The sequence below is a fragment of the Lacticigenium naphthae DSM 19658 genome (genome assembly GCF_000425865.1).
Lineage (GTDB): Bacteria > Bacillota > Bacilli > Lactobacillales > Carnobacteriaceae_A > Lacticigenium > Lacticigenium naphthae.
Genome location: NZ_AUEG01000003.1, coordinates 1 through 173,212 on the forward strand (window position 1 = coordinate 1; position 173,212 = coordinate 173,212).

Consider the following 173,212-nt stretch of genomic DNA (forward strand, 5'->3'; position numbering starts at 1 on the left):
GGTGAAGAGGTACATCAGAACAACGTTCCAAACCCTGAATAAATACCTTGATTCAATAGAGAACTCCTGTAAATATACCTTGTCCAACGGACATTTAGAGGGCATTAACAATAAGATAAAAACAGTCAAACGAAGTGGCTATGGTTACCGTAATTTCAATCATTTAAGAGCACGTATTCTTATTAGCTTTAAATTAACTGAGAAAACAGATAAAGAAAGTAGACCTTTAACGTTTATAGAAGAAAAAGAAATAGAAAAGCAACGAACAATGAAAAGCGCATAAAAAAAGGTAGAAAACAGTTCTGTTTTCTACCTCGGGAAATACTGACCAACACCATTTGACATAGAACCATATTTTACGGAAAATTCGAATCAGCGGACGTAACAATAAGAAAAAAGCGCCTAATATATACAAAATCAGCCCAAATATTTCAGGAGCACCTAATAAATTTCCCAAACTTCCGACAAAATACATCAATCCAATCAAAATATCGTTTACCAAAGAAATAATCGAATAGTAATTTTCAAAATAGAATTTTATTCCCCTTGTTTTAATGATTACATCTTCATCATCACTCGGCCCTACTTCATGTGGCTTTTTTTCTACTTTTGGCATTTCAACTCCCCCTCATGCCTTTTTCAATTTAGCAATCTATTTTTGTGATTCTTTCACAAAAACAATGGCGTTCCACTTATTGAAAACAAAATGCCCCAAAAAATTAATGTAACCCTTTTTTGAATTTAATTTTCCAAAACCAGAATGATTTTGAGCTTGAACATCATCTTAAATAGCTTTGACTGAAAAAAAATTTACTAGAGAGAAGTAGTTATTAAGACAGAAATACAACTGAGAAAATAGATTAGACTATCCAGCAAATACATCTTATTTTCTTCTAATCCTTGAATGATTAGCCTGCTTGCTCTTGAGTAACCGATAAGAATTACTCCATCCGTCCCTACCAAAGTTAGCCTTAAAGAGATTATTCCTGCCCCATCAATAAAAAAAACAACCCTTCACGAAAAAGAAGTCCGCTTCACTATTCATCCATATTTTTGCACGTAAGCACTATGGGTAGAGTCTTTTTCTCTAGAATAGTCTCTCACTTTTTAAAATTCATGTTGATTACGGAATTCTCATTGATTTTCAAATAAATCAAACAGTATTTTCCCATCTGTTGAAGTAGGGAAGCTTAGACCTAATGCGTGTAGAAATGTAGGACCTTCATCAACTAAACGAGCTTGTTCAATTACCATTCCAGTATTAATTGTCGGTCCACTCATCATCAAAAATGTTTCATAATTATCTTTTGTTGGACTATATCCATGAGTGGCCTTATACAATGAATTTTTCTCTTTGACAGTTTCCATGAATGGTTTGTTGTTTTCAGGAAGAAAATAAAAACCTCGTTTGGCTTCAATTAAAAAAGTGCAATCTGGATCAGCCCCGAGAGCATTTGCTTGCTCCTGGTTATAAATGACTTCGATGCAATCTGGATACAGTTGTAAAAGCTCAAAAATCGATTGATCAGATACCTCACCATTACTATAAATGTAGCACGAGCCTTCTGCGGGCTGTGCTATAACTTTCCATTTCTTTACATGCCCATTTTTGTCTACTTCTATCCAGCCTTCTTGTCTGAACAACACATTTAATCGGATCGCCGTGTGTGTATCGATTTGATAATGATCACCAAATATAGCTAAAATTGTTTCATCAAAAATTCCTTGTTGTTTCATTGCACGTATAATTTGTCCAAGATGCTGATCCATTCGCTGAATAGCTGCCTTGGCTTGTTTAGAATCCACACCATGATGGTGGCGCATGTAATCTAAATCAACAAAATGTATAGCCATTAAATCGGGATTTTTAGTTTTTATCGTATCGATGATTCCCGCAGTTAAAAATTCATCTAATTCCGGTTGCATTATCCCATTTCTCAATTTTCCGAATTTTTTATCTAGTTGATATACAAAAAAAGGACTTCCTGAGTAAAGAGAGACCATAACTTGATTTTGCCAAGAACGATTAGGAAAAATTTCCGTTAGATTATAGTCGATGGATCGACTTTTTCCAGTGACTGGCCATAAAAAGCTGGCAACATTCCATCCATTCTCGTGTGCGATATCAAAAATTGTTGAACTTTGAATATCTTGAGCATACCAGAACCAATCTGGTGAGCTTTTACTCGGTTGTAATTTTGTATTGTGTGTGATTCCATGCTTATGTGGATAAAGTCCCGTCAAAATAGACGTATGACACATATAGGTTAGAGAAGGATAAACCGTTTCGACATTTTTAACTAGTGCACTTTTTTTCAATAAATAGTTAAAATTCGGTAATGTTTTTGCATAGTCTAGATCTTTCGACCCAAATGCATCTAGTGAGATCATATACAATTTTTGTTTTCCCATAATATCCTCCATTTTACTTTACCTTATTATCCCATAGAACCAAATAATAGATAAAGAAATATGATTTTTCATCTATTATTCTTTTGTAAAACAAAAAAAACAGACCTACTTGAGACAAAAACCAGTCATACTGGCTCAATCTCAAAGTAAGTCTGTTGTTTTGCAAACATCTAAAATAGATGTGACGGGATCGTTCACAGCGATCTTACGTCCTCACCAGCATCCTGCTGTGTACTAAAGTACTGTGACCTGCATAAAACTATCTTGTCCACTTGTCGTCCGAAGACGAAATGATAAAATACCATCTGAACAAGAGTCAACTCATCGCATACCAAGTAGTATACCATGAATTTGACAAATTACAATAGTTTTTAATTTAAGTTACAGTTGTTTAACCATTCTTGAGCAATAAAAGAGTGACCAGCTAAGGTAGGATGAACTCCATCCTCTCCAGTAAGAAATTTAAATCCGTAAGAAAGCCCGGTTTTATTCAATAAAGCATCTAACGGAATATAATCTGTTTGGTATTCTCTCGCCATTTTTCGAACAATTTGAATGCGTGGATCAAGATCTTTGCGCCAACTTGAACGATCTTTTGGGTAGGCTAACACAAATGGGTCGATGAGGATCACTCTAGCATCTGTTCGCTGCAAAACTTGCTTCAATAAAAAACGATAGTCCGATTCGAAATTTTCAAACTCTGCTTCTGTCCCAAAAATATCTGAATCAATGTTATGCCAGGTGTCATTGATTCCAATCAGAATAGAAACGATATCGGGTTTAAGATTCAAGCAATCTACTTCCCATCGATCGACCAAGTCTCTAATTTTGTTCCCCCCGACACCTCTATTAATAAAAGAAAAATGATAATCTGGATACTTTCTAAATAACTCACTGCCAACTAATAAAGGGTATCCTTTTCCTAAATCTAAATCATCAGAAATATTGCGCCCAGCTTCCGTTACGCTATCACCAATAAATAAAATCCGATCATTTCTCTTTAGTTTCATCGACTTTCTCTCCTTTTTGCTGGAAAAAATTGTACACTGCTCCTATCAAATTCGCATCATTTCTGTACTGACACAAAGCAACTTCTGGTTTAAAAGGAGCTATTTTTACTTTCTTTATAATTTTTTCTAGATAACCATCTAACTGATCTAATAAATCAGGTTTGTTCGATACTCCACCACCGAGCAAAATCAATTCAGGATCAAAACTATATTGTAGATTATAAATTCCTATCGCTAAAGAATTGTAAAAAGTATCTACTTCTTTCTGGGCAATTTCATCACCTGCTTCAGCCTGTTTAAAAACTTCCTCCCCTGTTAGAGTCGTCCCTTTTTGCTTGTTATATCTTTTAGCCATCCCTACAGCAGTGCCCAATTCACTAAAGGTTTTTGTTCCGTTGATCAGCGTGAAGCCAAACTCCCCACCAAAGAGATGCTTACCGTGTTGTACTTCTCCATTTACGATTACGGAACCGCCAATTCCAGTACCGATAACAATGAATAGAACATTTTGTAATCCTTTAGCTGCTCCTTTCCAGACTTCAGCCAAAGCAGCGCTGTTAGCATCATTTTCGATTGCAACAGGAGCCTCAAAAATTTCTTCTAATTCATCATAAATTGGAAATTGATGTAAAAAAGGTACGGCACTTACTCCTTCAATCACTTTTTCTTTTTGATTGACTGCACCTGGAGAACTTATGGCAACACCTTCAATGGGATAATCTATTGCAAGCTTGTCTTTTATTTCTAAAAATTCACGTTTCATGTTGTTCCATGTTTTAGGTGTTCTGAAGTTACCTTTTTTAACTAATCTATCTTTTTCCCAAATACCAAATTTTACCGAAGTTCCTCCAATATCAAATGCTAAAATCGCCATTTTTTTACTCCTTGTTTTCATAGTTTAAATAACTACATACTTTAAACAAAAGAGGGTTGAGGTATGATATCCCCCTCAATCCTCTTTTGACAAATAGTAATGTATCTATAATTCGAACTAGCTTTCATATATTTCTATAGGTAGAAAATCTGGATCTTGAAAAAAAGTAAATCGCTTAGATGTATAAGGATCTACACGAATTGGCTCCACATCTATATTCAGTGAGTTTAATTTAGCAATTGTAGCTTTCAAATCTTTGACTTTAAAACATAAATGCCTTAATCCAGTTGCCTCTGGGTCGGTAACCCTTTTAGGTGGATCGATAAAAGAGAATAATTCGATAGCCTGATTTCCCACCTTCAAGTCTAACTTAAACGATTTTTTTTCTTCTCTATACACTTCATGTATAATAGGAAAACCCAATTTGTTTACATAAAAATTTTTAGATTTTTGATAATTTGAAGCGATAATGGCAACATGATGAATTTCATCAAACAAAGCTGTTGTCATATCAACTAGCTAAAATCTTTTCGATTTTATTCAATTCAGTCTGACTAAATTGAATATTTTTTAATGCCTCGACATTATCTTCTAACTGACTGATTTTACTTACGCCAATCAATACACTAGTCATATTTCCATCACGTAATAGCCAAGCTATAGCCATTTGTGCAAGAGACTGATTTCGTTCTTTAGCAATTTCATTTAATTTTCTCGTTTTATCTAATTGTTTATTAACATCTTCTACAGTTAAAAATGCACTTGATTCTCTAGCTGCACGTGAATCTTCATCTACTCCACCTAAATAACGGTCTGTCAACATTCCTTGAGCTAAAGGACTATACGCTATAGCACCTTTCTGATATTTATTTAATACATCCGTCAATCCATCTTCTACCCAACGATTATACATACTATAGCTCGGTTGATGAATAACAAAAGGTGTCTTCATGTCATTAAATAGTTTGATGATTTCCTCTGTCTGTTCCGCATTATAGTTTGATACACCTACATACAGGGCTTTTCCCTGACGAACAAAGAGGTCTAATGCTTGAGCGGTCTCTTCCAAATTTGTATCTGGATCTGGTCTATGATGATAAAAAATATCAACATAATCTAACCCCATTCGATTTAAACTTTGATCAAGACTAGCGGTCAAAGATTTTTTTGAACCATAATCTCCGTAAGGGCCTTCCCACATATAAAATCCAGCTTTAGAAGAAATAATCATTTCATCACGGTAAGGCAAAAAATCTTTTTTTAGAATTTTCCCGAAGTTTTCTTCAGCACTTCCTGCAGGTGGACCATAATTATTGGCTAAATCAAAATGAGTTATCCCCAAATCGAATGCCCGTCTAACTACTTTTTGACTTTTTTCAAATAAGTCCACGTGGCCAAAATTATGCCACATTCCTAACGATAGTGCTGGTAATTTCAACCCGCTATTTCCCACTCGATTGTAAATCATTTTATCATAACGGTCAGTTGATGCTTGGTAAACCATTTGATTTCCTCCTTTAAGATAGTTCAAAGTTTAAGTTTTTTACTAATTTAATCCATAAGTTGTCCAATAGTGATCAATCCTCGATTTGATTTCTGAGGTTCGTGGATATTCAAAATTAGCAGAAATTCATCAACTTTGTATTTTTCTTCTAGCTCTTTTAATTGATTTAATACCTCTAGTGGTGTTCCTCTCACACTTTTTTCATCAACCAACGTTTCATCTATAGATGTATCACCATATTCACTAATGTCTAAAATTTCTTCAGGGTTTGGAAGTGAAGTAGCTGCATACCACTTAAGAAAACTTGCCCATTCATCTTCCGCTTTTTCATGCGAATCCTCTACAATAACAAAACAGGTGAACAATACTAAAGAATTTTTGTTTGGATGATAGTTTTTAAAAACCGTTCGGTAATGTTTAATTATTTCTAAAACCTCTTGTGGTTGCATATGGAATGTGTAAACAAATCCAACACCTTTTTCTCCAGCAATTTGAGCACTTTCCATAGTGGAACCCATGATAAATATTTCCGGCATAAATTTTGTTTGTTTTATTTTTTTGACTTCATTTTCAAATCCAGATTTAACCAAATTTTCTTCATTCAATTGCATCGACCAGAAAATCAAATCCTGTGGTGCTTGAGCGTACCCTAAATTAAATCGACCATCATAAACTTGACCTAAAATAGAATAGGATTCATTTATTTTCTCTGCATCATAGAAAGGATACAATACCGCTGGAGTCCCCAATTGAATATGCCTTGTATGTTTTACCAAGTGCGACAATATAAGTTCTGGTGTTCGCCCAACCAGTAACGTATTTCTTTTTTGATCAGAAAACCAATATCTATTAAATCCATATTTTTCTGCTAATTTGGCTGTTTCAATGCGATTATCTAACAGCTTTCTATTGGATAACCATTTTGTGTTTGGCAAATAATCTAATATACCAAATTTCAAAATTATCTCTCCCCCTTTGCAGTAGCGATTAGTAAAACGCCTACATTTATAATTATACACTACAAAAATTAGACTTTCATTATTATTTTCTTTTAAAATACAAAATGACGTATAAACTTCTTTTTGTTTTGTTAAGTATACTATTGATCATCTGTTTTTCCATGGATTTCTAAAAAAACTACCCATTTTACATTAAAAATAAAATAAACCATTTAGTGAGAACTTCAATGACCCTGAAATATTTACATCCAATTATAATCAAAAAAGCAGTTTGGACTCTTGGGTCCAAACTGCTTTTTCACTATTCATTATGCGGCCGAGAGGACTTGAACCTCCACGGGGATATTTCCCCACTAGCCCCTCAAGCTAGCGCGTCTACCATTCCGCCACGACCGCTGATCATCACAAAATTTATTGTATCAATTCCACTTTCACTTGTAAAGCTTTTTCTGACTCTCAAAACCAGATAAAGAGCCTATTCCAATCAGTCATCTCGCTAACTAATTGGAATAGGTCCATATTATTTAATCTGCAACTTCAATTCTCCACTACACTTTCCACAAACATATTTTTGAACATTCATTTTTCGCAGTCTCTCATAAGTCGATCCACAATCTTGACATTGATACCGGTACTTTCCCTCTCTCTTAACTAAAGACGGGACATGCCTCGAACCACCCGTTTGTATCAAAAGTTTTTTGAAGTCAACATCACGGTGTAGATAACCTTTTCCCTCCAAATGCAAGTGATAATGACAAAGTTCATGTTTAATCACTTTAATAAGCTCATTTAATCCATATATATCATAAACGAGGGGATTGAAATCTAGATCATGTGAATGTAAATGGTATCTTCCCCCGGTTGTTCGCAAACGCTTATTAAAAAAAGCTTCATGCAAAAATTCTTTTTTAAAATAATGAATAGAAGTGAATTCGACCAAATTTTGTAATTCTCGATCATCCATGATTTTCATTAGGATTTATTCGTGTCAATGCGATCCTACCTTTGTGTAAATCGACTGAATCCACCCAAACTGTTACAATATCTCCCACAGAAACTACCTTACTTGGATGCTTGATAAATGATTGGCTTAATTTGGAAATATGAACGAGTCCGTCTTGTTTTACACCTACATCAACGAAAGCCCCAAAATCTACTACGTTTCGAACCGTCCCTTCCAGTTGCATTCCCGTTTTCAGGTCTCCCATCGTTAATACATCTGTCCTCAGTAAGGGGGCCGGCATATCTTCCCGCATATCTCTCCCCGGTTTTATCAGTGCACTTACGCTATCTTTAATTGTTTCCGTCCCTATTTCTAGCTCTTTTTCTAATTCATTAAGATAAAGTGACAACAATTTTTCTCTAGCTTCCTCAGTGCCTAACTCATTTTTATTTACCTTAGCCATTTTTAATATCTTTTCAGTTTCCTTATATGTTTCTGGATGAATACCCGTATTATCAAGCGGATTTTTTCCGCCAGGGATTCTCAGAAAACCAATTGACTGCTCATATGCTTTGGGTCCCAACCGTGCTACTTTTTTTAATTCCGTTCTTTTTTCGAAAGAGCCGTTTTCTTCTCTATACAATACTATATTTTGTGCAGTAGTCTTGTTTAATCCAGATATATGTTGTAATAGGGCTGAACTAGCAGTATTTACATTGACCCCCACCTGGTTGACCACTGTTTCAATAACAAAATCAAGCTGATCAGTTAACTTCTTTTGAGAAACATCGTGTTGGTATTGTCCTACACCAATTGATTTCGGATCGATTTTCACTAATTCTGCCAAGGGATCTTGCAATCTCCGAGCAATACTGATAGCACTTCTTTCTTCAACCTGTAAATCTGGGAATTCCCGACGTGCTTCTGGGCTAGCAGAGTACACCGAAGCCCCGGCTTCATTTACAATCACGTAAGCTATTTTCTCATCCATATCTTTTAATGCATCTGCTACGAATGATTCGGATTCCCTACTAGCAGTACCATTCCCAATGGCCACAATATCCACTTGATGTTTACGCAATAGTTTCTGTAAGTCTTCTTTTGCGGATGCACGTTTGGAAGTAGGTGCAGGCGGATGCGGGTAAATCAAAGAAACATCTTGAAATTTACCGATTGCATCTATTACTGCTAATTTACATCCTGTGCGATAAGCCGGATCAAATCCAAGTATTGTTTTGTTTTTTAATGGGGACTGTAACAGAAGATTTCTTAAATTATCTCCAAATAATTGAATGGCATGATCTTCTGCTTTTTCAGTAAGCGTAGACCGTATTTCTCTTTCAATTGCTGGTCCAATAAAACGCTTATAACTGTCCCGTATGGCTTCTTTCACAAGCATGGTTGCTTCATCATTAGTTGAATTGGATACTTCATTTTGAAAGATAAAGGAATGAATTTTTTCTTCATCTACTTCAATCGACAAAGAGAGAATCCCCTCTTTTTCGCCCCGATTTAAGGCAAGTATTCGATGCGACACAATTGAGCGTATCGGTTCACTATAAGAATAATACATTTCATAAACTTTCTTTTCGTCATCTTCTTCCGATTTGACAGTTGCAGCAAATTGTCCAGTCTTCTCAGTGAATGTACGTATCCATTCACGATATTCAGGTTTATCGGAAACGAACTCAGCAACAATTTCATGGACACCTGCTAAAACTTCACCAGTTGTTAGTAACTCCTTTTCTACATCGATATATTTATTTGCTTCTAGTTCAATATTTCCTTTGGGAAAAGATAGAATCCAATTCGCTAAAGGTTCTAATCCTTTTTCTTTAGCAATTGTTGCCTTTGTTCTCCTCTTTTGCTTATATGGCCTGTAAAGATCTTCCACTCTCTGCATTTTGGTAGCATCTTTAATTTTTTTAGCCAATTGTTCTGTAAGCTTCCCTTGTTCTTCGATATTTGCTAGTACATCTTCTTTTCTTTTTTCCAATTGGGATAGATAATGATACCGCTCTTCGATTTCTCTGATTTGAACTTCGTCAAGAGAACCTGTAACTTCTTTACGGTAACGAGCTATAAAAGGAACTGTATTCCCTGTTAATAATAAATCTAAAACTGTCTCAATCTGTTTTTTTGAAAAAGACTCCATCTCTTCATTTAAAAGATTTAATGTTTTGTATTCAATTTGACTTTCCACACTATTCATCTCCATTACAATTTTGAAATATAACTCTATACATTTTAAAACTCACCTCTTTAGTTTAACAGAATCTAAAGAGATGAGCTAACATTGACCTATTCTTTTAGAGTGAAATCACTACGAGTGTATTTTCTATCTGCTTTTTTGCATCTTTCAATTCCCAATGCCGTTGCAATCCTAGACAGGCTGCTATATAAGTTACACCTTTATCGCGAAAAGTTTTTCTAAAATGGACGTGTCCCATGATACTATACTGAATGGAGCGAAACTCAGTATATAAACCTTCATATTCTTTGGCGCCTAGAAATGCATTGGCATAATCATACAACCGGTGTGGAAGAGGCATGACAAATTCTGAATGCGTGGCTACGTGAGTCATCAAAATTATTTTTTTGTCTTTTACCGAGTGCAGATCTTTCTTCAATTGAATGAGCATATCTGAACTGACTTTCCTATCGTTTTGCTCCCAGTCCACATGGTGACGATCATTCCATGAAGCAAATTTATATTGCTTTTTTTGAAAGTCCTTTTCTGAGAACTTTTCATCATCAGCAAATCCATAATCGTACCACCCAGGATTCCCAACAAGTGCCCATTCATCATTTAAAATCCGGGGATTGCCTATTAATGACTCTTGTTGCTGAGAATAGAATTGATGGATCATTCGTGTTGATTTGCTCGATTCTTTCATTACCCAATAATCATGATTCCCTGGAACAAAGTAAATAGGGATACCTGACAACTTCTGAACTTTTTCAAGGAAATCTTGAGTCATTTCATACTGGTTCGAGACATCTCCAGCTATCAATAAAAATTCTACCTGCTTCTCTAAAATGATTTGGCTGAGTAATCGATCGTAAGTTTCTCCTTTTTTGAGAGCTTTTTGATTTCGATCGATATGCAAATCAGATATGATACCTATAGCTGTCATGTCATAATCCCTTTCTAACATTACTATTTTGGAATAGAAAAATGTTCCTTCATTCCCTCCTTGTCAAACACTACCCCATGTAGTGTGCCTCCATATACCGCTCCACCGTCTAATCCGATTTTCCCGTCTCCAGAATCCCAAATAGAAGTATCCTTTCGATTCTTATGAAGCATCGAAGTAACCGTATGACCAAATACAATAATCTTATCTGTATTATTAGGTTGATCAAAAAAACCTTCTCTGATCCAAACAAAATCTTGTTCATCAGAATCTTGCCAGTTTGACTTCATCAGATTGACTCCTGCGTGAACAAAAAGATAGTTTCCCCATTCATAATATAGAGGAAGTTCTTTTAAGAATGGTAAGAGTTTAGGATAATACGCTTTGATACTTTTAGCCCATCCTTCTGGATTATCATCTGCTTTATCCATTTCTTTCCCAGCTAAAAAAGTTTGAATTGTTTTTATTCCACCATTCAACAAATAATTTGCATAGTGTCTCTCAGGATTTTCCAAATAGTTTATCAGCATATCCTCATGATTTCCTTTTAGACAAATTGCCCCTTCAGTTTGAACTAAATTTTGAACTAATTCAAAACATTCTTTGGGATTTTCTCCACGATCACCTAAATCACCTAAGAACAGTAACTGTTGCGTTTGAGAGTTCCAATGTTCTAACAATTTTTTTACTAGAGTGATTTCTCCATGAATATCACCGACAACAAAAAATTCATTTTTCATTTTCATCCCATCCTTTTACCCAATTATACGCGTAAAATTGCGATGGGTAAAATATATCCTGTTTTTGAAGATTTTGTGTTTTTTGTATGAAGATAGATAACGGACTAGCTACTTCTTTCTATAAAAGTTATAATTAAGAGATAGACACGTACTCTCTAGGAAGACATATTTACTCTTTTAGAAAAGTCTGAAACTTATTCTAGAAAGGATTATTTTTTCCATTAGATTTGAATAAGAGTGTACATACTAAGAAAGGAATGAACAATATGAAAAAATGGATAGGTATATTAGTAGCACTTGCCGTTGTGGGCTTTATTGGTTATAACATCTGGGCAGGAGGAACTACAGATGAAACTCCTACAGTTCGTACTGCACCAATTGAACGGGGGTCTATTTCAGAAATGGTTTCTGCGACAGGTACGATCGAACCCAGCGAAAAACAAGAAATAGTTGGACAAGGCCTTGTATCTGAATTACCTGTTGAAGTGGGAGACACTGTCGAAGAAGGAGATTTACTCGTTTCTTATATGGATGGAACCACTCACGAAGCCGCTTTTGCCGGTACGATCGTTGAATTAAATATCACTGAAGAAACAATCGATTCAAGTGCACAAAAAGGTACTCCCTCTCTAGTCTTAAGTAATTTAGAAGACCTAGAGGTCGCTCTTTCATTATCAAAATCTGACAGTGCGTTAGTCAAAGAAGGTCAAGAAGTTGCATTGACATATGGAAACAGTGAATATACTGGGACCGTAGACTTTGTTGCTCCAGTCGCTACACAAACACAATCACAGCTTGGTACTTCGAGTACATTAGCTACCCGCATTGTTTTTGATGAAACACCTGAAGAAATAGTTGCAGGGTTCGATATAGATGTTGATATACTAGTAAATTCTGCTGAAGACGTGCTTATTCTCCCAATTGAAGCACTGCTTTATGACGATGAAAATCGCCCTTATGCTTTTGTAGTAGAAAATGAAACTGCAAAAAAAGTTGAACTGTCTATTGGTATCCAATCACCTAGTGGCATTGAAATTGTTGATGGCTTAGAAGAAAATGATGAAGTGATCCTTTCACCTACTGAGTCCATTGAAGACGGCTCAGCTGTTATAACCGAATAAGAAAGGAGCATTCAAATGATTGAAATAAAAGATATTGTGAAAATTTATCGTACTGGATCGGAAACTTTAACTGCACTGGACCATGTGACATTGACGATTCAAGAAGGAGAATTCACTTCGATAATGGGGCCTAGTGGTTCGGGAAAATCCACTTTAATGAATATCCTAGGGTTACTTGACAGTTTCGATTCAGGTAAATACTTTTTAAATGGAAAAGATGTATCTGATTTGACTGATGATGAGCGTGCAGCAATTCGCAATAAAGAGATTGGTTTTGTTTTTCAGTCATTTAATCTTATGCCCCGCATGAACGTACTAGAAAATGTTCAACTCCCATTAGTTTATGCTAAAGTTCCTATGAAAGAACGTAAAAGAAGAGCAGAAGAAGCATTAAAACGCGTAGGGCTTGAAAATAGAATGTACCATAAAACAAATGAAATATCCGGTGGACAAAAACAGCGTGTCGCGATCGCTCGCGCAATTGTCAATAATCCATCTGTATTGATGGCCGATGAACCGACTGGGAATTTGGATTCAAAAACGACTTTGGATATCTTGCGCATTTTCCAACAGCTAAATGAAGAAGGAACTACTATTGTAATGGTGACTCATGAATCCGAAATGTCAGCATACACGAAACGAATCATCTCGTTTCGTGATGGTATTCTCCAAAGTGACGAGCTACAAGAACCGAAAGTTCTTCCGAAAGGAGGAGTATAAATGTTTTTTAAAGAAAATTTGAAAATGGCTTTTGATAGTATCTTTGCTAATAAGATGCGTTCATTTCTAACTATGTTAGGTATCATCATAGGCATCACGGCAGTTATTGCTATACTCTCTGTCGGGAATGGTGCTGCTAATCAATTGACTCAAACATTTAGTGATTTAGGCTCCACTTCCATTACGTTAAGTGCAGAAGATGAGACAGGATCCCAGGAAATGATTACAAACGAAGACATTCAACTTTTAAAGGAAACCATTCCTGAAATCGAATATATCTCTTCTGATAATCAGACTAGAAGTGAACTTTCTTCTGATTTTGAAACACGAACAGCCGTCGCCTGGTATGGAACACCTGATATCCAATTTACGAATCAATCAATGGATGCAACGGTTATTCATGGTCGTTATTTTAATCAAAATGAGTATGATGATATGAAAAATGTGACCGTGATTTCTGAAGATACTGCTCGCGCATTATTCAATGATCGGACCGATGTGGTCGGTGAAATGATTCGTCTAGATGTAAACCGAGAGCAGTTGAATTTACAGATCGTTGGTGTCGTAGCAGGAGCCTTTGAAGATTTGCAAGGAACTTTTGATCTGAGCCAGATGCCGGTCATGCTTGCCGTTCCGCATACGACAATGTCACAATTATCATCTATTCCTTCAAACATCAACAGTTTAACTATCCAGGTTGAGACAACTGACGATATTGAGCCTATCTCCAATCAAGCCGTTCGATTGCTAGAAATCAGGCACAATTCTGTGGGCGAAAATAATTATACTGCTTACAATATGTTACAGGCTCTCGATCAGGTGAACAATGTATTAAGCCTGTTTATTAACTTTATTGCAGCGGTAGCAGCTATAGCCTTGCTTGTTGGTGGTATCGGAGTTATGAATATCATGCTCGTTTCTGTTACTGAACGGACCAGAGAAATAGGCACTCGGAAAGCTCTCGGAGCTACTACACGAACCATCCTTGTCCAATTCTTAATGGAGTCTGTTATTCTTAGTTTAATAGGAGGCATTATTGGATTAATGTTTGGTATTCTTTTAGCTAATGGAATTGCTAGCGTCTTAGGTATAACTCCCGATATTACGCTAGGTGCTGTCGGACTTGTCATCCTGTTCTCTTCTGCAGTTGGTATTTTCTTTGGGATTTATCCTGCAAGAAAAGCAGCCAGACTTGATCCGATCGAATCTTTGCGTTATGAATAAATATATTCACTAAAAATCGAGCTCATAGTATCTAATTCATTTGATCCGCACTTTGATTAGAGTAATTTATGCATCCTGATCAAATAAAAAAGGCGCTGACTCTTAGAGAGTCGGCGCCTTTTGATTGGTTTAGATCAAAGCCAGAATTGCAAAGTTAATGATAAATAGTGAAGCGGTGACCCAGACTACTGGGTGAACTTTTTTCGCTTTGCCTTTTACTGATTTCACAATAATGTAACTGATAAATCCAGCAGCAATACCATACGAAATACTATAAGCTAAGCCCATAAAAACTGAAGCGAAAAATGCGGGAATAGCTTCTTCTAAATCATCCCAATTTATTTCTGTGAAAGAAGATAACATCATTATACCAACGAGTATCAACGCTGGAGCTGTTGCTGCAGTTGGTACAACAGATACTATTGGAGAAAAGAGAGCCGTTAACATGAACATGCCCGCTGTAACTACACTAGTTAACCCAGTACGACCACCCATTCCGATCCCTGCAGCACTTTCTACATATGTTGTTACATTTGAAGTTCCAAATATAGCTCCTGTTGTTGTAGCAATAGCATCCGCAAACAATGCTTTATCCATTTTCGTTTTGATTCCTGTACTGTTATCCAATGCAGCTTCATCTTCAGCTGAAAAGATACCTGTTTTTCTTCCTGTTCCGATAAATGTTCCAACTGTATCAAAAATGTCTGTTAAGCTGAATGCGAAAATAGTCATTAAGATCAATGGATACTGTGAAGGAGTACTGAGTAATGAACCAAATCCTTCAGATCCAAATGCAGCCCCAAATGTTGTGCCTAATTCTGAAATAGAAGATGACAAAGAATTAGCCGGATTAGAAAGAGCAGCCAAATTGGTAACGCCTAAAGGTATGCCCATCAAAGTCGTTGAAATGATCCCAATCAAAATAGCTCCTTTGACTTTTTTAATAACCAAGATGATTGTTAGAGCTAGCCCAAGCAAAGCCAATAAAGCGACCGGATTTGTAAAGTTGACTAATGCCGGAATAATTCCACCATCAGTTACGATACTGCTTATGCCTCCTTCGAAATTTGAAGTGCTTGGGTCAAATGGTGTATTGTTAATGGCAACAATATTATTTGTTTCAGTTGTAAATTCTAAGAATCCTGCATTTTTTATTCCAATATAAGCAATGAATATCCCTATTCCACCTCCAATAGCATGTTGTAAGCTAGTTGGAATTGAACGGATCAACATTTTACGTACTTTTGTAACCGTGATAATTATATTGATGATCCCACATAAAAAGACCATTGCTAGTGCTTCTTGCCAAGAAAATCCAAGAGCAAATACTACTGTATAGGTAAAGAAAGCATTTAATCCCATTCCTGGAGCTTGAGCATAGGGGACATTCGCGAATAATCCCATGATTAAAGTTCCTACAACCGTAGCAATTATTGTTGATAAGAATACTGCTTGAGAAGGCATCCCTGTTAATGATAAAATAGCTGGGTTAACAAATATTATATACGACATTGCGAAAAACGTAGTCAGACCTGCCATAACTTCAGTTGCTACTGATGTTCCATTTTCTTTCAATTGAAAGAACTTCTCCATAAAAAATTCCCTACTCTCTTCAAATTTTTAGTGAAGATCTTTTATAATGAGCGGTGGGAATTTTAAGTACAAAAAAAAGATGAACACTACCTGTTCATCCGTAAAAAAACTATATAAATTGCAACACAAAAAATGCTGGTACAATTCTAATAGTCGGACATTTTACGGTGCCCGGTAGAGACTTAAAGCCCATATCGCTTAATTATATTAGATGTATTCACTTGTAAACACACTATAACTTTTTCAATTTCAAGAATCAAGAGTATAAACATATTTTAATTAATTAAATACTTCTAATGTTCGTATTTAACATAATTTCAAAAAGGAGCTTTCCTATGATCATTATTCCTGGAGGTAAACCAAAAATTTGGGATACTGACAAATCGCATGGTCCAGCGCTCGCAAGTCAAGCCTATACCGGTACGTTTCACTCACTATGTAAGCAATATGCTCTCCAGCAAGATCAAACTGATTATCTGATTCTATCTCCTTACTACGGTTTTATCCATCCAGATAGTATTCTGCCACATACTTATAATGTGAGATTTACGCAAAATGGACCTACTGCTGAAACTATTTCTTTAACGCTGTTAAAAAAACAATGGAGTTCGTTGAATGCATCAGAAAATGAACCTATAGTCGTTTTAGGCGGAAATAAGTTTATTACTTTATTCAATTTGATTACTGACCACCCCTATTTATTTGAGTTTCCTTTAGTTGGACTCGGTGGAATTGGCTATATGCAAAAAGCTTTAAAGGAAGCATTGATGACCCATACAATATTACAAAAAAAATAATCCATCCGACCTTATGATTTGGTTGAATGGATTGCTCCTTTTTTATATAGTAGTGCGACTAAATCAAATACTTTTCTTTTTGTTTCGAATAAAAATCATAACTTCTACTCCTATAAAAAGTATGATCGATGCACTGACTGTAAAGACTATTACTGGATAGTCTCCGTTCCATCCTTCCTCACCTATGTGCTTTATCAATATACCTGTATATCCCCAAATAACAGCAGATAAATAAATAATATCCTTATTAATAAATGCTGTCGAAGCAGCAATCAAGAATCCAACAAGTAAGATAAGGACGGTCCAGATGACTTCTGATATCCCCCATCTTTGCCAGTCTATTTGAACTAAATAAGCTGTTACATTCGCAATGGTTGCCACAGTTATCCACCCAAAATATAAACTAAAGGGTAATTGAACTACTATCTTTTCTTTTATAGTTAATTTTTCTACCGGGATCAATCTTAGTATACTTATAAGTGAAACCAATAAAGAGCCCATTAATATCAATGAGAGCCACAGGATTTTGTAATGCCAGGTAAGAATCCAGAGTCCATTAACAATAGACGAGAAAATAAATAAGTAACGAATCAGTTTTACTGTATTCATCCTTATAGCACTATTTGTTCGAGTAAAGTCTTTCCATTGGTAGAGGACAAAAGCGAATAAAGTCAAATAGATAACTCCCCAAATTGAAAAAGTAATTCCAGCTGGTTCAAATAAATTTGGAAAAGATCCAGAAACTTCTCCTGTGCTCAAGCCATTAATTGGTAATGCGTTAGCTAATCCATTCATCGTTATCATAAATAAAAACGCAACGGTCACACTAATTTTTTGACTTAGATTATTTTTCCAATCACTCATTTTGACTACCCCTCTCTTATTTCTTAATTGTAGTATATCCGAAATTGAATTGTTTTGATATTTATACGCTATGAAGAGAGGAAATTAGAATTTTCACCAAAAATAGTCTATACTAGTGAAGGAAAAAGAACTGTTTAACAAGGAGGAGCTATATGAAACAAGATAAGTCTATTTACTGGACTCTATTCACATCTACATTTTACTTAAGTACATTTACTTTCGGCGGTGGTTATGTCATTGTCCCCTTAATGGAAAAAAGATTTGTAAATGAGTTAAAATGGATCGATGAAAATGAAATGTTAGATTTGATTGCTATTGGTCAATCTTCTCCTGGTCCGATCGCTGTAAATACTTCTATTTTAATTGGCTATAGAATGGCTGGAGTCTCTGGAGCTTTAGTAACAGTTCTAGGAACTATTTTGCCCCCCCTAGTGATCATGAGTGTGGTTTCTTATGTATATTTAGCAGTTCGAGATAATATTATAGTAAATAACATTTTATTGGGTATGCAGGCAGGTGTCGCTGCTATTATTGTAAACGTAGTTGTTAATATGGCTCTACGAATCATCAAACAAAAAAAAATTATACCTGTTATTGTAATGGTCATTGCCCTGATTGCTGGTATTGGATTTGGCGTCAATATACTTCTTTTGTTACTGTTCGCTGGGATAATCGGAGCTATTACCACTGTGATCGAATCCTATAAAAGTAAGAAGGGGGAACCTCAATGATTTTAGTCGATTTATTAATTAGTTTCTTCCAAGTTGGATTATTTAGTTTTGGAGGAGGTTATGCAGCACTTCCTCTGATACAAGAACAAATAATTTATAAAAGAGGTTGGATGACTGCTCAAGAATTTGTTGATGTTTTGACTCTTTCTGAAATGACTCCTGGTCCAATTGCGATTAATGCAGCTACTTTTGTGGGAAATCGAGTAGCGGGCATTCCTGGAGGAATTGTAGCTACAATCGGTGTTACTTTGCCTTCTGTTTTTATTGTGCTATTGCTTGCTACGCTCTATTTTAAATTCCAGAATCTATCCCTTGTTCAAGGTGTCATCCAAGGCTTGCGACCAGCAGTTGTTGCTTTAATTGGATCAGCAGGGTTATCTATTTTTTTGACCGCCTTGTTTGGCGAAGGGAAATTTCCAATTGAATTTAGTCAAATCAATTGGATTTCAGTATTACTTTTCTCCATCAGTATTGGATTACTTAGAAAAACAAGATTCGGTCCCATTCAAATCATGCTTTTTTCTGGCGTCGCAGGATTGCTCATCTACACGTTAATTTAAAAAGAGCTACACGGTTTTTTAGCTCTTTTTCCCATTTCATTAAAGTAGTGGCTGAGATCAATGATCTCAGCCACTACTTTTTTTCCATCTATTATTTAGCCTGTCTATCGTACTTCACTTCTGGACGTTGTTGATGCCCATAAATTCTTGGCATTAATTTTTGATCAATATAAGGTGCTAATGCATTCATTATCAATATAGCAAAACCTACTCCACCTGGAAAATTGAATGTGATTCTAAAGAATGCCGTCAACAACCCGGCTCCTATGGCAAAAGCGGTTTTTCCTTCAGGTGTTAATGAACCGGAGCTATAATCTGTAGCCATGTAAGTCGCCGCAAAGAATAGTGTTCCTGTCAAGCCATGAGTCAACATAAAGTCCAAGTCGAACCCTGAGTAAAAACCAGTCGCTACTATAGTCGTTACTATATACAATAGTGGGATTTTAGGATTGATCACACGTCTTAAAATCAAATAAATCATACCCATTAAAATAGCTAATTTACTCGTTTCCCCCACATTCCCACCTAAGTTGAAGCCCATAAACAATTCTCCAATAGAAGGAACCGTTGCAGCCACAGTTTTAACACCATTCCCAATAAATTCTAAAGGCGTTGCAGTAGAGATAGCATCCGTTCCTGGTAGTACCCAATCAGTGATCCAGGGTGAAAAAAATACTTTTAACATAACGCGGGCAGCTACAGCCGGATTGAAGTAGTTTTTACCAATCCCACCATTCATCTGTTTCACGATTACAATAGCAAAAATCGCTCCTATGACTACTGTCCACCAAGGTGCGGTCACTGGCAAGCTTAATCCTATTAAAGCACCTGTGACCATTGCACTTCTATCCTGAATGCGTATTTTTTGATAACTAAATTTTTGAAATAAGTACTCACTCAATACAGCTGTTGCCATACCCAATCCGACTAACAACAAGACTTTCCAGCCAAAGAAGTACGTTGCCGCAATAATTGGAGGAATGAGCGCAATGAGGACTTGTGTCATAACCCAAGACGAAGTCCTCTTTGTGCGAATGTGAGGAGATTGACTCTGAACAAGTTTTCCTTCTAGTTCCATTGTCTGTGTCATTTTTTAATCACCCTGCCTTATTTTGTTCAGCTTTTATTAAAGCTTTTGCACTTCGAATATTTTCTAGAAGGGAAATCTTGGATGGACAAATATAGGAACAATTTCCACATTCAATACAATCCATAGCTCCTAATTTCTTTGCCTTTTCAATATTTCCCCTTTCAAAGGCATCACTGATCAATATTGGTTGTAAACTTACTGGACAAACATTCACGCATTCAGAACACATAATACAGTCTGAACTATCCCCCACTTCAGCTTCTTCAGGGGTAAGTGCGGTAATTGAAGTTGTCCCTTTAATAATCGGTTCACTTCCATCCGCGAGAGTTTTGCCCATCATCGGTCCGCCGCTCAATAATTTTCCCGGAAGTGTATTAAATCCGCCACATTGCTCAATTAAAAATTCTACCGGCGTTCCAATTCGCACGAGTAAATTTTTCGGTTCAACTACTGGTGTTCCGGATACCGAAACCACACGCTGGTATAAAGGTTCCCCAAAAGTGGTCGCACGATAAATTGCCAGCGTTGTCGAGGTATTCAACACGACGCAATGGACTGCTACCGGCAATTCTCCTGGGGGAACTTCTCTTCCTGTAATATTTTGAATAAGATTTTTTTCTGAGCCTTCTGGGTACCTTGTACGTAGAGAATGAATGCTAATATCAGCATATTCACTACTTGCAATTTCTAAGGCATCAATGGCCTCTGGTTTATTATCTTCTATACCAATTACGATACTTTTCAAGTGAGGGAACAAGTGACGCAGAACTTGAATTCCTTGTATGATTTCATCACTGGATTCTATCATCACACGGTGATCAGAAGTAGAATAGGATTCGCATTCTGCTCCATTTATGATCAACGTATCGATTGTACTGCCCGGTGGAGAATCTAATTTCACGGATGTAGGAAATGCGGCTCCTCCCATACCTACAATTCCAGCTTTTCTCACAGCATCTAAAATAAATTCTTTCGTTAATTTTTGATCAAAATTTATAATAGGCGCATCCTTTTCATCTTTTTGATTATTTTGTACCACTATACAATCGGCTAATCCATTGACTGTTTGTCTTTTTTCAATGGCAACCACCTCTCCAGAAACTGAGGAATGAATAGCAGCTGAGATTTTCCCAGCAGCTTCAGCAAGAACCGTTCCGATTTTTACTTTGTCTCCTACTTCTACCACAGGATTCGCAGGAGCGCCAATATGCATAGTTGTTGGAAAAACTAATATACGTGGGACTTCAGCTTCAACGATAGGTAAGTTTGCTGTTCTTTCTTTATTCTCATCTGGATGACTTCCACCTTGTTTCCCTTTAAAAGAAAAGCGCATTTTATTCATCCTTTCTATCTGACTTGTTATGTAATTTTGAAGTACATTCGATTGCTTTTTTTCAACTGCTATATTATGGTAATTATAACCAAATATTATTAAAAACTACAGCCATACAATTCAAATAATTCATTATCTAGTTTTCTAGGAGAATTCTTATGATCAGTCTAACTTTTCAGGAAATGTTTTTGCGTCTATCTCTATCACTTGTTTTGGGTGGAGTGATCGGTTACGAAAGAGAGCTGAAAGGCCGTGATGCTGGTTTACGTACACACATATTAGTCACTATGGGAGCGGCCATAGTGACCTTGACCCAGTTAGAAGCTACGAAGCAGCTTCTTGTTTATTCACTTGAAAACCCAGAAACAATTGGGATAGTTTCCACGGATATCATGCGCATGACTTCTCAAATTGTCAGTGGTATCGGGTTCTTAGGAGCAGGAACCATTATCGTAAGTAACCGTTCTGTCATTGGATTGACGACAGCAGCATCTATTTGGACTGTTGCCGGTATTGGGATAGCCACTGGTATGGGATATTACTTCATAGCTATTACAGGCTGCTTGATTGTTCTGGTTGTTTTACGATTAATTAAACAAGTTTTTCGTATCGATCGTATTAAAAAAATTGAAATTTGTTTTATACAACAAAATCAGACACAAGAATTGCTCACAAACTACTTTGCAAATCAGAATATTCGTGTACTGCAAATTGAATACTTTTTGAATCTCAATTTGGAAGAACCACTTTCAAAGGATATATATACTTTGAATATTCCTGATAATTTAACAACTGGCAAAGTCATTTCGGATATTGCGGATATTGACAATATTAAACAAGTCGCTACCCTACAGTCAGATGTAGCGTAAACTTCAGATACAAAAAGACCACCCAAACACTGGATACATGTTTGGGCGGTCTTTTTGTATTCATTAAGCTACATTACACTTTTTAGAGAGCTATTTAATTTGATATCATCTAAATAACCAAACTATTGTTAAAAGTCAGTTTCTTTTTTTCTTTTTGAAATCAGTTTGAAAGATAAAAGAAATACAAGGGTTCCTGAAGTTATTGCCAAACCCAAAAGTAATCCTGGGGTTCTATACGCTAAGGTCAACTGATTCTCTCCCTGCTGTAAGGGTATCCCGACAAATCCTTTGTTTATTTTTATCGTATCAACTTTTTCCCCATTTATTTTAGCAGTCCACCCTCTAGAATAAGGAATAGTCGTGATCAATAGTTCTTCGTTCAGACTATAAATATCCCCTTCTACAGTATTTCTGGAAAAACGCAAATTATTAAGGGATCTATCGTTCTTATTTTTTACTGCTTTTTTAATTTCTTGCTGTGAGAAATCTGCGGCATAAAGCGATAAATTTTCTATAGAATAATTCCCTGTTTCATCAAATTGAACCCGAATAGAATTTAATTGATCTTCGTTTTCTACCGTCCCTAGATTAAATAACATATTGTCACGCTTAAAATATGAACTGAAACTATAAACGTCTGATTGATAGACACTTTCATTTCTTGATCCCATACTAACCTTTAGTCGATATCCTTTACTTTGTCGAATGAAAGGCGACCAATTAAATGGTTCGTAATTTAATCCATCGAATGAAAGATACACTTGTTTCCCAATTAACTCTTTTGCATCAAACTCGCTAACTAACTGAAATTGAGTTGCTTCATCCTGGATATCAAAATTCACTAACTTTTCTTTTGTTAAAAGATCTCCTTCACTTTCGTTTTGTAAACTAATTTGAAAAGGATAAATTTTTTCAGGCTTTACTCCACTATTGACAGGATCGTCTTCACTAACATTTCCTTTGAGTAGGTAATATTCTTTTTCAACAGGATTTAACTGATCGAATTTTTTTTCTGAAATCAATTCAGCTGATGCATATGCAAAAGGAAAATTGTAGTTTGTTTCTGCTACGACCCATTCTCTATTTTTACTTTCACTCACAATATTATACCCGTCTGGAATATACATGCTATTCTCTTTCTTTGCAAAGATGTACTCAACACCTAGGAAGTAATTAGCGATCGGTCGATCATCCAACCCGTTTCTCAACGGTTGGATAATTTGGAAATCTTTCAATTTCAGAGAATAAGCGAACTCTGAGATACTTTGGTTTGTTAAAGATAAATAAGAATTCAAGCCTTTTTGATTTAAATAAATCATCTGATTCTTGATGAAATTATCTTTTGAAGTAACACCTATTCGATAAAATTCGTCATTTTGAGGCAATTGTCTTTCTAGGCCATCAAAAGTTTCTTGATAACTTTTTTCAACTTCCCCATAAGATAAAACTGATTTTGTCATATCTTTACCATATGGCAAATAGTAACTCCAAGCTGTTACCACGATATTCATTAGTATCAAACTATACAGTAACGAACGGAATTTTACTGTTTTTGATAAAAACGCTCCCCCTACATGTTGTCGGAATAAAATATAAATCCCCCATGCAAGAATAATTGGCAGAATATAATATAAATATCTTTCTTGAAGAAAAGCAGCAAATATATGGACCAGACTAAAAAAGATAAGAAACATAAAAGAAATTTTCACTGAATCTTTTTTTATCTCTCTAACTGAATCCAAGGTTATAGCTATCCCAATAGTTAAATAGAAAGGTATAGCAAACGAAAAACGATTATATGGCCCAGAGAATCCATTCATTATCGAAGCAAACCAAGGAATGAGGGTCATGAACCCTAAAAAAAGAAGATTAGTTATCCAGATAAAGTGTATTCTTCTTTGCTTCCATAAAAAGGGAATCACTATTAAACTCACTACAGGCAATCCGCCTACTAACCAAAAATATGTCCCTGGTGTTAAGAAGTTTACCAGTAGCGCTCCGTAGTAGTTCAGAGGATAAAACCATAAATTGATATCTACCCCCCCAGGACTTCTTGATGAAGTTAAAAAACCTATCACTACCGGAATGAATAAGACACTTGCCAATGATATTCCGATAATATAGCTCTGTAGTGACTTACCAGTTAATGAAAGAAACTGTTTAACCGTTCTCTCTTCCTTAGGGAAACTCAAAAAACGAATGACTGCGTAGATAAATAATAGTAGACTCATTTTATAAAAAAAATAAAAATTGCTTACTGCACTTAAGAATATAATAAACACAAAATATTTTGCTTTATCTTCTGTTACCAATTTTTCAAAACCAAATATGATAAGTGGGAAAAAAATCATTGGCAATATAAAAAAAGGATGCTTTAGGACGTTATGCAGGACAAAATGACTGAATGCATAGATAAGTGAAGTTAATACCATTGTTAGTTTTGTGAAATTTTTCCATTTTGCAAAAACTAAGAAACTTATACCTACAAAATAGACGCGCAATAGGATAAGTACGTGATAAGCTAATTCAGTTTGTCCAGAAGGAAATAGTAATCCCAAATAAACAAAAGGATCCCCAATTACGTAATAACCATAGGACAGAATAGTGTCACTTCCTAGCCCGATTGTCCAGTCCCACATTGGAAAACCTTCACCAGAAAAGAAAGATCTCAACTTGTTTAAATAATCTGAAAAAATAAGGTAATGTTGGGAGTACCCGTCTCCAGTCCAAATAAATGATTGCTTGGCTAAAACAAAATAACCAAATATCAAAATGGCTAGTCCAATAAAAAGCACTGTATAGGAAACAAAGGGTATGGTTGAAATATTTATCAAATGAGATTTCATTCTTTTTTTCATTTATATAACACCCTTATTTCTTTTCTTTGAAAATAAAGAATTTACTAAAAAGATAATTAGATACCACTACAACAAATTGGGTCAATACTTTGGAAAGATTGGTTCCGAGGTTTAATCCATCAACTAACAAAAACATACTGCCCATATCAAATAGACCAGAAATGAGTCTAAAACCAAAGAAATAGAGGAATTCTGTTACTGTTTGTTTCAATGAAGTAGTCTGTGTTTTGAATACATATTTTTTGTTCGTTACATAAGCAAATACGATAGAAATGAAAATGGCAATCGCATTTGCAAATAAATAAGGAAATGAGAGAATCGTTTCAAAAAGGTAAAATGTTCCAATATTCACCACGGTAGTGAGGATACCAAATAATCCGTAGTGAATAATTTCTTGAAATTTTTTATATATGCTCATTAATTTATTCATGATGAACTTCCTTTTTGGTTTTTATATGTTTTTCACGGATGAAATAGGCTGGGCGTCCCTTCGTTTCAATAAATACTCTTCCAAGATATTCCCCCATGACTCCTAACGAAATAAGTTGAATTCCACCCAGAAAAAGAATAGCTGCTAATAGTGTTGGATATCCAGCTGAGTTGCTCCCAAAAAGTATAGTTTTGCCTATTTCATAAGCTAAAAACAAAAAAGATATAAGCGAAGTAAAAAACCCAATGTAAGACCACATCCTCAGCGGCACAGTACTATATGAAGTAATGCCATTTATAGCTAATTTGAATAATTCGGAAAAATCAAATTTTGTTTCTCCAGCAAATCGTGGCTCTTCTTTATAGCTGATTTCTTTTTTATGAAACCCGATCCAACCATACATCCCCTTCATGTAACGCTCATTTTCTCTTAATTCACGCAAAGCCATAACACATTTCCTATCTAATAACCGAAAATCTCCTGCACTGGGATAAACTTGTTCACTTGTTATCTTTTGTACGAATTTATAGTAGGTTTTTGAGAAGAAATTTTTAACCCCATCTTCATCTTCTTTCTTTTCTCTCACAGCATATACATCTTCATATCCCTGTTCCCAGTATTTAATCATTTCTTCAATAATCTCAGGTGGATGCTGTAAATCTGCATCAAGTATGATGACTGCTTCATCGCTAGCATAATCTAGACCTGCTAGCATAGCTGTTTCTTTTCCAAAGTTTCTTGAGAGATCTAGATAAGAGACTCTTGGATGATTTTCAGCTTTCTCTTGTAGCAATTCTAAGGTATTGTCTGTACTCCCATCATTAATAAACAAATAGGTAAACATGTAACCAGAAATATTATGCGTTACTTCGTCTAAGCGATCGACTAGTTTATCAAGCGACTCTGCTTCATTATAAGCAGGAATAATTATTGTAATTCCTTTCATATCTTTTGTCCTCCACTCTTGCTTCCTATTCGATCATTCCTCTTTTGTAAGAATGATTATACGGTTCGTATGATTTTTCATTCAGCACAATTGCTGCTTCATTAACCCAATTTGGATTTCTTAAAAGCGGTCGACCTAAAGCTAAAAAATCGGCTTGCTCATCTTCTATGATAAAACTCGCCAGTTGAGGATCACCCAATTTCCCTACTGTAGCAACGGGAATACCTATTTCTTTTTTGAAGAGAGTAGCCCATTTTGTTTGATATCCTGGATAAACTTTAGTCGGCTTAACATTGCATAACCCACCACTTGAGACATGCAATACGTCAATTCCTAATTCTTTTAACCATGCAACGATTTGTCTGAACTCTTCTTCAGTCGTACTATTTTCAACATAATCCGTTCCTGAGATCCTTACCCATACACTTTTAGAAAAAGACTGTTTCACTTCTTCCACAACTTCTTTTAATAAACAAAAACGATCAGCTAAAGAATTCTGTCCGTAGCCATCATCTCTTTTATTTGTGACAGGCGATAGAAATTGATTTAGTAAATATCCGTGAGCAGCATGAATTTCAACCATATCAAAATTAGCTTTTTCTGCTCTTTCTGCAGCTTTTTTAAATTTTTGAACTGTCTCTTTTATTTCATCGTAGTTTAATTTTTGCGGAGTTTGATACTCTTCACTAAAAGCTATGGCACTTGGTGCATAGCTGACTGGTTCATCTTGTGCTTTTCTTCCAGCATGAGCCAACTGTATTCCAATCTTACTTCCTAAGTCGTGTACATGCTCAACCAATTCTTTTAGATTAGGAATTTGATCATCATTCCAGATACCCACATCGTTTTTCGTGATACGACCTTCTTTGGTTACCGCACTGGCTTCCACAATGATTAGTCCCACACCCCCCAGAGCTCGAGCGCCATAATGAGTAAAATGAAACGGAGTGACGATCCCATCTTCTTTCTCAACTTCGTACATGCACATCGGCGCCATTACAATTCTATTTTTTAATGATAATTTTTCTGATTCATATGATTGGAACATCTTTAACAATTTTTTTTCCTCCTTAGTTGACAAACTATATTTTAACTAATCTCTTTAAAAAAAGAAATGAAAGCATCTTTTCTAATATCATTTCCTTTTCTGATGTTCAAGAAAAACAGCATACTATATTGGGCACTCTATCCTCATAAAGGAGGGCAGCATGATTGCCAATTTTTTATTCAAAATAATTTACTCTTACGGTTTTTCGAATGGGAACGACTTCATTTTTTTGCGTTGGATGGAATAACAAGTAGGAGCGTTTTATAAAAAGCAATCTGAGAATGAGCGCAAAGATTTTTTTATTCTTGACATTCTATGTCTATCATTCAAGAATCACTCTTAAGTTCTTTCACAAGAAAATGAATCTCCGTTTGCTCCTTCACAATAAAATCGATTTATTCAAAAACTCGAACGCTTTTTCTACTATATCCTGTTATTCTTTAATGCCGACTTTTTGAATCTTCTCCCCCTTATCCTACTCTTCCACCTAGAAAAACATTTCTTCTGATTGTGAACGGGTACTTCTCCTCATCTCGAAGACTTCTTGTATACTACCCCTCGTTCAAACTTGTAGAAGAATGACTGCGTTGTCTATTCTATTATCTAACAGAATGGACTTGTACATATTTAGCATTTTTAAAACCGTTTACATTAATATAATGCCTTAATCCTGCTCAATTATTTGAAAAAATCACAATTATACTATAAAATAATTTATAGTCTCAAAATCTATAAACTCATTTGTTAAAGATAGACTTCAAGTAATTATTATCATTTTACCATTTAACAACTACTTTACGAGTGAGTTTCTTCTCTTTTGAGAACTAAATTATTCTGAGGAGGAATACCCATGAAAAACAAGATAATGGATACTCTACAAGGTCTCGGTAGAACATTCATGCTGCCTATTGCCTTACTTCCGGCTGCAGGTCTTATGTTAGGTATCGGAGCATCTTTTACTGGAGATTCATTTATTAGTTTATATAACCTCGAAGGCATCCTCGGGGAAGGAACCATTCTCAACGGATTCTTAGCAATTTTGAGAGACTCCGGTGATGTTATTTTTGGAAACTTGCCTTTATTCTTTGCAATTGCTGTTGCATTGGGTATGGCGAAAGCTGCAAAAGAGGTTGCTGCTCTAGCATCTGCAGTTGGTTATTTGATGATGTATGCATCAATGACAAGTACGATTGCTAACTTTAGAGACATTGATCAATTAAATCAAACTGCTGGTTTAGTTGGATCTGTTCTTGGCTTTGATAACACCTTGAATATGGGCGTTTTTGGTGGGATCATCATCGGCTTGATTGTAGCAGCTTTACACAATCGTTTTTACAAAGTCGAATTCCCAGATGCTCTCTCATTCTTCGCGGGCACTCGCTTCGTTCCTATCATTTCTGCTTTCGTTGCCGTATTAGTCGGTATCGTAATGTCTTTCATTTGGCCTTTTGCCGGATCTGCAATTGCATGGTTAGGCGAAGCCGTTGCTGATTTAGGCTATTTCGGTACATTCTTGTATGGTTATATTTATCGTATTTTGATTCCATTAGGACTTCATCATGTTTTCTATCTCCCATTCTGGCAAACTGCTTTGGGTGGTACTGCTGAAGTTGGTGGCCAAGTGGTTGAAGGAGCACAAAATATTTTATTCGCTCAATTAGCCGCCGGACAACCAATCGATCCGGAAGCTGCTCGTTTCTTTGCTGGTATGTTCCCGTTCATGATTTTCGGTTTCCCAGCAGCTGCATTTGCAATGTACCAAGCTGCAAAACCAGAACGTAAAAAAGATGTGAAAGGCTTAATGTTCTCAGCTTCTCTAACTTCGATTTTTACAGGGATCACGGAGCCAATTGAGTTCTCATTCTTATTTGCCTCCCCATTTCTATATTTCGGGGTACATGGTGTTCTAGCCGCCTTCTCCTTCATGCTCATGCATATATTGGAAGTTGGTGTGGGCGTAACCTTCTCTGGTGGACTACTTGACTTTGTCTTGTATGGTATCTTACCTGGTCAGGAAATGACCAACTGGATTCCAGTAGTCGTTGTCGGGTTAATTTACGGAGTTGTTTATTATTTAGTATTCCGTTTCTTCATTCACAAATTTGATTTGAAAACTCCTGGTCGTGAAGAAGGAGACCAAGAGGCAAAAATGTATACAAAAGCTGACTACAAAGCTAAACAACATGGAAAATCAGGAGACGGATCTGAACCTATTCAAGATGAAATGTCTCAAGATATCGTAACTGGATTAGGCGGACCAGACAATCTAAATACTGTCGACAACTGTGCAACGCGTTTACGTGTTAATGTTAAAGATAGTACCAAAATTGATGAAAGTTTATTGAAATCAACTGGTGCTGCTGGTGTGACAAGCAGCGGTAACAATGTTCAAGTAATTTATGGGCCAAAAGTTTCAAACATTAAACAGAATCTTGATGAATACCTTTCATCCGTGGGTAAAACTCCTTCAAACGATGAATAAAATAATAAAACAAGACGCGTATTCCATAATTGGAATACGCGTCTTGTTTTATTATTTTATTCCCACTCGATTGTTGAAGGTGGCTTGGAAGTTATATCGTAAACCACACGATTAATATGGCCAACTTCATTCACCAAACGCGTAGAAATTTTTTCTAATACAGGGTATGGAATGCGTGCCCAATCGGATGTCATTCCATCAATTGAAGTCACCGCACGAATTCCAATTGTGTAATCATAGGTTCTTCCATCACCCATTACCCCCACACTTTTAAATCCTGGTAGGACAGTAAAATATTGCCAGATTTCTTTATCTAATCCAGCATTTGCTATTTCTTCTCTCAAAATTGCGTCACTTTCACGAACGATCTCTAATTTTTCTTCAGTAACTTCTCCTAAGACACGAATTGCTAGCCCTGGTCCTGGGAATGGTTGCCGCCAAACTAGTTCACTCGGCATACCTAATTCTTCTCCTAACAGTCGGACTTCATCTTTGAATAGCGTATTCATAGGTTCAATAAGCTGGAAATCCATTTCTTCAGGTAGTCCACCCACGTTGTGATGTGATTTAATTGTTTGAGCAGTAGCCGTTCCACTTTCAATTACGTCTGTGTACAATGTTCCTTGCGCTAAATATTCTACACCATCTAGTTTAATAGCTTCTTCTGCAAATATTTCAATAAACTCATGTCCGATTATTTTTCTCTTCTCTTCGGGGTCACTTACACCCTTTAGTTTAGACATAAATCTCTCTTTTGCATCCACTCTGATAATGTTCAAGCCGAATTTTCCGATCAGGCTCTCCATTACCTGATCCCCTTCGTCCTTGCGCAAGAGACCGTGATCAACAAAGATACAAACAAGCTGATCTTGAATCGATTTCTGTAAGAGGACCCCTGTCACACTGGAATCAACTCCACCTGACAGTCCTAACAATACTTTTTTGTCGCCGACTTTATTTTTTATCTCCTCTACCTGCGCATCAATAAAATTACTCATGTTCCAATCTCCTAAAAATCCGCAAATAGAATAAGCAAAGTTTTTAAGTAACTGATCTCCATGTATAGAATGACGAACTTCAGGATGAAATTGTACGCCATAAAGCTTTTTTTCTTTATTTTCCATAGCTGCAATTGGACAATGAGGATTGGTTGCCGTGATCTCGAATCCCTCAGGAAGTCCTGTTACGTAATCCCCATGACTCATCCAGACACTTTCAGTGCTTTCCATATCCTTAAATAATGCTTGATCAACCTCTTGAATGGCGATTTCTGATTTTCCGTACTCTCTTTTCCCAGCTAGCTCAACTACTCCGTTGAATTCTTTTGCAATCAGCTGCATCCCATAACAAATACCTAAAATCGGAATACCCAAGTTGAAAATTTCCGGATCAATAGCAAAGGCACCCGCATCATAAACACTCATTGGACCACCTGAAAAAATGATTCCCTTTACATTGATTTCTTTTAATTCATCAGCACTTATTGTATGTGCATAGAGTTTTGAGTAAATGCCAAATTCTCTCATTCTTCTGGTGATCAGTTGATTGTATTGACTTCCAAAATCTAATACAACCATTGTTTCTAAAGCTTCCAATCCTTTTTCTGCTTGCACGTAAGTCACTCCTAAGATTAATATTTTTTTAATAAAATTTGATCAATAAAATGGTTTTGCGTTTTATGAATGATCATATTTGCACGGAAACGAGTTGGAAGAATATATTCTTCCAGGTTTTTCAAGTTTATTTTTTTCCATACATTTCGTGCCATATCAAATGCCTCTTCCCGGCTTCCGATTGCATATTTGTAGTAATAGTTTTCTGGATCAGTAAAAGCAGTCTGTAAAAGTATCCCAAATCTTTGCAGATACCATTTTTCAATTCTCTGCGGCTCTGCATCCACATAAATAGAGAAATCAAAGAAGTCACTCACATAAATCTTTTCGCTTGACGGAAGTTGCAACACATTGATACCTTCCACTATTAAAATGTCTGGTTGATGAGTTTCCTCAAAAGAACCTGAAATAATATCATAGTGTTCATGCGAATAAACAGGGATTTGAACATCTTTACGTCCATTCTTCATATCACTAAGAAAATGAACTAAACGATCCATATCGTAGCTCTCTGGAAAACCTTTCCGATCCATGATCCCTCGACGTTTCAACTCTTTATTTGGATATAAAAACCCATCAGTCGTCACGAGTTCCACCCGCTTATTTTTATATGCTCGAGACATTAATATCTGCAACAAGCGTGCAATCGTACTTTTCCCAACGGCTACACTCCCTGCAACCCCTATTATATAGGGATCATTTTTCAAAGGTTGATCCAATAATTTTTTCTTTTCCTGCTGATGTTTTGCGTAATGATTTATATATGTATGCATAACTTGTAAAATAGGCATATATATTTCTTTGACATCTTTCATGGAAAGACGATCATTAAGGGACCGTAAAGCATCTAATTCCGCATCTGACAAACTGATTCCCCTATCTACAGGCATTCTTTTCCATTCGTCACGATCGATTATATAAAAAGTATCTGATTCTTTCATTTTTCACCATCCTTGTGGAGTTCATTTTTGATAAGTTTGGTTTTTAACATTGTAACAAATAATAGCATACTTTTATTCAGAAAAAAGAAACTATCTTTCAATTCTTTTTATTTTCATCAATTCTTTAGTGAATCTTAATTTTTATTTGTTATTTTGTAAGAAGAATGACATTCACAGAAGGGAACCGCTTATGGAGAAAAATAAACCTACAGCTTTGGGAAAAGCACACGGGAAAATCATTTTAATTGGCGAACATTCAGTAGTATACGAAAAACCCGCCATTGCTATTCCGTTTAAAGCTACAACCGTTTCAATAAAAATAGTCTATGTTCCCGGAGAAGTCTCTATCAAAAGTGATTATTTTACCGGTGTGTTGACTCATGTTCCTATTGAACTTGAAAATATTAAACAACTTATCATAAAAACATGTCAACTGATTCAATTACCTCTTGCTAATTTCCAGTTAGATGTAAGCAGCTCTATTCCCTTTGAAAGAGGGATGGGTTCAAGTGCAGCCATCGCAGTAGCTACAGTTCGTGCTTTATACGCTTACTGTGATATTCCATTAACAAAAGAAGTCTTACTTGAATTAGTTGATTTTTCAGAGACTATCGCGCACGGTAATCCTAGTGGGCTAGATGCTCGAATCACTAGTTTCGATGAACCTCTCTACTATCAAAAAAACCGACCTTTTGTTCCCTTTGATTTTGTTTTAGACGCCGTCTTGATCGTCGCAGACACGGGAATAAAAGGTCAAACAAAAGAAGCGGTCAAAGCAGTAGCTAAACTGTGTGTTGAAGATCCCAAAACCACCGCTGAAATAATGAACAAGCTTGAGAATTTGACGATTGGCACAAAAAAAGCTTTGCTTGAAAACAACCCTGCTCTTGTGGGATCGTATTTAACAGGAGCTCACAGACTATTAGCCGATTTGACCGTAAGTTCCCAAAAACTTGATCAATTGGTGACCGTTGCACTTGCTTCAGGATCTATAGGAGCAAAATTGACTGGTGGTGGCCGAGGTGGTTGTATGATTGCTTTAGCTCATGATTTCCAGCAAGCAGAGAAAATTTCTAGCAAACTTGTTAAAGCTGGTGCCACTCAAACATGGATTCATTCATTAGGAGCTGAATAATTTGATAACAATAAAAACTGTGCGCGCGCATACAAATATTGCCTTAATAAAGTATTGGGGGAAAAAAGATGAAGAATTGATTATTCCTATGAATAGTTCTCTTTCTTTAACTCTGGATGCTTTTTATACAGATACGAGTGTATCTTTTAGCTCTACATATGAAAAAGATACTTTTTACCTTAACGGAATAGAACAAGATGAAAAGGCTTTTGAGAAATTGAAACCCGTTATTCAGCAAATACGTGAGTGGAGCAATGTAACCTCCCCCCTCTTGATAGAAAGTTACAACCATGTTCCGACGGCAGCAGGTCTTGCTTCGTCTGCTTCAGGAATGGCAGCTCTAGCTGGGGCTGCAAGTCTCGCAGCTGGGCTTACGTTGACCCAAACAGAACTCTCTCGTTTGGCAAGACTCGGTTCTGGTTCTGCAACACGCAGTATTTTTGGTGGATTTGCTGAATGGCAAAAAGGCACGAGTGACAAAGATTCTTATGCTATTCCAATTGCCGAGGCAGATTGGGATATTGGGATGATTTTCCTCATTTTAAATAAGAACAAGAAAAAAATTTCAAGTAGAGAAGCCATGCAACGGGCAGTCAATACGTCTCCTTATTACTCTGGGTGGCTAGAATCAACTGCGGAGGATATTGAAGAAATGAAACTAGCGCTTGCTGAAAAAAACTTTACCCGCGTAGGTGAATTGACAGAAGCAAGTGCTCTAAAAATGCATGCTTTAAATTTTTCTGCCAGCCCTCCTTTCACTTACTGGGAACCAGAAACGTTACAAGCCATGAAAAAGGTTGAATCTTTAAGAGAAAAAGGGTTTTCCTGCTTTTACACAATGGATGCTGGACCCAATGTGAAAGTGTTATGTAGATTAAGTGAAGCCGAAGCTTTGATAAACGAACTCAAACAATCATTTAATGAATATACAATAGTTTTATCCAAACCTGGACGAGGAATCGAAGAAATTTCTTCTCCTAACAAGGAGGTAACCTAATTTGGACACAGTAACTGCATCCGCTCCAGGAAAACTATACATTGCTGGAGAATACGCAGTAGTCGAACCTGGCTACCCTGCTATTCTTGTAGCAGTCGACCAATTTATCACGGTACGTATCACCCCTGCCCAAGACGAAGGGAGTATTCGTTCCTTTCAATATGGAAATTACCCAGTCACATGGAAAAGAGAAAATGGTGAGATCGTTTTGGACAAACGGGAAAATCCATTTCACTATATATTTGCAGCACTTTCTGTAACTGAAGCATATATGAAGGAAACCACTCAGGATCTCTCTTTATATCATTTGACAGTGAAAAGTGAACTAGATAGTGCACAAGGACTAAAATACGGACTTGGCTCGAGTGCTGCCGTTACCGTCGCAACTATCCGCGCCTTACTTAAATACTATAATCAAAAAGAAAATAATCAATTAGTATTTAAACTAGCCGCCCTGGCTCATATTCAACTTGGAAGTAATGGATCATTTGGAGATATTGCTGCTAGTACTTATACAGGGTGGATAGCCTATACTAGCTTTGATAGACGCCGACTCAGCGAAAAACTCCAAACCCAATCTGTTTATTCTCTAGTTCAGGAATCCTGGCCCTTATTCTCAGTTGAAAGATTGATTCCACCTGACAATTTGAGATTGATCATCGGATGGACCGGATCGCCAGCTTCTACTACAAAGTTAGTTGATAAAGTAAAAGAACAAAAAACGACTAACCAAAACTTTTATCACCAATTTTTAAATGAGAGCAGACAGTGTGTACAAGAAATGATTAGAGGTTTCCACGAAAATAATCTTTCTATAATACAGGAACAAATCCACCTCAATCGTCACCTCCTGCAACAAATGAGTAATGATACGAATGTATTGATCGAAACGAATCGTTTGCACTCTCTTTGTGAAATTGCTGAAATATACGGCGGAGCAGCTAAATCCTCGGGAGCTGGTGGCGGAGATTGTGGAATTGCCATATTCCATCGTCACGATGCTTTAATGGAACTGTTAGCTGATTGGGAAAAAAATAATATTGCTATTTTACCTTTACAAGTTTATACAGCTGAAAAATCTGTTTGACTACTATTTTAGGAGTGATATCTCTGAAAACTACGAATAGAAAAAATGAACATGTCTCCTTGTCCGAAAAATTTTATAGTGAGAAAAGCCAATCTTCTTTTGAGGATTTTTCCTTTGTTCACCACTCTTTTCCTGCACATAATGAATCCGATGCATCCTTAAATACAGCTATTGAAACGTTGACTTTTGATTCGCCATTTTTTATCAATGCAATGACCGGTGGCAGTAAATGGACTGAAAAAGTCAATGGTAAGTTGGCTACTGTAGCAAGGGAAACTGGATTAGCGATGGCTACAGGTTCTATCAGTGCCGCTTTAAAAGATCCTGAAGTAGCAAACAGTTATAAAATTGCCCGTAAACAAAATCCTAATGGCTTACTATTTGCTAATTTAGGTGCCGGTCATTCAATTGAAAATGCAAAAAGAGCGATCGATTTAATTCAAGCCGATGCTCTGCAAATTCACATTAATGCTCCTCAAGAATTAGTTATGCCCGAAGGCGATAGAGATTTTAGTAATTGGTTAGAAAACATTGCCCAAATTAAACAACAGGCTGGTGTGCCCATTATTGCAAAAGAAGTTGGATTTGGAATGAGTAGAGAAACGATCCAATTGCTTATCCAAGCTGGGATCTCTATCGTAGATGTCAGTGGAACAGGTGGCACGAATTTTGCGCAAATAGAGAACTACCGACGCAAAGTTGATAAATTAGATGCTCTAGAGAGTTGGGGCCAGTCTACACCCATTTCATTGTTAGAAGCTCAATCATCCCTAGACAAGATCTCACTTATTTCATCTGGAGGAATACGCTCTGCAGGATCAGTCGTAAAATCTCTGGCTTTGGGAGCAAAATTAGTTGGCGTATCCAGTCACTTTCTCCATTTAATATTGCAGGAAGACGAAGATGCCGCCATTTCAGAAATTGAACGGTGGAAAAAGGAAATCAGAAAAACAATGACGCTTCTTAGCGCATCTCGTATCTCAGAGTTACAAGAAACTGATATGATAATTGGGGGGAAAACAAAGGAATGGTGTGAAGCTAGAAACATTGACTACCGCCAATTTGCTAATCGTTTTTCCCTAAAATAATACAAAACGACCCTATAAGGAGTCTCTATTATTACGAGACTCCTTATAGGGTCAAATTATTTTCTCAAAGCATTTTTCCTATTCATCGTCCATCCAGGGTGTTGTTAGGGAAACAGCTTGGTTAAACTCAGTATAGAATGATTTATCTTCTGAGCGTTTTGCTTTCCTTTTTTCATATCCACTACACACCATTTTTTCTTCTGCAGTCTGGGGAATAACTAAAGGAAGTTTTTCTCCCTCTCCATACCCGGCTACGCGAACAAATGTCAAAAAGCTTGTCGCTGCTAAATAGCGTTCACCGGTATCCAGATCTTCTCCCATTACTTTTGCAAAAACTTCCATAGATTGTGAACCCACTCCAGATACGAAGGTTTCTACACAAACAGAATGATTAGAATAAATGGGATGCAAGAAATCTAATTTATCCATTGACGCTGTAACAATTTCGCCTCTCCCATGCCGAGCAGCAGATATCGATGCTGTATCATCTATAAAACTCATCAGTTTTCCACCAAAAAGAGTTTTATGGTGATTCAAGTCATACGGAAAAACACGATGTGTTTGAATGACTTTAGATTCTTTACATAATTTTTTATTCCGTATCAATCTCTTCACTTCTTTCCTTATCACTTTTTCTTTTTTATCTCGTTAGGCTGTAGTAATAACTTCATGAATAAGCGTTAGCGGTTCAGCTGACTCAGCAATTGTGATGTTGTTTACTATTTTTTGTTCTACCTCTTGAACGTTTTTATGATTACTATGGATCATTGCCAACGTATCGCCTGATTTCACACTGTCCCCAACTTTTTTCATCAATACGATCCCCACTGCCAAATCGATTTCACTCTCTTTTGTTTCACGACCAGCTCCAAGCATCATAGAAGCAATTCCCAATTCATCCGCAACAATTTCAGCAACTTTCCCAGATTGAGTTGCTTTTACAGGGATTTGGTATTCAGCTTGTGCCATAATTTCTGGATGATCGACCACTTCCGGATCCCCACCTTGTGCAGCTAGAAATACTTTGAATTTTTCCAAGGCTTTTCCATTGCGAATATTCTCTTCAAGTAAGACACGTGCTTCTTCTAAGTCTTCTCCTATACCAGCTAGATGAGCCATTTGACTACCCAGAACTAGACAAAGTTCCGTTAAGTCTTCTGGACCATTGCCTTTGAGAGTATCAATGGCTTCTTTTACTTCAAGAGCGTTCCCGATTGCATAACCTAAGGGCTGGCTCATATCTGAAATAACAGCCATCGTTTGACGACCTACTTGGTTTCCGATTCTAACCATAGCGGTTGCTAGTTCTCTGGCATCTTCTATATTTTTCATAAATGCTCCTGCACCTATTTTAACATCTAAAACAATAGCATCAGCACCTGAAGCAATTTTTTTGCTCATAATTGAACTAGCGATCAATGGAATCGATTCAACTGTAGATGTCACATCGCGTAAAGCATATAATTTTTTGTCAGCAGGTGTTAGATTACCTGTCTGTCCTACAACAGCAGCCTTATTTTCATTAACTAATCGAATAAAGTCTTTTTGATCGATCTCAACATTGAAACCAGGGACAGCTTCTAATTTATCGATCGTTCCTCCTGTATGCCCAAGACCACGACCGCTCATTTTAGCAACGGGTACCCCCAAACTTGCTACTAGTGGTGCGAGAACCAGTGTTGTTGTATCTCCAACACCTCCAGTAGAATGTTTATCCACCTTGACTCCTTCGATTGCTGATAAATCGATTTGATCGCCTGATTCGACCATAGCCATCGTTAAAGCTGATCTTTCTCCATCTGTCATGTCATTGAAGTAAATAGCCATCAAAAATGCACTCACCTGATAATCTGGAATGGAGTCATTTGTATAGCCTTCAACGATCCATCTGATTTCTTTTTCAGTCAACGATTGATTGTGCTGTTTTTTTGCAATTAAATCTGTCATACGCATACCTTTTTTCCTCCTTTAAACAATTGTTTTCATTCTTATCTTATCATATTTTGTTATGAAAACCGTTTCCATTTAAATATATTCTCACAATTCTCTCATAGAATCCCTTTTCTCTGTTTAGACTATAAGATTTATAAAATCAATGGTAAAATGAAAGAAATACTAAAAGGAGGATTTTGTATGACAAGCAAAAAATTAGATGCATTCCTATCGAAAAACTTGAAAGAGTTACGTGAACAAGGTCTGTATAATGAAATCGATGTAATAGAAGGTCCCAATGGTCCGATCATTACGATTGAAGGCAAAGAACTGATTAATATGTCTTCAAACAATTATTTGGGCTTTGCAAATGATGAACGTCTAAAAGAAAAAGCAAATGAAGCTACCAACCGATACGGTGTGGGTGCTGGAGCTGTGCGCACTATTAATGGAACACAAACGATTCATGAGGAATTAGAAGAAAAGTTGGCCCAATTCAAACACACTGAAGCAGCGGTAGCTTTTCAATCTGGTTTCAACTGTAATATGGGAGCTATCTCGGCAGTCATGAATAAAAATGATGCCATATTATCAGATGAATTAAATCATGCTTCCATTATTGATGGTTGCCGTTTATCCGGTGCTAAGGTCATTAGAATAAACCATCAAGACATGGATGACTTACGTACAAAAGCAAAAGAAGCTACTGAAAGTGGTCAATATGAAAAAATCATGTACATCACAGACGGCGTCTTTTCAATGGATGGGGACGTTGCAAAGTTACCTGAAATTGTAGAAATTGCTGAAGAATTTGATTTGATCACCTATGTTGATGACGCACACGGTTCTGGCGTAATGGGCAAAGGTGCTGGAACAGTCAAACATTTTGATTTATCAGACAAAGTTGATTTCCAAATGGGAACATTATCCAAAGCTGTAGGTGTTGTCGGAGGATACGTTGCCGGCAAAAAAGAATTAATAGATTGGCTAAAGGTACGTGCGCGTCCATTCTTGTTTTCAACATCCCTCACTCCTGGAGCTGCAGCGGCCTGTAAAGAAGCACTTGAAATCATGATGAACAGCACGAAGGAAAATGAAACATTATGGGAAAATAGTGACTATCTGAAAAAAGGATTAAAAGAGTTAGGTTTTGATATTGGCCATTCTCAAACTCCTATCACTCCTTGTATCATAGGAGACGAGAATTTGACACAAAAATTCTCGAAAAGATTAAAAGAAGAGGGAGTCTACGCGAAGTCTATTGTTTTCCCGACTGTTCCTAGAGGTACAGGACGAGTAAGAAATATGCCTTCCGCTGCGCATACGATTGAAATGTTGGATACTGTATTAGAAGTATATAAAAAAGTAGGAAAAGAATTAGCTGTCATAAAATAAATGAACAATAGTTGGCAGAGAAAGAGACTCCATGAATTCTCTTCTTTGTATTTTTCATGACGCTAAGGAATAGTCGCTTCTTAAAATAAAATTCGGAGGATTTTTTGTGAAAAAAATATTGATTACTGGTGCTTTAGGACAAATTGGTTCAGAGCTTACCTTAGAGTTACGTAATAAGTATGGAAAAGAAAATGTTGTTGCTACTGATATAAGAAAACCAGAAGATTCAATAGTTGTGAACAATGGGATTTTCGAGATCCTAGATGTGACAGATGCTAACCGAATGAAAGAGCTTGTAGAAACATACAAAGTAGATACACTCATTCATCTGGCTGCCTTACTTTCTGCTGTTGCAGAGGAAAAACCTCAACTAGCATGGAACCTAAATATGGGCGGATTGTTGAACGCTTTGGAAATTGCCAGAGAATTTGATTTGAAGTTTTTCACGCCTAGTTCAATCGGTGCTTTTGGACCTGAGACACCAAAAGATCAGACTCCTCAACTGACGATTCAACGTCCAACGACAATGTACGGTGTTACAAAAGTAAGTGGAGAGTTATTAGGTGACTATTATCATCACAAATTTGGAGTAGACACCCGCAGCGTCCGTTTCCCAGGTCTCATTTCATACGAAACTCTTCCTGGTGGCGGCACGACTGATTATGCTGTAGATATTTATTATGAAGCATTACGTCATAAATCCTATACTTCTTTTATTGGTAAAGGAACTTATATGGATATGATGTATATGCCCGATGCCGTCGAGCTAATTATTCAACTGATGGAAGCACCCAGTGAGCAACTGACTCAGCGTAATGCTTATAATGTCAGCGCCATGAGTGTTTCTCCAGAAGACTTTGAAAAAGCGATTCAAAAACATATTCCTGAATTTATTTTAGAATATGATGTAGATCCAGTCAGACAAGGCATAGCAGATTCTTGGCCAAATGCCATCGATACGAGTGTCGCCCAAAGAGAATGGAATTTCTCTCCTTCTTATAATTTAGAAAAAATGACTGACGATATGTTGACTCAGTTAAATAAAAAAGGAATTTCAGAGAATATTAAAAGCGGGACAAATCAGCAGTGAACACTATAAAAAAAGCGCAGAAGAGATTTTCTTTTCTGCGTTTTTTTGTTCACCTATTCACTTCTTTAATCACTGGGCCCTCATTTGTCCCTACAATCACTTTTGTTACACAATCTAAAAACAAACCATGCTCGACCACACCAGTCAATGAATCTAACCAAGCAGCTAATCCTCTTGGATCCTCAATTGTTTCCAAATGCAAATCGATTATAAAATTGCCTGAATCGGTTAAATATTTTCCCTCATTTTCGTCTTTTCTAAAAGTAGGATTCATCCCCTTGGTTTCGAAGAGACGATACAATTGACCAGCCCCAAATTTGACTATTTCAACGGGTAATGGAAATGCACCCAATTTTGTGACAAGCTTACTATCATCCACGATCCAAATCACTTCTTTAGATAGGTTAGCTACCATTTTTTCAAATAAATGTGCTCCTCCGCCCCCTTTGATGCCTTGGAAATCAGCTGATATCTCATCTGCTCCATCGATCGTTAAATCGATAGACTCTACTTCATCGATGTCTTTTAAAGGTATGCCCAGTTCTTTTGCATGGTCAGAAGTGCGATATGAAGTTGTTACTCCAACAATAGATAGTCCTTCTTCTTTTACCCTTTTTCCGATCGCTTCGACCATATAATATGCAGTCGAGCCCGTTCCCAATCCGACTACCATACCGTCCTCAACAAATTCAGCTGCTTTGTATCCTACCATTTTTTTCAGTTCCACTTCTCATCTTCCTCTCTTCTCTCTTTTGTCCTCTCCAGTTTATCATATTCAGAACGAAAGATAGCCTATCAATTACAATTTAGAATTAAAAAAAGACACCTGTAAAAGATGTCTTCGATCACTTTATTGCATTTTGAATTCTAAGAATAAATCATTATATATCCCTAAATATTTCGGTCCTAAATCTTCATATACTTCCAAATTACCTATTTTCTCTTCTCCAGGATAGAATTGTTCATCCGCAATCGTTTCTTCTGGAAGAAGTTCCATTGCTGATTGATTGGGAGTAGAGTATCCAATATAGTCTGCATTTTGAGCCGCTATTTCTGGATCTAACATAAAGTTAATAAACGCATATGCTGCATCTATATTTTGAGCAGTCTGGGGAATTACAAAATTGTCAAACCATAAGTTCGATCCTTCTTCTGGAAGAATGTATTTGATCGCTTCATTTTCCCACATCATGTCGGCTGCTTCACCAGAGAATGTGACAGCGATAGCTGCTTCTTCTTGAATCATATACATTTTAATTTCATCGGCCACTACTGCTTTAACATTGTCTGCAAGGGCATTGAGATCTTTAGTAGCTACCGCTAATTCTGCATCTGAAGTAGAATTCAAAGAATAGCCATTTTTTTGTAGTGCCAAACCAATGACTTCTCTTGCTCCATCGATCAGCAGGATACTTTCTTCGTATTGAGGGTCCCACAAATCTGCCCAAGTATTCATTTCATCTCCATCAACTAAATTTTCATTGTAAACAATTCCTAACGTACCCCAGAAATAAGGAATGGAATACTGATTGTCCGGATCAAAAGGCTGATCTAAAAATTTAGGAACTAAGTGATCTAATCCTTCAATTTTCGAATGATCTATTTCTATCAATAGTTCTTCATCCCGCATCCTCTCGACCATGTACTCACTTGGAACAGCTAAATCATAAGCCGTTCCCCCCTGTTGAACTTTAGTATACATTGCTTCATTAGAATCAAAGGTTTCATAAACAACATGATACCCTGTTTCCTCTTCAAATTGAGTAAGCAGATCCGGGTCTATATAATCCCCCCAATTATATAGATTGAGTGTATTGTTGCCTGTAATTCCTTGAGAACGATCTAATTGAATGGAACCGATATATAATCCAACAACAGCGAGTAAGACGACAATGAGTAACCCAGTTAATTTTTTCATCGCGTTGACACCACCCGTGCTTGATTTTTAGTCAGCAATTTTTTTGATTGTTGATTTCGTTGAATAAAATAATAACCGATCACTAAGAATAAGGCAACCAAGAATAAGAGTGTACTCAATGCATTGATTTCTAAGCTGACTCCTTGCCTTGCTCTGGAGTAGATTTCAACAGATAATGTTGAAAATCCATTACCTGTGACAAAGAAGGTCACTGCAAAATCATCAAGAGAATATGTGAAAGCCATGAAAAATCCCGCTAAAATACCAGGAGTAATGCTAGGTAAGATGATTTTCGTTAGTACTTGCCACGAATTCGCGCCCAAATCTCTAGCAGCTGTAATCATCGCATCATTCATTTCTTGTAATTTTGGCAGTACCATTAAGACAACGATGGGGATACTAAAAGCGATATGAGAAAGAAGAACCGAAAGAAACCCCAGACGAAACCCGACAACTGTGAATAGAATCAGAAAACTTGCACCAATAATTACATCTGGAGAAACTAACAAGATATTATTCATGCTCAGCAAAGCTTGTTGGGCTTTATATTTTCTTACAAAGTAAATTCCAATTGCCCCTAATGTTCCAATCGTCGTCGCGAATAATGAAGACAAGAGCGCTATACGTAAGGTATCCAGTGCAATTCGAATAAGGCGTGTGTCTTCAAAAACAGCACCATAGTGTTCCCAAGTGAACCCTGTAAACTCATTCATCGTCCCACCCTCATTAAAAGAGTAGAAAATCAAATACAAGATTGGGGCATAGAGCAAGAAAAACACTAAAAGCAAGTACAAGTTGCTAAGTTTAAGTGACTTTTTTTTCATTCTTTATGCCTCCCTTTCTTTTTTTCTCTCGTGATACGCATTGTAATAAACATAGCTACGATTAGAACTACACCTATCGTAGAACCCATTCCCCAGTTTTGAGTCACTAAGAAATGCTGTTCAATAGCAGTTCCCAAGGTTATCACCCGATTCCCTCCGATTAATCGTGTCAACATAAAGAGAGAGAGAGAAGGAATAAAGACTGCCTGGACGCCACTTCTTACCCCACTCATTGATAAAGGGAATATAATTCTCCTAAATGTTTCCCATTGATTTGCACCGAGATCTTTACTCGCACTAATGTAGGAAGGAGAGATTTCGTCAATTGCATTAAAAATGGGTAAAATCATAAAAGGAATTTCTATATACGTAGCTACAAAAAGAAAACTAAGATTTGTAAAGAGTAATTGTTGTCTCCCTATTCCAACAAATGCTAGAAATTCATTTATACTTCCGTCCTGACTTAATAAACCGATAAACGCATATGCCTTTAAAAGTATATTGATCCAAGTCGGTAGTATTAACAGCAGCAACCATAATTGTTTATTTTTTGCCTGTGTTAAAAAATAGGCTGTTGGATAGCTAATTAAAAATGTGAATACAGTAATCAATAAAGCAAAAACAATCGAATTCAGTGTCATACTTAAATAGGTGCTCGAAGTAAAATAAGTAATAAAGTTTTCAAGAGTAAACTCCCCTTGAATATTAAAAAATGATTGATACACAATCAAGGCCATCGGGATAAAAACAAAAAATCCAAGCCATAGCGTATAGGGGATAAAAAAATATTTTCTTGCCTGTCTGTTCATTACCGATTCCCCTCTTCTGTATACGCCTCTATCCGTTCATCGAATTCTTTCTCCGTTTCGCCGATTCTCATAATGTGCATATCATAAGATTCAAATTGCAAGGCAACCTGCTTACCTACTTCTGCTTTATGCGTAGAGTGGACCATCCATTCATTGCCTTCTGCATCGTAAGCAATAATTTCATAGTGAACACCTCTAAACAATTGGGTATCTATTTTAACATTGATGCACCCTTTATTTTCGGGAACAAGAACCAAATCTTCTGGACGAATAGCTACATCCACCACTTCTTCAGGCTTCATTCCTCCATCAACACATTCAAAGACATTTCCACCAAATGCTACACGATAGTCTTCTACCATTTGTCCTTTCAATATATTGCTTTCTCCAATAAAGTCGGCTACATACCGATTAATTGGTTCGTCATAGATATCGACTGGGGTCCCACTTTGAACAATTTCTCCTGCTTTCATAACAAAAATTTCGTCACTCATTGCCAGTGCTTCTTCTTGGTCATGGGTGACATATATAAAAGTAATCCCCAAGCGTTGTTGTAATTCCCGAAGTTCATATTGCATATCTGTACGTAATTTTAAATCAAGTGCAGAAAGAGGCTCATCCAGAAGAAGAACATCCGGTTCATTAATCAAAGCTCGAGCAATGGCAACACGTTGTCTCTGGCCACCGGACATTTCAACTATTTCGCGTGTTTCATAATTTTCTAACTGTACCATTCTCAAAGCTTCTTTTACTTTTTCCTTCACTTTGTTTTTATCCATTTTCTTGATTTTTAATCCAAACGCTACATTTTCGAAAACATTCATATGTGGAAAAAGTGCATAATCTTGAAACACAGTATTGATTTTGCGTTTATTTGGGGGTAAATTTTCAGCACTTTTTTGATTTAATTTAACTTCACCTTGAGTAGTATCAGTAAAACCCGCAATAATATTTAAAATAGTGGACTTTCCACAGCCAGAAGGTCCGAGTAAAGTATAGAACAATCCTTTTTCAATAGAAAAATTAATATTTTTTAAGACAGTTTCTTCGCCATATTTTTTTGTCACTTCTTTAAACTCAATAATTGCTTGACTCATGTATGACACTCCTTTTTATAAATACGAATGGGTGACAACCAACAATATTTTGCTTTTTTTATCAACACTATTTCTTAATTGATGTTCTTGATTCGCTTGAAAATAAAAAGTATTCCCCGTTTCGACTTTCCATTTTTCAGTTCCTAAAACTACTTCTATCGCCCCTTGAAGAACATAGCCAAAACTTTCCGATCGAGAAGGTGGGTACTTTTTCATAGAGCCTTGTTCATTTAATTCAATTAAAACAGGTTCCATTTCTTTTTCTGCTGATTCAGGTATTAGCCATTGAATCTGATAACCGCGTTCGTTATCTTCGAAAAACAACGCATCCTTCGCTTCATAGACTATCCGTTGCTTTTTGTCTTCTTCAAAAAATTCTCCTGGTGTTGTGCCTAATACTTCGAGGACATCAAAAAAAACTTCCATCGAAGGAACACTGATATCTCTTTCCATTTGAGAGATAAAACCCTTAGTTACATCTGTACGTTCCGCTAATTCTTCCTGTGTTAAATTGTTTTTCAAACGCAAATTTTTTATACGTGCTCCGATTTTCATAAAATCTCCTTCAACACTCCATTTGTTTACATATACTAATTAATAAGTTTAGTATAACAATTTAATTATACGGTTTTTCACCATATTTGCAATAAAAAAACGAAACAAAATGAATGGTTCATTCATTTTGTTTCGTTTTTTGTTCACACTACCATTGGATGTTAAAATGAATAACAGCTTTAAAAACATTACCAACTCTCATCGTCTAGCTTAGTTCTTCCCCAATGATTTTTACTTCTGTTTCCAATTGCACTTGATTATTTTCCCAAATAACTTTTTTGATATGAGCGATCAAATTCACATAATCTGTAGCCGTTGCAGCATTGACATTCACAATAAACCCTGCATGTTTGGTAGAGACTTGCGCCCCTCCCCAAGTAAATCCTTGTAAACCTGCCTCTTGAATCAGTTTACCGGTGAAATAGCCTGTGGGTCTTTTGAACACACTCCCACAAGAAGGATATTCTAACGGCTGTTTAGCTGTTCTCAACTCCGTTAACTCATCCATTTTTTCTTTCATTTCGTTTTCGTTACCTTCCTCCAACTCAAAAGTAACTTCTAAAACTATATCGTTTGATTCTTGCAAAATACTATGTCGATAATCAAAATCGAGATCTTTGTTTTTCAACTGTTTTACTTCGCCTTCACGCGTTATTACTTCTATTGTTTTAATGACCGATTGAACTTCTCCACCATAAGCACCTGCGTTCATATAGACAGCTCCACCGACACTTCCGGGAATACCACAGGCAAATTCTAATCCCGTTAAATGGGAATCTAAAGCGCGTTTGGAAACCTCGATCAGTGCAGCTCCAGCTTGCGCAACGATTTTCCCTTCTTCTACTTTAATTTGATCCATTTCCGTCAAGATAATGACGACACCGCGAATTCCACCATCTCTTACTATTAGGTTACTCGCATTGCCCAATACAGTTAGCGGATAATCTTCTGCATGAATCCACCGGACGATTTCATTTATTTCTTCTTTGGAACGAGGAAATACTAAAGCATCTGCGGGCCCACCCGTTTCCGTGTAAGTATACAAAGACAATGGTTCGTCTATTTTGATCAATGAATCTGGAAATTGTTTTTTCATTTTTTCACTATTTATCATTACAATGCGTTCCCCTCAATGATTCCTTTTATATTATCTGATTTCTGCAGTGTTTTCTCCCTCAAATCATACCGAAACTCACACTGTTTGGCAAATTCCACACCCAATCGTAAGAATTTGTTCATAAAATAACGCTCAAATGCATCAACGTATCTCAACTACATGCGGTTGAGTGAACAAACTGATACTCCAACCTAAAAGTAACCCTACTGATGCGGGGACGATCCACCCCATGCCTACTTCAAAAAGAGGGATCCACTCATTAAACCATTCAATAACAATTTGGACCAATGGGATTTGTTGCAGAACCTCCGGGGAAGCTTTCAAAAAATCGACTATACTGATAGGTAAAGTAAATATGGTCGTCAACAAATAAACGATCTGTCTATTTTTAAATAGCGGAGAAACAATGGCAAGGACGATGAGCGTAATCGCTAATGGATACAAAAACATTAATACAGGAATAGATAGCGCTATAATATTATTTAGTCCGATATTGGCTACAAGAAAAGAAATCCCTCCAAATAGAACGACGTATGTTTTATACGAAAAAGACTGGGGGAACATTTCTCTAAAAATTTCTGCACAGGCAGTAATTAACCCTATAGCTGTTTTTAGACACGCCAATGTTACGGTCATGGCTAGCAGGAAACTTCCAAAGCCTCCAAAGTAATAATATGAAATCTGCGCCAATGCAACGCCCCCATTATCTGCGATTCCTAAAGCATTTACACTCATCGCTCCTATGAAAGCCAACACTGCATAAATGACGGCCATCAATAAAATACTAATAAATCCTGATTTTATAGTGTCCTTAGCTATTTCTGTAGGTTTAGTAATGCCTAAATCTTTTATGGCACGGACAACAATAATACCAAATGCTAAGGCAGCCAAAGCATCCATTGTATTGTAGCCTTCAAAAAATCCTCTCATAAACGCTTGACCACTATACTCTGATGATACAGCAACATTTTCAACACTACCCATTGGATTCAAAAAAGCGGCAATCACTAGGATACTAAGAAATACCAAAAATAAGGGGTTCAAAACTTTTCCAATATAAACCATTATCTTTGAGGGATTGAGCGAAAAGAATAAGGCAATCAAATAAAACAAGAAGGAAAAAATGCCTAATGCAAGAAGTTGATTAGAATCTGAAATACTCGAAGAAAGACCGACTTCATAAGATACGGTACTTAAACGAGGTAAAGCGAAAAAAGGACCAATGGTTAGATACAATAATACCGTCAACATATAACCGTATAAGGGATGAACCCGACTAGCCATTTCAAACAGTCCACTACTTTTGGATACGCCAATAGCAATGACACCTAAAAAAGGCAACCCGACACCGGTAACTAAGAATCCCCAAATAGCTGGCGTGACATTTTCACCGGCTAATTGACCCATGAAAACGGGGAAAATCAAATTCCCTGCTCCGAAGAAAAGACCAAATAACATTGATCCTACAGTTAGATATGACGTCAATGACAGTTTCTTTTCAAGCATAATAAATCAGTCCTTCTCATTGTTTTTATATATATTTCTCATCATTATTCATCATTTCATCACTATTTTCAAGGGCTTTTCACAGTTTCCCTCCGATAAAACGTTTTCCCTTTCAAGCTGTAACAAACTTTTGAAATTAAAGCCTTTTCATTTGAACCCTTTTCTTGCGCTCAATCACTGAATCCTTTATACTGAGTGTAATAAATTAAATAGTGCATCGAGGGAGTAACTGACAGCAATTGCTGTGACATAGCCACCATCCGTAGTTTTTCACTACTGGTTATGTCTGAAATAGTGAGACTTGTGCAGATTGTTTAAACACAGTCAGCATAAGTCTTTTTTTTACTAATTCGAGTGGTTCAGTTGATCGATAATTATTTGTTGAATTTTGATAGTAGAGAAATATAGAGAGGATGTTACACAGTGAAAGAATACCAAAAAGAGGTTTCGACAATTTTCCAGGAGTTGGATACTTCTAAAAAGGGATTAACTAATGAAGAAGTTAAAAGGCGACAAGAAAGTGATGGATTAAATGAACTAAAACAAAAAGAGAGCACTTCTACATTAAAACTTTTTTTAAATGTGTTTAAGGATCCGATGGTTATTGTTTTACTAATCGTTGCTGTTATTCAAATAATACTAGGAGAAGCAATTGAATCACTCATAATTTTCACTGTTTTGATTATCAATGCCATATTAAGCGTGGTTCAAACAAAGAAAGCGGAGTCTTCACTCAATTCTCTGCGCGATATGTCTGCTCCTAGTGCGACCGTTATTCGAAATGGAGAAACAATCTCAGTAGATGCAAAGCAGCTTGTTAAAGGGGATATTGTCGTATTGGAAGCCGGCGACTACATTCCAGCAGACGGCCGGCTGTTCGACACAGGATCATTGCAGGTTGAAGAAGGAATGCTCACTGGGGAATCTGTTGCTTCCCAAAAAGATGAAGCACTCCTTGACGGAGAAGTCCCTCTAGGAGACAGGAAAAATATGGTCTTCAGTGGAACACTGGTCACTTACGGTCGTGGGCATTTCATTGTAACCGGAATTGCTACTGAAACAGAAATGGGTAAAGTTGCCAAGTTGATCGATGACGCAGTTGCTAAACAAACTCCACTTCAAAAGAAATTGGATGTATTTAGTAAACAACTGGGTATCGGCATTTTGCTCTTATCCGTACTGATTTTTATAATCCAAGCGGTTCGAATCTTTACCGGAGACACGGTCAATCTTCAAACTGAATTGTTAAATGCCTTTATGTTTGCTGTGGCTGTAGCTGTGGCAGCTATTCCAGAAGCCCTGCAGTCGATTGTGACCATCGTCTTATCCGTTGGGACAAGCAAGATGGCTAAAAAGCATGCGATCATTCGTAAATTACCGGCTGTTGAAACATTAGGCTCCACCAGCGTTATTTGTACGGACAAAACAGGTACGCTTACCCAAAACAAAATGACCGTTGTTGATTATTATTTAGCCAATGGACAAACAGGAGATTTTAGTAATTCACCTTCTGATTGGTCAGTTGATGAAAGAAGATTGATTCAAATCGGTGTGTTGGCAAATGACTCTTCTATTACTGAAGATGGCGAAGAAAGTGGCGATCCTACCGAAGTGGCCATGATCGCTTACAGCAACAAAATGAATAAACCGTATACAGAAATTAGGAAAGAAAACCCTAGAAAAGCTGAATTGCCCTTCGACTCAGATAGGAAATTGATGTCCACTGTGCATAAAATCGAGGGCGAGACTTTATTATTAACTAAAGGTGGACCAGATATTATATTTGATCGTTGCTCGCAAATTCTAATCGATGGCGAAGTCAAAGAAATGACAGAGAAACATTTAGAACAATTAAAAGAACAAAATGAAACTTTTTCAGATCAAGCTCTGCGCGTGTTAGCTTTTGCATATAAACCATTGCCTGATTTCTCTAATGAAGATGAACTAGAGTTTGATGCAGAGAATGGACTCATCTTTGCAGGTTTAATGGCTATGATCGATCCTCCTCGCGAAGCTGTTTATGGTGCTATTGAGGAAGCAAAAGCAGCCGGGATCAAAACAGTTATGATAACAGGTGATCATAAAACGACTGCACGTGCGATTGCCAAGGACTTGAAGATATTCGAAGATGGCGACCTGTCATTTACAGGGCAAGAACTTGATGAATTAAGTGATACAGAATTATTTGAAAAATTGGAACATATTTCTGTTTATGCTCGCGTAACACCGGAAAATAAAATCAGAATAGTCAAAGCTTGGCAAGAAAAAGGTAAAGTTTCCGCTATGACTGGCGACGGAGTAAACGATGCCCCAGCTCTTAAACAAGCCGACATTGGTATTGCTATGGGAAGCGGAACAGATGTTGCCAAAGATGCTGCTGCAATGGTCTTAACAGATGATAACTTTGTATCGATCATCAGTGCTGTTGAAGTTGGTAGAAATGTCTACAATAATATAAAAAAGGCTATTGCCTATCTCTTCTCAGGTAATTTAGGTGCTGTCATTGCAATCATATTTGCTTTAGTAGTCAACTGGGTAAGCCCATTCACAGCACTTCAACTTCTCTTTATAAACTTAGTCAATGATTCTATTCCCGCTATCGCGCTCGGAATGGAACCAGGCGAACCAAATATTATGGAACAAAAGCCTCGTGACCCAAATGAAGGGATATTCTCAGGTGGGACTTTAGTCTCCGTAATATTTAGAGGAACAATAATTGGTATTGCCGTAATTATTTCTCAATATATCGGACTTTCCTATTCGGATGAAATGAGTATTGCAATGGCCTTTACAACTCTTATCTTGTCTCGTACTTTGCAGGTATTCCCCGCACGTTCGAATAGTCAGACTTCTATTGGAGCAGGGTTCTTCAAAAATAAATATGTAATAATGGCGTTTGTTACCTGTATGGGACTTTACGGTATTACTGTATTACCCGGAGTCCGTAGTATCTTTAGTATCCCAAGCGACTTTGGATGGGATCAATGGTTGATTGCTGCCGGATTAGCTTTAGGTGCAGTTGTACTGATTGAACTTAGAAAAGTTGTCTTCCCTCCAAAAACTAACAAATAGACTGCATCAAGTAATAATCAAATTTGAGGAGAGTGGGACAAAAAACGTTCAGACCCGAATAGAGCTCCGCATACTCTATCCGTAAGCCACTAAAGTGTCAACGGATACAACAACTGGAGCGAACACTCTTCGATAGTCATAGACTATCGAAGAGTGTTCGTGAAGTGGATGTCGGGTCTGTTTTTTGGAGCACGTTTTAGAAAGTAACGTTTGGAAAATAATTAGAGGCTGGGACTTTTGTCCCAGCCTCCTTTCCTACGTTTAGTCAAGTCAAAAGATTAGGATATTACTTTTTTTTTCAATCAATTCTTGTTATAATTGTAAACAGAATGTACGTTCGGAGGGATGACATGGATTTTGTAGCGATAGATTTTGAAACGGCAAATAGAGAACGACATAGTGCCTGTTCCCTAGCATTAACCATTGTGAAGAATAGTGAAATTGTAGGTGAATATTATTCATTAATAAAACCGCCCACTTTTTTTGACAGACAAAATATTCGGATACACGGAATACAAGAAGAAGACGTCCAGTTTTCACCTATTTTTCCTGAAGTATGGCAAGATATTCGTGAATATTTCACTCCCAATCAATTGATTGTAGCGCATAACCTACCTTTCGATAGAGGCGTTTTAAATAAAACTCTAGCCTATTATGATATAGAAACTCCTCACTTCCAAACACTTTGTTCTGTACAAGCAAGCAGAAAATTATTAAAAGAATTGCCTAATCATAAATTAAATACTGTCTCTTCCCATCTGAACATTCCGCTCAAGAGACACCACCATGCTTTAGATGATAGTTTAGCAAGCGCTGGGATCATTCTTCGTTTAGAAGAGCAATATGGAACTACACCATTCAGACCATTGATTAAATTTTACTAAGATTTAAATTAGATAATATACATAAACGAGTTGGTTTCACAACCTTCGTTTGTGTATTTTTTTTATTTTTATGTATAAAATACACAAATGACTTTTTCCTTTTTTTGTATTTCCAAGACAAATATATAGTAAAACAAGAGATTTTTTGGGTGCAAATGCTGGTTTGATTTTTAAATTAAAGATGTAACCGTTTGTATAGTTATTGTTTGCAGTGTATAAAAATTTGCTGTATCATTTTAAGAGAATACTAATCTTAAGGAGGAACAACTGATGAAAATCAAAAAAGAAAAGGTGTTCCCGTTTATAATTGCATTTATTTTTTCTCTTTTTATAAGCGGTGCATTCTCACAAACGGTTCAAGCCGAAAAAGGAGATGAAAATGATCCCTATTTGATTACTACAGATGTTACCTATGCTCCTTTCGAGTTTCAGAATGATGAAGGCGAATATATAGGTATCGATGTAGAAATTTTGGCTGCTATTGCTGAAGATCAAGGGTTTTATTACGAATTGCGTCCGATGAACTTTAGTGCTGGGTTGCAAGCTTTAGAATCAAATCAAGTAGACGGTATGATTGCCGCAATGAGTATCACACCAGAAAGAGAAGAATCATTTGATTTTTCAAATCCCTACTTCGAAGCTGGTCCGGTATTAGCCGTACGTGAAGATAATGAAGAAATTACTTCCTATGACGATTTAGATGGTAAAACACTGGCTGTAAAAGTAGGTACGACCGGAGCTCAATTAGCAAATAAATTAGCTGAAGATTATGATATATCTATCAACCAATTTGAAGATTCAGCAACAATGTACGAAGACGTTGCCGCTGGACATTCAGATGGAACCATCGATGATTATCCCGTAATGGCGTTTGCCATTCAAAACGGATTATCTTTGAAGTTCCCAACTGACCCTGAACCAGGAGATGTTTATGGTTTTGCTGTAAACAAAGGTAGAAATCCAGAATTACTTGAAATGTTTAATGCTGGTTTAGCAACTATTTATGAGAATGGAACACATGAACAAATTACAAGTCAATACCTAGGCGAAGATACAGAAGTAGCCGAAGAAACGGGATTTTTTGGACTGTTAGCGGATGTGTTCCCTGATTTAATGAACGGTTTATGGCGTACACTCGTACTCACTTTTGTTGCATTTGCTATTTCCCTAGTAGCAGGTACTGTTATCGGATTGTTTAGCGCTACTCCAAGTAGAGTTCTAAATATTATTTCAGATATTTATGTAACTGTGTTGCGTGGAATACCGCTAATTGTTTTAGCATTCTTTATGTATTTCTCTGTACCTCAACTGTTCAACATTCAAATCAACGCGTTTACAGCAGGAATAGTCACGTTGAGTTTGAATACGACTGCTTATATAGCCGAACAAGTACGTGGCGGGATAGCGGCTGTTCCTGTAGGGCAACTTGAAGCTGCCCGAAGTTTAGGACTCCCTTATGCTGTGTCGATGCGGAAAGTTGTTTTACCTCAGGCAATAAAAATCATGATCCCGTCGTTGATAAACCAATTTGTCATCACACTGAAAGATACGTCTATCTTATCAATAATTGGCATAGTTGAGCTAACTCAATCTGGAAGAATCATCATAGCGAGAACATACGAATCTGGGGCAATGTGGATCATTGTCGGAGCCATATATCTCACGATCATTACTCTCTTAACCAAAGTTTCTGCAACCGTTGAAAGGAGAATCTCAAATGACTAAGTTAAAAACTATCAATTTAAAAAAGAACTTTGGGGATTTAGAAGTTCTCAAAGATATCAGCACAGAAATTTATGAGGGTGAAGTGGTTGTGATCGTAGGACCTTCAGGCTCAGGAAAAAGTACATTTCTCCGCTGTATGAATCTTTTAGAAGAGGTGACTGCTGGAAAAGTTATCATAGATGACATTGACTTGACCGATCCTTCTCAAGATATCAATGCAGTTCGAGAAAATATTGGTATGGTTTTTCAACAATTCAATTTATTTCCTCATTTAACTTCGAAAGAAAATATAATGATGGCACCAAAGTATTTACAAGATGTACCGGATGATGAAATTGAAGCTCGGGCTGATCGCCTATTGGAAACAGTCGGCATGGAAGACAAGGCCGATGCTTATCCTCGTGCTTTGTCTGGTGGACAAAAACAGCGTGTGGCTATCGCTCGAGCGTTGGCAATGGAGCCGGATATCATGTTGTTCGATGAACCTACAAGTGCATTAGACCCTGAGATGGTCGGGGATGTTTTAGAAGTCATGCAGAAGTTAGCCAAAGAAGGAATGACTATGGTCGTCGTCACCCACGAGATGGGATTTGCAAAAGAGGTCGCTGATCGTGTAATCTTCATGGACGAAGGCTATATCGTGGAAGAAGGAACCCCCGAGCAAGTATTCAACAACCCTCAAAATAAACGAACAAAAGACTTCTTGGATAAAGTATTGATTTGATAACAAGTAGAAAAGGAATTGCGATCATTCGCAATTCCTTTTCTTATTTTACTATTAACGCCATCATTATAGTATCTACATAATCAGTTTTTACTTTAACTCTTTTTTTTAAGTGACCTTCTTGTTCAAATCCTGCTTTTTCATATAAATGTAGAGCCCTTTTATTCGGTTCTTGAACCTCAACCTCTAAACGTACTAGATCACTTTCATTACTAGACCAATGTATTGCTTCTTCTACTAACGCACTGCCTAAACCGAATCCCCAATATTCTTGATCCACAACAATACCCAGCTCACCTACATGCTTCATTTCTTCTCTGTCTTGCGCACGTATCGTGACGAGACCGATAATGTCATTCTGACTAAGGGAGATAAGCAATAAATCGTTTTTTGAATGTAAAAACTGCTCAATAAACCGAACTTCTTGTTCGACAGTTATCTCTTCATCTAATGATGGAAAGATCACAAAAGAAGATTGTTCGCTCATTTTTTGGATAAAGATCAACAATTCTTTAGCATCACTCTTATCAGCTTCTTTAATCCTTATTTCAATTTCTTCTTTAGTCATTGCTCTCTTCCTTAATAAACTGTTGATAAAATCCACTTAATCGGTCTTCAAGTTCTTCCGTATTTCCTTCAATAGACAGCACGCGCATATTTGTATCCATATTGAACTTTTCAAACCGAATAGAAATATATTTTTCTGGTAATTCTGATTCAATCAAAGATGCCCATTCAATAACACTGACACCGTCTCCATCAAAATATTCTTCTAAGCCGAGTTCTTCAGCTCCTTCTTCATCAATTCGATAAACATCCATATGGTATAAAGGCAACCGCCCTCCTAGGTATTCTCTAATAATAGTATACGTAGGACTCTTGATTATCCGCGTAATACCTAAACCAGAAGCCAATCCTTTTGTGAAAGTAGTTTTACCCATCCCTAAGTCACCTTCTAGCAAAATAACATCTCCTGCTTTTAGATACAAACTTAAATGATAGGCTATTTCTTTTGTTTCCTTTTCATTCTTTACCGTGATTTTTTTCATAAGAAACTCCATTTCTATGTTGATACACAGTTTTTCCATAAAAAAGGACTCGTTTTCCAAAAGTTTTGTTTAACTTTAGAAAAAGAGCCCTCTTCATGTAACCTTCAAACGTTATAAAAAAATTTGAATTATTCGTCTTCCATTATTGCTTGATTAGCGGTAATGACGGCTGTTTTATAGACGTCTTCTTCTACAGAACCACGTGACAAATCAGAAACAGGTTTGTTTAGACCCTGTAAAATTGGCCCTACCGCTTCAAAACCACCGAAACGTTGTGCAATTTTGTAACCGATATTTCCTGATTGTAATTCAGGGAAAACAAATACTGTAGCTTCTCCAGCAACTTTAGAGCCTGGAACTTTTTGTTCAGCAACTGTTTTAACAAAAGCAGCATCGAATTGTAACTCTCCATCAAAGTCAAATTGAGGTGCCAGTTCTTGCGCAATTTTTGTTGCCTCGGCAACTTTATCCACTTCTGGTGAACTCGCTGATCCTTTTGAAGAAAAGCTAAGCAATGCAACTTTCGGTTCTATACCAAACATTTTTGCTGTTTTTGCACTTTCAACAGCAATTTCAGCTAATTCTTGTGCGTTTGGATTCACATTGATTGCACAATCTGAGAAAAGATATTTCTCTTGTCCACGACCACGCAACATGATAAACGCACCACTTGTACGACTTACACCCGGACGGGTTTTAATGATCTGTAATGCTGGACGAACTGTATCTCCCGTTGAATGAACAGCTCCACTCACAAGACCGTCGGCTTTATCCATGTACACGAGCATTGTACCGAAATAATTTTCATCTAAAAGTAACTCACGTGCTTTTTCTTCGGTAGCTTTTCCTTTACGTCGTTCAACAAAAGAATTGACCATTTCATCAAATGCATCATATGTTTTTGGATCAATAATTTCAATTCCACTTAAATCAAATCCGTGTTCTTTTGCTGATTGTTTTACTTCTACGTCATTCCCTATTAAGATTGGCACCAATAATTTCTCAGCTTTCAAGCGTACAGCTGCTCCCAATATTCTTTGATCCAACGCTTCTGGAAAAACAATCTTTATATTCTTACCATCAATTTTTTCTTTTAAACTTTCAAATAATTCCACAGTATTCCCTCCATTTTTTTATTCTTTCCTTTATTATCATAGCAATTATTTGTGCAAATGAACAGAAGAAAGTCTATTTATAACGGTTTTATTATAGAACGATAAGTTTATATTAGTTTACCATTCAATTGGTTTGTTTCCCTTATCTACGAGAAAATCATTTGTACGAGAAAAGGGTCTAGAACCAAAAAATCCACGATAAGCAGATAATGGACTTGGATGAGGAGCTCTAATAACCAGTTGTTTCTTCTCGTCAATCAATTGGACTTTTTGCTGGGCAGCTTTTCCCCATAATATAAATACAACTCCCTTTTTTTCTTCATTGAGTAGTCTAATCACTTCATCAGTCAGGACTTCCCAGCCTTTATTCTTATGAGAATGAGCATTCCCTTTTCTTACAGTGAGAACTGTATTGAGTAGTAAAACACCTTGTTTTGCCCATGGTTCAAGATTACCATCACCTGGATGAGTTATTTGACAATCTTTTTCAAGTTCTTTGTAAATATTTTTCAGAGAAGGTGGTAAAGCAGTTTTACTCGGTACTGAAAAACTTAACCCCATTGCTTGACCTGGCTGATGATAGGGATCTTGACCTAAAATTACTACTTTTACGGATGAAAAGGAAGTAAGTTCGAAAGCTTTCCAGACATTATCTTTTCTCGGATAGATCGTTTCTTGTTGATACTCTTTTTCTATATACTTCCAAAAACTTCTTTCTCTTAACTTTTCAATTGTTGGCTGCAGTCGTTCTTGCCAATCTCTAGGTAAATTAGTAAACATAGCAGATCCTTTCTTATTCTCTCTAAAATCATTTTACCCTATCCTTTCTTTTTTTCCAAAACATGGTAGACTATTCATGATAGATAACGAAGGAGGATCAGTATGATTAAATTAATTGCTTCAGATATGGACGGAACTTTGCTCGATGAACAAAGAAAACTCTCTCCAATTACAATTGAAGCCGTAAAAATTGCACAGCAAAAAGGAATCCAATTCGTTGTTGCAACAGGACGCGCCTATTCACAAGCAAAATATGTTCTAGATCAAGCGGGGATCAGTTGTCCTCTTATTACATTGAATGGTGCTCAACTATTTAATGAAGAAGGAGAACTACAATTTAGTCACCCAATAGACAAACAATTGACTCACGATTTATTAACTAACTTTCAATCCAATCAACTTTCAAGTGAATTGATGACTTCAAAAGGAATTTTTATTGAAAACAAGGAAAGATGGATCACGAAAAGGACGCAGTCCATTTATGAAAATGATCCTTCTATCCATTCATTTGAAGAAGCTACTACTGTAGTTGAAAAAATGGCTATAGATATGGAGCTCACTTTTGTTTCGAATTTCCGTTCAATATTATCAGATGTGTCTATTGATATATTGAAAGTATACGGTGAAAGTGAAGAAGGACCTCAAATTTTAAATCCGATCAAAGACAAATTATTCTTATGGGATAAACCCTTGCATATTACTTCTTCGGAATTAAATAATATTGAGATCAACCACTCCTCTGCCCAAAAAGGTATCGCGCTTAAAAGATTTGCACACTCACTAAATATTGATGCGAGTCAGACCATGAGCATTGGTGATAATTTAAATGACTTATCTATGTTAAAATGGGCTCAGTATAGCTTTGCTTTAGAAAATGGTATGCCTGAAACGAAAGAAATTGCTCGGTTTTTAACTACTACCAATCATGACCATGGTGTGGCAAAGGCCATCCACAAAATTTTAAATAATGAATTACAAGAATTACCTGTTAAAATAGTTGTTCAATAAAACTAGGAGGAATGTAGATTATGACAGTACCAAAAATAACATTGACTATTGCCGGTAACGATGCTAGCGGTGGTGCTGGAATAGCCGCCGATTTAAAAACTTTTGCAGAGTTTGGAACATATGGAATTGCTGCGCTTACGACTATTGCGACAATGGATCCTGATAATAACTGGAGACACGGCGTCACGGCTATCGATGCGCAAGTAGTTGCAGATCAATTAAAAACCGCTACAGCAGGGCCTAAAATTTCTGCATTGAAAACCGGTATGCTACCAAATGTAGCGGTCATTAATGTAATTGCAGATTCCATTAAACAAAATAATTTAGAAAATATCGTCATTGATCCTGTTATGGTATGTAAAGGGGAAGATGAAGTTCTTAACCCTGAAAATGCCGATGCATTAAGGGATGTTTTAACCCCCTTAGCAACCGTGGTTACTCCAAATCTTTTTGAGGCGGGACAATTATCTGGGTTGGGAATTATCCACGACTTAGAGACAATGAAGAATGCTGCCAAAGCAATATTTGATTTAGGAGCTAAAAATGTCGTAATCAAAGGTGGAAAAGGTTTAATAGGAGCAAAAGCTATAGACTTATTCTACGATGGCACTGAATTTACTGTTCTTGAAACGGAAAAAATCGAACCCGCTTATAACCATGGTGCAGGATGTACTTTTGCAGCAGCGGTCACTGCAGGTTTAGCCAAAGGTTTAAGCCCTAAAGAAGCCGTTGTGAAGGCAAAAGACTTTGTCACAGAAGCAATCAGTAGTGGTTTCCAATATAATCAATTTGTTGGACCTGTATTCCATAGCGGATACCGCTTGAATAGACAAGACTCTATTTAAATTTACGAGGTTACACATTAGCTTTCTTATTCGTTGATAATTATAGACGAATAAGAAAGGAGCTCAACTATGGAATATAGTCCTCAATTTTTTTCAATGATAGTAGAATTGATCGGCAATGTAGGTTTTCCAATCATTGTCTCATTCTTTTTACTTCATCGTATGGAAGCAAAATTGGATGACATGGTTAAAGTTTTACAACAACTAGCCCAAGCCATTCAAAGTCACTAGTTTAGTTCTATAGTGAAAAAGTAGTTTCTTAACTTTGTTAAGGAGCTACTTTTTTTGTAAAAAGCTCTTATATCCAGTTTTAATAAATTTTGATATAATATAGACAAACAGATGGGCTATTTAAAGGAGGTGGGAAAATGATTCGTGTCTTTATGAAACAGGAGTTTGTTTCTATGCGCAATAGAATTATTGTTAAGGATTCTTGTGGTGACGATCTTTTTCTGATCGTAGGCAAATGGGGCCGAATTGGCGACTCCCTTTCTCTTTACAATATGCACGGAGAACTTTTATTCGAGGCAAAACAAACGATTTTATCTTTATTTCCCAAATTTGAATTATTTGAAAAAAATAAAAAGGTTGGTACATTGGTCAAACGTCCTTCTCTGAGAGCTCCTTATTTCACTGTTCATCCTATGCATTGGTTGATAACAGGAAATTTTGAAGAACAACAGTATACAATCAGAGACAAAGCCAAAGTCATTACTCGAGTAGAAAAAACTTACTCTTATGTTGGCGATTTTTATTCCTTAGAAATAATTGATGAAGAGTATGCACCCATTAGCTGTATACTTGCAGTAATCATCGATCATTATTCAATTAATCGGTTGACAAACTTTATGAGAAGTCCTGTTAAAGGCTACACACTCAATGTTTATCAATCGTTCTCAAATTTCATCTCTTCTAAACGCAATACAAAAAAACATACTTCAAACTAATGAAAAAAAAGTGGCTCCCAAAAAATCGGACTAAATAGTCTCATTATTTTGGGAGCCACTTTTTTAGCGCGGTGGATTCTCACTGTATTTTTTTTATCATATGATCATACTGATGATTTTCGATAGTACGTTCATCTAATTTACTAAATCCGTTTTTTAAATAAACCGATTTGGCATGGGTATTTTCTTCCTCACAGTTTAGCGATAAAATAGTATAGCCGTTGCGTTGCGTTTGTGTTTCTGCATCTTGCAACAGAGCAGAAGCTATTCCTTTTCCTCTGTGCTGTTTTTTGGTAATGATCGAGTCTATATACCATTCGTTCTTATATGCTTCTGAATCGGTATATATACTGAAATTATCTGCCACGTTTCTCTTCTTTGCTATATTTTTTAGTGGTTCATCAATTATATTTTCTTCGCTCCCCGAGTAGCTATAGTAAACACCTGCAATATTTCCATCGACAATATAGACTCTAGCTCGATCATAGCTAAACCGATAAAGCGGATCCTCCATTGCTTGCAAAATCAATTCTTTTAGTTCCTCTTCTTGTATTATTTGAAAAATCGATAACTCCATATCTCTTAAAATAACAAACACCAGTTCCACTAGTAGTTTATTTTCTTCTTTTTTTGCCCATCGGATCAATTTTCTCCTCTGTCCTCTCTCAAAACATTCTTTATTCTCTCTACTACAGTCTTTGGAATCCCTAAAGCATGGATTTCCTCATTATCTGCTTCTTTGATTCTTTTCAACGACTTAAAGTGTCTTAAAATTTTCGTTCGTGTTTTTGGACCTACTCCTTCAATAGAATCAAGTTGAGATGAGAAACTATTTTTGCTCCGCACTTTTCTATGAAAGGTGATTGCAAATCGATGGACTTCTTCTTGGATACGCTGGACCAAGTGAAAGGCCTGACTGCGTGGATCCAAATAGACTTGAGCATAGTTCTCCCCAAAAATCAAAGCGGCAGTTCTGTGCTTCGTATCTTTAACCATTCCAGCAACGGGAATAAAGAGATTCAACTCATTTTCTAACACATCTATGGCTGCGTTGACTTGTATTTTACCGCCATCCATCAGAATCAAATCAGGAAGTGGCCGTTGTTCTTTTAATAAGCGAGAATATCTTCTGCGGATAACTTCTCTTGTAGTTGCTGCTTCATTACTACCCACTACAGTTTTGATCTTATACTTACGATAATTTGTCTTATCGGGTTTTCCATCTTTGAAGGACACCATCGCAGACACCGGATTCGTTCCCTGTATATTAGAATGATCAAATGCTTCGATCCTCTCAATATAAGGTAATCCCATAGCTTCTGACAATTCACCTATAGCCCCTACTGTTTTTTTCTCATCCACCTCCATCAAACGAAACTTTTCATTTAATGTAATTTCACTATTTTTTTCTGCTAACTCCAATAAATCTTTCTTGTTTCCTCGCTTAGGTACGCGAACTTTCACATCGAGCGTTTCTGACAAAAGTTCAGTATCCAACTCTTCGGGTACCAGTATTTCTTTCGGTTTGATTATATTCTTGTTATCATAATATTGTAAAATATAGCTCATCAATTCTTCTTGTGGAGTACCATAACAAGGGAATATAGAGGCTTCTCTCTTAATTAAAGTTGCTTGACGTATGAAGAAGACTTGAATAGAAATCCAGCCTTTATTCATATAAAAATTGAAGATATCTCTGGGTGTGAAATCTCTGGACACAATGGTTTGTTTTTCTACTGTTTGTTCGATGTAAGAAATTTGGTTTCGAAGTTCTGCAGCTCTCTCATACTCCATGTTTTCTGAGGCTTCCTGCATCTTTTTCACTATTTCTTCTTTAATTTCTTTCACGTTTCCGTTCAGAAATCTTTTGATTTTCTTTATCTGCTGATCGTATTCTTCTCTGGTTACCTCATGATCACACGGCCCAATGCATTGCCCAATATGATAATATAAACATGCTCTTTTTTGTTTACCATTACATTTTCTTAACGGATATATTTTTTGAATAAGCTGTTGGGTTTCTGTCGCTGCATAGACATTTGGGTAAGGGCCAAAATAGAGCCCTCCATCTTGCGTGACTTCAGAAGTTATGATTAACTGAGGATCTTTTTCTTTAGTGATTTTTAAATAGGGATAATTTGTTCCCTGTTTTAATTTTATATTGTATTTGGGTTGATGCTTTTTTATCAATGTGATTTCAAGCAACAACGCTTCCTTGTCTGTTCCCGTTACAATTGTTTCAAAATCAATGATTTCTTGGACAAGCAAAGCTGTTTTCCCTTCGTGTTTCCCTCTAAAATAAGACCGTACGCGGTTTTTCAAATTCTTTGCTTTCCCTATATATATAATTTCGGCATTTCGATTTTTCATGATATAACATCCTGGCATTTCAGGAAGCAAATTAAGTTTTTGTTCAATATGTTCACTTGGCATCTATTTCACCTCTTATTGGCCAATTTCATTGTTTAAAAAGAACAGTGGAGATTTCCACTGTTCTTTCGCTCAAATACTTTTCACATTATCACTTTTTATTTGGGTTCTTGAAACAAATAAATATTATAAAATCGGTTATAATCAACTTCTCCGACAAGAACTTTTTTATATTCGAAATTTGTTCCTAAGATGATTTCTTTTTGTGTATATAACTCATGAATAGTTTTGCCAATTTCTTCGTAAAGATCATCCAATTCTTCTTCACTTAATTCGCCATGTTGCTCTTCCCAACGCTCAAGAAAATCTTTTTCATCACGATCTCTGTAAAAATCTATTCCTGGAATTGTGCTTTCATTTTCCATCATTTCATCGCCGACCTTTCCATTCTCGTTTCATTTAAAGTGTACCATATCTAAAATTTTTAACAATCTCTCTTGATCGATTTTCTATTCAAATAATAAAAAAAGAAGTTAGCCGAAGCAAACCTCTTTTATCATTTGTATTAATTCAAAATTTTAATTGTTATTGTACGACGACCCCAATTTAGTGCTTGTTGAACTGTGGAATAATGAATATCGATTTTATTTCCTTTGATCGCACCACCAGTGTCGCCAGCAATCGCCACTCCGTATCCAGGTATTTCAACTAAAGTACCTAGTGGAATTACCCGAGGATCTACAGCAATAACCATTGGGTTTACTCTTAAATCAATTCCTGTTGCAGTATGTGTGCTTAATCCAGGTTGCTTAGTAGAGTAACCTGTAGCGGACACGGTCAGTGTTCGACCAGATGAACTCACTGTTTGCTTTACCGGTTCTTCCTTTTTCTCGCTTACATTAGTCGTTTGAGTAGAGCTAGCTCCACTTTTCTCTGTTTGTTTTTTTGGTTGAGACTGACTTGCTGTTTTGGCACCAGTTTTCTGTATCACCGCTTGACTTGATGCTCTTTGTGCAGCAGCCTCTTTTTGTGCAGTAATTTCTTTTTGACGTTGAATTTCTTGGCTTTTTTTAGTAGCGAGGGTTGCTAATTGATTTTCGTTTTTCTGAATCATTTCTTGAATAGAAGCTATTTTAGTATCTAATTCTTCTTTTTTCACTTGCACTTCTTCATTTTTTTCTTGCAATTGTTTTTGTTCTTCTGCTAATGTTTCCTTCAATTCATTTAATTCGTTAAATGCCTCTTTAGCTTCTTCTATTTGTTCATTTCCTGCTTCCTGTAAAGAAACGAGAACATACATACGATTAAGTAGATCTGAGATGCTTTCCGAATCCAATAAACTGAATAAAACATTCTGATTTAGTTCATTGGTTTGAATGGATTGTAATCGACTTTTGGCTTGTTCTAACCTTTGACTGACTACTTCTTCTTGCACAATAATTTCATCAGTAGTTTTCTCAATGACGGTTTCTTTTTGTTTGATGTCTTCTGCTAGCTGATCTACCAGACTATTTATTTCATTAACTTCTTGCATCGTTGTAGAAATTTGCCCTTGTAAATCTGTTAAGTCTGCTTTGGTTTGTTGTTCTTGCTTCTCGATTTCTTGAATTGAGTTCGCTGAAACGTCTGTCGTTTTACCAACTACTAGAAATAAAGCAAAAAATAATATTGTTTTTGTGAATTTACTATTTTTCAAAATCATACCATCCCTTTCCTACTTAAAGGTTTATATATATACAGTATCCGTCCCTATATGTCTTTGTCATTATAACGGAATTCTTTCTTCCCTATATTTCTTTCTCGTTACATTTTATTACAAAGTCTTTTCTAGTATAATGATTTTGTCATATAAAACATTAGGAGGAATCTCATGACTCGCTCAATCTATTTTGCCAGCCCACTATTTTCAGAAATGGAAAAACAATACAATGCTTTAATAGCAAGCAAAATACGCTCTAAATATCCAGAAATAGAAATTTATCTCCCCCAAGAACAAGGTGATATCAATAATAAAGAGGCTTACGCAGACTCTGTAACAATCGCAAAATATGACACGGATGCTCTCCTAAACAGCCAGATACTGATTGCTGTTTTAGACGGCGCAACAATTGACGTAGGCGTGGCTTCAGAAATTGGTGTGGCTTATCAAGCCGGTATTCCGATTCTGGGACTGTACACAGATTCACGTCAGCAAGGAGCGACCAACAAGAAGAAGATCAGTGCCTTGCAAGATATAGCTGAGTCTCAATTTTCATATATCAATCTCTATACTATCGGCTTAATCAAAATGAACGGAGCCATTTTATCTTCTGAAGAGGATCTTTTATCCTCTATTAAACAATATGTTTGATAGCTGTTTGGGTACCTTGATCACTTATCCAATTAGCTGAGATCAATAAGTTTCTATCCAAAATACTGCTCCAATTTGCCTAGCGAGATCAGGTCTATCTATCGGGACACCTTTTAGCAAGTAATAATCAAAAAAATGCGGCTAGGACATTTGTCCTAGCCGCGTTTTTTAATAACCTTTATTAAAATCTACTTTATTTTTTATTACATTGCCCTTTTCAACGAATGTTGTCAAATTTTCTAAAAATATTGGGAAAAGTGCGGCTTCATAGTCTTCTAAATTTCCTGTTATATGAGGAAGGATCAGAACATCCTCCCTGTGCCATAATTCAGAGCTTTCCGGTAAAGGTTCTTCTTCAAAAACATCCAGGGCAGCAAACCCGATTTGCTTATCCAGTGCCTCGATCAACTCTTTTGTATTAACAGTGAGTCCTCTTCCAACGTTTACAAAAACACTATTCTCTTTCATGTTCTCAAACAGTTTTCTATTGAAAAAATAGTGTGTTTCTTTTGTCAGAGGCAGAATGTTTATAACATAATCCGCTTGATTTAAATATTTCCCTATTGTCTTTTGGGTATACTGCTCATCCATGAATGGGGCTTTTTCCCCACTTCGATTGATTCCAATAGTGTGCATGCCGAAATTTTTTGCTAATTTCCCTACTTCTTGTCCAATCTCACCACTCCCGACAATCAGGATGATTTTATCGTGTACCTCTTGAACAGTTAGTTGATCATTCCATTTAGATTGAAGCTGATTTGCATGAGCTTTCCCTATCCCGCGTGTATGAAAGAGTAGCATGCCTATTACAGATTCAGCAATCGGCTTCCTATGAATACCACTAGCATTCGTCAACAGAATACCATTTTCTTGAAAATAATTTTGTGGAAAATAGTCTACTCCTGCTGAAGAAGCTTGAACCCACTTCAAATTCGGAGCCTTTTCTTCTAAATGTGACCCAATCGTTTTATTCCATCCATAAAGAATTTCCACATTAGGATCAGGACTTTTTTCCGTACTCAATTGTACTATTTCATACCCTGGAGCAACTTGTTTAATGCTCTTCTCCTGTTCTCTTGTCAATTTGCGATAAGAGCCAATTTGTTTATTCGTCATAAATTTCCTCCTCTACTCTTTTCATTATCGCAAATGCCCAATTATTGTACAACTAGATACCCTTTTTGAATAGTTTCTTTCTTTTACTCTTTTTCTTTTTTCGGCTATACTATAAAAGCTAAACATTGAGTGAATGAAACAGGGATAGGACCTTTTCGGTCTTCTCATTAGTAACGAAAAGACAGTTGAGTTTTTTGCAATTAGAGTATCTTTCACATAATGAATACTATATTTTAGGAGGCTTTATATATGAAAATACACCAAATCGTTACTGGGATGATCCAAGAAAACTGCTATCTGATCTGCAAGGATTCCGAAGCATTGATCGTAGATCCCGGAGCGGAAGCAAATAAAATAAAAAATGAAATAGAAACGAATAAAGTGAGACCCTTAGCTATCCTATTAACACATGCGCACTATGATCACATTGGTGCGGTGGAAGAATTACGTACAGATTATGCTATTCCAGTTTACTTAGATGAGAAAGAGCAGGGGTGGATGAGTGATCCTCAACTCAATTTATCAACTTATGCCATTCACGAAGTCACTGCGAATCCTGCAGAATTCACTTACTCTTACTTTGAAAATTATTCTATTGGGAATTTTGATTTCTACGTTGTCCCTACCCCCGGCCATTCTCCCGGCGGGGTAAGCTTGATATTTGAAAAGGAAAATGTTCTGTTTTCGGGCGATGCTCTTTTTTATCGTAGCATCGGGCGCACTGACTTACCTGGAAGTAACTCACAACAGCTTGTAGAGAGTATCCGTTCTCAGCTATTTGCTTTGGAAAAAGACTCTATTATTTATCCTGGACACGGTCCCTCTACTACTCTCTTTAATGAAAAAGAAACAAATCCATATGTATAATTTTTGTAGGAGGATGTAGTCATGAAAAAAATATTGATATTACACACCGGCGGAACTATTGCCATGAGTACTGATCATTCATCTGGAAAAGTAAAACCGTATACTCATAATCCGCTGTTATCTCAGCAATCATTGTTCCCAGAAAATGTTGAAATAATCAGTGAGGACTTATTTTATTTGCCGTCTCCTCATATCACTACAAAAGAAATGTTACTAATAAAAAACAGAATTGAAGAAGCTGTCGTAAGTCACTTTGACGGTGTGGTTGTCACACATGGTACTGATACGTTAGAAGAGACTGCTTATTTCCTCGATTTAACCTTGAGACATTCCATTCCCATCGTATTAACGGGTGCCATGAGACCTACGGATGCAATCGGATCAGATGGGTTGTATAATTTACAAAATGCAATTTGGACCGCTCTTGATACGAATTCTGCTGAGAAAGGTGTAGTGGTTGTAATGAATGAAGAAATTCATTCTGCCCGCTATGTGACAAAAACTCATACGACAAACGTCGCCACCTTCCGAACCCCAACATTTGGTCCGATCGGCATTCTAGCAAAAAACCGTGTTTACTTCTTCAAAAAGTTGGTGGACGAAGAATATTATCCTGTCAATGAAATGAAAAAGAATGTCTATTTACTAAAAGCCTATGCGGGAATGGATGGAAGTTTAATAGAGAAATTAGCAGAATTACCTATTGATGGTTTAGTTATTGAAGCGCTCGGAGCCGGCAACCTGCCTCCTCAATCTGTTCCGGCAATCGAACAGCTACTCCAGATGAAGGTCCCTGTTGTTTTAGTTTCGAGGGCATTTAATGGCATCGCTCAAGACATCTATGACTATGAGGGTGGCGGAAAGCAACTGAAAGAAAAAGGTGTTACTTTTGCTCCGGGCCTTACTGGTCAAAAAGCGCGTATTAAACTGCAGATAGTTTTGGAACAACCTATTTCGAAAGAGAGACTTGAGTATTACTTTGAATAAAAAGTAGACAAAAAAATAACGGGCCGAGGGAAAATCTCTCAGGCTCGTTATTTTTATTCGGTCTACTTGCTAAAACTCAATCACTTTTTTTAGTTCAAATATAGAAAAATCAGTAATATTCTCTTTCCAGCTGTCTTTTTTCCAAGTCCACAGATTTGTTCTTTCTTTCTTAAAGTAACGAAGTGAAAAAACTTCTGCTCCATTGTTCAGATAAACTTCTAGAGAAGAATCTTCTATAAATAGTTGCATAGATTTCAAAGATTCAGTTAGTTGCACACTTCTTGTTTCTCTTTCTGCTGTTAACCAGTTGGTCCTTTCGATCGTAAACCGTTTGGAATCTGCATTGTATTTCAAACTTACTTCATTCCTCAACACCCAATCAAAACTAGCCGCAGCTGATTTCCAAGTACAAACCATTTCTTGTTCACTGGATGAGAATTCCACTTTATTCATCGTTTGAAGATCCGGAAGTGTAAGCTTTTGACTGTTTCTTAATTTTTGTAGCTCTGTAACGGGTTGTTGGAGAAGTTGTCCATTTTCCCATTTGATTTCTCGGGGCAGAGTTAAATGATGGATCCACCCTTCTTTTCTAGTTGGAACAGCATTTTCTACGTCGGGCTCCATTGCCCCCATCCAACCAAATAAAATCGTTCTGCCTTTATTGTCTTCAAATGATTGTGGAGCATAAAATTCAAATCCGCGATCAAGCTCTTTGAATGTTTCTCCAGTAGGAACAAATTTTCCGTTCTTAAAGTCTCCGACTAAATAACCAGTTTGAAAGACGTTTTTATAAAAATCTCCTTCTGTTTCTATCCCTTGCGGTGAAAAAAGAAAGATCTCTTTATTTTTCATCCGCAAGACATCAGGACATTCCCACATGTAACCAAAATCGGGATAAGCTTCTGTAAATTCACCAGAAAATTTCCAATCAAGTAGATCCGCTGAGCGATATAATATAGTTGTCCCTTTTAAACCAAGAGTCTGAGCGCCTAAGATCATCCAGTAGCAATCTTCTTCTTCATCTTTCCATACCTTAGGATCTCTGACATGGGCTGTATAATTCTTCGGATGTGTAAACAGAGGTCCTTTTTTTAAAAACTGCTCTCCATCTTCAGAAATTGCTAAACACTGATAACTTTCTCTTTCTCCTGCATCATTGCGTACGTTTCCTGTATAAAAAAGAAACATTTTCCCATCTTTTTCAATAGCACTTCCCGAGTAGCAGCCATTTTTGTCAAACCAGTCTGTAGGTTCCAATGCGGGCTTTAAATACGTCCACTCCACTAAGTCTGACGATATTGCATGACCCCAAGTTTTATTTGCATGAGTCGTTCCCTCTGGGTTCCATTGAAAAAAAACATGGTACTGATTATTGAAGAAAATAAGTCCGTTCGGATCATTTAGCAATCCTTCTGGAGCCCTTAAATGATAATGGACAGTGTACTTGTCTGGTGTTGGTTGAGTCATAGTGATCCTCCTTCTAAACTAGGCTTTATTTCCTTCAATGTCTTCCCTCATCTTGTCCGTATAACCAAAGAGGTAAGTTAAAACAAAGGCTACGCCTATAGCAATGATGTTAGTTAAGATATACCAAACAAATTGATCATTCAAATACAGTAGTGTTCCGGGAATAACCGTAACAGACATTCCTGTGGCTTCTAGGTTTAAAATATCTCCCATAAATCCACCTGCTGCACCCCCTACTAAACCAAAGAGGAAGGGTTTTACATATCGTAGGTTGACCCCGAAAATCGCTGGCTCGGTGATTCCTAAAAATGCTGAAAGTGTAGAGGGATAAGCTAAAGCTTTTAATTTTTTCGATTTTGTTTTCATGGCAACGGCTAATGTTGCACCACCTTGTGCAGCTATACTTGAAGTAATGATCCCATTGTAAGGATTTACTCCTGTATTAGCTAAAAGCTGGATTTCTAAGAAATTGAAGATGTGATGTACACCTGTGATAACAAGAACTTGGTTTAAACCACCAATAACGATTCCAGCTAAACCAAATGGTAAAGCGAGTAACCAAATCACTGCTTCTAATACTACTTCTTCCAGTGAATGGAAAACAGGACCGATAACAAAAAGTGACAAAATGCTCATAATTAGTAATGTCCCAAATGGAGAAAGCAGCAGATCCAATGATTCTGGAACTATCTTTCGGAGCCTTTTTTCAACTTTGGATCCAATATACCCCGCGATGAATGCTGGTAAGACTGTTCCTTGATAACCAACCACTGGAATAAAATCGAACATATAAATTGGCGATGCATCCCCACTCGCTACAGCATAAGCATTCGGTAATGCTGGGTTAACAAGCATCAACCCTAGCACTATCCCAATTACAGGGGAGCCTCCAAATACTCTAAAGGCTGACCAGGCAACTAAGGCTGGTAAGAATGCAAAGGCTGTGTCCGTCAATACTTGAGTATAGAGTAAGAAGTTTGCGCTGATATCTCCTGGCACTAGTCCGAATACTGCAAGGACTGGATCTTGTGTTAATAGTCCGCGCAGTCCCATAAATAGTCCTGTGGCGACAAGAACTGGGATGATCGGTACAAATACATCTCCAAAAGTCCGAATCGCTCTTTGGAATACGTTCCCCTGTTTTTTAGCTTCTTGCTTCATTTCACCTTTGGTAGTGCCTGACAAACCTTGGTCAATGACCTCAGCATATATTTTATTTACGGTACCGGTTCCAAAAATGATTTGATATTGTCCAGAATTGAAAAATACACCTTTTACCTTTTCTATGTTCTCAATTTCATCGTCTCTTACTTTCTCTTTATCTTTAACCATTATTCGTAAACGGGTTGCACAATGAGCAACTGAATCAACATTCTCTTTTCCACCAATTGCATCGATGACTTGCTTAGCAATTTCTTTGTTATCTGTCATGTTTATCCCTCCCAAATTTTTAGTTCCAAACAATTGGAACCGGTTCTTTTTTAGTATAAGTGAATACGGTTTCTTTGTAAACCCTTTATTTTGATTTTGTTGTCGTTTCTTTAATGATCAATCGATTGGATAAAGTCCGTTTTAGTGCTACCTCTTTTTTATTGATCATTTTCTCCATTGTTTGAATTGCAAGTTCTCCCAGATCAAAATACGGATAATGTACAGTAGTTAGGGCTGGAGAAATAAAGGACAAGGCTTCGTAACCACCAAACCCTGTTACCGAAAAATCAGTTGGGACAGACGATCCTGAATCATGAATCGCTTTGATAACAGCTAAAGCTATGTTATCTGTAGCGCACGCGATGAAAGTGGCATCCACTTCGCTTCCCTTTAAGATAGCAAGCGCTTTTTCATAAGCATCATTCATATGGAAAGAAGTTTCTACCCATTCAACCTTCGTGTTTTCTTTTTTAGACACTTCTGAATAAAAGCCATTACGCCGTTCTTGCCCCACCGCTTTGTCTTCACCAGAAACAGTGAAGTAAAGAAACTTTTTATGGCCCAGCTCTAATGCATGTTGGGCAATTTGTTGGCCTGCTCCATAGTCATCGTGAATAATAGAAGGAATATGTTTTGCCTCCTGTCCTAACACTAAAAATGGGATCCCTGCTTTTTTGATTGCTTCTGCGTGTTTTTCTGTAATTTGTTTGGCTAAGAAAATAATTCCATCCACTTTTTGTTTGGCCAACGTGTAGATATCTTCTATCTCTCTTTTTTCTTGTTGGTTTGCATTCGTTATAATCAGTTGGAACCCCTTTTTCTGGGCTTTCAAGTCAATTCCAGAGAGGACTGCATTTGTTGAAGGTGAATCTAATCGTGGAATAATTACACCAATCATATTTGTCCGTGAGGCTTTTAGGCTACGAGCAAACGAATTTGGACGGTAATCTGTTTCTTCAACAATTTTTTCAATTTTCTTTTTTGTCTTTGGGCTTACTGATCCTCCATTAAGATAACGGGAAACCGTACTTTTTGCTACACCCGCTTTTTTAGCTATGTCAGCTATGGTTACCATTCGCTTTATTCTCCTTTTGCTTTCCAATTGTAACTTGCCGTAAAATTTATTTGCTCTCCAGATTTGATGTGATGATTCGTTACATAAAATTGTTCATCTATTTTTTCCATTGAAGCTAAACTTTCTACTTTTTCATCATATAATACTTCTTTTTCAAATTTCATTGTGGCATAGGTCAGTTGATGTTGGTTCAAAAAATCAGCATCTAGTGCGTCTAAAGTCCATTCAAGATATTTAGAATTATTCACATGCTTATTTCGATCGATATCAAAATATCTCACATGATAGGATCTTTTTTGTGCTTTGTCTATATCTACTTTTTGTGGTCGAGGAGTGCGAACTAAGCTTTTAGAGAATTCTGCTCCATATGGTTCCATAATATTTTCAGGTAGACGAACTAGTTTTCTTTTGGACAAACTAATCAGCCCAAAAGTTACGCAGACTTCAATGATAGTGTTTCCCTGTTCATCTTTCACAAAGAAGTCTCTGTAACTAAATAGTTTGTTGTATTGTCTTGCGATGGTTTCGATTTTGATTGTCTCTTTGAATTGAGGTAGTCGTTTAATGTGCATTTCGTATTGGATAATGACCCAGCTTAAATCTCTTCCAGCTAAAACATCATCAGACAACCCTAATTCCTCTGAGTGTTCTCCGGATACATGCAACAATAAATTGACCAACATAGGGAGCGTTAAATTTTGTTGCTGGTCGCATTCGTAATAATGGATAAGATGTGTATTACTATGACTGATTCCTGACATAATGATCTCCTTTGAATAATTGAATTATTTCTATTCATTATACTACTTTTCACTCTTCTAAGAAAACATACCCAATTTCATTATTTTTTTTTAATCAAATCATGACAATCTTATCATAATCTAGTATGCTTGTATAAGGCACTTTTTTGAACTGATTTTAAAGTGTATCGTTTTAGGTTATGCGAATTATTAAGGGAGGAAATTTCAATGGATAAATCAAATGAAAAATCATCTGGATTTTTAGGCACGATTGAAAGAGTCGGAAATAAACTGCCCCATCCAGCGGTCATTTTCGTACTGCTTTCACTTTCCGTTATTATTATTTCAGATTTAGTTGCGCGCTCAGGCGCAAGCGTCCAATATTTTGATGCGGGAGCTAACGAAGACATTACCGTTACCGCGACGTCATTATTAAACGCCGAAGGTCTTCGTCATATCTTCAACACGGCTACAAGCAACTTTACAGGTTTTGCACCCTTAGGTACTGTCCTTGTTGCCATGTTGGGTGTCGGGGTTGCAGAGTGGTCCGGATTGATTGGATCTGCTCTAAAGAAGATGGTACATAAAGTCCCTACTTCTTTGCTGACTTATGTAATTGTTTTTGCGGGTATCATTTCTAATATTGCCTCAGATGCAGGTTATGTGGTCGTTGTTCCTCTGGGAGCCATCGTGTTTGCCGGAGCAGGACGTCATCCTATTGCCGGTTTAGCTGCAGCTTTTGCGGGAGTTTCCGCTGGATTCTCGGCAAATTTGATTTTCGGACCGACAGATGCCTTACTTTCCGGAATCACCAATGAAGCTTTGAATAGTGTCAATATTCCTTATACTGTAGATGTTACAGGGAATTGGTATTTCATTATTGCTTCGACCTTTATCTTGACTATCGTGGGTGCCATGATAACGAAAAAAATTGTTGAACCGCGTTTAGGTGAATATACTGGAAGTTATAAGCCGACAGATGAACCTTTGACTGATGACGAACAAAGAGGTTTGCGGAACGCTGGTATTGCTTTAGGAATCTTTCTAATTATATTACTTTTCTTGACCGTTCCTGAAAATGGAGCATTTCGTGAATTTGACGAAGCCACAGGCAACATGACATTGGGTAATTTCTTGAGTAACGGTTTAATTTTCTTGATTTTCCTACTCTTTGCCATTCCGGGGTATTTTTACGGTAGAACAACTGGGAAAATGTTGAATTCTCATCATTTTGTCGAGAGTATGACTGATTCTATGCGTTCAATGGGTGGTTACATCGTTTTGGCTTTCTTTGCTGCTCAATTTATCAATTACTTCTCTTACACAAACCTGGGAATGCTAATTGCTGTTGGTGGAGCAGATGTACTGGAAACAATTGGACTTACTGGTCTTCCACTGATTATGGCTTTCATTTTACTCACCAGTTTCATTAACTTATTTATGGGATCTGCTTCAGCTAAATGGGCAATCATGGGGCCTGTGTTTGTCCCTATGTTCTATACGTTAAGCTTATCGCCTGAAATGACACAGATGGCTTATCGTATTGCTGATTCTTCATCAAACGTTGTCTCTCCATTAATGAGTTACTTTGCGATGATCCTTGTCTTTATGAAACGTTACGATAAGAAAAGCGGTATAGGAACACTGATTTCAACTATGTTGCCCTATACGATCGCTTTCCTCATATCTTGGTCGATCTTGTTGATCATTTGGTTTACTCTTGGCCTTCCACTCGGACCGGGTGCTCCTGTTCGTATGTAAGAACTGGTTTAATCAATATAAGAGCAAAAAAAGTTTGTGAACCCCCTTGGAGTTCACAAACTTTTTTAGTTTATTATAAGTTGAGTATCAGGGATGGTGTCTTCAAAGACGATACTCTCGACATAGGGTAACAACCACTCAGAGGAATATTTTTCTATCCACCGATAAGCTTCTTTTTGTTTTATCTGTTGGATAGATTCTTGTCTTCCTTCTATGGGCAATGAATTTTTCCCGGAAAAGAAATCAGTATTGATTTCTGCTACAAAATCTCCAACAGCTAATACAGTTTCTTTTTTTATTTCATTTTTTTGATGCAAAATTTGTTTTCCTATTTTTCTACTGTCCTCCATAAAAATTTCTTTTTTGTAAGTTGAGAAATTCAGTAAAGATTCATTTGTATACCCTTTTGCTAATGACCAGTCTGCTACGGGAATAGTCGTTCGCTCGTAAGCAAATCGATCAGCACTAATTTCTATTTCTCCAATGCTGCTTGGGTAGATAGCTACAGCCCCCGTAGAAATTTCATAGAAAGGAGCAGCAGCTGTTTGTTGAATGTTTTGAGCATGTAGATGTGCGGTCAATGCAACTTTTACATCTAATTCTTTCCATATTTCTATAATTTCTTCGGCATTGTCTATTTGATGCTCCCCATTGATAAAAGAATTATGTCGCAATAAATTGTGGTGCATGACAGGAAGGATTTCCGCCCCATTCAACTGTGCCATTTCTTTTACTTCTTCTAACCATTCGACTGTTTCTTCTTTAACACTTCCACCAGGAGGTGCAGGTTTTCCGTTTGTTTGAGGGAGATAGCGATTTGAATCGACCATTACGATCCAGAGATCTTTCCTCACTGCTTGAACATAACTCAAAGAAGCGGGATCTTTAGAAAGCCAATTGTCGTATCCCTGCTGCTTAAAAATCTCGACAAACTCTTTTGGTCCTATCGAATCTGTTTTTCCTTGTTCGGCATCTATATACGAACGAGCCCATCCGTTAGAAATATCATGATTTCCCGGATTGACTAAAACTTGAGTTCCAAAACTTTCAATTTCTTCAAAATAGTGTTGTAATTCCAAGAAGCTTTCTTTCTCCCCATTAAAAGTCAAATCACCATTTACTATAAGGTATTCCGGAGAGTTTTTCTTTAGTTTCCAAATAAAAGCTTCCATGGTTTCTTGTTGATAATAGACTTCTTTTCCCGCAACAGTTTTGGCGATTTCATGAAAAGCTTCTCCTTCATTATTTAAGCTCTCAGCTAAATAATGTAAGTCATTTATTACCCAAATCGACAGATCATCCGTTCCTAGTTCAAGATTAGGGATGTTCTTTTTTTCAAATGTGATTTCCTGTTTAGAATATCCCGCTATGAAAAACACAAGGATTATCAGAATACATGAAAACAGAAAAACTAATTTTTTTGGAGTCACCTTTTTCATCGAACACTCTCCCTTCTCCATTGAGCCTTGCACTTGGCTCTCCATCATTCTCTTTCTATATGCTCATCAGCTTAGCTTAAGTTCAAAAATCAATCAAGTGGATCTCGCTACTTTATGGTATACTAAGGGAGAAAATTTTGTAAAAGGGGATTGGAAATGATAAGTAAAAAGATGAAATTTGGACTACTGATTTTCGCATTTATTATCGGAGGCGTTTTGGGATTTATTTATCCTACAGTGATGCAAGGAATAACTTCTCCCATTGGTATTGGAGTAGGATTGGGCTATTTCTTTTTAAGTCGTAGAGAACAAAAATCTAAAGGTAAAAAAGTAGTGACTGAAAGTAAAGGTTTTGTAATTATTCAAATGTTGCTTGCTTTCATCATCGGCGGAGCCATTATTTCTTTGTATCCTCTATTCGTTCAAACACAATAAGAGTCGGTGACTTTTGTTTCACGATTCGTTGAATACTATCTTAGGGACTATTTATAGAATAGTTATATTTTCCAACATAAAAAAGACTGGCCAATGAGCCAGTCTTTTTTTATTATTCCATTCCTAAAATAGCTATTCCTACCATTATAGCTGTAATAACTAGATATTGTTTCTTTGATAATTTTTCTTTTAAGAAAATTCTGGAAAGAATGACCGAGACCATGCTATATGAAGAAATAAGCGGTGCTACAACAATCGCATTGGAAGCCATCGCGTATACATAGAAGAATTGCCCAATTGTTTCAAAAATTGCTGCTGCTCCGTTTGCTCTTTCATCTATCACTGTAAAAGGTTCATTTTTTATCCATTTCAAGTAAGCCCATGCAATAAGCCCACATATAAGGAAAGTAAGCTCATAGGATACATTTGCTTGCATTTCGGACATTGTATTCGTTAATACATAACCGTCTAAAAAAGTTCCCATAGCGTCGATGATTGCATAGAGTATTGGTAACACCAGTGCAAGAGCACCTAAACGGTATTTTCTATCGATTGCTTTTTTATCCAAAAGACGTTCGCGGTCGGCTAACTGCTTTTCAAATACTCCTAACAGAATGATACCAACAGAAATAATGGTGACTGCAAAGAACTGTGTGGTCGTCATTGTTTGCCCTAGTATAACAAACGTCAGCAACGCCGATACAGCACCGGAAGAGTTTTGAACTGGAGAAGATATTGAGAGTTCAATATAGCGCAAGCCGGCATAGCCGATCGCCATTGATAGAATGTACATCGCTGAGACTGGGAAGTATCGGATCATGTTGATTGGATCGTAAATTTCTGAAGACGTGAATATCAAATAAAAAGCATGTAATCCCATTACCAATCCAACCATGATCACTGTTTTCAAATGACTTAACCGGTCACCTGCTTTATTTCCTTTCTTATAAAATAAATCTGCTGTTCCCCAAGCGAGAACGGTAATTATTGCGTATGTAAACCACATGAATCATTCCACCTTTTTTCAAATATAAAATCTCCCCAGTTCATGAGAGGTCTCATTACTGAGGAGATTAGAACATTTTCTACTTTATCCTTTTTTTAAAAAATTAGCAATAAAAATATAAATCAAAGTACCTTCGCAAGTGCCCCCATTGGATCCCACGGTTCTAATTCAATGATCGGTTCTGCTAAAGCCTTCAGCCACTTTTCTTCTATATATTTTGTATCTACCGCTACTTGATAAGTATATTCATCAAACCACTGATCGCTCATAGAAAAAATACCCTTTTTCCCTACTTTTTCACCCCAACTGTTTTCTACTTTCCAATTTATAGGTTGGTCGTTTTCATCTAAATCGACTCCGACTAATACCATCGCATGAGTTAACAAACTATCACCATAGTCTAATCGTTGAGCTTTGGTTAATCGGATAGGTTCATTTAGCGTAAGATCATAGGAATAGGTTTCTGTGTCCATAACGCCCGCTTTTCTTTCTGACATCTTGCCTACATCACACCCAAACCAGACAGGTTCTCCATTTTTGATTGAAGCGATTGCTGCATCTTTCAAAGCTTTGATTGGTGTATTAATATATCGGACTGGTTGAGCTTCTTTTACTGTACCTAAATATTTTACCGTATAAGCTCTACCAAACGGTTTATCCTTTGTCGGCGCATGTATCAAACTGATACGCTTTTCTAAATTCCAATCTACATACTCTGCAAAGAAATTTTGAGGGGTGATTTCAGAAATTGCTTGATAATTCCCCTTTGTATCATGGTATGCATACGTAAAGGTTGTTGGTACTTCCCCCAGTGTTTTCACTAGTGTAGCGTATATCCAAGACAACATTCTCTCTTTTTCCATTGCGATTTCTTCGTTAGAAGACCCATTTTCTTTTAACTCTCTTAATCTAGCTGCAAACTCTCTCAATTTCGAAGTCATTAACGTGTTCAATACTTTAGTGTTTGAAGAGTGGTATGTTTCTGGCATGACGGATTTAGGAACAGCACCGTATTTGTTCAATAGCCCTGCAAACATATCCCATTGCCCACCATCTTGAATCGGATCAGTCAGCAGATGTTGTACCAACCTTGAATCCAATGGTTCTGTAGCCGTTTCTAAAATAGAGTCCAAGAAATAATTGCTCTTTTCTAATTTATCCCAAAACAAAGTATAATTTTGAGAAAATTCAAAATCTTCTGCATCTAGTTTTTTCATTGTATCTATTCGGGCGGTATTTAATGCAGCAAACATCCAGCAACGTCCGCTTGCTTTTTGATTTGTCATTTCACCTTTTTTTGTTTCTTGTGAAAACGCAAATGTATGTTTACGCATAACAGAATTATTGAAAGAAGCTTCGTTGATCCCCACTTTCGCAATTGCATTTTTAACTGCTTGACTAGCAGGATCACTGGTCAGTTGATTGTTAAATTTTTCTAATAAGGCTGTATCGATCATTTCGCTATCTCTCCCTTTTCTCATCTATATTTAATCATACGCTAATCATTTTTAAGGTTCAACACCTTTTAGTGTAACATTTCTCTTTTACTGCGGTACTATGATAAACTAGGCATAACAATACGCAAAAAAGAGGAGTCAACTATGGAGAATTACAGAAAAACATATGCTCATATATCCTTAACGAATTTCATTTCCAATATCCACACGTTCAAAAACCGCCTATCCGATTCTACAAAATTGATGGCTGTAGTAAAAGCAGATGCATATGGTCATGGTGCGGTAAAAATGAGTCAAGTAGCCATTGAAAATGGTGCTGACTATCTAGCTGTTGCAATTTTAGAAGAAGCCTTAGAATTACGCAAAGCAGGTATCACAGCTCCCATTTTAGTTCTTGGTCCTACCACAATGGATGGTTTACAACCCGCTATTGACACGAATATTACATTAACTATTTTTAAGAAAGAAACGGCTCAGGCACTAGTGAAATTGGCTAAACACTCTTCTCAAAAACCACTAGTGCATTTAAAAATCGATACTGGCATGACGAGAATTGGCGTACGCAGCGGAAAAGAGGCTCTAGAAATAGTAGAGATATTACAAGCTGGGGGAATTTCTGCTGAGGGTATTTTCACTCATTTTGCGGATGCAGACAATGTAACAAACCTGGATTATACAGATAAACAGTATCACACCTTTGTGGCTATTCTTAACTATTTAAATCAACAAGGATTCTCTTTTCCGATACAGCATTGTGCAAATACAGCGACCGTTTATACACGTCAAGAATACCAGTTGGATATGGTTCGAATTGGGATAGGTTTATACGGTTATGCACCAGATAAAAAACTGCTTGCCGCCTTATCCTTAAAACCTGTATTAACATTGGTCACTCATCCTTCTTTTATTAAACACGTACCAAAAGGACAATCCATTGGCTATAGCTGCACCTATAAAACAACTGATGAAGCCACTATCGCTACCTTACCTATTGGTTATGCTGATGGACTGCCTAGACAGCTCACGAATGCAGGCAGTTTATTCCATCAGGGCATCCAACTCCCGATAGTTGGTAGAGTATGTATGGATCAAACCATGATCGATAGTACCCTCGCACCTCATTTGGCCGAAGATTCTGAGCTGGTATTGTTCGGTGATCGTCCTTCTACTCAAACTGCTATATTTACTATCGCAGAATTCACACAGACAAATCATTATGCAATTTTATGCGGTATAACTAATCGGGTCCCACGATATTATGAATAAGGAGTGCGTCTCTTATGTTTATTAGCGATTCATTGTCTATTACTCGAATTGCGGTGGTCAGCATTTTAGCTTTTATATTGGTTGTCATTGTCTTACGCATATCTGGAAAAAGAACCTTATCAAAAATGAACTCGTTTGACTTCATTGTCACGGTTGCTCTTGGCTCTGTCCTAGCAAGTATTTTGACAAGTACAGATTTACCTCTAATCGATGGTATCCTAGCTTTTTCACTACTTGTTTTTATGCAATATATAACCAGCTGGCTTTCTGTTCGATCCAATTTCATCAGTGATTTAGTCAAATCACAGCCTCGCTTATTATACTATCAAGGAAAATTCGACAATAAAGCGATGAAAAAAGAAAGAATCACACAGTCAGAAATATTACAGGCTGTTCGAAATCAAGGGAAAGCCTCTTTCTGCTGTCGTCTTGGAAACTGACGGTACATTTTCTATCCTAGAAACCACAGCACCTTCTTCAGCTGATGTATCGACCCTGAAAAATGTCATGGGAGAAAAATAAGAATTCAGAAATAAAGGGTGCAATTTTTAAAAAAACACGTATAATAGAATTATTGGACTAAAAAACTTAGATGAAATTATAGAATTGAGGAAATTGATTACATGATCACAGTAACAGATGTAAGTTTACGTTTTTCAGATAAAAAACTCTTTGAACAAGTTGATTTAAAATTCACACCCGGGAATTGTTACGGGGTAATCGGAGCAAATGGTGCCGGAAAATCTACGTTCTTAAAGATTTTGTCGGGAGACATTGAACCGACTACAGGAAATGTTTCTTTATCCCCAAATGAACGCTTGACTACTTTAAAACAAAATCACTATGACTACGAAGAATTCACCGTTATCGACACCGTTATCATGGGACATAAACGTCTTTATGATATTATTGAAGAAAAAAATAATCTTTACATGAAAGCTGATTTTTCAGATGCAGATGGTATGTTAGTTGCAGAATTAGAAGGAGAGTTTTCAGAACTAAATGGTTGGGAAGCTGAGCCACAAGCGACTTCTCTTCTACAAGGTTTGGGAATTTCCGAAAGCTTGATCCACAATAAAATGAGTGAATTAGATGCGGGACAACGTGTCAAGGTATTACTTGCTCAAGCTCTTTTTGGAAAACCTGATGTTCTGCTTTTAGATGAGCCAACAAACGGATTAGACACTCCCTCTATTCAATGGCTAGAAGAATTCTTGATCAACTTTGAAAACACCCTTATTGTTGTTTCCCATGACCGTCACTTCTTAAATAAAGTTTGTACACATATGGTTGATGTGGACTTCGAAAAAATCAAACTTTTTGTTGGAAATTACGATTTTTGGTTGGAATCTAGTCAATTAGCTTCTAAATTACAAGGTGATCAAAACATCAAAAAAGAAGAAAAAATCAAGGAATTACAAGATTTTATTGCGCGATTCAGTGCAAATGCTTCTAAATCCAAACAAGCTACTTCCCGTAAAAAAATGTTGGAGAAAATCACATTGGATGATATCCAACCTTCTTCTCGTCGTTATCCTTTTGTAGGATTTAAACCGGAAAGAGAAATTGGGAATGATTTGCTCCGTGTGGAAAATCTTTCTAAATCAATTGATGGGAAGAAAATTTTCGACAATGTTTCCTTCACATTAAATCGTGGTGATAAAACAGCTTTCATTGGCCGCAGTGATGTAGTTTTGACAACTCTGTTTAAAATTATTATGGGCGAAATGGAACCTGACAGTGGAACAGTCAAATGGGGCGTGACCACTTCTCAATCGTATATGCCTAAAGATCATTCCGCTGAATTTACTAATGGCTCTTTGACTATCATAGATTGGCTTCGCCAGTATACTTCTAAAGAGGAAAGCGATAATACTTTCTTAAGAAGTTTCTTGGGACGCATGCTTTTCTCAGGCGATGAAGTGATGAAGGAAGTGTCTGTTCTTTCAGGGGGAGAACGCGTACGTTGTATTCTTTCCAAGCTAATGCTAAGTAAAGCGAATGTACTTGTTTTAGATGACCCAACAAACCATTTAGATCTGGAATCCATTACTTCTTTAAATAATGGCTTGATCGATTATAAAGGAGCCTTACTTTTCAGCTCCCATGACCATCAATTCATCCAAACAGTAGCTAACCGGATCATCGAAGTTACTCCGAATGGCGTAGTTGACCGTCCAGAAACCACTTACGACGAATTCTTAGATACAAAAGAATTACAAGAACGTATTAAAAAACTTTATGCAATGTAGTAACTAAACAACTGAAAGAAGGATCGTTCTTCTTTTGACTAACACAAAAAATGAAACCTTATAAAACACCCACGAAATAGTATGATCATAAACATACTATTTCGTGGGTGTTTTTGTGTAGACAAAATCATGTATTCATAGGTCAAACGAGAGAAAGACTTCCTCAGTAGCCTATCGCGAAGAGGACGATGTGAGATAATAATACACTTGAGGAGACGTTTCGTCCAACTGCTCTGTAAGGAGATTCCACTAGTTCGGTGCATTTGGTTGGCCTCACAAGAAATCCTCGCTTGTGAAATCAACTATTTCTATGGTGAACGAATGCAAGAAAAATAGGCTACTATTCTCCAACAAAATTTAGTGGACCAGCAGCCTAAGAAAGTGAATTATCACTATCTCCAAGCAATCTGTCGATTTACTTTTTAGTTTTTTATTCAACAATTTCTCCTGTTTGCGCATTTACTTTTACATCATCGTCATCACTTATGTCCTCTGTATCTTCTAAATCAATTTCGTATACAGTCAGATCATTTTCAACATCCAGCTCCCATTTCTCAACATATCCAGACCCCACATAATCTAAAACTCTATTCATGGCTTCTTTTGGATTCAAGATGCTTGTTACATCTAAACTATCATCTGTATCATCATTGTTTTCTTCCTCTGTTTCTTCAAAAAGAATTTCTCCCGATTCGGCAGTTAGCCTCATTTCGTAGTCATTGGCTGAATCGAACCCCTCTATATCATAAACATATTCGCCATCTTCTTCATCAAACTGGATCGATTCGATCATGGGATCTGAAAAATTTTCGTTAAAGTGGTTTATGGCATCCGTTAAAGAAAAATCGAAATCCATCGTTTCCAGCCCCATGCTTGCTTGACTCTTATCCAAAGAATCACTCGTCGATTCATCAACTGTTGTATCATCCGTTTTTGATTCTGAAGTCTCCATTTTTCCCTCATCCACCGTTGTATCGATTGATCCATCTTCTTCTGGCCCCACTCCAGTTTCATTTCCGCAGGCTACTAAAGCCACCATAGATATGAAGGACACTACACTCAGTTTAATGGTCTTCTTCAAAAACACCTCTATCACCTCCTACTATTTAAGTTTTTTCCACTCAATTATTGCTTAAATTGTACCAAAACAGGTTTGTAAATAATATTTATTTGCTTACAAAAAGAAAAAATAAACAATTCACTCTTTCCGAATTAGCAAAAAAAAGCCAGGACATTGTCCTGACTTTTTCATAAAATTCTATGCCGCTCTTAATTTAAAATTGTGATTTCCATACTACGTCTGCCAAAAGCAATCGCATCATTTAAATCAGTGATATGCACATCGATGCGGTTACCTTTTATTGCACTACCCGTGTCTCCAGCAATATAAGTGCCGTATCCAGGTATGTGGACCTGTGAACCTAATGGAATAACACTAGGGTCAACAGCGATCACCCGTGGATTTTCGAGAAGATTGATTCCTGAATAAGTGATAGTACCTAAAGATGGTTGATTTGTTGAATAAGCGGTAGCTTCAACAACTAATTTTCTTCCTGCTTGAGAAGTAGTCGCAGCTGCTTCTGCTTTTTCAACTGGTTGTGTTTCCACAGTTGTTTCTACTTTTTCTTCAGGTTTTTCTTCCACTACTTCTTTTTCTTGTAATTCTTGTTTAACTTCTTCTGGTGTTTCTACTTCGACAACTTCTTCTTCACTTACATCATAACTTTTCACTTCATTATCGCTATCTTCAACAGTCACAACAGAATTATCTGCAGATAAATGAATGTTATTTCCAGCAAAAATCATGTCTTTATGATTGATATCATTTACTTTAACTAATTTATCTACTGAAAGATCAGTTGCTGCTGCAAGTCCAGATAAAGTATCTCCCCATTGGAAAGTATATTTGGAACCTTTCGCTTCTTGTTCTTGAATTTCTGATCTGATTTCTTCTACAGAACGAGGAGTCCATGATTCTTGCGCGGAGGCAGTTGTTTCGCCAGCCAAGAATATTCCTGCCATTGCTATAGTTGTTCCCATTGTCATCAATTGCTTTTTCATTTTGTTATTCATTTAAATTTCTCCTTTGTATATAACTTCTACATTCTCAAGGACAGACGGTTGACTACATCTACTGATACAGCATTATCTCTTTCCTTCAACGAATGTAATCTTAACATGTCCCCCCAAAGAATAAAGGGGTTTTTCTTAACTGTCACACCCTCTTAGTCGTTCTGTATTATTACACGACATTTGTTACAGAATGACTACAGCGCTCTGTTTTCTTGTAAAATAATACATGTTATTGTAAGAAACTTGGTTTTCTAACAATACAGCGCATACATTCTGTTTTTACTAACTAGACACTTTTTTCTCTTCAATAAGTTGGCTCTAAAAATCGATTAGTTCCTCTTAGAGGTTTGCAGTCAAAAAAAGAAGGATCTAGGATATCTCTCCCAAACCCTTCCTGTTCACACAACCATTATCATCCTAAACGCGTTCAACCTTGCATAAACAGATATAGTAGATATACAGCTTTATGCGAATGAAAGCACGCTTGTTTCTTTAGCTGTTTTCTGCATCGATCGTCTGCATTTTTTTAAGCAACTGATAGGTTTTGTTTCCTCCAGATAAATTATATACTTCTTTAAACCCTTTATTGTGCAGTAAATTTTGAGCTGCATTCCCGGTTACACCTTTATTGCAATAAACTACAGTAGGCAACGTGGGATCCAGTTCACTTAATCGATCACGTAAATCCGCTAACGGGATGTGTTGGGCATGAGCCACATGATTCTTTTCGTAGTCTTTTTTCGATCGCGTATCGATTATTTGAATCGTTTCTTTTTGGCTTCTCTTCATCAATTCACTAGCTGTAAGCAGGGGATTCTTTTTCAAAGCATTATCCAAAGCCATCCCAGTATAAAGAATCGGGTCTTTCGTTGTTGCAAAGGGAGGTGCATAGGCTAAATCAAGATGAAATAAATCTTCTGCCTTTGCTTTAAAACTAATAGCAGTAGCCAGGACATCTATTCGCTTGTCTACTCCTTCAGGTCCTACTATTTGAGCACCAAGGATACGTTCACTTTTTTTATCCACTAATGCCTTGATAGTGATCTCTTTTCCGCCCAAATATTTCGCATGCGCCGGTTTGATATTATATAACACTTCTATAGCGTAGCCTTTTGCTCTTGCCTCTTTTTCAGTCAATCCCGTTTGTGCAACGTGCAGATCAAATATTCTAAAGATCCCAGTTCCTAATACACCTCGATGAGTCAGACTTCCGCCTGTAATGACATCGCCCGCAATTCGTCCCATTTTATTGGCAGTAGATCCCAGTGGACGATACAATGGTTGGCCATCAATGACTGAAAAACTTTCCGCAACATCTCCAACTGCAAAAACATTTGGAATATTCGTGCGCATTTGCTTGTCTACTTTCAAGGCTCTCGACGATCCGATTTCAGCACCCAATGATGATCCCAATTGTGTATTCGGACGGACCCCTGTAGCCAAAATCACCAAATCTGTTTCTAGGGTTTTGCCCTTAGTCGTTGTTAGCTGAGTAATTTTTTCATTTCCATTGATCGTTGCTACAGTATCAGCTAGCTGGAGGGTCACATTGTGGTTCCTCAATTCTTCCTCTACATGAAAGGCCATCTCCTTATCCATTTGGGGCATGACCTGATCTTCTAGTTGAACGATAGTTACTTCTAATCCTTTTCGAATCAGCTGTTCAGTCATTTCAAGACCAATAAATCCAGCTCCAACAATGACGACCTTTTTAGGTTGAAGCCTTTCGATTGCTTCTTGAATTTGACGAGCATCTTCCATTGAACGAACCTGGAATAAATTTGAGTATCTTCCCAATTCAAAAGGAGCCGGTGTGTATGGAGAAGCTCCGGTCGCCAATACTAAACGATCATAGTTTTCTGTGATTGTTTCATTTGTTTGTAAATTCTTAACCGTCAAGGTATGTGCATCTGCATTTACTTCTAAAACTTCATGCTGGGTATGGATATCAATTTGAAATCTCTCTTTAAACCATTTTTCATCACGCGGGATCAAATTATCGATGGTCTCTACTTCGCCACCAAGGTAATAAGGAATTCCACAAACAGAATAAGAGATGTCTTTCCCTTTATCATAAACAACGATTTCCGCTTCTTCTGTGTTTCTTCTTGCTTTAGCTGCAACGGAAGTCCCTGCGGCAACCGAACCGATCACAACGATTTTCATACTGATTCATCCTTTCTTAATAAGAATAATCTTTAAACCAGTGCTTTGTTTTATTCGCAATCTTAACTAATGTTAACATTACCGGCACTTCGACTAACACACCCACAACAGTTGCCAAAGTTGCTCCCGAATTTAATCCAAAAACAGAAATAGAAACAGCTACAGACAATTCAAAGAAATTGCTTGCTCCAATCATTGCAGCAGGTGCGGCGATGCTGTATGGCAACTTGCATGCTTTGGCTCCTGTATAACTAATGATAAAAATGAAAAATGTTTGAATGATCAAGGGCACGGCAATCAATAGAATATGTAAAGGATTAGCAAGTATCCTCTCTCCTTGAAAAGAAAAGATCATAACAAGTGTTAAAAGGAGCCCTGCAATTGTTATTTTATCAAATTTTTTGATGAATGTATTTTCAAAATAATCCATGCCTTTCGATTGAACTATTAACTTACGAACAAGAAAACTTAACACTAAAGGGACAACAATGAAGAGGACGGTTGATAAAATAAGTGTTCCCATAGGTACGGAAACATTTCCGATGCCAAGTAATAAAGCCACAATAGGTGTGAACAAGAATAAAATAATAATATCATTAATAGAAACTTGTACAAGTGTATATGCCGGATCTCCATTTGTTAAGTGACTCCACACGAAGACCATAGCAGTACAGGGTGCAGCACCTAATAAAACGGCTCCTGCAATATATTCTCTCGCTAGGGTAGTCTCAATCAGCCCTTTAAATACAATCAAAAAGAAAAAGGATGCAATAAAGAACATTGTGAACGGTTTGATCAACCAGTTGACCGTTGTAGTTAAAATGAGTCCTTTTGGTTTTTTTGTGGCGTCTACAATACTGGTGAAATCTATTTTTAACATCATAGGAAAAATCATTAACCAGATGAGGATGGCTGTCGGAACTGATACGCTATAATATTCAAATCTGCTTAAAAAATCAGGTACTGTAGGAAAGAATTGACCAATGCCTACCCCCACCAACATACCCAAGGCAACCCATACCGTTAAATAACGTTCCCATAAACTCATTCCACTTTTATTTGAAGTTTCACTCATTATAGATCGACCTCCATTTGTTCTACTTGTTTTTTCGTAGCACAATTGCTTGATCCATTCACGATTTCATAGCATGAGCAGTCTATTATTCCAGATACAATTTCTTTTGTTCGTTCTTGAAAATCTTCTAATGTTGATTTATTTAGAGAATAATGATGCCACGTTCCTTCTTTACTCACATTCAATAAATCTGCATCTTTCAAAATTTTTAAATGATGTGACAGCGACGGTTGGGTCATGGCAAAGTATCCCAATAAATCGCAGGCACACAAGCTTTCGCAAGAAACCAATTCAACTATTTGTGTTCGTTTTGGATCAGATAAAGCTTTTGCTATTTTGGAAAATTTTTCTGCATCCATTATCTTCATCCTTTCATACATAGAAGTTCTTCTATATATTAACGAGAATGATCTCATGTGTCAATAAAAAAAATGTGGCTGTACGATCGTTTCATGAAATGTTTCCGCTCAAATCCTACCCCATATTTCATCCAAAATTCTCGGCGAACAGTAAAAAACGGCCAAAAATATTTCCTGGCCGTTTTCACATTATTCAATTTAGACTGTCAATTGATTTCTATCATTGTAATATTCTTTATAAGCCATGTAGCTAGCAATAAAGGATGCAATGCTAGTGACGGAAATAAGCATAAACATCACGACGATCTGGTACCGGATCGCTTCAACAGGATCGACTCCAGCGAAAATCAACCCAGCCATCATCCCAGGCAAACTCACTAAACCAACTGTTTTGGTACGGTCAATAGAAGGAGCCATTCCGGTCTTGATGCTTTCACGAACAATGCTCATCGAAGCTTGTTTTTTATCTGCTCCTAAAGCTAATTTTTCTAAAACTTGTTGGCGTTGGTCACTGAATTTAGAATTTAGTGACCGGTACGTAATACCGATAGCCGTCATTGCGTTACTGGCGATCATTCCTGTTATGGGAACAATCTGTGCAGGGGTCCAATCGATTGCCCCAGAAAAGACTAAAACAATTAAAGAGAGTGCTGTCCCCGTCCCTATTGCAGTCGCAGAAATTGTAAAGGATCGATTGATGCCTTCACTTCTTTTATGCGCGTTATAGGATGCATTAAAAACAATAAATAAAACCATTGCAAAAGTAATGAGATCATTATCAATTTCCAGAATATACCGTAAGACATATCCGATAATGAACAACTGAATAACTGCACGGATACCCGCTACAAATATATCATTGCCTAACCCTAATTTTTCTTTGTAATCGACTAACATTGCCACAATTAAAAGCGTAACTGAAAAGAGTAGTGACCAATTATTGATTTCTAAGCTACTTGTCATTTGTCTTCCTCCATTTTTCCAGCTCTAATTTCAATCATACGAGAAGCTTTTTCAATTTCTGCTTGGTTATGGGTGATTGATAGTACTGTAATTTTTTCTTCTTCAATCATTTCATTAATTAATTTCCCGATGATTTCCCGGTTTTCTTGATCTAGCGAGCTCGTTACTTCATCAAGCAATAGCACATCTGGCTGATACATCAAGTTACGTACGAAGGCAATCCTCTGTTTTTCTCCACCAGATAAATCTTTTACTTTCTTTGTTAAATACGACTCTGGTATTTGGACCTGTTCCATCAGCTTCAATGCGCGTTCTTTCTCAAACTCTTTTTCTCGAATATGAGCCGGAAAAGATAAATTATCTTCCACTGTTTCATCAAATAATGCAGCATTCTGGAAAAAGTAAGAAACTTCTTTCCTGTACTCTATCGGGTTTAATTCTTTTAAATTTGTTCCTTTATATAATATTTCTCCACTTGTTGGCGTTAAAATAGTCCCGATCAATTTAAGTAAGGTGCTTTTTCCACTTCCTGACGGTCCTGAAAAAGTAACCACTTCTCCTTTATTCACTACAAAAGAAATATCTTGCAAAATTTGAGTTCCATCTACTTCAAATCCTACATTTTTCAATTCTATTAACGGTTCGCTCATATTGTTCTCTCCTTATAGACATAAATAGAACCTGCTCTGACAAACCAATGCCCGAGCAGGTTAGATAAGACAGGGCGCTATGCCCTACAGTTTTTATTAGTCTTCGTTTGGATCATTCTCTGCATCTTGATGAGTCGGATGAACGGTTCCTGGTAAATGATCAGGCCCAGCATAGATTGTATACAATTTTAAGGGTTTGTCACCGGTATTTTCAATGTTGTGCCACATATCTGCAGGAACAAATACAGCATCATCATCTCCGACTTTTTCTTGAACATTCAAGTCTTCTTCGGTAGGACCCATTTTGCATATTCCATCGCCTTCTTCGATACGAATAAACTGATCGATGCCGTGATGAACTTCTAAACCAATATCATCGCCAGGTTCAATCGACATAACAGTTACTTGTAATTTTTCGCCTGTCCAGATTGTTGTACGATAATTATTGTTGTCTTTCGTTGCATCCTCAATATCAATGATGTACGGTTCTTTCCCATGATCTTTGTAATCTATTTCCATGATCCAATTCCTCCTTAATATTTTTTGCTACTTTGTAATGATTCTAATATAATGATAGCATAAATAAATTCAATTTCAAGTTTAAAGCTCACTCCTTATTCCCTATCAGTAGATACCCCTCAGCATAATATCCATTTTCAAATTCATTTACATGTTGAACGACCAATTTTACCTGGATTTTTTCGTTTTCTCTTTCCCAAGTCAACTCTTCTACTGAAATATTCTCTCCACCTGCCTGATTACGAGTGAAGAATTCTTCAAAAACTTCAATCATATTTACTCGCATCAATTCTTCTTCCGCTTTATCTAATATGACGACAACATTCTGTTCACTCTTAAGCTGATACTTTTCTGTTTCAATAGCTGTTTGCGGACCCATACCAAAACGCACCGTTGAATCTCCTACATTAAATTGAGTAAAGTAATCGTATCCTTCTATTTCTACTCCCGAAAACCTTTCCCAATCAATACTTAAATTTCTAGACTGTTCCAGCTCATAGCGATTTCTTGTGTACATAGGCTTGAAGCCGAAGAGTTCTTCAAAATTATCTCCCCTGTCGTTTAAAGGAATATAAGAAAATTCGTCTAGCCATTCCATTCCTTGTAAATAAAAGACAGTTTCAGTAATTTTCTCTTTTTCACTGGAAGGAATTTCTGGCTGCGGAGTCAATGTCCCCTCTTGAAGGAGTTGATTTGAAATCAACAGTTCCTCTAAACGATTCGTTTGTTGCCATTTACTTGTAGTGAACGCATCTATTGGGGGTGTTATAGACAGAATCGCTAGCCCGATCAACAGCAGCATCACGCGTTGCAGCTGATCCCGATGATAAACCAAGAAATGAATCCCCGCAAGAAATAGAAACACAGCAACCAATATGACGTAATAGCGACCGTAAGTGACGCCTGTTTCTTGAATTCTCAAACTGGAAGAAATCGTTTGAAAAAGCATCAATACGATTAATGCGATAGGATAATATTTAATAAACGCATGGGTAAATGGGTTTTTCATTGTACTTGCCAGAACATAGGTGAGGAGTCCAATAATGGCATAAGAGATAAGCATCGGTTCAATCAAATTATCTGTCCAAAACTCTTCCCGTATATTTATTGCCAAATAAACGATCAAAATTAAAGTAAAGAGAACAAGCAAAGGAATTATGACATACGATACGAGTATTTCTAAACTTCTTGGTAAAGTAGTGTTACTTTCTTCTTTTTTTATTTGTGGAGTGTATTTAGGTAAATACGATAAAAAGAATATTGGTGAAAATAATGTGGTGATCGCGTTGACAGCATGAGCATATGTTCGCTCCGGGATGCTGAACAGCAACGAGTCAAATGCTAAAAGAATAGAACTTGTTCCTGCAACGAGCACAGCTGTAAATAATACTGTCAGGAAAAAAGCCTGGAAAATTTTTAAAAAGTTCCATTGGAAGCTCAATCTTTTTTTTAAGGCTGGAACCGTCAAAATCCCTACGATGAGCACAAAATACAATACGGTCGTTCGAATACCAACAACAATTGAGTCGACTCCATCAGGAACAACTAGATAATATCCGATTGCTGCCATAACAGCGATACCGTATAAGCCAAGTTGATAACTGACCGTTTTGAAATATGTTTCATAGATCACTTGAACCAGAATACTCGCAAGAATCCCTACGCCAAGAGAGAATAAAAGTCTGTTCGCACTTTCCGTTGTTTCGATGGACCAAGCACTTGTTGCAAAAAAAGCAATCAAAAAAATGACCGTTAGCGGAAACCGGATGACTGATTGTTGCAATCCCTGCAGTCTATTCTTGAAATTAAATATATTTCTCATCTTTATTCCCTTCTTTCTTCTTGTTCTTATCATCTTTTATCACGTGATTTTCTAAGAGTATTTCATGTGGGTATCCAATAGCTGCAACAGTGATTCTGCCGCTATGTTTTTCCCCCATTGAAATATGTAATCCTTTTTTGCTGTATCCAAAGGTGATCGTCCAATCGGCTTTTATCGCTGATCCATATATTTCCCCAGTATTGGCATCGATGCCGGAGGGGATGTCCAAGGAGACTACGTCTGCATTATTTTTAGCTTGATTGATTCTTTCAATAACTTCTTTAAATTCTCCTTTAATGGTCCTATTCAATCCAATACCAAACAATCCATCTATTATGACCGTAGAATTTGACTCATTCTGTATTGGAAATTCTTTGATAAAATGAACGCCACAATTTTCAGCAATTTCTTTTTGTTGTTTCATCTGTTCAGAACCTTTTTCCTGATCCCCTCTAATCAATAAATCGACGTTCTCACCTAAAATAGTCAGCATCCTGGCTAAGGCAATTGCGTCTCCACCATTATTTCCCACACCGCTCACAATTATATAGCGTACTTGCCTATCTGTATAATTATCGATCAGCGATCGACAAGCCGACCAAGCAGCACGTTCCATCAATACAAGAGAAGGAATACCAATTTGATTTATTGTGTAGTCATCGATGGCTTGCATTTCTTCCTTACTGACTCTCATTATTTGACCCTCCAAAATCATTTTTATACTTCCTTTCACTTTTATTATACGCCCATCATTCATTCTTTCATACTTAATCGTCTCACTCCTTTTTATTGCTTCTTCAAAAAAAGCGGTCACCCCCTCTGCCTCGAACAGAATGAATATTTCCTTTTTAGCCCGCTGTATGACAGTAAAGTACAGACCCTGGGTTTTGAACGAATGGAATCCCTTTTTATTTTTTATACTCTATGTATTACAAAAAGTAGCAAGGATTTCCCCTCACTACTCTCTATTGTAGATATTCATTTTTAACTGTTCACTTTTTCAGAGCCACGATCCTGTAAACTGGTGAATCCCGTGGGTGTTCTCTGTCGCATTGACTTCCCTTGTATAATAATCTTTTGGTGAGAAATAATCACGAGGGAAAAATGTGACGTTTTCAACTGTTTGTTTAGTGTTGTTCAGCTTCAAACCGCGTTCGCTCATAATTTCGGTAATACGTAAGACGTTTGTTTGACGGTCATGTGACCCATCTTCTAAAATAAATTCCCGATCATCATAATCATGATACAGTTCTGCTATGAAAGGATGATTTGGTTCAGCTCCGATGATCCCCGTTGATATTTCTGTTTCAATTTCAAATCCAAAAAAGGCTGGTAGTTTCCGGAACTCATCGATCGGTTTGATCAACTCCATATCAGTATCCATGTATATCCCGCCCTCAGTTTTCAGAGCATACAAACGAGCAACATCCGAAACAAAAGCCCATTGTTCAGCATCATACGCCTGTTTAGCGTAGGTCCCACCTAATTTTTTCACGTCAAAGGTTTTTTCGTTCCATTCTTTTATTTCATAATCAGGACAATATTTTTTCCAGCTGGCAATGCATTTTTTTTCGAGTTCTCCGAGTGGATTGCCACCGAACCATGCATAGTGAATAATTTTTGGTATCATTTCAATGTCCTCCTTATTCTTTTCGGTTCATAATCAGTTTATCGATTATTACTCAAAAAATCGAATAATAGACACTTTTTGGCATTTTTGATCATAGTATTGATTGAAGAAACATTTCTACGGAAAAAGAGTCATGCGAATGCATGACTCTTTTATCATTTATTATTTCTTGTTGATTGCTTGGGTCAACTCAATGATCCGCTCAACTGTTTGATCCAGATAATTGATGGTATCATTTAGTGGTTTATCAGTTGTGATATCTACCCCGGCAACTTGAGCAGCTTCTGCTGGTTCAAGTTTATCTCCTAAAGCAAGGAACTCTAACCAATTATCGACAGCTGGTTGTCCCTCTTCTTTCACTTTTAAGAAGGCTTGTGTCGCAATAGTCAATCCAGCTGAATAAGTGTAAGAATACAATCCCATGTAATAGTGGACTTGACGCATCCATGTCAACTCTGCGCCTGGATTGATTTCAACTGCATCTCCCCAAAATTTTTCTAATACAGATCGTTTGATTTCACTCAATTTATCCGCATCAAAACCTTTACCTTCATCAACTAGACGATAAACTTCTCTTTGATAAGCAGCTTCCAATAAATGTGTTATGAAATTGTGGAAGTACGTGTTTGCCAACATTTTTGTCAAAGCAAAACGTTCCATTCTTTCATCGGTACTTTTCCGTTGCAAATAATCGGTTAGCAATAATTCGTTAAATGTTGAAGGACCTTCAATCAAGTATAAAGAAGGATCTTCTCCCAAAACAGAATTATTTTCACCAGATAGTATTCCTTGTCCGGCATGACCGAATTCATGAATAAGTGTATACACATCAGACAATTGGCCTGTCCATGACATCAATACAAACGGATGTTTTCTGTAGGGACTAGAGCAAAAACCGCCAGCTTGTTTCCCTTTATTCTGAACAAAATCCACCCATCTTTCTGGATAAGCCTTCATGATCATGTCTGTATAGTCTGGTCCCAATGTGCTGATAGACTCTTTCACGTAGTTCTTAGAATCTTCGATCGATACTGGAACAGAAAAATCAGGATCCAAATCGATTTTCAAATCCGCATACGTTAATTTTTCTAATCCTCGGACATCTTTTAAATGTGCAGCATATTTTTGCATGACCGGCGCAAGCTTTTCCATGATCAAATCAATTTGACGGTGATACATATCCTGGTCGACTTCTTGATCAAAAAGTAAGTAGTCAAATATAGAATCGAAACCTCTCATTGTCGCAATTGTTTTTTCTTTTTGCACTTGTGTATAGTATGCAGTCGCTACAGTATTCTCGTATTGTTTCAGCACAGATGCAAATTTGTCAAAAGCTGCTCTGCGTATAGCAGTATTTTCATGGTACATATAGTAGTCTTCGTATAGAACAAAGCTCAATGGATATTCCTTGCCATCCACAGTGAATGTCCCAAATTCCATATCTGCTAAACGAGCTTGTTCATAGATTGCTTCTGGTGAAGATAAAATGGGACTCAATTGAGCTAATGCTTTTTCTACAGCTGGATGCAACTGAATAGCTTTGTTTTTCTTTAAATGTCTAAGGAACGATGCGTAATCTGGCTTTTCCTTTTGAACAGCAGCCAAAACTTTTTCCTCCACCTGCATGAGTTCATTTTCAAAGAAAGAAAGCTGTGCACTTGTAGATGCCAAGATATTTTCCATATACCGCGAACGTTCAGAATAGGCAGAATTGGTGATCTCTGTTGCAGCGGGTAAGAAAGCATAGTGATATGTGTAAATAGAAAGCTGCATAATTTTTTCATAAGCAGTTAATGCTTCTACAATACTAGCCGCAGAATTTAAGTTTCCTTCATAACGCTTCTCGAATTGACTGACTTGCTCTTTGAGTTCTGCTACATCTTTTTGGAAAGCTTCATCTGTTTCATACAAGGCAGAAACATCCCACGTATATTGTTTGTCTACTTCACTGCGCAATTTCAATTCTTGTTCTGACATAGTTTTCATCCCTTCTCTTTCATCTTCTTATTTATGCAGCCCTGACCGCACATCTTTAGCTCCTTGTGTCGTTTGGCGGCGAGCCATTTCCGCATCGATAGCATTCAGCACTTCCCACTTTTTCAGACTCCATTCAGGACCGATTAGTGTATCGCGCGGAGCATCACCAGTTAATCGATGAATCACAATATCTTTCGGTATCCGCTCTAGCTGGTCACAAATCAATTGAACATACGTATCTTTCTCTAAAAATTCTAAGCGCCCCTGGGCATAATCACGTACCATTTTCGTGTTTTTCATAAGATGCAGCAAATGCAGCTTGACGCCTTGAATATCTGAATCCAAAATCATCCGCTCAACATTTTCGATCATCATGTCCACGGTCTCACCTGGGAGTCCACTAATTAAATGGGTAACAACCTGAATGTCATGTTTGCGCAATTTTCTTACAGCCTCTAAATAGGTTTCATAAGAATGAGCACGATTGATTTTTTCGCTTGTTTCTTCATGGATAGTTTGCAAACCTAATTCCACCCACAAATAGAACCGTTTATTCAACTCACTTAAGTATGCGACCGTTTCATCTGGCAAACAATCCGGACGAGTTGCAATCATGATCCCAACAATGCCTTCTTCATTTACCACTTGTTCAAAGCGGTGCCGCAATATTTCCACAGGTGCATGCGTATTCGTGAAGTTTTGAAAATAGGCGATATACTTTTGCCCGCTCGGCCATTTTTTATGCATCATATCTACGCCTTTACGGAATTGAATAGGCAGCGGATCCACTCGATCTTGAGCAAAATCGCCGGAACCCGAAACACTACAAAAGGTACAGCCACCATAAGCAACCGTTCCATCTCGATTCGGGCAATCGAAACCTCCGTCCAGAGCTACCTTAAATACTTTTTCACCAAATGTTTCTTTCAAATGTTTATTCCACGTATAATATCTCTTTTGATCATTTTGCGTAAGCACACTCTTGCTCATCTCTTCACCTCCTTAAAAGTTTACCACTTCTCTCTTCTATTTAAAATAGAAAAATCGCGCAGGCTACTCTCACCGTTTCCGGAAAATAAGAGAAAAGCTCGCGCGACCAATTCAGTTTTATTCTGATGTCGAAGAAGTTTCTGGGTCTTCCAGGGTTGCGGGTAGCGGGTCAATATACTTCTTATAAATGACTCTTAAAAAGTAAACACACAACAAGGCCGAAGCCAATTCAGAAATGGGATAAGACCACCACACATATTGAACTTTATCCGTTAAAGAAAAAAGATAAGCTAACGGAATCAATATGATAAGTTGGCGCGCAATCGAAACATACAAACTAAACATCCCTTTTCCAAAAGCTTGGAAAACTGTGCTGACAATAATACTAAAGCCAGCAAACAAGAAGCTTAAGCTAATGATACGTAGTGCCGGTATACCGATTTCTAGCATTTCCTCTGAAGCATTGAACATGTTGAGCAGGGCGACCGGTAAAATTTGGAAAATAGCTAAACTAAACAACATGATCCCCATTGCATAGTAGATGCTTAACCGAATGGCTTCGGTTATCCGTTCTTTTTTTCGTGCTCCATAATTATAAGAGATAATGGGGATCATCCCATTATTCAACCCAAAAACAGGCATGAAGGCAAAACTTTGTAATCTGAAATACACACCGTAAACAGCTATGGCCGTTGGAGTAAACTGCATCAATATTTTATTCAACGAGTATATTGTTACTGACGTAATGGAAATCATCATTGCAGAAGGAACTCCTACTGAATAAATCTTTTTGATCGTTTCTAAATGCGGACGAAAACCAAAATACTGCATTTGAATTTCGTCGTTTTTGTATTTATTCAAAAAGAAACCTACAGTGGCAGCAATCGATTGTCCAATGACAGTAGCTACTGCTGCACCGGTTACGCCTAATGCTGGAAAACCGAACCAGCCAAAAATAAATAGTGGATCTAAAATAATATTTATAATAGCTCCTGCACCTTGAATCCACATCGAATAAATTGTTTTCCCGGTTCCTTGAAGCAAGCGTTCGTAAATAACTTGAAGAAATAAGCCCAAAGAAAAAATCATGATGATGCTCAAATAGGCTTCACCTTGTTCAAGAATGGCTGGATTGCTCGTTTGACTTCTGAAAAAAGTTGGAACCATCGTTAACCCTAAAATCAAGATGACGATATAATGTAAAATGGATAAAAAGACGCCGTTGCTTGCGGCCCGATTAGCAGAATCGAATCTTTTTTCACCTAAATTTCTGGAGAGTAGCGCATTCATTCCGACTCCAGTACCGACTTGAATCGCAATCATCAAATTTTGAATCGGAAAGGCTAATGTAACTGCTGTTAAAGCATTTTCACTTAACTGAGCAACAAAGATACTGTCTACGATGTTATAGAGCGCTTGTACGACCATCGAAAGCATCATTGGTAAAGACATACTGACTAAAAGCCTATTGATAGGCATGGTTCCCATTTTGTTTTCTTTCATTTTCCTGACTTCCTTTTTATGCATTTCGATACTTATACTTCTATAAGTAAACTATACTAACTAAACAAGTATAGTCATTTTATCCGATGAGGTCAATACTCGTTTACGTTAATTATCTTTTGGTATCCTTTTATGTTTCTTCTATAATTTGTTGGACGCGACCCACTTGATTTCCTTCTCGAATTCTTACTTTGATCCCATGTGGATGCGTGGGACTATTCGTCAGAATATCTTTCACATGTCCCCTAGTTAATTTATTCGTACGCTGATCTTTTTTCAACACGATATCCACTAATGATCCTGGTTGAATATCTTTCCTTGTTTTTCCGTTTTTCATTTATACCCCTTCTTTCTATCTGTCCTTATATGTTACTTGAGTTCGTTGTAAAAAGATAGAGTAAATTATCATATGATTCCCGCCTAATACTCACCCATCTCTGCTAGGGCATCGTCTTTTATACGGCTAAATCCACACTCATATAACGGCATTTATTTATTCTCCTCCAGTTGTCAATTGACTGAGATTTGTTGTTGCCTCCCTCTCAACACTTCTTTTGAATAGGACTAGATTTTTTTATTACTTTCTATACATTCTAAAAAGGTTGCGACCTAGGTCACAACCTTTTCTAAAAAACGTTTCGTTATTCTTCTTCTGCTTCGATTTCCTCGATGAGTTCCTTCATTTCATCAATTTCTCGCTTTTGCGCTTCTATGATTTCATCGGCTAATTCCTGCACTTCAGGGTTCGTGAGGTTGGCACGTTCACTCGTTAAAATAGCTATAGAGTGATGGGGGATCATTGCGCTCATCCAAGATGTATCATCAACAAGTGTCTGACTACGAACTAACCACAGGGATGCTCCAAATGTCACAGCAGCCACCGCTAAAATAATTGCATTTGCTCTTTTGTTTTTGTACATTTTCCACATAAATAGGAGCATGACAATTGCCATGACCGAACCCATGATAAGTGCCATATATAACCGTGTTTCACTAAAAGTGGCATGTGAGATTTCGAAAACATTTAAATACATGAGGAAGTACATGATTACCGTAGAAGTTAAAATCATAATGGCGAATCGAATATAATTTTTCATTTTCATTTTACCTCCAGTTCATTTTATTACTCCAATTGTAAATCGTTTCCTTTAAAAAATAAAATGATTTGCTTAACTCTCAATTTTTCTTCCATTCTATTTATTTTCTGGTACAATTTAGAAAATAAGAAATAAAGGATGAACACTATGGGTAGATTTTTGCTTTATCTCCTGACGATAATTTTCTCTTTACTCGCAGGAATTTGGATCAAGACATATGAATTGTTAGACGGAACCCAATTAGATGAGCCTGTAGATCGAATCATCGAGCAAATTCCCGTTCCTGAAGAATGGAAAGATTCTTCTATTGAAATACTGACTCCAGATGTGTTAAAAAACGAAAGTGCAACGACAGATACTCCAATCCCATCAACCGAGAATAAAAGTAGCGAAATCAATTACGAACAAGTAGAAGAATCTATTTTTGAACAGTTGAACCAACTCAGAGAAGAAAAGGGATTACCCATTTTGACTTCCCAGTCACAATTAAAAGTAGCGGGTGATATCCGTGCAAAAGAAACGGAAGAATCTTTTTCGCACACACGACCAGACGGCCGGGATCCTTTTACTGTATTAAAAGAAGATACTGTTCAATACAATTATCGCTTAGCGGGAGAAAATCTTGGAATGGCAACTTACTTCGGGGATGAAGAAAGTATGGCTAAACTCCTTTTTGAAGGTTGGCGAGAAAGCCAAGGTCATTATGAGAACATGATTCATCCAGATTTCCGGGAAGTAGGTATTGGTATTCATTTTGATGGTGAGATTTTATATGCTACGCAGATATTTGGCACACCCATGTAATTTAAACGGATAAACAAAAAGTTCTCTGCTCAAACTGCAGAGAACTTTTTATTTATGAATTCACTTATTTTTATGCATCTAGTCGTTTTTTCAATTCTAGCCGTATCGCATAGCGATGTCTGATCAACATTCCTAAAAAGAAAACACTACTCAAGCCAAAAGAAAACAAACTAAAAACTGGAGAACTCGTCCAATTGAACAGGAGGAAAACTCCTGGGATTATCCCCAATAGAGCTGCCAATTGGATATACAAAATGTAGTCTCCAATCTCCATGCGAACCATTCTGACAGAAATCTGCATCGCCAGAAGAGCAGAAATCGAGATGCTTGGAATAGCATAGGTTAGAGACCACCCACTCCACCCTTGAATAGCATCCAAATACAAAGAGAGCAGACTGAATGTTACGAGCAGATAAACGATGCTTTTAGCAATGTTGCGTCGTTTCCGAATAAGGATCAACATGGACACCCACAGGCTCACAACTGCAAACAGTAGGTATTCCACAAAACCTACACTCAAATCGAAGAAGAGTTCTGCCAAAATATAACTCAGGATAATAAGGAGCGAAAACCCGATCAAATAGCGGAAAATTCGTTCTCTGCGAAATCGGAGAGGAATTTCCGGATAAGGGTTCGGCTCTACCTCTCCATCTCTATCAATTACTGTCGCTTCACATAGAGGACAGTTTGGGGGATCTCCCTTTAGCTCGATCTTACATTCGGGACAGTATTTCATCTACTTATCCCTCCCTTTGTTTTCTGGTTTAGGACTAGCAGCCACGACAACTGAAATTTCCTTTTCTGTCAGCAAACGGACAAATGTTTTTTGAATATCCGTTTCCATGAAAGGAGAAGTAAAAACGATGGACAATTTATTCTCAAAACTGATCATCGAAAATTGCGGTCTGACCGAAGCCGTCTGAAAATACAGGCGGTCAATTTTCTGTGCGAACTCTTCTGCAAAGATCATTCTGCCTAAGTTTGACATAGAAACTGTCACTTTCCGGTTGTTTAGCCAATTGATTATTTTTAATATACTATCCTTGAGCGGACGGTAAACAAATCGAATGACCGGATTAAATTCAAAAGATAACAAATAGCCCAATCTTTTTTCTAAATTTGTCTGTGTCAGTTGGTTCTTCAATTGCTGAGATAATTCAAGACAAACTGTTTCTAATTCAGGCGTTTCTTTCTTGAAAGTATAACTTAAATGAATAGCTGTGAAAAAATTCCGAGCAGAATACGTAGGGAAAAATTGTCTTAAATTCACGGGTATAGATAGAGTCAAGGTTGGTTTCTTTTCTATATGAGCACGCGCTTTATAAATCGCTAAAAAGTAAAGAGCTGAAAGATAAATGGTTAGTGAAACTCCGATTTTCCTTGATTCAACCAGTAACTGATCTACAGGCATTTCCAATTCTGTCGTATTCATACGCAGGTCAGGAGTCTTCGTTCCCTTTATCTGGTACACTTTTGACTTGGTTTGATCTTCTTCCCAGTTGTAGTACAATGCTCGTTTTCCAATTCGAAGAGCAAACTGTTCCACTTTTTTTGTTGTAGCAGTAACCGTCTGTAAAGCTGATTGTGCAGATAACTTAAAGATTTTCTGTGCTTGTGGTCTAAAATATTTTACAAATCCATCTTCGATCTGGGTCGTCAATCTTTCGGGCATTTGCCCTTTTTGACTTTCACTCAAAGCCTCTGGATAAGCCAAAGTTATATAATTTTTTACTAAGTCTTCTAAAAACCAGGAAGCACCTGTTCCATCTGATAGTGCATGAAAGACTTCCAAATGAATGCGCTTGTGATGCACGAGCACGCGAAACAGCAATTCTTTTCTATCAAAGTGATAGATCTGTGCGCAGGGTACCTGTGTTTCTAAAGATACTTTGGGTCGTAAATGACTTTCTTCTAAATAATACCAAAAAAATCCGCGCCTAAGAACACTGTGATACAAGGCGTATTGATCGTACGTTTTATCTAAAGCCTTTTGGAGCCACTCAGTTTGAACGGGCTCTTTCAGTTCCGCAGATATGCGAAAAACTTTCGTGTCTAAATCGTTTCGCGATGCTAAAAATATATTTGACGCATTATCTAAACGAACCCATGTCTTGTTCGCCACTTTCTCTCACCTCAAACTCTCCCTGTCACGCGTCTAGAAAATCTTTGATCAATGGATACACTTCTTCTAAAAACGGATGATTCTCTGGATAGGTAATAAATCCATGCGGACTTTCTTCCACTCGGTGAAACTGGGCCTTGTTACCAGATTCCTGCAAAGCTTTTGCATAAGCTTCTCCTTCATCTCTTAAAGGATCAAATTCTGCCGTAATAATGAATGTTTCCGGCTGATTTCTTAAATTGGGTGCCATCAAAGGAGAAATATAAGGTGTTCTTCTCAATTCTTCCTCTGGAGCATACAATTCCATATAACTTTCTACCCTTTTAGCGGTCAATCCGTAATCGTAACCATTTTCTTCAACTGACTTAAATGGTGAATTTTTCGTATGGTCCCAATGCGTGACCGGATACCACAATACTTGTTTGTCTGGTAATTTCATCCCTTTATCTCGAAGCATCAGTGAAACTGCCGCTGCCAAATTACCCCCAGCTGAATCACCCATCAAAATGAACTTTTCAGGCTTAAACTGTCTGGGTATACCTTTTTTTTCAAATAAAAGCTCTGCCACCCGATAGCAATCTTCTAGCCCAGCTGGATAAGGGTATTCTGGAGCCAAACGGTAATCCACAGAATAGACGACTCTGCCAAGTTTGTTCGCCATATTAATGCACGTATGGGTATAGGTTTCAATGTCTCCCACTACCCAGCCGCCCCCATGATAAAAGAGGATAGCTTCTTGTTTCTCTAACTTTTCAGGATAGAAAACGCGTATAGGGATCTCGTGTGAATGATCTGCAGAAAACAGTTGATAATCGAGGATTTTATAGCCTTTTTTTGATTTTAAAGAAAAGAGTTGATGAAATCTGCGAATGGATTCATAATCCTCTTCTACATCGATGCGTGGAGAAGATAAGAGTTTCAAAACAAATTTTAAAAATGGGTTCATATCCGTTGCCTCATTTACTATTATTTGTTCTAGTTTAGCATACCTGACCTAAAAAAGAGAAAATGAGGCTGAAATAAATCTCTCAGACACATTTTCTCTTTACGAATACATACCGCTCCAAAAAGCAGAACCAACAGCCACTTCTCCATGCTGTATCCCTTGTCGCAAAGCTTCACTCTCTTTTTTGAAACGAGTTGCGCTTTGCAGAAAGGCGGTTGCTTCGCTGGGATTCACCGATTCTGACGAATCTTGTTCTGCCCCGCTCCAGCCCCTCATTTCTGAACGCAAAGCTTCACTCTCTTTTTTGAAACGAGTTGCGCTTTGCAGAAAGGCGGTTGCTTCGCTGGGATTCACCGATTCTGACGAATCTTGTTCTGCCCCGCTCCAGCCCCTCATTTCTGAACGCAAAGCTTCACTCTTTGATTTGTTTGCTTAATTCAATAATACGATCGACGGTTTCATCTAAATACTGAATCGTATCATTTAAAGGTTTATCTGTAGTAATATCTACTCCAGCGACTGCCGCAGCTTCTATCGGTTCATATTTATCTCCTAAAGAAAGAAACTCGATCCATTTTTCCATTGCCGGTTCTCCTTCTTCTTTTACTTTTAGGAACGCCTGTGTCGCGATGGTCAATCCAGCTGAGTAGGTATAAGAATACAATCCCATATAATAATGGATTTGACGCATCCAAGTCAATTCTGCCCCCGGATTGATTTCTACAGCTTCTCCCCAGAATTTTTCTAAAACTGAACGCTTGATATCACTTAATTTTTTGGCATCGAAACCTTTTCCTTCATCTACTAAACGATAGACCTCTCTTTGGTAAGCAGCTTCTAACAAATGAGTCACAAAATTATGGAAATATGTTTTCGAGATCATCTTGGATAAAACAGAGCGTTCCATTCTCGGATCTTCGCTTGTCGATTTCAAGTGGTCCGTCAGCAGTAACTCATTAAATGTAGACGGTGCTTCGATCAAATATAGAGAAGGACGCGCACCCAAAATGGATTGATTTTCATTCGATAAGATTCCTTGACCGGCATGTCCGAGTTCATGGAATAATGTGTAAGCATCAGCTAACTGATCTGTCCAACTAACTAAAATATACGGATGTTTGCCATAAGCTGTCGAGCAAAATGCGCCTGAACGTTTCCCTTTATTTTGAGGAAAATCTACCCAGCGATCTGAAAATGCATTTCCGATGCTCTCGAGATAATTTTTCCCTAAGGGTTTCAAAGCCGTGAAAACCATCTTTTCACTTTCCTCTATAGTAATAGTAGGGGAAAATTCAGGATCTAAATCTAGTTTCAAATCGGCAAAGGTGACTTTATCCAACCCATTGATTTGTTTTAAATGTGTCACATATTTACGCATCACTAAAGAAAAGTCGTTCATCAATTTGTCAATCTGACGATGATACAATTCTTGATCCACTTCTTGATCTTCCAGTAAATAATCGAAAATAGAGTCGTATCCACGTAGGGAAGCTAGCGTTTTTTCTTTTTGAACTTGTGTGTAATAAGCTGTTGCGATAACATTTTTATATTGTTCTAATACTGAAGAAAATTTTTCAAAGGCCGCTCTTCTTACTTTCGTATCCGGATGATAGGCATAATATTCTTCATACAATACAAAGCTGAGTGGGTGCTCTGTTCCATCAACTGTAAATGACCCAAAGTCCATATCCGCTGAACGTGCTTGTTCAAATAATTGAAGTGGCGATTGTAGTGTTGGACTTAACTCTGCTAAAGTCTTTTCAACCGCGGGATCTAATTGATGTTCCTTTTGTTTTTTTATCTTTCGAATAAAAGGGTCATACTTTTCTTCGCTAGTTAGGATCTCATTTAATGTCTCTTCACTTTGTGCAGTAAGTAAGGAGGTAAAAAAACTCAGCTTCGCCTGGATTTGAGCTAAGAAATTACTTGTCGAGCGACTCAAATCTGTGTATTCAGAATTGGCGATATCGACGTTTGACGGAAGTCTGCCGTACTGTCCGATCCACCCCATCAATTGACGGATAGCCTCATACTCTTTTAAAGCCGACAATAATGCATTGACCGTTAACGCTTCTTCCGGTCGATCATAATCTTCTTCAAAACCGCTTACCTTTTTAAGTAGCTCTTCTTTTGCTTTTTCAAATTCTGCTTGTGTAGAAAATATTTCAGTCAAATCCCATGTTCTTTCTACCTTCACATCTTTGCGTTCCACTAATTGCTGTGCCATTCTTTTCTCCCCTTTAATTGTTTTATCCCCTATAATTTATACCTCATCAGTATATCATTGATTTTTAATCTTGGAAATTATCTCGTTTGTATTTGATTTTAAATAAAAAGCCTGACCATTTTATCCAATGGCCAGGCTTTCCCCTTATTCCTTCTTCGGTTTTACAAACTTATCTTCTCTGCCTGTTTCTTCTACTTTTTGTTCTCGTCTAGTCATTAAAGCGAAATAACCACCTGCAGCAACGACAAACCCCCCTACCGCATCGACTATCAAATCTTTCATTGTGTCTGTTAGAGCTTCTCTTCCAATGAGTATTTCACCCTCAGCGGTAATGAATTTCTGCATGTTTGTCTGGAGGATCCCATCTGCTAAAAATTCATAAATTTCCCAAATAACGCCCACCGTAACTGTAAAATTAAAGGCAAATAAAGCCACAAAAAAAGGACTCAATCGTACATCGAGTATACCTGTATCATTAATATAATTGACAAGCAGAAAACCTAACGCTCCCAGCATCAACGCACTGAACCCATGCAATACAGAATCCCAGTGTGGAACCCGGAAATAGAAATTCCGTACCTCCCCTAGATAAATTGCTGCAAACAAAAATAAAAAGAAAATGATTTCCATAATATCAGGAATATCAATACTATATTTTCTCTCAATTTTTGAGGGAATAAAAATAACAATCAGTCCCACTACACATTGAAAAATCATTAACACATAATCACTTTTTACTCGTTGATATTCATTTTCCGCGATTCCAGAAGGTGCTTGTGTGAGCATATACCCTGCATAAATAATAGAAATGGCCAGAAGGGTAACAACCGTCCAAAAAATCCATTTTTTCCTTGGTCGATAATTTTTATTTAAAATAGATAAATTCAAATTTTTCACCTCTCATCCTCTTACTATACCTTAATTTTATTTTAAAGCCTACTTTTTTAAAGCAAAAAAAAAGTTGTACAGATTTGTACAACTTTTTCACCGTCATTTAGTTGATTTTTTCTTCGATTTCAGCCGGTGTTAATACGCGGCCGTAAGAAACAACTTTGTTATCCACAACTAATCCCGGTGTACTCATGACACCAAAGGATATAATATCCATCGGATCAGTCACTTTAGAAACAGTTGCTTTCATACCAAGATTTTTCAAAGCTTCCTCCACATTTTTTTCTAACCGCACACAGTTTGCACACCCAGGTCCTAATACTTTGATTTCCATTTTATCGTCTCCTTTGACTAATTTTTTTAAATAAATACACTACTAAATTCATTAAATCCAAATCCGATGATAAAAATCCCTATGACGACGATTCCTACAAATAAACTCATCAACCTCGGTTTAATAACTTTTTTCAACATAATCAACGAAGGCAATGATAGCACAGTCACGCTCATCATGAATGCCAGCACTGTTCCAAGCCCCACACCTTTAGCTAATAAAGCTTCCGCAATCGGAAGCGTCCCAAAAATATCAGCATAAATTGGAGCACCTATTAAAGTAGCCAACGGAACAGAATACCATTTATCTTGACCAAGCAAGGCTGTTATCAATTCTTGGGGGATCCAGTTGTGAATCAGTGCACCGATTCCCACACCCAGTAATACATAGAGCCATACTTTCTGAATAACTTCTTTCACTTGCTCGACACTGTAATTGTATCGATCTTTCGGACTTAATTTGACTTCCTCTACATCAATAGAAGACGCCCCATAGACAAAAGACTCGACTTGATTTTCCATACCTGCTCTACCGATCACTCCTCCACCTAGTACGGCGAGGACCAGTCCAACGAGTACGTAAGCTAATGCGATACTCCAATTAAAAATACTTGCCAATAATATAACTGAAGCCAAATCTACTAGTGGAGAAGAAATCAGGAAGGAAAAGGTTGTTCCTAAAGGCAACCCTGCTCCTGTAAATCCAATAAATAAAGGAATCGAAGAACAAGAACAGAAAGGGGTGACTGTTCCCAATAGTGCGGAAAGAATGCTTGCGTTGATACCTTTATACCGCCCTAAAATTTTCTTTGTCCGTTCCGGTGGAAAATAACTTTGGATATAAGAAATACCAAAAATCAATACAGATAACAAGAAAAATATTTTTAGCGTATCGTATAAAAAGAATTGTAAACTTGCCCCGATTCTACTCGTAGAATCTAGCTGAAATACATTTTCTACTATACCGCCCATGAAATTATTTAACCATGTCATTTTTAAAAATACTTCATTAAACCACGAAAATACGGCCATCACTACATCTCCCTATTTGTTCACTACCTCATTATTGATTTTGCCGAGATTTTTCATGAACTCGACTAGTTCTCTATATTCATCTTTGCGAAGGCTGTACATCGTCTTATTTCCTTCTTTTCGAGAAGAAATCAACTCTTGATCCTTTAACATCTTCATATGATAAGATAGAGTCGGTTGAGAAATTTGAAAGTTTGCTAATAAATCACAGGTACACTGTTCCTCACCAGCTAACATCTGCACCAAGTTCAACCGTGTTTCATCAGATAACACTTTTAATTTCTTTACATTATCTTCTAAACTATTCGCCATCTTTTGCTCCTTTCATTTTCTCTATAAGACATTTACATACTTCTATATTGACAACCATCTATATAGAAGTATACTCCTTCATAGATGGTTGTCAATACTCTTTTTAATTATTTCACAAACTTTCCCCACTATCTTTTTTAGCGTCTGCTTTTTGTAATACGTTTTAAAAACGAAATTCGTTAAATAGAAAAAGGCCGGGACTTTTTGTCCCGGCCTCTCCCTCTTTACATTTTAGGTAATGCGTTAATCAATGATTTCCGCATTTTTACGCTTTGATTTGTCTTCTGTATCATCTGCATTGAGCAATTTTTCCGCGACGAATAAGAGGATCGGCAAAAGCACATCATCTGCATAGCCGACCATTGGGATCATATCTGGAATCAAATCGACTGGGCTAATAATGTACAGAACAATTGCAGCTACCATCCATTTTCTACGTTTATCCACAGTTGTGTCAAACAGTGATTGCATTAAGTGTTTTACTGTTGAAAGAGGCGTCTGAGTCTGTTTCTTTTTGAATTTCATAGACATTTTCCTTTTTCAGTTTATTTGCCTGTTTAATCAAGCTTTGTACGAAGTATACAATAAAACACCAGCGGACACATCCGTCTAAAGTAGGAAACCTATCTCACTCTAAGTATGTCGATCTTCAGTTGACTTTCTTTTCAAGGAATTGAATCGAAACAGCATCTGGACCTGCATGAGTCATGACACTACCATTTGCATGAGCAATTTCCAATCGTGCCTGAGGAAAAGCTTGTTTTAATAATTCGACCAATTGAAAAGAGTAAGCACTCATTCCATCATGCGTCACACCTATTTCAATGATTTCTTTTTTTGCTTCTTTTAGTTCTGCAATGATTTTTTCGTATCGTTTTATGATTTTTTTGGTCCCACGACCTTTTGCGTCGGCCTTTAAAGCTCCTTCTACCATTTCTAGATTTACTTTTAAATTAAGCAATTGCGAAACAGCACCCAAAGTTTTTCCGATCCGACCACCCTTGATCATATTTGTCAAATCCACGATTGCAATATACAATGTGGTTCTTTTTTTTACTTCTTCTAATCGTAGAAGGGTATCTTCAATAGACAAGCCTTCTTTAGCACACCGCGCAGCTTCTAAAATTTGAAAAGCCATTGCTCGTGCAATATATTGTGAGTCAATTACGGTTACTTTTCCATCAGCTAGCGCTGCAGCTTGTTTAGCTGCATCCACTGTTCCACTCAATGTATGCGTTACATGAATAGAAAGGACTTCACTCCCGTCTGCAGTTAGTTCGTTGTATTTATCCAAAAACAATCCCACAGGTGGTTGAGAACTTTTGGGTAGCTCTTCACTACTTTTCATATCTGCTAAAAATTGTGCTTTCTCTTTTTCTGTCCCATCTTTTCTGACTTCCCCATTTAAAATAGTCGATAGTGGAATGATGGAAACATCATTCTCAGCAATTTCATTATCGGTTAAATGAACGGTTGAATCTGTTACGATTTTAAAGCTCATTTAAATCCCCCTTATTTTTTGATAGCGTTCTTTCATTATACCTTTAATTTTATGATTACGCTATCCTATCAGCGATTTTCATTTCCAATATTCATGCACACCTAGATTTCTTCCACCGACTGGATCACATTCCGGAAACGGAACTTTTTGTATTTTATGGAGTAATTCTTCGTACTCTTTGGAATCCCCCTTTTCCATATCCGGACTATTCCCGTTAGGGTAGGCCCCTACAATTTGAAAATCTCCTGTAGCCTCAATTAATTTATGTGCTACTCCGGCCGGTAACAATAAGACGTTTCCCTCAGTGAATGGATGAACCTCCCCACCCGGTCCACCAAGTTGGACTGTTGCGCTCCCTTTAAAGCAGGCGAGCACTTCATGTGTGGTCGCATGAAAATGGTGATAAGCATATATCCCATTCACCCAACTATTCGTATAACCATTTTTTTTGAAATGGCTTTGGATCAAATCCACAGCATTTTCTTTTTCAATTATCTCCTTAAAAGCATGGGGATAATACAATACGGGCAATGTATTATTTGGAAAAGGACGATTTTCCTTTATTGCGATTCTTTCGATCATACTTTTTCCTCCTTTGAATTAAGTTTCATTACCTCTAGTGTAACGGGAATTCATTTGAAATTAAAAGAGTTCTCCCTCAAAAAAACCTTTTATGTAGAAAGGTTCAGCTAAAAGAACTGAACTTCTAAATAAAAGGTTTTTTGAAACTATTATTTCTCAGCAGGATAAGGTAAAGCGCCAACTATAGTATGTGGAACATACAATTCTTCTAAATAATCGATTTCTTCTTTCGAAAGAGCTATGTCGACTGCCGCAACAGCATCATCTAAATATTTCTCTTTCGTAGCACCGATGATCGGTGAGACCACTTGATCTTTATGCAACATCCAGGCCAGTGCAATTTGAGCACGAGGGACTTGTCTCTTTTCAGCGATTTCAGCCAAACGTTTCACAATTTTTTTATCTTCTTCTTCAGTAGATCCATATTTCATTTTTTGAACTGCATCTGTTTCAGAACGTTTTGTTGTTTCAGACCAGTCACGCGCTAATCTGCCTGAAGCTAAAGGACTATAAGGCGTCAACGCCACTCCCGTTTCCTTACAAAACGGGATCAATTCCCGCTCATCTTCACGGTAGATCATGTTGTAATGATTTTGCATGGATACAAATTTTGTCCATCCATGTTTTTCAGCCACATTCTGCGCTTTTTGGAATTGCCATGCGTACATAGCTGATGCTCCTATATAGCGAACTTTTCCAGATTTCACTAAGTCATGTAAAGCTTCCATTGTTTCTTCTATCGGAGTCGTGTAATCCCACCGATGAATGATATACAAATCCAGATAATCCATCCCTAACCGTTCCAACGTCTGGTCAATGTGGTGGAAAATGGATTTGCGAGACAATCCACTCATATTCGGTCCGTCTTCCAATCCAAAATAGACCTTGGATGCTACAACGATTTTTTCGCGGTCAGCATAATCGTTCAACGCTTTCCCCAATATCTTCTCGCTTTCCCCGCGCGAATAAATATTGGCAGTATCAAAGAAATTTATTCCCATATCTAACGCTTTTTTAATGATTTTTCGGCTGTCCTCTTCTTTCAACACCCATTCATGTGTCCATTTTTCAGGATCCCCAAAACTCATTGCCCCCAAACAAATTCGTGAAACATCCATTCCCGTATTTCCAAATTTCATCATTTCCATTGATAAAACCTCCTTTTGATTAATAAATACCTTATTTAACGTTTTAAACCGGTCATACGTTTGGCAGTTTCGGCCGTTTGATGATTAAAGAACAAGCTGGACTCTTTATCTAGCTCTCCTAACCTTTCCATATCTTCTTGAGTTAATTCGAAGTCAAAAACGTCAAAGTTTTCTTTCATCCTATCTTTATTGACTGTTTTTGGAATCACGACCACGTTTCGTTGTAAAAGATAGCGTAAAGCTACTTGTGCAACGGATTTTTTATATTTTTCCCCAATTTCTTTCATTGTTTCATTCGTGAAAAAGTCATTTTTTCCTTCAGCAAAGGGGCCCCATGATTCAATTTGTACATTGTATTCTTCCATCACTTTTTGAGCTTCTTTTTGTTGGTTAAATACATGTGTTTCCACCTGGTTGACCATCGGAGGGATCTCTGTATAAGTTGCTATATCGATCAAGCGATCTGGGTGGAAATTACTTACACCGATTGCTTTCAGTTTGCCAGCTTTGTAATATTCTTCCATAGCTCGATAAGCACCGTAATAATCATTAAATGGCTGATGAATCAGCATCAAGTCGATATAATCTGTTTGCAATTTACGTAAGGATTCATCCATGGAAGCTTTTGCTTTCTCATAGCTAGCATTGGAAATCCAGATTTTCGTAGTGATGAATAATTCTTCTCGTGAAACTGAACTTTTTTTGATTGCATTTCCTACCGCTTCTTCATTTCCGTATGCTTGAGCAGTATCGATTAATCGATACCCTACGTCAATTGCATCTAGAACACAGCGTTCACATTCTTCTAAATCAGCAATTTGAAATACTCCATATCCTAATTGTGGCATTTTCACTCCGTTTGTTAGTGTGATTTCATTCATTTCTCATCTTCCTTTCCTGTTATTAAAAGTGTGTTTTATCGATATCTATTTGATTTAAAGATTCATTGATTTCAAGTAAATCATTTGAGGATAACGTGATGTGCATTGCCTTTATGTTTTCATCTAAACGATGCAATTTTCTCGTACCAGGTATAGGAACTTTGTAATCTTTTTGAGCCATTCCCCAAGCCAAATCTATTTGAGCAGAAGTGGCCTTATTTTCATCTGCAATTCGGTCAATCATTTCAAGTAAGTCTTTATTTTGTTTTATTACTTCTGGTTTGAATCTTCCCATAAAGTTACGAAAGTCACCTTCTGGATATTCCGTATCTGGAGAGTACTTCCCGGTCAAAAATCCATTTCCGAGTGGACTGTATGCAACGACAACGACACCAACACCCAGTTCTTCGCAGACAGGAAATGCTTCTTTTTATGGTGCTCTCCACACCATAGAGTACTGTTTTCAATGGCTGTAACTGGACAAACTGCATGCGCAAGTCGCAAATGTCTTCCGGTGTATTTGAAAGGCCCCAGTAGTTGATTTTTCCTTCCCTGATCAATTCCTTCATTACTTCAGCTACAGTTTCTGATTAAATATCCGGATGGATACGGTGTTGATAATACTAATCAATTGTTACCACTTATAGTTTTCCCAAGGAACCAGCAGCTTGTTCCCGAATGGAATCTGGCTCACTATTTAACATATACTGCGGTTTACCATCCACGATTTCCTGCCCAATAATTCCAAACTTGGTTGCGATGACCACTTGATCACGAATGGGTTTAATAGCTTCTCCTAGTAGCCTTTCGTTGTCTTCTCCGTAAACAACTGCTGTGTCAAAAAAATGCACTCTCAATCAACTGCCTTGCGAATGAGTTGAATCATTTCTTTGCGGTCAGCAGCTGGTCCATAAGCGTGATCCATACCTATGATCCCAAGTCCGATGGCCAATACTTCTAAGTCTTTACCTAAAATTCTCGTATGCATGTACTTTCTCCTATGTGGGTCCCCCTTTTGGAAAGCGATACCAATCAACTGACTCCATCATACCCCTTGAAGTAGGCTCTAAGTCAAGTCATTTACATAAACAAAATAATAGTTACAGAACTCCCATCCTCTCCTCATTTTTTTAAAAAGAAGCCTAGACCAATGGGAGTAAGTTCGGTTTCTTATCATGCCAGTAAAAATGCTATGCGCAATACTTCTTGATTTCTCAGCCAATACTAGTCAGATATGACCTAATTTCGACTTTCTATTCTGCATACAATTTTTTGCAAAGTGGAACCCGGTTACTTTTTCGCTTGAATGTAAAGGGTACTGTGAGTGGTTGTGTTAAAATAAGCATGAGTTTTGCAAAGGAGCTCTCTTTAACTGACAGTCAATTTGATACAAGATGTTCGATCAACGGATGGATTAATAAACAATCTAGCTCGTTGAATAATTGCGAGTTTATACAATAAGGAGTGAATATATTGCTGAAAATACTCAGAATCGTATTATCGATCATTGGTATAGTGATAGCGGGGTATGCTTTACTATCTAAAAATTACATAGTTATGCCTTATATGCTGTTTTTTATGGGAGCGACGTTGCTGGTTTTGGGGATAGCCGAAATCATAGAAGAACGAAAGCAAATAGGTATTATCAGTATATTTGCTTCCCTATTTATTTTTTACGTTTCTGTACACACTTTATTGTTCGCTTAAGTGATGCTACCAGACAAAAAAGAAAATCAAACTGTACAGAAAAAAATCTCAGTTCACTGAACTGAGATTTTTTATGTTTAATTATAAATCTGATACAGATAGTTATTGAATGTCAACTACCTTTTGAAGTGACATTCTGAATTATGTGAGAGGAAACACAATACAGTAGGCCCATGGCCAGAATTTTTTTATTTTATTTGATTCCGACAATATCTTCCATTCTGTTTTCACTCAACCAATTGGCAATTTCCTCTTCGGTACCCAATACTTCATGAGTCCCGCCAACATTTTGGAGAGAGCCTTCGGAATAATCCAATCCACTTGTTGCATAGTCATAACTTAACGCTGTCCGTTTTTTTTCAATCATCGGATTTGGATATGGTATCGCAGAGAGTAAAGATTGGGTATAGGGATGAACAGGATTCGAGAAAATTTCCTCTGTTGTTCCTGTTTCGATCATATGGCCTAAATGCAAAACCCCGATCCGATCCGAAATATAGCGAACCATCGACAAATCGTGCGCAATAAAGAGATAAGCTACATTCGTCTCTTCTTGGATTTCCTTCATTAAATTCACGATTTGTGCCTGGATCGAAACATCCAACGCACTGATTGCCTCATCAGCAATGATTAAATCCGGATTCATGATCAATGCCCGAGCAATTCCGATCCGTTGGCGTTGTCCTCCAGAAAACTGACTAGGAAAACGTCCAGCAAATTCTCTCGAAAGACCCACACGTTCTAAAATCTGTAGGACTCGTTCACTCCGCTCGCTTGAAGAACCAGCCTCTCCATGAATATCCAATCCTTGGGCAATGATATCCATTACATTCTTTCTCGGATTTAAACTTGCCATCGGATCCTGGAAGATCATCTGCATCTTCGTCCGCAACATTTTTTGCGTTTCTTTATCCATTTTCCCTGAAACATCTTTTTCTTTGAACGTTATTTCCCCATCTGTGATTTCATGGAGACGAATAACCGAGCGACCGATCGTCGATTTCCCACTGCCCGATTCTCCAACAAGTCCATACGTTTCTCCAGGATAAATCTTAAATGAAACACCGTCAACAGCTTTCACGGAAAATTTGCGACTGATCTTAAAATATTGCTTCAAACCTTTAACTTCTAAAAGAGCTTCCCTATTCTGTTCCATACACGCGGTCCTCCTCTCGCATCCGTTCGATCCGTTGTTGCAGTTCAATTGGCAAACTATACTCCGGTCCCTTTTCACTCAGTAACCAAGTAGCCGCAGCATGCGTTTCAGAAACTTTGATCAATGGCGGCTCCTTCTTCTTATCGATATGCAAAGCATAAGGATTTCTTGGATAAAAAGGGTCCCCTTCCATTTCATGGGCCATGTTTGGTGGATTCCCCGGAATAGATACGAGTTTATCCGGATTAGTTTCCAAATCAGGCATAGCGAGCAATAAGCCCCATGTATAGGGATGTTTTGGTTCGTAAAAGATTTCATTTACGGTCGCTTTTTCAACAATTTTCCCTGCATACATAACATTGACATAATCAGCAACTTTCGCTACGACACCTAAGTCATGCGTGATATAAATGACTGAAATACCTGTTTTTACTTGGATATCATGGATCAGTTCTAAAATTTTTGCCTGGATCGTTACATCTAAAGCAGTTGTCGGTTCATCGCAGATCAAAACATCGGGATCACACGCTAGTGCGATAGCAATGACGATCCGCTGTCTCATCCCACCGGATAATTGATGAGGATAGTTTTTCATACGCGCTTCCGGATCTGTGATCCCTACTAGTCGCAATAGTTCGATTGCTTTTTCTTGCGCTTCTTTTTTCTTGGTATTGTAATGCGTGCGCATTCCTTCGATGATTTGATTTCCAACACTCATTGTCGGGTCTAAAGAAGTCATCGGATCTTGGAAAATCATTGCGATATGTTTCCCATTAATTGTTTTGCGCATTTGTTTTTTAGAAAGGTCTAAAAGATTTTTGGTTACCTTCTCACTTTTGTCTTCATATGTGTATAAAATAGTGCCACTTTCGATAGTTCCATTGTTGCTGAGGATTCCCATGATTGCTTTCGTAGTAACGGACTTCCCACTTCCAGATTCACCTACGATAGCTAATGTTTCCCCTTTAAATAAATCTAAATCGACTCCACGAACAGCGCGAACGGACCCAGCAGAAGTTTTGAACGTGATTGCTAGATCACGTACTTCTAATATTTTCTCCTTTGTCATTCTTTACACCTCTTTCATGGTAGGATCGAGTGCATCTCTTAATCCATCAGCTAATAAGTTGAAACTGAGCATTAACAATGCCAAAACCACCACAGGGGGCACGATCATATAAAAATGCGTGGTCAGTGATTTAAAGTTTTCTGAAATCAGTGAACCCAACGAGGCCATCGGGACTGGGATCCCAATTCCGACGAAAGCAAGAAACGCTTCGGTAAAAATCGCATTCGGTATCGAAAACATTGACATGATCAGTAATTGAGAAAAAATATTCGGCAATATTTCTTTATACATGATGGTCAAATCTTTCGCACCCATTGTGCGGGCCGCAAGTACATACTCACTCTCTTTTAATTTCAGCATCGAAGCACGGGCGACACGACTCATCCCGATCCAGCCGGTAATGGCAATCGCCAATGTGATACTCATCAAGCCCGGTTTCAGGATGATGATCAGCAACGTAACGACCACTAGGTTGGGAATTCCATTCAGTACTTCTACACTTCGTTGCATGATATTATCAATTCTTCCGCCATAATAACCGGAGACCATTCCATAAGTCATTCCAATCAAGACATCGACCACTACTGCAACTAGAGCAATGTACAGAGAAATCCGCGTTCCTTCCCAAGTACGTGTAAACAAATCTCTTCCTAAAACATCCGTTCCGAACCAATGATAGACTTCTTCTCCACCTTCGATCACTTCATATTTATTGACTTCCAGTTCACCTGTAGAAGTTTTCAAGGTTTCTGTTCCATCAAAAATACCAAAGTTTTCCAGAATTGGAATACGCGGAGCCATACTTTCATGTCCGGCAACTTGCTCATCAAACTCATACCCTGAAATCATAGGTCCGATCAGCGCCATAAATATGATCAATGTAATGGAGATAAATCCAAAAATGGATCCTTTGTTCTTCATCACTCGTTTTACTAGCTGTTTCCAAAAAGAATCTTCTTCATAGACTTCATCTATCTGACTGATATTATCTGCCCCAATAAATGTAAAATCGTCTATAGGGTTTATTGGGTGATCAAGTGTCTTATCCATTAGAATCCTCCTTCGCTAAACGGATACGTGGGTCCAATACTCCATACATAATATCCACGCCCAACATGACAAATATATACAAGGCGCTGTAGACAAATGCTAAAGCTAATATTACGTTATAATCATTTGATTGAATGGCTTGAACCATTAATTGTCCAATGCCCGGAATCGAGAATATTTTTTCTACGACTAGACTACCCGTCATTAAACTAACGACCAAAGGTCCTAAGATCGTAATAATAGAAATAGATGCATTCCTTAAGGCATGTTTAAAAATTAAATGTCCACCTGAAACACCTTTACTTTCCACTAATTGAATATAATCGGAACTAAGCACTTCAATCATTTCGGTACGAGTAAAACGGGCTACTGTAGCCATTACAGTCATACTTAAGGCTACCGCTGGAAGTGCAAAAGCAAGTAACCCATCAGAGACGCTATATAACATCGGGAACCAACCTAATTGAAACCCAAAGTAATAAGACAGACCTAATGCAAATACATAAGATGGGATAGAAACCCCTACTACTGATAGGAACGTCGCAGCGGAGTCTAACAGACTATTGTGTTTCAAGGCTGCTGCGATCCCTAAGAAAAGGCCTACTACTGAACCTAAAGCAATAGAAATCCCTCCTAACAACAGAGAGATCGGCAAGCGGTTTTGCAATAATAAGGAAACATCCGTATCTTTTGAAATGGTGTACGATTTGCCAAAATCTCCTGTTAACATGTTTTTCACATACCGAAAAAATTGAACGGGAATCGGGTCATTCAGACCGTATTTCGTCATCAATACTTGTTGTTGTTCAATGCTCAAGCGTTCGTCATTAAAAGGAGAACCGGGTAACAACTGCATCAACGTAAAGAGAACTAACACAATGACCATAAGGGTCACAACAGACATCAATACTCTTTTTAAAACATACTTTTTCATATTGTTTTTCTCCTTTCACATAAAAAATGAAAAAGACGTACCTGAGAAGAAGTAGAAGCTAGAAAGAACTTATTAGCTTCACTTTCCCAATACGTCTTCTCCGTTGTTGATTATTATTCTTTCACAACGTTTTTGTATACACGTGACAATCCAACTGCGTGGAAGTCAACTCCAGAAACGTTATCTTGCATCATAACTGCGTTCCCTTTTTGATATACAGGAAGGACGCCAGCTTCATCCATGATGATAGCTTCAGCTTCTTTCAGTGCTTCCCAACGGGCTTCCGTATCAAGTGAGAGATCCCCATCAATAGCAGAAAAGACAATTTCATCATATTCTTCATTTGACCAAGAACCATCATTGTTACTTCCGTCTGTTACCCACAAGTCCAAGTATGTCATTGGATCTGCATAGTCTGGTCCCCAACGTGTCAGTCCCAAATCGTAATCGCCTTGTTTCATACGATCTAGACGCGTTTTCTTAGGCATTTGCTCGATTTCGATCGTGACACCGTCCAAGGTATCTTCGATCTGAGATTTCAATACTTGGGACACATTGATTGCACTCTCTGTATCTTCAACGAGTAGTCCGAATGTGAACGTATCTTGTCCAGTCTCCTCTTTAGCTACTTCAAAAGCTTCCGTAGCAGCTTCTGGATCATATGCTAAATAGGTATCTGCTGTTTCGCGGAAATCTTTCCCATCTGGTCCTGTTGCTAAGCCCTCAGGAATGACATAATCAGCTGCTGAAGAACCATCTTTTAAGACTGTTTCAGCAATTTGTTCTTTGTCAAACGACATGGCTAATGCTTTTCTCAAGTTCTCATTTTCTAAACCTTCAACTAATGTGTTAGGTGAGATATACCAGAGATAACCAGCTTGAGTATTTACAAATTCTGGATCGTCTTTGAATAAGTCCACTTGTTCACCGGCAAGTGTTACAAGGTCTAAGTCTCCATTTTGATAAGAAAGCATAGCTTGTTGTGAATCTTTAATGACTTGATACTTCATGCCCTCTAACTCAATAGATTCAGCATCATAATAGCTCTCGTTCTTTTCTAATTGAATAGTCGTTGCAGCCGGTTCATAAGAAGTGATTTCAAAAGCACCGTTTGCAAGTAACGTATCAGGTGAAGTACCATACTGATCTCCTACTTCGTTCATAAATTCTTCATTTAATGGATAAAATGAAATGAATGACATCAAACTTTCAAAGTAAGGAACAGGATTAGCTAATTTAACTTCTAATGTCTTTTCATCTAATGCTGTAACACCTAATTCTTCAGGAGCTTTTTCTCCAGCTAATACTTCATTAGCATTTTCCAGACCCGCAATTCCCATGATGTAGCCATATTCACTACCTGTTTCAGGGTTTGCTAATCTTCTCCAAGAATAGACAAAGTCTTGTGCTGTTACAGGTTCCCCGTTTGTCCATTCTGCATCTTCTCTAATTTTAAAAGTATAGGTCAAACCATCTTCACTTTTATCTGTAGTTTCTGCTAGAGCTGGGATCGGATTTCCATCAGCATCCACTTGATATAATCCATCAATTGTATTGGCAATCACTTCAAAAGAAGTTCCATCAGTTGCAATTTGTGGATCCATAGACGCTACTTCGACGTCAACTTGCACATTTAATACTTGACTGTCAGAAGACGTATCAGCTTCTGCTGAACTATCTACTTCTTCATTTGTTTCTCCCCCACAAGCAGATAGAACTAAAAGTGATGCTAAGCCGCTGACTAATAAATGCTTTTTATTCAGTTTCGTCATTTTTATCCCCCCGTTATTTAAATTAAATGAGCAATAGATTAGATTTTTTTAATCTAATGTAATCGAATTATAATCTGTATTTTTAGATTGGTCAAGTATTTTTTTGATATTTATTAAAAAAAAACGTAAAAACTTCGCTTTTTTTAAAAGAAAACGCTTATCAACAGCGTTTCTAAATTGTGTCTATTCCATATCGTTCGTGTTCTCCTTAAAACATTCGTTTTTTTATCCTCACATTTAAATCTCATAAGGATGGCTGTCATCTTTTGTTTTCACAGAAACCAAATATTAGTTGCTGAATAAGTCTGTATTTAGTACTATTTTTTTGTTTTAACTATTTGGACTGTTTTATCCCCGTCGCTTGTCCTATTAGTGCATTTAAAAAAAAAGACAAAAAAATAACCCAAAAACTGAACACTCGCCTGGCAAGTGTTCAGTTTTTGAGTTATTTGTATTATCCCTAATTTAATTTGTTTTAATTTGTTCTGTATTGTTTACTGGTACGTCTATGATGTGGTTTTCGATAAATGGTTGGATTTTACTCATAAAGAATCCCATCATTGGGGCAAATATGACCATCCCAATAAACGTTCCTTCTCTGACAGTCAACGGTAAAGTAAATAGTAACGTCAAGGTCACAGCTAAAACTAAACTCAATACATCAGCCATTTGACGGACAAAAGCAAATTTATATTTTGTGTTTTTAGCAATAGCCATACAAAATCCTTCTAACGGGAAAGATATGACGTCTAGAACGACTACCATTCCTACACTAAATGATACAATAACTAAGGCAGAAATGTATACGATCAATGTTACAATATATTGATCAAATACGAGATTGGCAAACAGTGTGTAGTAGAAGAAATTAATTAATACTCCCAGAATGATACTGATAGGAACTTGTAAAAATTGCCTGAAATGAAAATCTTTTTTGAGCAATATTAATTGTCCCACTATACAACTGATATTTAAAATCATTCCAATTGTTCCCACTTTAACATCCGATAAAAAGGACAGTGATTGAATCAAAGCATCCCAAGCTCCTACCCCTATAGCCGCTTTCAACGTTAACGATGCTCCGAAAGCAACCAAAACCATTGAGCCGAGCATGATAACTATTTTTTTCAGTTGGTTCATATCCATTTCTCCTTACTCTTTTTTATACCTTTAAAGAGTTCTTGACTTTATAGTTATCTCAATTCTTCAAATTAGTTCTAGTCTACCACGTTTACAAACTATTTCTGCTAATAGTACATAAAATTAAAAGGAATTTGCAAAAAAAGTGTGAAATCTACATTAATTAGTAAAATTATTCCTCATTTTTTCTGCATGAACAAGAAATCTTTCCTATACTTACTTTTATTTCAATTTCCTCTTGATTCCGTCTTTTTACTCTTCAATCATCCTGATGACTTTTGCCGGTACACCAGCTACTACTGAATTCTCAAGAACATCTTTAGTAACGATTGATCCTGCCCTGACAACCGAATTTTCTCCGATCGTTACTCCGGGAACTACGGTTGCTCCGGCACCTATCCACGCATTTATTTAATAGTAACTGGGCTAGATAAATTGCCTCTTTTTTTTAGGATCGATTGGATGATTAACAGTCAAAATCTTCACTTGCGGTCCAATCAATACATCGTCTTCTATTGTAAGTCCGCCCTTATCTACAAAGGTGCATCCCATGTTTATAAATACATTTTTCCCAATGGTGATGTGCTGTCCAAAATCGGCATAAAAAGGCAAGAGCACATGTACAGAATCATCAATTGGTTTACCCGTAATTTTTGCTAAGATTTCCTGTATCTCTTTTTGGGTATGTTCTTCTGTGTTTAATTTGTGAATCAGGCGTTGGGTTTTTTCTAAAATTTCCCCAAATTTATAAAATTCTGGATCATCTGCCGATTTTTCGTCATTCAAGTGAGCTTCGTGATAAAATAATAATTAGTCTACATAAAAGGAGTTTATTGAATGGAAACTATTTTTTCTGCTAGTGTTGTATACATCTCTACCAGTATTGATTATTTATTTATATTATTGATCCTTTTTTCTCAAAAAAAGGTCCAACATCAGAAGGCACAGGTAGTATGGGGCCATTATCTCGGTACCACACTGCTAGTAAGTGTGAGTTTACTTGCAGCTTATGTTTTGCACTTTGTTCCGGAAGAGTGGATGATCGGATTTTTAGGATTCATTCCTATTTACCTAGGGGTACAGTTTGCTATCAAAGGAGAGGAAGAAACAGAAGAGGAAGAAGTTGTAGAAAAGATGAACGCAAGTCCTACTTCTTACTTATTTTGGACGGTCACCTTGCTGACGATTGCCTCAGGTGGAGACAACTTAGGAATTTATATTCCTTATTTTGCATCATTAGCTGTCCGTGAGATCGTTATTGCTTTACTTGTTTTTGCTGTCTCGATTCCCCTTCTTTGCTATGTAAGTAATCTTTTGACAAAATTGCCCCTGGTTTCTGAAACGATTGAAAAATACGAAAGAATCATTGTCCCTATCGTATTTATTGGACTTGGAATTTACATTTTAATTGAAAATCACACTCTTCAAACACTCTTCACTCTCATACAATAGAAAGGTAGGATATGATGTCGCCATTAAATAAACTATTTTCTAAAATTGAAGCAAACAAAGAAAAAATGCTGCTGATTCGCCGCCATTTACACGAGAATCCAGAATTATCGTTTCAAGAAGTAAAAACAGCAGAGTATATTGAGGATTTTTATAAAACTGTCCCCGTTGATAAATTAGAAACGAATATAAATAATCAACTGGGGATCGTTGCGACCATCGAAGGTAAACACCCAGGGAAAACCATTGCATTACGGGCAGATTTCGATGCATTGCCCATCGAAGAAGCAACAGGGCTACCATTCACATCCAAGAATCCAGGTATGATGCACGCGTGTGGTCATGATGGACATACAGCTTATTTATTGATTTTGGCAGAATCTCTAGCCCAAATGAAAGACCAACTTCATGGGACCATTAAGTTCATTCACCAACCGGCTGAAGAAGTTCCCCCAGGAGGAGCAAAAGGGATGATTGCAGCTGGTGTGCTAAAGGGTGTGGACGCTATTTTTGGTATCCATCTCATGTCTACAATGGAAACCGGAAATGTATATTATCGTGAAGGCAATACGCAGACGGGGCGAGCTCGTTTTTCTTTAACGATTCAAGGAAAAGGAGGACATGGTTCTTCTCCTCACCTTTCAAATGATGCAATTGTCGCTGCGAGCTCTTTTGTCCTAAATGCACAGACGATCGTGAGTCGCCGAATCGATCCTTTTGAAACGGCTGTTGTAACGATTGGCTCTTTTGATGGGAAAGGTCAATTCAATATTATAAAGGACTCAATCACTCTTGAAGGGGATGTACGGACACTCTCTTTAAAAACAAGTGCGCAAGTTGAAAAGCATTTAACTCATTTAGCAAAAGGGTTGGAAGAATCTTTTTTACTTGAGACTTCATTTTCTTATGAAAATGATTACCCTGTTTTATATAATCATCCAGCTGAAACTGCTCAAGTGGAAGAGGCTTTGACCACAGCTGGCATTTCAGAAATAGTAGCCGTTCTGGAAACTGACGCTCTTCCACCCTCTGAAGATTTTGCGTATTATCTTCAAGAAATACCGGGATCCTTCTTTTATGTGGGAGCTAAGCCGAAAGACAAAGATTGGTATCCACATCATCACCCGAAATTTGATATTGACGAAGATAGCCTACTCATTAGTGCCAAAGCTATGGGGGCAGTGGTCTTAAGCTATTGTGGGAAGTGAAAAACGGTATATTTTTATCCGGTATTCAAAAATACTGACTGAATCTCCCGTATTGGTATATTGCCTGGTTTTTTCTCATGAAATTGCTACTATTGTGTTTAAATTATCTGAATGTTCCTCATTCAGGTAATTTTTTTATTTTCTCGTTCCCAAACCTACTGGATCTACTTTTCATCAGGTAAATTTGTCTACTGCATTTTTAGCTACTTGCCCAATTTCTTTTCATTCCGGGAATGTGGCTGGTCATTCTTTGACTCTTTCCCAGATCCGAGCTGCTTTATAGAATTTCTTAGACCTCTATCTCTGAATTTACTAAAACAGATTATATAAGTCCTTTTATTTCTATTTATCAAAGACCTGACGTGAAGGCTTCTTTCTATTTCATTGTAAGAAAACGACCATTCCCAATCAGATTAAATACATTATTGTATTTAATCTTCTTTAAAGCTCATCTTTTTAAAAACGTTTACATCGTTGAAAAAACAAGCTTCCTCTTTCTTTGATTCTGCAAATTCTAGTTTCTAAATCCAATCATCCCCTGTGTCTTCGGTTATTTTCTTTACTTCTACAGAGTTCCCTCACTATAATGAAGGAGGCTTAATTTTCACAGAATCTGTTCACTAGTGAAGGACGTGCTAAATAGGTGATTACATTAGACCAAGTCTCAAAATCTTTTCAAAACAATTCGGGTGAATTTAAAGCAATAGATGCAGTGACTTTCACCATTCAAGATCATGAACGCTTCGGTATCATCGGAGAAAGTGGAGCCGGGAAATCGACTCTTCTCCGCTTTATAAACGCCTTGGAGACCCCTGACGAGGGAGCTGTAATGGTCGATGGGAAAAATATCCATCAATTAAACAAATCGGCTCTTCGCCTGTATCAAAAACAGGTAGCCATGATCTTTCAAGAATTCAATTTATTAAACAATAAGACAGTTGAAGAAAATATTCGTTTACCACTGGAGTTGCACGCTTATCCAGAAACGATCCCAATGGAAACTGTGTTAGATTTTGTTGGCCTAAGAGACAAACGCGGGCAATATCCAAAAGATTTGTCGGGTGGACAAAAACAGCGCGTCGGAATTGCACGGGCGCTCATTACTCGTCCCAAGATTTTATTGTGCGATGAACCTACTTCTGCTTTAGATTTAGGTACCACAAAAGAAATCGTAGATGTGTTAAAAAAAGCCCATGACACTTTTGGGATGACGATCGTGTTGGTTACACATGAGTTAGAAGTTATCAAGGAACTCTGTACGCGTGCAGCTATTTTAGAAAACGGAATGTTGACCGACGTCATCAAAATCGAACCGCCCAAAAACAAGAAATCTTATTCCTCTTACCGAAAAAGAGCTTTGGAGGTGTTAAGTCATGGATCCGACTGATCAGTTACTTAGCGAACGCATCCAAGAATATGCTCCTCGCCTGATGGAAAGCTTAGCAGAGTCCGGTATTATGATGGGATTTGCAATTGTAGCAGCTATTGTTTTTGGATTGCCCTTAGGAACCCTATTATTCTTAACTGCCTCAGGCAAACCCATGGAAAATAGTTGGTTATATCAAATGGCTAATATTTTTGTCAATATCGTCCGATCTTTCCCGTTTTTATTATTAGTCATCGCCATGCAACCGGCTATTCGTTTACTCTATGGACGCGCCACGGGTGACCCCATTGCGGCATCGTTTCCGATGATGCTCATTGCGATCGTACTCTATGCTCGTTTTGTGGAACAATCCTTGCTCGATGTCCCGAGAGGCGTTATTGAAACCGCGCAGTCTATGGGTGCAACCCTTCCTCAGCTTGTATGGAAGTTCTTATATGTGGAGGCCAGAAGTTCACTGATCATTGGCTTTACAACCGCTTTTGTCAGCTTAATTTCTTATTCCACCATTATGGGTGTCGTCGGAGGTGGTGGTATCGGTGATTTCGCTATCCGATATGGCTACCAACGCTACGAAACGGACGTCATGTATGTAGCTATCATTTTTATTATTATTTTTGTTGAGTTGATTCAAAAGTTGGGATTAAATCTGGCACGAAAAATAGATAAACGATAAAAAAATAGACTCGAAGGAGATCAGCCAATGTTTAAAAAAGGATTATTTTTAAGTAGTATCGCTTTATTACTTGGTGCATGTGGAGGACCAGATGATACACAGAACGAACTGGATTCAGCTAGCACAGAAAAAGCAGAGGAAGTCGTCATTAAAGTCGCTTCCCATTTACCACCTATGACCGACATCGTTGAGATTGCTGGAGATGTCATTGAAGAACCTTATACCGTTGACTTGGTAGAAGTTTCCGACAATATCCAATACAATGAAGCTTTGTTGAATGAAGAAGTGGATGCTAATTTCTCCCAGCACGCACCGTACATGGAGATGTTCAACGCTGAGCGTGATGGAAATTTAGTTGCCATCCAACCAATTTACAATCCTATTGTAGGTTTCTATTCTCCTGTCTATGATTCGATGGAGGATATTGAACAAGGTGCGGAAGTTGCGATCCCAAGTGATAGTTCCAATGAAGCACGCGCTTTGATGGTTCTGGATCACTATGAATTGATCACCTTAGACTCCGAAGTAGAGGGATACGAAGCATCTGTGGATGACATTGTGGAAAACCCTTATGAATTTACCTTTACTTCCATTGATTTGTTAAATTTAACAGCTGCTTACGAAGACGGTGTGCCTCTGGTATTTAACTTACCCACTTACATCAAGAGCATCGGATTAAGTTCAGCGGACGCCTTATTCTTGGAAGACGATGATTTATACACTTTCTCTATCCAATTGATAGCACGTGAAGATAATCAGGATTCAGAAGCCATTCAAGCTTTACAAAAAGCTTTCACTTCCGAAGAAGTTTATACTTTTTTGGAAGAATTAGCTGAAGAAGACCATCTAGAACCGGCATTTGAACCCGGAGAATAATATTTTCGTGAGGAGCCTACTGAAAAGTCGGGATCCTCTTATGATTCAGTTGACTATAAATATGTATACCAAAAAAGGATCGCTGCTTACATTTAAGCAGTGATCCTTTTAATACTTTTATTTCATTGTGCTCAATTTCGGTTTACCGGTCCGATAAATGGTTGCCCCAAAAGGAAGTAAAGCTAGTTTTGCGTGTTTAAAGTGTTGCAATCCAAACGGAATACCCACGATCGTCAAACAGAAGACAATGCCCATGGTCACTTCTTCTACCACCATGACAAATCCACCTAAAACAAGCCACACAACATTTAATAATAATGAAAAGCCAGATTCTCCAAATCGAATATCTTTCCCGAATGGAGCAGCCGACATTGTAGCAAACTTGAAACATTGCATCCCGATAGGAATACCCACAATAGTCACTGACCACAAGATCCCGATTGCTCCCCAGGAAAGAAAGCTAATGAAACCTCCTAGTATAAACCATACTATATTACCTAATAATTTCATCGTCCATTCGTCCTTTCTTTCTCACTATTCATACAGTATACGAGAAATCTTCTTTGTTTTCATCGGACTAAATACTGATAGATCTAACTATTCAAACCCAGTCGATCTATGATGAAAAATAATCACTCATCACACGCCATAATAACTAGCATACAATTCCATTGTACCTATTTCCCCCAAACTCACCCGACTATAACCTTCTTGAATCAGGTAAGTCAGGATCGAACTCGTTTCTTCGGGCTCCATATCTTTCAATGGAATAGCATACAATTGATCCGCTTCTAATTCAGCTTCCCATCGCCAATGCTTGTCTGCCTTCAGCTTCTTTATTTCTTCTCTTGTCGCGTAAATCTTTATAAACGTTTCTCTTTTTTCAGCTGCCGGAACATCGGCAATGATATCTCCCTCTTTTAAGAATAAAATCCGATCAGCATATATATCGAGATTCTCTAATAAGTGAGACGCGATCAAAATCGTTTTTCCCTGTTCTTTCAATGCTAACAATTGATCTGTGATCAGTTGTACATTATCGGGATCCAATCCATTCATCACTTCATCCATCAACATGATATCCGTGTCTGCTGCCAAGAGCATGGCAAAGCACATACGCTGACGCATTCCTAGTGAATAAGTTTTTACCGGTCTTTTGATATAGCTTTCCATATTCAATTGTTCAACGATTCCGTTTACAGAACGGTCTGTTTTATTCCACATCCGTGCATATAATTTTAGATGATCCCTCCCACTTAACTCTTCATAGACATCGTCAAGTTCTGGTAAGAAAGAAATATGACGGTACATTTCTACTGTACTTTGTTTTGTTCGATAATTATATTGGTCGTCCAGTACGATTTGCCCAGCATCCGGAACAACAAAATTCATAATGATTTGGAGCAATGTCGTTTTCCCTGTTCCATTAGGCGCTACCAACCCGATTATCGTTCCTCTTTCTGCGTCAAAATCGATTTCTTTTAAAACCGTTCTGCCCTTGTATGATTTTGAAATCTGTTGCACTTTTAACATATCGATTTCCTCGCTTTCATTTGATCATTGCCTATTTTTTCTAAGTGTTTTCCGTAAATACATCACGGCCAACAATAGAATTTCTATAGTAATAAATAAGATCCCAACAGAAATCAATCCATTTTTAAATGTGATAGAATCTGTCGTATAGAGCAAATTTTTATATCCGCTTAAAGCAGAACCAAAATCAAAGAAAGTAAAGGGGAGTATATCGAGATTGGTAAAGAATCCTATCCCATCTTTAAAATAAAGGAATTCTGAAAACAAGAGGACCATGCCTGCAATCAAGTTAAAAAATTCATTTTTTATGAGGATACTCCACAAGAAAATCACACGAATAAACACAACTGTTAAGATTATAAAGAAAATCAATTGTTGCACGAGAAGCTGGCTCATACTGAGAAGGACATCCCCTGGTTCAGCGTTTTGTGCTACAGGCAAGAGCCAGGATCCCCATCCATATCGTACCCCTACAAGCGTCAGCCCACTAAATAATAGAGCAAAAACAGTCAAAAAGGTTGCACTGAAAACAACTACTGTTTTTGTCCAATACCGTTTTGACAATGTCAGTGGCGCACTTTCAATCAGTGTCTTGTGGCTGTAATCTTTGACCACACTATCCATTGCAAAAATCATGACCAGACCAAGCAATATATATGCTAGTCCATTGTTCAATGCTCGTTGGAGTGTTTGAAGGGCCGTTTGTCCATTGAGCGTCTCTACGGTGAGTGGTGGCTGATAGTCTAGGTACCCCCGGTATCGCTGGAAATTATTTTGAAGATGATAGTCTCCCTTTTCCTGAGAACGAAGATCTCCGTACTCGTAAAACTGCGGATGGACTTGAAAAGGGTATTTTCGCATTCCGAAATAAGTCATCGTTTCTTCTATATAGGTCAGGTAGTCTTCGTTTACCAATGCTGAATAGCGTGCCTGATTGATTGGGGTGATTTGTTGATAAAAATAAAAATCACGGGAGCGTGTATCTGGATCAATGTCTTCCAAAACGCCAATTCCTTCAGCAAGTTCTTCTTCAATTCCTTCAATAGTCACTTCTTCAAAATGAGTATAAGTCGGCACGATCAAAAGTGTGTACACAAGCATGGCGAAAAAGAGTAGCACGATAGCTCCTTGGTTTTTTTTATTTTTCCAAAATAGTTTCCACTCAAATAAAAAGTAAGCTTTCATCTATTCCCGCCTCCTTTTTCCTTCATGCGCTTTTGAGAGTGCTGCAGCCATCCAAAAACGACGAGGAGGAGAAGGCTACTGGCCAATAAAACGCTCAATCCTGACATATAATCAATGGCTGGATGGAGCTTCTCAGCGAGGGTCCCATTCAACACGTCTGTTAGATTGTAATAAGAAAACGGAAGGAGATAATGTAGAGAGAACGTTGAAGGAATGATGTACGGCAAGAAATACAACACGCTCCCGATAAAAAGTGTAAGATACATATTTTTTGTTACCTGATTCAATACTAAGGTCAACAGACCCACATGCAAAAACAGTACTAGGCTGTATCCCATAAATAGTCCTATATACAGTAAGGTAGAGATTCCCTGAAACTGCGTATTTGCATAAAGGATGATCGGGTAAAAGAAATTTCCGGTCTCGAACAATCCACTCATGATACCTGTAAATCCACTAATCAGGGTCACCGTTCCTAACCATGGAAGCAAGGTGTAGACGATCAATTTTGTAGTGACTTTTTTCCTATTCGCTAACGGTAAAGACTTCGCCAAAGAGCGGTGGTCATCTTCTTTCGTCAAAATATCTCCAGATAAAAGCAAGGCAACGAAAAATAGTCCTATGCCGGTGAACTTCATTGCTTCAGCTACATAAGTTGCACCATTTTGCCCATCATCTTGGATGAGAAGTTGTCTGTCTGCTAAGTATTGATAGAATGCCTGATCTTTTTGAGCCTGTTCTATTGAAATGAGGTAACGTGAGTTCATTCCTTTAAATCCCTGTTCGTGTCCCTCGATTCGCAATTCTGCTAATTCGATACCGGTTTCTATGTATTTCTCTGGTTGGTCAAAGCGGTGAAAAACATCCTGTCGGGCAATCAGTCTTTGTTGGAAAAGTACATTTTCATACGAAGGACGTATAAGAGGATCCTCAGCTTCTATTTCTGAGAATTCATACATATTTGCCGTATTGTTCAGTATATCTATCGCCAGCTTTTGCGGGATATGGCCAACCCCTTGATAAGGGATATAAAAAATCAGTCCGATCAAGCCTACAATTAAAAACGCAACTAATGTCCACGTTTTTTTCTCCTTTAAAAATAAGCGACTCTCAAACAGTATAAACTCCCGCATCGATCTTCTTCCTCCAATTCTTTTACTCTACTATTGCATATCGATTGCCTTCTTCATCTTGGATAACAGTCTCACTTAATTTGGTGAAAATTTGTTCAAAGTCATCCTCAGCTGTAAGAGTATACCTATCTTCAGAAACCGAAATCAGGTAATTTTGGTAAACTTCTTCTACTCGTTCAGACTGTTGTGTTGTCATACCATTTACTTCCTCAACTTCTCCTAATTCCATTCTCGAGAAAGTTATTTCTTTAGTGTCGGCATTAAAGATAACCGTTGTATCTCCTCCCATTTCCTGTAAGAGATTCCCATCAAGATCTTCTATCTGGGCAACCGTTTCAGTAGACTCCTCCCCACTAGAGGGAGTATCTTCATTCATTTCCTGGGTTTTACCTACTGATTCTGTCCCCTCTGTTTCATTATTCGCTGTGTCTTCTGGTTTTTCTAATGCACACCCTGTTAGTATACTGAGACTGAGTAAAGCAAGAAAAATTTTCTGTTTTTTATGCAAAACCATTGTCGTACTCCTTTCTATAATTACAGTCCAGTATAGCATAGGAGTTTTTCCGAATCTATTTGCACCTGCTTTATGTCTTTTTATCCTTCCTATTCTTTGTCGCTTCTTTACAAAACTTATAGTACACTAGGTTCAAAGTACCTGTCCATTTCACAGAAAGAAGGGATCCAATGAAAGAAAATAAAACACTTTTGTTAAATCAAAGTACGATCAAGGAATTAGTTGATGTCAAAGATATCAATGAAATTGTACATGACACGTTCAAGGGTCTGGGCGATGGGTCTATTGTGAATCCCTCTAAACTGACGCTCGACTTGGGTGAAACGGGTGGTTATCCTGCCTATGATGGCTTTATGAATGCGATGCCGGCTTATATCGGCTCGCAAGATATCGCCGGGATGAAATGGGTCGGCGGTTTCCTTGGGGAGCGAAAGGAAGCAGATCTACCTTATATCACAGCTATGATTTTATTGATCGATCCACATTTGGGTACTTTTCTATCTGCATTAGAAGGTGCATACATCACGAATAAGCGGACGGGTGCGCAGACTGCCAATTCTCTGCGGTACTTACTGGATAAGCCTCAAGTCAAGATCGGGTTGTATGGTGCTGGTGAGCAGGCGCGAACGAATATTGTGGCCATCGCTGATTTATTTGAAATTACCGACTTAGTGGTATGGAATCATCGCTTAAAAACGGCTGAAATTTTTGCAAAAGAGATGCAGGCATATGTAACGAATCCTATCGAACCCACTTTGGATGCCCAAAAAGCAAGCCGAATGGACGTGCTGATCACGGTCACTCCCTCTCAAAAACCTCTCATTAAAACAGAATGGGTCAAACCGGGTACGATCGTTTTCCCTTTGGGTTCCTTTCAAGAAATTGAGGATGACCTCATCTTCAAAGCAGATAAAATTATCGTCGATCATGTCTACCAGGCCCTCAATAGAGGGGCATTGAAAAAGCTAACGAGTAAAGGAAAGTTATCTGAAAAGAATATTTATACTACCTTAGGTCAGTTGGCTTTAAAAGAAACCACTGCAGGGGACTTGTCGAATGAGATCACGATCTGTATTCCTATTGGAACAGGCGCAATGGATGTGGCTGTTGCTGGAATCGTCTATAAAAGAGCTGTAGAAAAAGGCCTCGGTAAACACTTTGACTTTTTAGGTTGATTTTCAACAAGTTTCCGGGTGGGATTCAACTACCCAAATACGTTAGTATGAGTCTCCGCTACTACTTATAATAAAAAGTCTGTCTCTCATAAAATCGAGAGACAGGCTTTTTTTAATTCATTTTCTTTTCTTTTTAATCTAGATCGCGAGCGACTTCATCTTGAACAGTTACGCCTTCAGCTTCTAGACGCGCAATCGTTTCTGCAAATTGTGGTAAATGTTTTTTGTGTGCAACGAACAATTCATTCATGATTTTAACCGCTGTATCCCCAGAACGAACCAATGGGTTGCTGATAAAGGCTTGTAAGGCTGTACCATAATCTCCAGTTACTGCTGCTTCAATTGTGAGTAATTCCATTGATTTCATCATTTGTAACCAGCCTTTTTCAGCAGTTGGCAGTTCACCAAAGGCTACATTCCGCGCACCTTGTGCACCAATATAAGCTGTTACTTCAACGACACAATCTGCTGGTAAATCTGGAACAGCTCCATTGTTTTTCGTAGAAACAACAATTTGTGTTTCTTTATTTGAGTAGATGGAAGCAATCGTTTCGCAGGCAGCATCAGAATAATAAGCTCCTCCACGTTTTTGTAATTGTTCCGGTTTGTGATCCAGGTTTGGATCTTTGTACAATTCAAACAATTCTGCTTCTGTTTGTTTAACTTGTTGAGCTCTTGTCCCAATAGTATTGTAGTCTTCTAATCCATGTTTGAGCATTTCTTCTTCACGGTAATAGTACCGGTGATATCCGCAAGGAATCATATTCATTTGTTCCAATTGATCTTTATAGAACGGAATATCGTGGATATTTTTAGGTAATCCTGCATCTCCTTCAAACAATGCATCGATGACTTTTTTGGTAATATCATTCCCCTTTGTATCCGCAACTTTATGCCAATGGAAGTGGTTCAATCCAGCAAATTTATATATTAAATCTTCTCTTTCTAATCCAAGGGCTTTTGGCTCTGTCATTGTGGCCATGACCGGAACATTACACAACCCCATGACTCTGTCCCATTTACCATAACGAATGACTGCTTCAGTAACCATTCCACTTGGATTGGCAAAGTTGATCAACCAAGCTTCCGGACACAATTCTTTCATGTCTTCAACAATTTCTAAGATGACAGGGACTGTACGGAAAGCTTTAAACATACCACCTGCTCCGTTTGTTTCTTGACCGATCATGCCGTAATAATTAGGGATACGTTCATCTTTCACTCGCGCATTGAGTAACCCTACTCTGAATTGTGTTGTAACAAAATCAGCATCTTTTAATGCTTCTCTTCTATCTAAAGTTAAGTGTATTTTTACATCATATGGTGAAGCATCCCATTGGCGTTGTGCCATCGCTCCAACGATCTCTAATTTTTCTTTTCCCGCTTCAATATCGACTAGCCAGATTTCACGGATAGGTAATTCTTCGTATCGTTTAATAAATCCTTCCATTAGTTCAGGAGTATAACTACTTCCTCCACCAATTGTCACAATTTTTACGCCTTTAGTTTTAGCCATTTGTATCTTCCTCCTTTAAATATTTACAAGCTTATTATCTCTGATGTAAATGCAGAGGACAACACATTTCCCTTTGTTTCAAAACCCATTTACAATTTTCGTGAATCAGGCTGTTTTTTTTGCAAATATTTTTCTCCATATGCAAAAAATGACGGTTTTATTTTACTTTCCATTTACATTAATCTATAATTGTTGTAAACACCAGAGAAAGGAAAACTCTTATGCTCATTCGCGAAAAAATGGAAACGGTTAAATTTTCACCTGCCGAAAAGGGAGTCGTGGACTATTTATTACACTACCCCGAATTACTCGAAGAAAAAACGATGCAAGATATTGCTTCCGAAACCTTTACCCAACCCTCTACACTGATTCGTATCGCAAAAAAACTGGGCTTTTCTGGCTGGGTTGAATGCCGCCGGGCTTATCAAGAAGAATATGCTTATTTGAGTAGTCATTTTGTTGATATCGATGCCAACTTTCCTTTCAAAGCTTCTGATTCGATCATGACGATCAGCAAAAAGATAGCCTCTCTTGAACAGTCGACTATTGAAGATACGCTTTCACTCATTCATCATGACTCCCTACAACAAGCAAAACAACTTTTATTAAAAGCGGACAATATCAAAATATTTGCCAGCAACGCTAATATGCTGATCACACACGATTTTGCACTAAAAATGAATCGGATCAAAAAACACACTTCTGTATCGACCGTCAAAGGAGAAAGCACCTACGAAGCGTACAATACCCTCCCCAATACTTGTGCTATTCTGATCTCTTACAGTGGCGAAAGTGAATCTGTCCGTCTTTTATCAAAAATACTCACTGAACAACATATTCCCGTTATTGGCATTACAAGTATTGGTGACAATTACCTTTCCCGTTCAGTAGATTGTTTCTTACCGATCACTACCAGAGAAAAATTATTTTCGAAAATCGGAAACTTCACAATCAATCTTTCCATTATCTACTTATTAGATGTCCTCTATTCCGTTGTTTTTGCAGAAAATTATCAAAAAAATGTGGACCATCTGATACGCTTGGGTAAAATGGTCGATACTCGAAAATCGAATATAGAGATCATTCAGGAAGACCATTCTTTTCCAACTGATCGATGACCCACAAAAGAGGAGATACACGCGATGATTTTCAATAACATGAAACAGCTTACTTCGCTTACTGCAAGTGAAAAAACATTGGTTGACTATATCTTTACGCACCCAAAAAAAGTTATCTCAAGTGATTCTCAGACACTCGCAAAAGAAGCTTTCGTTTCCGTTTCGACAATTTACCGTTTATTAAATAAATTAGATCTAAATGGGTTAAATGATTTCAAAGTGCATATCGCTAGCGAAATAAAAAAAGAAGAAGAACAACCTTCTTCTTTGAACCTTGATTACCCTATCATTCCGGAAGACACACCTTTTCAAATAATGAAGAATCTACAATATGTCTATACTCAAACCATTAACGAAACCCTTCTCTTAAACTCGCCAGACCGCTTGCGGGAAATTCAACAGTTGGTAGTGAATGCTGAGCAGATCAATGTATTTGCATCCGCAGGAAATATACCCTTCACACAAAATTTTCAATTTCAAATGCAGGAAATCGGACGAGATGTGAAAGTTCCCGTAGATGAATACAATCAGCGCCTCATTGCTGCTAATAGTACTCCAGAAGACTTGGCTATCATTGTCTCCTTTGGTGGCAGAGGGATAATGGTCGATCGTCTCTTCTCGATTTTAAAGGAGAATCACGTCCCTATCCTTCTCATTTCATCTGCGGACAACGAACTAAAAAAAGAAGCCGATCATTGTCTCTGGATGTCAGCTTTAGAAAATCATTACAACAAAGTTTCTTCCTTTGGAACGCGAATGTCTCTCTTGTATATCTTAGATACAGTCTACACTTTATGCTTCCATGAAAAATATGAAGCCAATCAGTCTTTTAAGTTAAGTCGATATAAAAAAATCAGCCAGCCTTTTAAATTGGAGTAAAAAAGGGGCTGACTGGTTTTTAACTAGTTTATGTTTGCCTGCAATGCGAGGAATTCTTCGACTGCCAACAATACACCCTCTTCATCATTGGAACGGGTGATATAATTGGCTATCTCTTTCAATTCTTCAAAAGCATTTCGCATCGCAAAGCTGTATTTACCGGATGCAAGAAGTTCTCTATCATTATAGCCATCTCCAAAAACCATCGTCTCTTCATAGGAAATATTGAGTATTTCCTGCAATTTTTGAACAGTCGATCCTTTATGGACCCCTTTGTTCGCGATGTCTATCCAGGCTGCTTCAGAAGCTACAATAAAAGCTGCTGCATTAAATGGATCCAAGTGTTTGACAGATTCATAACACCGAAGTTTGGGATCATAAACAGTGATCTTAACAAAATCTTCTGCAATCGTCTGATAATCAGACAGAATCTCTACATTGGTATACGAACCTCTGACACGCTTGATGGAAGCTTCTGGCGTGGTGTCCTTTATAAAAGCAGTTGTCGGTGTACAGGCGATGACCGTATGATCGTCTTCGATCTCTTCTAATTTAGTAATAATTTCCAAGCCGACCTCATTCCCCAACAAGGACTCGTAAACATACTCACCATTGTATTTTATACGGGTGGCACTATCTCCTAATATCCATATATCTTTAGCGTATTCGGCGCCGAACAACTCTTCTACACGCTCACCTTGTTTCCCTGTGCACGCTGTAAAGATGACACCTTTGCTTTTCATCAGTTCCTTCACTTTTCCAAACCGTTCCCGATTGAACTCTCCTTGGCTATTTAAAAAAGTCCCATCTAAATCTGAAATGACCAATTTAATCATTTAGCTAGCCCTCTCTTTCCACTCTTTCTCTAAAAAAAGTATACCGCATAATTCTGAGAGAAACCGTCCCTTTGTCTAATCTGAAAAAAAATTCTTACTATCCTTGACGTCCTCATTATTTTTGGAAAAATAGTTTCAAAATCCCTTTCCAGAAAACTGACAAGGTTTTTGCTATTTGACAATAGATATCGTAAACTTTAAAGTAGCTACATTAAATAAAGAGCCACTACAATCAAATCTGAAAGGGGAAACAACATGGATCATACATATGAAACGTTACGCACAAAACTGGAACGATCAGTGAAGAAAAAACGGACAACCGAGGAACAGTTTGCACTAAACGAAAAAAAGTATAAACAGGCACAACAGGCTTTTCATAAAGAAACAGCAGACGTAGAAAAACTAGAAGAAGAATCCTTGTCTAGTTTCTTGCGGAATCTTGTAGGTACGTACGACAAAAAGATGGACAAAGAAAAACAGGAACAACTCCAGGCAAAACTGGCTCTAGATTCAGCTTCAGCTTTGTATACGCAGTCGCACGAAGAACTAGTGGGATTAGAAGAACGAATTGAGCGTACCCAACTTGAATTGAATCAAGTGAAGGATAAATTAATTGAATCAGACCCAGATTTTCAAACTATTCTTACGCAAGAAGAACAAAGACGATTGGATTGGGAAGCTGAAACCCATGAAATCGAAGAAGCTTTAGAGGCCGGAGAAAAGGTTCTCACTGGGATCGACTACGCTTTAGACCAACTGGATTCAGCAAGCTCCCTCGCAACTTGGGATATGTTTAGTGACAGCTTCTTGCTTGATATGGTCAAGTACAACAAAATCGATCAAGCTGAAGAGCAGATCGTTCATGTGGAAAAACTCATTGAACGATACCAAAAAGAAATGAAAGATGTCGCTCTCGAAACTGGTCTGGAATACGAAGGATTAAGCCAGATGCATCGGACATTTGATATCTTTTTCGATAATATCTTCTCAGACTGGAACACAAAGGAAACCATTCAACGAAATAGCGCCAGTTTAGAAGCCGTCCAGGATGAAATAATACATGCTCAAAAAACCCTGGACGAGCACAAAAAGTCTATCACAATGCAACTAAACGACTCCAAGATTTTTTCTGACCCAGGTGTTGATATCATTCAATGAAAGTTAACTGGTACCTGCTACAGTTTAAAAACAAGGATCGAATAGAACTAGCTGAATGCTATTTACAGTCATCACTAGGAGAGTCCGCGGCATCCGTTCGGGATTCTCCCTTTTTTACTGGAGAACATTCCCGTCCTTATCCGGAAAGTTCTTGCTTGTTTTCAATCAACACCGTAAGATAAAATCAAAACTACTTGAAGGAGCGGTCAAAATGGACTCCATTTTTGAACTGTTTAAACACAAAATCGAAAACAATGAAAAACTCACCCCGAAGATGCAGGATATTTTGGAAGCTAGTTTGCTCTTGTTCGCTGAAAAAGGTTACTCCAATACTTCAACAAAAGATATCGCCCAAGCAGCACAAGTTGCTGAAGGGACCATCTTCAAACATTTTGGTACAAAAGAAAACTTGCTTTACGCAAGCATCCTCCCCCTCCTCAGCCAATCACTGGAGGACTTGCTTTCCACGAATCTACATGGTGGCCCGGATGCGCTCGGGGCGCTGTCTTTCCATGATTTTTTGCGAACTGTTCTTCCTGAACGAATGGATTTTGCTGGAAAAAATCTAAAAATCTGGAAAATATTTCTTACAGAATATCTTTATCAAGAAACTATGCGTACTAATCTGCGATCATTGATCCCCAAAGATCTATTCGAAGAACTCAACCGGATTTTAAACCTGTTCAAAGAAAAAAAAGAAATCGTCGACTGGCCGAATGAAGAAATCATTCGCCTGATCATCAGTATCGTTGCGGGTTTTATTATCGCTAAATCGCTGAATTTTTCTAATGCTACTGATACGAATGCTGAAACTGCTCATCTCATACTTTTTCTTGAAAAAGGCCTTACGCCATAAATAAACCTTGACAGTCTATCTCGTTAAGGTTTATACTTTACTCACGAGCAAAAGTGAGTGATTACTCACTTTATTAAAAGGAGGAACAAGTTTATGGCGTTTGTAGAAGTGAACAACTTAAATAAGTATTACCCTATTTCCGATAATAATCGTTTTCATGCATTGAAAGACGTGCAATTATCTTTTGACAAGGGAGAATTAGTGTCCATCATCGGTGAGTCCGGTAGTGGGAAATCGACCCTAATGAACGTATTAGGTGGACTCGATTTGAAATTCGAAGGTGAAATTCTTGTAGATGGTGAAAACATCGGGCACTTTAAGGAAAAAGAGATGGTAGCTTTCCATAAAGAAAAGATCGGCTTCATTTTTCAAAGTTTCAATCTGGTCCCTCACCTCTCCGTCTTGGATAATGTCACCTTAGCAATGACCTTGTCCAATGTTGATGGGAAAACTAGAAAAGCCAGAGCTCAAGAAGTTTTAGAGCATCTGGGGTTAAAAGATCATTATCAAAAGAAACCGAGTCAACTATCGGGTGGTCAAAAACAACGTGTGGCCATCGCGCGTGCGCTCGTAAATGATCCGGATATCATCATCGCAGACGAACCGACAGGCGCACTCGATTCCCAGACATCCGATCAAGTACTGGATATCATTCAGGATATTGCAAAAGACGGTAAATTAGTTATCATGGTCACCCATTCAGAGCGCGTGGCTTCAAGATCCACTCGTGTCGTCACGATCGACGATGGGAAAATCATCAATGATGAGAAACGTGAAAATCTACATGAGCATACCGATACCTTTAAAATAAAAGAACGGCAGGAAAATAAAAACCTCAGTTTTTTTGCAGCGATCCGGATGGCTTTGTTGAATATGAAAGAAAAATTGGGGCGCAACATCCTCATCGCATTGGGCGGCAGCATTGGTATCATGAGCGTCATCCTGATGCTTGCTCTTGGCAAAGGTGTGAACGATTATTTAACTGATACTATGAACGAAAATGTCAATCCTATCATTAGTGAGGCGCGAATGACCGAAGAAACACAAGAAGATACCGAGGGTGATGGTGAAGCAGAGACTCCTGCAGGGGACCCAGATGGGAAACCTGGAAATTTAGTCACGAATAACCCAGCTGTTCAATTATCTAAAAATATCCCTTTTGAAGAAACAAATATTGCTGAACTCGAAACAATTCCACATGTTGACAATATAGAATTGGCTTATACTTCCTTCTCAATGGGAAGTGACACAGTCGCTTATGAAGAAGAAAATCATTCATTCATGAATTTTGGTACCATCTCGGCAAACATGACTGATTCCAATATTTTACATGGTTCCTTCCCAGAATTCGGTGAAGTTATCATTACAGAAGAAATGGCAAACAATATGGCCGATACAGCCGAAGATATGATCGGAGAAGAAGTTGAAGTGAAACTTTCTGTGGATGGAAGTCCACTAAGCGGAAACTACACAGTCAGTGGGATTTATACTGCTGGAAGTGCAATTGGACCGGCTAGCGCTTTTGATTCTGTCTTTATGACAATGGACACTTTCACGGACATGAACGAAGAAAATGACCTGTCTGTTGAACCGAATGTGGCCTATCTTTTTGCGGATGAAGCAAGTAATTCACAGCTGATTAAAGATGAACTCAATGATTTAGGCTATGGAGGATCGTCTACTGATACACTGGCAGCGACTTTCACACAAATGTTAGATATATTTACGTATATTTTGTCGGGTGTAGCCGGTATCTCCCTCTTTGTTTCCGCCATCATGATCCTCACTGTTCTTTATATCAGTGTTGTTGAACGGACACAAGAAATTGGTGTGATCAAAGCGATCGGTGGACGAAATAAAGATATCCGTCGTATTTTTGTTTCTGAATCCTTCCTCATTGGCTTGTTCAGTGGCTTATTAGGTGTCGGAATAGCTTCCCTTATCTCACTGGGTGGGAATATCGCTGTTGAGAACCTATTTGGAACGACCATCTTGCACATGACACCGACCTACGCCTTGTTTGGTATCCTGGCTAGTATTATCATTAGTGTCATTGCCGGTGTGTTCCCAGCTAACAAAGCTGCGCGATTGGATCCAATCGAAGCTCTTCGTCGTGGTGACTGAGTTTCTTCTATAAAATGTTCTCTATTGTTAGATTTGCTCTTTATCCTGTGAAGCTTTCAATGAACTTTCAGGAAATGAACACTTTAATAAATAGTCACATTATGTCAGTAACTAATATGCCTGAAAGGCAGAAGGTGGGGAATTTCTCCCATCCTCTGCCTTTTTTTGTGCATCTGCTCGCTGTTGAGAATAACTGTTTCGTATTTCTCCTTGACGTTTACGTAAGGAGAAGGTTTATACTTGCAAGAGAAGGAGGTCACTCATGGAATATACTGTAAAAAAAATAGCTCGACTTGCCGGAGTCACTCCCCGGACGATCAGACATTACGCTACCATACAGCTTTTATCCCCTGCCTGCATAAATTCTTCCGGATATCGTCTCTATGGCCGTAACGAGATCGATCGTTTGCAGCAGATCTTATTTTATCGCGAACTCGGGTTTCCTTTAACAGAGATCAAACAAATACTTGATGACCCGAGTTTTGATGAGAAACAAGCACTTAAAGATCATTACCAAGACTTATTGTTGAAACAAAAACAAGTAGACCAATTACTCCATACCATTGAGAAAACATTGGCCGACCGAGAGGGGATAGAAAAAATGACCGATCAAGAAAAATTTACAGGATTCAAAAAAGAAGTATTGAAGGCGAACGAAGAAAGTTATGGAAAAGAATCACAAGAAACCTATGGTGAAGAAACGATTGCTCGAGCAAATAAACAATTCAGTCAGTTGACTGAAGGAGAGTTCGATCGGTGGAGAGAACTAGAGCAAACGATCATCGAAACTTTGAAAGCCTACCAAGAAAAAGATGCAATCACCGCAGCCGACGAGGAGATCTTAGCTCGTTTACACCATCAATGGCTGACGTTCACTTGGTCCAGTTATTCCAAGGAAATGCACCGTGGTCTTGCCGAAATGTATTTAGCAGATGACCGTTTTACTGCTTTTTATGATGACAAGGCTGGTGAGGGCGCTGCCCGGATGCTGCACGGCGCCATCCTAACCTACACGACTGAAAAATAGAAGAGACTGAAAAAAAGCAGATCGAGATTTATTCTCTCGACCTGCTTTTTCTTATTTAAATAAATCCCAAAAGGAAAACGAAGTTTTCTTATACACTTTATTGTAAGCCGCTTTTTTCGGATCTTTTAACCAACCCATCCCTTTTTTTCCATATCCTGGAACAAGCTTTCTCTTTACAGCACGCTTAGCTCTGCCAGTCGTCCGCGCTTTAAACGAACGCTTTAGACTCGGTTTGCGCATACCAAATTTCATTCACCCGTCACTCCTTTCCTTCATCCTAACGCGCCCATTGTTTTTCTTCAAACGTTATTTCCAAGAAATAGAGTCGTCGTTTCCTGTTTCCACTCCCGTTTTATCTACAGTTTGTTAATGAAGTAAACAGAGTGACTTGTAAGGTTTTCGCTCTTATTTCCCTTCAAAAGCTTTTTGAACGAAGCCAGTGAACAATGGATGCGGTGTTGTTGGACGAGATAGGAATTCTGGATGGAACTGGCTTGCGATAAAGTAAGGGTGATGCGCGAGTTCGATCATCTCCACTAGTCTGCCGTCAGGAGATAATCCGGAAAAGACCATGCCGTGACTTTCTAATTGTTCGCGGTAGGCGTTGTTGAATTCATAACGATGCCGGTGTCGTTCCTGGATTTCATCCGTCTGATAAAGAGCACGCGCTAGAGATTGTTCTTTTATGGAACAAGGATATAAACCTAAACGCATCGTTCCGCCTTTTTCCACGATTTCTTCTTGATCGGGCATCAAGCTGATAATCGGATGAGCCGTTGTGGGATCGGTTTCCGTTGATTGGGCATCAGATAGTTGGGCTACGTTGCGAGCAAATTCGATACTTGCCAATTGCATTCCTAAGCAGATACCTAAGAATGGGACTTTCTGTTCTCTGGCATATTGTATGGCCAAAATTTTTCCTTCCAAGCCGCGAGTCCCAAATCCACCAGGAACGAGAATTCCGTCGGCATTTTGTAAAAGTCCATGAACGTTTCCGGGGGCAACGTCTTCTGCTTGTATCCAGTCAACAGTCACATCTATGCTCGAAGCCACTCCTGCATGTTTAAGAGCCTCCACGACAGAAAGATAGGCATCGGGTAACGAGACATATTTTCCCACTAAGGCAATACGGATCGTTTCTTTTGGTTGTTGAACGCGTTGGACAAACTGTTTCCATTCAGCCATTTTAGCCGGATGCAGGGGCAAATTTAATTTTTTTAATACGAAAGTATCCATCCCCTGTGCTTCGAGTAATAGAGGGATTTCATAGATAGAAGACACATCTTGGTTTTCAATGATCGCTTCTTTGGGAACATCACAAAACAAGGCTAATTTACTTTTGACCGTTTCCGGTAAAGCTTGTTCAGTACGCACGACCAATATGTCGGGCTGGATCCCTAAACTACGCAGTTCTTTCACACTGTGTTGCGTCGGCTTCGTCTTTAGTTCTCCGGCAGCTTTGAGATAGGGAACGTAAGTGACATGAATATAACAAACATTTTCTGCGCCTACTTCCTTCTTCATTTGCCTAAGAGCTTCTAAAAAGGGTAGAGATTCGATATCGCCTACAGTCCCACCGACTTCCGTGATCACTACTTCAGATCCTGTAGATTCGCCCGCTTGAATGATTTTTTCTTTGATTTGATCGGTAATGTGCGGAATGACCTGGACTGTTCCCCCTAAATAATCCCCCCGTCTTTCTTTATTGATGACTTCTGAATATATTTTCCCTGTTGTCACATTTGAATATTGGTTCAATCGAATATCAATGAAGCGCTCATAATGCCCCAAATCCAAATCTGTTTCTGTTCCATCATCCGTTACAAAAACTTCTCCATGTTGATATGGGCTCATCGTTCCTGGATCCACATTGATATAGGGATCAAACTTTTGAATCGTTACGGGGATTTGTCTTTCCTTCAATAATCGTCCTAATGATGCTGCGACGATTCCTTTTCCTATTGACGAAACTACTCCACCTGTTACGAATATATATTTTGTCATTTTACATTCCTCCAAATCATTCAATTAGAGGGGTTCAAATAAAACGAAAAATCCCCATTCCATTTCTGGAACAGGGAGAATAAGTTATTGTTTATCGCTCAATATAAAGTAGTGAGCCCATTAAAAATCATACAGAGTTTTACTGCATCCGTCAACTGATTTATTTCCTCAACTACTGATTTCATCTCTACGATTTTACATGAGCGGTTGCTTTCGTTGTACTTACTGTATTTCTTTCTTTTTTGTTTTTTCAAGAAATTCAAAAGCATTTTCCATATTCTTATCATTTAATTCTTTTTGTTTCATCGCATTTTTTGTTAAAAAGTAACTCTCTTTATCTTTTTCCATACTCGTCAAGAAAAGTATCTGTTTATGGTCTGTTACGCTCTTTTCGACTTCTTTCACATTATCATCAGGTACAAGCAGATTCTTATCTGAACTCATTTGATATAATTCTTTATTGGCTCCGATACTATCTAAATAATAAATGGATCCTTGAGAATTTTTCCTTAACTCAGCTAATCCTGCTTGATCATACGCACCATAATCTAAGAAAGCAAAAGCGGTATCTTTATCTCTAGTGCTATGCATAAATTTCAACAATACCAGTAGCGAGGATGTATTGCGTATCAAATTTTTCTTTGCAGGCCACCCAGCCGATATTTTTTTCAATAAGATGAAATAAACGAGGAAAAACAGCGTCACAGCGATCGCCGGTACAGAAAGAAAGTCATACGCCTGATAAATGGGGATCCCTACAAAATAGGCAGCGAGCATCCCCAGAGTCACAAACAATAGATTTTGAAAGATGATCGTTTTGATTGTATTCTTCTTATTCAAATCAGCATCCATTAGATAATAAGAACCGTATTGATAAATGGGAGTATCATAATAAGTAGAAATGATTCTTTTAGCATTCTTTATATCTCCCACGTATACATTCTTCCCATGGTTATTATCCCCAAATCCATGTATGTGGACCTCTCTATCTATTTTTTTCAAATCCGACAGGAGACTGCTCAAAAATCTGCTTTTTTGTTTGACCGTTTGCCTCGTCCCGACGATATAATTATACCTTACATACCAGTCTTTCATTAATTCAGCTTGATCCATTTACAAACATCCTTACTTTCAATAAATTAGAAGTCTCACGATCTTCTTCTTATTTATATTAAACCAAATGGATTAAGGAATCCATCTCTCTCTTTCAACTTTCTCTGTTTCTACATCTTCTAACTATCCAGCTCTTAAACTAGTTAGAATCCCCCTGGCTTTCACCCTAAAATGGCAGGCAGATTGAGAATTATTTTGATTATCCCAGTATTCACTCGTATCCTTAAGGATCATGTTATCCTTCAATCAGATAATGGTTTCTTCTAATTATGGTTGGCTCTGATGCTCTTCATTCACTAACCAAACGATACTTTCACTTTTCAACCTGCTTTTATTTTTTTGTCAGTCTGTCACCTGCCCACAAAAAAAGATTGGATTTGTAGTATACTTTAATTACATGTTGTTCACAGTCATACGAAGAACTATTTAAATCAACATTTTGTCATAGCAGGAGATCAACTTTTGCTCATAAAAGCAAGAAATGCTCTAAACGTTACCAAAACAGGAGGCCGATTTTTTGACAATCAAAGCAATCGTGTGCGATATGGATGGGACATTACTCACTTCGGATAGTCTCATCGATACACAAACACTCAACAAATTAAAAGAGTTGCAAGCCAAAGGTGTCAAGTTGATATTAGCAAGCGGACGAAGTTATATACGGTTATTGCCCGATGCACTCAAATTAGATATGGAAAAGCACGGCGGAATGCTTATTGATGTAAACGGCACCTCCATTTATGATGTTTCAACTAAAAAGAGGAATCGCTTGGGAATGTTAAACTCTTTTCACATCAACAAAATCAATGACTTTTTTTCTTCTTTTACTGTCGAGATCCAGTACAGTCAAGATGATACCATTTACACCTATTTGCCCGAAGAAATATATAGAATCAAAAAAAATATCCGCGGTGAGATGAAACTTCCGCATGATTATCCTTGGGCGGGCGGAATGTACAGTTGGTTGTGCGATACGAGGGATGGTTATCCTAATCAGCACATGATTCGTAGTCTACACAATTCTCCTGAGTTTTGTAACAAAATGTCTATTGTACAGGATCCTCCTTATATGTCGTTTGTAAAAGAAACGCTAACAGAAGATCCCTTTATCAAAGACTATGAATTTGTCTTTTCAGATGAGAGAAAAATGGAAATTACAAATAAAAATATAAATAAAGGTACCGCACTAAAAGTATTACAAGAAGAACTGAATATCCAGGACGATGAATTAATGGTATTTGGCGATAGCGAAAATGATGTCTCCATGTTTGCTGGCAGAAAATATTCGATCGCCATGGCAAACGCCCTCCCTTTGGCAAAGCAAAGTGCCAATTTTCATACAGATGATCATAATCACAGGGGTGTGTATACCATGCTTGAAGAATTTGAGCAAAAGGGTTTATTTTAAAGAAATCTATCAAGCAACGGATCGCCATTCAAGTATTTTATACTCGGCAGCCGTTAGCTTTAACTACTCCACTAGAAGTCAATCGTTTGATCGTGTCTCAGAAAAAATAAAAGGATCCCACCACTCTCATTCCAGAGACTGGTGGGATCCTTTCGTTTGATCATATCAGATTTTGTGGCTTTCCTTCGAGATAAGCTAGCGTATTTTCAAAAGCGATTTGAGCTCGTCTTTCCATTGCTTCGTCGGTCAAGTAGGCTACATGCGGAGTCAATACCGCATTTTTTGCATGAAGCAGCGGATGATCTTCCGGCAACGGAGGCTCGCCAGCGAACACATCCACTCCAGCGCCGGCAATTTCCCCTTTATTCAATAACTCCGCTAACACTGTATCATCCACGATCGGTCCGCGGGCGCAATTGATCAACACAGCGGATGATTGTATTTTTCCCAGCTGTTCTCTGGAAAGAAAGCCTCTCGTTTCTTCGTTCAACGGCAAATGGACCGAAACAATGTCGCTTTCCAGAAGCAGTTCCTCTAAAGAAACATACTGTATGCCCATGCTTACAGCCTCATCCTTTATGGACCGATTAAATCCGATCACATTGGCTCCAAAAGCTTGAAATAGTTTCGCTGTTTTCAGTCCGATATTCCCTGTTCCAATGATCCCCACTGTTTTGCCACTGATCTCGCGTCCTTGCATCCCTCCAGAAAAATCCTCTTGACGAATCGCTTCGTTTCCAGAAGAAATACCGCGGAATACATCCAATGTCAGCCCTAAAACCAGTTCCGCCACCGCTTGATCTGAATATCCCGCTGCATTGGAAATCGTCACCCCTTTTTCTTTAGCCTCTTTCACGGCCACATGATCGACTCCAGTAAATGCCACATTGATAAATTGGACATCTTTGACTCGCTCGATTACTTCTTTTGGATACGGATTATTGGCGATCATCACCACATCCGCACCTTTGCTCCGTTTCACCAACTCATTTACATCCGTTGTTTTTTCCGAATAATAGACAAACTCATGCCCTTTCTCCCTTAACGGTCGCGCTAATTCTTCTACCCTTGCTTCTGAAACACGCAACGGCTCCAATAATTTAATCAACATACACGTCTTCCTCTCGTCCGTTCAACCCTTTTTTAAATGGATCGATTTTCATAACACTTCAGCTGCCAATAACTCGTACGCTTTAAGCCGTTGCGCTTGTGTGTGCGCAATACTACAGATCATCGCTTCCTGGAATCCGTATTTTTCCTGGTCTGCACGCAATTTATCCGCAACCTCCTTGGCTGTACCGACCAGATGGACCTCTCGATTGCGTTGGATCCCTTTTTCTTGTTGGTCAGTTAACGGATAAGCTTGGGCTTCTTCTGGTGTCATCAGTGGTTCCATGCGCCCTTGAGCAAGATGCAAACGCGCAATATCTTGTGGTTTTGCTTGAAATTCGGCCTCTGCTCTCGTTTCTGCCACGGTTACTAAATAAGCGACGCTGATATCCGGTTCTTTCATAAATTCCGAAGGTTCAAAATGATGCCGATACAGTTCAAATATTTCTTCCCGCATCGCTCCTAACATGAAGAACTGCGCAAAGGAATACCCCATCCCCATTCTTCCTGCTCGAATAGCGCTATCCCCACTTGATCCAAGCAGCCACGCTTCCGGTAACTCGACTCCCTTAGGGACCGCTGGAGTATACTTATATAAAGGCTCTTCTGGCCGCTCATCTTTTAAGAGAGCCAACGTTGTTTCTAATTTTTCATATAAATGTTCAAAATCAGGATCATTTCCTTGAGCCAAGGCCTGAATGGCTCGTTGATCGCCTCCGGGAGCCCGTCCTACACCAAAATCTATTCGATCTGGTGCTAAGGCACTCAATGTTTTAAAGACCTCTGCCATTTTTAACGGGGAATAATGCATCATCATTGTACCTCCCGTACCCAGACGGATCTTATCCGTCACGGCCGCTATGTAAGCTACAATAATTTCAGGAGCTGAACTTGCCAATGATCGCCCACTGTGGTGTTCCGCCATCCACATCCGACTGTACCCCAATCGTTCCGCAGTCTGAGCCAACTCTACAGCATTTCTTATAGCAACGGCTCCTGTATTCCCACTTGTTACGGGTGCTTGATCCAATACACTTAATCGCATCTATCATCATCCTTTCATCCTAACTCATATACTAACTATAGCATTCAATCTGTTTCAATTCTAAACCAAACTCTTAAAAAGTAAGTAAACAGAAAAAAGCCCTCTTATAAAGAGGACTTTTTTTAGAAGATCCTTGCTTGTTTAATACTATTTTCATAAATCAGAATAAAAATTACACACTCACTTCTGTATCCATTCCAAGCAAGTCCTTATTTTTACTTAAAATAGGTTGAACACATTCGGCAATAAATTCATCAACTTGTCCGACGGCCCTTCCTATATAATTTTTGCTATTCAAGACTTTTAAGAGTTCCTCTTTTGAAATACCAAAAGAGGCATCCGAAGTGATCCGTTCAATCAAATCATTGTTCAATCCTTCTTCTTTCACTCTTTTGGCCGCTGCCATCGAATGTATTCGGATTCGCTCGTGAATCTCTTGTCTGTCTCCGCCTCTTTTTACCGCCTCCATCAAAATATTTTCAGTGGCCATAAAAGGCAGTTCCTGTTCGACATGAGCAGCAATGACTTTTTCATATACCACAAGATTACTGGCAATATTTTCGTATAGATTCAAAACGCCGTCTAATGCTAAAAAGGCTTCTGAAACAGATAATCTTTTGTTGGCAGAGTCATCCAGCGTCCGTTCAAACCATTGAGTGGCCGCTGTGATTGCCGGATTCAAGGAATTTACGATCACATGTCTTGACAGAGCACTCATTCTTTCTGCTCGCATCGGATTTCTCTTATACGCCATGGCAGACGATCCAATTTGATTTTTCCCAAATGGTTCTTCCACTTCCTTCATACTTTGAAGCAGACGCAGGTCGTTGCTGAATTTATAGGCACTCTGTGCTATTTCAGAGAGCGTATTTAATACGATCGAATCTACTTTCCTCGAATACGTTTGACCTGTTACTTTATATGTTTCTTTAAAGTCCATTTTTTCAGTGACCAATCGATCCAGCATCTTCACCTTTTTTTCATCTCCATCAAACAATTCCATAAAACTTGCCTGAGTTCCTGTAGTACCTTTCACACCTCTAAACTTCAGAGAATCCAGCACAAAATCCAGCTTCTCTAAATCGATCACCAATTCTTGAATCCAAAGTGTTGCCCTTTTCCCTACGGTTGTCAGTTGCGCAGGCTGCAGATGTGTAAAGCCCAAAGTCGGACAGCTCTTGTATTCCTCTGCAAAAAGCGCTAAAGACTGCATGACATTGACTAGTTTCTTTTTAATCAACAGAAGAGATTCTTTCATGATGATCAGATCTGTATTATCTCCTACATAACAACTCGTTACGCCGAGATGGATGATGCCTTTTGCCTGTGGACATTGGACTCCATAAGCATAAACATGGCTCATCACATCATGTCTGCTTTCTTTTTCTCTTTGCTCCGCTACTTCATAATTGATGTTGCCCATGTTCGCGCGCAATTCTTCGAGCTGACTGGTTGTGATCGGTAATCCCAACTCACTTTCAGCTTCTGCCAGTGCTACCCATAATTTTCTCCATGTTTTGAATTTTTTGTCCGCTGAAAAAAGATACGACATTTCCTTTGAAGCATACCGACTTTCTAAGGGTGATGTATAAGAATTCCTCATAAATTTCTCCTATCTTTTTTACGTTATCTCCATCTGTAACAGAAAACAAAGATTGCCTTCTTTATTTTACTCGCTTTCTCCTATTTCGTGGACCACGATCGTCTGGCTTCTTTTAGGTCCTACAGAAACAATCGAAACTTCGACACCAGTGAATTCTTCGATTCTTTTTAAATACAGCTTGGCATTTTCCGGAAGTTCCTCATAGGTTTTTGCAGTGGCTGCTTCTTCGCCCCAGCCATCAAATTCCTCATATACCGGTTCACATTTAGCTAGATCTTCAAGGCTTGCTGGAAAATAATCAATGACTTTGTCCTTGAATCGATAGCCCACACAAACCTTGATCTTATCCAATCCTGCTAAGGTGTCTATTTTAGTCACAACTAAATTGGTCAATCCTGAAACTCTGGCAGCTGTCTTTAAAATGACCAAGTCGATCCATCCACAGCGACGTGGCCTGCCGGTTGTCACACCGACTTCTCCACCTTTTTCTCTGATCCACTCTCCTGTAGCATCAGTCAGTTCGGTTGGAAAAGGACCTTCTCCTACGCGTGTAGTATACGCTTTGGCGACACCGACAGCTCCATTGACCATAGTGGGCCCGATCCCTGTTCCTGTACAGACACCGCCCGCAATCGTGTTGGATGATGTAACAAAGGGATAGGTCCCATAATCGATATCTAACAGCATCCCTTGTGCCCCTTCAAAAAGAACCTTTTTTCCAGCTTTGATCTCATCATACAATTTGACTGAAGTTTCCTGCACAAAGGGAGTTATTTTTTCAGCATAGTTACTATAATTTTTGAAGATTTCATCAAAATCTAACGGTTCTTCCTTATAGACATTCACAAGCAACTCATTTTTTTCTTTTATATTTTCTTTTAATTTCTTTTTGAAAATAGCAGGGTCGATCAGATCACATATTCTGATCCCGGATCTTGCGGCTTTGTCTGTGTATGAAGGACCGATGCCTTTACCGGTCGTTCCAATCGTATTTGTTCTTGATTTTTCATTTAGCCTATCCATTGACCGGTGGTAAGGCATGATAACATGCGCTCTGTCACTGATCAGCAATTTATCCGGTGTGACACGTATTCCTAGTTTTTCCAAATAATCTATTTCTTTGAATAGCGCTTCTGGATCAATAACCACACCATTTCCTAAGATATTTATTTTGTCATCGTACAAAATACCTGAAGGGATCAAGTGGAGCTTATATTGACTTTCGCCTACCTCTACAGTATGACCGGCATTATTTCCTCCTTGGAACCGAACAACCAAATCGACCTTTTCGGCCAGAAAATCAGTCATTTTCCCCTTGCCTTCGTCTCCCCATTGAGCACCTAACACTACAAACGTTGACATTAAAAGTCCTCCTTCGTAAACTGTCCCATTTAGGGATGTTTATGTTTCTCTATTTATCGATTTTTACCTGCTTAAGAACAAGCACCAGAAATAGAATAGCAGAGTGATTTTCTCAGGTCAATAAGATTACGTATGTTTCCCTTTTTTATATATTAATCGTTCGGTTTCATAGCGAAAACACTCTTGATAGTCTTGCTCCCACTCGAATCTTACCGTTATTCACAGATAAAAGGCCGTCCTCATCGCTTCAAGCGAATTCATTCACACCTGTTGGTTTGAAACGGGATCGCTAAAGATATAAGGTCAGAAGTGGTACAATAGTGGTGAAAATAGTACCTTAGGATGAATGGAGGGATTTTATGAGTAAATATGAGACACCCGATTACGCGACTGTGATAAAAGAAGAGGAATATGAAATCAGAAAATATGTGGATTTTTTTATTGTCGAATATGAAAATAGTAACGATCCAGAAATCAGAAGTGGATTTGGCTCTTTGTTTAAGTATATATCTAGTGACAACAAAGACAATGAAAAAATCTCAATGACCGTACCAGTTATTCAGGAAGAAACAAACGGAAAAAAGAAAATGGCCTTTGTTGTTCCAGGAAAATATAGCGATCAGATACCCGAGCCAAATAATCCGAATCTGACCGTAAAAAAGTTCGCTGAAGGCTTATTTGGGTCTATACGTTATTCCGGTTTTTCCAATCAGTCAAAAGAATCAGCAATGAAGAAAAAACTGGACAGGTGGATCGAGGAAAAAGGCTATCAAAAGCAATCAAATTACATGTTGGCTTCCTACAACGCACCTTTTGTACCACCTATGTTCAGAAGAAATGAAATTTGGGTCCGCATTAGTGAAGTATGAGCAACTACATGCTTATTCCTGATCGATCGCGTAGAAAAGCTATTCTGCTTATTTGAGCTGCTTTTTGCTAACTGATCGCCTAGCGATAAGTACCTTGATGGAACGAACACAATAAAAGGATACTCAGACCAGGAGTGGTGTTATGGAGAAACCACATGATACAGGTAAGCTCTCTTTGACCGGTAGTGCGTTGAAATGGATCGCGATCCTATCCATGTTCATAGATCACACGGGAGCTTTTTTAATCGAACCTTATTTACTGAATCATGGTATAGAAATTGGATCGATTTTTGGAGGGACCAGTTTATCAGCAGACAGTCCTTATTCTGTACTCTTCCAGATAGATATTGCTTCGAGACTCATCGGCAGACTAGCTTTTCCTATTTTTGCATTTCTTCTTGTAGAAGGATTCATCCATACACGTAATTTGAACAGATATATTTTTCAAATAGGTTTTTTTGCTCTACTATCAGAAATCCCCTTTGATTTGGCTCATGCTGGAACATTTCTTGAATCCTCTCATCAAAATATTTTCTTTACATTATTCATAGGTCTTCTCTGCATCAGTTTTTTCGACAAGCTCAAGGGAACATACGTCAGCAAGTGGTTCATCCTTCTTATAGCATTGGTCCTTAGTGATTTTTTTAATGTCGATTATTCCATGGTAGGTTTATTGACCCTATTTATTTTTTATTACTTTCATGATGATCCTATTCTACGAAACATTTTAAACGGATCGCTATTTTTACTGAACCTCACAGCTGTATTTTCTCTTTTTCTCATTCAATTTTATAATGGTAAAAGAGGAAAACAAATCAAATTGTTTTTTTATATTTTTTATCCTGCTCATCTGGTTCTATTCTATTTAATCAGGAACCTTCCCTGGTTTACCTAAATCCTATGTAAAATACCCCGAATTGGAGATCCTTTAGGGGGCGTAGGCGTTCCCCTTCGCCTTTACTATACCTCTATAAAAAGAAAAATAGTAGGCAGAAACCCCTGTTGAGATTTCCACTTACTATTCTTAGTCTGCTTTTTAATTAGATGATCCTACTATTTAACGATTGATCGAACGTGAAACCATGGACACTGTATGACGTTGTCCACGAATCGCTTTGCTCATTGCAAAAATATTTTCAACTGGAGCAACTCCACCGTATCCTGCATCCCCAATATGTTGAATATCGACTCCACATATTTTATTTTGAACAGCCATCTGTTTAACTGTATCCGCATCTGAACTTTCCTGACTCGTTCCGATTGCCGTCATGACTAAAGCGCCTTCTTTATGAGCCAATTTGACAGCTTCTTTCAAGTCTTCCTTGTCAAAACCGGGTACTGTTCCAATTGATGGAGTGAGGATAACATCTGCACCTGCATCAATCAATTCCTTGATCACGTCAAGATCTGCAACAGCTTCATCGACTCCCGCGCTGTGCATTTTACCTGCAATGATCAGCCCGGAGTAATATTCTTTCGCATTTTTTACAGTTTCTACGATTGCGGAATTTGTTACACCTGTTCCTGGGTTACCTGTGAAACAAACAAAATCTAAACCTAATTTTTCAATTTCTTTTAACGTTTCAACATTTGCTTGTCTTCCCACAGCGATTTCTTCTCGTTCTTCAACCATATCAGCAGATGTATCTACCGGTTCTAGATTGACTCCGATGGGACGACCCACTAATTCATGTAAACGTGTTACGAATGATCCTTCATACTCACCAATGGCGAAAATTTCAGGTTTCAATACGTCAATTCCATTTAATAGAATTAAATCAGCTCCAAATGCTCGTGCGATCTCTGAGTTTGTAATATCCCCAATAAATGATTCACGTGGAGCTACATTTTCAGACAAAATCACTCGGCCATCACTGGCTTTAATACTTTGTTTCAGCTCCTGAGCGCTCATAGCTAGTATTTCTGAAGTATTTGCACTAATAAAACGTTTGACCATTATTAGAACTCCCTTTCTATTTTGAAGATACTGATCCATTCTCTTCTTGTGCTTTGAAACGTTTTTCAAGACTCAAGAAGAATGGTAGATAAAGTAAGATGTCTATTATAATTAAAACGATCTGTAAAATAGATCCACTGATGCTACCCGTTGTTAAGAACCCGCTAATGATTGGTGGCATCGTCCAAGAAGCAACCACTCTGGTTAACGGAACAAGTCCAGCTGACATCGCGATAAAGGCTACGATGGCATTTACAATTGGAGCAAGTATAAACGGTACAAGCAAAGCAAAGTTTAAAACAATTGGAACACCAAACATTGCCGGTTCATTAATATTAAATAGACCCGGGACAACAGTGATCGGAGCCAAGATTTTTGTTTGTTTACTTGTGCTTTTTTTGCGAGCCATATAACCGAGTACCAATACCAACCCGATCGTTGCACCACCACCACCAAGATAAACAAAATTATCCATAAAAGCAACAGTAATGACATTTTTCATTTCAGTTCCTGCCTGATATGCTGCAGTATTTTCAGCTAAGTTTGCGATCCAAACCGGTTGCATGATAGAGTTTACAACATTACCACCATGGATACCAATAAACCAGAACAAACTATTTAAACCAGCAACAATGATCGTACCAAAAATATTGTTACCTAACAGTCCAAGCGGTTTCCCTAAAACGACTTGAGCAAGATCATGCAGGTTAGGCCACGATGCCATATCAAGAAAAGCATAGACGATCAGCCAAAATGTTATGATTACTGCACCAGGGATGATCGCACTAAAACTTCTAGCGACGGCTGGTGGAACACTTTCCGGCATTTTGATTTGAATATTGTGCTCAATGAACCACCGGTAGATCGATGCACTGAATAATCCTAGAATGATTGCAACAAACAGACCAGCTGCACCAAGATAACTAACGGTCAAGCCTGCTCCAGTCTCACTTGAAACAAATGGTGTGACCATAACAAATGAAGCCATAGAAATGATACCGGCTGCGATACCATCTACTTTATGTTGATTTGCTAAACTCTGGGCGATCCCAAAACTTGCAACTAGACCGATCAAACCAAAACTACTATCGACGCCTTTCCATAGGTAACCAGCAACACCAATATCACCTAACCAAGCTTCCCAACCTGGAACGGGGAAACTAGCAGTGACCATGAAAATCGATCCGATAATGATTAGTGGCATAGCTAACGTGACCCCATCACGAATAGCTGTTAAGTATTTATTCGCACTTAGCTTTGATGCAATGGGCATTAACTTTTCTTCTATAAAGCTACTTGACTTTGACAAAGTGAAGACCTCCTGTTAATTATATTTTATTAACAAATATCAGTTGTAAGCCTTAACATTCGTTTATTTGCTAATATTTATTTACTAAACAAAGTATAGCTTATTAAGTTTATTTTGTAAACAACTATTCTGCATCATTAAATATAAAGCTATAAATAGTTACAAAAAATAATCAATAGGGTATACTATGAGTATATATAAAGGAACTGTTTTACAAAAAACGTTCCTTTATATATACTCATTCTATCGATGCTATTGTCATTCAAAAATAATTGTTCTCTGTAAGTGACCTACTTATTGAATAAATGAAGGAAGAGGCTGTTGATATGTATTTATCCAAAAAACAACGCATACAAAAAACAAGAATATTAGATAAGATTTATGCTACAGGCCCCATTTCGAGAATCGATCTATCAAAAAAATTAAACATCACTCCCGCTACGATCAGTGAAATAACATCCCTTCTTATTCTGGATAAGCACATCCATGAAATAGGTGAGGATGAAACGACCAACAAACCTGGTCGCAAAAAAATTCTATTGAATATTTCCCCCGGCCATAGTTTTTTCATCGGTGTGGAATTATCAGATAAGTTTCTGGCCTTTTGTTTAAGCGACAATCTTGGAGAGATTACCAAAAAACACACTCTTTTTCATAACAGTTGGAATACTCAAAAAACATTCACCGATGACCTGTTTTTAGAAGAATTGAATCAGTTTATGACTCAATGTGCAGACTATCATCCTGTGGCTATCGGTATTGCTGTACCTGGCCATTATGATTCAAGTAACCACAGTATTAAAACCAACAATCCTTTCTGGAAAAACTTTTCGTTTAAAAAAGTTAAAGAATCCATTGATCTTCCCATTTATTTTAAAAACAATGTCAAATGTATGGCGATCGCCGAACGTTTATTTGGAGACAACAAACAAGACCAAAACTTCCTCTTCCTACATGTTCGTCGTGGAATGTTCAGTACTTATATCTATAATGGAGAAATTTATGCAGACACCAATCATTTGATTGGTGAAATCGGACATACGGTCATTAATCCTAACGGTGCACTATGCGAATGTGGCAAACGAGGGTGTCTGCAAACGTACACTAGTGAATCTTGGATGATAAACAAAGCAAAACTGCTTTATGAAAATGCACCCGATACTTTTCTTAGACAGCTGGTTTCCGATAAACAACAACTAACGATAGACACCCTCATTAAAGCGTACAAACTGGGTGATGAAGGTTCCCTGCACATCATTGATCAAGGTATCCTTTATTTCTCTATCGCTATCAACAATTTATTGATGCTCATGGACTCCGATCTCGTCTATATCCATAGTGAACTATTTAGCGATCCCGAATTAGTAGCCTCTCTAAATCGATCGATCGATGCTAATACTACGCTTCTGGATCTTCAAAATCCGACAGAGCGCGTTTTTAAACTCTACGATCCGATAAATGGTGCTTTGGGTGCTTGTGGATTAGCTGTGTATAAATCTTTGTAAAAAATGGAAAGCTACCCTTTCCTTAAACAAGAAAAGAGTCTGGGCATATTGATCTGCCCCAGACTCTTTTCTCGTTCTTCGACTGTTCTTTGCTGGCTCGTGTTCAAAAGACCGGATCCCATGTTTCCTTTATTCAAACTCTTTTTCGTGCTTTTTAAAAAAATCGTGATAGGTTTGGACATTCTCTAATTCTGTCCATTTCTTTACCTGCACGGGATTTTGATCCAAGTCATAAATTTTGGCTTCTTTCATCGCTAAGAAAAAAGGGGAATGAGTGGCTATGATGAACTGGCAGCCAAAAAAGCGTGCGGAATCTTCAATGTATTTCACCAGTTCCAATTGCCTCTCCGGCGAGAGGCTGTTTTCTGGTTCATCCAACAAGTACAATCCGTTTTCTTCTATTTTTTCTACAAAATAACGAAAGGCACTTTCCCCGTTGGATTGTTCGCGGATATTATCCATCAAATTTTTCCGGACGAATTTGGATTGTGTACGACTGCGTGCCTGGTTTATTTTTTTCAGTTCTTCATAATCATCTAATGATTTCAGTTGAAATTGGGAATATTTCGATTGTAGATATTCCTCGAATAATGCTTCTCTCTTTGTATCGATTCCTTCATTCACATTGCGGATAGTCAATATATAATCAAAGACATCATCGCTCGTGATGATCCGTTTATTCTCAGGAAAATCGTACCCCTGTTCCATTTCACAAAAATCAATGTATTCAGAAAAGAAGGAGGATCGATTGAATAGGGAATCTCTTTCGACTTGTAGTTTTTCAGCGATCACATTTAAAGCGGTCGTTTTCCCGGACCCGTTTCCTCCATATAAAATGGTGATGGGCTCGAAGTCGATGGAATCAAATTGGTGGTCCGATAGAATGTGGAAGGGATAGTAGCTATCATAGACTGTGCGTTTTATTTCAATAAAGAAGTCGAATTCACTTTCTTTATCGGGAAAAGTAATTCTTTTAAGATAATCCAACCGGCTTCATCTCCTTATAGAACATAATGTGGCTTTATAGGTAAGTTATGAGTAAATTTACGCTCAGTAACAGTATCAAGCTTGCACCAATGGTCAGTTGAAAATAGCGTCGTTGTTTCCATGCAAGGACTGTGCTGACTATTCCTCCGAGCAAAAAGATGGCTTGGTACACTGGGGCAAGTGGTAAAACTGTTTTCGGCTCGATCATGATGAACCATAAAAACAAGCCGAATAGTATACTGTAGATCAGTAATCCGACTTTTTGTTGTTTCGTCATATTTTTTGTGCTCCTTTCATTTTCAATTAGCTCTCTCGTTCCTCAGTATACCAAATCTCTGTTTTTCTGACACGGGCTTTTTAATATAGGTAATCATCAAAGGCAACTTGTCCAATTTCACAAGTTGCCTTTGATAGTGTCCGGTTTTAAATTTTTACGACTCGTTCCATTAAATTGATACCGATCGCCATAAACAGTATTCCCATCAACACGAGTATGCCGGCTGGTTGAAGGATCTCTCTCAATGGCTCTGGTTGGGTAATGGCCGTGATCATCCCGTCCATTCCATGCTTGATAGGAATCAATTCTGCAATAAACAATAAGAAGCGATTGCTTACAATTTCCAAAGTCCAGAAAGCCCCTCCCAACATTGCCATCGACGTGGCTACGATGGGGATAACGATTTGGAGTGATTGAGGGGAAGGAATCAAGGCAGCTAGCAATATCCCTAAAGAGACCGTGGCAAAGATAAAACTCACGATGACGATCCCCAAGGAATAGTAGTTCGTACCTAAATCAACTTGCAACAGTTTAGTCAAAATAAATACGCTCACTATGATCTGTATCGATCCAACCAAGAAATAATGAAGCAGATACCCGAGATAGAGCTGTATTTTTGTTACAGGAGAATAAATGAGGCGGTTCCATGTTCCTTTTCTTTTTTCTTCGATCAAATTTAATTGTAAGAATAACACTGAATAGGCTGAAAAATAGAGCGTCATCCCCACTAGCAAAGCAAGTTTATAGGATTCGAGTCCTCCCCCACCGGTTCCTTCATTCTCCACTTGCACACTTAAAATTTCCTGCACTTCTATATCCGTTCCCGGAAATTCGTCTTGAATCGCGTCCAGGCGATTGTATTCTCTAAAAATCTGTTCCGCATGTTGGTCGACTGCTGCTATTTGTTGAGAATCTCTTCCCACTAAAAATTGATAGTTATCTTCTTCGATCATCATAGCAAAAGAAATTTCGTTCATCCGAATGTCTTCCTGAGCGGTTTCTGCACTCGTTTTTTCAAAAATGAGCGTTTCGCCTTCATTTAATCGTCCCAGCCAATCATCCAGCTCTCCTTCTGTTAAACTCTCACTATACACGGGGACGGTCAGTGTCGAATTGACTTGTACCCCACCCATGAAATAGACAAAAAGGATCGTCAATCCAATGAATAAAAAGACTAAGAAAGGCTTTTTCAACAATCGTTTCCATTGGAGTAAAAATACATTCCACATTATTCCAACCTCCTTTTTGGAAAGATCCAAACAGAGACTACGAGCGCGATGACCGTCAGTGTGATGATCCTACTCATCAAAGGAAATACTTCCTGTAAACTGAAACCCTGCAGCAATTGAAGATACGAGGTCATCGCAGCCCCGTTGGGTGTCCAGTTTCCCACCTTTTTCAATGCTTCTGAAAACTGGTCTACTGGCGTAAAGCTGCCTCCCAGGAATGCAAAGACACTGACAAATGAACCAAAAAAACCAACCGTGCTGCTATTATTGGAATAAAGGGATACTGAGGTCAAGATGCTTGTGAGGCTTCCAACGAATAGAGCGTAGCTAGCCGTCAGCGTGAGAAGCGCGATCCAAAAACCCAACTCTTTGTCTGCAAAAGTTCCAAAAACTACAGTGGATAATGTAAATAAAGTAATCAACTGAACAAATGTAATGGACGTCCCGGAAATGAATTTACTCACTAAATAGGTCAACGGTCTCATTCCGGACAACATCATTCTTCCAAATACATGTTGTTCTTTCTCTTTAAAAGCTCGAGTAGCTAAGGATGGTGCCGTGAATAATGCAAACATGACTCCCATGCCTATCGTATAATATTGAAAGGCGTTGATCGGTTCTTCCACCGATAATTGAACCACTTCTCCATATTCACTGCTGTCTGTTGACACTTCTGCTTCACCCTGTGTCGCAATAGCGATAGAGGATTCCACATTATACTGCCCGATAAAAGAGTTGACGACACTTTGTAAGATATTTCCAGTTATCCCATCACTTTGCGTGTTTAGTATTAATTCTGCTCCATTCTCTTCGTTCAAATACAGCGATTTCCAAGCGTTATATGAAAAATTTTCAGGGATACGAATATAACTCCTAATTTCTTCCGAAGCGATGGCCTCTTCGGCTGCTTTTTCACTATCAAAATTTTGTGTTTCCATCAACTCTTCCAAGCTCTCATCTTGAAGCAGCCGGGTCAATGCCTTTTCCGGATCCGACTCTTCGGCTGCTGTTAGCAATTCTGCAATCGCTGGTGCAGGTAGTCCATCCTCCTGTAAATCCGCTTCAAATCTATCCAGGCTCTTCGCTGTCGTTTGTTCGTTTACCAGACCTACTTTGAATGTATCGATAGAAAATTCACTCATGAAAACATTTCCTAAAGAAAACCCAAGAATGATCAATAGAATGAACGGCATGAAAAGGAGTTCTAGAAGGTCACTTTTCGTTTTAGAAAGAATAGCAAAATCTTTTTTGATTAAATTAAACATGGCTAAGCGTCCTCCTAATCCCGTAATTTTCTTCCGGTCAAGTGTAAAAAGACATCTTCTAAGGTTGGCGTTTGAATATGGATGCTCTTGATTTTCACATTTGTCTGACGTGCCTGTTCAAATATTTCTCCGAGCAACTGATCACCTTTTGAGACGATCAATTGATAGTTATTTTCTTCTTCTGCAACCTGATTGATCCCTTTTTGCGAGACCAACAAATCTGTAAAAGCTTGTTTCCGCTCGGCTACTTCTATCACAATTGTTTCCTCATTAGACAAAATGTTCTTCAGTTCTTCTTTTGTACCGGATGCGATGATACGACCATGATCCATAATGTACACACGGTCACACAATTTCTCGACTTCTTCCATATAATGACTTGTGTATAAAATTGTGATCCCTTTTTCTCCATTTAGTCGTTTCACCATATTCAATATATAGTTTCGCGATTGCGGATCGATCCCTACAGTCGGTTCATCCATTATTAAAAATTCGGGATTGTGCATCAAAGCGACCGCGATATTTATCCTTCGCTTCATCCCACCTGAATAAGTGTCGACTACATCTTTTTGACGATCGCTCAATCCGACCAGTTCTAAAATTTCTTGGATTTTTTTCTCTAACTGAGAACCTGACAGGCCATATATTTTTCCGAAAAATTTCATATTCGCATATGCAGAAAGTTCTCCATATATAGCTATATCTTGTGGTACAACGCCCAAAATCGGTCTCAATTCATCGGGGTTTTTCAACACATCTTTTCCCTTGTATTTGATCGTTCCTTTTGTTGGTGGCAGCAAAGTTGAAATCATAGAAATCGTCGTTGATTTTCCTGCTCCATTAGGTCCTAACAAACCCACAGACTCTCCTTCTTCAATATACAAATCGACATCTTCAACTGCTACAGTCTTCTTAAATGTCTTTTTTAAGTTTTTGACTTCTAACATACCGGTTCCTCCTTTATTCTTTTCTATTTTAGCTTTGTGCATCCTTTGTAGTTCTTTCACTCTTATTATAGGCAAAAAGAAACAGAAGACCTACTATCTTTAATCCTAAATAGGCTGTTTGTTAGTTTTATAACTATTTCATTCAATCGATTCAAAAAACAGGCCAGTTTGCTCTTTACGTATCCCTTTTTCAAAGGAGGCACACAAGCCGATTTTCTGTTATGTCCGTATGCAGAAAAATTTCACGAGTCAGCTGATATGTTGCTGACCATCTCGATGGAGCAAAAATCACATATTTTCCTCTTTCCACCTTCGACTACAGTAAAATGAAAACTAGTCCGCTTTCCTTAATGAAAGCGGACTAGTTTAGATTGATTCTCTTTTGTGTTTTTTTTGTCATGTTTTTATGAAAATAATTCTGATTTTCATTTTCAAAATGCATGGAAAGGTGTATGATGTAACTATTGTGTAAAACTTAACAAAAAGGATGGAATGTTCATGGATGCAAATTATCAAGGCCTCTTTTACAATATCGAAAAGAGTATAGAAAAGAAAAAACAATTATTTGAAGTGAGTGTGCTCCGTTATGCTGCACGGGCAATGCTTGCGACGCTATTTTTAACGTTGGGAACTGCTATTGCGGTCATTACCGCTCAATATGCTGAAAAAGCTCTCCCTGGATCAGGAAAATTCTTGTATTCGTTTATGTTCAGCTGGTCTTTGGTCATGATCATTTACATGAATGCGGAACTAGGAACATCCAACATGATGTATACGACCGTTGCCGTCCACAGAAAATTATTAACAGTTAAAAATGCCATTATACTCTTATTCGCTTGTTTGCTGTTTAATTTGATCGGCGGGATCCTCGCCAGCTATCTTGTCTCTCTCACCGCTGTTTTCCATGACTTGCCTACCGACCACTTTTTATTCACAGCGATCGAAGGTAAGTTAGCCAAAACACCCCTTCAGATTTTCATCGAAGGAATATTTGCGAATATCATTGTGAATACAGCCGTATTTAGTACGATCAGAATGAAAGATGATGCTGGTAAAATCATTGCTATGATTTTTATTATCTTTATTTTTGCTTTCTTAGGCTTTGAGCATCTCATCGCTAATTTCTCTTCATTCCCTCTTGCTTATTTTGCAGCAAATGGAGCAATTGCTGGCATGACTCCTTCCGTTGTCGGAATGAACTTTTTGTTAGCTGGCTTAGGAAATTACGTGGGGGGTGGCCTCATCATCGGGCTCACTTATTCATGGCTCAATAGTGGAAATCACGTCTATCAAGACTGATCCGAATCAACAGGATCTTGGATAGAAAATCGTGTGATAGAAAGAACAGTTAACACAAAAAACGATCGAGCAAATTATGCTCGATCGTTTTTTGTTATGGAATGTGGATGGCTGGCTGCTCTTTTGTAAGGCAATGCAGTCGGCTTTCGATTTGAAAATACTGATCGATCAAATGTTTCAATTCGTTAGCAGCTAGCTCCGTCTGTTCATATTGAGTTGCTTTTATTGCTTCAAGGAACATGACAGCATCTTTGGTCTCTTCTGTCAGCATTGTCCGTTGTGCTTCGCGCCAATTTAAGCAACGACAGACTGCCCCCTCTTCGTCATAATAAATAATTTCTCCGGGCAAAGCCGGTGCATCTTTATCCGCTCCTAATGGTTTAAATGCTTCTCCACCTATTGCTTTGCCTAATTTCAAGTCTCCTTGGATCTCACTGACGTCTTCTCCGCCACAGGGCACTCCATATTTCAGTGAAACAGAATTGTATATATCTACTAATGGATTGATAGGAGAAAAAGTATGGTCTTGTGCCGCACGTTTTAACAACGCCTCAATAGATGAGCGGGCTCCTTTTTTGGTTTTAAACTCACGAAAAGCTTCGCGCCATTCTGCTATTATTTTGTTGCTGCTGAACGGTTCTTCCTGAACATGTTTTTTTGCTTCTTCTTTTGCTTTATTTAATAGTTCTTCCCTATTTAGGTCTGTATTATCCTCTTTGTTGCTTATTCCAAATACTTCTAACACATAGATATGGGCTTCTGGAAAAACTTCCCAAAACGATTGGTCTATACTGATCTTTTTCATGCTGTTCCTCCTTCATCGATTTTCAACTTTTTCATAAAAATAAAATCGGTCTGTTTATCTTCTCCTAATTGGAAAATATGTTCATCTATTTTTTGATAGCCTCTTTTTTTGTAAAATTCTATCGCTTTGTCGTTATGTTCCCATACACCTAACCATATTTTGTTTTTGTTCTGTTGATGAGCTACTTCCTCAGCTTTTTCCAATAATTTCTTTCCTGATCCTTTTCCTTTAAACTCTTTTAATACATAAATACGCTCTACTTCCATCGTTTCCGTTCCATACGATTCCGTTTGGGCTTCGTCCTGATTCAGTTTCAAGTACCCAGCTAGTTTTTCATATATATATATAAAGTAGAAGACGGAGTTTGGGTTTGTCCATTCTTTTTCTACATTTTTTATATGAAAAGCTTCCTGTAAATAGTGCTGTAAATCTTCTGGTGTATTCTGTGTTCCAAAAGTTTCCACAAAAGTCTGGCGACTGATAGCCTGCAGCTCTTGGATATCAGTCTTCGTACATTTTCTAATCATTGTGTTCACACCGGCCCCTCGCTTTCTAAATACTGTCTGCGTTCCCCTTTTTTAACTTTTGTCCATTCTTTTTCAACGTTTTCTTGCACACGACCTAAGTACTCGTCTAGCAATCGGGCTTCCTCTACAGAAAAACCCTTTAAGGCTGTGCTATTGGAATAGGCATTTTCCTTTAAGATGATCGGTGCCACAGCTTTTCCTTTCTTGGTCACAAAGAGCTTTTTGTTTTTTTTGTTTTGCGGATCGGCTCTTTTTTCAATAAACCCATTTTTTTCTAGCTTTTTAACTGCCCGGGCCGCTGTCGTACGATCTACTTGGATCAGTTCGGCTAATTTTTCTTGAATGATTCCTGGATTCTCATAAATTCTGACTAAATAAATATATTGTCCGCGAGTTAGCGCGTACTCTTTGAATTCTATATTCGCAATTGAATCCAATGCACGGGCAATCTTTCCAATATCCCGTAAAATCTCTGCCATTCTCTCACCCACTTTTTTTAAAAGTTTAACGTATTTTTGTTGCAAATGCAACAAAAATATCAAAAGACACTGGAATTTACTGCTCACTATTCCTTTAATTCGTTGCTTTCAGGTTCTTCTCTAATGAAAAAATTTGCCAGGCAAATTCTCTTGTTTTCAATTCTGTCGAAGGCCCCTGAGGGAAGATCCTATAACTATTTAGCTCTCTTTTTATCCAGAATGAGTCGCCCCGATCAATTTTTTCCACATTTCAGTAACTTTACTGGCTCCATTTCATTAAAGTTACCTGAATCCTTTTCGTTCTGGCAACTTCGCCTACTCTTCTTGCTGAAGTTGACCGTATCGCTCTCATTCTAGCAACTTCGCCTACTCTTCTTTGCCGAAGTTGACCGTATCCCTCTCGTTCTAGCAACTTCCCCAACTCTTTTTGCCGAAGTTGACCGTATCCCTCTCGTTCTGGCAACTTCGCCTACTTTTCTTTGCCGAAGTTGACCGCATCCCTCTCGTTCTGGTAACTTTCTCACCTCTTCTCGCCGAAGTTGACCGCATCCCTCTCGTTCTGGCAACTTCCCCAACTCTTCTTTGCCGAAGTTGACCGCATCCCTCTCGTTCTGGCAACTTTGTCTACTTTTCTTTGCCGAAGTTGACCGCATCGCTTTCGTTCTAGCAACTTCCTCAACTCTTTTTGCCGAAGTTGACCGTATCCCCCTCGTTCTGGCAACTTCCCCAACTCTTCTCGCCGAAGTTGACCGTATCCCTCTCGTTCTGGCAACTTCGCCTACTCTTCTCGCCGAAGTTGACCGCATCCCTCTCGTTCTAGCAACTTCCTCACCTCTTCTCGCCGAAGTTGACCGCATCCCTCTCGTTCTAGCAACTTCCTCACCTCTTCTCGCCGAAGTTGACCGTATCGCTTCTCGATAAGGTCATTTATCTCCTGAAACACGTTCAAACCATCTTTTTCCAGTATAATCTGAACAAAAAGACGATTTATTAAATTTAAATGAGAAATACTCTTGACAAATTCTCATCTGTTGCTTATGCTTAGTTCATCAAATTTTAATAGGAGTGATTCCTTATGAAAAAGCCAAATTACACATCTATAAAACTAAATCACTTCTACTTTAGCTATTTTAGATCCTGTTTGTAGACATGAGCAACATCGTGGATACAAACATCAGTGCAAACTGAATTGTATCTATGGTGGCTAGAGAAATTTGAGTTGTTCAAATTTGGCCAGATAGATGATCAATCTAAATGGCCAATAATACACGTGAAATTTCACGCACCCATTTAGATTTCTTTATCTAAATGGGTGCGTTTATTTATTTTCTGTTGAGGAACAAATACGCTGTTACTTGGAAAATCAAAAATTGGGGGAACCGTAAATGAATACACAATGGATGAAGAAATCAACAGGATTATTACTGGCCGGACTTGTCGGAATGGGTTTGGCAGGCTGTAGTGAAGGTGATTCAGGAAATGAAGACACCGTCTCGATCGGTATTTTACAATACATGGAACACAATTCATTGTCTGCAGCACAAGATGGCTTCATTGCAGAACTGGAAGAAGCTGGATATGTAGACGGTGAGAATCTGGAACTCGAACTGATGAATGCACAAGGTGATCAAGGCAATCTTCAAAGTATGAGCGAACAATTGTCCCAGGACAACGACCTCATCCTTGGCATCGCTACTCCCTCTGCTCAATCACTCGCTACCGTAAACCAGAATGATCCGATTTTATTCACAGCCGTAACGGACCCTGTCGATGCTGGATTAGTCGAAAGCCTGGAAAATCCCGGTGGCAACGTCACAGGTACAAGCGATATGGTGCCGATCGAAAAACAAATTCAGTTGCTTCTATCTGTCACACCCGACGCAGAAACGATCGGGATCATCTACAACTCTAGCGAACCCAACTCAGCCATCCAAGCAGACCTAGCTATTGCGGAAATTGAAGCAGCTGGCTTGCAGGCAGAGGTATCTACAGTCACTACGACAAATGATGTCCAACAAGTCTTGACGAGTTTGGCGCAATCGGTAGATGGATTGTATATCCCGACCGACAATACACTGGCCAGCACCGCCGCCATCGTCGGGGAAATCGCAAAAGAATACAAACTACCCGTTGTCGCTGGTTCGACAGATCAAGTAGAAAAAGGGGGGCTAGCCACGTACGGGATCAACTATGAAGACCTCGGACGCCAAACAGCTCAAATGGCTATAAATATTTTGGAAAATGGAGATACGCCAGAAACTATGGCCGTTGAAACTTCCGATTCTTTCGATTTGTTTGTCAATGAAGACATGGCTGAAACGCTGGGAATCGATCCAGCTAGCATCAGCTTACCTGAAGAATAAGGAGGATCCTCAACATGAACATTATTTTATCCAGCATCTCTCAAGGACTCTTATGGTCGATCATGGCCATCGGTGTCTATCTCACTTTTCGCATTTTGGATGTAGCCGATTTAACAACAGAGGGAAGCTTTCCTCTAGGAGCAGCTATTTGCGGAAGTCTGCTCGTCAATGGCATCTCTCCTTGGATTGCCACACTCCTGGCTTTCATTGGCGGAGCAGCTGCCGGTTTAGTTTCAGGTTATCTGCATGTTAAATGGCGTATTCCAGCTTTACTTGCTGGAATCATCACTATGACTGGGTTGTATTCTATAAACCTGCGCATCATGGGTCAAGCGAATCTGTATATACTAGGCGAAGGAACATTGATCCAGTCCGTTCAGGATTTGGGTGTATCGAAGACTGTCGCCGTGCTCATCGTCGGTACGCTTGCGGTCACGCTCGTGATCGGATTGCTGCATCTCTTTTTCCATACCGAGATCGGTCTAGCGATCCGCTCTACGGGTGACAATCATGCGATGAGTGAAGCGAACGGGATCCGGACAGGCTCCATGAAAGTCATCGGTTATATGCTCGGAAATGGATTGATCGCTCTATCCGGGGCTCTGTTGACTCAAAATAATGGCTTTGCAGATATCAGCATGGGTATCGGAACTATTGTCATTGGACTAGCCTCGATCATCATTGCAGAAGTCTTTTTCCACCGCTTAACACTGGCCAAACGACTACTCACTGTCGTTCTCGGTTCGATCGTGTATCGGTTATTACTGTTGCTCGTACTGGAAATGAATGTAGATCCACAAGACTTGAAATTATTCTCAGCTATTTTATTAGCGATAGCACTCGGCTTACCAGCCATTCAATCTCGCCTACCTAAATTGACAAGCACGAAAACAAAAGGAGGATCTCTTTCATGAATACTGCTTTAGAACTAACGGATATCCATAAAAGCTTTGAAGTGGGTACGGTCAATGAAAATCATGTCTTAAAAGGGATTTCTCTCACCATTCAAAAGGACGATTTTATTACGATAATCGGAGGAAATGGTGCTGGAAAATCAACTTTTTTAAATAGTATCGCCGGGAATTTCCCGATCGACAAAGGCTATATTGCAATTGATCAAGTCGATATCACCCGCACACCCGCTTACGAACGGGCAAAATACATCAGCCGTGTCTTTCAAGATGCCAAAATGGGCACTGCTACACGTTTGACGATCGAAGAAAATTTAGCGGTCGCCTGGAAGCGAGGTAAAAAAAGAGGATTTGCTAGAGGTATCAAAGAATCCCAAAGAAAAATCTTTAAAGAAGAATTAACTAAATTGGATCTTGGTCTAGAAAATCGACTGAAAATGGAAGTCGGATTGCTCTCAGGTGGGCAACGCCAGGCATTGACCTTACTCATGGCGACCATCGTCCCTCCCAATTTACTTTTACTGGATGAACATACGGCTGCTCTGGATCCAAAGACTAGTGAAATGGTCATGAATCTGACAGACCGTATCATCAAAGAGAAGAAATTGACTGCTTTAATGATCACACACAACATGGAACAAGCCATTCAGTACGGAAATCGCTTGATCATGATGAACAATGGACAAATAGTCGTCGATGTTTCCGGAGCAGAAAAACAGCAACTGACCGTCCCGGATTTACTGAACTTATTCAAAAAGAACAGTGGACAAGCCGTTACAGAAGATGCCCTTATTTTAGGATAAAACAACAACAGGAGTGCTCGTTTGAGTACATTTTTTCCTGAGCTTTGCTTGTTCATCAAATCAAAAAAGGCTATTCTCTTTGACTCCCCTGCTTTCTTTGCTATTCTAAAAATAAAATAGATAGTTAGTTTTCGCGGAAAGTAGGGTTGTTTGACTATGGTATTCCTTCATCAGTTATTAGTGCTCTTATTCATTAGTATTATTGTGTATACAATCGATGTAAAAAAGGATTTCTTCCCTGTACCAGTTGTTTTAGTGCTAGCGGGGATAGCCTTATCTTATCTACCACTCTATTCTCATTTTTCTGTCTCACGAGATATCTTATATGAAATATTTATTCCTGGGCTTCTATTTGTATCTGCTTATCAGTTTTCCACACGTGCATTAAAGAAAAATGCTGGCTTGATTTTTATTTTAAGTACAGTTGGCATGTTGGCTACGGTCTTGCTCCTGGGAACAGGCATTTATTGGGTCACCTCTTTTTTTGAACCCTTTGCATGGAATGTCTCTCTTTTGCTTGCAGCAATTCTCGTTCCGACAGATCCCGTTTCTGTAGTCTCTATCTTAAAAAATAGTAAAGGTACCGAAGAAATTGCTGAAATAGTTGAAGGAGAATCTATGGTGAATGATGGGACCAGCATCGTCATATTTACTATTCTTCTTTCTATGGTCCAGTCTGGAGATGCTTTTTCTCCTCTTTATTTTTTAGAAAGTTTTGTCTATATATCGCTCGGAGGAATAGCTATTGGTCTTCTATTTGGCTGGGTTCTCAGTCAAGCTATCCATATCACTTCCCATCATGAGTACCAAGTCATGCTGAGTATTTTAATTGCTTATGGTGGATTCGCACTGGCAGAATCATTTGATACTTCGGGTGTTTTAGCTACCGTTGTATCCGGGATACTCCTTTCTTTTGCCTTTTCAAAAAATGATGCACAAGAAGAGGAATTTAGAAAAGCGTTAGGAGGATTTTGGAATGTGGTCAGCCCGACACTTTCTTCTATCTTGTTTCTGTTTATCGGTATTCAATCCGTCCCCTATATTCAATTTCAAAACTGGACCGTTTGGCCACCGGCTTTTATCTTCTTCATCCTTTCTATCTTGGCGCGTTTTCTTGTTTTAGGAGGTACCCTCCTCATTGTGCCTAAATGGAAGAAAAAATTCAGCCATTTTTCCTCAGTTCTTTTCCTGCTTTCATTGTCTGGGATAAAGGGCACTATGTCTGTCGTTTTTCTTCTTTGGACGGAAAGTACGAATGTTGCCCAAGACACTATTTTAATTCCCGTAGCATTTGTGACAACTCTTCTATCCTTCATTTTTCAAAGTATTGGTATTTACCCACTGTCTCATTTACTAAAAAAAACAGATGAATCCTAGTGATTCATCTGTTTTTTCTAGAATACGAACATTCCTTATTTAGTTACATTAAATTACTCTTTTGTATTTCTTTTCAAATTTTAATGTTATATAATGAGACTCATTACTTTACCGAACAGATAATGAGCGGTTGTTCATGCGAATGAACGGAACAGTTTTGAGGAGGAGTTTTTATGTTAAGTAAGAGACGAATAGGTTTAGTACCTAGATTGATTATAGCTATTGTTGCCGGGGTATTGATTGGTCAATTAACCTTCATTCCTGAGGTGTTGTTACAAATACCAGTCACTTTTTCCAGTTTGTTTAGCAGCTTACTTTCCTTCATCATCCCTTTAATGATCATTGGCTTTGTCATAAAAGGAATAGCTGATTTAGGCCAGGGTGCTGGGAAATTGCTTGGCTTAAATGTAGTCCTCGCCTATTCTTTCACACTGATTGGAGGATTCATTGCCTATTTTCTGGCATCCAATTTATTTCCCTTGTTCATCCAAGGTTCCATCACTGATTCACTACAAGGAGAAACCATTTCTCTAGAACCACTCTTTACTTTTCCATTAGAACCGATGCTAGATGTCACTTCAGCGATTGTCTTTGCATTTCTTTTCGGCATTTTCATCTCTTGGCTGCGCGCTGAAGGGAAAGGCGAATACATGTATGGATTTTTCAGTGAATTCAGTGAAATCATCACAAAAATTCTCCACCATATAGTCTTACCGGGATTACCTTTTTTCATCTTCGGGAATTTTGTTAATTTGAGTTATACTGGTTCAGTCTTTGCTATCCTTTCGATTTTCTGGAAAGTATTCATCGTCGTGCTCAGCTTACAACTTGTTTTGATCAGTGTATTATTCCTGATTGCGGGCATATACACGGGGAAAAATCCAATTCAATTATTAAAAAATCAGATCCCTGGTTATTTCACTGCTTTGGGTACACAGTCTTCTGCCGCTACGATTCCCGTGAATCTGGAGTGTGCTAAAAACAATGGTGTTTCCAAAGAGATTCGTGAATTTGTTATTCCATTAAGTGCCACCATCCATCTAACGGGCAGCATCGTCACGATCACATCTTGTGTGACTGCTGTATTGCTTATGTATGATATGCCTTATGGATTTGGGATCATGTCCGGCTTCATTGCCACACTAGGCGTAGCCATGGTTGCCGCTCCTGGAGCTCCTGGTGGTGCTGTCATGAGTGCATTACCGTTTCTACCCATGATCGGGATCGATCCTACCGGAATGTTAGGCAACTTGTTGATCACACTTTACTTGACACAAGATAGTTTTGGTACAGCTGCCAATGTTTCCGGAGATAACGCCATCGCTTTGATCATCGATAAAGTCTACACAAAATATATCTTAAAAGAATGGACTTCCTATGCAGAGGTCCCAGAAGAAACACCCCTTTAAATAAACGAATCACCATCCATTCCAAGAAAAAAGGCCAGCTCAACGGCAAGTTGAGCTGGTCTTTTTTTGTGGTTCTTTGTCAAATCGTGTTGGTCTATAATTCCCGAGGTAGAAACTTCACTGTTTCTACCTCTTTTTTATGCGACTATACTATCTTTGTGTTTTTCGCTTTCTTTTTCTTCTTCAAATGTTAAGGGTCTGATTTTCTTGTCAATCTTTTCGGTCAACTTGAAACTGATGAAAACACGGGCTCTCAAGTGAGCGAAATTACGATAACCGTAGCCGCTTCGCTTCATTGTCTTTATCTTATTATTCATGCCTTCTAAATGTCCGTTGGACAAAGTGTAAGTGCAGGAATTTTCTATTGCATCTAAGTATTTTTCTATTGTCTGGAAGGTGGTCCTAACGTATCTTTTAAGGGGTCTTTCCTTACTGCGTTCGAGTTGATCAACGAATTCTTCATAGTTACCAGTAAATAGGTGCCATTTTAGATCATTAATCAAATCATATACCCACTGGAATTGGTCATCGATGGATAAAAGGTAATTGACCATCATTTTTTCAGTGACCTGACCATCATAAAGGCGATGGGAAAAGTAGTGCTCAAAATCGACACTCCAGACATTCTTCAGAATGATTTTCCATTGTTTCTTT

Annotated in this window: 164 protein-coding genes, 1 tRNA gene, 4 pseudogenes and 1 riboswitch; of the genes and pseudogenes, 55 read left to right on the forward strand and 114 right to left on the reverse strand. The window is 38.0% G+C overall.

All coding sequences use genetic code 11. The features are described 5' to 3' along the window. The first annotated feature begins 1 nt into the window (after position 1). Positions 2-283, forward strand: a complete 282-nt coding sequence (locus H626_RS11275) for a transposase (RefSeq protein WP_084140159.1) — start codon at positions 2-4, stop codon at positions 281-283. Here the strand turns inward: H626_RS11275 and H626_RS10630 are convergent. From H626_RS10630 to H626_RS0104240, 12 genes are all read right to left on the reverse strand, one after another. Beyond that, positions 227-616: a YrhK family protein gene (locus tag H626_RS10630; RefSeq protein WP_051237803.1), complete on the reverse strand. Its 390-nt coding sequence runs from the start codon at positions 614-616 to the stop codon at positions 227-229. The two genes, H626_RS11275 and H626_RS10630, sit on opposite strands and share 57 nt — an antisense overlap. 518 nt (positions 617-1,134) lie before the next feature. Next, positions 1,135-2,412: an alkaline phosphatase family protein gene (locus tag H626_RS0104190; RefSeq protein WP_027108220.1), complete on the reverse strand. Its 1,278-nt coding sequence runs from the start codon at positions 2,410-2,412 to the stop codon at positions 1,135-1,137. A 371-nt stretch (positions 2,413-2,783) separates the two neighbouring features. After that, positions 2,784-3,422 carry an SGNH/GDSL hydrolase family protein gene (locus H626_RS0104195; protein WP_035618581.1) on the reverse strand — a complete coding sequence of 213 codons (639 nt, stop codon included), beginning with the start codon at positions 3,420-3,422 and terminating at the stop codon, positions 2,784-2,786. Continuing rightward, entirely contained in the window at positions 3,403-4,296 is an 894-nt protein-coding gene (locus H626_RS0104200; RefSeq protein ID WP_027108222.1) for an ROK family protein, read from the reverse strand. Before H626_RS0104200 ends, H626_RS0104195 begins: the two co-directional genes overlap by 20 nt. A gap of 117 nt (positions 4,297-4,413) precedes the next feature. Continuing rightward, a complete protein-coding gene (gene gloA2 / locus H626_RS0104205) occupies positions 4,414-4,806 on the reverse strand; it encodes an SMU1112c/YaeR family gloxylase I-like metalloprotein (RefSeq protein ID WP_035618584.1) in 393 nt (130 codons plus the stop codon). 1 nt (position 4,807) lies between these two features. Beyond that, on the reverse strand, positions 4,808-5,800 hold the full coding sequence (mgrA, locus tag H626_RS0104210; protein WP_027108224.1) for an L-glyceraldehyde 3-phosphate reductase: 993 nt from the start codon (positions 5,798-5,800) through the stop codon (positions 4,808-4,810). A gap of 47 nt (positions 5,801-5,847) precedes the next feature. After that, positions 5,848-6,759 (reverse strand): LLM class flavin-dependent oxidoreductase, encoded by a 912-nt coding sequence (locus H626_RS0104215; protein ID WP_027108225.1) that lies wholly within the window; start codon positions 6,757-6,759, stop codon positions 5,848-5,850. A 311-nt stretch (positions 6,760-7,070) separates the two neighbouring features. Then, positions 7,071-7,155, reverse strand: a tRNA-Leu gene (locus tag H626_RS0104220). 124 nt (positions 7,156-7,279) lie between these two features. Next, entirely contained in the window at positions 7,280-7,723 is a 444-nt protein-coding gene (locus H626_RS0104225; protein WP_156883239.1) for a SprT family protein, read from the reverse strand. After that, positions 7,716-9,905, reverse strand: a complete 2,190-nt coding sequence (locus H626_RS0104230) for a Tex family protein (protein ID WP_035618587.1) — start codon at positions 9,903-9,905, stop codon at positions 7,716-7,718. The genes H626_RS0104225 and H626_RS0104230 overlap by 8 nt, the downstream gene beginning before the upstream one ends. A 106-nt stretch (positions 9,906-10,011) precedes the next feature. Continuing rightward, entirely contained in the window at positions 10,012-10,839 is an 828-nt protein-coding gene (locus tag H626_RS0104235) for a metallophosphoesterase (RefSeq protein WP_035618629.1), read from the reverse strand. 23 nt (positions 10,840-10,862) lie between these two features. After that, positions 10,863-11,579: a metallophosphoesterase family protein gene (locus H626_RS0104240; protein WP_027108229.1), complete on the reverse strand. Its 717-nt coding sequence runs from the start codon at positions 11,577-11,579 to the stop codon at positions 10,863-10,865. Between the two features lie 266 nt (positions 11,580-11,845). Between H626_RS0104240 and H626_RS0104245 the strand changes: the two genes are divergently transcribed. Genes H626_RS0104245 through H626_RS0104255 form a run of 3 tightly spaced genes read left to right on the forward strand, consistent with a single transcriptional unit; the run spans position 11,846 to position 14,644 of the window. Beyond that, positions 11,846-12,700: an efflux RND transporter periplasmic adaptor subunit gene (locus H626_RS0104245; protein ID WP_027108230.1), complete on the forward strand. Its 855-nt coding sequence runs from the start codon at positions 11,846-11,848 to the stop codon at positions 12,698-12,700. A gap of 15 nt (positions 12,701-12,715) precedes the next feature. Further along, positions 12,716-13,420, forward strand: coding sequence for an ABC transporter ATP-binding protein (locus tag H626_RS0104250; protein WP_027108231.1), 705 nt, complete (start codon positions 12,716-12,718; stop codon positions 13,418-13,420). Beyond that, entirely contained in the window at positions 13,421-14,644 is a 1,224-nt protein-coding gene (locus H626_RS0104255; RefSeq protein ID WP_027108232.1) for an ABC transporter permease, read from the forward strand. Between the two features lie 129 nt (positions 14,645-14,773). Here the strand turns inward: H626_RS0104255 and H626_RS0104260 are convergent, their stop codons facing one another. Then, positions 14,774-16,237 (reverse strand): NCS2 family permease, encoded by a 1,464-nt coding sequence (locus H626_RS0104260; RefSeq protein WP_027108233.1) that lies wholly within the window; start codon positions 16,235-16,237, stop codon positions 14,774-14,776. 130 nt (positions 16,238-16,367) lie between these two features. Continuing rightward, a riboswitch (purine riboswitch) is annotated at positions 16,368-16,467 on the reverse strand. Between the two features lie 105 nt (positions 16,468-16,572). Between H626_RS0104260 and H626_RS0104265 the strand changes: the two genes are divergently transcribed. Further along, positions 16,573-17,034, forward strand: coding sequence for a DUF6884 domain-containing protein (locus tag H626_RS0104265; RefSeq protein ID WP_027108234.1), 462 nt, complete (start codon positions 16,573-16,575; stop codon positions 17,032-17,034). A 63-nt stretch (positions 17,035-17,097) separates the two neighbouring features. Here H626_RS0104265 and H626_RS0104270 read toward each other — a convergent pair whose 3' ends face one another. Continuing rightward, positions 17,098-17,898, reverse strand: coding sequence for a hypothetical protein (locus tag H626_RS0104270; RefSeq protein WP_027108235.1), 801 nt, complete (start codon positions 17,896-17,898; stop codon positions 17,098-17,100). A 152-nt stretch (positions 17,899-18,050) separates the two neighbouring features. Here H626_RS0104270 and H626_RS0104275 point away from each other — a divergent pair, with 152 nt between their 5' ends. Then, positions 18,051-18,629, forward strand: a complete 579-nt coding sequence (locus H626_RS0104275; RefSeq protein ID WP_027108236.1) for a chromate transporter — start codon at positions 18,051-18,053, stop codon at positions 18,627-18,629. Continuing rightward, entirely contained in the window at positions 18,626-19,189 is a 564-nt protein-coding gene (locus H626_RS0104280; RefSeq protein WP_027108237.1) for a chromate transporter, read from the forward strand. Before H626_RS0104275 ends, H626_RS0104280 begins: the two co-directional genes overlap by 4 nt. Positions 19,190-19,280: 91 nt before the next feature. Here the strand turns inward: H626_RS0104280 and H626_RS0104285 are convergent, their stop codons facing one another. Beyond that, positions 19,281-20,279, reverse strand: a complete 999-nt coding sequence (locus tag H626_RS0104285) for an RnfABCDGE type electron transport complex subunit D (RefSeq protein WP_027108238.1) — start codon at positions 20,277-20,279, stop codon at positions 19,281-19,283. Positions 20,280-20,286: 7 nt separating this feature from the next. After that, complete coding sequence (rsxC, locus tag H626_RS0104290; protein WP_035618594.1) at positions 20,287-21,612, reverse strand: electron transport complex subunit RsxC; 1,326 nt, start codon at positions 21,610-21,612, stop codon at positions 20,287-20,289. A gap of 158 nt (positions 21,613-21,770) precedes the next feature. On the opposite strand from rsxC, the gene H626_RS0104295 reads away from it, so the two are divergent. Further along, positions 21,771-22,481 (forward strand): MgtC/SapB family protein, encoded by a 711-nt coding sequence (locus tag H626_RS0104295; RefSeq protein ID WP_027108240.1) that lies wholly within the window; start codon positions 21,771-21,773, stop codon positions 22,479-22,481. A gap of 128 nt (positions 22,482-22,609) precedes the next feature. Here the strand turns inward: H626_RS0104295 and H626_RS10635 are convergent, their stop codons facing one another. From H626_RS10635 to H626_RS0104315, 4 genes are read right to left on the reverse strand one after another with little or no spacing between them, the layout of a single operon-like run. Next, complete coding sequence (locus H626_RS10635; protein WP_051237805.1) at positions 22,610-25,339, reverse strand: YfhO family protein; 2,730 nt, start codon at positions 25,337-25,339, stop codon at positions 22,610-22,612. 13 nt (positions 25,340-25,352) lie between these two features. Then, entirely contained in the window at positions 25,353-25,769 is a 417-nt protein-coding gene (locus H626_RS0104305; protein ID WP_027108241.1) for a GtrA family protein, read from the reverse strand. Next, a complete protein-coding gene (locus H626_RS0104310) occupies positions 25,762-26,715 on the reverse strand; it encodes a glycosyltransferase family 2 protein (protein WP_027108242.1) in 954 nt (317 codons plus the stop codon). The genes H626_RS0104305 and H626_RS0104310 overlap by 8 nt, the downstream gene beginning before the upstream one ends. A 25-nt stretch (positions 26,716-26,740) precedes the next feature. Continuing rightward, a complete protein-coding gene (locus H626_RS0104315) occupies positions 26,741-27,763 on the reverse strand; it encodes an NADH:flavin oxidoreductase/NADH oxidase (protein ID WP_027108243.1) in 1,023 nt (340 codons plus the stop codon). A gap of 850 nt (positions 27,764-28,613) precedes the next feature. Here H626_RS0104315 and H626_RS0104325 point away from each other — a divergent pair. Beyond that, entirely contained in the window at positions 28,614-30,245 is a 1,632-nt protein-coding gene (locus H626_RS0104325; RefSeq protein ID WP_027108244.1) for a PTS transporter subunit EIIC, read from the forward strand. A 56-nt stretch (positions 30,246-30,301) separates the two neighbouring features. Here the strand turns inward: H626_RS0104325 and guaA are convergent, their stop codons facing one another. Then, positions 30,302-31,822 carry a glutamine-hydrolyzing GMP synthase gene (gene guaA, locus H626_RS0104330; protein ID WP_051237834.1) on the reverse strand — a complete coding sequence of 507 codons (1,521 nt, stop codon included), beginning with the start codon at positions 31,820-31,822 and terminating at the stop codon, positions 30,302-30,304. Between the two features lie 53 nt (positions 31,823-31,875). Beyond that, complete coding sequence (gene coaA, locus H626_RS0104335; RefSeq protein WP_027108246.1) at positions 31,876-32,799, reverse strand: type I pantothenate kinase; 924 nt, start codon at positions 32,797-32,799, stop codon at positions 31,876-31,878. 190 nt (positions 32,800-32,989) lie between these two features. On the opposite strand from coaA, the gene mvk reads away from it, so the two are divergent. The 4 genes from mvk to fni are packed head-to-tail and all read left to right on the forward strand — an operon-like array spanning position 32,990 to position 37,106. After that, positions 32,990-33,934: a mevalonate kinase gene (gene mvk / locus H626_RS0104340; RefSeq protein WP_027108247.1), complete on the forward strand. Its 945-nt coding sequence runs from the start codon at positions 32,990-32,992 to the stop codon at positions 33,932-33,934. 1 nt (position 33,935) lies between these two features. Continuing rightward, positions 33,936-34,931: a diphosphomevalonate decarboxylase gene (gene mvaD, locus H626_RS0104345; protein ID WP_156883234.1), complete on the forward strand. Its 996-nt coding sequence runs from the start codon at positions 33,936-33,938 to the stop codon at positions 34,929-34,931. A gap of 1 nt (position 34,932) precedes the next feature. Beyond that, on the forward strand, positions 34,933-36,018 hold the full coding sequence (locus tag H626_RS0104350) for a phosphomevalonate kinase (RefSeq protein ID WP_027108249.1): 1,086 nt from the start codon (positions 34,933-34,935) through the stop codon (positions 36,016-36,018). Between the two features lie 14 nt (positions 36,019-36,032). Beyond that, positions 36,033-37,106 carry a type 2 isopentenyl-diphosphate Delta-isomerase gene (gene fni, locus H626_RS0104355; protein ID WP_342664974.1) on the forward strand — a complete coding sequence of 358 codons (1,074 nt, stop codon included), beginning with the start codon at positions 36,033-36,035 and terminating at the stop codon, positions 37,104-37,106. Between the two features lie 78 nt (positions 37,107-37,184). On the opposite strand, the gene H626_RS0104360 is transcribed toward fni, so the two are convergent. Together H626_RS0104360 and H626_RS0104365 are read right to left on the reverse strand one after the other, a co-directional pair. Then, positions 37,185-37,709: an acyl-CoA thioesterase gene (locus H626_RS0104360; protein WP_035618640.1), complete on the reverse strand. Its 525-nt coding sequence runs from the start codon at positions 37,707-37,709 to the stop codon at positions 37,185-37,187. A gap of 45 nt (positions 37,710-37,754) precedes the next feature. Next, complete coding sequence (locus tag H626_RS0104365; protein WP_027108252.1) at positions 37,755-39,059, reverse strand: pyrimidine-nucleoside phosphorylase; 1,305 nt, start codon at positions 39,057-39,059, stop codon at positions 37,755-37,757. Positions 39,060-39,239: 180 nt separating this feature from the next. On the opposite strand from H626_RS0104365, the gene H626_RS0104370 reads away from it, so the two are divergent. Continuing rightward, a complete protein-coding gene (locus H626_RS0104370; protein ID WP_027108253.1) occupies positions 39,240-40,433 on the forward strand; it encodes a glycine C-acetyltransferase in 1,194 nt (397 codons plus the stop codon). Between the two features lie 106 nt (positions 40,434-40,539). Then, positions 40,540-41,523 (forward strand): L-threonine 3-dehydrogenase, encoded by a 984-nt coding sequence (locus H626_RS0104375; protein WP_027108254.1) that lies wholly within the window; start codon positions 40,540-40,542, stop codon positions 41,521-41,523. Positions 41,524-41,572: 49 nt separating this feature from the next. On the opposite strand, the gene rpiA is transcribed toward H626_RS0104375, so the two are convergent. The 8 genes from rpiA to brnQ form a co-directional block, all read right to left on the reverse strand. Continuing rightward, complete coding sequence (gene rpiA, locus H626_RS0104380; RefSeq protein WP_027108255.1) at positions 41,573-42,250, reverse strand: ribose-5-phosphate isomerase RpiA; 678 nt, start codon at positions 42,248-42,250, stop codon at positions 41,573-41,575. 123 nt (positions 42,251-42,373) lie between these two features. Next, positions 42,374-43,441: an ABC transporter substrate-binding protein gene (locus tag H626_RS0104385; RefSeq protein ID WP_027108256.1), complete on the reverse strand. Its 1,068-nt coding sequence runs from the start codon at positions 43,439-43,441 to the stop codon at positions 42,374-42,376. Then, the gene (locus H626_RS0104390) at positions 43,438-44,265 is read right to left on the reverse strand and encodes an ABC transporter permease (RefSeq protein WP_027108257.1); all 828 of its coding nucleotides are present in this window, start codon (positions 44,263-44,265) and stop codon (positions 43,438-43,440) included. Before H626_RS0104390 ends, H626_RS0104385 begins: the two co-directional genes overlap by 4 nt. After that, entirely contained in the window at positions 44,262-45,074 is an 813-nt protein-coding gene (locus H626_RS0104395) for an ABC transporter permease (protein ID WP_027108258.1), read from the reverse strand. The genes H626_RS0104390 and H626_RS0104395 overlap by 4 nt, the downstream gene beginning before the upstream one ends. Further along, positions 45,074-46,171, reverse strand: a complete 1,098-nt coding sequence (locus tag H626_RS0104400; protein ID WP_027108259.1) for an ABC transporter ATP-binding protein — start codon at positions 46,169-46,171, stop codon at positions 45,074-45,076. Before H626_RS0104400 ends, H626_RS0104395 begins: the two co-directional genes overlap by 1 nt. A gap of 15 nt (positions 46,172-46,186) precedes the next feature. Then, the gene (locus H626_RS11435; protein ID WP_027108260.1) at positions 46,187-46,726 is read right to left on the reverse strand and encodes a helix-turn-helix domain-containing protein; all 540 of its coding nucleotides are present in this window, start codon (positions 46,724-46,726) and stop codon (positions 46,187-46,189) included. A gap of 205 nt (positions 46,727-46,931) precedes the next feature. Continuing rightward, the gene (murB, locus tag H626_RS0104410) at positions 46,932-47,840 is read right to left on the reverse strand and encodes a UDP-N-acetylmuramate dehydrogenase (RefSeq protein WP_035618599.1); all 909 of its coding nucleotides are present in this window, start codon (positions 47,838-47,840) and stop codon (positions 46,932-46,934) included. Positions 47,841-47,984: 144 nt separating this feature from the next. Further along, on the reverse strand, positions 47,985-49,349 hold the full coding sequence (brnQ, locus tag H626_RS0104420) for a branched-chain amino acid transport system II carrier protein (RefSeq protein ID WP_035618602.1): 1,365 nt from the start codon (positions 49,347-49,349) through the stop codon (positions 47,985-47,987). Positions 49,350-49,772: 423 nt separating this feature from the next. On the opposite strand from brnQ, the gene H626_RS0104425 reads away from it, so the two are divergent. The 4 genes from H626_RS0104425 to H626_RS0104440 all read left to right on the forward strand — a co-directional run bounded on the left by H626_RS0104425 (position 49,773) and on the right by H626_RS0104440 (position 55,754). Beyond that, the gene (locus H626_RS0104425; RefSeq protein ID WP_027108263.1) at positions 49,773-52,421 is read left to right on the forward strand and encodes a cation-translocating P-type ATPase; all 2,649 of its coding nucleotides are present in this window, start codon (positions 49,773-49,775) and stop codon (positions 52,419-52,421) included. A 350-nt stretch (positions 52,422-52,771) separates the two neighbouring features. Next, positions 52,772-53,305: a 3'-5' exonuclease gene (locus tag H626_RS0104430; protein ID WP_027108264.1), complete on the forward strand. Its 534-nt coding sequence runs from the start codon at positions 52,772-52,774 to the stop codon at positions 53,303-53,305. Between the two features lie 270 nt (positions 53,306-53,575). Continuing rightward, positions 53,576-55,030 (forward strand): amino acid ABC transporter substrate-binding protein/permease, encoded by a 1,455-nt coding sequence (locus H626_RS0104435; protein WP_027108265.1) that lies wholly within the window; start codon positions 53,576-53,578, stop codon positions 55,028-55,030. Then, positions 55,023-55,754, forward strand: a complete 732-nt coding sequence (locus H626_RS0104440) for an amino acid ABC transporter ATP-binding protein (protein WP_027108266.1) — start codon at positions 55,023-55,025, stop codon at positions 55,752-55,754. Before H626_RS0104435 ends, H626_RS0104440 begins: the two co-directional genes overlap by 8 nt. Positions 55,755-55,797: 43 nt before the next feature. Here the strand turns inward: H626_RS0104440 and H626_RS0104445 are convergent, their stop codons facing one another. From H626_RS0104445 to H626_RS0104460, 4 genes are all read right to left on the reverse strand, one after another. Then, positions 55,798-56,322 (reverse strand): GNAT family N-acetyltransferase, encoded by a 525-nt coding sequence (locus H626_RS0104445; protein ID WP_027108267.1) that lies wholly within the window; start codon positions 56,320-56,322, stop codon positions 55,798-55,800. After that, positions 56,315-56,803 (reverse strand): tRNA (adenosine(37)-N6)-threonylcarbamoyltransferase complex ATPase subunit type 1 TsaE, encoded by a 489-nt coding sequence (gene tsaE / locus H626_RS10640; protein WP_051237808.1) that lies wholly within the window; start codon positions 56,801-56,803, stop codon positions 56,315-56,317. Before tsaE ends, H626_RS0104445 begins: the two co-directional genes overlap by 8 nt. 128 nt (positions 56,804-56,931) lie before the next feature. Then, complete coding sequence (pta, locus tag H626_RS0104455; RefSeq protein WP_027108268.1) at positions 56,932-57,918, reverse strand: phosphate acetyltransferase; 987 nt, start codon at positions 57,916-57,918, stop codon at positions 56,932-56,934. 117 nt (positions 57,919-58,035) lie between these two features. Further along, positions 58,036-58,698, reverse strand: coding sequence for a uracil-DNA glycosylase (locus tag H626_RS0104460; RefSeq protein WP_027108269.1), 663 nt, complete (start codon positions 58,696-58,698; stop codon positions 58,036-58,038). Between the two features lie 102 nt (positions 58,699-58,800). Between H626_RS0104460 and H626_RS0104465 the strand changes: the two genes are divergently transcribed. The 4 genes from H626_RS0104465 to H626_RS10645 all read left to right on the forward strand — a co-directional run bounded on the left by H626_RS0104465 (position 58,801) and on the right by H626_RS10645 (position 61,498). Then, positions 58,801-59,706 (forward strand): Cof-type HAD-IIB family hydrolase, encoded by a 906-nt coding sequence (locus H626_RS0104465; RefSeq protein ID WP_027108270.1) that lies wholly within the window; start codon positions 58,801-58,803, stop codon positions 59,704-59,706. Between the two features lie 20 nt (positions 59,707-59,726). Beyond that, positions 59,727-60,551, forward strand: a complete 825-nt coding sequence (gene thiD, locus H626_RS0104470) for a bifunctional hydroxymethylpyrimidine kinase/phosphomethylpyrimidine kinase (protein WP_027108271.1) — start codon at positions 59,727-59,729, stop codon at positions 60,549-60,551. Between the two features lie 69 nt (positions 60,552-60,620). Then, positions 60,621-60,782 (forward strand): YvrJ family protein, encoded by a 162-nt coding sequence (locus tag H626_RS11280; protein ID WP_084140161.1) that lies wholly within the window; start codon positions 60,621-60,623, stop codon positions 60,780-60,782. 137 nt (positions 60,783-60,919) lie between these two features. Then, on the forward strand, positions 60,920-61,498 hold the full coding sequence (locus H626_RS10645) for an LURP-one-related/scramblase family protein (RefSeq protein ID WP_051237810.1): 579 nt from the start codon (positions 60,920-60,922) through the stop codon (positions 61,496-61,498). Between the two features lie 79 nt (positions 61,499-61,577). Here the strand turns inward: H626_RS10645 and H626_RS0104485 are convergent, their stop codons facing one another. The 4 genes from H626_RS0104485 to H626_RS11690 all read right to left on the reverse strand — a co-directional run bounded on the left by H626_RS0104485 (position 61,578) and on the right by H626_RS11690 (position 65,570). Continuing rightward, complete coding sequence (locus tag H626_RS0104485; RefSeq protein ID WP_027108272.1) at positions 61,578-62,144, reverse strand: GNAT family N-acetyltransferase; 567 nt, start codon at positions 62,142-62,144, stop codon at positions 61,578-61,580. Continuing rightward, the gene (uvrC, locus tag H626_RS0104490) at positions 62,141-63,931 is read right to left on the reverse strand and encodes an excinuclease ABC subunit UvrC (RefSeq protein ID WP_027108273.1); all 1,791 of its coding nucleotides are present in this window, start codon (positions 63,929-63,931) and stop codon (positions 62,141-62,143) included. The genes H626_RS0104485 and uvrC overlap by 4 nt, the downstream gene beginning before the upstream one ends. A 95-nt stretch (positions 63,932-64,026) precedes the next feature. Further along, positions 64,027-64,296 carry a hypothetical protein gene (locus H626_RS0104495; protein ID WP_027108274.1) on the reverse strand — a complete coding sequence of 90 codons (270 nt, stop codon included), beginning with the start codon at positions 64,294-64,296 and terminating at the stop codon, positions 64,027-64,029. A 137-nt stretch (positions 64,297-64,433) separates the two neighbouring features. Further along, a complete protein-coding gene (locus tag H626_RS11690; RefSeq protein ID WP_027108275.1) occupies positions 64,434-65,570 on the reverse strand; it encodes a 3D domain-containing protein in 1,137 nt (378 codons plus the stop codon). A gap of 168 nt (positions 65,571-65,738) precedes the next feature. Here H626_RS11690 and H626_RS0104505 point away from each other — a divergent pair, with 168 nt between their 5' ends. Then, positions 65,739-66,218 carry a nucleoside 2-deoxyribosyltransferase gene (locus H626_RS0104505; protein ID WP_027108276.1) on the forward strand — a complete coding sequence of 160 codons (480 nt, stop codon included), beginning with the start codon at positions 65,739-65,741 and terminating at the stop codon, positions 66,216-66,218. A gap of 168 nt (positions 66,219-66,386) precedes the next feature. Here H626_RS0104505 and H626_RS0104510 read toward each other — a convergent pair whose 3' ends face one another. Beyond that, a complete protein-coding gene (locus tag H626_RS0104510) occupies positions 66,387-67,334 on the reverse strand; it encodes an NAD(P)-dependent oxidoreductase (RefSeq protein WP_051237813.1) in 948 nt (315 codons plus the stop codon). A 249-nt stretch (positions 67,335-67,583) separates the two neighbouring features. Between H626_RS0104510 and H626_RS0104515 the strand changes: the two genes are divergently transcribed. Beyond that, complete coding sequence (locus H626_RS0104515) at positions 67,584-68,201, forward strand: MBL fold metallo-hydrolase (RefSeq protein WP_027108278.1); 618 nt, start codon at positions 67,584-67,586, stop codon at positions 68,199-68,201. Positions 68,202-68,222: 21 nt separating this feature from the next. Continuing rightward, the gene (locus tag H626_RS0104520) at positions 68,223-69,188 is read left to right on the forward strand and encodes an asparaginase (RefSeq protein WP_027108279.1); all 966 of its coding nucleotides are present in this window, start codon (positions 68,223-68,225) and stop codon (positions 69,186-69,188) included. A 69-nt stretch (positions 69,189-69,257) separates the two neighbouring features. On the opposite strand, the gene H626_RS0104525 is transcribed toward H626_RS0104520, so the two are convergent. From H626_RS0104525 to H626_RS0104540, 4 genes and pseudogenes are all read right to left on the reverse strand, one after another. After that, the gene (locus H626_RS0104525) at positions 69,258-70,655 is read right to left on the reverse strand and encodes a glycoside hydrolase family 32 protein (protein ID WP_027108280.1); all 1,398 of its coding nucleotides are present in this window, start codon (positions 70,653-70,655) and stop codon (positions 69,258-69,260) included. A 51-nt stretch (positions 70,656-70,706) separates the two neighbouring features. Beyond that, positions 70,707-72,086, reverse strand: a pseudogene (locus H626_RS0104530) (sucrose-specific PTS transporter subunit IIBC); the annotation flags it as partial. 85 nt (positions 72,087-72,171) lie between these two features. Next, positions 72,172-73,161: a LacI family DNA-binding transcriptional regulator gene (locus H626_RS0104535; RefSeq protein WP_027108282.1), complete on the reverse strand. Its 990-nt coding sequence runs from the start codon at positions 73,159-73,161 to the stop codon at positions 72,172-72,174. Between the two features lie 5 nt (positions 73,162-73,166). Further along, positions 73,167-73,922, reverse strand: coding sequence for an acyl-[acyl-carrier-protein] thioesterase (locus tag H626_RS0104540; RefSeq protein ID WP_027108283.1), 756 nt, complete (start codon positions 73,920-73,922; stop codon positions 73,167-73,169). 207 nt (positions 73,923-74,129) lie between these two features. Between H626_RS0104540 and H626_RS0104545 the strand changes: the two genes are divergently transcribed. Further along, the gene (locus H626_RS0104545; RefSeq protein ID WP_027108284.1) at positions 74,130-75,662 is read left to right on the forward strand and encodes an AbgT family transporter; all 1,533 of its coding nucleotides are present in this window, start codon (positions 74,130-74,132) and stop codon (positions 75,660-75,662) included. Between the two features lie 65 nt (positions 75,663-75,727). Here the strand turns inward: H626_RS0104545 and H626_RS0104550 are convergent, their stop codons facing one another. Continuing rightward, on the reverse strand, positions 75,728-77,101 hold the full coding sequence (locus H626_RS0104550; protein WP_027108285.1) for a metallophosphoesterase: 1,374 nt from the start codon (positions 77,099-77,101) through the stop codon (positions 75,728-75,730). A gap of 156 nt (positions 77,102-77,257) precedes the next feature. On the opposite strand from H626_RS0104550, the gene H626_RS0104555 reads away from it, so the two are divergent. Continuing rightward, positions 77,258-77,536: a hypothetical protein gene (locus H626_RS0104555; protein WP_027108286.1), complete on the forward strand. Its 279-nt coding sequence runs from the start codon at positions 77,258-77,260 to the stop codon at positions 77,534-77,536. A gap of 112 nt (positions 77,537-77,648) precedes the next feature. Here H626_RS0104555 and H626_RS0104560 read toward each other — a convergent pair whose 3' ends face one another. Continuing rightward, the gene (locus H626_RS0104560; protein WP_027108287.1) at positions 77,649-78,542 is read right to left on the reverse strand and encodes an EamA family transporter; all 894 of its coding nucleotides are present in this window, start codon (positions 78,540-78,542) and stop codon (positions 77,649-77,651) included. Between the two features lie 122 nt (positions 78,543-78,664). Next, positions 78,665-79,999, reverse strand: a complete 1,335-nt coding sequence (locus H626_RS0104565; RefSeq protein WP_027108288.1) for a C1 family peptidase — start codon at positions 79,997-79,999, stop codon at positions 78,665-78,667. Positions 80,000-80,143: 144 nt separating this feature from the next. Between H626_RS0104565 and alr the strand changes: the two genes are divergently transcribed. The 3 genes from alr to H626_RS0104580 all read left to right on the forward strand — a co-directional run bounded on the left by alr (position 80,144) and on the right by H626_RS0104580 (position 83,517). Further along, complete coding sequence (gene alr, locus H626_RS0104570; RefSeq protein ID WP_027108289.1) at positions 80,144-81,265, forward strand: alanine racemase; 1,122 nt, start codon at positions 80,144-80,146, stop codon at positions 81,263-81,265. 14 nt (positions 81,266-81,279) lie between these two features. Continuing rightward, positions 81,280-81,705: a DUF421 domain-containing protein gene (locus H626_RS10650; RefSeq protein ID WP_211221949.1), complete on the forward strand. Its 426-nt coding sequence runs from the start codon at positions 81,280-81,282 to the stop codon at positions 81,703-81,705. 183 nt (positions 81,706-81,888) lie between these two features. Beyond that, positions 81,889-83,517 (forward strand): ABC-F family ATP-binding cassette domain-containing protein, encoded by a 1,629-nt coding sequence (locus tag H626_RS0104580; RefSeq protein WP_027108290.1) that lies wholly within the window; start codon positions 81,889-81,891, stop codon positions 83,515-83,517. Between the two features lie 430 nt (positions 83,518-83,947). Here H626_RS0104580 and H626_RS0104585 read toward each other — a convergent pair whose 3' ends face one another. The 16 genes and pseudogenes from H626_RS0104585 to H626_RS0104660 form a co-directional block, all read right to left on the reverse strand. Further along, positions 83,948-84,604 carry a PepSY domain-containing protein gene (locus H626_RS0104585; protein ID WP_027108291.1) on the reverse strand — a complete coding sequence of 219 codons (657 nt, stop codon included), beginning with the start codon at positions 84,602-84,604 and terminating at the stop codon, positions 83,948-83,950. A 182-nt stretch (positions 84,605-84,786) separates the two neighbouring features. Continuing rightward, the gene (locus H626_RS0104590) at positions 84,787-85,590 is read right to left on the reverse strand and encodes a 3D domain-containing protein (RefSeq protein ID WP_027108292.1); all 804 of its coding nucleotides are present in this window, start codon (positions 85,588-85,590) and stop codon (positions 84,787-84,789) included. Positions 85,591-86,082: 492 nt separating this feature from the next. Further along, entirely contained in the window at positions 86,083-87,756 is a 1,674-nt protein-coding gene (locus tag H626_RS0104595; protein WP_027108293.1) for an FAD-dependent oxidoreductase, read from the reverse strand. Positions 87,757-87,772: 16 nt separating this feature from the next. Beyond that, the gene (gene arsB / locus H626_RS0104600) at positions 87,773-88,831 is read right to left on the reverse strand and encodes an ACR3 family arsenite efflux transporter (RefSeq protein ID WP_027108294.1); all 1,059 of its coding nucleotides are present in this window, start codon (positions 88,829-88,831) and stop codon (positions 87,773-87,775) included. Further along, on the reverse strand, positions 88,831-89,190 hold the full coding sequence (locus H626_RS0104605; protein ID WP_027108295.1) for an ArsR/SmtB family transcription factor: 360 nt from the start codon (positions 89,188-89,190) through the stop codon (positions 88,831-88,833). Before H626_RS0104605 ends, arsB begins: the two co-directional genes overlap by 1 nt. A 198-nt stretch (positions 89,191-89,388) precedes the next feature. Beyond that, positions 89,389-90,153, reverse strand: a complete 765-nt coding sequence (locus H626_RS0104610) for an ABC transporter permease (protein WP_027108296.1) — start codon at positions 90,151-90,153, stop codon at positions 89,389-89,391. Then, a complete protein-coding gene (locus H626_RS0104615; protein ID WP_027108297.1) occupies positions 90,150-90,803 on the reverse strand; it encodes an ABC transporter ATP-binding protein in 654 nt (217 codons plus the stop codon). The genes H626_RS0104610 and H626_RS0104615 overlap by 4 nt, the downstream gene beginning before the upstream one ends. 96 nt (positions 90,804-90,899) lie before the next feature. Continuing rightward, positions 90,900-91,322, reverse strand: coding sequence for a cupin domain-containing protein (locus H626_RS0104620; protein ID WP_027108298.1), 423 nt, complete (start codon positions 91,320-91,322; stop codon positions 90,900-90,902). An 88-nt stretch (positions 91,323-91,410) separates the two neighbouring features. Further along, positions 91,411-93,144, reverse strand: a complete 1,734-nt coding sequence (locus tag H626_RS0104625) for a DUF4153 domain-containing protein (RefSeq protein ID WP_027108299.1) — start codon at positions 93,142-93,144, stop codon at positions 91,411-91,413. After that, a complete protein-coding gene (locus tag H626_RS10655) occupies positions 93,128-93,838 on the reverse strand; it encodes an NAD(P)H-hydrate epimerase (protein ID WP_169449778.1) in 711 nt (236 codons plus the stop codon). The genes H626_RS0104625 and H626_RS10655 overlap by 17 nt, the downstream gene beginning before the upstream one ends. Before the next feature lie 306 nt (positions 93,839-94,144). Continuing rightward, positions 94,145-94,783: pseudogene (locus H626_RS0104635) on the reverse strand (glycosyltransferase family 32 protein); the annotation flags it as partial. Positions 94,784-94,936: 153 nt separating this feature from the next. Further along, positions 94,937-96,751: an oligoendopeptidase F gene (pepF, locus tag H626_RS0104640; protein ID WP_027108301.1), complete on the reverse strand. Its 1,815-nt coding sequence runs from the start codon at positions 96,749-96,751 to the stop codon at positions 94,937-94,939. Between the two features lie 27 nt (positions 96,752-96,778). Further along, positions 96,779-97,741 carry a tRNA modification radical SAM protein MnmL/YtqA gene (gene mnmL / locus H626_RS0104645; protein WP_027108302.1) on the reverse strand — a complete coding sequence of 321 codons (963 nt, stop codon included), beginning with the start codon at positions 97,739-97,741 and terminating at the stop codon, positions 96,779-96,781. Between the two features lie 117 nt (positions 97,742-97,858). Further along, on the reverse strand, positions 97,859-99,244 hold the full coding sequence (locus H626_RS10660; RefSeq protein ID WP_245570074.1) for an MATE family efflux transporter: 1,386 nt from the start codon (positions 99,242-99,244) through the stop codon (positions 97,859-97,861). A gap of 130 nt (positions 99,245-99,374) precedes the next feature. Further along, positions 99,375-99,581, reverse strand: coding sequence for a YwbE family protein (locus H626_RS0104655; protein ID WP_027108303.1), 207 nt, complete (start codon positions 99,579-99,581; stop codon positions 99,375-99,377). 304 nt (positions 99,582-99,885) lie between these two features. Beyond that, positions 99,886-100,341: a DUF305 domain-containing protein gene (locus tag H626_RS0104660; protein ID WP_027108304.1), complete on the reverse strand. Its 456-nt coding sequence runs from the start codon at positions 100,339-100,341 to the stop codon at positions 99,886-99,888. A 147-nt stretch (positions 100,342-100,488) separates the two neighbouring features. Here H626_RS0104660 and H626_RS0104665 point away from each other — a divergent pair, with 147 nt between their 5' ends. Next, positions 100,489-101,145, forward strand: coding sequence for a CAP domain-containing protein (locus tag H626_RS0104665; protein WP_027108305.1), 657 nt, complete (start codon positions 100,489-100,491; stop codon positions 101,143-101,145). Positions 101,146-101,215: 70 nt separating this feature from the next. On the opposite strand, the gene H626_RS0104670 is transcribed toward H626_RS0104665, so the two are convergent. From H626_RS0104670 to H626_RS11695, 17 genes and pseudogenes are all read right to left on the reverse strand, one after another. Then, positions 101,216-101,881 (reverse strand): DUF6320 domain-containing protein, encoded by a 666-nt coding sequence (locus H626_RS0104670; protein ID WP_027108306.1) that lies wholly within the window; start codon positions 101,879-101,881, stop codon positions 101,216-101,218. Next, positions 101,882-103,267, reverse strand: coding sequence for a condensation domain-containing protein (locus H626_RS0104675; protein WP_027108307.1), 1,386 nt, complete (start codon positions 103,265-103,267; stop codon positions 101,882-101,884). It abuts the gene before it with no gap. A gap of 25 nt (positions 103,268-103,292) precedes the next feature. Next, complete coding sequence (locus tag H626_RS0104680) at positions 103,293-104,213, reverse strand: alpha/beta hydrolase (protein WP_027108308.1); 921 nt, start codon at positions 104,211-104,213, stop codon at positions 103,293-103,295. Positions 104,214-104,312: 99 nt separating this feature from the next. Beyond that, on the reverse strand, positions 104,313-104,621 hold the full coding sequence (locus H626_RS0104685) for a hypothetical protein (protein ID WP_027108309.1): 309 nt from the start codon (positions 104,619-104,621) through the stop codon (positions 104,313-104,315). A gap of 4 nt (positions 104,622-104,625) precedes the next feature. Beyond that, positions 104,626-106,440, reverse strand: coding sequence for an oligoendopeptidase F (gene pepF, locus H626_RS0104690; protein ID WP_027108310.1), 1,815 nt, complete (start codon positions 106,438-106,440; stop codon positions 104,626-104,628). A 144-nt stretch (positions 106,441-106,584) separates the two neighbouring features. After that, positions 106,585-107,337 (reverse strand): DUF2238 domain-containing protein, encoded by a 753-nt coding sequence (locus H626_RS0104695; protein WP_211221950.1) that lies wholly within the window; start codon positions 107,335-107,337, stop codon positions 106,585-106,587. A 97-nt stretch (positions 107,338-107,434) separates the two neighbouring features. Beyond that, positions 107,435-107,665 (reverse strand): thioredoxin family protein, encoded by a 231-nt coding sequence (locus H626_RS0104700; RefSeq protein WP_027108312.1) that lies wholly within the window; start codon positions 107,663-107,665, stop codon positions 107,435-107,437. 26 nt (positions 107,666-107,691) lie between these two features. Beyond that, positions 107,692-108,696, reverse strand: coding sequence for a permease (locus tag H626_RS0104705; protein ID WP_027108313.1), 1,005 nt, complete (start codon positions 108,694-108,696; stop codon positions 107,692-107,694). Between the two features lie 12 nt (positions 108,697-108,708). Continuing rightward, positions 108,709-109,008 carry an ArsR/SmtB family transcription factor gene (locus H626_RS0104710; protein ID WP_027108314.1) on the reverse strand — a complete coding sequence of 100 codons (300 nt, stop codon included), beginning with the start codon at positions 109,006-109,008 and terminating at the stop codon, positions 108,709-108,711. A gap of 243 nt (positions 109,009-109,251) precedes the next feature. Then, complete coding sequence (locus H626_RS10665) at positions 109,252-109,533, reverse strand: YkvA family protein (RefSeq protein ID WP_051237820.1); 282 nt, start codon at positions 109,531-109,533, stop codon at positions 109,252-109,254. A gap of 124 nt (positions 109,534-109,657) precedes the next feature. Next, complete coding sequence (locus H626_RS0104720; protein WP_027108315.1) at positions 109,658-110,509, reverse strand: DegV family protein; 852 nt, start codon at positions 110,507-110,509, stop codon at positions 109,658-109,660. A 78-nt stretch (positions 110,510-110,587) separates the two neighbouring features. Next, positions 110,588-111,091, reverse strand: coding sequence for a hypothetical protein (locus tag H626_RS0104725; RefSeq protein ID WP_027108316.1), 504 nt, complete (start codon positions 111,089-111,091; stop codon positions 110,588-110,590). Between the two features lie 149 nt (positions 111,092-111,240). Further along, positions 111,241-112,239, reverse strand: coding sequence for an aldo/keto reductase (locus tag H626_RS0104730; RefSeq protein WP_027108317.1), 999 nt, complete (start codon positions 112,237-112,239; stop codon positions 111,241-111,243). 35 nt (positions 112,240-112,274) lie between these two features. Further along, positions 112,275-113,120: an aldo/keto reductase gene (locus tag H626_RS0104735; protein ID WP_027108318.1), complete on the reverse strand. Its 846-nt coding sequence runs from the start codon at positions 113,118-113,120 to the stop codon at positions 112,275-112,277. A 22-nt stretch (positions 113,121-113,142) separates the two neighbouring features. Then, positions 113,143-113,535 (reverse strand): annotated as a pseudogene (locus tag H626_RS11615) (aldo/keto reductase); the annotation flags it as partial. A gap of 226 nt (positions 113,536-113,761) precedes the next feature. Next, entirely contained in the window at positions 113,762-113,971 is a 210-nt protein-coding gene (locus H626_RS11620) for an aldo/keto reductase (RefSeq protein WP_027108320.1), read from the reverse strand. Between the two features lie 2 nt (positions 113,972-113,973). Beyond that, positions 113,974-114,108, reverse strand: coding sequence for a hypothetical protein (locus H626_RS11695; RefSeq protein WP_281170657.1), 135 nt, complete (start codon positions 114,106-114,108; stop codon positions 113,974-113,976). 485 nt (positions 114,109-114,593) lie between these two features. Here H626_RS11695 and H626_RS0104755 point away from each other — a divergent pair, with 485 nt between their 5' ends. After that, positions 114,594-114,827, forward strand: coding sequence for a DUF3953 domain-containing protein (locus H626_RS0104755; RefSeq protein ID WP_027108321.1), 234 nt, complete (start codon positions 114,594-114,596; stop codon positions 114,825-114,827). A gap of 193 nt (positions 114,828-115,020) precedes the next feature. Here H626_RS0104755 and H626_RS0104760 read toward each other — a convergent pair whose 3' ends face one another. The 7 genes and pseudogenes from H626_RS0104760 to H626_RS11630 all read right to left on the reverse strand — a co-directional run bounded on the left by H626_RS0104760 (position 115,021) and on the right by H626_RS11630 (position 122,734). After that, on the reverse strand, positions 115,021-115,983 hold the full coding sequence (locus tag H626_RS0104760) for an ABC transporter ATP-binding protein (protein WP_027108322.1): 963 nt from the start codon (positions 115,981-115,983) through the stop codon (positions 115,021-115,023). Beyond that, positions 115,970-117,052 (reverse strand): ABC transporter ATP-binding protein, encoded by a 1,083-nt coding sequence (locus H626_RS11440; RefSeq protein WP_027108323.1) that lies wholly within the window; start codon positions 117,050-117,052, stop codon positions 115,970-115,972. Before H626_RS11440 ends, H626_RS0104760 begins: the two co-directional genes overlap by 14 nt. A 3-nt stretch (positions 117,053-117,055) precedes the next feature. Next, complete coding sequence (locus tag H626_RS11445; RefSeq protein ID WP_027108324.1) at positions 117,056-118,102, reverse strand: ABC transporter permease; 1,047 nt, start codon at positions 118,100-118,102, stop codon at positions 117,056-117,058. Continuing rightward, positions 118,095-119,036, reverse strand: a complete 942-nt coding sequence (locus H626_RS0104775) for an ABC transporter permease (RefSeq protein ID WP_027108325.1) — start codon at positions 119,034-119,036, stop codon at positions 118,095-118,097. The genes H626_RS11445 and H626_RS0104775 overlap by 8 nt, the downstream gene beginning before the upstream one ends. Before the next feature lie 113 nt (positions 119,037-119,149). Beyond that, complete coding sequence (locus H626_RS0104780) at positions 119,150-120,808, reverse strand: peptide ABC transporter substrate-binding protein (protein ID WP_156883236.1); 1,659 nt, start codon at positions 120,806-120,808, stop codon at positions 119,150-119,152. A gap of 465 nt (positions 120,809-121,273) precedes the next feature. After that, the gene (locus H626_RS10675; RefSeq protein WP_051237822.1) at positions 121,274-121,948 is read right to left on the reverse strand and encodes a YczE/YyaS/YitT family protein; all 675 of its coding nucleotides are present in this window, start codon (positions 121,946-121,948) and stop codon (positions 121,274-121,276) included. Positions 121,949-122,200: 252 nt separating this feature from the next. Beyond that, a pseudogene (locus tag H626_RS11630) lies at positions 122,201-122,734 on the reverse strand (sugar O-acetyltransferase). A 51-nt stretch (positions 122,735-122,785) separates the two neighbouring features. On the opposite strand from H626_RS11630, the gene H626_RS0104795 reads away from it, so the two are divergent. The 5 genes from H626_RS0104795 (at position 122,786) to H626_RS0104815 (ending at position 127,541) form a co-directional block, all read left to right on the forward strand. Next, entirely contained in the window at positions 122,786-123,400 is a 615-nt protein-coding gene (locus tag H626_RS0104795) for a CadD family cadmium resistance transporter (RefSeq protein ID WP_027108327.1), read from the forward strand. An 11-nt stretch (positions 123,401-123,411) separates the two neighbouring features. Continuing rightward, positions 123,412-124,605: an amidohydrolase gene (locus H626_RS0104800; protein WP_211221951.1), complete on the forward strand. Its 1,194-nt coding sequence runs from the start codon at positions 123,412-123,414 to the stop codon at positions 124,603-124,605. Between the two features lie 643 nt (positions 124,606-125,248). Beyond that, positions 125,249-125,992, forward strand: coding sequence for a methionine ABC transporter ATP-binding protein (locus H626_RS0104805; RefSeq protein ID WP_027108329.1), 744 nt, complete (start codon positions 125,249-125,251; stop codon positions 125,990-125,992). Then, positions 125,979-126,665 carry a methionine ABC transporter permease gene (locus H626_RS0104810; protein WP_027108330.1) on the forward strand — a complete coding sequence of 229 codons (687 nt, stop codon included), beginning with the start codon at positions 125,979-125,981 and terminating at the stop codon, positions 126,663-126,665. Before H626_RS0104805 ends, H626_RS0104810 begins: the two co-directional genes overlap by 14 nt. Positions 126,666-126,692: 27 nt before the next feature. Then, positions 126,693-127,541 carry a MetQ/NlpA family ABC transporter substrate-binding protein gene (locus H626_RS0104815; protein ID WP_027108331.1) on the forward strand — a complete coding sequence of 283 codons (849 nt, stop codon included), beginning with the start codon at positions 126,693-126,695 and terminating at the stop codon, positions 127,539-127,541. Between the two features lie 117 nt (positions 127,542-127,658). Here H626_RS0104815 and H626_RS10685 read toward each other — a convergent pair whose 3' ends face one another. The 5 genes from H626_RS10685 to H626_RS0104840 all read right to left on the reverse strand — a co-directional run bounded on the left by H626_RS10685 (position 127,659) and on the right by H626_RS0104840 (position 131,906). Then, positions 127,659-128,051 (reverse strand): YccF domain-containing protein, encoded by a 393-nt coding sequence (locus H626_RS10685; RefSeq protein ID WP_051237824.1) that lies wholly within the window; start codon positions 128,049-128,051, stop codon positions 127,659-127,661. Positions 128,052-128,180: 129 nt separating this feature from the next. Further along, on the reverse strand, positions 128,181-129,074 hold the full coding sequence (locus H626_RS0104825; RefSeq protein ID WP_027108332.1) for an ABC transporter ATP-binding protein: 894 nt from the start codon (positions 129,072-129,074) through the stop codon (positions 128,181-128,183). Positions 129,075-129,098: 24 nt separating this feature from the next. Continuing rightward, on the reverse strand, positions 129,099-130,259 hold the full coding sequence (locus H626_RS0104830; protein WP_027108333.1) for an ABC transporter permease: 1,161 nt from the start codon (positions 130,257-130,259) through the stop codon (positions 129,099-129,101). Further along, positions 130,256-131,392, reverse strand: a complete 1,137-nt coding sequence (locus H626_RS0104835; protein ID WP_027108334.1) for an ABC transporter permease — start codon at positions 131,390-131,392, stop codon at positions 130,256-130,258. The genes H626_RS0104830 and H626_RS0104835 overlap by 4 nt, the downstream gene beginning before the upstream one ends. A gap of 22 nt (positions 131,393-131,414) precedes the next feature. Continuing rightward, positions 131,415-131,906, reverse strand: coding sequence for a hypothetical protein (locus tag H626_RS0104840; RefSeq protein ID WP_027108335.1), 492 nt, complete (start codon positions 131,904-131,906; stop codon positions 131,415-131,417). 170 nt (positions 131,907-132,076) lie between these two features. Here H626_RS0104840 and H626_RS0104845 point away from each other — a divergent pair, with 170 nt between their 5' ends. Next, positions 132,077-133,081, forward strand: a complete 1,005-nt coding sequence (locus tag H626_RS0104845; protein WP_035618607.1) for an ornithine cyclodeaminase family protein — start codon at positions 132,077-132,079, stop codon at positions 133,079-133,081. Positions 133,082-133,214: 133 nt separating this feature from the next. Here the strand turns inward: H626_RS0104845 and H626_RS0104850 are convergent, their stop codons facing one another. Continuing rightward, positions 133,215-134,597 carry a 6-phospho-beta-glucosidase gene (locus H626_RS0104850; protein ID WP_035618610.1) on the reverse strand — a complete coding sequence of 461 codons (1,383 nt, stop codon included), beginning with the start codon at positions 134,595-134,597 and terminating at the stop codon, positions 133,215-133,217. Between the two features lie 221 nt (positions 134,598-134,818). Here H626_RS0104850 and H626_RS0104855 point away from each other — a divergent pair, with 221 nt between their 5' ends. Next, positions 134,819-135,715: a MurR/RpiR family transcriptional regulator gene (locus H626_RS0104855; protein ID WP_027108338.1), complete on the forward strand. Its 897-nt coding sequence runs from the start codon at positions 134,819-134,821 to the stop codon at positions 135,713-135,715. A 24-nt stretch (positions 135,716-135,739) separates the two neighbouring features. Beyond that, on the forward strand, positions 135,740-136,594 hold the full coding sequence (locus H626_RS0104860; protein WP_035618613.1) for a MurR/RpiR family transcriptional regulator: 855 nt from the start codon (positions 135,740-135,742) through the stop codon (positions 136,592-136,594). A gap of 23 nt (positions 136,595-136,617) precedes the next feature. On the opposite strand, the gene H626_RS0104865 is transcribed toward H626_RS0104860, so the two are convergent. Then, on the reverse strand, positions 136,618-137,430 hold the full coding sequence (locus H626_RS0104865; RefSeq protein ID WP_027108340.1) for an HAD family hydrolase: 813 nt from the start codon (positions 137,428-137,430) through the stop codon (positions 136,618-136,620). Between the two features lie 255 nt (positions 137,431-137,685). Between H626_RS0104865 and H626_RS0104870 the strand changes: the two genes are divergently transcribed. From H626_RS0104870 to H626_RS0104885, 4 genes are all read left to right on the forward strand, one after another. Then, positions 137,686-138,588 (forward strand): coiled-coil domain-containing protein, encoded by a 903-nt coding sequence (locus tag H626_RS0104870; protein WP_027108341.1) that lies wholly within the window; start codon positions 137,686-137,688, stop codon positions 138,586-138,588. A 211-nt stretch (positions 138,589-138,799) separates the two neighbouring features. Continuing rightward, a complete protein-coding gene (locus tag H626_RS10690) occupies positions 138,800-139,444 on the forward strand; it encodes a TetR/AcrR family transcriptional regulator (protein ID WP_051237826.1) in 645 nt (214 codons plus the stop codon). Positions 139,445-139,537: 93 nt separating this feature from the next. Further along, on the forward strand, positions 139,538-141,568 hold the full coding sequence (locus H626_RS0104880; RefSeq protein ID WP_027108342.1) for an ABC transporter ATP-binding protein/permease: 2,031 nt from the start codon (positions 139,538-139,540) through the stop codon (positions 141,566-141,568). 262 nt (positions 141,569-141,830) lie between these two features. After that, positions 141,831-142,595, forward strand: coding sequence for a MerR family transcriptional regulator (locus H626_RS0104885; protein ID WP_027108343.1), 765 nt, complete (start codon positions 141,831-141,833; stop codon positions 142,593-142,595). 51 nt (positions 142,596-142,646) lie between these two features. Here the strand turns inward: H626_RS0104885 and H626_RS0104890 are convergent, their stop codons facing one another. The 3 genes from H626_RS0104890 to H626_RS0104900 all read right to left on the reverse strand — a co-directional run bounded on the left by H626_RS0104890 (position 142,647) and on the right by H626_RS0104900 (position 145,712). Next, the gene (locus H626_RS0104890) at positions 142,647-142,847 is read right to left on the reverse strand and encodes a hypothetical protein (protein WP_027108344.1); all 201 of its coding nucleotides are present in this window, start codon (positions 142,845-142,847) and stop codon (positions 142,647-142,649) included. Between the two features lie 153 nt (positions 142,848-143,000). Further along, positions 143,001-144,599, reverse strand: a complete 1,599-nt coding sequence (locus H626_RS0104895; protein WP_027108345.1) for a CTP synthase — start codon at positions 144,597-144,599, stop codon at positions 143,001-143,003. 222 nt (positions 144,600-144,821) lie between these two features. Next, positions 144,822-145,712, reverse strand: a complete 891-nt coding sequence (locus H626_RS0104900) for a hypothetical protein (RefSeq protein WP_027108346.1) — start codon at positions 145,710-145,712, stop codon at positions 144,822-144,824. A gap of 517 nt (positions 145,713-146,229) precedes the next feature. On the opposite strand from H626_RS0104900, the gene H626_RS0104905 reads away from it, so the two are divergent. Continuing rightward, a complete protein-coding gene (locus tag H626_RS0104905) occupies positions 146,230-147,120 on the forward strand; it encodes a Cof-type HAD-IIB family hydrolase (protein WP_027108347.1) in 891 nt (296 codons plus the stop codon). A 160-nt stretch (positions 147,121-147,280) separates the two neighbouring features. On the opposite strand, the gene H626_RS0104910 is transcribed toward H626_RS0104905, so the two are convergent. The 4 genes from H626_RS0104910 to H626_RS0104925 all read right to left on the reverse strand — a co-directional run bounded on the left by H626_RS0104910 (position 147,281) and on the right by H626_RS0104925 (position 152,240). Further along, positions 147,281-148,231, reverse strand: coding sequence for a 2-hydroxyacid dehydrogenase (locus tag H626_RS0104910; protein WP_027108348.1), 951 nt, complete (start codon positions 148,229-148,231; stop codon positions 147,281-147,283). Positions 148,232-148,279: 48 nt separating this feature from the next. Beyond that, positions 148,280-149,275, reverse strand: a complete 996-nt coding sequence (locus tag H626_RS0104915) for an LLM class flavin-dependent oxidoreductase (RefSeq protein ID WP_027108349.1) — start codon at positions 149,273-149,275, stop codon at positions 148,280-148,282. 172 nt (positions 149,276-149,447) lie between these two features. Continuing rightward, positions 149,448-150,878, reverse strand: coding sequence for an adenylosuccinate lyase (purB, locus tag H626_RS0104920; protein WP_027108350.1), 1,431 nt, complete (start codon positions 150,876-150,878; stop codon positions 149,448-149,450). A 66-nt stretch (positions 150,879-150,944) separates the two neighbouring features. Then, positions 150,945-152,240, reverse strand: a complete 1,296-nt coding sequence (locus H626_RS0104925; protein ID WP_027108351.1) for an adenylosuccinate synthase — start codon at positions 152,238-152,240, stop codon at positions 150,945-150,947. 359 nt (positions 152,241-152,599) lie between these two features. Between H626_RS0104925 and H626_RS10695 the strand changes: the two genes are divergently transcribed. Both H626_RS10695 and H626_RS0104935 read left to right on the forward strand, forming a co-directional pair. Further along, positions 152,600-153,109: an SOUL family heme-binding protein gene (locus H626_RS10695; protein ID WP_051237828.1), complete on the forward strand. Its 510-nt coding sequence runs from the start codon at positions 152,600-152,602 to the stop codon at positions 153,107-153,109. A gap of 142 nt (positions 153,110-153,251) precedes the next feature. Next, positions 153,252-154,004 (forward strand): TraX family protein, encoded by a 753-nt coding sequence (locus tag H626_RS0104935; protein ID WP_035618618.1) that lies wholly within the window; start codon positions 153,252-153,254, stop codon positions 154,002-154,004. A gap of 162 nt (positions 154,005-154,166) precedes the next feature. Here the strand turns inward: H626_RS0104935 and H626_RS0104940 are convergent, their stop codons facing one another. Beyond that, the gene (locus H626_RS0104940; RefSeq protein WP_027108353.1) at positions 154,167-155,066 is read right to left on the reverse strand and encodes a DUF7916 family protein; all 900 of its coding nucleotides are present in this window, start codon (positions 155,064-155,066) and stop codon (positions 154,167-154,169) included. Positions 155,067-155,082: 16 nt separating this feature from the next. After that, positions 155,083-156,339, reverse strand: a complete 1,257-nt coding sequence (locus tag H626_RS0104945) for a PTS sugar transporter subunit IIC (protein ID WP_211221956.1) — start codon at positions 156,337-156,339, stop codon at positions 155,083-155,085. Between the two features lie 362 nt (positions 156,340-156,701). On the opposite strand from H626_RS0104945, the gene H626_RS0104950 reads away from it, so the two are divergent. Further along, complete coding sequence (locus tag H626_RS0104950; protein ID WP_035618621.1) at positions 156,702-157,880, forward strand: ROK family protein; 1,179 nt, start codon at positions 156,702-156,704, stop codon at positions 157,878-157,880. A 129-nt stretch (positions 157,881-158,009) separates the two neighbouring features. Here H626_RS0104950 and H626_RS0104955 read toward each other — a convergent pair whose 3' ends face one another. The 5 genes from H626_RS0104955 to H626_RS0104975 all read right to left on the reverse strand — a co-directional run bounded on the left by H626_RS0104955 (position 158,010) and on the right by H626_RS0104975 (position 162,585). Further along, on the reverse strand, positions 158,010-158,867 hold the full coding sequence (locus H626_RS0104955) for an AAA family ATPase (RefSeq protein WP_027108356.1): 858 nt from the start codon (positions 158,865-158,867) through the stop codon (positions 158,010-158,012). Positions 158,868-158,901: 34 nt separating this feature from the next. After that, positions 158,902-159,144, reverse strand: a complete 243-nt coding sequence (locus H626_RS0104960; protein WP_027108357.1) for a hypothetical protein — start codon at positions 159,142-159,144, stop codon at positions 158,902-158,904. Positions 159,145-159,290: 146 nt separating this feature from the next. Further along, complete coding sequence (locus H626_RS0104965; RefSeq protein ID WP_027108358.1) at positions 159,291-160,373, reverse strand: ABC transporter permease; 1,083 nt, start codon at positions 160,371-160,373, stop codon at positions 159,291-159,293. Beyond that, complete coding sequence (locus tag H626_RS0104970) at positions 160,373-161,638, reverse strand: ABC transporter permease (protein WP_027108359.1); 1,266 nt, start codon at positions 161,636-161,638, stop codon at positions 160,373-160,375. The genes H626_RS0104965 and H626_RS0104970 overlap by 1 nt, the downstream gene beginning before the upstream one ends. Positions 161,639-161,652: 14 nt before the next feature. Then, entirely contained in the window at positions 161,653-162,585 is a 933-nt protein-coding gene (locus tag H626_RS0104975; RefSeq protein WP_027108360.1) for a daunorubicin resistance protein DrrA family ABC transporter ATP-binding protein, read from the reverse strand. 498 nt (positions 162,586-163,083) lie between these two features. Between H626_RS0104975 and H626_RS0104980 the strand changes: the two genes are divergently transcribed. Then, positions 163,084-163,884 (forward strand): formate/nitrite transporter family protein, encoded by an 801-nt coding sequence (locus H626_RS0104980; RefSeq protein WP_027108361.1) that lies wholly within the window; start codon positions 163,084-163,086, stop codon positions 163,882-163,884. A 94-nt stretch (positions 163,885-163,978) separates the two neighbouring features. Here the strand turns inward: H626_RS0104980 and H626_RS0104985 are convergent, their stop codons facing one another. From H626_RS0104985 to H626_RS11450, 4 genes are all read right to left on the reverse strand, one after another. Further along, entirely contained in the window at positions 163,979-164,689 is a 711-nt protein-coding gene (locus H626_RS0104985) for a B3/B4 domain-containing protein (RefSeq protein WP_027108362.1), read from the reverse strand. After that, positions 164,686-165,216: a GNAT family N-acetyltransferase gene (locus tag H626_RS0104990; protein ID WP_035618625.1), complete on the reverse strand. Its 531-nt coding sequence runs from the start codon at positions 165,214-165,216 to the stop codon at positions 164,686-164,688. The genes H626_RS0104985 and H626_RS0104990 overlap by 4 nt, the downstream gene beginning before the upstream one ends. A 5-nt stretch (positions 165,217-165,221) precedes the next feature. Next, complete coding sequence (locus tag H626_RS0104995; RefSeq protein ID WP_027108364.1) at positions 165,222-165,695, reverse strand: MarR family winged helix-turn-helix transcriptional regulator; 474 nt, start codon at positions 165,693-165,695, stop codon at positions 165,222-165,224. 259 nt (positions 165,696-165,954) lie between these two features. Further along, positions 165,955-166,158 carry a hypothetical protein gene (locus H626_RS11450; protein ID WP_156883237.1) on the reverse strand — a complete coding sequence of 68 codons (204 nt, stop codon included), beginning with the start codon at positions 166,156-166,158 and terminating at the stop codon, positions 165,955-165,957. Positions 166,159-167,080: 922 nt separating this feature from the next. Here H626_RS11450 and H626_RS0105005 point away from each other — a divergent pair. The 5 genes from H626_RS0105005 (at position 167,081) to H626_RS10700 (ending at position 172,558) form a co-directional block, all read left to right on the forward strand. Next, positions 167,081-168,058, forward strand: coding sequence for an ABC transporter substrate-binding protein (locus H626_RS0105005; RefSeq protein ID WP_245570076.1), 978 nt, complete (start codon positions 167,081-167,083; stop codon positions 168,056-168,058). A gap of 14 nt (positions 168,059-168,072) precedes the next feature. Then, complete coding sequence (locus H626_RS0105010; RefSeq protein WP_027108367.1) at positions 168,073-168,972, forward strand: ABC transporter permease; 900 nt, start codon at positions 168,073-168,075, stop codon at positions 168,970-168,972. Next, positions 168,969-169,772 carry an ABC transporter ATP-binding protein gene (locus H626_RS0105015; RefSeq protein WP_027108368.1) on the forward strand — a complete coding sequence of 268 codons (804 nt, stop codon included), beginning with the start codon at positions 168,969-168,971 and terminating at the stop codon, positions 169,770-169,772. The genes H626_RS0105010 and H626_RS0105015 overlap by 4 nt, the downstream gene beginning before the upstream one ends. 156 nt (positions 169,773-169,928) lie before the next feature. Continuing rightward, positions 169,929-171,149 carry a cation:proton antiporter gene (locus H626_RS0105020; protein WP_027108369.1) on the forward strand — a complete coding sequence of 407 codons (1,221 nt, stop codon included), beginning with the start codon at positions 169,929-169,931 and terminating at the stop codon, positions 171,147-171,149. A gap of 173 nt (positions 171,150-171,322) precedes the next feature. Next, on the forward strand, positions 171,323-172,558 hold the full coding sequence (locus tag H626_RS10700; protein ID WP_051237830.1) for a dicarboxylate/amino acid:cation symporter: 1,236 nt from the start codon (positions 171,323-171,325) through the stop codon (positions 172,556-172,558). Positions 172,559-172,695: 137 nt separating this feature from the next. On the opposite strand, the gene H626_RS11290 is transcribed toward H626_RS10700, so the two are convergent. Continuing rightward, on the reverse strand, positions 172,696-173,212 hold a 517-nt coding region (locus tag H626_RS11290; protein WP_211221952.1), incomplete at its 5' end, for a transposase.

Excerpts from the sequence above, each read along its gene's own strand:
- H626_RS10630 (WP_051237803.1), bottom strand. The coding sequence starts at position 616 with ATGCCAAAAGTAGAAAAAAAGCCACATGAAGTAGGGCCGAGTGATGAT.
- H626_RS0104190 (WP_027108220.1), bottom strand. The coding sequence starts at position 2,412 with ATGGGAAAACAAAAATTGTATATGATCTCACTAGATGCATTTGGGTCG.
- H626_RS0104195 (WP_035618581.1), bottom strand. The coding sequence starts at position 3,422 with ATGAAACTAAAGAGAAATGATCGGATTTTATTTATTGGTGATAGCGTA.
- H626_RS0104200 (WP_027108222.1), bottom strand. The coding sequence starts at position 4,296 with ATGGCGATTTTAGCATTTGATATTGGAGGAACTTCGGTAAAATTTGGT.
- gloA2 (WP_035618584.1), bottom strand. The coding sequence starts at position 4,806 with ATGACAACAGCTTTGTTTGATGAAATTCATCATGTTGCCATTATCGCT.
- mgrA (WP_027108224.1), bottom strand. The coding sequence starts at position 5,800 with ATGGTTTACCAAGCATCAACTGACCGTTATGATAAAATGATTTACAAT.
- H626_RS0104225 (WP_156883239.1), bottom strand. The coding sequence starts at position 7,723 with ATGGATGATCGAGAATTACAAAATTTGGTCGAATTCACTTCTATTCAT.
- H626_RS0104235 (WP_035618629.1), bottom strand. The coding sequence starts at position 10,839 with ATGACAGCTATAGGTATCATATCTGATTTGCATATCGATCGAAATCAA.
- H626_RS0104240 (WP_027108229.1), bottom strand. The coding sequence starts at position 11,579 with ATGAAAAATGAATTTTTTGTTGTCGGTGATATTCATGGAGAAATCACT.
- H626_RS0104245 (WP_027108230.1), top strand. The coding sequence starts at position 11,846 with ATGAAAAAATGGATAGGTATATTAGTAGCACTTGCCGTTGTGGGCTTT.
- H626_RS0104250 (WP_027108231.1), top strand. The coding sequence starts at position 12,716 with ATGATTGAAATAAAAGATATTGTGAAAATTTATCGTACTGGATCGGAA.
- H626_RS0104255 (WP_027108232.1), top strand. The coding sequence starts at position 13,421 with ATGTTTTTTAAAGAAAATTTGAAAATGGCTTTTGATAGTATCTTTGCT.
- H626_RS0104260 (WP_027108233.1), bottom strand. The coding sequence starts at position 16,237 with ATGGAGAAGTTCTTTCAATTGAAAGAAAATGGAACATCAGTAGCAACT.
- H626_RS0104265 (WP_027108234.1), top strand. The coding sequence starts at position 16,573 with ATGATCATTATTCCTGGAGGTAAACCAAAAATTTGGGATACTGACAAA.
- H626_RS0104270 (WP_027108235.1), bottom strand. The coding sequence starts at position 17,898 with ATGAGTGATTGGAAAAATAATCTAAGTCAAAAAATTAGTGTGACCGTT.
- H626_RS0104275 (WP_027108236.1), top strand. The coding sequence starts at position 18,051 with ATGAAACAAGATAAGTCTATTTACTGGACTCTATTCACATCTACATTT.
- H626_RS0104280 (WP_027108237.1), top strand. The coding sequence starts at position 18,626 with ATGATTTTAGTCGATTTATTAATTAGTTTCTTCCAAGTTGGATTATTT.
- H626_RS0104285 (WP_027108238.1), bottom strand. The coding sequence starts at position 20,279 with ATGACACAGACAATGGAACTAGAAGGAAAACTTGTTCAGAGTCAATCT.
- rsxC (WP_035618594.1), bottom strand. The coding sequence starts at position 21,612 with ATGCGCTTTTCTTTTAAAGGGAAACAAGGTGGAAGTCATCCAGATGAG.
- H626_RS0104295 (WP_027108240.1), top strand. The coding sequence starts at position 21,771 with ATGATCAGTCTAACTTTTCAGGAAATGTTTTTGCGTCTATCTCTATCA.
- H626_RS10635 (WP_051237805.1), bottom strand. The coding sequence starts at position 25,339 with ATGAAAAAAAGAATGAAATCTCATTTGATAAATATTTCAACCATACCC.
- H626_RS0104305 (WP_027108241.1), bottom strand. The coding sequence starts at position 25,769 with ATGAATAAATTAATGAGCATATATAAAAAATTTCAAGAAATTATTCAC.
- H626_RS0104310 (WP_027108242.1), bottom strand. The coding sequence starts at position 26,715 with ATGAAAGGAATTACAATAATTATTCCTGCTTATAATGAAGCAGAGTCG.
- H626_RS0104315 (WP_027108243.1), bottom strand. The coding sequence starts at position 27,763 with ATGTTCCAATCATATGAATCAGAAAAATTATCATTAAAAAATAGAATT.
- H626_RS0104325 (WP_027108244.1), top strand. The coding sequence starts at position 28,614 with ATGAAAAACAAGATAATGGATACTCTACAAGGTCTCGGTAGAACATTC.
- guaA (WP_051237834.1), bottom strand. The coding sequence starts at position 31,822 with ATGGTTGTATTAGATTTTGGAAGTCAATACAATCAACTGATCACCAGA.
- coaA (WP_027108246.1), bottom strand. The coding sequence starts at position 32,799 with ATGAAAGAATCAGATACTTTTTATATAATCGATCGTGACGAATGGAAA.
- mvk (WP_027108247.1), top strand. The coding sequence starts at position 32,990 with ATGGAGAAAAATAAACCTACAGCTTTGGGAAAAGCACACGGGAAAATC.
- H626_RS0104365 (WP_027108252.1), bottom strand. The coding sequence starts at position 39,059 with ATGCGTATGACAGATTTAATTGCAAAAAAACAGCACAATCAATCGTTG.
- H626_RS0104370 (WP_027108253.1), top strand. The coding sequence starts at position 39,240 with ATGACAAGCAAAAAATTAGATGCATTCCTATCGAAAAACTTGAAAGAG.
- H626_RS0104385 (WP_027108256.1), bottom strand. The coding sequence starts at position 43,441 with ATGAAAAAATTAACTGGGTTACTCATTGTCGTCTTACTCGCTGTTGTT.
- H626_RS0104390 (WP_027108257.1), bottom strand. The coding sequence starts at position 44,265 with ATGAAAAAAAAGTCACTTAAACTTAGCAACTTGTACTTGCTTTTAGTG.
- H626_RS0104395 (WP_027108258.1), bottom strand. The coding sequence starts at position 45,074 with ATGAACAGACAGGCAAGAAAATATTTTTTTATCCCCTATACGCTATGG.
- H626_RS0104400 (WP_027108259.1), bottom strand. The coding sequence starts at position 46,171 with ATGAGTCAAGCAATTATTGAGTTTAAAGAAGTGACAAAAAAATATGGC.
- H626_RS11435 (WP_027108260.1), bottom strand. The coding sequence starts at position 46,726 with ATGAAAATCGGAGCACGTATAAAAAATTTGCGTTTGAAAAACAATTTA.
- murB (WP_035618599.1), bottom strand. The coding sequence starts at position 47,840 with ATGATAAATAGTGAAAAAATGAAAAAACAATTTCCAGATTCATTGATC.
- brnQ (WP_035618602.1), bottom strand. The coding sequence starts at position 49,349 with ATGCTTGAAAAGAAACTGTCATTGACGTCATATCTAACTGTAGGATCA.
- H626_RS0104430 (WP_027108264.1), top strand. The coding sequence starts at position 52,772 with ATGGATTTTGTAGCGATAGATTTTGAAACGGCAAATAGAGAACGACAT.
- H626_RS0104435 (WP_027108265.1), top strand. The coding sequence starts at position 53,576 with ATGAAAATCAAAAAAGAAAAGGTGTTCCCGTTTATAATTGCATTTATT.
- H626_RS0104440 (WP_027108266.1), top strand. The coding sequence starts at position 55,023 with ATGACTAAGTTAAAAACTATCAATTTAAAAAAGAACTTTGGGGATTTA.
- H626_RS0104445 (WP_027108267.1), bottom strand. The coding sequence starts at position 56,322 with ATGACTAAAGAAGAAATTGAAATAAGGATTAAAGAAGCTGATAAGAGT.
- tsaE (WP_051237808.1), bottom strand. The coding sequence starts at position 56,803 with ATGAAAAAAATCACGGTAAAGAATGAAAAGGAAACAAAAGAAATAGCC.
- H626_RS0104460 (WP_027108269.1), bottom strand. The coding sequence starts at position 58,698 with ATGTTTACTAATTTACCTAGAGATTGGCAAGAACGACTGCAGCCAACA.
- H626_RS0104465 (WP_027108270.1), top strand. The coding sequence starts at position 58,801 with ATGATTAAATTAATTGCTTCAGATATGGACGGAACTTTGCTCGATGAA.
- thiD (WP_027108271.1), top strand. The coding sequence starts at position 59,727 with ATGACAGTACCAAAAATAACATTGACTATTGCCGGTAACGATGCTAGC.
- H626_RS11280 (WP_084140161.1), top strand. The coding sequence starts at position 60,621 with ATGGAATATAGTCCTCAATTTTTTTCAATGATAGTAGAATTGATCGGC.
- H626_RS10645 (WP_051237810.1), top strand. The coding sequence starts at position 60,920 with ATGATTCGTGTCTTTATGAAACAGGAGTTTGTTTCTATGCGCAATAGA.
- uvrC (WP_027108273.1), bottom strand. The coding sequence starts at position 63,931 with ATGCCAAGTGAACATATTGAACAAAAACTTAATTTGCTTCCTGAAATG.
- H626_RS0104495 (WP_027108274.1), bottom strand. The coding sequence starts at position 64,296 with ATGATGGAAAATGAAAGCACAATTCCAGGAATAGATTTTTACAGAGAT.
- H626_RS11690 (WP_027108275.1), bottom strand. The coding sequence starts at position 65,570 with ATGATTTTGAAAAATAGTAAATTCACAAAAACAATATTATTTTTTGCT.
- H626_RS0104505 (WP_027108276.1), top strand. The coding sequence starts at position 65,739 with ATGACTCGCTCAATCTATTTTGCCAGCCCACTATTTTCAGAAATGGAA.
- H626_RS0104510 (WP_051237813.1), bottom strand. The coding sequence starts at position 67,334 with ATGACGAATAAACAAATTGGCTCTTATCGCAAATTGACAAGAGAACAG.
- H626_RS0104515 (WP_027108278.1), top strand. The coding sequence starts at position 67,584 with ATGAAAATACACCAAATCGTTACTGGGATGATCCAAGAAAACTGCTAT.
- H626_RS0104520 (WP_027108279.1), top strand. The coding sequence starts at position 68,223 with ATGAAAAAAATATTGATATTACACACCGGCGGAACTATTGCCATGAGT.
- H626_RS0104525 (WP_027108280.1), bottom strand. The coding sequence starts at position 70,655 with ATGACTCAACCAACACCAGACAAGTACACTGTCCATTATCATTTAAGG.
- H626_RS0104535 (WP_027108282.1), bottom strand. The coding sequence starts at position 73,161 with ATGGTAACCATAGCTGACATAGCTAAAAAAGCGGGTGTAGCAAAAAGT.
- H626_RS0104540 (WP_027108283.1), bottom strand. The coding sequence starts at position 73,922 with ATGTCAGGAATCAGTCATAGTAATACACATCTTATCCATTATTACGAA.
- H626_RS0104545 (WP_027108284.1), top strand. The coding sequence starts at position 74,130 with ATGGATAAATCAAATGAAAAATCATCTGGATTTTTAGGCACGATTGAA.
- H626_RS0104550 (WP_027108285.1), bottom strand. The coding sequence starts at position 77,101 with ATGAAAAAGGTGACTCCAAAAAAATTAGTTTTTCTGTTTTCATGTATT.
- H626_RS0104555 (WP_027108286.1), top strand. The coding sequence starts at position 77,258 with ATGATAAGTAAAAAGATGAAATTTGGACTACTGATTTTCGCATTTATT.
- H626_RS0104560 (WP_027108287.1), bottom strand. The coding sequence starts at position 78,542 with ATGTGGTTTACATACGCAATAATTACCGTTCTCGCTTGGGGAACAGCA.
- H626_RS0104565 (WP_027108288.1), bottom strand. The coding sequence starts at position 79,999 with ATGATCGATACAGCCTTATTAGAAAAATTTAACAATCAACTGACCAGT.
- alr (WP_027108289.1), top strand. The coding sequence starts at position 80,144 with ATGGAGAATTACAGAAAAACATATGCTCATATATCCTTAACGAATTTC.
- H626_RS10650 (WP_211221949.1), top strand. The coding sequence starts at position 81,280 with ATGTTTATTAGCGATTCATTGTCTATTACTCGAATTGCGGTGGTCAGC.
- H626_RS0104580 (WP_027108290.1), top strand. The coding sequence starts at position 81,889 with ATGATCACAGTAACAGATGTAAGTTTACGTTTTTCAGATAAAAAACTC.
- H626_RS0104590 (WP_027108292.1), bottom strand. The coding sequence starts at position 85,590 with ATGAATAACAAAATGAAAAAGCAATTGATGACAATGGGAACAACTATA.
- H626_RS0104595 (WP_027108293.1), bottom strand. The coding sequence starts at position 87,756 with ATGAAAATCGTTGTGATCGGTTCGGTTGCCGCAGGGACTTCCGTTGCA.
- arsB (WP_027108294.1), bottom strand. The coding sequence starts at position 88,831 with ATGAGTGAAACTTCAAATAAAAGTGGAATGAGTTTATGGGAACGTTAT.
- H626_RS0104605 (WP_027108295.1), bottom strand. The coding sequence starts at position 89,190 with ATGGATGCAGAAAAATTTTCCAAAATAGCAAAAGCTTTATCTGATCCA.
- H626_RS0104610 (WP_027108296.1), bottom strand. The coding sequence starts at position 90,153 with ATGACAAGTAGCTTAGAAATCAATAATTGGTCACTACTCTTTTCAGTT.
- H626_RS0104615 (WP_027108297.1), bottom strand. The coding sequence starts at position 90,803 with ATGAGCGAACCGTTAATAGAATTGAAAAATGTAGGATTTGAAGTAGAT.
- H626_RS0104620 (WP_027108298.1), bottom strand. The coding sequence starts at position 91,322 with ATGGAAATAGATTACAAAGATCATGGGAAAGAACCGTACATCATTGAT.
- H626_RS0104625 (WP_027108299.1), bottom strand. The coding sequence starts at position 93,144 with ATGAGAAATATATTTAATTTCAAGAATAGACTGCAGGGATTGCAACAA.
- H626_RS10655 (WP_169449778.1), bottom strand. The coding sequence starts at position 93,838 with ATGAGAGTCAGTAAGGAAGAAATGCAAGCCATCGATGACTACACAATA.
- pepF (WP_027108301.1), bottom strand. The coding sequence starts at position 96,751 with ATGTCAGAACAAGAATTGAAATTGCGCAGTGAAGTAGACAAACAATAT.
- mnmL (WP_027108302.1), bottom strand. The coding sequence starts at position 97,741 with ATGAGCAAGAGTGTGCTTACGCAAAATGATCAAAAGAGATATTATACG.
- H626_RS10660 (WP_245570074.1), bottom strand. The coding sequence starts at position 99,244 with ATGAAAGAAAACAAAATGGGAACCATGCCTATCAATAGGCTTTTAGTC.
- H626_RS0104655 (WP_027108303.1), bottom strand. The coding sequence starts at position 99,581 with ATGAAAAACGGAAAAACAAGGAAAGATATTCAACCAGGATCATTAGTG.
- H626_RS0104660 (WP_027108304.1), bottom strand. The coding sequence starts at position 100,341 with ATGAAAAATTATATTCGATTCGCCATTATGATTTTAACTTCTACGGTA.
- H626_RS0104665 (WP_027108305.1), top strand. The coding sequence starts at position 100,489 with ATGGGTAGATTTTTGCTTTATCTCCTGACGATAATTTTCTCTTTACTC.
- H626_RS0104670 (WP_027108306.1), bottom strand. The coding sequence starts at position 101,881 with ATGAAATACTGTCCCGAATGTAAGATCGAGCTAAAGGGAGATCCCCCA.
- H626_RS0104680 (WP_027108308.1), bottom strand. The coding sequence starts at position 104,213 with ATGAACCCATTTTTAAAATTTGTTTTGAAACTCTTATCTTCTCCACGC.
- pepF (WP_027108310.1), bottom strand. The coding sequence starts at position 106,440 with ATGGCACAGCAATTAGTGGAACGCAAAGATGTGAAGGTAGAAAGAACA.
- H626_RS0104700 (WP_027108312.1), bottom strand. The coding sequence starts at position 107,665 with ATGGAAATCAAAGTATTAGGACCTGGGTGTGCAAACTGTGTGCGGTTA.
- H626_RS0104705 (WP_027108313.1), bottom strand. The coding sequence starts at position 108,696 with ATGGCCGTATTTTCGTGGTTTAATGAAGTATTTTTAAAAATGACATGG.
- H626_RS0104710 (WP_027108314.1), bottom strand. The coding sequence starts at position 109,008 with ATGGCGAATAGTTTAGAAGATAATGTAAAGAAATTAAAAGTGTTATCT.
- H626_RS10665 (WP_051237820.1), bottom strand. The coding sequence starts at position 109,533 with ATGAAATTCAAAAAGAAACAGACTCAGACGCCTCTTTCAACAGTAAAA.
- H626_RS0104720 (WP_027108315.1), bottom strand. The coding sequence starts at position 110,509 with ATGAGCTTTAAAATCGTAACAGATTCAACCGTTCATTTAACCGATAAT.
- H626_RS0104725 (WP_027108316.1), bottom strand. The coding sequence starts at position 111,091 with ATGATCGAAAGAATCGCAATAAAGGAAAATCGTCCTTTTCCAAATAAT.
- H626_RS0104730 (WP_027108317.1), bottom strand. The coding sequence starts at position 112,239 with ATGGAAATGATGAAATTTGGAAATACGGGAATGGATGTTTCACGAATT.
- H626_RS0104735 (WP_027108318.1), bottom strand. The coding sequence starts at position 113,120 with ATGAATGAAATCACACTAACAAACGGAGTGAAAATGCCACAATTAGGA.
- H626_RS11695 (WP_281170657.1), bottom strand. The coding sequence starts at position 114,108 with ATGCATACGAGAATTTTAGGTAAAGACTTAGAAGTATTGGCCATCGGA.
- H626_RS0104760 (WP_027108322.1), bottom strand. The coding sequence starts at position 115,983 with ATGGAACAGAATAGGGAAGCTCTTTTAGAAGTTAAAGGTTTGAAGCAA.
- H626_RS11440 (WP_027108323.1), bottom strand. The coding sequence starts at position 117,052 with ATGACAAAGGAGAAAATATTAGAAGTACGTGATCTAGCAATCACGTTC.
- H626_RS11445 (WP_027108324.1), bottom strand. The coding sequence starts at position 118,102 with ATGGATAAGACACTTGATCACCCAATAAACCCTATAGACGATTTTACA.
- H626_RS0104775 (WP_027108325.1), bottom strand. The coding sequence starts at position 119,036 with ATGAAAAAGTATGTTTTAAAAAGAGTATTGATGTCTGTTGTGACCCTT.
- H626_RS0104780 (WP_156883236.1), bottom strand. The coding sequence starts at position 120,808 with ATGACGAAACTGAATAAAAAGCATTTATTAGTCAGCGGCTTAGCATCA.
- H626_RS10675 (WP_051237822.1), bottom strand. The coding sequence starts at position 121,948 with ATGAACCAACTGAAAAAAATAGTTATCATGCTCGGCTCAATGGTTTTG.
- H626_RS0104795 (WP_027108327.1), top strand. The coding sequence starts at position 122,786 with ATGGAAACTATTTTTTCTGCTAGTGTTGTATACATCTCTACCAGTATT.
- H626_RS0104800 (WP_211221951.1), top strand. The coding sequence starts at position 123,412 with ATGATGTCGCCATTAAATAAACTATTTTCTAAAATTGAAGCAAACAAA.
- H626_RS0104810 (WP_027108330.1), top strand. The coding sequence starts at position 125,979 with ATGGATCCGACTGATCAGTTACTTAGCGAACGCATCCAAGAATATGCT.
- H626_RS0104815 (WP_027108331.1), top strand. The coding sequence starts at position 126,693 with ATGTTTAAAAAAGGATTATTTTTAAGTAGTATCGCTTTATTACTTGGT.
- H626_RS10685 (WP_051237824.1), bottom strand. The coding sequence starts at position 128,051 with ATGAAATTATTAGGTAATATAGTATGGTTTATACTAGGAGGTTTCATT.
- H626_RS0104825 (WP_027108332.1), bottom strand. The coding sequence starts at position 129,074 with ATGTTAAAAGTGCAACAGATTTCAAAATCATACAAGGGCAGAACGGTT.
- H626_RS0104830 (WP_027108333.1), bottom strand. The coding sequence starts at position 130,259 with ATGAAAGCTTACTTTTTATTTGAGTGGAAACTATTTTGGAAAAATAAA.
- H626_RS0104835 (WP_027108334.1), bottom strand. The coding sequence starts at position 131,392 with ATGCGGGAGTTTATACTGTTTGAGAGTCGCTTATTTTTAAAGGAGAAA.
- H626_RS0104840 (WP_027108335.1), bottom strand. The coding sequence starts at position 131,906 with ATGGTTTTGCATAAAAAACAGAAAATTTTTCTTGCTTTACTCAGTCTC.
- H626_RS0104845 (WP_035618607.1), top strand. The coding sequence starts at position 132,077 with ATGAAAGAAAATAAAACACTTTTGTTAAATCAAAGTACGATCAAGGAA.
- H626_RS0104850 (WP_035618610.1), bottom strand. The coding sequence starts at position 134,597 with ATGGCTAAAACTAAAGGCGTAAAAATTGTGACAATTGGTGGAGGAAGT.
- H626_RS0104855 (WP_027108338.1), top strand. The coding sequence starts at position 134,819 with ATGCTCATTCGCGAAAAAATGGAAACGGTTAAATTTTCACCTGCCGAA.
- H626_RS0104860 (WP_035618613.1), top strand. The coding sequence starts at position 135,740 with ATGATTTTCAATAACATGAAACAGCTTACTTCGCTTACTGCAAGTGAA.
- H626_RS0104865 (WP_027108340.1), bottom strand. The coding sequence starts at position 137,430 with ATGATTAAATTGGTCATTTCAGATTTAGATGGGACTTTTTTAAATAGC.
- H626_RS0104870 (WP_027108341.1), top strand. The coding sequence starts at position 137,686 with ATGGATCATACATATGAAACGTTACGCACAAAACTGGAACGATCAGTG.
- H626_RS10690 (WP_051237826.1), top strand. The coding sequence starts at position 138,800 with ATGGACTCCATTTTTGAACTGTTTAAACACAAAATCGAAAACAATGAA.
- H626_RS0104880 (WP_027108342.1), top strand. The coding sequence starts at position 139,538 with ATGGCGTTTGTAGAAGTGAACAACTTAAATAAGTATTACCCTATTTCC.
- H626_RS0104885 (WP_027108343.1), top strand. The coding sequence starts at position 141,831 with ATGGAATATACTGTAAAAAAAATAGCTCGACTTGCCGGAGTCACTCCC.
- H626_RS0104890 (WP_027108344.1), bottom strand. The coding sequence starts at position 142,847 with ATGAAATTTGGTATGCGCAAACCGAGTCTAAAGCGTTCGTTTAAAGCG.
- H626_RS0104895 (WP_027108345.1), bottom strand. The coding sequence starts at position 144,599 with ATGACAAAATATATATTCGTAACAGGTGGAGTAGTTTCGTCAATAGGA.
- H626_RS0104900 (WP_027108346.1), bottom strand. The coding sequence starts at position 145,712 with ATGGATCAAGCTGAATTAATGAAAGACTGGTATGTAAGGTATAATTAT.
- H626_RS0104910 (WP_027108348.1), bottom strand. The coding sequence starts at position 148,231 with ATGTTGATTAAATTATTGGAGCCGTTGCGTGTTTCAGAAGCAAGGGTA.
- H626_RS0104915 (WP_027108349.1), bottom strand. The coding sequence starts at position 149,275 with ATGCGATTAAGTGTATTGGATCAAGCACCCGTAACAAGTGGGAATACA.
- purB (WP_027108350.1), bottom strand. The coding sequence starts at position 150,878 with ATGAGGAATTCTTATACATCACCCTTAGAAAGTCGGTATGCTTCAAAG.
- H626_RS0104925 (WP_027108351.1), bottom strand. The coding sequence starts at position 152,240 with ATGTCAACGTTTGTAGTGTTAGGTGCTCAATGGGGAGACGAAGGCAAG.
- H626_RS10695 (WP_051237828.1), top strand. The coding sequence starts at position 152,600 with ATGAGTAAATATGAGACACCCGATTACGCGACTGTGATAAAAGAAGAG.
- H626_RS0104935 (WP_035618618.1), top strand. The coding sequence starts at position 153,252 with ATGGAGAAACCACATGATACAGGTAAGCTCTCTTTGACCGGTAGTGCG.
- H626_RS0104940 (WP_027108353.1), bottom strand. The coding sequence starts at position 155,066 with ATGGTCAAACGTTTTATTAGTGCAAATACTTCAGAAATACTAGCTATG.
- H626_RS0104945 (WP_211221956.1), bottom strand. The coding sequence starts at position 156,339 with ATGCCCATTGCATCAAAGCTAAGTGCGAATAAATACTTAACAGCTATT.
- H626_RS0104950 (WP_035618621.1), top strand. The coding sequence starts at position 156,702 with ATGTATTTATCCAAAAAACAACGCATACAAAAAACAAGAATATTAGAT.
- H626_RS0104960 (WP_027108357.1), bottom strand. The coding sequence starts at position 159,144 with ATGACGAAACAACAAAAAGTCGGATTACTGATCTACAGTATACTATTC.
- H626_RS0104965 (WP_027108358.1), bottom strand. The coding sequence starts at position 160,373 with ATGTGGAATGTATTTTTACTCCAATGGAAACGATTGTTGAAAAAGCCT.
- H626_RS0104970 (WP_027108359.1), bottom strand. The coding sequence starts at position 161,638 with ATGTTTAATTTAATCAAAAAAGATTTTGCTATTCTTTCTAAAACGAAA.
- H626_RS0104975 (WP_027108360.1), bottom strand. The coding sequence starts at position 162,585 with ATGTTAGAAGTCAAAAACTTAAAAAAGACATTTAAGAAGACTGTAGCA.
- H626_RS0104980 (WP_027108361.1), top strand. The coding sequence starts at position 163,084 with ATGGATGCAAATTATCAAGGCCTCTTTTACAATATCGAAAAGAGTATA.
- H626_RS0104985 (WP_027108362.1), bottom strand. The coding sequence starts at position 164,689 with ATGAAAAAGATCAGTATAGACCAATCGTTTTGGGAAGTTTTTCCAGAA.
- H626_RS0104990 (WP_035618625.1), bottom strand. The coding sequence starts at position 165,216 with ATGATTAGAAAATGTACGAAGACTGATATCCAAGAGCTGCAGGCTATC.
- H626_RS0104995 (WP_027108364.1), bottom strand. The coding sequence starts at position 165,695 with ATGGCAGAGATTTTACGGGATATTGGAAAGATTGCCCGTGCATTGGAT.
- H626_RS0105005 (WP_245570076.1), top strand. The coding sequence starts at position 167,081 with ATGAATACACAATGGATGAAGAAATCAACAGGATTATTACTGGCCGGA.
- H626_RS0105010 (WP_027108367.1), top strand. The coding sequence starts at position 168,073 with ATGAACATTATTTTATCCAGCATCTCTCAAGGACTCTTATGGTCGATC.
- H626_RS0105015 (WP_027108368.1), top strand. The coding sequence starts at position 168,969 with ATGAATACTGCTTTAGAACTAACGGATATCCATAAAAGCTTTGAAGTG.
- H626_RS0105020 (WP_027108369.1), top strand. The coding sequence starts at position 169,929 with ATGGTATTCCTTCATCAGTTATTAGTGCTCTTATTCATTAGTATTATT.
- H626_RS10700 (WP_051237830.1), top strand. The coding sequence starts at position 171,323 with ATGTTAAGTAAGAGACGAATAGGTTTAGTACCTAGATTGATTATAGCT.